At 61.4% G+C, this 226746-nt stretch carries 224 protein-coding genes, 3 tRNA genes and 6 pseudogenes (1 of these 233 running past the window's edge); 104 read left to right on the top strand and 129 right to left on the bottom strand.

From position 1 onward, the window contains the following. The first annotated feature begins 32 nt into the window (after nucleotides 1-32). The gene (locus tag NKJ35_RS06895) at nucleotides 33-1454 is read left to right on the top strand and encodes a DEAD/DEAH box helicase (protein WP_352645816.1); all 1422 of its coding nucleotides are present in this window, start codon (nucleotides 33-35) and stop codon (nucleotides 1452-1454) included. A gap of 236 nt (nucleotides 1455-1690) precedes the next feature. Here the strand turns inward: NKJ35_RS06895 and NKJ35_RS06890 are convergent, their stop codons facing one another. Next, nucleotides 1691-2512, bottom strand: coding sequence for an SDR family oxidoreductase (locus NKJ35_RS06890; RefSeq protein WP_254817173.1), 822 nt, complete (start codon nucleotides 2510-2512; stop codon nucleotides 1691-1693). A gap of 214 nt (nucleotides 2513-2726) precedes the next feature. Between NKJ35_RS06890 and NKJ35_RS06885 the strand changes: the two genes are divergently transcribed. The 6 genes from NKJ35_RS06885 to NKJ35_RS06860 all read left to right on the top strand — a co-directional run bounded on the left by NKJ35_RS06885 (nucleotide 2727) and on the right by NKJ35_RS06860 (nucleotide 7456). Further along, nucleotides 2727-3761 (top strand): cysteine synthase A, encoded by a 1035-nt coding sequence (locus tag NKJ35_RS06885; protein ID WP_254817174.1) that lies wholly within the window; start codon nucleotides 2727-2729, stop codon nucleotides 3759-3761. Next, nucleotides 3761-4504 (top strand): alanyl-tRNA editing protein, encoded by a 744-nt coding sequence (locus NKJ35_RS06880; protein WP_352645814.1) that lies wholly within the window; start codon nucleotides 3761-3763, stop codon nucleotides 4502-4504. Before NKJ35_RS06885 ends, NKJ35_RS06880 begins: the two co-directional genes overlap by 1 nt. Before the next feature lie 35 nt (nucleotides 4505-4539). Further along, entirely contained in the window at nucleotides 4540-5391 is an 852-nt protein-coding gene (gene sseA, locus NKJ35_RS06875; RefSeq protein ID WP_352645812.1) for a 3-mercaptopyruvate sulfurtransferase, read from the top strand. 5 nt (nucleotides 5392-5396) lie between these two features. After that, nucleotides 5397-5960, top strand: coding sequence for a GNAT family N-acetyltransferase (locus NKJ35_RS06870; RefSeq protein WP_292655364.1), 564 nt, complete (start codon nucleotides 5397-5399; stop codon nucleotides 5958-5960). A gap of 144 nt (nucleotides 5961-6104) precedes the next feature. Then, on the top strand, nucleotides 6105-6911 hold the full coding sequence (gene dapB / locus NKJ35_RS06865) for a 4-hydroxy-tetrahydrodipicolinate reductase (protein WP_254817178.1): 807 nt from the start codon (nucleotides 6105-6107) through the stop codon (nucleotides 6909-6911). A gap of 77 nt (nucleotides 6912-6988) precedes the next feature. Then, nucleotides 6989-7456, top strand: a complete 468-nt coding sequence (locus NKJ35_RS06860) for a DUF1203 domain-containing protein (protein WP_352645810.1) — start codon at nucleotides 6989-6991, stop codon at nucleotides 7454-7456. 218 nt (nucleotides 7457-7674) lie between these two features. On the opposite strand, the gene NKJ35_RS06855 is transcribed toward NKJ35_RS06860, so the two are convergent. Together NKJ35_RS06855 and ald are read right to left on the bottom strand one after the other, a co-directional pair. Continuing rightward, complete coding sequence (locus tag NKJ35_RS06855; protein WP_352478814.1) at nucleotides 7675-8976, bottom strand: outer membrane protein; 1302 nt, start codon at nucleotides 8974-8976, stop codon at nucleotides 7675-7677. Nucleotides 8977-9173: 197 nt separating this feature from the next. Next, on the bottom strand, nucleotides 9174-10289 hold the full coding sequence (gene ald / locus NKJ35_RS06850; RefSeq protein WP_352645808.1) for an alanine dehydrogenase: 1116 nt from the start codon (nucleotides 10287-10289) through the stop codon (nucleotides 9174-9176). Nucleotides 10290-10445: 156 nt separating this feature from the next. Here ald and NKJ35_RS06845 point away from each other — a divergent pair, with 156 nt between their 5' ends. Beyond that, the gene (locus tag NKJ35_RS06845; protein WP_023675099.1) at nucleotides 10446-10919 is read left to right on the top strand and encodes an Lrp/AsnC family transcriptional regulator; all 474 of its coding nucleotides are present in this window, start codon (nucleotides 10446-10448) and stop codon (nucleotides 10917-10919) included. Here NKJ35_RS06845 and NKJ35_RS06840 read toward each other — a convergent pair. After that, on the bottom strand, nucleotides 10916-11572 hold the full coding sequence (locus tag NKJ35_RS06840) for a 5-formyltetrahydrofolate cyclo-ligase (protein WP_352645806.1): 657 nt from the start codon (nucleotides 11570-11572) through the stop codon (nucleotides 10916-10918). The two genes, NKJ35_RS06845 and NKJ35_RS06840, sit on opposite strands and share 4 nt — an antisense overlap. A 182-nt stretch (nucleotides 11573-11754) precedes the next feature. Between NKJ35_RS06840 and NKJ35_RS06835 the strand changes: the two genes are divergently transcribed. Both NKJ35_RS06835 and NKJ35_RS06830 read left to right on the top strand, forming a co-directional pair. Continuing rightward, a complete protein-coding gene (locus NKJ35_RS06835) occupies nucleotides 11755-13020 on the top strand; it encodes an NAD(P)/FAD-dependent oxidoreductase (RefSeq protein ID WP_352645804.1) in 1266 nt (421 codons plus the stop codon). A 131-nt stretch (nucleotides 13021-13151) separates the two neighbouring features. Beyond that, nucleotides 13152-15130, top strand: a pseudogene (locus tag NKJ35_RS06830) (bifunctional 2',3'-cyclic-nucleotide 2'-phosphodiesterase/3'-nucleotidase). Between the two features lie 85 nt (nucleotides 15131-15215). On the opposite strand, the gene NKJ35_RS06825 reads toward NKJ35_RS06830, so the two are convergent. Continuing rightward, nucleotides 15216-16205, bottom strand: coding sequence for a glycerophosphodiester phosphodiesterase family protein (locus NKJ35_RS06825; RefSeq protein ID WP_352645801.1), 990 nt, complete (start codon nucleotides 16203-16205; stop codon nucleotides 15216-15218). A 159-nt stretch (nucleotides 16206-16364) separates the two neighbouring features. On the opposite strand from NKJ35_RS06825, the gene NKJ35_RS06820 reads away from it, so the two are divergent. From NKJ35_RS06820 to NKJ35_RS06800, 5 genes are all read left to right on the top strand, one after another. Next, nucleotides 16365-16499, top strand: a complete 135-nt coding sequence (locus NKJ35_RS06820) for a hypothetical protein (RefSeq protein WP_292655342.1) — start codon at nucleotides 16365-16367, stop codon at nucleotides 16497-16499. A gap of 103 nt (nucleotides 16500-16602) precedes the next feature. Then, nucleotides 16603-16890, top strand: coding sequence for a Dabb family protein (locus NKJ35_RS06815; RefSeq protein ID WP_254817185.1), 288 nt, complete (start codon nucleotides 16603-16605; stop codon nucleotides 16888-16890). A gap of 97 nt (nucleotides 16891-16987) precedes the next feature. Continuing rightward, complete coding sequence (locus NKJ35_RS06810) at nucleotides 16988-17872, top strand: VOC family protein (protein ID WP_352645799.1); 885 nt, start codon at nucleotides 16988-16990, stop codon at nucleotides 17870-17872. Next, entirely contained in the window at nucleotides 17869-18720 is an 852-nt protein-coding gene (gene kdsA / locus NKJ35_RS06805) for a 3-deoxy-8-phosphooctulonate synthase (protein WP_254817187.1), read from the top strand. The genes NKJ35_RS06810 and kdsA overlap by 4 nt, the downstream gene beginning before the upstream one ends. Before the next feature lie 122 nt (nucleotides 18721-18842). Further along, the gene (locus NKJ35_RS06800) at nucleotides 18843-19208 is read left to right on the top strand and encodes a PRC-barrel domain-containing protein (RefSeq protein ID WP_023675091.1); all 366 of its coding nucleotides are present in this window, start codon (nucleotides 18843-18845) and stop codon (nucleotides 19206-19208) included. A 77-nt stretch (nucleotides 19209-19285) separates the two neighbouring features. Here NKJ35_RS06800 and NKJ35_RS06795 read toward each other — a convergent pair whose 3' ends face one another. Beyond that, entirely contained in the window at nucleotides 19286-19408 is a 123-nt protein-coding gene (locus NKJ35_RS06795; RefSeq protein ID WP_084642452.1) for a hypothetical protein, read from the bottom strand. A 213-nt stretch (nucleotides 19409-19621) separates the two neighbouring features. On the opposite strand from NKJ35_RS06795, the gene eno reads away from it, so the two are divergent. The 10 genes from eno to NKJ35_RS06745 all read left to right on the top strand — a co-directional run bounded on the left by eno (nucleotide 19622) and on the right by NKJ35_RS06745 (nucleotide 29540). After that, nucleotides 19622-20896 (top strand): phosphopyruvate hydratase, encoded by a 1275-nt coding sequence (eno, locus tag NKJ35_RS06790; protein WP_352645797.1) that lies wholly within the window; start codon nucleotides 19622-19624, stop codon nucleotides 20894-20896. A gap of 133 nt (nucleotides 20897-21029) precedes the next feature. Beyond that, nucleotides 21030-21350: an FtsB family cell division protein gene (locus NKJ35_RS06785; protein ID WP_352478822.1), complete on the top strand. Its 321-nt coding sequence runs from the start codon at nucleotides 21030-21032 to the stop codon at nucleotides 21348-21350. A gap of 222 nt (nucleotides 21351-21572) precedes the next feature. Next, complete coding sequence (gene pdhA, locus NKJ35_RS06780; protein WP_245274631.1) at nucleotides 21573-22562, top strand: pyruvate dehydrogenase (acetyl-transferring) E1 component subunit alpha; 990 nt, start codon at nucleotides 21573-21575, stop codon at nucleotides 22560-22562. A 15-nt stretch (nucleotides 22563-22577) separates the two neighbouring features. Next, nucleotides 22578-23981: a pyruvate dehydrogenase complex E1 component subunit beta gene (locus NKJ35_RS06775; protein WP_352645796.1), complete on the top strand. Its 1404-nt coding sequence runs from the start codon at nucleotides 22578-22580 to the stop codon at nucleotides 23979-23981. Between the two features lie 17 nt (nucleotides 23982-23998). Further along, a complete protein-coding gene (locus NKJ35_RS06770; protein ID WP_352645794.1) occupies nucleotides 23999-25375 on the top strand; it encodes a pyruvate dehydrogenase complex dihydrolipoamide acetyltransferase in 1377 nt (458 codons plus the stop codon). 136 nt (nucleotides 25376-25511) lie between these two features. Continuing rightward, complete coding sequence (locus tag NKJ35_RS06765; protein WP_254817192.1) at nucleotides 25512-26150, top strand: SGNH/GDSL hydrolase family protein; 639 nt, start codon at nucleotides 25512-25514, stop codon at nucleotides 26148-26150. Nucleotides 26151-26161: 11 nt separating this feature from the next. Beyond that, the gene (gene lpdA / locus NKJ35_RS06760; RefSeq protein ID WP_352645792.1) at nucleotides 26162-27607 is read left to right on the top strand and encodes a dihydrolipoyl dehydrogenase; all 1446 of its coding nucleotides are present in this window, start codon (nucleotides 26162-26164) and stop codon (nucleotides 27605-27607) included. Nucleotides 27608-27705: 98 nt separating this feature from the next. Continuing rightward, the gene (locus NKJ35_RS06755; protein WP_023675081.1) at nucleotides 27706-27963 is read left to right on the top strand and encodes a GlsB/YeaQ/YmgE family stress response membrane protein; all 258 of its coding nucleotides are present in this window, start codon (nucleotides 27706-27708) and stop codon (nucleotides 27961-27963) included. A gap of 137 nt (nucleotides 27964-28100) precedes the next feature. Further along, complete coding sequence (gene lipA / locus NKJ35_RS06750) at nucleotides 28101-29066, top strand: lipoyl synthase (protein ID WP_352645790.1); 966 nt, start codon at nucleotides 28101-28103, stop codon at nucleotides 29064-29066. 12 nt (nucleotides 29067-29078) lie between these two features. Beyond that, on the top strand, nucleotides 29079-29540 hold the full coding sequence (locus NKJ35_RS06745) for a type II toxin-antitoxin system RatA family toxin (protein WP_352645788.1): 462 nt from the start codon (nucleotides 29079-29081) through the stop codon (nucleotides 29538-29540). Here NKJ35_RS06745 and NKJ35_RS06740 read toward each other — a convergent pair. Beyond that, nucleotides 29516-30025 carry a CinA family protein gene (locus NKJ35_RS06740; RefSeq protein WP_352645786.1) on the bottom strand — a complete coding sequence of 170 codons (510 nt, stop codon included), beginning with the start codon at nucleotides 30023-30025 and terminating at the stop codon, nucleotides 29516-29518. The two genes, NKJ35_RS06745 and NKJ35_RS06740, sit on opposite strands and share 25 nt — an antisense overlap. After that, on the bottom strand, nucleotides 30022-31242 hold the full coding sequence (locus NKJ35_RS06735) for a bifunctional 2-C-methyl-D-erythritol 4-phosphate cytidylyltransferase/2-C-methyl-D-erythritol 2,4-cyclodiphosphate synthase (protein WP_352645784.1): 1221 nt from the start codon (nucleotides 31240-31242) through the stop codon (nucleotides 30022-30024). Before NKJ35_RS06735 ends, NKJ35_RS06740 begins: the two co-directional genes overlap by 4 nt. Before the next feature lie 182 nt (nucleotides 31243-31424). Here NKJ35_RS06735 and dusB point away from each other — a divergent pair, with 182 nt between their 5' ends. The 8 genes from dusB to hflX all read left to right on the top strand — a co-directional run bounded on the left by dusB (nucleotide 31425) and on the right by hflX (nucleotide 41550). Beyond that, nucleotides 31425-32453 carry a tRNA dihydrouridine synthase DusB gene (gene dusB, locus NKJ35_RS06730; RefSeq protein WP_352645783.1) on the top strand — a complete coding sequence of 343 codons (1029 nt, stop codon included), beginning with the start codon at nucleotides 31425-31427 and terminating at the stop codon, nucleotides 32451-32453. Continuing rightward, nucleotides 32450-33592, top strand: coding sequence for a two-component system sensor histidine kinase NtrB (locus NKJ35_RS06725; protein WP_023675075.1), 1143 nt, complete (start codon nucleotides 32450-32452; stop codon nucleotides 33590-33592). Before dusB ends, NKJ35_RS06725 begins: the two co-directional genes overlap by 4 nt. Further along, complete coding sequence (gene ntrC / locus NKJ35_RS06720; protein ID WP_254817199.1) at nucleotides 33589-35049, top strand: nitrogen regulation protein NR(I); 1461 nt, start codon at nucleotides 33589-33591, stop codon at nucleotides 35047-35049. Before NKJ35_RS06725 ends, ntrC begins: the two co-directional genes overlap by 4 nt. A 128-nt stretch (nucleotides 35050-35177) precedes the next feature. Further along, nucleotides 35178-37463 carry a sensor histidine kinase NtrY-like gene (locus NKJ35_RS06715; protein WP_352645781.1) on the top strand — a complete coding sequence of 762 codons (2286 nt, stop codon included), beginning with the start codon at nucleotides 35178-35180 and terminating at the stop codon, nucleotides 37461-37463. Then, nucleotides 37453-38814, top strand: a complete 1362-nt coding sequence (gene ntrX / locus NKJ35_RS06710; protein ID WP_352645779.1) for a nitrogen assimilation response regulator NtrX — start codon at nucleotides 37453-37455, stop codon at nucleotides 38812-38814. Before NKJ35_RS06715 ends, ntrX begins: the two co-directional genes overlap by 11 nt. 89 nt (nucleotides 38815-38903) lie before the next feature. Further along, nucleotides 38904-39767, top strand: a complete 864-nt coding sequence (locus NKJ35_RS06705; RefSeq protein WP_352645777.1) for a D-amino-acid transaminase — start codon at nucleotides 38904-38906, stop codon at nucleotides 39765-39767. A gap of 145 nt (nucleotides 39768-39912) precedes the next feature. Continuing rightward, entirely contained in the window at nucleotides 39913-40158 is a 246-nt protein-coding gene (gene hfq, locus NKJ35_RS06700; protein WP_006202172.1) for an RNA chaperone Hfq, read from the top strand. After that, a complete protein-coding gene (hflX, locus tag NKJ35_RS06695) occupies nucleotides 40159-41550 on the top strand; it encodes a GTPase HflX (protein WP_352645775.1) in 1392 nt (463 codons plus the stop codon). A gap of 5 nt (nucleotides 41551-41555) precedes the next feature. On the opposite strand, the gene mazG is transcribed toward hflX, so the two are convergent. Both mazG and NKJ35_RS06685 read right to left on the bottom strand, forming a co-directional pair. Continuing rightward, the gene (gene mazG / locus NKJ35_RS06690; RefSeq protein ID WP_352645773.1) at nucleotides 41556-42380 is read right to left on the bottom strand and encodes a nucleoside triphosphate pyrophosphohydrolase; all 825 of its coding nucleotides are present in this window, start codon (nucleotides 42378-42380) and stop codon (nucleotides 41556-41558) included. Between the two features lie 136 nt (nucleotides 42381-42516). After that, a complete protein-coding gene (locus NKJ35_RS06685; protein WP_352645771.1) occupies nucleotides 42517-43701 on the bottom strand; it encodes an amino acid aminotransferase in 1185 nt (394 codons plus the stop codon). Nucleotides 43702-43913: 212 nt separating this feature from the next. Here NKJ35_RS06685 and NKJ35_RS06680 point away from each other — a divergent pair, with 212 nt between their 5' ends. From NKJ35_RS06680 to NKJ35_RS06665, 4 genes are read left to right on the top strand one after another with little or no spacing between them, the layout of a single operon-like run. Then, nucleotides 43914-44444, top strand: coding sequence for a sigma-70 family RNA polymerase sigma factor (locus NKJ35_RS06680; RefSeq protein WP_352876799.1), 531 nt, complete (start codon nucleotides 43914-43916; stop codon nucleotides 44442-44444). After that, nucleotides 44444-45217 (top strand): anti-sigma factor family protein, encoded by a 774-nt coding sequence (locus NKJ35_RS06675; RefSeq protein ID WP_352645769.1) that lies wholly within the window; start codon nucleotides 44444-44446, stop codon nucleotides 45215-45217. The genes NKJ35_RS06680 and NKJ35_RS06675 overlap by 1 nt, the downstream gene beginning before the upstream one ends. A gap of 24 nt (nucleotides 45218-45241) precedes the next feature. After that, nucleotides 45242-45949 (top strand): Bax inhibitor-1/YccA family protein, encoded by a 708-nt coding sequence (locus NKJ35_RS06670; RefSeq protein ID WP_352645767.1) that lies wholly within the window; start codon nucleotides 45242-45244, stop codon nucleotides 45947-45949. Nucleotides 45950-45982: 33 nt separating this feature from the next. Beyond that, a complete protein-coding gene (locus tag NKJ35_RS06665) occupies nucleotides 45983-46537 on the top strand; it encodes a DUF2076 domain-containing protein (RefSeq protein WP_352645765.1) in 555 nt (184 codons plus the stop codon). Between the two features lie 98 nt (nucleotides 46538-46635). Here the strand turns inward: NKJ35_RS06665 and NKJ35_RS06660 are convergent, their stop codons facing one another. The 9 genes from NKJ35_RS06660 to NKJ35_RS06620 form a co-directional block, all read right to left on the bottom strand. Continuing rightward, complete coding sequence (locus tag NKJ35_RS06660) at nucleotides 46636-47301, bottom strand: hypothetical protein (protein WP_352645763.1); 666 nt, start codon at nucleotides 47299-47301, stop codon at nucleotides 46636-46638. Between the two features lie 167 nt (nucleotides 47302-47468). Then, the gene (locus tag NKJ35_RS06655) at nucleotides 47469-48287 is read right to left on the bottom strand and encodes an MBL fold metallo-hydrolase (RefSeq protein WP_352645762.1); all 819 of its coding nucleotides are present in this window, start codon (nucleotides 48285-48287) and stop codon (nucleotides 47469-47471) included. Then, entirely contained in the window at nucleotides 48284-49075 is a 792-nt protein-coding gene (locus NKJ35_RS06650) for a TatD family hydrolase (protein ID WP_352645760.1), read from the bottom strand. The genes NKJ35_RS06655 and NKJ35_RS06650 overlap by 4 nt, the downstream gene beginning before the upstream one ends. Then, nucleotides 49075-50661, bottom strand: coding sequence for a methionine--tRNA ligase (gene metG, locus NKJ35_RS06645; RefSeq protein WP_352645848.1), 1587 nt, complete (start codon nucleotides 50659-50661; stop codon nucleotides 49075-49077). The genes NKJ35_RS06650 and metG overlap by 1 nt, the downstream gene beginning before the upstream one ends. A gap of 120 nt (nucleotides 50662-50781) precedes the next feature. Next, nucleotides 50782-51837 carry a DNA polymerase III subunit delta' gene (locus NKJ35_RS06640; RefSeq protein WP_352645758.1) on the bottom strand — a complete coding sequence of 352 codons (1056 nt, stop codon included), beginning with the start codon at nucleotides 51835-51837 and terminating at the stop codon, nucleotides 50782-50784. After that, the gene (gene tmk, locus NKJ35_RS06635; RefSeq protein WP_352645756.1) at nucleotides 51834-52508 is read right to left on the bottom strand and encodes a dTMP kinase; all 675 of its coding nucleotides are present in this window, start codon (nucleotides 52506-52508) and stop codon (nucleotides 51834-51836) included. Before tmk ends, NKJ35_RS06640 begins: the two co-directional genes overlap by 4 nt. Before the next feature lie 64 nt (nucleotides 52509-52572). After that, complete coding sequence (locus tag NKJ35_RS06630; RefSeq protein ID WP_352645754.1) at nucleotides 52573-53733, bottom strand: D-alanyl-D-alanine carboxypeptidase family protein; 1161 nt, start codon at nucleotides 53731-53733, stop codon at nucleotides 52573-52575. Nucleotides 53734-53833: 100 nt separating this feature from the next. Then, entirely contained in the window at nucleotides 53834-55057 is a 1224-nt protein-coding gene (locus NKJ35_RS06625; RefSeq protein ID WP_352645752.1) for a septal ring lytic transglycosylase RlpA family protein, read from the bottom strand. A gap of 274 nt (nucleotides 55058-55331) precedes the next feature. Continuing rightward, entirely contained in the window at nucleotides 55332-56078 is a 747-nt protein-coding gene (locus NKJ35_RS06620; RefSeq protein ID WP_352645750.1) for a hypothetical protein, read from the bottom strand. Between the two features lie 444 nt (nucleotides 56079-56522). Here NKJ35_RS06620 and NKJ35_RS06615 point away from each other — a divergent pair. The 4 genes from NKJ35_RS06615 to rimO all read left to right on the top strand — a co-directional run bounded on the left by NKJ35_RS06615 (nucleotide 56523) and on the right by rimO (nucleotide 59410). Then, nucleotides 56523-56612 (top strand) — tRNA-Ser (locus tag NKJ35_RS06615). A gap of 96 nt (nucleotides 56613-56708) precedes the next feature. Further along, a complete protein-coding gene (locus tag NKJ35_RS06610) occupies nucleotides 56709-57116 on the top strand; it encodes a DUF930 domain-containing protein (RefSeq protein ID WP_254817219.1) in 408 nt (135 codons plus the stop codon). Nucleotides 57117-57287: 171 nt separating this feature from the next. Next, complete coding sequence (locus tag NKJ35_RS06605; RefSeq protein ID WP_254817220.1) at nucleotides 57288-57947, top strand: TerC family protein; 660 nt, start codon at nucleotides 57288-57290, stop codon at nucleotides 57945-57947. 149 nt (nucleotides 57948-58096) lie between these two features. Continuing rightward, nucleotides 58097-59410, top strand: coding sequence for a 30S ribosomal protein S12 methylthiotransferase RimO (rimO, locus tag NKJ35_RS06600; RefSeq protein ID WP_254817221.1), 1314 nt, complete (start codon nucleotides 58097-58099; stop codon nucleotides 59408-59410). Nucleotides 59411-59476: 66 nt separating this feature from the next. Here the strand turns inward: rimO and NKJ35_RS06595 are convergent, their stop codons facing one another. From NKJ35_RS06595 to NKJ35_RS06560, 8 genes are all read right to left on the bottom strand, one after another. Then, nucleotides 59477-60544 (bottom strand): BMP family ABC transporter substrate-binding protein, encoded by a 1068-nt coding sequence (locus NKJ35_RS06595; protein WP_352508441.1) that lies wholly within the window; start codon nucleotides 60542-60544, stop codon nucleotides 59477-59479. 47 nt (nucleotides 60545-60591) lie between these two features. Further along, the gene (locus NKJ35_RS06590; protein WP_352645747.1) at nucleotides 60592-61512 is read right to left on the bottom strand and encodes an ABC transporter permease; all 921 of its coding nucleotides are present in this window, start codon (nucleotides 61510-61512) and stop codon (nucleotides 60592-60594) included. Beyond that, complete coding sequence (locus tag NKJ35_RS06585; RefSeq protein WP_352645745.1) at nucleotides 61512-62624, bottom strand: ABC transporter permease; 1113 nt, start codon at nucleotides 62622-62624, stop codon at nucleotides 61512-61514. Before NKJ35_RS06585 ends, NKJ35_RS06590 begins: the two co-directional genes overlap by 1 nt. After that, nucleotides 62621-64213 (bottom strand): ABC transporter ATP-binding protein, encoded by a 1593-nt coding sequence (locus NKJ35_RS06580; protein ID WP_502904616.1) that lies wholly within the window; start codon nucleotides 64211-64213, stop codon nucleotides 62621-62623. Before NKJ35_RS06580 ends, NKJ35_RS06585 begins: the two co-directional genes overlap by 4 nt. Before the next feature lie 152 nt (nucleotides 64214-64365). Next, nucleotides 64366-65343 carry a quinone oxidoreductase family protein gene (locus tag NKJ35_RS06575; protein WP_352645742.1) on the bottom strand — a complete coding sequence of 326 codons (978 nt, stop codon included), beginning with the start codon at nucleotides 65341-65343 and terminating at the stop codon, nucleotides 64366-64368. Nucleotides 65344-65361: 18 nt separating this feature from the next. After that, a complete protein-coding gene (gene pcsA, locus NKJ35_RS06570) occupies nucleotides 65362-66177 on the bottom strand; it encodes a phosphatidylcholine synthase (RefSeq protein WP_254817227.1) in 816 nt (271 codons plus the stop codon). Further along, on the bottom strand, nucleotides 66174-66788 hold the full coding sequence (locus tag NKJ35_RS06565) for a DUF1326 domain-containing protein (protein ID WP_352645740.1): 615 nt from the start codon (nucleotides 66786-66788) through the stop codon (nucleotides 66174-66176). The genes pcsA and NKJ35_RS06565 overlap by 4 nt, the downstream gene beginning before the upstream one ends. 13 nt (nucleotides 66789-66801) lie before the next feature. Next, nucleotides 66802-67740, bottom strand: coding sequence for a DUF2182 domain-containing protein (locus tag NKJ35_RS06560; RefSeq protein ID WP_352645738.1), 939 nt, complete (start codon nucleotides 67738-67740; stop codon nucleotides 66802-66804). A 61-nt stretch (nucleotides 67741-67801) separates the two neighbouring features. On the opposite strand from NKJ35_RS06560, the gene NKJ35_RS06555 reads away from it, so the two are divergent. Together NKJ35_RS06555 and hspQ are read left to right on the top strand one after the other, a co-directional pair. Beyond that, on the top strand, nucleotides 67802-69010 hold the full coding sequence (locus tag NKJ35_RS06555) for a UbiH/UbiF family hydroxylase (protein ID WP_352645736.1): 1209 nt from the start codon (nucleotides 67802-67804) through the stop codon (nucleotides 69008-69010). 221 nt (nucleotides 69011-69231) lie between these two features. After that, entirely contained in the window at nucleotides 69232-69555 is a 324-nt protein-coding gene (hspQ, locus tag NKJ35_RS06550) for a heat shock protein HspQ (protein WP_023675043.1), read from the top strand. A 121-nt stretch (nucleotides 69556-69676) separates the two neighbouring features. On the opposite strand, the gene NKJ35_RS06545 is transcribed toward hspQ, so the two are convergent. Continuing rightward, nucleotides 69677-70306: an invasion associated locus B family protein gene (locus tag NKJ35_RS06545; protein ID WP_352478856.1), complete on the bottom strand. Its 630-nt coding sequence runs from the start codon at nucleotides 70304-70306 to the stop codon at nucleotides 69677-69679. Between the two features lie 231 nt (nucleotides 70307-70537). On the opposite strand from NKJ35_RS06545, the gene NKJ35_RS06540 reads away from it, so the two are divergent. The 4 genes from NKJ35_RS06540 to mgtE all read left to right on the top strand — a co-directional run bounded on the left by NKJ35_RS06540 (nucleotide 70538) and on the right by mgtE (nucleotide 77289). Next, nucleotides 70538-72358: an extracellular solute-binding protein gene (locus NKJ35_RS06540; protein WP_352645734.1), complete on the top strand. Its 1821-nt coding sequence runs from the start codon at nucleotides 70538-70540 to the stop codon at nucleotides 72356-72358. A gap of 23 nt (nucleotides 72359-72381) precedes the next feature. Beyond that, nucleotides 72382-73059 (top strand): DsbA family oxidoreductase, encoded by a 678-nt coding sequence (locus NKJ35_RS06535; protein ID WP_254817233.1) that lies wholly within the window; start codon nucleotides 72382-72384, stop codon nucleotides 73057-73059. A 710-nt stretch (nucleotides 73060-73769) separates the two neighbouring features. Then, nucleotides 73770-75659 (top strand): ABC transporter ATP-binding protein/permease, encoded by a 1890-nt coding sequence (locus tag NKJ35_RS06530; RefSeq protein ID WP_352478859.1) that lies wholly within the window; start codon nucleotides 73770-73772, stop codon nucleotides 75657-75659. A 271-nt stretch (nucleotides 75660-75930) separates the two neighbouring features. Beyond that, nucleotides 75931-77289, top strand: a complete 1359-nt coding sequence (gene mgtE, locus NKJ35_RS06525; protein ID WP_352645732.1) for a magnesium transporter — start codon at nucleotides 75931-75933, stop codon at nucleotides 77287-77289. Between the two features lie 53 nt (nucleotides 77290-77342). Here mgtE and gor read toward each other — a convergent pair whose 3' ends face one another. The 3 genes from gor to rpiA form a co-directional block, all read right to left on the bottom strand. Continuing rightward, nucleotides 77343-78731: a glutathione-disulfide reductase gene (gor, locus tag NKJ35_RS06520; RefSeq protein WP_352645730.1), complete on the bottom strand. Its 1389-nt coding sequence runs from the start codon at nucleotides 78729-78731 to the stop codon at nucleotides 77343-77345. 117 nt (nucleotides 78732-78848) lie between these two features. Continuing rightward, the gene (locus NKJ35_RS06515) at nucleotides 78849-79427 is read right to left on the bottom strand and encodes a DUF2059 domain-containing protein (RefSeq protein ID WP_352645728.1); all 579 of its coding nucleotides are present in this window, start codon (nucleotides 79425-79427) and stop codon (nucleotides 78849-78851) included. Next, nucleotides 79414-80145, bottom strand: coding sequence for a ribose-5-phosphate isomerase RpiA (rpiA, locus tag NKJ35_RS06510; RefSeq protein ID WP_352478863.1), 732 nt, complete (start codon nucleotides 80143-80145; stop codon nucleotides 79414-79416). Before rpiA ends, NKJ35_RS06515 begins: the two co-directional genes overlap by 14 nt. A gap of 144 nt (nucleotides 80146-80289) precedes the next feature. Between rpiA and NKJ35_RS06505 the strand changes: the two genes are divergently transcribed. The 4 genes from NKJ35_RS06505 to NKJ35_RS06490 all read left to right on the top strand — a co-directional run bounded on the left by NKJ35_RS06505 (nucleotide 80290) and on the right by NKJ35_RS06490 (nucleotide 82225). Continuing rightward, a complete protein-coding gene (locus tag NKJ35_RS06505) occupies nucleotides 80290-80973 on the top strand; it encodes a phosphoglycolate phosphatase (RefSeq protein WP_254817239.1) in 684 nt (227 codons plus the stop codon). Between the two features lie 102 nt (nucleotides 80974-81075). Then, nucleotides 81076-81150: transfer RNA gene (locus tag NKJ35_RS06500), tRNA-Val, on the top strand. 219 nt (nucleotides 81151-81369) lie between these two features. Continuing rightward, entirely contained in the window at nucleotides 81370-81621 is a 252-nt protein-coding gene (locus NKJ35_RS06495; RefSeq protein ID WP_254817240.1) for a PepSY domain-containing protein, read from the top strand. A 127-nt stretch (nucleotides 81622-81748) separates the two neighbouring features. Next, the gene (locus tag NKJ35_RS06490; RefSeq protein ID WP_352645846.1) at nucleotides 81749-82225 is read left to right on the top strand and encodes a hypothetical protein; all 477 of its coding nucleotides are present in this window, start codon (nucleotides 81749-81751) and stop codon (nucleotides 82223-82225) included. An 11-nt stretch (nucleotides 82226-82236) separates the two neighbouring features. Here the strand turns inward: NKJ35_RS06490 and NKJ35_RS06485 are convergent, their stop codons facing one another. The 3 genes and pseudogenes from NKJ35_RS06485 to NKJ35_RS06475 all read right to left on the bottom strand — a co-directional run bounded on the left by NKJ35_RS06485 (nucleotide 82237) and on the right by NKJ35_RS06475 (nucleotide 85658). Then, nucleotides 82237-84129, bottom strand: coding sequence for a L,D-transpeptidase family protein (locus NKJ35_RS06485; RefSeq protein ID WP_352645726.1), 1893 nt, complete (start codon nucleotides 84127-84129; stop codon nucleotides 82237-82239). 222 nt (nucleotides 84130-84351) lie between these two features. Beyond that, nucleotides 84352-84626: pseudogene (locus NKJ35_RS06480) on the bottom strand (SDR family oxidoreductase); the annotation flags it as partial. 123 nt (nucleotides 84627-84749) lie between these two features. Further along, nucleotides 84750-85658, bottom strand: a complete 909-nt coding sequence (locus NKJ35_RS06475; RefSeq protein ID WP_352645725.1) for an alpha/beta hydrolase — start codon at nucleotides 85656-85658, stop codon at nucleotides 84750-84752. A 47-nt stretch (nucleotides 85659-85705) separates the two neighbouring features. On the opposite strand from NKJ35_RS06475, the gene NKJ35_RS06470 reads away from it, so the two are divergent. After that, the gene (locus tag NKJ35_RS06470; protein WP_254817243.1) at nucleotides 85706-86158 is read left to right on the top strand and encodes a MarR family winged helix-turn-helix transcriptional regulator; all 453 of its coding nucleotides are present in this window, start codon (nucleotides 85706-85708) and stop codon (nucleotides 86156-86158) included. 27 nt (nucleotides 86159-86185) lie between these two features. Here the strand turns inward: NKJ35_RS06470 and NKJ35_RS06465 are convergent, their stop codons facing one another. Then, nucleotides 86186-86797 carry a pyridoxamine 5'-phosphate oxidase family protein gene (locus NKJ35_RS06465; protein WP_352645723.1) on the bottom strand — a complete coding sequence of 204 codons (612 nt, stop codon included), beginning with the start codon at nucleotides 86795-86797 and terminating at the stop codon, nucleotides 86186-86188. Between the two features lie 161 nt (nucleotides 86798-86958). On the opposite strand from NKJ35_RS06465, the gene NKJ35_RS06460 reads away from it, so the two are divergent. Continuing rightward, a complete protein-coding gene (locus NKJ35_RS06460) occupies nucleotides 86959-87387 on the top strand; it encodes a nuclear transport factor 2 family protein (protein ID WP_254817245.1) in 429 nt (142 codons plus the stop codon). 17 nt (nucleotides 87388-87404) lie between these two features. Here the strand turns inward: NKJ35_RS06460 and NKJ35_RS06455 are convergent, their stop codons facing one another. Further along, nucleotides 87405-87758, bottom strand: a complete 354-nt coding sequence (locus NKJ35_RS06455) for a gamma-butyrobetaine hydroxylase family protein (protein ID WP_352645721.1) — start codon at nucleotides 87756-87758, stop codon at nucleotides 87405-87407. 198 nt (nucleotides 87759-87956) lie between these two features. Here NKJ35_RS06455 and moaA point away from each other — a divergent pair, with 198 nt between their 5' ends. Further along, on the top strand, nucleotides 87957-88952 hold the full coding sequence (gene moaA, locus NKJ35_RS06450; RefSeq protein WP_352645720.1) for a GTP 3',8-cyclase MoaA: 996 nt from the start codon (nucleotides 87957-87959) through the stop codon (nucleotides 88950-88952). A gap of 106 nt (nucleotides 88953-89058) precedes the next feature. Then, nucleotides 89059-89481: a hypothetical protein gene (locus NKJ35_RS06445; RefSeq protein ID WP_352645718.1), complete on the top strand. Its 423-nt coding sequence runs from the start codon at nucleotides 89059-89061 to the stop codon at nucleotides 89479-89481. A 51-nt stretch (nucleotides 89482-89532) separates the two neighbouring features. Here the strand turns inward: NKJ35_RS06445 and NKJ35_RS06440 are convergent, their stop codons facing one another. Beyond that, nucleotides 89533-90171 carry a hypothetical protein gene (locus NKJ35_RS06440; protein WP_352645852.1) on the bottom strand — a complete coding sequence of 213 codons (639 nt, stop codon included), beginning with the start codon at nucleotides 90169-90171 and terminating at the stop codon, nucleotides 89533-89535. Here NKJ35_RS06440 and NKJ35_RS06435 point away from each other — a divergent pair. The 11 genes and pseudogenes from NKJ35_RS06435 to NKJ35_RS06385 form a co-directional block, all read left to right on the top strand. After that, a pseudogene (locus NKJ35_RS06435) lies at nucleotides 90092-90316 on the top strand (hypothetical protein); the annotation flags it as partial. The gene NKJ35_RS06440 and the pseudogene NKJ35_RS06435 sit on opposite strands and share 80 nt — an antisense overlap. 123 nt (nucleotides 90317-90439) lie before the next feature. Next, nucleotides 90440-91360: a DMT family transporter gene (locus NKJ35_RS06430; protein WP_352645716.1), complete on the top strand. Its 921-nt coding sequence runs from the start codon at nucleotides 90440-90442 to the stop codon at nucleotides 91358-91360. Between the two features lie 65 nt (nucleotides 91361-91425). Continuing rightward, a complete protein-coding gene (gene mobA, locus NKJ35_RS06425) occupies nucleotides 91426-92055 on the top strand; it encodes a molybdenum cofactor guanylyltransferase MobA (RefSeq protein ID WP_352645714.1) in 630 nt (209 codons plus the stop codon). Next, nucleotides 92052-92561, top strand: coding sequence for a molybdopterin-guanine dinucleotide biosynthesis protein B (gene mobB, locus NKJ35_RS06420; protein ID WP_352645712.1), 510 nt, complete (start codon nucleotides 92052-92054; stop codon nucleotides 92559-92561). The genes mobA and mobB overlap by 4 nt, the downstream gene beginning before the upstream one ends. Nucleotides 92562-92773: 212 nt before the next feature. Next, a complete protein-coding gene (locus NKJ35_RS06415; RefSeq protein ID WP_254817255.1) occupies nucleotides 92774-93556 on the top strand; it encodes an ABC transporter substrate-binding protein in 783 nt (260 codons plus the stop codon). Nucleotides 93557-93674: 118 nt separating this feature from the next. After that, on the top strand, nucleotides 93675-94388 hold the full coding sequence (locus NKJ35_RS06410) for an ABC transporter permease (protein WP_254817256.1): 714 nt from the start codon (nucleotides 93675-93677) through the stop codon (nucleotides 94386-94388). Next, nucleotides 94385-95212, top strand: coding sequence for an ABC transporter permease (locus tag NKJ35_RS06405; protein ID WP_352645710.1), 828 nt, complete (start codon nucleotides 94385-94387; stop codon nucleotides 95210-95212). The genes NKJ35_RS06410 and NKJ35_RS06405 overlap by 4 nt, the downstream gene beginning before the upstream one ends. A gap of 11 nt (nucleotides 95213-95223) precedes the next feature. Continuing rightward, nucleotides 95224-96147 (top strand): NAD(P)-dependent oxidoreductase, encoded by a 924-nt coding sequence (locus NKJ35_RS06400; protein ID WP_352645708.1) that lies wholly within the window; start codon nucleotides 95224-95226, stop codon nucleotides 96145-96147. A gap of 9 nt (nucleotides 96148-96156) precedes the next feature. Next, nucleotides 96157-96861: a DNA alkylation repair protein gene (locus NKJ35_RS06395; protein WP_254817259.1), complete on the top strand. Its 705-nt coding sequence runs from the start codon at nucleotides 96157-96159 to the stop codon at nucleotides 96859-96861. Then, entirely contained in the window at nucleotides 96821-97402 is a 582-nt protein-coding gene (locus NKJ35_RS06390) for a GNAT family N-acetyltransferase (protein WP_352645706.1), read from the top strand. Before NKJ35_RS06395 ends, NKJ35_RS06390 begins: the two co-directional genes overlap by 41 nt. A gap of 68 nt (nucleotides 97403-97470) precedes the next feature. Then, nucleotides 97471-98043 carry a DUF3299 domain-containing protein gene (locus NKJ35_RS06385; RefSeq protein WP_352645704.1) on the top strand — a complete coding sequence of 191 codons (573 nt, stop codon included), beginning with the start codon at nucleotides 97471-97473 and terminating at the stop codon, nucleotides 98041-98043. Nucleotides 98044-98054: 11 nt separating this feature from the next. Here NKJ35_RS06385 and NKJ35_RS06380 read toward each other — a convergent pair whose 3' ends face one another. The 4 genes from NKJ35_RS06380 to NKJ35_RS06365 all read right to left on the bottom strand — a co-directional run bounded on the left by NKJ35_RS06380 (nucleotide 98055) and on the right by NKJ35_RS06365 (nucleotide 100650). Then, the gene (locus NKJ35_RS06380; RefSeq protein ID WP_006333679.1) at nucleotides 98055-98546 is read right to left on the bottom strand and encodes an Lrp/AsnC family transcriptional regulator; all 492 of its coding nucleotides are present in this window, start codon (nucleotides 98544-98546) and stop codon (nucleotides 98055-98057) included. 196 nt (nucleotides 98547-98742) lie between these two features. After that, entirely contained in the window at nucleotides 98743-99360 is a 618-nt protein-coding gene (locus tag NKJ35_RS06375) for a uracil-DNA glycosylase family protein (RefSeq protein WP_502895591.1), read from the bottom strand. Between the two features lie 13 nt (nucleotides 99361-99373). Further along, nucleotides 99374-99985 (bottom strand): glutathione S-transferase, encoded by a 612-nt coding sequence (locus NKJ35_RS06370; RefSeq protein ID WP_352478881.1) that lies wholly within the window; start codon nucleotides 99983-99985, stop codon nucleotides 99374-99376. Nucleotides 99986-100026: 41 nt separating this feature from the next. Further along, nucleotides 100027-100650, bottom strand: a complete 624-nt coding sequence (locus NKJ35_RS06365) for a thermonuclease family protein (RefSeq protein ID WP_254817264.1) — start codon at nucleotides 100648-100650, stop codon at nucleotides 100027-100029. Nucleotides 100651-100725: 75 nt separating this feature from the next. Between NKJ35_RS06365 and NKJ35_RS06360 the strand changes: the two genes are divergently transcribed. After that, a complete protein-coding gene (locus NKJ35_RS06360; RefSeq protein ID WP_352478883.1) occupies nucleotides 100726-102240 on the top strand; it encodes a sensor histidine kinase in 1515 nt (504 codons plus the stop codon). 4 nt (nucleotides 102241-102244) lie between these two features. Here the strand turns inward: NKJ35_RS06360 and NKJ35_RS06355 are convergent, their stop codons facing one another. Then, entirely contained in the window at nucleotides 102245-103243 is a 999-nt protein-coding gene (locus NKJ35_RS06355; protein WP_352645701.1) for a nicotinate-nucleotide--dimethylbenzimidazole phosphoribosyltransferase, read from the bottom strand. A gap of 174 nt (nucleotides 103244-103417) precedes the next feature. Here NKJ35_RS06355 and NKJ35_RS06350 point away from each other — a divergent pair, with 174 nt between their 5' ends. Next, nucleotides 103418-103651 (top strand): DUF1289 domain-containing protein, encoded by a 234-nt coding sequence (locus tag NKJ35_RS06350; protein ID WP_352645699.1) that lies wholly within the window; start codon nucleotides 103418-103420, stop codon nucleotides 103649-103651. Between the two features lie 13 nt (nucleotides 103652-103664). Continuing rightward, complete coding sequence (locus NKJ35_RS06345) at nucleotides 103665-104369, top strand: TIGR02281 family clan AA aspartic protease (RefSeq protein ID WP_352645697.1); 705 nt, start codon at nucleotides 103665-103667, stop codon at nucleotides 104367-104369. A 6-nt stretch (nucleotides 104370-104375) separates the two neighbouring features. Here NKJ35_RS06345 and dusA (NKJ35_RS06340) read toward each other — a convergent pair whose 3' ends face one another. From dusA (NKJ35_RS06340) to NKJ35_RS06325, 4 genes are all read right to left on the bottom strand, one after another. After that, a complete protein-coding gene (gene dusA / locus NKJ35_RS06340) occupies nucleotides 104376-105371 on the bottom strand; it encodes a tRNA dihydrouridine(20/20a) synthase DusA (protein ID WP_352645695.1) in 996 nt (331 codons plus the stop codon). Nucleotides 105372-106016: 645 nt separating this feature from the next. After that, complete coding sequence (locus tag NKJ35_RS06335; RefSeq protein ID WP_352645693.1) at nucleotides 106017-106901, bottom strand: hypothetical protein; 885 nt, start codon at nucleotides 106899-106901, stop codon at nucleotides 106017-106019. 89 nt (nucleotides 106902-106990) lie between these two features. Beyond that, the gene (locus NKJ35_RS06330; RefSeq protein ID WP_352645691.1) at nucleotides 106991-107866 is read right to left on the bottom strand and encodes a zinc metalloprotease; all 876 of its coding nucleotides are present in this window, start codon (nucleotides 107864-107866) and stop codon (nucleotides 106991-106993) included. Between the two features lie 29 nt (nucleotides 107867-107895). Continuing rightward, nucleotides 107896-109113: a trypsin-like serine peptidase gene (locus NKJ35_RS06325; RefSeq protein ID WP_352645689.1), complete on the bottom strand. Its 1218-nt coding sequence runs from the start codon at nucleotides 109111-109113 to the stop codon at nucleotides 107896-107898. Between the two features lie 130 nt (nucleotides 109114-109243). On the opposite strand from NKJ35_RS06325, the gene NKJ35_RS06320 reads away from it, so the two are divergent. Continuing rightward, entirely contained in the window at nucleotides 109244-111358 is a 2115-nt protein-coding gene (locus NKJ35_RS06320) for a S8 family serine peptidase (RefSeq protein ID WP_352645688.1), read from the top strand. An 11-nt stretch (nucleotides 111359-111369) separates the two neighbouring features. Continuing rightward, a complete protein-coding gene (locus NKJ35_RS06315; protein ID WP_352645686.1) occupies nucleotides 111370-111666 on the top strand; it encodes a hypothetical protein in 297 nt (98 codons plus the stop codon). A gap of 220 nt (nucleotides 111667-111886) precedes the next feature. Here the strand turns inward: NKJ35_RS06315 and dusA (NKJ35_RS06310) are convergent. After that, nucleotides 111887-112387, bottom strand: a pseudogene (gene dusA / locus NKJ35_RS06310) (tRNA dihydrouridine(20/20a) synthase DusA); the annotation flags it as partial. Between the two features lie 195 nt (nucleotides 112388-112582). Further along, nucleotides 112583-112699 carry a hypothetical protein gene (locus NKJ35_RS06305; protein ID WP_502904615.1) on the bottom strand — a complete coding sequence of 39 codons (117 nt, stop codon included), beginning with the start codon at nucleotides 112697-112699 and terminating at the stop codon, nucleotides 112583-112585. A gap of 4 nt (nucleotides 112700-112703) precedes the next feature. On the opposite strand from NKJ35_RS06305, the pseudogene NKJ35_RS06300 reads away from it, so the two are divergent. Further along, nucleotides 112704-112904: pseudogene (locus NKJ35_RS06300) on the top strand (ATP-binding cassette domain-containing protein); the annotation flags it as partial. A 539-nt stretch (nucleotides 112905-113443) separates the two neighbouring features. Here the strand turns inward: NKJ35_RS06300 and NKJ35_RS06295 are convergent. From NKJ35_RS06295 to NKJ35_RS06280, 4 genes are all read right to left on the bottom strand, one after another. Beyond that, nucleotides 113444-114481 (bottom strand): phosphatidylglycerol lysyltransferase domain-containing protein, encoded by a 1038-nt coding sequence (locus tag NKJ35_RS06295; protein WP_352645684.1) that lies wholly within the window; start codon nucleotides 114479-114481, stop codon nucleotides 113444-113446. Nucleotides 114482-114708: 227 nt separating this feature from the next. Next, nucleotides 114709-115431, bottom strand: coding sequence for a glycosyltransferase (locus tag NKJ35_RS06290; protein ID WP_254817270.1), 723 nt, complete (start codon nucleotides 115429-115431; stop codon nucleotides 114709-114711). 108 nt (nucleotides 115432-115539) lie between these two features. Beyond that, entirely contained in the window at nucleotides 115540-116313 is a 774-nt protein-coding gene (locus tag NKJ35_RS06285; protein WP_352645681.1) for a glycosyltransferase family 2 protein, read from the bottom strand. A gap of 113 nt (nucleotides 116314-116426) precedes the next feature. Then, entirely contained in the window at nucleotides 116427-117590 is a 1164-nt protein-coding gene (locus NKJ35_RS06280) for a glycosyltransferase family 4 protein (protein ID WP_352645680.1), read from the bottom strand. 225 nt (nucleotides 117591-117815) lie between these two features. On the opposite strand from NKJ35_RS06280, the gene NKJ35_RS06275 reads away from it, so the two are divergent. Next, the gene (locus NKJ35_RS06275) at nucleotides 117816-118796 is read left to right on the top strand and encodes a glycosyltransferase family 2 protein (protein WP_352645679.1); all 981 of its coding nucleotides are present in this window, start codon (nucleotides 117816-117818) and stop codon (nucleotides 118794-118796) included. Nucleotides 118797-118825: 29 nt separating this feature from the next. Here the strand turns inward: NKJ35_RS06275 and NKJ35_RS06270 are convergent, their stop codons facing one another. The 10 genes from NKJ35_RS06270 to NKJ35_RS06225 form a co-directional block, all read right to left on the bottom strand. Next, nucleotides 118826-119521: a sulfotransferase family protein gene (locus tag NKJ35_RS06270; protein ID WP_352645678.1), complete on the bottom strand. Its 696-nt coding sequence runs from the start codon at nucleotides 119519-119521 to the stop codon at nucleotides 118826-118828. Nucleotides 119522-119535: 14 nt separating this feature from the next. Then, nucleotides 119536-120315 carry a sulfotransferase domain-containing protein gene (locus NKJ35_RS06265; protein WP_352645677.1) on the bottom strand — a complete coding sequence of 260 codons (780 nt, stop codon included), beginning with the start codon at nucleotides 120313-120315 and terminating at the stop codon, nucleotides 119536-119538. Between the two features lie 301 nt (nucleotides 120316-120616). Continuing rightward, nucleotides 120617-121795 (bottom strand): glycosyltransferase family 9 protein, encoded by a 1179-nt coding sequence (locus tag NKJ35_RS06260; RefSeq protein WP_352645675.1) that lies wholly within the window; start codon nucleotides 121793-121795, stop codon nucleotides 120617-120619. After that, a complete protein-coding gene (locus NKJ35_RS06255) occupies nucleotides 121785-122969 on the bottom strand; it encodes a glycosyltransferase family 9 protein (protein ID WP_352645674.1) in 1185 nt (394 codons plus the stop codon). Before NKJ35_RS06255 ends, NKJ35_RS06260 begins: the two co-directional genes overlap by 11 nt. A 9-nt stretch (nucleotides 122970-122978) precedes the next feature. Beyond that, on the bottom strand, nucleotides 122979-124160 hold the full coding sequence (locus tag NKJ35_RS06250; RefSeq protein WP_352645672.1) for a glycosyltransferase family 9 protein: 1182 nt from the start codon (nucleotides 124158-124160) through the stop codon (nucleotides 122979-122981). 6 nt (nucleotides 124161-124166) lie between these two features. Further along, the gene (locus NKJ35_RS06245; RefSeq protein ID WP_352645671.1) at nucleotides 124167-125954 is read right to left on the bottom strand and encodes an ABC transporter ATP-binding protein; all 1788 of its coding nucleotides are present in this window, start codon (nucleotides 125952-125954) and stop codon (nucleotides 124167-124169) included. A gap of 236 nt (nucleotides 125955-126190) precedes the next feature. Beyond that, nucleotides 126191-126733: a class I SAM-dependent methyltransferase gene (locus NKJ35_RS06240; RefSeq protein ID WP_352645670.1), complete on the bottom strand. Its 543-nt coding sequence runs from the start codon at nucleotides 126731-126733 to the stop codon at nucleotides 126191-126193. A 394-nt stretch (nucleotides 126734-127127) separates the two neighbouring features. Further along, nucleotides 127128-127379, bottom strand: a complete 252-nt coding sequence (locus NKJ35_RS06235; protein WP_352645669.1) for a DUF6894 family protein — start codon at nucleotides 127377-127379, stop codon at nucleotides 127128-127130. Between the two features lie 113 nt (nucleotides 127380-127492). Then, a complete protein-coding gene (locus tag NKJ35_RS06230; protein ID WP_254817282.1) occupies nucleotides 127493-127717 on the bottom strand; it encodes a hypothetical protein in 225 nt (74 codons plus the stop codon). A 247-nt stretch (nucleotides 127718-127964) separates the two neighbouring features. After that, nucleotides 127965-128126, bottom strand: coding sequence for a hypothetical protein (locus NKJ35_RS06225; RefSeq protein WP_352645668.1), 162 nt, complete (start codon nucleotides 128124-128126; stop codon nucleotides 127965-127967). A gap of 194 nt (nucleotides 128127-128320) precedes the next feature. On the opposite strand from NKJ35_RS06225, the gene NKJ35_RS06220 reads away from it, so the two are divergent. Further along, complete coding sequence (locus NKJ35_RS06220; protein ID WP_352645667.1) at nucleotides 128321-128839, top strand: hypothetical protein; 519 nt, start codon at nucleotides 128321-128323, stop codon at nucleotides 128837-128839. Between the two features lie 241 nt (nucleotides 128840-129080). Here NKJ35_RS06220 and NKJ35_RS06215 read toward each other — a convergent pair whose 3' ends face one another. Then, the gene (locus NKJ35_RS06215) at nucleotides 129081-129536 is read right to left on the bottom strand and encodes a DUF982 domain-containing protein (RefSeq protein ID WP_502904614.1); all 456 of its coding nucleotides are present in this window, start codon (nucleotides 129534-129536) and stop codon (nucleotides 129081-129083) included. Nucleotides 129537-129637: 101 nt separating this feature from the next. Between NKJ35_RS06215 and NKJ35_RS06210 the strand changes: the two genes are divergently transcribed. The 5 genes from NKJ35_RS06210 (at nucleotide 129638) to NKJ35_RS06190 (ending at nucleotide 137287) form a co-directional block, all read left to right on the top strand. Then, the gene (locus tag NKJ35_RS06210; protein ID WP_352645666.1) at nucleotides 129638-130699 is read left to right on the top strand and encodes a glycosyltransferase family 4 protein; all 1062 of its coding nucleotides are present in this window, start codon (nucleotides 129638-129640) and stop codon (nucleotides 130697-130699) included. A gap of 45 nt (nucleotides 130700-130744) precedes the next feature. Next, complete coding sequence (locus tag NKJ35_RS06205; protein ID WP_352478897.1) at nucleotides 130745-132907, top strand: amylo-alpha-1,6-glucosidase; 2163 nt, start codon at nucleotides 130745-130747, stop codon at nucleotides 132905-132907. A 175-nt stretch (nucleotides 132908-133082) separates the two neighbouring features. Continuing rightward, a complete protein-coding gene (locus NKJ35_RS06200) occupies nucleotides 133083-134864 on the top strand; it encodes an alpha,alpha-trehalose-phosphate synthase (UDP-forming) (RefSeq protein WP_352645665.1) in 1782 nt (593 codons plus the stop codon). Further along, a complete protein-coding gene (gene otsB / locus NKJ35_RS06195; RefSeq protein ID WP_352645664.1) occupies nucleotides 134861-135703 on the top strand; it encodes a trehalose-phosphatase in 843 nt (280 codons plus the stop codon). The genes NKJ35_RS06200 and otsB overlap by 4 nt, the downstream gene beginning before the upstream one ends. 126 nt (nucleotides 135704-135829) lie before the next feature. Then, on the top strand, nucleotides 135830-137287 hold the full coding sequence (locus NKJ35_RS06190; RefSeq protein WP_352645663.1) for an NCS1 family nucleobase:cation symporter-1: 1458 nt from the start codon (nucleotides 135830-135832) through the stop codon (nucleotides 137285-137287). A gap of 29 nt (nucleotides 137288-137316) precedes the next feature. Here NKJ35_RS06190 and NKJ35_RS06185 read toward each other — a convergent pair whose 3' ends face one another. From NKJ35_RS06185 to tpiA, 5 genes are all read right to left on the bottom strand, one after another. Further along, complete coding sequence (locus NKJ35_RS06185; RefSeq protein WP_352645661.1) at nucleotides 137317-137856, bottom strand: DUF1697 domain-containing protein; 540 nt, start codon at nucleotides 137854-137856, stop codon at nucleotides 137317-137319. An 11-nt stretch (nucleotides 137857-137867) separates the two neighbouring features. Beyond that, nucleotides 137868-139496 carry a CTP synthase gene (pyrG, locus tag NKJ35_RS06180; RefSeq protein WP_254817292.1) on the bottom strand — a complete coding sequence of 543 codons (1629 nt, stop codon included), beginning with the start codon at nucleotides 139494-139496 and terminating at the stop codon, nucleotides 137868-137870. A gap of 147 nt (nucleotides 139497-139643) precedes the next feature. Continuing rightward, complete coding sequence (locus tag NKJ35_RS06175; RefSeq protein ID WP_352645660.1) at nucleotides 139644-140759, bottom strand: L,D-transpeptidase; 1116 nt, start codon at nucleotides 140757-140759, stop codon at nucleotides 139644-139646. 199 nt (nucleotides 140760-140958) lie between these two features. Further along, complete coding sequence (gene secG / locus NKJ35_RS06170; protein WP_254817294.1) at nucleotides 140959-141411, bottom strand: preprotein translocase subunit SecG; 453 nt, start codon at nucleotides 141409-141411, stop codon at nucleotides 140959-140961. 162 nt (nucleotides 141412-141573) lie between these two features. After that, nucleotides 141574-142341 (bottom strand): triose-phosphate isomerase, encoded by a 768-nt coding sequence (gene tpiA, locus NKJ35_RS06165; protein ID WP_352507308.1) that lies wholly within the window; start codon nucleotides 142339-142341, stop codon nucleotides 141574-141576. A 141-nt stretch (nucleotides 142342-142482) separates the two neighbouring features. On the opposite strand from tpiA, the gene NKJ35_RS06160 reads away from it, so the two are divergent. Genes NKJ35_RS06160 through NKJ35_RS06140 form a run of 5 tightly spaced genes read left to right on the top strand, consistent with a single transcriptional unit; the run spans nucleotide 142483 to nucleotide 147906 of the window. Further along, nucleotides 142483-144375 carry a SurA N-terminal domain-containing protein gene (locus tag NKJ35_RS06160; RefSeq protein WP_352645659.1) on the top strand — a complete coding sequence of 631 codons (1893 nt, stop codon included), beginning with the start codon at nucleotides 142483-142485 and terminating at the stop codon, nucleotides 144373-144375. Next, entirely contained in the window at nucleotides 144372-145382 is a 1011-nt protein-coding gene (gene trpD / locus NKJ35_RS06155) for an anthranilate phosphoribosyltransferase (protein ID WP_352507310.1), read from the top strand. The genes NKJ35_RS06160 and trpD overlap by 4 nt, the downstream gene beginning before the upstream one ends. Before the next feature lie 4 nt (nucleotides 145383-145386). Beyond that, nucleotides 145387-146199 (top strand): indole-3-glycerol phosphate synthase TrpC, encoded by an 813-nt coding sequence (gene trpC, locus NKJ35_RS06150; protein WP_352645657.1) that lies wholly within the window; start codon nucleotides 145387-145389, stop codon nucleotides 146197-146199. A 1-nt stretch (nucleotide 146200) separates the two neighbouring features. Then, complete coding sequence (moaC, locus tag NKJ35_RS06145; RefSeq protein WP_352645656.1) at nucleotides 146201-146701, top strand: cyclic pyranopterin monophosphate synthase MoaC; 501 nt, start codon at nucleotides 146201-146203, stop codon at nucleotides 146699-146701. Continuing rightward, entirely contained in the window at nucleotides 146701-147906 is a 1206-nt protein-coding gene (locus tag NKJ35_RS06140) for a molybdopterin molybdotransferase MoeA (RefSeq protein ID WP_352645655.1), read from the top strand. The genes moaC and NKJ35_RS06140 overlap by 1 nt, the downstream gene beginning before the upstream one ends. Before the next feature lie 7 nt (nucleotides 147907-147913). On the opposite strand, the gene NKJ35_RS06135 is transcribed toward NKJ35_RS06140, so the two are convergent. Both NKJ35_RS06135 and kynU read right to left on the bottom strand, forming a co-directional pair. Continuing rightward, complete coding sequence (locus tag NKJ35_RS06135) at nucleotides 147914-148744, bottom strand: hormone-sensitive lipase (protein ID WP_352645654.1); 831 nt, start codon at nucleotides 148742-148744, stop codon at nucleotides 147914-147916. 97 nt (nucleotides 148745-148841) lie between these two features. Beyond that, nucleotides 148842-150089, bottom strand: a complete 1248-nt coding sequence (gene kynU / locus NKJ35_RS06130; protein WP_352645653.1) for a kynureninase — start codon at nucleotides 150087-150089, stop codon at nucleotides 148842-148844. Nucleotides 150090-150537: 448 nt separating this feature from the next. Here kynU and lexA point away from each other — a divergent pair, with 448 nt between their 5' ends. Further along, entirely contained in the window at nucleotides 150538-151272 is a 735-nt protein-coding gene (gene lexA / locus NKJ35_RS06125; RefSeq protein WP_023674949.1) for a transcriptional repressor LexA, read from the top strand. Here lexA and NKJ35_RS06120 read toward each other — a convergent pair. After that, nucleotides 151266-153727, bottom strand: a pseudogene (locus NKJ35_RS06120) (ComEC/Rec2 family competence protein). The gene lexA and the pseudogene NKJ35_RS06120 overlap by 7 nt on opposite strands. A 96-nt stretch (nucleotides 153728-153823) precedes the next feature. Here NKJ35_RS06120 and gltX point away from each other — a divergent pair. Together gltX and gltA are read left to right on the top strand one after the other, a co-directional pair. Then, nucleotides 153824-155245 carry a glutamate--tRNA ligase gene (gene gltX / locus NKJ35_RS06115; RefSeq protein ID WP_352645652.1) on the top strand — a complete coding sequence of 474 codons (1422 nt, stop codon included), beginning with the start codon at nucleotides 153824-153826 and terminating at the stop codon, nucleotides 155243-155245. A gap of 179 nt (nucleotides 155246-155424) precedes the next feature. Further along, nucleotides 155425-156753, top strand: coding sequence for a citrate synthase (gene gltA / locus NKJ35_RS06110; protein ID WP_254817305.1), 1329 nt, complete (start codon nucleotides 155425-155427; stop codon nucleotides 156751-156753). A gap of 87 nt (nucleotides 156754-156840) precedes the next feature. On the opposite strand, the gene lpxB is transcribed toward gltA, so the two are convergent. The 16 genes from lpxB to NKJ35_RS06030 all read right to left on the bottom strand — a co-directional run bounded on the left by lpxB (nucleotide 156841) and on the right by NKJ35_RS06030 (nucleotide 173281). Further along, nucleotides 156841-158022, bottom strand: a complete 1182-nt coding sequence (gene lpxB, locus NKJ35_RS06105) for a lipid-A-disaccharide synthase (RefSeq protein WP_352645650.1) — start codon at nucleotides 158020-158022, stop codon at nucleotides 156841-156843. Continuing rightward, complete coding sequence (locus NKJ35_RS06100; RefSeq protein WP_502899806.1) at nucleotides 158012-158914, bottom strand: LpxI family protein; 903 nt, start codon at nucleotides 158912-158914, stop codon at nucleotides 158012-158014. Before NKJ35_RS06100 ends, lpxB begins: the two co-directional genes overlap by 11 nt. Nucleotides 158915-158920: 6 nt before the next feature. Next, nucleotides 158921-159754: an acyl-ACP--UDP-N-acetylglucosamine O-acyltransferase gene (lpxA, locus tag NKJ35_RS06095; protein ID WP_352645648.1), complete on the bottom strand. Its 834-nt coding sequence runs from the start codon at nucleotides 159752-159754 to the stop codon at nucleotides 158921-158923. Between the two features lie 13 nt (nucleotides 159755-159767). Then, a complete protein-coding gene (gene fabZ, locus NKJ35_RS06090; protein WP_023674942.1) occupies nucleotides 159768-160232 on the bottom strand; it encodes a 3-hydroxyacyl-ACP dehydratase FabZ in 465 nt (154 codons plus the stop codon). Further along, nucleotides 160225-161283: a UDP-3-O-(3-hydroxymyristoyl)glucosamine N-acyltransferase gene (gene lpxD / locus NKJ35_RS06085; protein WP_352645647.1), complete on the bottom strand. Its 1059-nt coding sequence runs from the start codon at nucleotides 161281-161283 to the stop codon at nucleotides 160225-160227. Before lpxD ends, fabZ begins: the two co-directional genes overlap by 8 nt. 179 nt (nucleotides 161284-161462) lie before the next feature. Beyond that, nucleotides 161463-163814 (bottom strand): outer membrane protein assembly factor BamA, encoded by a 2352-nt coding sequence (gene bamA, locus NKJ35_RS06080; protein ID WP_352645646.1) that lies wholly within the window; start codon nucleotides 163812-163814, stop codon nucleotides 161463-161465. Nucleotides 163815-164031: 217 nt separating this feature from the next. Then, complete coding sequence (gene rseP / locus NKJ35_RS06075; RefSeq protein ID WP_352508489.1) at nucleotides 164032-165174, bottom strand: RIP metalloprotease RseP; 1143 nt, start codon at nucleotides 165172-165174, stop codon at nucleotides 164032-164034. 104 nt (nucleotides 165175-165278) lie between these two features. After that, nucleotides 165279-166112, bottom strand: a complete 834-nt coding sequence (locus NKJ35_RS06070; RefSeq protein WP_352645645.1) for a phosphatidate cytidylyltransferase — start codon at nucleotides 166110-166112, stop codon at nucleotides 165279-165281. Nucleotides 166113-166115: 3 nt separating this feature from the next. After that, nucleotides 166116-166838: an isoprenyl transferase gene (locus tag NKJ35_RS06065; protein ID WP_352645644.1), complete on the bottom strand. Its 723-nt coding sequence runs from the start codon at nucleotides 166836-166838 to the stop codon at nucleotides 166116-166118. A gap of 32 nt (nucleotides 166839-166870) precedes the next feature. Further along, a complete protein-coding gene (gene frr, locus NKJ35_RS06060) occupies nucleotides 166871-167425 on the bottom strand; it encodes a ribosome recycling factor (protein ID WP_084640965.1) in 555 nt (184 codons plus the stop codon). A gap of 96 nt (nucleotides 167426-167521) precedes the next feature. Next, nucleotides 167522-168244, bottom strand: coding sequence for a UMP kinase (gene pyrH, locus NKJ35_RS06055; RefSeq protein ID WP_023674934.1), 723 nt, complete (start codon nucleotides 168242-168244; stop codon nucleotides 167522-167524). 409 nt (nucleotides 168245-168653) lie between these two features. After that, nucleotides 168654-169577 (bottom strand): translation elongation factor Ts, encoded by a 924-nt coding sequence (tsf, locus tag NKJ35_RS06050; protein WP_352645643.1) that lies wholly within the window; start codon nucleotides 169575-169577, stop codon nucleotides 168654-168656. A gap of 119 nt (nucleotides 169578-169696) precedes the next feature. Next, a complete protein-coding gene (rpsB, locus tag NKJ35_RS06045; RefSeq protein WP_254817316.1) occupies nucleotides 169697-170494 on the bottom strand; it encodes a 30S ribosomal protein S2 in 798 nt (265 codons plus the stop codon). 204 nt (nucleotides 170495-170698) lie between these two features. Beyond that, nucleotides 170699-170977 carry a DUF4031 domain-containing protein gene (locus NKJ35_RS06040; RefSeq protein ID WP_352645641.1) on the bottom strand — a complete coding sequence of 93 codons (279 nt, stop codon included), beginning with the start codon at nucleotides 170975-170977 and terminating at the stop codon, nucleotides 170699-170701. A gap of 42 nt (nucleotides 170978-171019) precedes the next feature. Next, entirely contained in the window at nucleotides 171020-172318 is a 1299-nt protein-coding gene (locus tag NKJ35_RS06035; RefSeq protein WP_352645640.1) for a lysophospholipid acyltransferase family protein, read from the bottom strand. Between the two features lie 135 nt (nucleotides 172319-172453). After that, the gene (locus NKJ35_RS06030) at nucleotides 172454-173281 is read right to left on the bottom strand and encodes a cell envelope integrity EipB family protein (RefSeq protein ID WP_023674927.1); all 828 of its coding nucleotides are present in this window, start codon (nucleotides 173279-173281) and stop codon (nucleotides 172454-172456) included. A 138-nt stretch (nucleotides 173282-173419) separates the two neighbouring features. Between NKJ35_RS06030 and NKJ35_RS06025 the strand changes: the two genes are divergently transcribed. The 4 genes from NKJ35_RS06025 (at nucleotide 173420) to NKJ35_RS06010 (ending at nucleotide 176433) form a co-directional block, all read left to right on the top strand. Continuing rightward, nucleotides 173420-173884 carry a RidA family protein gene (locus NKJ35_RS06025; RefSeq protein ID WP_352593436.1) on the top strand — a complete coding sequence of 155 codons (465 nt, stop codon included), beginning with the start codon at nucleotides 173420-173422 and terminating at the stop codon, nucleotides 173882-173884. Between the two features lie 14 nt (nucleotides 173885-173898). After that, on the top strand, nucleotides 173899-174627 hold the full coding sequence (locus NKJ35_RS06020) for a glycerophosphodiester phosphodiesterase (protein WP_352645639.1): 729 nt from the start codon (nucleotides 173899-173901) through the stop codon (nucleotides 174625-174627). A 40-nt stretch (nucleotides 174628-174667) separates the two neighbouring features. After that, nucleotides 174668-175882 carry a GNAT family N-acetyltransferase gene (locus tag NKJ35_RS06015; protein WP_352645638.1) on the top strand — a complete coding sequence of 405 codons (1215 nt, stop codon included), beginning with the start codon at nucleotides 174668-174670 and terminating at the stop codon, nucleotides 175880-175882. 119 nt (nucleotides 175883-176001) lie between these two features. Next, nucleotides 176002-176433, top strand: coding sequence for an HIT family protein (locus NKJ35_RS06010; protein ID WP_352645637.1), 432 nt, complete (start codon nucleotides 176002-176004; stop codon nucleotides 176431-176433). 85 nt (nucleotides 176434-176518) lie between these two features. On the opposite strand, the gene clpA is transcribed toward NKJ35_RS06010, so the two are convergent. The 3 genes from clpA to NKJ35_RS05995 all read right to left on the bottom strand — a co-directional run bounded on the left by clpA (nucleotide 176519) and on the right by NKJ35_RS05995 (nucleotide 179924). Further along, complete coding sequence (gene clpA / locus NKJ35_RS06005; protein WP_352645636.1) at nucleotides 176519-178987, bottom strand: ATP-dependent Clp protease ATP-binding subunit ClpA; 2469 nt, start codon at nucleotides 178985-178987, stop codon at nucleotides 176519-176521. 6 nt (nucleotides 178988-178993) lie between these two features. Next, nucleotides 178994-179320 carry an ATP-dependent Clp protease adapter ClpS gene (gene clpS, locus NKJ35_RS06000; RefSeq protein WP_023717744.1) on the bottom strand — a complete coding sequence of 109 codons (327 nt, stop codon included), beginning with the start codon at nucleotides 179318-179320 and terminating at the stop codon, nucleotides 178994-178996. A gap of 274 nt (nucleotides 179321-179594) precedes the next feature. Next, nucleotides 179595-179924, bottom strand: a complete 330-nt coding sequence (locus tag NKJ35_RS05995) for a phasin family protein (RefSeq protein ID WP_352645635.1) — start codon at nucleotides 179922-179924, stop codon at nucleotides 179595-179597. Between the two features lie 300 nt (nucleotides 179925-180224). Here NKJ35_RS05995 and NKJ35_RS05990 point away from each other — a divergent pair, with 300 nt between their 5' ends. After that, nucleotides 180225-181613 carry an SPOR domain-containing protein gene (locus NKJ35_RS05990; RefSeq protein WP_352645634.1) on the top strand — a complete coding sequence of 463 codons (1389 nt, stop codon included), beginning with the start codon at nucleotides 180225-180227 and terminating at the stop codon, nucleotides 181611-181613. A 48-nt stretch (nucleotides 181614-181661) separates the two neighbouring features. On the opposite strand, the gene NKJ35_RS05985 is transcribed toward NKJ35_RS05990, so the two are convergent. From NKJ35_RS05985 to NKJ35_RS05970, 4 genes are all read right to left on the bottom strand, one after another. Continuing rightward, entirely contained in the window at nucleotides 181662-182360 is a 699-nt protein-coding gene (locus NKJ35_RS05985) for a DnaJ domain-containing protein (RefSeq protein ID WP_352645633.1), read from the bottom strand. Then, nucleotides 182360-183091: a vWA domain-containing protein gene (locus tag NKJ35_RS05980; protein ID WP_352508477.1), complete on the bottom strand. Its 732-nt coding sequence runs from the start codon at nucleotides 183089-183091 to the stop codon at nucleotides 182360-182362. Before NKJ35_RS05980 ends, NKJ35_RS05985 begins: the two co-directional genes overlap by 1 nt. A 122-nt stretch (nucleotides 183092-183213) precedes the next feature. After that, entirely contained in the window at nucleotides 183214-183651 is a 438-nt protein-coding gene (locus NKJ35_RS05975) for a DUF1489 family protein (protein ID WP_254817327.1), read from the bottom strand. Nucleotides 183652-183736: 85 nt separating this feature from the next. Beyond that, nucleotides 183737-185140 (bottom strand): L-serine ammonia-lyase, encoded by a 1404-nt coding sequence (locus NKJ35_RS05970; protein ID WP_254817328.1) that lies wholly within the window; start codon nucleotides 185138-185140, stop codon nucleotides 183737-183739. 170 nt (nucleotides 185141-185310) lie between these two features. Here NKJ35_RS05970 and NKJ35_RS05965 point away from each other — a divergent pair, with 170 nt between their 5' ends. Further along, the gene (locus NKJ35_RS05965) at nucleotides 185311-186054 is read left to right on the top strand and encodes a DUF599 domain-containing protein (protein WP_352645631.1); all 744 of its coding nucleotides are present in this window, start codon (nucleotides 185311-185313) and stop codon (nucleotides 186052-186054) included. On the opposite strand, the gene NKJ35_RS05960 is transcribed toward NKJ35_RS05965, so the two are convergent. The 6 genes from NKJ35_RS05960 to NKJ35_RS05935 form a co-directional block, all read right to left on the bottom strand. Then, nucleotides 186003-186797 (bottom strand): YdcF family protein, encoded by a 795-nt coding sequence (locus NKJ35_RS05960; protein WP_254817330.1) that lies wholly within the window; start codon nucleotides 186795-186797, stop codon nucleotides 186003-186005. The genes NKJ35_RS05965 and NKJ35_RS05960 overlap by 52 nt on opposite strands. A 28-nt stretch (nucleotides 186798-186825) precedes the next feature. Next, nucleotides 186826-188391: an amidase gene (locus NKJ35_RS05955; protein WP_352645629.1), complete on the bottom strand. Its 1566-nt coding sequence runs from the start codon at nucleotides 188389-188391 to the stop codon at nucleotides 186826-186828. After that, complete coding sequence (locus NKJ35_RS05950) at nucleotides 188391-188849, bottom strand: GNAT family N-acetyltransferase (protein ID WP_352645628.1); 459 nt, start codon at nucleotides 188847-188849, stop codon at nucleotides 188391-188393. Before NKJ35_RS05950 ends, NKJ35_RS05955 begins: the two co-directional genes overlap by 1 nt. Before the next feature lie 7 nt (nucleotides 188850-188856). Then, complete coding sequence (gatC, locus tag NKJ35_RS05945; RefSeq protein WP_352645627.1) at nucleotides 188857-189144, bottom strand: Asp-tRNA(Asn)/Glu-tRNA(Gln) amidotransferase subunit GatC; 288 nt, start codon at nucleotides 189142-189144, stop codon at nucleotides 188857-188859. A gap of 76 nt (nucleotides 189145-189220) precedes the next feature. After that, nucleotides 189221-189637 (bottom strand): hypothetical protein, encoded by a 417-nt coding sequence (locus NKJ35_RS05940; RefSeq protein WP_352645626.1) that lies wholly within the window; start codon nucleotides 189635-189637, stop codon nucleotides 189221-189223. A gap of 23 nt (nucleotides 189638-189660) precedes the next feature. Next, entirely contained in the window at nucleotides 189661-190368 is a 708-nt protein-coding gene (locus tag NKJ35_RS05935; RefSeq protein ID WP_352645624.1) for a metal-dependent hydrolase, read from the bottom strand. A gap of 116 nt (nucleotides 190369-190484) precedes the next feature. On the opposite strand from NKJ35_RS05935, the gene ruvX reads away from it, so the two are divergent. Then, a complete protein-coding gene (gene ruvX, locus NKJ35_RS05930; protein ID WP_352645622.1) occupies nucleotides 190485-190970 on the top strand; it encodes a Holliday junction resolvase RuvX in 486 nt (161 codons plus the stop codon). Here ruvX and NKJ35_RS05925 read toward each other — a convergent pair. The 3 genes from NKJ35_RS05925 to NKJ35_RS05915 form a co-directional block, all read right to left on the bottom strand. Next, nucleotides 190937-191248, bottom strand: a complete 312-nt coding sequence (locus tag NKJ35_RS05925; protein WP_352478942.1) for a DUF6105 family protein — start codon at nucleotides 191246-191248, stop codon at nucleotides 190937-190939. The genes ruvX and NKJ35_RS05925 overlap by 34 nt on opposite strands. Continuing rightward, entirely contained in the window at nucleotides 191248-191802 is a 555-nt protein-coding gene (locus NKJ35_RS05920; protein ID WP_254817337.1) for a hypothetical protein, read from the bottom strand. The genes NKJ35_RS05925 and NKJ35_RS05920 overlap by 1 nt, the downstream gene beginning before the upstream one ends. Before the next feature lie 159 nt (nucleotides 191803-191961). Continuing rightward, a complete protein-coding gene (locus NKJ35_RS05915; RefSeq protein ID WP_254817338.1) occupies nucleotides 191962-193590 on the bottom strand; it encodes a DNA alkylation response protein in 1629 nt (542 codons plus the stop codon). Nucleotides 193591-193745: 155 nt separating this feature from the next. Here NKJ35_RS05915 and NKJ35_RS05910 point away from each other — a divergent pair, with 155 nt between their 5' ends. The 5 genes from NKJ35_RS05910 to NKJ35_RS05890 are packed head-to-tail and all read left to right on the top strand — an operon-like array spanning nucleotide 193746 to nucleotide 198202. After that, entirely contained in the window at nucleotides 193746-194711 is a 966-nt protein-coding gene (locus tag NKJ35_RS05910) for an aspartate carbamoyltransferase catalytic subunit (protein WP_352645619.1), read from the top strand. Next, the gene (locus NKJ35_RS05905) at nucleotides 194708-195994 is read left to right on the top strand and encodes a dihydroorotase (RefSeq protein WP_352645617.1); all 1287 of its coding nucleotides are present in this window, start codon (nucleotides 194708-194710) and stop codon (nucleotides 195992-195994) included. The genes NKJ35_RS05910 and NKJ35_RS05905 overlap by 4 nt, the downstream gene beginning before the upstream one ends. A gap of 57 nt (nucleotides 195995-196051) precedes the next feature. Then, nucleotides 196052-196639: a glycerol-3-phosphate 1-O-acyltransferase PlsY gene (plsY, locus tag NKJ35_RS05900; RefSeq protein ID WP_254817341.1), complete on the top strand. Its 588-nt coding sequence runs from the start codon at nucleotides 196052-196054 to the stop codon at nucleotides 196637-196639. Then, on the top strand, nucleotides 196636-197760 hold the full coding sequence (gene dprA, locus NKJ35_RS05895; RefSeq protein ID WP_352645615.1) for a DNA-processing protein DprA: 1125 nt from the start codon (nucleotides 196636-196638) through the stop codon (nucleotides 197758-197760). The genes plsY and dprA overlap by 4 nt, the downstream gene beginning before the upstream one ends. Before the next feature lie 46 nt (nucleotides 197761-197806). Continuing rightward, the gene (locus NKJ35_RS05890) at nucleotides 197807-198202 is read left to right on the top strand and encodes a hypothetical protein (RefSeq protein WP_352645613.1); all 396 of its coding nucleotides are present in this window, start codon (nucleotides 197807-197809) and stop codon (nucleotides 198200-198202) included. Between the two features lie 88 nt (nucleotides 198203-198290). On the opposite strand, the gene NKJ35_RS05885 is transcribed toward NKJ35_RS05890, so the two are convergent. Further along, nucleotides 198291-198366 (bottom strand) — tRNA-Lys (locus NKJ35_RS05885). Between the two features lie 309 nt (nucleotides 198367-198675). Here NKJ35_RS05885 and NKJ35_RS05880 point away from each other — a divergent pair. Next, nucleotides 198676-199155 carry a BA14K family protein gene (locus tag NKJ35_RS05880; RefSeq protein ID WP_254817344.1) on the top strand — a complete coding sequence of 160 codons (480 nt, stop codon included), beginning with the start codon at nucleotides 198676-198678 and terminating at the stop codon, nucleotides 199153-199155. A 75-nt stretch (nucleotides 199156-199230) separates the two neighbouring features. On the opposite strand, the gene glpK is transcribed toward NKJ35_RS05880, so the two are convergent. The 15 genes from glpK to NKJ35_RS05805 all read right to left on the bottom strand — a co-directional run bounded on the left by glpK (nucleotide 199231) and on the right by NKJ35_RS05805 (nucleotide 215637). Then, complete coding sequence (gene glpK, locus NKJ35_RS05875; RefSeq protein ID WP_352645611.1) at nucleotides 199231-200724, bottom strand: glycerol kinase GlpK; 1494 nt, start codon at nucleotides 200722-200724, stop codon at nucleotides 199231-199233. A gap of 145 nt (nucleotides 200725-200869) precedes the next feature. Beyond that, nucleotides 200870-202597 (bottom strand): ABC transporter substrate-binding protein, encoded by a 1728-nt coding sequence (locus NKJ35_RS05870; RefSeq protein ID WP_254817346.1) that lies wholly within the window; start codon nucleotides 202595-202597, stop codon nucleotides 200870-200872. A 78-nt stretch (nucleotides 202598-202675) separates the two neighbouring features. Beyond that, nucleotides 202676-202942 (bottom strand): DUF2160 domain-containing protein, encoded by a 267-nt coding sequence (locus NKJ35_RS05865; protein WP_352508493.1) that lies wholly within the window; start codon nucleotides 202940-202942, stop codon nucleotides 202676-202678. Between the two features lie 173 nt (nucleotides 202943-203115). Next, entirely contained in the window at nucleotides 203116-204030 is a 915-nt protein-coding gene (locus NKJ35_RS05860; RefSeq protein WP_352478954.1) for a carbohydrate ABC transporter permease, read from the bottom strand. Between the two features lies 1 nt (nucleotide 204031). Further along, a complete protein-coding gene (locus tag NKJ35_RS05855; protein ID WP_023674893.1) occupies nucleotides 204032-204898 on the bottom strand; it encodes a carbohydrate ABC transporter permease in 867 nt (288 codons plus the stop codon). A gap of 1 nt (nucleotide 204899) precedes the next feature. Further along, nucleotides 204900-205967, bottom strand: a complete 1068-nt coding sequence (locus NKJ35_RS05850; protein ID WP_352645608.1) for an ABC transporter ATP-binding protein — start codon at nucleotides 205965-205967, stop codon at nucleotides 204900-204902. Between the two features lie 9 nt (nucleotides 205968-205976). After that, entirely contained in the window at nucleotides 205977-207056 is a 1080-nt protein-coding gene (locus NKJ35_RS05845; RefSeq protein ID WP_254817350.1) for an ABC transporter ATP-binding protein, read from the bottom strand. Between the two features lie 40 nt (nucleotides 207057-207096). After that, the gene (gene glpD / locus NKJ35_RS05840; RefSeq protein WP_352645606.1) at nucleotides 207097-208623 is read right to left on the bottom strand and encodes a glycerol-3-phosphate dehydrogenase; all 1527 of its coding nucleotides are present in this window, start codon (nucleotides 208621-208623) and stop codon (nucleotides 207097-207099) included. 125 nt (nucleotides 208624-208748) lie between these two features. Then, the gene (locus tag NKJ35_RS05835) at nucleotides 208749-209516 is read right to left on the bottom strand and encodes a DeoR/GlpR family DNA-binding transcription regulator (RefSeq protein ID WP_352478957.1); all 768 of its coding nucleotides are present in this window, start codon (nucleotides 209514-209516) and stop codon (nucleotides 208749-208751) included. A 110-nt stretch (nucleotides 209517-209626) separates the two neighbouring features. Beyond that, entirely contained in the window at nucleotides 209627-211039 is a 1413-nt protein-coding gene (locus NKJ35_RS05830) for a pyridoxal phosphate-dependent decarboxylase family protein (protein ID WP_254817353.1), read from the bottom strand. A gap of 58 nt (nucleotides 211040-211097) precedes the next feature. Next, the gene (locus NKJ35_RS05825; protein ID WP_254817354.1) at nucleotides 211098-211829 is read right to left on the bottom strand and encodes a proteasome-type protease; all 732 of its coding nucleotides are present in this window, start codon (nucleotides 211827-211829) and stop codon (nucleotides 211098-211100) included. Nucleotides 211830-211860: 31 nt separating this feature from the next. Next, nucleotides 211861-212655 (bottom strand): transglutaminase family protein, encoded by a 795-nt coding sequence (locus tag NKJ35_RS05820; protein WP_254817355.1) that lies wholly within the window; start codon nucleotides 212653-212655, stop codon nucleotides 211861-211863. 61 nt (nucleotides 212656-212716) lie between these two features. Further along, nucleotides 212717-213658: an alpha-E domain-containing protein gene (locus NKJ35_RS05815; protein WP_023674885.1), complete on the bottom strand. Its 942-nt coding sequence runs from the start codon at nucleotides 213656-213658 to the stop codon at nucleotides 212717-212719. Nucleotides 213659-213815: 157 nt separating this feature from the next. Further along, nucleotides 213816-215228: a circularly permuted type 2 ATP-grasp protein gene (locus tag NKJ35_RS05810; RefSeq protein ID WP_352478961.1), complete on the bottom strand. Its 1413-nt coding sequence runs from the start codon at nucleotides 215226-215228 to the stop codon at nucleotides 213816-213818. Nucleotides 215229-215400: 172 nt separating this feature from the next. Then, nucleotides 215401-215637: an Lrp/AsnC ligand binding domain-containing protein gene (locus tag NKJ35_RS05805; protein ID WP_023674883.1), complete on the bottom strand. Its 237-nt coding sequence runs from the start codon at nucleotides 215635-215637 to the stop codon at nucleotides 215401-215403. A gap of 235 nt (nucleotides 215638-215872) precedes the next feature. On the opposite strand from NKJ35_RS05805, the gene NKJ35_RS05800 reads away from it, so the two are divergent. Further along, entirely contained in the window at nucleotides 215873-216292 is a 420-nt protein-coding gene (locus NKJ35_RS05800) for a DUF4864 domain-containing protein (protein ID WP_352645603.1), read from the top strand. An 8-nt stretch (nucleotides 216293-216300) separates the two neighbouring features. On the opposite strand, the gene tgt is transcribed toward NKJ35_RS05800, so the two are convergent. The 7 genes from tgt to coaD all read right to left on the bottom strand — a co-directional run bounded on the left by tgt (nucleotide 216301) and on the right by coaD (nucleotide 220899). Continuing rightward, nucleotides 216301-217431: a tRNA guanosine(34) transglycosylase Tgt gene (gene tgt, locus NKJ35_RS05795; RefSeq protein ID WP_352645601.1), complete on the bottom strand. Its 1131-nt coding sequence runs from the start codon at nucleotides 217429-217431 to the stop codon at nucleotides 216301-216303. Nucleotides 217432-217439: 8 nt separating this feature from the next. Continuing rightward, on the bottom strand, nucleotides 217440-217709 hold the full coding sequence (locus NKJ35_RS05790) for a hypothetical protein (RefSeq protein ID WP_254817360.1): 270 nt from the start codon (nucleotides 217707-217709) through the stop codon (nucleotides 217440-217442). Next, complete coding sequence (gene queA, locus NKJ35_RS05785) at nucleotides 217699-218784, bottom strand: tRNA preQ1(34) S-adenosylmethionine ribosyltransferase-isomerase QueA (protein ID WP_352645599.1); 1086 nt, start codon at nucleotides 218782-218784, stop codon at nucleotides 217699-217701. Before queA ends, NKJ35_RS05790 begins: the two co-directional genes overlap by 11 nt. A 12-nt stretch (nucleotides 218785-218796) precedes the next feature. Then, nucleotides 218797-219195 carry a hypothetical protein gene (locus NKJ35_RS05780; RefSeq protein WP_254817362.1) on the bottom strand — a complete coding sequence of 133 codons (399 nt, stop codon included), beginning with the start codon at nucleotides 219193-219195 and terminating at the stop codon, nucleotides 218797-218799. After that, entirely contained in the window at nucleotides 219192-219704 is a 513-nt protein-coding gene (locus NKJ35_RS05775) for a peptidylprolyl isomerase (RefSeq protein WP_254817363.1), read from the bottom strand. The genes NKJ35_RS05780 and NKJ35_RS05775 overlap by 4 nt, the downstream gene beginning before the upstream one ends. A 28-nt stretch (nucleotides 219705-219732) precedes the next feature. Then, nucleotides 219733-220323 (bottom strand): peptidylprolyl isomerase, encoded by a 591-nt coding sequence (locus NKJ35_RS05770; RefSeq protein ID WP_352471695.1) that lies wholly within the window; start codon nucleotides 220321-220323, stop codon nucleotides 219733-219735. A gap of 75 nt (nucleotides 220324-220398) precedes the next feature. Beyond that, complete coding sequence (gene coaD, locus NKJ35_RS05765) at nucleotides 220399-220899, bottom strand: pantetheine-phosphate adenylyltransferase (protein ID WP_352645596.1); 501 nt, start codon at nucleotides 220897-220899, stop codon at nucleotides 220399-220401. A gap of 196 nt (nucleotides 220900-221095) precedes the next feature. Between coaD and NKJ35_RS05760 the strand changes: the two genes are divergently transcribed. Continuing rightward, nucleotides 221096-221248 (top strand): hypothetical protein, encoded by a 153-nt coding sequence (locus NKJ35_RS05760; protein ID WP_352478968.1) that lies wholly within the window; start codon nucleotides 221096-221098, stop codon nucleotides 221246-221248. A 53-nt stretch (nucleotides 221249-221301) separates the two neighbouring features. Here the strand turns inward: NKJ35_RS05760 and gyrA are convergent, their stop codons facing one another. Both gyrA and NKJ35_RS05750 read right to left on the bottom strand, forming a co-directional pair. Continuing rightward, nucleotides 221302-224109, bottom strand: coding sequence for a DNA gyrase subunit A (gyrA, locus tag NKJ35_RS05755; protein ID WP_352645594.1), 2808 nt, complete (start codon nucleotides 224107-224109; stop codon nucleotides 221302-221304). Between the two features lie 148 nt (nucleotides 224110-224257). Then, on the bottom strand, nucleotides 224258-225085 hold the full coding sequence (locus NKJ35_RS05750; RefSeq protein WP_352645592.1) for a helix-turn-helix transcriptional regulator: 828 nt from the start codon (nucleotides 225083-225085) through the stop codon (nucleotides 224258-224260). An 86-nt stretch (nucleotides 225086-225171) separates the two neighbouring features. On the opposite strand from NKJ35_RS05750, the gene NKJ35_RS05745 reads away from it, so the two are divergent. Beyond that, a complete protein-coding gene (locus tag NKJ35_RS05745) occupies nucleotides 225172-225702 on the top strand; it encodes a hypothetical protein (protein WP_352645590.1) in 531 nt (176 codons plus the stop codon). 74 nt (nucleotides 225703-225776) lie between these two features. Next, nucleotides 225777-226406: a MarC family protein gene (locus tag NKJ35_RS05740; RefSeq protein ID WP_254817370.1), complete on the top strand. Its 630-nt coding sequence runs from the start codon at nucleotides 225777-225779 to the stop codon at nucleotides 226404-226406. 8 nt (nucleotides 226407-226414) lie between these two features. Here the strand turns inward: NKJ35_RS05740 and NKJ35_RS05735 are convergent, their stop codons facing one another. Then, on the bottom strand, nucleotides 226415-226746 hold the 3' portion of the coding sequence (locus tag NKJ35_RS05735; RefSeq protein ID WP_254817371.1) for an OsmC family protein. The gene runs 94 nt beyond the window's last position; the window shows 332 of its 426 coding nt (coding positions 95-426); the start codon falls outside the window, past its right edge; its stop codon occupies nucleotides 226415-226417.

Here is a 226746-nt window from a genome sequence, read left to right as displayed (position 1 = left end):
TGCGGCCAGAAGCCGCATGAAAGAAGAATATTTTGACCAATGAAAATACTTTGACCGGTGAGAACACTGGGGAACTGACCGGTTTCGCCGCACTTGGAATTAGCGGTGCACTGCTCAAGGCCACCCATGCCGCCGGCTTTACCGATCCCAAGCCGATTCAGGCGCAGGCTATCCCGCCGCAGCTCGAAGGCCGCGACATTTTCGGCATCGCCCAGACCGGCTCGGGCAAGACCGCGGCGTTCGCACTGCCGATCCTGTCGAAGATCATCGCGCTTGGCACCAAGCGCCGGCCGAAGACGGCTCGCGCGCTGATCCTGGCGCCGACGCGCGAGCTCGCCGTACAGATCGAGGACACCATCAAGATTCTCGCCAAGGGAGCACATGTCTCGACCGCGCTGGTGCTTGGCGGCGTCTCGCGCTTCAGCCAGGTCAAGAAGGTTGCACCCGGCGTCGACATCCTGATCGCCACGCCTGGCCGGCTGACCGATCTGGTGCGTGAGGGCGACCTCGTACTTGCCGACACCAAATGGCTGGTGCTCGACGAAGGCGACCGCATGCTCGACATGGGCTTCATCAACGACGTCAAGCGCATCGCCAGGGCGACGGCGCCGGGCCGTCAGACGGTGCTGTTCTCGGCGACTATGCCGGCCGAAATCGCCGAGCTGGCGAAAGGCTTGCTGAAGAACCCGATCCGCGTCGAAGTCGCCCCCCACAGCACTGCGGCCGCGGAGATCGTGCAGGGCGTCGTCTTTGCCCGCACCAAGCAGAAGCGTCAGGTGTTGTCGACGATGCTCGCCGACGAGGCGATGAAGTCCGTTATCATCTTTTCGCGCACCAAGCATGGCGCCGACAGGGTGACCAAGGACCTCGAGCGCGACGGCTTCAAGGCCGCCGTTATCCACGGCAACAAGTCGCAGAATGCCCGCCAGAAGGCGCTCAACGATTTCCGCGAAGGCTCGGTGCGCATTCTCGTGGCGACCGACATTGCGGCACGCGGCATCGATGTGCCCGGCATTAGCCATGTGGTGAATTTCGACCTGCCGGATGAGGCGGAGAGCTACGTCCACCGCATCGGCCGCACCGGCCGTAACGGCATGGATGGCATCGCCATCACGCTTTGCGACCCGTCGGAAAACGCCAAGCTGCGCCAGGTCGAGCGCATCATCCGCACCAAGCTGCCGATCGTTGCCGATCATCTCGGCAGCCCCGATCCGCAGCGCAATCCGGCCGAGAAGAACGAGCGCAGCTTCGAGCCGGCCAACGATCGCAACGACCACAACGGCCGTCGCGACGGCAGGCGTCCCGGCGGCGCCAACAACGGTTTCGCCAAGAAGCGTTTCGGCGGCGACAAGCCGGCCTTTGCGGGCGACCGCAAGCCGGAAGGCGCCAAGCCCTTCAAGGGCAACAACAAGCGCCGCTTCGGCGGCAAGCGGCCGGCTGCGCGGGCGGCATAACCTGACCGTTTTGCGTCCGGCCAAGCCTGGCTTGGTTACTCACGATTGAAAAGGGCGACCGGAGTGATGCTTCGGTCGCCCTTTGCTTGAGGCCTCTGGTTTACTTCACCACCGCCTCGACCCACACGACAGTCCGCTGCGCGAGGGAAGGCGTGGTCGATGGCGCGAGCGCGTCGCCGGCAATGACGTGGCGCCCCAGCGACCCGCAAACACGATCCGTCGCCGCGTCACCGATCCTATTCGACCGGTGGCTTGCGGTCGAAATTCAGCGGCCGCGCATTCCAGCGGGTGACCGTGCTGATCACCCATCGGCAGAACGGCCTCGGCAGCATCCTGAGCAGCTTCAGCGTCCAGCTCAGGCGGCGTGGGAATGTGACTTCGAAGCCGCCGCATTCGATGCCTTGCGCGATACGGCGCGAGGCCAGGTTGACCGGCATCAAGCCCGGCATCGGCAGGAAGTTCTTCTCAGTCAGCCGCGTGTCGACAAAGCCCGGATTAATCACCTGGATGCGGACGTTCATCTTGTCGAAATCGTATTTCAGCGACTCGGCCAGGATATTGACTGCCGCCTTGGTGCCGCCATAGGCGGCGGTAGTGGGCCAGCCGAAATAGGCGGTGACCGAACCAATCAGCACGACGTGGCCGCGCGAGCGCACGCGCATGCGTTCGATGACCGGCACCAGGCCATTGATGATGCCGAAATAATTGACTTCGAAAGACCTACGGAAATTGCGCGCGACAAGATCCTCGCCCGGCGTTGCGATATAGCTTCCCGCGTTGAACACTGCCAACACGATCGGACCGAGATTTTTCTCGATCGCTGCAACCGTCTCTGCCATGCGTTTTTCGTCGGTCACGTCGCAAGGAAAGGCTGCGACACGCCCCGACATCTGCGCCGTTTCGACGATGAGCGTATCGATCGGATGGTCATCGGGCGCAGTCACCGCGATGACATAGCCCTGAGCGGCAAGATCCTTGGCCAGCGAACGGCCGATACCGCTGCTGCCGCCCGTAATCCAGGCGACGCCATGCTTCGGATTGGCCCGATAGAGTGTCATGCTGCGCCCCGCCGGCTCTACTTAACCTGCGCTCTACCGGTGAAGAAATCGAATGAAAAGAGTGCTTTTCGGTACATCGTTGAAATGAATACCGGCTGGACGCCCCTGGGTGCAGGAATTGCAGTGTGCGAATGCGACTGGACCAGGCAAATTCTTGCCTTGAAACCGAAGCTTCGGGTTTCTAGGGTTTCGCCGCACCCACAAAGGAATCTCCATGCCCCGTTCTGTGATCGACGTGATCGGCAACACGCCCCTGATCCGCCTCAACAAGGCCTCGGAAGCAACCGGCTGTGAGATCCTGGGCAAGGCCGAATTCATGAATCCCGGGCAGTCGGTCAAGGACCGCGCCGGCCTGTTTATCATCCGCGATGCGGAGCAGCGCGGGTTGCTGCGGCCCGGCGGCGTCATCGTCGAGGGGACGGCCGGAAATACCGGCATCGGCTTGACACTGGTTGCCAAGGCGCTCGGCTACCGCACGGTGATCGTCATTCCCGACACCCAGAGCCAGGAGAAGAAGGATACAATCAAACTGCTCGGCGCCGAGCTGATCGAAGTGCCCGCGGTGCCTTACAAGAACCCGAACAACTACGTGAAGCTGTCGGGCCGGCTGGCCGAGCAGATGGCGAAGACCGAGCCGAACGGCGCGATCTGGGCCAACCAGTTCGACAATGTCGCCAACCGTGACGGCCATATCCGCACTACGGCCGAAGAAATCTGGAACCAGACCGACGGCAAGGTGGATGGTTTCGTGTCGGCGGTCGGTTCCGGCGGCACTCTGGCAGGCGTCGGTTTCGGGCTGAAGGCCAAGAACAGCCAAGTCAAGATAGCGCTGGCCGATCCGCTGGGGGCTGCGCTCTATTCCTTCTACACCAGCGGCGAGCTGAAATCCGAGGGCAGTTCGATCACCGAAGGCATCGGGCAGGGGCGGATCACCGCCAATCTCCAAGGCTTTACACCCGATTTTGCCTTCCAGATCCCCGACGAGGACGCACTGCCGATCATATTCGACCTGATCCAGGAGGAGGGGCTTTGCGTTGGCGGTTCGACCGGCATCAACATTGCCGGCGCCATTCGCCTGGCGCGCGAGTTAGGCCCCGGCCACACCATCGTGACCATGCTTTGCGACTACGGCACGCGCTACCAGTCGAAGCTGTTCAATCCTGAATTCCTGCGCGAAAAGAAGCTGCCGGTGCCGGGGTGGATGGAGCAACAGAGCACGATTTCGGTACCGTTCGAAAGGGTTGCGTGATGGCGCACAAGACCGAAGCGCTGTTTCGTGACGACGCCTATCTGGGGACGGCCGACGCCACCGTCGTCGCAGTCAACGATCGCGGGGGCATCATTCTGGACCGGACGGTGTTTTACGCCACATCGGGCGGGCAGCCGGGCGACACCGGCAGCCTCGAGCGCGCCGACGGCACCGGCATAGCGATTGCCGCTACGATCACCGGCGAAACCAAGGACGAGATCATCCATGTGCCGGCGCTGGAGCAGGCAGTTCCAAAGGTGGGCGAGCGCATGCGGCTCGCCATCGACTGGCCGCGGCGGCAGTTGCTGATGCGCATGCATTCTGCCTGCCACCTGCTTACCGTCGTCTGCCCGTTCCCGATCACCGGCGCCGCGGTTTCCGAGGACGACAGCCGTATCGATTTCGACATCCCGGACGCCGGCTTTACCAAGGCAGACGTGACGGCCAGACTGATGGAGCTGGTGCGGGCCGACCACCCGATCTTCACCCGGCTCATTTCCGACGAGGAACTGGCATCCAATCCGGGCCTGGTGAAATCCAAGAATGTGCGCCCTCCGGCTGGCACGGGAAAGATCCGATTGGTCTGCATCGGCGAGAACGCCTCGATCGACAGCCAGCCTTGCGGCGGCACCCATGTAAAGAGCACCGGCGAAATCGGCGAGATCCATATCGGCAAGATCGAGAAGAAGGGCCGCGAGAACCGGCGCTTCCGCATTCGCTTTGGTCCTATGCCGCCAGCCTGATATAGGACTGCGACAGGCGGGACAGGAGAGAAAAGATGGCCGACGACAGTCCTTTCACCATCGATGCCGATTGGTTGCAGAAGCGGCTCGGCAAGCCCGGCCTGACGATTGTCGACGCGTCCTGGTATCTGCCGGCACAAAAGCGCGACGCGCGCGCCGAGTATGGCGCAGCGCATATTCCAGGCGCCCGCTTCCTTGACCAGGATGCGGTTTCGGACCCCGACGCGGCTCTGCCGCACACGCTGCCGTCGCCGCAGCATTTCGCGCAATATGTCGGCGCGATGGGTATTTCGGCCGATGACACGATTGTTGTCTATGACGGGCCAGGGTTCTTTTCTGCACCGCGCGTCTGGTGGTTGTTTCGCGTCATGGGCGTATTCCAGGTCTATGTTCTCGACGGCGGCTTCGACCGTTGGAAAGCCGCCGGACGGCCGGTGACGGCGGAGCCGACGAAGATCGCCCCTTGCGTGTTTTATGCCAACTTTGATGCCGCCCGCGTCGCCAGCCTTGCCGACATGCGCCGGATCGTCGAGACGGGGGAGAGCCAGATCGCCGACGCGCGCTCGCCTGGCCGTTTTGCCGGCACCGAGCCGGAGCCGCGCCCCGGCATCCGCTCCGGTCATATGCCGGGCGCGCACAACGTGCAGTTTTCGGCGCTTTCGGAAAACGGCGAATTGTTGCCAAAGGACAGGCTACGCAACGTGATCGAAGGAGCGGGCATCGACCTGTCGAAGCCGGTCGTCACCTCCTGCGGCTCGGGCGTCACCGCGGCAGCCATCACGCTAGCTTTGGAGACGCTTGGCCATACCGACAACAGGCTTTATGACGGTTCGTGGACCGAATGGGGCGGGCTTTCCGACACGCCCGTCGTGACGGGCAAGGACTGACGGGGATGGAAGACGGATCGCTGGAAGACATCGACGTCACCGTGACGTTTCTCGAAATGCATGTGCCGCCTGCCTATTCGCCGCCTCTGCCGTACAACCGCCAGATCGCGCTGCTCAAGACCAAAGACATTCCGCTGCATTTCTACCGCTATTTGATGGATCGGGTCGGCCGCAAATGGCACTGGGTCAATGTGCTGAGGCTGAGCGACGAGGAGCTTGCGGCGGGCATTCACCGCGAGGACCGCGACATCAGGGTGCTTTATCTGGATGGTGCGCCGGCCGGCTTCTTCGACCTCAAACCGCATTTGCCGGAGGAAGTGGAACTCGCTTATTTCGGAATGATGGAGCACGCGACCGGGCAAGGCATCGGCCGCTGGTTCCTCGGTGCGGCAATCGCCGCGGCGTGGTCGCACGGGCCAAGGCGGGTAACCGTGCAAACCTGCACCCTCGATCACCCGGCAGCACTGCCGCTCTATCAAAAACTAGGCTTTACGCCAGTGGCGCAAAAAAAAGAGGTCGTACATCCGATGTCTTTCGCCGAGCGCGCGGCCAGCGTCATGCGGCCCTGATTTCAGGCCGTTCATCCAGGCTTCAGCTTGTCGTTGCCACGCCCAGGGTCTGGATCAACACTCAAAGGTGTGTCCGACTTGTATGAGCTGGGCAGTTTCCATATCGCTGTCGTCTAAAAACCGATGGTGATGGAGGATCGCACGATGACAATACGGGTGGTAATGGCCGGTGCGACGGGCTGGGTCGGCAAGGCCCTGGTTCCGGCGATCGGGGCGCAAGGCGACATGGCGCTGGCCGGGGCCGTGTCACGCAGCGGCGCTGGGCAGGATTCCGGTCTGCTGGTTGGCATGCCGGCTAATGGTATTGTCGTTTCGGCTTCGCTGGCCGAGGCGCTGGAGGCGCCGTCGGACGTACTGGTCGACTTCACCAAGCCGCATGTCGTGAAAGACCATGTGCTGCTCGCCATCGACAAGGGACGGCACGCTGTGATCGGCACATCGGGACTGGGTGCTGCCGACTATGCCGACATCGATGCCGCGGCGCGCGCCAACGGCGTCGGCGTCGTTGCCGCCGGCAACTTTTCCATCACCGCCACGCTGATGAAGCGGTTTGCACTTATGGCGGCAAAATACGTGCCGGATGTCGAGGTCATCGATTATGCCAGTGCAAAGAAGCCCGACGCGCCCTCCGGTACCGCACGGGAGCTTGCTGAGGCGCTGGCCGACATCCGCAAGGCCTCAACGGCAAAGCCGGTTTCCGAGGTCTCTGGCGTGCCGGCTACACGCGGGGGTGCGGTCGGCGCAGGCGAGGGGGTGCAAGTGCACGCGCTTCGCCTGCCGTCCTACATCCTGTCCTGCGAGGCGCTGTTCGGCCTGCCAGACGAGCGGCTGACCATCCGCCATGACGCCGGCTCGTCCGCGGCACCCTATGTGGCGGGCACGCTGCTCGCCATCAGACGGGTACAGCAGATCAAGGGTCTGGTTCGCGGTCTCGACGCGCTGATGGACTGATCCATTTCGGCAGGAATCGGGTGGGAAGCTCTGTCTTGCGAGCATAATTTCCGGTCAACGACACCGGAGATTTTGCCATGACGATAAGATTCAAGGCCTTGCCAACCGACGCGGTCCGGGCACTTCAGCGCGGCGGGGCGGATGCTTATGGCCTGAAGCCAGAGCGGCAGATTTCGGACGGCGACGGCGTGCCTTGCCGTCATTGCTTGAAGAATGTTGCTGCGGGGGAACCCTATCTTGTTCTGGCCTATCGGCCTTTTTCGGAGCTGCAGCCTTATGCCGAAACCGGGCCGATCTTTCTGCATGCGGAAGAATGCGAACGCGCTGCCGAGGTTGAGTTGCTTCCCGAAATGCTCGAAAGCAGCGATTACATCGTGCGCGGTTATGGCAACGACGACCGTATTGTTTACGGTAGCGGCGGCGTCATTCCGACCGACGCCATTGCCGCACGGGCAGAGACGTTGTTCAAACGCGACGACATTGCCTACGTCCACATCCGCTCGGCCCGCAACAATTGCTATCAGTGCCGGATCGACCGCGCGTAACCGAACAGGCTGCACCGGCTTGGGCCTGTCGCACTCCCGTCGCATACAAGCGGTAGAAAGAGACTGTCGATCGATTTGCCGACCGCGGATGAACCGGCGGAAATCTCGATAACCGAGGAAGCGGGGCTTTGGCTCCGCTTTTTTGTGCCTGCATTGTTCGCAAAACAAAAAACCCGCCGGGATTAGCCGGCGGGCTTGAACGATTTGCCTGGAGGGCCTTAGTTGAACTTATACTTCGCACCGATACGGACGGTGTGGAAAGAAGGAGTGGTGGTGAGGACATCGCTCGGCCCTCCAAACTCCTCCAGAATATCCTTCTCGGCAAACTGCGAATAACGATATTCGAGACCGACAGTTACGTTGTTGGTCACGGCCGCTTCCAAACCACCACCGACCGAGAAGCCGCTCGAGCCCCAATCGATGATGTCGCCGATGGGTGAAGATGCGTTCAGATCGAAATGTTGCCAGCTGTAACCGCCAAGCACATAGGCGAGGGTTGATTCGTTGACCTTCAAACCGACCCGGCCCAGCACATCGAAACCATAGTCGGTGTCCAGATTAATGGACCCGCCGGGCACTTCCAGCTCCGAGGTCATGCCGGAGTAGCGAGCATCAACCATAACGCCGGCAACCCAGCTGCCGAAGTCATGATCGTAGCCGGCGTTCAATTCGCCAAACACGCCTTCGCCGCCGATACCGTTGAACTCCAGGTCGCCAAGCGGCGGAACATTGATCTGATGCACCGACGCACCCGCGCCGCCCGCACCGCCGATATAGAAGCCGGTCCAGTTGTAGGTAGGTGCCTCAAAGGAAGAGACACCGCCATTCTGGGCGCCAAAACGATAATTGGCTGCTACCTGGAACGTGTGACGCGATGTATCGAGGTTGATTGCACCATCCGGTACACCGAACTCGGAAAGGACATCATCGTTGGTGCTGAATTGCGTAAAACGATATTCGGTTTTGATGGTCCAGTTGCTGTTGATGGCCGTCTCGACGCCGGCTCCGACGAAGTAGCCGCTCTGGTCCCAGTCGAAGTCAAAACCTGCGCTCGTGTCAAATTTGTATTTCTGCCAGGAATAGCCACCAAGGACGTAGCCCAAGGTGTTTGGCGTGAAGAGGTAGCCTGCCCGCAAGCCAGCGTCGAAACCATAGGTCTCTTTGACCGATGCGTCGAATCCAGCAACGTCGAGGGAGGTTTCGATGTTGCCGGCATGAGCGTCCAGAAGTCCGCCGATCAGGAACCGCGGCGCCACCATATAGTCGTACCCAACGGTGAGTTCACCGTACAGGCCTTCGCCACCAATGCCGTTGAACGACACCCCAGGAATGAAATCGCTGCTCAACTCGTGGACGTTCGCCCCGGCGCCAACGCCAAAGCCGACGTAGATGCCACTCCAGTTGAAGCCCGCCGTCTCCACGACCGGTTCGACCACGTCGGCGGCATGAGAGACCGACCCAAGCGCCAGAACAGAAACTGCGCCGAGAAGAAGAGATTTCGTGAATTTTCTGCTGATCATTACCCTGCCCCTGGTGAACCCTGCATCTACGTAGCATCGGCTCATTGTGGCGGCTGTAACAAAAAAGCCACAGAAAGAGCACATTGCATCAAACGGGCACCAGATGCAGGCAAAACCGGCTGTAGACCGAGAAAATTGCCTGTGAACAAGCAGCCGCCGACAGCATCGGCGACTCATCAGGAACAAACGGTTGGAAATCAGGCCGCGAGAACGGCCTTTGGCTCGACCAGTTCGTAACCGAGCGCCTCGGCCACCGCGCGATTCGTTATCTTGCCCTTGTGGACGTTAAGCCCGTTGCGCAGATGGTGGTCGTCTACCAGCGCCTTGAGGCCCTTGTCGGCGAGCTGCAGGCCATAGTGCAGCGTCGCATTGTTGAGCGCGTGGGCCGAGGTGACCGGCACCGCACCCGGCATGTTGGCGACGCAATAATGGATGATGCCGTCGACTTCATAGGTCGGCTCGGCATGGGTGGTGGCGTGCGATGTCTCGAAACAGCCGCCCTGGTCGATGGCGACGTCGACCAGCACGGCGCCTTTCTTCATGCCCGACAGCATTTCGCGCGTCACCAGCTTGGGCGCTGCTGCCCCCGGGATCAGCACGGCGCCGACGACTATGTCAGCCGAAAAACATTCTTCCTCCAGCGCCTCGACGGTCGAGTAGCGGGTGTGAACGCGGCCGCCAAAGATGTCGTCGAGCTGACGCAGGCGCGGGATCGAGCGGTCGATGATAGTGACGTCGGCGCCGAGGCCGGCCGCCATCCGTGCGGCATGCAGGCCGACAACGCCGCCGCCGAGCACGGTGACCTTGCCGGGGAGCACGCCGGGCACGCCGCCAAGTAGCACGCCGCGGCCGCCATTGGCCTTTTGCAGCGCCGTGGCGCCCGCCTGGATCGACAGGCGGCCGGCAACTTCCGACATCGGCGCCAAGAGCGGCAGGCCGCCGCGCTCGTCGGTGACCGTCTCGTAAGCGATCGCGGTCACACCGGAGGCCAACAGGCCCTTGGTTTGCTCCGGATCCGGGGCAAGATGTAGATAGGTATAGAGGATCTGGCCGTCGCGGAGCTGAACCCACTCGTTGGGCTGCGGCTCCTTGACCTTCACGATCATGTCGGACTTGGCAAACACGTCGGCTGCCGTCTTGGCGATCGTGGCGCCGGCAGCGCGATACGCGTTGTCATCGGCGCCGATGCCTGCACCGGCGCCGGTCTCGACCAGCACCTCATGGCCATGCGCGACATACTCGCGGACCGAGCCCGGTGTCAGGCCGACGCGGTATTCGTGATTCTTGATTTCCCGGGGGCAGCCGACGCGCATCTTTTTTCTCCTGATCCGGCCCTTGGGGCTCGTTCCCTGTCTAGAGATAGTGAACCACGAATCGCTCGATAAGTGTTTGCGAATGCGCTTGCCTGAGAGGCGACTCTTCGATAATCGTTGCGCAAAACATTGCAATTGTCGCAGGAACTCGCAAAAATGCCGCTCGACAGGATTGATATCGCCATTCTTGAGACGTTGCAGAAGGATGGGCGGATACCCAATGCAGCGCTCGCCGAGAAGGTCGGCCTATCGCAGTCGGCCTGTTCGCGGCGGCTGGACAATCTGGAGAAATCCGGAACCATCCGCGGCTATCACGCCCGGCTGTCCAACGCTGCACTTGGGCACCAGATGACGGCGATCGTGCATATATCGCTGTCCGGGCAATTCGAGAAGACGTTGTCGGATTTCGAGGCAGCGATAAAGCGCTGCCCGAACGTCCTATCCTGCCATTTGATGTCGGGCGAGTATGACTACATCCTGCGCATAGCGGCAAAGGATCTCGTCGACTACGAACGTATCCACAAGGAGTGGCTGTCGGCAATGCCGCATGTGACGAAGATCAATTCGTCCTTTGCCTTGCGCGAAATCGTCGATCGCACGGCCGTGGGAATGAAACCTGAACTCGCCTAGTTGTTGACTGCCTCGGTCACCACACAGTCCATCGGAATGTCGTGCGGCTGCGGGTAGATGGTGACGATGCGCTGCAGTTCGTAGCCGACGCCGATGACCAGCGGTTTGAAGGGCATCGCGGCAAGCGTACGATCGAAGAAGCCGCCGCCATAGCCCAGGCGAAACTGCTCAGGGTCGATGCCGACAATCGGCGAAATGACGATGTCGGGTAACACCGGATCGCCGTCAGCCGGTATCGGGATATTCCAGACGCCCTTCTCCAGCCGGTCTCCGTGGGTATAGGCGCGAAAGACAAGCGGCCGGTCTTTCTCGACGACGACGGGCAACGCCGTGCGCCCGCCCCGCGCGTTGACGGTTTCCATCCACGGGCGCAGGTCCGGCTCGCCACGAAACGGCCAATAGAGGCTGACCACGCGGCCGGCGACGTCACCGATCACCGCGTCGAGCCCTTCGGCAATGCGCTGCGACATGGCTGCGCGCGTGTCGGCTGAAACGGCAAGGCGGGATGCGATCAATCGCTGGCGCTCGGCCTTGCGCCAGCGCCTTACGTCGGTCCAGTCGGATAGCGGCGGTTGGAACTCCGGGTCGAGCTCGTGCATAAAACAAGGCGGCGAGGCGTACTGCGCTGAGCCTTCATCTTCATCCCTAGCCATGCTTCACCTGCAATATATACAGTTCCAACCAAGTCGTATCCTGGACGCAGGCTATATCTGGGAACGAGTCTGCAGCATGCGTATTCACGACATCAAGAGACGACTCCCAGTTAGGTGCAGCGCAGGCATTGCTGCACTGCACAAGGACACTTACATCAGCCTTGGCGAGAGGGATGAGTGAGATGAACACAGCCAACCATCACGTCGTCGTCGTAGGCGCCGGATTCGGCGGTCTCGAATTCACCCGCGCACTTGCCGGCGCGCCGGTGCGTATCACCATGGTCGACAGGCGTAATCATCACCTCTTTCAGCCACTACTCTACCAGGTGGCGACGACGGCGCTGGCCACCTCCGAAGTGGCCTGGCCGATCCGCCATCTCCTGCGCAAGCGCGATGATGTGACGACGCTGCTCGCCACCGTTACCGGCATCGACCGCACCGGCAAGCGCGTGCTGCTGCAGGACGGCGGCACGGTCGCTTACGACACGCTTGTGCTGGCGACCGGCGCGCGGCACGCCTATTTCGGCCATGACGAATGGGAACCGTTTGCCCCGGGCCTGAAGACGCTGGAGGATGCCACCACCATTCGACGGCGTATTCTTTTAGCTTTCGAGCGGGCCGAACGGGAAACCGATCCCGCCAAGCGTCAGGCATTGCTGACGCTGGCGATCGTCGGCGGCGGGCCGACCGGCGTGGAACTGGCCGGCACCATTGCTGAGCTGGCGCACGACACGCTGCGCGGCGAGTTCCGCAACATCGACACGCGGCAGACGCGTGTGGTGCTGATTGAGGCCGGCGACCGCATCCTCTCCAATTTCGCTCCCGAACTCTCCGGTTATGCAACGAAGGCGCTCGAACGGCTCGGCGTGACCGTCGAACTCGGCCGGGCGGTTACGCGCTGCGATGCCGAGGGTGTCGTCTTCGGCGACACACACTTGCCGGCCAGGACAATCCTGTGGGCGGCGGGCGTCGCCGCTTCGCCGGCCGCCGAATGGCTCGGCGCGGCAGCGGACCGCGCGGGCAGAGTGCTTGTCGAGCCCGACCTGAGTGTGCCGGGAAGCCCGGAGATTTTCGTCATCGGTGACGCAGCGCACGTCCTGCGGCCGGATGGCCGGCTGGTGCCGGGCGTCGCGCCCGCCGCCAAGCAGCAGGGACGGCACGTCGCCGCGACGATCAAGGCAAGGCTTGCCGGTGACGCGACACCGCGTCCTTTCAGCTACAGGCATGACGGCGATCTGGCGACGATCGGCAAGCGCGCCGCGGCCATCGATTTCGGCTGGATCAAGCTCACCGGCCGGCTTGCCTGGTGGCTGTGGGGCTTGGCGCATATCTACTTCCTGATCGGCTTTCGTAACCGGCTTGCGGTTTCCCTGAGCTGGCTATGGATCTACTTCACCGGTCAGCGCAGCGCGCGGTTGATCACCCAGGGCGACGACGATAAGGGCTGATTGTTCGCTGCCGGACATTCATCGGCGCGTCACCTCCTCTTGATGGAATCGGCTTCTGGACTCGGCTGGATTTCGGCGCGAAGCTTTGCTTAGGGCAGGACTTGTCACGTCGTGGAAGAAAGAGAAAACGAATGTCCCAACTGCGCCACCTCGTCTCACGCCGCGATTTCCTCGCCGGCGTTGCCGCCAGCGGAGCGCTGATCATGCTGCACCCGTTCTCCGCCCGTGCTCAAGCCAATCAGGCGCATCTGAGAATTATGGAGACGACCGACATCCACGTGAATGTGCTGCCTTACGATTACTACGCCGACAAAGCCAACGACACGATGGGGCTGTCGCGAACGGCATCGTTGATTGAAGCCGTGCGCAAGGAAGCAACCAACGCGATGCTGGTCGATAATGGCGACCTTCTACAAGGCAACCCGATGGGCGACTACATCGCCTACGAGAGAGGGATGAAGGATGGCGATCTGCATCCGGTCATGAAGGGCATGAACCTGCTCGGCTACGAATGCTCGACGCTCGGCAACCACGAGTTCAACTATGGCCTGTCGTTCATGGACAAGGTGCTGGCCGGCGCCAATTTCCCGTTCGTCTGCGCGAACCTGATCCGCGGCACCGAGCTCGCCGCGAACCCGCGCGACGACAAGCTCTATCTCAAGCCGTATGTCATCCTCGACAGGAAGATCAAAGACGGATCGGGCGCCGAGCAACCGATCAGGATCGGCATCATTGGCTTCGTGCCGCCGCAGATCATGGTCTGGGACCTGAAAAATCTCGAAGGCAGTGTCAAGACGCGCGACATCGTCGAGGCGGCCAAGGCGTGGGTGCCGCAAATTAAGGAAGAAGGCGCCGACATCGTCATTGCGCTCTCCCATTCCGGCATCGACGTGAAGCAAAGCGACATGATGGAGAATGCCTCCGTCTTCGTGGCAGGTGTCGAAGGCATCGATGCGGTGTTCACCGGCCACCAGCACCTCGTCTTCCCTGGCAAGAAGGACTTTCAGTTGCTGGAAGCCGTCGATCCGGCGAAAGGCACGCTGCAAGGCAAGCCCGCCGTTATGGCCGGCTTCTGGGGCTCGCATATGGGGCTGATCGATCTGTTGCTGGAGCGCGACGGATCGACATGGAAAATCGTCTCGGCGACCTCTGAGGCCAGGCCGATCTTTGAGCGGGTCGACAAGACGAACAAGCCGACCGTCGCGGACGACCAGCGCATCGTCGACGCGCTCAAACAGGATCACGAGGCGACGCTCGCCTATGTGCGCCGGCCTGTCGGCAAAACCTCGGCGCCGCTCTATTCCTATTTTGCGCTGGTCGCCGACGATCCATCGGTCCAGATCGTCAGTCAGGCGCAGACCTGGTACTTGAAGGACATCCTGAAGAACACCGAGTGGAAGGATATGCCGCTGCTGTCGGCAGCGGCACCGTTCAAGGCGGGTGGGCGCAACGGCGCCGACTACTACACCGACGTGCCGGTGGGCGATATCGCCATCAAGAACGTCGCCGACCTCTACCTCTATCCAAACACGGTGCGCGCCGTCGAAATCACCGGAGCGGAGGTGAAGGAATGGCTGGAAATGTCGGCCGGCATCTTCAACCGGATCGAACCGGGCAAAGCCGACCAGGCGCTCATCAACACTGACTTCCCATCCTATAATTTCGACGTGATCGACGGCGTCACCTACAAAATCGATCTGTCGCAGCCACCGAAATATGATTCGAAGGGCGGGCTGGTGAATGCTGGCTCGAACCGCATCATTGACTTGATGTTCAACGGCAATCCAATTGATCCCAAGCGGAAATTCGTCGTCGCCACCAACAACTACCGAGCCGGCGGCGGAGGCAATTTCCCGCAGATCAATGCCTCGAAGATCATCTACGAAGCGCCCGACACCAACCGCGATGTGATCGTGCGTTATATCGTCAGCAAAGGCACCATCAATCCGTCGGCGGACGCCAACTGGTCGTTTGCGCCACTACCGGGAACCAGCGTCGTATTCCAGACCGGCGCCAGGGCAAAGGATTTCATTGCGCAAGTGACGTCGCTGAAGATCGGGCCGGCGGGCGAGGGCGAAGCAGGGTTGCCAAGTACCGCATCACTCTCTAGGTGAGGATTTGAGCGTCGACTCGAAACTGTCCCAGCGCTAAGATACTGTCCGGTATGGCAAACCTTTTTCCAGCAGATGGCCTTGTCACCCACGTGGTGCGAAACGCCGCTTGATGGCAGGCATGACCAGATCCAGTGCGTCCGTCGAAATCCCACCGGAATAATCGTCCGGCAGTTGGTCGATCGAGGCTGGGTCGTCGAGGCCTTGTGAAAAGCCGCCGCCGGAATAGGGACCGAGCAGGTAGACATGGCTGCCGACACCGTCCATACGGTCGAGAAAACGGTCCGGCCAGCCCCACATCCACTTTGCGATATTGACGGGGATGAGCAAAGTGCCCTGGCGGCAGGCATCAGGAACGTAGCCGCTCCAGCCGAGCGCAGTGTAGCGAAGAATGCAGCGCGTCAGGGATGCGCGGCTCAGCGTGTGCGTATCCGGCAATGCTGCCTTGACCGCGTCCATAGGCCTGTCGCCGCCATAGACCGTCAGATTGGCGCGCTCGGCCGGCGTCAATGTGGCGAGCCAGGCAGCCAGCATCTCGCCTTCCTTGGGATCGTTGCTTTTGACGTTGATGTTGAAGCGCCGGTTCGGGAAGCGCTGCAAGACTTCATCCAGCGACGGCATCATGCCGACACCCTTGCCGCGAAACGGAAAGGTCTTGCCGCCATCGGCAGTGTAGCCATAACCAATATCGAGCGTCTTCAATTCGGACATTGCATGGCTGCGCGTTTCACCCTTGCCGTCGGTGCGACAATCCAGCGTCCAATCGTGGAAGACGGCGAACTTGCCGTCCGTGGTAGGATGGACATCAAGTTCGAGCGCGTCCGCACCGAGCGCGAAGGCGGCTTCCATCGACGGTATCGTGTTCTCGAGGAAGGAATGGCGCGGCGTCAGCATGCGAGCGGCCGTGCATGTTTCCGATCGGAGGTTCGTACGGTCGAAATCCTGAGCCAGGCCGCGATGCGCAAGCACCGAAGGGGTGCCGGCCGGCCGGCTCGAAAGCAGCGAGGTGTTGTTGAGCCAGATGCCGCCTGCAGCGACAAGAATTGCAACGAGGGAGATCGTCCGTCTGCGCATGATATGATTTCCCATTGGCCGTTATGGCCGCATCCTGCGTCACGATCGGACTTTTTGACGGCCGGGCAGATCAAACGGCCGCTAAAGATTCCCGGGGAGGGTCCCCAGCAGCGTTGGAATCGTTATGGTTGCAGCCGTCTATATGCGCTAGTTTTAGTCATGCGCTATGTCATCGTCATCACGACCGTCACCTTTTTCCTGATCTGGGACGGCATTTACAACCAAGGCCGCTACCTCGACAGGACGGTCAGGGAGGTGACCCGCATCGTGCACTATGTAACCAGCATGGTGTAGTTTCTCTTCGCTGCTACGGTTCGCAGACGCGACAAACCTGCCGATTGACGGCACGCTGCCGCTGACACAAAAGAACGCCGGTCCAACGGTCGAGGAGGCTGGGTTGATCCGGCATATCGTTTTCTTCAGCGCACGGCATAAAGCGGATGTCGAGGCAGTGCGCACGGGCCTCCTTGCGCTTGGCAAGATACCTCATTCGCGTCATTTCGAGGTAACGCTCAACACCAAGGTCGACCCGCTCTCGGATGAGATCGATGTGGTCGTCTACGCCGAGTTCGAGGACGAAGCGGCGCTCGCCGCCTACAAGGCGCATCCGCTCTATGCAGAGACGACCAGCCGGGTCAAACCGCTACGCGAATTGCGTTATTCGGCCGACATCGTTGCAAGTTGACGAGCCGCCGTCCCCTAGGCGCTGATAATGGTCTTGCCGCTGAGGCGTCGGCCAAGCCCTTGAACCATTTTCAGGAATGAGGCACACCGCGCGGGACATGACCGAGAACACCTCCGCAAGGCCTCATCCGCTCGATCACCTGGTGCTGCCGACCGCGAGCCTCGATATTGCGCGGGCGCGCTTGACCCTGCTTGGCTTTACTGTTGCGCCGACAGGTATCCACCCTTTCGGAACGAAAAACTGCTGTGTCTTCCACACCGACGGCACCTATCTCGAGCCGCTCGTGGTCGCCGACAGACAGGCCGTGGCAAAGGCGATCGCGAACCGCAATGTCTTTGTCGCGCGTGATCGCACCTATCGCGAAGAAAACGGCGATGAAGGATTTTCTGCCGTGGCGCTGGGCACCGAAAGCGCCGCCGCGGACCACGCGCGTTACATGGAAGCCGGTCTGTCGGCGGGGGACGCGCTAAGCTTTTCGCGCGCCTTCACCGATGCGACGGGAAAGAGCGACACCGCATCGTTCAAACTGGCCTTCGCGGCTACAGGCAAGGCAACGGACGCTTTTCTCTTCGCCTGCGAGCGGATCAATGCGCCGAACGTCGACCGCACTGCGTTGCAGGGCCACGCTAATGGCGCAACCGGCATTGTCGAAGTCGTAGCAGTCACTGGCGAACCTTTCGAACAAGGCCGCTTGATTTCGATCGCAGCCGGAATCGAGGCGCAGGGCGGCACTGTCTATGAGCTGCCGAATGCCGTAGTGACCATTCTGGATCCTGCAGCCTATTCGGCACGCTTCGGCATTCCCGCCGGCGCGCCATCTGAACTCCGCTTTGCCGGGATCGTCTTTTCGATTGGGCACGCCGACGCCGTCGCCAAGCTGCTTGCAGCCAATTCCGTCGAACATCACACGCGCGGCAGTGATATCATCGTGCCGCCCGCGCCAGGGCAGGGCGCCGCCTTTATTTTCCGGGAGATCGCATGAACAAGCTCAATCCACTGATGCCGAACTCTTCCGTTGCGGTCGGCAAAGTCATTTTCGGCAACAGCGCGCCCTTATCGCTGATCGCCGGTCCATGTCAGCTGGAATCGCGGCAGCACGCTTTCGACATGGCCGGTGCGCTAAAGGAATTGACTGAAAGGCTCGGCATTGGGCTCGTCTACAAGACCAGCTACGACAAGGCCAACCGCACCTCGCTTGGCGGCACGCGCGGCGCGGGACTTGAAGCGGCAATGCCGATCTTCGACGACTTGCGCAAGAATTTTGCGCTGCCGATCCTGACCGACGTCCACACTGAGGAACAATGCGCGATCGTCGCTCCGCATGCCGATATCCTGCAGATTCCTGCCTTCCTCAGCCGACAGACCGATTTGCTGATTGCTGCGGCAAGAACCGGCAAGGTGGTCAATGTGAAGAAGGGCCAATTCCTCGCGCCGTGGGACATGAAGAACGTCGTCGCCAAGATCATCGGCTCCGGCAACGCCAATGTCTTGGTGACCGAGCGCGGCGCATCCTTTGGTTACAACACCCTGGTGTCCGACATGCGGGCGCTGCCGATCATGGCCGAGATCGGCGCGCCGGTGATTTTCGATGCCACCCATTCCGTGCAGCAGCCGGGTGGGCAGGGCGGTTCGTCTGGAGGCGACCGGCGCTTTGTCGAGACGCTGGCGCGCGCGGCCGTCGCGGTTGGCGTCGCCGGCGTCTTCATCGAGACGCACCAGGACCCCGACAACGCGCCTTCCGACGGTCCCAACATGGTGCCGCTAAAGGATCTTCCCGCATTGCTTGAACGGCTGATGGCCTTCGATCGCATCGCCAAGAGCGTGGGTTGAACCAGCAGTTGCGCCACAGCAGCGTCGTCAAGAAAACTTTGAAGAATTTCGAACCCGCCTGGAACCTTAGCCCGCGGCCCTCATTGTCAAAATCTAATGTCAACGACGACGAGGAGAACACCATGACGACCCAGACGGGACACACCGAAGCCATCGCCGCTTCGCGGGTTATCGGCACATCGGTCTACAACACGGAAGGCACTCATATCGGCGACATCGAGGACGTTATGCTCGACAAATTGTCGAACGGAATCATGTTTGCCGTGATCGGTTTTGGCGGATTTCTCGGCATTGGCGAGAAATACCACGCCATTCCGTGGGCGAGCCTTGATTATGACGAGAACAAGGGTGGCTATGTCGTGCCGTTCACCAAAGACCAGCTGATGGCCGCTCCTTCTTACTCGATCAACGAGCTGACCGGCGCCGACGGCGAGGCCGCACGTGACGCCTCATACAACTACTACAAGGTCGAGCCTTACTGGCATTGACCTTACTGGCACTGACTAAGTCTCCTGGAATCAAAAAGGCCCCCGGGAAATCGGGGGCCTTTCGATGTGGCGGGTTGCTACTGCGCAATCTGCAGGGCCGGCAAAGGCGACGATCCCTGCGGGGGTTGCTGATTGTCGCACGACGTCAGGAACGCAGCCGCGATCAGGAACAAACTCACAATACCGCTCAACTGGGACATGGCGAAACTCCTCCTGTTTCGCCCCGCGCGACAACAGCCATAAACCAGAAACCGGCATGCGGCCTATGACAAATGATGACAGTGTTTTGTGCTTCGTGAGTCCCAAGAGCGGCAATGGGCGCGGGGCAATATTTGCAACTGCCCCGATTGCGTTTTGCGGCGCTTTGGCTAAGAGGTGCGCGACGCTTCAATCGATCAATCGGGGACATCGCAATGACGGCCATCATCGACATTGTCGGGCGTGAAATCCTGGACAGCCGCGGAAATCCGACCGTCGAGGTCGACGTCGTGCTCGAAGACGGTTCGATGGGTCGCGCCGCGGTGCCGTCCGGTGCCTCTACCGGCGCGCATGAGGCGGTCGAACTGCGCGATGGCGGCCCCCGCTATCTCGGCAAGGGCGTGCTCACGGCGGTCGAGGCGGTGAACGGCGAGCTGTTCGAGGCGATCGGCGGCATGGAGGCAGAGAATCAGATCCATATCGACCAGACCATGATCGAGCTCGATGGTACGGCCAACAAGAGCCGGCTCGGCGCCAATGCCATCCTCGGCGTGTCGCTGGCGGTGGCCAAGGCCGCGGCCGAAGCGGCCGACCTGCCGCTCTACCGTTATGTCGGCGGTACCAAGGCCCATGTGCTGCCGGTGCCTATGATGAATATCATCAATGGCGGCGCGCATGCCGACAACCCGATCGATTTCCAGGAATTCATGATCCTGCCGATCGGCGCGCCGACGCTGCGCGACGGCGTGCGCTGGGGCTCGGAGATCTTTCATACGCTGCGAAAGAAGCTGAAGGACGCCGGCCATAACACCAATGTCGGTGACGAGGGCGGCTTTGCTCCCAACCTGAAGAGCGCGCCGGCCGCGCTCGACTTCATCATGGAATCGATCGAGCAGGCTGGCTTCAAGCCTGGCGAGGAGGTTGCGCTAGGCCTCGACTGCGCGGCGACCGAATTCTTCAAGGATGGTAACTACGTCTATGAAGGCGAGAGGAAAACCCGCGACCCGAAGGCACAGGCCAGATATCTGGCCAAACTTGCTGGCGACTACCCGATCATCACCATTGAGGACGGCCTGGCGGAGGATGACTGGGACGGTTGGAAAATACTGACCGATCTCATCGGCAAGCAAACGCAGCTGGTTGGCGACGATCTGTTCGTCACCAACACGGCGCGGCTGCGCGACGGCATCCGCATGGGTGTCGCCAATTCGATCCTGGTCAAGGTCAACCAGATCGGCTCGCTTACCGAAACGCTCGACGCCGTCGAGACCGCGCACAAGGCCGGCTATACCGCGGTGATGTCGCACCGCTCGGGCGAGACCGAGGATTCGACCATCGCCGACCTCGCCGTTGCCACCAATTGCGGGCAGATCAAGACGGGCTCGCTGTCGCGCTCGGATCGCATGGCCAAGTACAACCAGCTCATCCGCATTGAGGAGGAGCTCGGCAAGCAGGCGCAATATGCCGGCAAGTCGATCGTGAAAAGCTGATTTCGAGAGAAATCCGTGGCGGCGAGGGCGGGGACATTCCCGCCCTTTTTTGCTTCCTGGCTCTGAATCCAACAGGCTGTAACCGTCCATTAAGCACAATCGGGCGACAAAGGCGGCCTAGAGGATTCGGACCATGTGGACACGCCAGCACAAGCAAAGAAACACCGGCCGGCTGATCATCCCCTCGCTCTGCGTGGTGTTCCTGACTTATTTCGGCTTCCATGCCTATCATGGCGAGTTCGGGATATATTCCAAGTATCGGCTCGAAGCCGAGACTGCCGAATTGCAGGGCAGGCTCGATACCGTCAAGGCACGTCGGATCGATCTCGAGCGCCGCGTTCAGCTGATGCATGAGGGCACGCTGGAGAAGGACATGCTGGACGAGCAGGCGCGCAAGGCGCTTAATCTGTCCCACGCCGACGAGATCACCATCATGTTGCCGGTCGCAAGATAACCCGATTTCAGTTAATCGGCGATATTTGCAATGATTTTAATTGCTTAGATGCATGACAGCCATGCGTTTTCGGCATGGCGAAAGCCTTCCCTGCATGTTAGCCTGCCTCAAATCGGTGGGAGAACTGATCTCCCTCGCTGTCCGCCAAGAGACGCCAACAGGGAGTGATGCATGGCCACCGCCACCAGAAAAGTGCCTGCCAAATCCAAATCAGACGGCAAGATGCCGGGCCTTTCCACCCCGAAGCCTGTTGAATTCACCAAAGACCAGGAGCTTGCCGCCTACCGGCACATGTTGCTCATCCGCCGCTTCGAGGAAAAGGCAGGCCAGCTTTACGGCATGGGCTTCATCGGCGGTTTCTGCCACCTCTACATCGGCCAGGAAGCGGTCGTTACCGGCATGAAGATGGCGCTGATCGATGGCGACCAGATGATCACCGCCTATCGCGACCATGGTCATATGCTGGCCATGGAGTTGTCACCGCGCGGCGTCATGGCCGAACTGACCGGGCGCCGTAGCGGCCTGTCGAGAGGCAAGGGCGGCTCCATGCACATGTTCTCCAAGGAGAAGCATTTTTACGGCGGCCACGGCATCGTCGGCGCGCAAGTGTCGCTCGGCACCGGCATTGCCTTCGCCAACCGCTATCGCGGCAACAACAATGTGACGCTGACCTATTTCGGCGATGGCGCAGCGAACCAGGGCCAGGTCTACGAAAGCTTCAACATGGCCTCGCTGTGGAAGCTTCCGGTGATCTACATCATCGAGAACAACCGCTACGCCATGGGCACCTCGGTCTCGCGCTCTTCGGCCGAGACGGATTTCTCGCACCGCGGCGCCTCCTTCAAGATTCCAGGCATCCAGGTCGACGGCATGGATGTGCGCGCCGTTAAGGCCGCCGGCGACCTCGCCGCCGAATGGTGCCGCGCCGGCAACGGGCCGCTCATTCTCGAAATGCAGACCTATCGTTACCGCGGCCATTCGATGTCGGATCCGGCAAAATACCGCTCCAAGGAAGAAGTGCAGAAAATGCGCTCCGAACGTGACCCGATCGAGCAGGTCAAGGCGCGGCTGCTCGACAAGAAATGGGCAAGCGAGGACGAACTCAAGGCCATCGACAAGGAAGTCCGCGACGTCGTCGCCGACGCCGCAGAATTTGCCCAGAACGACGCGGAGCCGGATCCGTCCGAGCTCTGGACCGACATCGTACTTTAACGAGAGGGCAAGGACATGCCGATCGAAATTCTCATGCCCGCCCTCTCGCCGACCATGGAAGAGGGTAATGTTTCCAAGTGGTTGAAGAAAGAGGGCGACAAGGTCGCGGCGGGTGACGCCATTGCCGAGATTGAGACCGACAAGGCAACGATGGAAGTCGAAGCCGTGGACGACGGCACGCTTGCCAAGATCGTGGTTCCTGCCGGCACCGAGGGTGTCAAAGTCAACACACTGATCGCTGTGCTGGCCGTCGATGGCGAAGACGTCGACGAGGCCGGCGAAGGTATCGGCGAGGAGGCCATTGAGTCGCAAGCGGAAGCGCCCGCGGCTGCTCCGCCCCCCGCGGCTGCTCCGGCCAAGAACGAAGCGGCAGCCCCTGTTGCCGCCTCGCCCAAGCTGGAAATTGCCGCCGATCCGGACATCCCGGCCGGCACCGAAATGGTCTCGACCACGGTGCGTGAAGCCTTACGCGATGCAATGGCGGAGGAAATGCGCCGCGACGGCGATGTCTTTGTCATGGGCGAGGAGGTTGCCGAGTACCAGGGTGCCTACAAGATCACGCAAGGCCTGTTGCAGGAATTCGGTCCGCGGCGCGTGGTCGACACGCCGATCACCGAGCACGGCTTTGCCGGCGTTGGTGTTGGCGCGGCGATGGCCGGCTTGAAGCCGATCGTCGAATTCATGACCTTCAACTTCGCCATGCAGGCGATCGACCAGATCATCAATTCTGCCGCCAAGACGCTCTACATGTCTGGCGGCCAGATGGGTGCCCCGATCGTCTTTCGCGGCCCGAACGGGGCGGCTGCCCGCGTCGCCGCGCAGCATTCGCAATGCTATGCCGCCTGGTACAGCCATATTCCCGGCCTGAAAGTGGTGATGCCTTATACCGCCGCCGACGCCAAGGGTCTGCTTAAGGCGGCGATCCGCGACCCGAACCCGGTCATCTTCCTCGAGAACGAAATCCTTTACGGCCACTCCTTCGACGTGCCGAAGATGGACGATTTCGTGCTGCCGATCGGTAAGGCACGCATTCACAAATCCGGCAAGGACGTGACCATCGTCTCGTTCGGCATCGGCATGACCTACGCGATCAAGGCCGAGGCGGAGTTGCGTGGCATGGGCATCGATGCCGAGATAATCGACTTGCGCACCATCCGCCCGCTCGACTTCGACACGATCATCGCTTCGGTCAAAAAGACCAATCGCCTGGTGGTGGTCGAGGAAGGCTTTCCGCAGAACTCGGTCGGCGACCATATCGCCAATCAGGTCTCGCAGCGGGCCTTCGATTTCCTCGACGCACCGGTCATCACCATTGCCGGCAAGGACGTGCCGATGCCCTATGCGGCGAACCTCGAAAAGCTGGCGCTGCCCAATGTCGGCGAGGTCGTCGAGGCGGTCAAAGCCGTCACGTATCGCTGAGCAGGGCGGAGGACAAAATGCCTATCAACATCACCATGCCGGCGCTGTCGCCCACAATGGAGGAGGGCAACCTTTCCAAGTGGCTGGTCAAGGAGGGCGACAAGGTTTCGCCCGGCGACGTGATCGCCGAGATCGAGACCGACAAGGCAACGATGGAAGTCGAAGCCGTCGACGAAGGCACGGTTGCCAAGCTGGTGGTTCCGGCCGGCACTGAAGGCGTCAAGGTCAATGCGCTGATCGCGGTGCTGGCGGCTGAGGGGGAGGATGCGGCGGCCGCCGCGAAAAGCGGTGACGGCGCTGCGCCGGCAAAGGCTGAGGCTCCGAAAGCGGACGCCTCCAAAGCTGAAACACCAAAGCCCGAAGCGCTGAAGCAGGAGCCTGCCGCACCTGCAGCTAAGGCGGAAGCGGCGCCGGCCGCCAACGGCCATGCAAACGGTGAGCGCATCTTCGCCTCGCCGCTGGCCCGGCGCATCGCCAGCGAAGCCGGTATAGATGTCGCGGCGCTGACCGGCTCCGGCCCCCACGGCCGCGTGGTAAAGGCCGATGTCGATGCCGCGATTTCCAGTGGCGGCGCCAAGGCGGCACCAGCAGCAAAAGCGGCGCCCGCCGGCGCTGCGGCACCTGCGACCGCAGCACCCAAGGCGATGCCGGACGAGCAGGTGCTCAAACTGTTTGCCGAAGGCTCCTACGAGCTGATCCCGCACGACAATATGCGCAAGACCATTGCGCGGCGGCTGGTCGAGGCCAAGACCACCATTCCGCATTTCTATCTGACGCTCGACTGCGAACTCGATGCACTTCTGGCCCTGCGCACACAGATCAATGCGGCCGCCCCGGTGAAGAAGACCGAGAAGGGCGAAACGCCGGCCTACAAGCTGTCGGTCAACGACATGGTCATCAAGGCTCTGGCCATGGCGCTGATGGCGGTTCCGGACGCCAATGCGTCGTGGACAGAAAACGCCATGATCAAGCACAAGCACGCCGATGTCGGCGTTGCCGTGTCGATCCCCGGCGGCCTCATCACCCCCATCATCCGGCGTGCTGACGAAAAGACGATGTCCGTCATCTCCAACGAGATGAAGGATCTTGCCGGCCGCGCCCGCAGCCGCAAGCTGAAGCCGGAAGAATATCAGGGCGGCACCACGGCGGTGTCCAATCTCGGCATGTTCGGCGTCAAGGATTTTTCTGCCGTCATCAACCCGCCGCATGCGACGATCCTGGCGGTCGGCGCCGGCGAGCAACGCGCGGTGGTGAAGAACGGCGAGATCAAGATCGCAACAATCATGTCGGTGACGCTGTCGACCGATCACCGCGCAGTCGACGGTGCGCTCGGCGCCGAGTTGCTCGTCGCCTTCAAGCGCATGATCGAAAATCCGATGGGCATGCTGGTCTAAGCAGGGAACAGGGCGGTGCGGAAATTCTACACCAGCCTTTTCGCCTCCATCCAATCCGGCTCGTAAACGATTATCGTACATTGGCTGTTCGGGCGGTAGCGATTGCGGATAGGTCTTTGTTGGAGGGGGAAAACGCATGAAAACGGTCCTCTGCTATGGCGATTCGCTGACCTGGGGCTATGACGCGGCAAGCCTCGGCCGGCACCCGCTGGAAGATCGCTGGCCGAGCGTGCTGCAGGCGGCACTGGGCAGCGGCGTCGAGGTCGTTGCCGAAGGCCTGAATGGCCGAACCACCGCCTTCGACGATCACTTGGCCGGGGCGGACCGCAACGGCGCAAGGCTGTTGCCAACAATCCTAACGACGCACGCACCGATCGACTTGATCATCATCATGCTCGGCGCCAACGATATGAAGCCGTGGATTCATGGTAATCCGGTCGCGGCCAAGCAAGGCATGCAACGCCTGATCGATATCGTGCGCGGTCACGATTACCCGTTCAATTGGCCGGCGCCGCAGATCCTGATCGTCGCGCCGCCCGTGGTCAGCCGCACGGAAAACGCCGAGTTCAAGGAAATGTTCGCCGGCGGCGATGACGCGTCAAAGCGGCTGGCGCCGCAATATTCCGCCCTTGCCGACGAGGCCGGCTGCGGCTTCTTCGATGCCGGCACGGTGGCCAAAACGACGCCGCTCGACGGCGTCCACCTCGACGCAGAAAACACGCGGAACGTCGGGCAAGCGCTGGCGCCGTTCGTGCGCCTTATGTTGGAATTGTGAAGGAGAAAGCCGTGGCTGAGAACTACGACGTCATCATCATCGGCTCCGGCCCCGGCGGCTATGTCACTGCAGTGCGTTCGGCGCAGCTTGGCTTCAAGACGGCGATCGTCGAGCGCGAGCACTTGGGTGGCATCTGCCTGAACTGGGGTTGCATTCCGACCAAGGCGCTGCTGCGCTCCGCCGAAATCATGCACTATTCGGATCATCTGAAGGACTACGGCCTGAAGATCGACGGCAAGGTCAGCGTCGACACAGCCGCCGTCGTCGATCGGTCACGAAAGGTCTCGCTGCGGCTCAACGGCGGCGTCGGCTTCCTGATGAAGAAGAACAAGGTCGACGTCATCTGGGGCGAAGCCAAGCTGACCAAACCTGGCGAGATCGTCGTGTCGAAATCGTCGAAGAAGCCGATGGAGCCGCAGCCGCCGGCTCCCAAGGGCGTCAAGGGCGAGGGCACCTATAGCGCCAAACACATCATTCTGGCGACCGGCGCCAGGCCGCGCGCGCTGCCCGGCATCGAGCCTGACGGCAAGTTGATCTGGACCTATTTCGAGGCGATGGTGCCGAAAGAGATGCCAAAATCGCTGCTGGTGATGGGCTCGGGCGCCATCGGCATCGAGTTCGCCTCGTTCTACCGCACCATGGGCGCCGAGGTGACGGTGGTCGAACTGCTGCCAGCCGTGATGCCGGTCGAGGACGCCGAAGTGTCGAAGTTTGCGCAAAAGCAGTTCGAGAAGCAGGGCATGAAGATCATCCTAGAAGCCAAGGTAACCAAGGTCGAGAAGGGCGCCAGTTCGGTCACCGCGCATGTCGAGATGAAGGACGGCAAGGTCGAGAAGATCACCGCCGATCGTATGATCTCGGCCGTCGGCGTACAGGGTAACATCGAAAACCTCGGCCTCGAGACGCTCGGCGTGAAGACCGACCGCGGTTGCGTCGTCGTCGACGGCTACGGCAAGACCAATGTACCGGGCGTCTACGCCATCGGCGACGTTGCCGGACCGCCGATGCTCGCCCACAAGGCCGAGCATGAGGGCGTGGTCTGTGTGGAAAAGATCGCCAATTTCCCCGGCGTGCATGCCACCGACAAGCTGAAGATCCCAGGCTGCACCTATTGCAATCCGCAAGTCGCCTCGGTCGGACTGACGGAAGCCAAAGCGAAAGCCGACGGAAAGGACATCCGTGTCGGCCGCTTTCAGTTCGCGGCAAACGGCAAAGCGATTGCGCTCGGCGAGGACCAAGGCTTCGTCAAGACCATTTTCGACAAGAAGACCGGCCAGTTGCTGGGTGCCCACATGGTCGGCGCAGAAGTAACCGAACTGATCCAGGGCTTCGTCGTGGCGATGAATCTGGAGACCACCGAGGAAGAGCTGATGCACACGATCTTCCCGCACCCGACGCTGTCAGAGATGATGAAGGAGAGTGTACTCGACGCCTATGGTCGCGCACTGAATGCATGATAAATTAGTTGGGCGAGTCTCACAGGGAAGACACAAAGGAACTCGACGGCAGAGCAATTCGTTTCGCAGGCATCATCCATCATACAAGGAGAGGGCATATGGAAATGAACGGCGTGGGCTGGGTAGCAGCCATCATCATCGGTGGCCTGGCGGGATGGCTCGCCGAGATGGTCATGAAGAGCAATACCGGCATCCTCATGAACATCGTTCTCGGCATTGTCGGCGCAATCGTGTTGAACGCCATCTTGCAGGCCCTGAACATCGGCATCTTCGGCGTCGGCTGGATCGCCTATCTGATCACCGGCTTCATCGGCGCCTGCATTCTGATTGCGGTCGGACGACTGGTGCGCCGGTAACCTCTGTCGGCACTTGCTATGCGAAAAAGGCCACCGCGGCATGCGTGATCGCGGCCTTTTTCTTTTCGCCGAAAAGTCCTAGATGACGTGGGTAGAGCGAGCGCTGGACAAGCGCTTGCCAATGAGCCGGGTTTCACATGGTCACCGTCCTTGACACGATTGCCAATGCGCCGCGCCTGCGGCATCCCGAAAAGGCGCACAAGCCGGATCAGGACGTACTGCGCAAGCCTGACTGGATCCGCGTCAAGGCGCCGATGTCGAAAGGCTATGCCGAGACGCGTGAAATCGTGAAGTCTCACAAGCTGGTGACGGTTTGCGAAGAGGCGGGCTGCCCCAATATCGGCGAGTGCTGGGAGAAGAAGCACGCCACCTTCATGATCATGGGCGAGATCTGCACGCGGGCCTGCGCCTTTTGCAATGTCGCCACCGGCATCCCGACCGCACTGGATCCCGACGAGCCGGCGCGTGTCGCGCATGCGGTCAAGCAGATGGGCTTGAGCCATGTCGTCATCACCTCCGTCGATCGCGACGATCTCGCCGATGGCGGGGCCCAGCATTTTGCCGATGTCATCCGTGCGATCAGGGCAGCAACCCCGTTGACGACGATCGAAATCCTGACGCCCGATTTCCTGCGCAAGGACGGTGCGCTGGAGATTGTCGTGGCGGCCAAGCCGGATGTTTTCAACCATAATCTCGAGACCGTGCCGTCTAACTATCTGACGGTTCGGCCGGGCGCGCGCTATTTCCACTCGATCAGGCTCTTGCAGCGGGTCAAGGAGCTTGACCCCTCGATCTTCACCAAGTCCGGCATCATGGTTGGCCTTGGCGAGGAGCGGAACGAAATCCTGCAACTAATGGACGATCTGCGTTCGGCCAATGTCGATTTCATGACCATCGGCCAATATCTGCAGCCGTCGAAGAAACACCATCCGGTGATCCGCTTCGTCACGCCTGAGGAATTCAAGTCCTTCGAGACGATCGGCAAGACCAAGGGCTTCCTGCTGGTGGCGTCAAGCCCGCTGACGCGCTCGTCGCACCATGCCGGCGACGATTTCGCCAGACTACGCGCGGCGCGTGAAGCGTTTCTCAGGAAGTCCGCCTAACAAACTGGTTTCATGCCACAATTCGAAGCCCATCGCCGCGTCGCGCATACGCCGGAGCAGATGTTCGCTCTGGTCGCCGATGTCGAATCCTACCCGCAATTCCTGCCGCTTTGCGAGGCACTGACGGTTCGCTCACGCAAGGAACGCGACGGACGCACCTTGCTCATCGCCGACATGAGCATCGGCTACAAGGCGATCCGCGAGACCTTTACCACGCAGGTGCTGCTGAAGCCGGATGAGAACGCCATCGATGTCAAATACATTGACGGCCCTTTCAAATATCTGAGCAATGTCTGGCGCTTCGACCCGGCGAACGGCAGCGGTTGCAACGTCTGCTTCTTTATCGACTACGAGTTCAAGAGCCGCATTTTGGGTGCGTTGATGGGAACCATGTTCGACCGCGCCTTCCGCATGTTCTCCGAGGCGTTCGAGAAAAGGGCCGAAATCATCTACGGCGCGCCATCGGCAGCCTGATCCGCAGCGAGCGCGCGCAGACCCAGCTCAAGCGCATGCCGGACTGTCTCCCGGCGGATGAAATCACGGCCCTTGTCGGCGAACAGCTGGCATTCGCTGACTACCGGCCGGCCAGCCAGGGCAACGCCGAACCAGACCAGGCCGACAGGTTTTTCCGCCGAGCCGCCGGCCGGACCGGCGATGCCAGTTACCGCCAGCGCAAGCCCGGCCGGCGAATGGGCCAAGGCTCCGGCCGCCATCTCCACCGCGGTCTCGCGCGAGACCGCGCCGTGCGCCTCGAGCGTAGCGGCCGAGACGCCGAGCATCTCGGTCTTGGCCTGGTTGGAATAGGTGATGAAGCCGCGATCGACCACCGCGGAAGAGCCGGCGATGTCGGTCAGGGCGGCGATGATCATGCCGCCGGTGCAGCTCTCGGCCGTCGCCAGCGTGATGCCGCGCTGCTGGCAGGCCTGAAGCAGGGCATCTGCGAGATCGCTATTGCTCACTCGGGGACATCCCCTGGAAACACGACGCTGGCGGTCGCGATGGCCGCTATGCCTTCCTCACGGCCGACGAAGCCGAGCTTCTCATTGGTTGTCGCCTTGATCGAAATGCGATCGCGCGAAATTCGCAGGATTGCGGAAAGCGTTTCGGTCATGGCCTCGCGATGCGGGCCGACGCGCGGCGCCTCGCAGATCAGGGTGATATCGACGTTGGCGATGCGCCCGCCGCGCGCGCGCACCAGCTTGGCCGCGTGTTCGACGAAGATGCGTGAAGCGGCCCCTTTCCACTGTGGGTCGGAGGGCGGGAAATGCGTGCCGATGTCACCGGCGCCGCAGGTGGCGAGCAGGGCGTCGGTCAAGGCGTGGAGACCGACATCGGCATCCGAATGGCCGGACAATTTCCTGTCGTGTGGAATGGCGACGCCGCACAGGGTGACATGGTCGCCGGGCTCGAACGCATGGACGTCATAGCCATTGCCCGTTCGGATGTCGGGAAAACGTGGGGCGCTAGAAAGCCGCTGATCCGCCATTGCAATATCCCGTGCCCAGGTCAGTTTGACGTTCTCCGGCGAGCCAGGAACGATCTTCACCGGAATATGCGCCCATTCGGCGATTGCCGCATCGTCGGTGAAATCCGCTTTGCCCAGATGATGAGCCTTTTCGTGCGCAGCCAGAATCGGCCAGAACGGAAAGCCTTGCGGTGTCTGTGCGGCATACAGCCCGGCCCTGGACACGGTTTCGCCGATCATGCCTTCTGCCGTTTCGCGCTTGAGCGTATCGGCAACCGGCAAAGCAGGCAGTGCCCCCTGGCGCTCGCCAATAGCGGCGATCGTGCGGTCTATCAGTTCCGCATCGACAAACGGCCGGGCCGCATCATGGATCAGGACCCGGCCCGGCGCATTGCTTCTCAACGCCAGCAGTCCAAGGCGGACGGACTCCTGCCGTGACGTACCGCCGGTCACAGCGACGACACGGTCGGCGTTCGCACCGGCCGTACGGCGGAAAAGCGCGCCGTCGTCGGCATGGATAGCAACGACGACAGGTCCAATCTTCGGATGCGTCAGAAAGGCGCCGAGCGTGCGTGCAATAACGGCGCCGCCGCCAATTTGCTGGTACTGCTTTGGCCCATTGGCCTGTCCGGCGCGCGTGCCGCGGCCGGCAGCAACGATGACCACGGCGACCTTGTCGTCCGCAGCTTGCTTTTCGCTCACATCTCTCATGCCGAGACGCTTAACCCATGATCCCGAAAAGTGGTATCGCTTTTGAAAGACCCAGGATTGATGCGGTGCGGCGATCCGTTTTTTTTCCCAAATGCGCCTTAATGTCACGACATTGCGCGTTGCACATTGCCGTCGTTCTGGCTAGAGAATGTGCAGCAACCGAAGGTGCTTGGTTTTTGTGCATGCCTGATGTGACCAAATTGGCTTCGCCGCTAGATGTGGGTGGCGTGAGAATCCGCAATCGCGTGTTTCTCGCGCCGATGTCGGGCATTACCGACGAACCGTTCCGGCAGCGCGCCCATGCCCATGGCGCCGGGCTGGTTGTATCGGAAATGGTGGCGAGCGGTGAGCTTGCAAAGGGCAGGGCTGGTTCGGGCCTGCGCATCCGTCATTCCGGGCTGCCTGTTCACATGGTCCAGCTTGCCGGCCGCGAGGCGGTGCACATGGCCGAGGGCGCGCGAATCGCGGCCGGCGAGGGCGCCGACATCATCGACATCAACATGGGCTGTCCGGCCAAGAAGGTGACGGGCGGCTATGCCGGTTCGGCACTGATGCGAGACCTCGACCACGCGCTGTCGCTGATCGAAGCGGTGGTCGGCGCGGTCAACGTGCCGGTCACGGTCAAGATGCGGCTCGGCTGGGACGAAGGTGCGCTCAACGCGCCGATGCTGGCGCGACGCGCCGAGCAGGCCGGGGTGATGATGGTGACGGTACACGGCCGGACACGTTGTCAGTTCTACCAGGGCAAGGCCGACTGGCGTGCCATCGCACGCGTCAAGCAGGCGGTCTCTATCCCGGTCGTTGCCAATGGCGATGTCGGCTCGCCGGCAGAGGCCGCGTCGATCCTCGAGCAGTCTGGCGCCGACGCGGTGATGGTCGGCCGCGCGCACTATGGCGCGCCGTGGACGGCCGGCAGCATTGTAGCGGCCGCGCTGGCCGAGCCGGTATCCAGCATGCCGGAAAGCCCGCAAGCGCTGGCCGACTACGTCATTGCCCATTACGAAGACATGCTGGCGCTCTATGGCGTGGAAAGCGGAGTGCGCCAGGCGCGCAAGCATCTCGGCTGGTATCTCGACCGCCACGCCGGCGGCACAAGCGACGACCGGCGCAAGACCATACTCACGTCTTTCGAGCCTGGGCGTGTCATTGCGTTGCTGCGCGACATGTTTTCAACCGCTCCCGAAGCGGCGAACCTGCGGAGTGCGGCATGAACGCCACCGTCACACAGAGCACGGATATGGCGGACGCCGCGCATATTGTGCTCAACACCATTCGCCGGCCGGTAATCATGGTCGATCCGCAAGGTTTCATCACCTTCGCCAATGCCGATGCCGAGGATTTTTTCCGGTCGAGCGCCACGATGCTCGCCCGCAACACGCTGCACAAGCTCATTCCTTTCGGCAGCCCGCTGCTGACGCTTGTCGACCAGGTGCGCGAGCGCCGGGCACCGGTCAACGAATACCGGGTCGACGTGTCGTCGCCACGTCTCGGCATCGAGAAGGTGGTCGACCTCTACGTCGCACCAGTGACGGAATTTCCAGGCTCGGTCGTGGTGATGTTCCAGGAACGCTCAATGGCCGACAAGATCGACCGGCAGATGACGCATCGCGGTGCGGCACGCTCGGTCACCGGCCTCGCCGCGATGCTTGCCCATGAGATCAAGAACCCGCTGTCCGGCATTCGTGGTGCTGCGCAGTTGCTAGAGCTGTCGGCGTCCGACGAGGATCGCGCACTGACCAGGCTGATCACCGACGAGACCGACCGCATTGTCTCGCTGGTCGACCGCATGGAGGTGTTTTCCGACGAGCGGCCGATCGACCGCTACCCCGTCAACATCCATGTCGTGCTCGACCATGTCAAGGCAATCGCCAAGAACGGTTTTGCCAAGCGAATCAAGATATTGGAGGACTATGATCCATCATTGCCTCCGGTTTTTGCCAATCGCGACCAGCTCATCCAGGTGTTTCTCAATCTGGTAAAAAATGCCGCCGAGGCGATCGGCAGTGATCCGCAGGGCGAGATCATGCTATCGACCGCCTTCCGTCCGGGCATCCGTGTTTCCGTACCCGGGACCCAGGACCGCGTATCGCTGCCATTGGAATTCTGCGTGCGTGACAACGGTTCGGGTGTTTCCGAAGACATCCTGCCGATCCTATTCGATCCTTTCATCACTACCAAGCCGAACGGCTCCGGTCTCGGTCTGGCGCTGGTCGCAAAGATCGTCGGCGAGCATGGCGGCATCATTGAATGCGAATCGACCCCGCGCGGCACCACTTTCCGCATCCTGATGCCGGCGTGGAAAGAAACCCAGTTTGGCACCGACGACGACGGTGAAGGAGACCGCAAATGACCGTTCGCGGCAATATTCTCGTCGCCGACGACGATGCGGCCATCCGCACTGTCCTCAACCAGGCGCTTTCGCGCGTCGGCCATGACGTGCGCGTCACGTCCAACGCTTCGACGCTGTGGCGCTGGGTTGCGGCGGGCGAGGGCGATCTGGTTATCACCGATGTTGTCATGCCTGACGAGAACGCCTTCGACATGCTGCCGCGCATCAAGAAGGCGCGACCGGAACTGCCGGTCATCGTCATGAGTGCGCAGAACACGTTCATGACAGCAATTCGTGCCTCCGAAACCGGGGCCTACGAGTATCTGCCGAAACCGTTCGACCTGACGGAGCTGCTTAACATCGTCAACCGCGCTCTTTCCGAGCCGCGGCGGCCGAAGATCGATACGCGGGCCGACGAGCCGCCGGAAACGATGCCGCTGGTCGGCCGCTCGGCGGCCATGCAGGACATCTACCGCATGCTGGCGCGCATGATGCAGACCGACCTGACGGTCATGATCAGCGGCGAGTCGGGTACCGGCAAGGAACTGGTGGCGCGCGCGCTGCATGAATACGGCCGCCGCCGAGGCGGTCCGTTCGTCGCTATCAACATGGCGGCGATCCCGCGCGACCTGATCGAATCGGAGTTGTTCGGGCACGAGAAGGGCGCCTTTACCGGCGCGCAGAACCGCTCCACCGGCCGTTTCGAGCAGGCCGAAGGCGGCACGCTCTTCCTCGACGAGATCGGTGATATGCCGATGGAAGCGCAGACGCGGCTGCTGCGTGTGTTGCAGCAGGGCGAATACACCACGGTCGGCGGCCGCACGCCGATCAAGACCGACGTGCGCATCGTCGCTGCCACCAACAAGGACCTGCGCACACTGATTAATCAGGGGCTTTTCCGCGAGGACCTGTTCTACCGCTTGAATGTTGTGCCGCTCAGGCTGCCGGCGCTGCGCGAGCGGTCGGAGGACATTCCGGACCTCGTCCGCCACTTCTTCAAGCTCGGCGTCAGTGAAGGCTTGCAGACCAAGCGCATTTCCACCGGCGGCATCGAGCTGATGAAGCGCTACCCATGGCCCGGTAATGTGCGCGAACTCGAAAACCTCATTCGCAGGCTGGCCGCACTGTATTCGCAGGACGAGATTTCCGCCGAGATCATCGAGGCGGAGTTGAAGACCGGCGAAAGGCCTGTCGTTCCAGGTGGCGGCAACCTCATTCCCGATGACCTTTCCATCGGCCAGGCGGTGGAGCATTTCCTGCAACGCTATTTTGCCTCGTTTGCCGGCGACCTGCCCCCGGCCGGGCTCTATCAGCGAATCCTCTCTGAGGTCGAATATCCGCTGGTCCTCGCCTCGATGACCGCAACGCGCGGTAACCAGATCAAGGCTGCCGAATTGCTGGGGCTCAACCGCAACACGCTGCGCAAGAAGATTCGCGAACTCGGCGTCAACGTCTACAAATCGTCCAGGCAGGTCTAGACGAATCCCTTTACGAGCGCTTTCCAGGGGATCGATTGCCGAAAGATTTCCGTCTAGGCCACACTTGTTGCATAATCGCCACAATGCGTTGCATACATCCGACGTAATCACTGGCTCTAGACGGCGACATGGCCCTGCACGCACCGACACTGAGCAAATCGCTTTTCAGCAATACGGGCGCGCGAGACGGTCGCCGGCTGCTTGCGCTGCCGGGCGTGATCGCCATTGCCGGTGCGCTGGTGACGGCGGCGATCTCCTTCGCCATTCTGGTCGGTGCGACGCCGATCACGCCCGACGCGAGGACGACGCTGGCGCTGATTGCGCTTAATGCGGCGTTCGTCCTGTTTCTGATTTTGCTGGTCGGCCGCGAGGTGCATCGCATCCTGATGGCACGACGGCATGGCAAGGCTGCGTCGCGGCTGCATGTGCGCATAGTGGCGATGTTTGCGCTGGTCGCCGCCATCCCCGCCATCATGGTGGCGATCATCGCGTCGATCACGCTCGACATCGGCCTCGACCGCTGGTTCGAGATCCGCACCAAGACGATCGTCAATTCGTCGTTGTCGATCGCTGACGCCTATGTGCAGGAAAACGCGCGAAATCTTCAGGGCACGACGTTGTCGATGGCTTACGACCTCGACGCTTCGCGCACGCTTTACGGCCTCGATCGTATCGGTTTCCTCGACCTCATGAACAAGGAGGCGGTGGGTCGCTCGCTGGCGCACGCGGCACTCATCAAGCCCGATGGTTCCTTCGTCATGAGCGCCAAGACCGACGCGGACTTTGCCATGCCAGAGCCGCCTGAGGGCGCCGTGGCAAGCGCTGCAGACGGCAAGCCGGTGCTGATAGAACCGCGCACCCGCAACATCATGGGTGCCATCGTCAAGCTGCGCGAGATCGACGGCCTCTATCTTTACACCATCCGCCTCGTCGATCCCGAGGTGATCAAGGCGCGGCAGATCGTCAAATCCAACACCGCCGAATATCGCGGTCTCGAAGACAATCGCCGCACCTCGCAAGTGGCTTTCGCGCTTCCCTATTTGTCGCTGACGCTGATCATTATCCTGTCCGCCATCTGGACCGGCATTGCGGTGGCCGACCGCCTGGTGCGGCCGATTCGTCAGCTCATCGGCGCCGCCGACGAGGTCGCTACCGGCAATCTCGACGTAGCCGTGCCTGTCCGCCCCTCCGACGGTGACGTCGCCTCGCTCGGCGACACCTTCAACAAGATGCTGATGGAGCTGAAATCGCAGCGCAACGAGATCCTGTCGGCCAAGGATTTGATCGACGAGCGGCGGCGCTTTTCGGAGGCGGTGCTTGCCGGCGTCACCGCCGGGGTCATCGGCGTCGATCCATATGGCATCGTCACCATCGTCAACCGTTCGGCCGAAACGATGCTGGCCATATCCGCTCCGGCAGCGCTTGGGCAGAACCTTTCCGCGGTGCTGCCGCATGTCGGCCGCGTCTTCGAGATCGGCCGCAAATCGGGCAAGCCGGTCTATCGCGAACAGGTCACCTTCTATCGTGCCGGCACCGAACGGACCTTCAACGTGCAGATCACGATTGAAGCCGGCGACGACGGTTCGGAGGATAAGTCCTACGTCGTGACAGTCGACGACATTACCGATCTGGTCCAGGCACAGCGTTCCTCTGCATGGGCTGACGTGGCGCGGCGCATCGCCCACGAGATCAAGAACCCGCTGACGCCGATCCAGCTTTCGGCCGAGCGCATCAAGCGCCGTTACGGCAAGGTCATCACCGAGGACCGTGAGGTTTTCGATCAATGCACCGACACCATCATCCGGCAAGTGGAGGACATCGGCCGCATGGTCGACGAGTTCTCGGCGTTCGCCCGCATGCCGAAACCGGAAATGAAGGCAATCGATCTGCGCGATTCGTTGCGCGAGGCCTCGTTCTTGGTCGAAGTAAGCCGTGCCGACATCACCTTCGAGCGCGTCTTCGGCAATGAGCCGCTCAAAGGCACGTTCGACAGCCGCCTGATGGCGCAGGCGTTCGGCAACGTCATCAAGAATGCCGCCGAAGCCATCGACGGACTTGATGCAGAGGATCGTCCGCACGGCATAATCCGGATTCAAGCCGGGCGTCAGAATGGCGCGATTCGAATCGACGTCATTGACAACGGCAGGGGCTTGCCGCGCGAAAACCGGCAGCGCTTGCTCGAGCCTTACATGACGACACGCGAGAAAGGCACCGGGCTTGGCCTCGCTATCGTCAAGAAGATCGTGGAGGACCATGGCGGGCGACTCGAATTGCACGATGCACCAGCGGACTTCCACGATGGGCGGGGTGCAATGATCAGCATCATCCTGCCGGTTGCCGCCACAGTTCCGATACGCGGCGAGGGCAAGACGGAACACGAAAAAGAAACTGAAAAGGTCGGTAATGGCGTCTGATATTCTCATCGTCGATGACGAGGAAGACATCCGCGAACTCGTCGCCGGTATCCTGAGCGACGAAGGTCACGAAACACGCACGGCGTTTGACGCCGACAGCGCGCTGGCGGCGGTCGCCGACCGGGCACCCCGGCTGATCTTCCTCGACATCTGGCTGCAGGGTTCGCGGCTCGATGGCCTCGCTTTGCTGGACGAGATCAAGACGATGCACCCGAACCTGCCGGTGGTGATGATCTCGGGCCACGGCAATATCGAAACGGCGGTCTCGGCCATCCGCCGCGGCGCCTATGATTTTATTGAGAAGCCGTTCAAGGCCGACAGGCTGATCCTTATTGCCGAACGGGCGCTTGAAACGTCCAAATTGAGACGCGAGGTTTCGGATCTCAAGTTGCGCAGCGGCGAGACTTTCGACCTCATCGGCATGTCGTCGGCAATGAGCCAATTGCGCCAGACCATCGAGCGCGTCGCGCCGACCAACAGCCGCGTCATGATTATCGGCCCCTCCGGCTCGGGCAAGGAACTGGCGGCGCGCGCCATCCACGCATTGTCGGCGCGCAAGAGTGGACCTTTTGTGACGCTGAGCGCCGCCAACATCACGCCAGAGCGTATGGAGATCGAGCTGTTCGGCACCGAATCGAACGGCGTCGAACGCAAGGTCGGCGCGCTGGAGGAAGCCCATCGCGGCATTCTCTACATCGATGAAGTGGCCGACATGCCGCGCGAGACGCAAAACAAGATCCTGCGCGTGCTGGTCGAACAGCAGTTCGAGCGGGTAGGGGGCACCAAGCGGGTCAAGGTCGACGTGCGCATCATCTCGTCGACCTCGCAGAACCTCGAAGCCATGATCGCCGACGGCCGTTTCCGTGAGGACCTTTATCATCGCCTGGCCGTGGTTCCGGTCATGGTGCCGGGACTGGCCGAGCGTCGCGAGGACATTCCTTATCTGGTCGACAATTTCATGAAGCAGATCGCTCGCCAGGCCGGCATCAAGCCGCGCCGCATCGGCGACGACGCGCTGGCGGTGCTGCAGGCGCACAACTGGCCGGGCAACGTTCGGCAGTTGCGAAACAATGTCGAGCGTCTGATGATCCTGGCGCGTGGCGACGATGTCGATGCGCCGATCACCGCCGACCTCCTGCCTGCCGAGATCGGCGACGTCATGCCGCGCACTCCAAACAAGTCCGATCAGCACATAATGGCACTGCCGCTGCGTGAAGCACGCGAACAATTCGAAAAGGATTATCTGATCGCCCAGATCAACCGTTTTGGCGGCAACATCTCGAAGACGGCAGAGTTTATCGGCATGGAACGCTCTGCATTGCACCGCAAGCTGAAGTCGCTGGGCGTCTGACAGCCAAACCAGTCGTGGCCCACGCAATTATCGGTTACGGCGGTCTTGGAATCGCTTAAGAAAGCTGGGACTTCCTCCAGGGATTAGCCATGCCGCGCATTGCCTATGTGAACGGGCGCTATGTCGCTCACGCCGAAGCTTCCGTGCATATCGAAGACCGTGGCTATCAATTCGCCGATGGCGTCTACGAGGTCTGCGAGGTGGCACGAGGCTTCATCGTCGACATGCCGCGCCATCTCGCTCGATTGAACCGCTCGCTTACCGAACTCTCGATCGATTGGCCGATCACGCGCGGCGTGCTGCCGCTCGTCATGCGCGAGGTGGTGCGCCGCAACCGTGTCGTCGACGGCCTGGTCTACGTCCAGGTGACACGCGGCGTCGCCAGCCGCGAGTTTTTCTTCCCGCCGGCGGGCACGAAGCCGTCGCTGGTGGTGATCGCGAAAAAAGCCGATCCTGCAGTTGCCGCGAAGCGGGCCGAGAGCGGGATCCGGGTCATCACGGTGCCAGAGAACCGATGGGATCGGGTCGATATCAAGTCGGTCGGCCTGCTGCCGAACGTGCTGGCCAAGCAGAAAGCCAAAGAAGCCGGCGCTCAGGAGGCCTGGTTCGTTGATGTTGACGGTACCGTCAAGGAAGGTGGATCGTCGAACGCGTGGATCATCACCAGGGACGGCGTGCTGGTGACACGGCCCGCCGAGCACGGCATCCTGCGCGGCATCACCCGCACGACGCTGTTCGATGTCGCCGCCAAGCTCGGCCTGAAGATTGAGGAGCGCGGCTTTTCGGTTGCCGAAGCCAAGGCCGCGCGCGAGGTTTTCATCAGCTCTGCAACCACGATTGCCATGCCGGTGGTGGCGATCGATGGCGCTCCCGTCGCCAACGGCCACCCGGGCTCGATAACAGTTTCATTACGGCAGGCCTTTTTTGACGTTGCGGAAAAAAGTCCAGCCTGATAACCGCACAGATGGAAAGAACATCAATATATCTCGTTCTGCTTGTCGTTACTGACGGCAAGATGGTGTTTGCGTGCTTGACATGTGCCGGCTAATTTGGCGCATTGGCCTGCAAACCGAAGGGGATCGGCGAAAGACAAGAACAATGGCGGAACGATCGCAAAATCTTCAGGACCTGTTCCTGAATTCAGTTCGCAAGAGCAAAAACCCACTCACCATCTTTCTCATCAACGGCGTGAAGCTGACCGGCGTGGTCACTTCGTTCGATAATTTCTGCGTTCTGCTGCGTCGCGACGGCCATTCCCAGCTTGTCTACAAGCACGCTATTTCCACGATCATGCCGAGCCAGCCGGTTCAGATGTTCGATGGTGAGGAAAGCCAGGGCGCCTGATTGGCACGTGAGAAAGACGCGGACCGCAGCGTTCGCGGAAAACCAGCACATCAGACCGGGACAGAGGCCAACGGTCGGACCCGGGCGGTGGTCATCGTGCCGGTGCTTACCCGGCAGCCGCGTGGCGACGACGATGCCAATCGTCCGCGCCTGACCCGTTCCGCCGAGGCCCGTCGCGACGAGGCGGTCGGCCTCGCCAGCGCCATCGACCTTGACTTGGTCCACACGGCGGTGGTGACCGTCAATGATCCACGTCCGGCGACCCTGCTCGGCAGCGGCAAGGTCGCGGAGTTCGCCGAGATCGTCAAAGAGGGCCACGCGGAAGTGGTCATTGTCGATCATCCGCTGACCCCGGTACAGCAGCGCAACCTCGAAAAAGAGTTGAACGCCAAGGTGCTCGACCGCACCGGGCTGATCCTGGAGATTTTCGGCGAACGCGCCCGCACCAAGGAAGGCACGCTGCAGGTCGACCTTGCCCATCTCAACTACCAGAAGGGCCGCCTTGTCCGAAGCTGGACCCACCTCGAGCGCCAGCGCGGCGGCGCCGGCTTTCTCGGCGGTCCTGGCGAGACCCAGATCGAGTCGGACCGGCGTGTGCTGCAGGACAAGATCACCAAGCTGAAGCACGAGCTCGAAACCGTGCGCCGCACCCGCGACCTGCACCGCGCCAAGCGCAAGAAGGTGCCATTTCCGGTGGTGGCGATCGTCGGCTACACCAATGCCGGCAAGTCGACGCTGTTCAACCGGCTGACCGGAGCAGGGGTGCTGGCCGAAGACATGCTGTTTGCCACGCTCGACCCGACGCTGCGCCGCGTGCGCCTGCCGCACGGTACGCCGATCATCCTTTCCGATACGGTCGGCTTCATTTCCGACCTGCCAACGCATCTGGTCGCGGCCTTCAGGGCGACGCTGGAGGAAGTGGTCGAGGCAGACCTCGTCATTCATCTGCGCGACATCTCCGATCCCGATACGGCCGCGCAAGCCGAAGATGTCGAGCGCATCCTTGCCGATCTCGGCGTCGATGCCCGCGATAGCAAGCGAGTCATCGAAGTATGGAACAAGATCGACCGGCTCGACGAGGGCAACCGGGCGCGGCTGCTTGCTGATGGTGCTGACGGCAAGAAGGCACCGCCAATCGCCATATCGGCGGTGACCGGCGAGGGCATCGATGCGCTGAAGGCGATCATCGAGACGATGATGTCGGGCGAACTGGAGACGTTCACCGTCACGCTCAAGCCCGACCAACTCGCCGTCGTCGACTGGCTTTACCGCAACGGCGACATCGCCTCGCGTGATGACAATGAGGATGGCAGCGTGACCATCGCGCTCAAGGCCACGCACAGCGCCCGGCAGGAGATCGAAAGCCGATTGCGCCGTCAAAACAACGGGTAGGGGCCTTACTTCGCGCTTTTCGCTTGCTGCCAGAGCGCTTCCATCTCGTCCAGCGTCGCTTCTTCGAGGCTGTTTCCCGACGCTTGCAGCGTCCGCTCGACATAGTGGAAGCGCGATCGGAATTTTTCGTTGGTGCCGCTGAGTGCCGCTTCGGAATCAATTTTGAGGTGCCGGCCGAGATTGACGACCGCAAACAGCATGTCGCCGAACTCATCCTTGATCGGCGCGCTGTCGCCTTTGGCCAGCGCTTCGCGCAATTCGCCGATCTCCTCCTCTATCTTTTCGAGGATCGGTGCCGCCTCGCTCCAGTCGAAGCCGACGCGGGCGGCCTTTTCCTGCAGCTTGAGCGCCCGGGTCAGCGCGGGCAGCGCGACCGGCACGCTGTCGAGAAAGCCCTTGCCATGGTCTTCCGGGTCGAGCCCACGGGTGAGGCGCGCACTGCGCTTCTCCGCCTTTTCCTCTGCCTTGATCTTTTCCCACATGCCCTTGGCCATGCCGGCGCTGCGCGCCTTGTCGTCGCCGAAGACATGGGGATGGCGGCGGATCATTTTTGTGGTGATGGCCTGGACCACATCGCCGAATGAAAATTCGCCGGCCTCCTCGGCCATTTGCGCGTGGTAGACCACTTGCAGCAGGAGATCGCCAAGCTCGTCCCGCAGATCGTCGAGGTCGCCGCGCGCAATGGCGTCCGCCACTTCGTAGGCCTCCTCGATCGTGTATGGCGCGATTGTCGAAAAGTCCTGCTCGATATCCCACGGGCAACCAGTTTCCGGCGCCCGCAGCGCTGCCATGATCTCGATCAGCCGGGAAATGTCTTTCGAGGGTTTCATCTAGGAAACGCTATCCTGTACACGGCTGTGCGGCCAACGGCTTCAGCCGGTGAGGGCGCCTTGTCCACAGATGGGTCGCCAGACCATGATACGAAAGTGGAAGCCGGTTTCCGGAAGATCCTAGTTAGCAAAAGCATCAGTCGAGCACGGAGACGATCGCCTTGGCGAGCGCATCCATGCCGTCCTCGGGCAGCCCGGCAACGTTGATGCGGCTGTCGCCGACCATGTAGATGCCATGCTCGGCGCGCAGCCGCTCGACTTGCTCTTCCGATAGGCCGAGCCGGGAAAACATGCCGCGATGGCTGGCGACGAAATCGAAGCGGTCGGAGTTGGACTGCCGGCGCAGCGCCTCGGAGAACTGGACGCGCAGCCGCAGCATGCGCAGCCGCATCTCTTCAAGCTCTGCCTCCCAATCGGAACGCAATGCGGGGTCTTCGAGCACGATGCGCACCGCCGCCGCGCCGTGGTCCGGCGGCATCGAATACATGGCACGTGCCGCCGACAGCATCTGGCCCATCGCCAAATCCGCCTGCGCGCCGTCTTTCGCCATGATCAGCGCTGCACCGACTCGGTCGCGATAGACCGCAAAGTTCTTCGAGCAGCTCGAGGCAACGACCATTTCCGGAACTTTTGCCGCCAGAAGGCGCAAGCCGGCGGCATCCGCATCAAGCCCGTCGCCAAAGCCCTGATAGGCGATGTCGACAAAGGGCAGCAGGCCGCGCTCAACGACAAGATCGGCAATGGCAGCCCATTGCGAGATGTCTAGATTGGCGCCCGTCGGGTTATGGCAACAGCCATGCAACAATACGACGTCGCCAGGATTCGCGGTTCTCAATGCATTCAGCATGTCGTCGAAGCGAACCGCACCAGAAGCAGCGTCGAAATAGGGATATTCGCGTGTCTGCAGGCCAGCGGCGCGCATCACCGGCGCGTGGTTCGGCCATGTCGGATCCGACAGCCAGACCATCGCGTCGGTGCGGGTCCTTTTCAGCAGCTCTGCCACCAGCCGCAGCGCGCCGGAGCCGCCGGGCGCCTGCGCCGCACGAATGCGTGTCATGTCGGCGGCTGGGCCGAACACCAACCTGGCCATCGCCGCGTTGAAGGCGGTATCCCCGGCAAGGCCGAGATAGGTCTTGGTATCCTGGCCGTGCAGCAACCGCTTTTCGGCTTCGCGCACCGCGCGCATCACCGGCGTCTTGCCGTCGCGATCCTTATAGACGCCGACCCCGAGATCGACCTTGTCGGGACGCGGGTCGGCGCGATAGAGGCCGATCAAGGCCAGGATCTTGTCGGCAGGCGCGGGCTGGAGATTTTCGAACATCGACAAGTTTCCGTTGGCGGCGGAGTGATACGCAAACCGGCCGTGCTTTGCCAGCAGTTTCATATGCGCCAACTCGGCGTCGGTTTGCCTCGAGGGCGGCCGATACTATCTGCCGGGCGAGGGCAGGCGCGAGATCTCCCAGAGAGAGCGCGGCGAGCCGAAAAATTCGGGGAGAGCGGGATTAAAATTCCGACCTGCTCCGTAAACAGGACATGAAACGGCCGATGCCACGCTTCGACATTCTGGGACAGCTCGGTTCACTGCGCCGCTATGCACGCTCGCTGACACGCGACAGCGCCGATGCAGAGGATCTGGTGCATGATGCGCTGGTGCGTGCCTATGAGCGACGCGGCAGCTTCCGCTCCGGCGGAAACCTTCGCGTATGGCTGCTGTCGATCGTCCACAACGCGTTCATCGACGGCTTGCGATCCCGCAAATCCGAAGCAATGCGCATCGAACAGGCCGGCTATCTCGCCGAGGCCAGCGTCCAGGCTGCGCAGGAACATTCGGTCCGTCTGGCACAGGTGCGCGACGCTTTTTTCACATTGCCGGAAGAGCAACGTTGCGCGCTGCATCTCGTCGCCATCGAGGGGCTCAGCTACAGCGAGGCGGCCGAGGTTAGCGGCGTGCCGCTTGGCACGCTGATGTCGCGCATCGGCAGGGCACGTGCGGCACTTCGCGAGATGGAGGACGCGGCACCGGCACGGGCGAAAGGCCATCTGAAGATCGTCGGAGGTCGATGATGAACCAACTGCGCGATCCCGTGACCGACACCGATCTCGACGCCTATGTCGACGATCAGCTGGACATGGCGCGTCGCATCGAGGTCGAGGCGTTCCTTTCGGCCCGCCCGGAGGCGGCCGCACGGGTGATGTCCGACCTGCGGATGCGTGACGAATTGCGCGTGGCGCTTGCCGGATCGAAAGGCATGGCGCGGCCCGCGACGGCCGATGCCGCACGGCGGCTGGAGCGGGGATTGGCGCGCGGCCGCGTCCTTGGTGCTTTGCAGCGAGCGGCGGCAGTCGCTGTCTTCGTCGCCGCCGGCTGGCTTGCGAACGGGCTCATCGGACCGATATCGGTGACGGAAGTCGTCGCTTCGACCCATCCGCCCGCCTATGTGGAGGACGCGGTCCGGGCGCACCGCACGACGCTCGTGCGCGAGGCGATGTCGTCGCAACCCGAAGCGCCCGGCTATAATGCCGACGAAGTTCGCGCCGCGACGGCGATCATTATGCCATCGCTGCCAGCGGACTGGACGGTCCGCGACGTGCAGATCTACCCATCGCAATTCGGCCCGAGCGTCGAGATGGCTGTCGAGACGAAAGAGATGGGGCTGGTCTCGTTGTTCGCAATCAGGCCCGGGACGTTCGACGTCGTCAAGCCGACTGTCGTTCCCTCGGGCGACGTTTCCTCAGCTTATTTCCAGATCGGCGAGGTCGCCTACGCGGTCGTCGCACGTAGCGACATCCAAGGCATAGATCTCACCGCCGAAGCGCTCGCCAAGACGCTTTACTGATCGACCTTCAAGAAGGAGAACCACATGAACAATCTCGGATATATCGGGGCCGGAGCCCGAGCCGGAGCCGTCTACGACGAAGGCCTGCGCCGGCACATGCTGCGCGTCTACAACTACATGGGCCTTGGCCTCGTCGTTACGGGCGTGATCGCGTTCGTGGTGGCTTCCACACCCGCGCTTTACGTGCCGATCTTCTCCACACCGCTGAAATGGGTGGTTATGCTGGCACCACTGGCCTTTGTGCTCTTGTTCTCGTTCCGGATGCAGACGATGTCGGCGGCCGGCGCCCAGGCGATGTTCTGGACATTCTGCGCGGTCATGGGGCTGTCGCTGGCTTCCGTGTTCCTGGTCTTTACCGGCACCAGCATCGCACGCACCTTCTTCATCGCCGCCACCATGTTCGGCGCGACCAGCCTTTACGGGTACACGACCAAACGCGACCTGACGCAGTTCTCGTCGTTCCTGATCATGGGCCTGATCGGCGTGGTGATCGCCAGCATCGTCAATATCTTCCTGGGCTCGACCGCGCTCCAGTTCGCGATCTCGGTGATCGGCATCGCCGTCTTCATCGGCCTCACCGCCTGGGATACCCAGACTATCAAGGAGCAGTATGCGGAAAACTTCGGTGCGGAATCACAGCAGAAGCTCGCTGTCTTCGGTGCATTCTCGCTCTATCTGAACTTCATCAACATCTTCCAACTGCTGTTGAACTTCACCGGCGAGCGCGAATAGCCGGCGTCGGACCACGACCGGAGGCGGATATCCATGGACAGAAACGATCAACAGGCGATCGGACACCTCTTCGAGAAGTTGGCAAATGTCGAGCGCCAGGCGCCGCCGCGCGATGCGGAAGCAGAGCGCTTCATCCAGGATCAGATCGGCCGGCAGCCTGGCGCGCCATATTACATGGCCCAGACGATCGTGGTGCAGGAGCAGGCCTTGAACGCAGCTCAGGCGCGCATCGAAGAACTGGAAGAGCAGGCGCAGCAGCCCGCCGGCGGTGGACCGCTCAGCAGCTTCTTCGGCCGCAGCGGCGGCACGCGCTCGGGCTCGGTTCCGCGGGTAGGGCGCGCCGCCTCCGTTGCAACTGAAGGGCCGCAGGACACGCCACAGCGGGCAGGCGGCGGTTTTCTTGCTGGCGCTGCGCAGACCGCGATGGGCGTGGCCGGCGGAGTGCTGCTCGGCAACGCGATCGCCGGCATGTTTGGCGGCAGCGAAGCGAAGGCAGCTGAACAGCCGACGCCGCAGCCGGACGAAGCCGATCAGGCAGGCGATGCCAGCTCCGACAATGGCGGTGACTTCGGTGATATGGAGTTCTGACGAGCGACCCTGTGCCTGTGCCGGCGCTGGTGACGATTGCGGGTCAGCATAGTCGAGATGGCGAGGGCAGCATCCGGGAAGCGAGCCCTCGCCGGCGGCTAATAACCCAGGCGCCTCAGTTCAGTCTTGACCGCTGCGATCGTCTTGAAGCGGAAGTGCTTCGTTGTGCCGTCGCGCCAATGGCAGTCGCATGTGGCGTCGAACTTCCGGCTCGCTTTCAATTGAGTCAGCGCCTTCTGGCCTGACTTGGGGCCATCGAAGATGCGAACTTCGTAGAGCGTCCCTTCGACATCGTAGTGCATCTGAGCCCAGGAAAGTATCACGATCAGTTCCTTTGCCGGGTCGTGGTCGGCGTTGGCGAGGCCGAGCGCTATGTCCGGCGTGTCGCCCTCTTGTTCACCGATCGTGACCTGGATTGCGCGATATCTGTTGTCATCTAGCCGTTGCAGCGCGACGAGCGGGCGTTCCGGATAGTCCTCAGCGGTCTGGTAATCGACGAAGAGTGTCTGGAGGCCGCTCCAGCTCACGGCTGTGGTGTGCGGATCAGCATTGTCGGCGAACCCGACAACACGTTTGGCGAAAGCCAGGTCGTTCTCGCCTGGCGCACGATCAAGGTCCTGCGCTCGCGCGCCAGTGAGCACGCAGGCGAGGGTTAGGACGAAACTTGTGAAGAGCCCAAGTCGCTTCATGATTCGCAACCGTAGCATGCCGGTTGCGAATCTTCGCGCCTGGCCGTCGGCAGCTGGACGGAAACCCTTGTCCAACTCCCGCGTGCCCTGGTCGCATAAGATAGATTATGGAACTGAAATGGGAGATAAGGATGTGGCGTGGAAGTGGCACCCGCAAGCCGCTGGGCCGGTTTTCGAGCGAGAATTGGTTTCATGCACCTTGCGAGATCCACTCAGAAACCCAGCCGTAAAAACTTGCTCCTTCACGCTGATTCGTAAGGGATTTCGATCGTCATGCCGTCATAAGCAGGCTCGACGTTGGCCGGCGTCTCGGCCATTACCGTGGCGTAGTCGAGCGGCACATGCATATGCGTCAGCACCGCGTTCTTCGGCGCCAGTCTTTCGATCCAGCCAAGCGCCTGGCCAAGCGACAGATGGCTCGGATGGACGGTGTATTGCAGCGCGTCGATGACCAGCACGTCCAAGCCGCGCAAGCGCTCGGCGGTCGCGTCCGGAAAGTCGCTGACATCAGGGCAATAAGCCAGCCCGCCGATGCGAAAACCCAGCGAGGTGATGTCGCCATGAAGCTGCACCAGCGGTTCGAGGGTGAGGGCGCCGCCCTCGCCCTCGATCACCACCGGCCTGTCGTGGTCGATGATATGGGCGTTGACGATCGGCGGATACGAACTGCCTTTCGGTGTTTCGAAACAGTAGCGGAACGCCTCTCGTAAGCGCAGCATGGTGGCCTGATCGGCATGGATGTCGATCCGGTGGCGCTGCTCCAGTACGAAGCCGCGCAAATCGTCGATGCCATGGATATGGTCGGCATGCGGATGTGTATAGACCACCGCATTGATGCGCCTGACCGATGCCAGCAGCATCTGCTCGCGGAAATCCGGGCCGGTGTCGATGACGACCGTGGTCCGGACGCCATTCGCCGCGATCCGCTCGACGAGCGCTGCGGTGCGCGTGCGCCGGTTCCGGGGGTTCGCGGGATCGCAATTGCCCCAATCGCCGGTGATGCGTGGCGTACCCGGCGATGAGCCGCAGCCGAGGACGGTAAGACGTAACCGGTCGCTCATGCGTCAGGCGCCCGGCGCGGCATTTTCCTGAACAGCCGGAAGAAATTATCCGTGGTGATATCAGCGATCTCGGCCTCGCTGAAGCCGATCGTCTCGGCCAGCACCTTGGCTGTATGCGCGACAAAGGCGGGCTCATTACGCTTGCCGCGAAACGGGATCGGCGCCAGGTATGGCGCGTCGGTTTCGACCAGCAGACGCTCGCGCGGCACATCGGCGGCGACGGCGCGCAGCTCGGCCGAGTTCTTGAAGGTCAGGATACCGGAAAACGAAACGTAGCCGCCGAGCGCAACACCGATCTCGGCTAGCCTGCGCCCAGACGAAAAACAGTGCAGGATGAAGGGGAAGGCGCCCTTCCCTGTTTCTTCTTCGAGGATGTCAGCCATGTCGTCGTCGGCGTCGCGCGAATGGATGACCAGCGGCAGACCGGTCACGCGCGCCGCGGAGATGTGGGTGCGAAAGCCCCGCGCCTGTGCGTCGCGCGGCGCATGATCGTAGAAATAGTCGAGCCCGGCCTCGCCGATCGCCACCACTTTGCGATGAGCAGAGAGCCGCACCAGATCATCGACAGTGACGTCAAGCTCTTCCGCCGCATTGTGGGGATGGGTGCCCACCGAGCAATAGACCTCATCGAAAGTCTCGGCAATCTCAAGCACTTGGCTAAATCGCTTCACCCTTGTCGAGATCGTCACCATACGGCCGACGCCGGCCGCGACGGCGCGGGCGACGACAGTCGCCCGCTCTTCGGCGAAATCCGGAAAGTCGAGATGGCAGTGACTGTCGACCAGCATCAGGCGCTTGTATCCGTTGGCTCGACATAGCGTGGAAATACTGCTTCCGGCGCCGGCAGTGCCGTACCGGACACCAGCGCATGACGTTCGGCGACATGCGCGAAGTCGCGGCTGTCCGCCGGCACCGCCAAAAGATCGAGCAGCTTTGCCGCCGAGCCTGGAATGAAGGGCTGGCACAGCAATCCGACACGCCGGATCACCTCAGCCGTCGTCCACAGCACCGTTTCCATGCGTGCCGGATCGGTCTTCTTCAGCGCCCATGGCTCCTGCCCAGCGAAATAGCGGTTGGCTTCGGCCACCACGCCAAAGATCGCCGCCAGCGCCAAATGGATGCCCTGGTCGGCCATCGTCCTGCGCGCCGTGACAAGGGCGGCATCTGCCTGATCGAGGATCGCCTGGTCGGCGTCGCTCAATTCGCCACGCTTCGGCACCACGCCGCCACAGTTCTTGGCGATCATCGACAGCGAGCGCTGCGCCAGATTGCCGAGATCGTTGGCAAGGTCGGCATTGGTGCGGTTGACGATCGCATCATGGCTGTAGCTACCGTCCTGACCGAACGGCACTTCGCGCAGGAAGAAATAGCGCACCTGGTCGAGACCGTAGTGCTCGATCATGGCGAACGGGTCGATGACGTTGCCGACCGACTTCGACATTTTCTCGCCGCGGTTGAACAAAAAACCATGCGCGAACACGCGCTTCGGCAATTCGATGCCAGCCGACATCAGGAAAGCCGGCCAGTAGACCGCGTGAAAGCGCACGATATCCTTGCCGATGACATGGACGTTTGCAGGCCAGAAAGACCATCTCTCGCTGGCCGGATCCGGATAACCGGCAGCGGTGATGTAGTTGGTCAGTGCATCGACCCAGACATACATCACATGCTTGTCGTCGCCCGGGACCGGCACGCCCCAGCTAAACGTGGTGCGCGAGATGGACAGATCCCTGAGGCCGGATTTGACGAAGCTGACGATTTCATTGCGCCGCTCCGCCGGCCCGACGAATTCCGGGCTGTTCTCGTACAGTGCGAGCAGCCTGTCCTGATAGGCGGAAAGTCGAAAGAAATAGCTTTCTTCTTCGGTCCATTCGACAGGCGAGCCGAGCGGTTCGCGGCGCACGCCGTCGTCGCCGACCTTGGTTTCGGCCTCGTCGAAATAGGCTTCCTGCCGAACCGAATACCAGCCGCTGTAGCGGTCGAGGTAAATGTCGCCATTCTCAGCCATGCGTGTCCAGATCGCCTGGCAAGCCTTGTAGTGCCGCTCCTCGGTAGTTCGGATAAAAACGTCGTTCGAGCAGCCGGTCGCTTCGAGCATCGAACGGAAGATCGCCGAATTGCGATCGGCAAGCGCCTTCGGCGTCAGGCCTTCGGCGTCCGCCGTCTGCTGCATCTTCAAGCCGTGCTCGTCGGTCCCCGAGACGAAGAAGACGTCCTTGCCGTCGAGCCGCTGGAAGCGGGCAAGCGTGTCGCTGGCGATCACATTGTAGGCATGGCCGATATGCGGCTTTCCGTTCGGATAGAAGATCGGCGTCGTGACGTAGTATTTTTCGCGTGACATGGATGAGCCGTCATGAATGTCTGAATGAAAGATGTCGCGGTGAGATATCGCGTCGAAACGGCAATTGCCATCCGACGCCAATGTGGTGGCTTCGAAGTTCCTGCGATTGATTGGGATCAATGCTCAGGGGCTTCAAAGCCACGCCAGCGGCCGTCACATTCGCATTGCAGAATTCAGGCGGTCGATCATGGTCAGGGCGTGCTGCTTTTTGTCGAGATTGTAGGTCTCGGTTTCAGATATAGCGTTCAAAGCCTCGTGCCAAGTATCCGACAGCGTTTTGGCCCGCGCGAGATCGCCGGCGAGCGCGGCCTGGCTGGCGCCGGCCGACAGCAGGTCGAGCGCGCGGCGATTGAATATCTCGAACGGGATTGCCTGGTCGCGGCCGGCGACCGCCTCGGCAAGACGGTAGGCGCCTGCGACATCCATCTTTTTGGACATCACCAGGGCATCGAGGGTGGCGGCGATTTCAAGCCCGCCATACTGCGTCAACAGGATCGCGTTGCGCGCGCTGCCCCCTGCCCGCTCCGCCAGCGCCGCGCGCGCCGCAGGATCCTCCGGTGGCGGCGGCTCGATGCCCTCCAGAACCGCCATCAAGCTCTTGGCATCGAGCGGGGCCAATCGCACCATCTGGCAGCGCGACCGGATCGTCGGCAGCAAACTGCCCGGCGCATGGACGATGAGGATGAACAAGGTGCGCGCGGGTGGCTCTTCAAGATTCTTCAGCAAGGCATTGGCAGCATTGGTGTTCATGTCGTCGGCGGGATCGACGATAACCACCCGGTAGCTGCCGTCGTGCGAGGTCAGCGACAGAAAACGGCTGACCTTGCGGATTTCGTCGACCGTGACCACTGTCTTGAAGCTCTTGGTCTTGTCATTCGCGGGGCGTGTAAGATGCAGAACCGAAGGATGTGCCCCGGTGGCGATCTGGCGAAACAGCGACGAAGCCGGATCTGGAACGGCAAGGCTTTCCGGCGCCTGCTCGAAGGCCGGGTGCTTCAACAGATGATGCGCCAGATGAAAGGCCAGCGTCGCCTTGCCTATGCCCACCGGTCCGGCAAAGATCAGTGCGTGCGGCAGCTTTCCCGAGCGGTAAGCGGTGGCGAGCATGTTGGCTGCCTGCGGGTGACCGACAAGACGCGGCGTCTCGGATGGCTCGGGCACCCCGTCCAGCGTATCGTGCTGTTCCGGCGCGATGCGTTCGAAAATCATACCGGCGCCGCCTGCCTTCTTTGCGCCGGCATCATCCTCTCGAGAGCCGCGAAGACGATGGCGGTAACAATATCCTCCACGGTGTCGGGGTCGGCTGACGCATCGACGACGACGCAGCGTTCGGGTTCAGCTGCGGCGATCGCGAGAAACGCCTCGCGCCGGCGTTGGTGGATAGCCAATGTTTCCTTCTCGAAGCGGTCGGGTCCGTCACTGCTCCCCCGCCGGGCGGTAGCGCGCCTCAGGCCCTCGGCGGGGTCGATATCGAAGATCAGCGTCATGTCCGGCACCATGCCGTTGATGGCGACCTTCTCCAATGCGTCCATGAATGCCGGGTCCAGGCCGCCGGTGACGCCCTGGTAGACGCGCGAAGAATCCATGAAACGATCGCAAAGCACGACCGAACCGCGCTCGACCGCCGGCCGGATGACCTGTTCGACATGGTCGGATCGCGCAGCGGCGAAAAGCAACGCTTCCATCTTGGGGCCGAACGGCTCGGCTGCGCCTGAAAGCAGGACATGCCTGACCGCCTCCGCACCCGGCGAGCCACCCGGCTCACGCGTCACCAGCACATCGTATTTCTTGGCGCGCATCTTCTTTGCCAGCCGCTCGATCTGTGTCGACTTGCCTGCTCCTTCGCCGCCTTCAAAAGTGATGAAAAATCCGCGCGCCAAAGCCTTTGTCCATACTTCGGGGACCGTATAGTCCCGGCGGGAAAAAAGGTCCACCGCGACGGTGCTAACGCAGCCAGCCGACGGCCAGTTCCTTGGCGGCGTCGAGCGCGCGCTGCGGCAGCGAACCGACACCGATCGACTCGGCGGCAAACAGCGGCGTCTCCTGGCTCAGAGTATCGCCGATCCAGACGCGCAGCGTACCGACCGGCTGCCCCTCCTCCACCGGCGCGGCAACCGGTCCGTCATAGACGATCCTGGCGGTGAGCTTGTCGCGGTTGGTGATCGGCAGGAAGATCTGCACCGGTCCTTTTGCCTTTAGTGCGACTCCGGACTTGGCGCCGCCAAAGACCTGGGCTTCGCCAACCACTTCGTCCTTGGCGAATATTTCAGTCTTCTCGAAGGAGCGAGCACCCCAGTCGAGCAGCTTTCGCGCTTCCTCGGCACGCTCGCTGTCGTTTGCCAGGCCGCTCATCGCCGCGATCACCCTTGTGCCGTTGTGGCTGGCCGAGCCGACAATGCCGAACCCGGATTGCTCGCTGGCGCCGACCGCGAGCCCGTCGGCGCCTATATCCATGGCCAGCAGCGGATTGCGGTTCCTCTGGGAAATCTTGTTCCAGGTAAAATCCTTCTGGCCGTAATAGCGGTAGAGATCCGGGTAGTTGCGCCAGATATGCAGCGCCAGAAGCGCGAGTTCGCGAACGCTCGTTTGCTGCCCATCTGCCGGCAGACCGGTGGAGTTGACGAAGGTCGATTTCTGCAAGCCGATCTGGCGGGCACGCTCGGTCATCTGCGCCGCGAAGTTTGCCTCGGACCCCGCGATTCCTTCAGCGATGACGATACAGCCGTCATTGGCCGCCTGCACGGTCACGCCCTGGATCAGGTCTTCAAGCCGGATCGTCGACTTGAGTTTCGCGAACATAGTCGATGTCCCCGAAGGAGCGCCGCCCTTGCGCCAGGCGTTTTCGCTCACCACGAAGGTATCGTCGAGCGTCATGCGCCCCGATTTGATGGCGTTGAAGACCACTTCCATCGTCATCAGCTTGGCCAACGAGGCCGGCGGGATCAACCTGTCGGCGTCCTTGGAAAACAGCACGGTTCCGGTTTCGGCATCGATCATGAAGGCCTGCGCGGCCTTGGTCTCGAAAAGCTGTGCTGAGGCCGGCGCAAGCGAGAGCAGCAGCAGGCCGAGCGCTATAAGCCCAGTGAAAGGGCGAAAAAATTTCATCAGATTCGACCAGTGAGCCGGCGCTCTTGCACGTTGGCAGAAGCTATCAGGCTTTTGCCTGGCGGATCAATCGCGCACGAAAAACCAGGCAACCCCGAGCTCAGTCGCGTACAGCAAGCGCATCCGGCGCACCATGCGACCACGCTGCCTGCAGTATCTCGTCCAGGCTGCCACGGCCGTCGGCATAGAGGTTGACCGAGTACCAGTCCTTGCCTTCAAGTTCCGAGCGCTGGATTTCGGTCTTGCCGAAGCTGGAAAGCTGGGCAGCCACACGCTCGGCTTCGGCGGCATCCTCGAACGAACCCGCCGCGACATAGTCCGTGGGCGACCCGGTTGGAGGAGCTTGCCGCTTCCACGATTGAAGAAGCTCGGCGGGCGACATGCCGGTGTCGTCCAGCTCGGCAAACGCGTTGGAGGCGCGCTGCACGCGCTCGTCGGCGTAAGACAGCGACGCCATGGTGAATGGAGATTGCGCCGGCAGGGTGATCTCCGGACGCTCCGGCACGATGGGGCCGAAATCGGGCAGTACAATGTCTCCCGAAGCAGACGCCTGCACCGCTATGACAGGCCCTGCATCGGATCCCTGCCCGGTATTCGTCAGCTGACCGGGGAACGGCACGGCTGCAGCGCTCACCGCCAGGCTTGGCGACGGCCCATTCATGGCGACCATGACACCGCTGGGCAGACCGTCCGACGGATCCGGCGCCCTGTTGCCTGGACGATACGAAGCCATAAGATACTGCCCGTCATTGCCTTCGAGCGGCGCACGGCCGACATATTCGACCTTCACCTCGGCCGTACCGATATTGGCATAATCGAGCATTTCAGCAGCGCGCTTCGACACATCGATGATGCGTCCATCATGATAGGGTCCGCGATCGTTGACGCGCACGATCACCGAGCTGCCGGTCTTCATGTTGGTGACCCGCGCATAGCTCGGGAGCGGCATAGTCGGATGCGCCGCCGTCAGATCGGCCATGTCGTAGACTTCGCCATTGGCGGTCAACCGGCCGTGGAACGCCTCACCGTACCAGGACGCTAGGCCAACCTTGGCGTAACGTTTGTCTTCCTTCGGATAATACCACTTGCCGCGCACCTGATAGGGCTTGCCGAGCTGGTCGCGCCCCCGAGACGTCTTGAACATCACTCGCGGGCTGGCTTTCACGCCATATTCGGCTTCGGAAAAATATTCCTTGGAGCGAGGTTTCTTGTTGACCATCGCCTTTTGCTGCGGCGCGGCACATGCCGCAAGAAACGCTGCCGACAAGGCAAACAGCGCGAAAGCGGAAGCGCGACGAAGACGCGGGCGCGCCGTGGTCTGCATATTTTGATTGTCCCCTATAGCATCGACGAAGGCACCGCAGCATAAACGTCAGCGATGCCGAAGCACCCACTCCAGAAACGCCGGCAACGCCCTACCCCAATGCTTTTTGTGCGCAGGAATTGTTTATCACCGTATTAACCGATTGTGGTCGGAACCGGGCGAGATTGTGGCGCGGACCGTCTCGCCGGTCGGGATGAAGTCGTCGCTTATCGATCAGCAAAACGCCCTTCGTGGCGCGCTTTGAACCTTGCCTGGCGTGTCTGCGAGCGCAGAGTCAGGGACCGAAGATCACGAGCTCGGTGAACGTCAGATCTCCAGGTGCGGGTGGTCTGGGACCCTTGAAGTATTTCAGCCCCTTGTTGTGGCGGTACCATCCCACCAAACCTGGAATCGGCTCCTTGGCGTCGACAAAGCAAACCAGGATTCCGCTTCGCAAGAGAAAGCGCCCCATGGCACCGGCGCAGCGGCTCAAATCCGCGAGCGAGCGGCAATAGATGACCTGATGGCACCGGATAAGACCGTGCAACATTCGGCGCGGCATCAACACCAGGGGGAACGCTGCTCCGTCGCAGATGCAGATCAACGACAGGCACCCCAGCGCGGCGTGTTCCGAGAGTATGTATCTCTCACTCTCGGACAGCATCGCCAGTTCCGGAAGATCGGGACGCACTTCGACCACGCGACATGACCGCGGCGCCGAACTTAAAGCCGGCAAGAAGGTAAATTGTCCGCTGGAGAAGAGCCGAAAGCCGAGCGCCCGGTTGGCTTTCAATGTCGCTTGCGCCGGCGAAATGTTCGTGTAGGTCACGTCCTTCCGCTTGAGAACCGCCGCAACCAACATGGCGCCATAGGAACGGAATTCTGCGTCGACTGACCAGCTCGAAAGATTGCAGCGGATTTCCTCGCTCTCCGACCCCTGGTAGCGAGCATAAAGGGTGAGCACAACGCCGACGATCCGATCGGCATGCTCCAAAGCAAAGCCATATTGTGGGAACTCGGCAACCGCAGGCCGCTTCGACAAACGTGTCAGAGCCCGGATCCAGTAACTTCGGTTACGCGCCGGAAAGCCCCTGCACAGACAATCGACCACTCCCTCCCAGTCGGTTTCGCGAATTGGTCTACAGCGAAGACCGGGCGGGAGAGCGCCAAGTACGGCCAAAATTCAACTCCAGAAGACGATTTACTTACATGTGCCTAATGCGCCCAACATATCAGCGCGCAACGATTAATAGTCCGTGCGGGTTTTAAAAACGATTTTCCACACTCGGCACAAACAGCTCGCCATGACGCTGCTCACCGTCCTGGATCGCGCCGAAAGGTGCGGCCGCCACGGTTGACTTGGCGTTGAATGCGGCTTTACAGGAATGGAGCGCGAACCGATCGGGGAACGTCCTGGTGCCAATCCGGTACCGACAGCTCGAACCCGCTCCTCTCGCGATATCCTAAGTGATTGAAAAATCACCCTGGAGGGATGGCCGAGCGGTTTAAGGCACCGGTCTTGAAAACCGGCGTGGGTGCAAGCCCACCGTGGGTTCGAATCCCACTCCCTCCGCCAGTGACGCTCTTTGTCCCGAACGCAATCTCCCGGGCTTGCATCGAGATGACCGGGACGCGAGCGAGCCCCCGATCGGATTGATTTTTGCGCCGAAATATGGTGCTTCTCCCGCCCATGAATAGGTTATTTTTTGCGGTCCTCGCATGGATGGCGCTGCCTTGGCCGGCCAGCGCGATGGACAGCGCATTGCGCGCCGGCCTGCTGAAACTCGATCCGCAAACCCGGCTGGAGCAGCGATGCGACGCCGAAATTCTCGACCGGATTACCCGCGACGACCGCAAATACAAAGCCGATCGTGTCGTCGCCTACGCTTTTGCGACGCCCGAAATGGGCGCCGATGCGATCAGGAGCCCGGGTGCTGCGTTTCGCAGCAAGGGACAATGGTACCGGCTGAAATTCAAATGCGAGACAGCGCCGGACCATATGGAAGTCCTGCAGCTCCGCTACCGGATCGGTGATGAAATTCCGGAAAGCGACTGGCCCAAATACAATCTCTATAACTAGGCATTCGCGACCTGTGGCCGCATTTTGCAGGTGTTTCGGGCCGATAGTCGCAAACTCTGTATATTGCCGACCTTGTTCCAACCAGTCCCTTGACGTGCGGGAACCATACACGTTAGGCCCTCGAGGCATTCGACGCGAACGGTCGGCCAACCAGCAAGGGACTTCCAGTCGATGGAAATTTTCACTGCCGCGGGCTTCTCTGCCCTGCTCCAGGTCATCGCCATCGACCTCGTGCTTGCAGGCGATAACGCCATCGTCATCGGCCTGGCCGCAGCGGGCTTGCCGGTCGAGCAGCGCAAGAGAGCGATTCTCATCGGCGTGGTGGCGGCAACGGTGCTGCGCATCGGTTTTGCCGCGATCACCGTCACCCTGCTGCAGATTGTCGGCCTGCTGCTGGCCGGCGGCATCTTGCTGCTGTGGGTGTGCTGGAAGATGTATCGCGAGCTGCGCACGTCGCATGCCGACGAGGTGGAGGCGACCGAAGCGCTGTCCAATTCCGATATCAACAGCGATGATATGGTGGCCGGCAAGGCGCGTAAGAAGACCTTGGGTCAGGCGGCATTGCAGATCGTCATCGCCGACGTGTCGATGTCGCTCGACAACGTGCTGGCGGTCGCCGGCGCGGCGCGCGATCACTTCCAGGTGCTGGTGATCGGCCTCGTCCTGTCGATCGCGCTGATGGGCCTTGCCGCGAGCTTCATCGCCAAGCTGCTGCACCGCCATCGCTGGATCGCCTATATCGGCCTTTTGATCATCTTCTATGTCGCACTCGATATGATCTATCGAGGCGCGGTGGAAGTCTTGCCGCATGTCAGCAGTGCGGTGAGCTGACGCATCGACTCGAATTCGCATCGGCCGCGACTTCGATTTCGGCGAGCCTTCGGCGATGCCGGCGGTTGCGTTTCGCCGCAGCCGCTGCCCATACCAATGCGGCAACAACTGTGGTACTGCGCCGCCAATCCTGAATCCGGAAAAGCTTGATGTCCGCCCCTCGCGTCAGTTTCGTCAGCCTTGGATGCCCGAAAGCCCTTGTGGATTCGGAGCGCATTATCACCCGCCTGCGCGCTGAAGGCTACGAGATCGCCCGCAAGCACGACGGCGCCGACCTGGTCGTCGTCAACACCTGTGGCTTCCTCGATTCGGCTCGCGATGAATCGCTCAATGCCATCGGCTCGGCACTTTCAGAGAACGGCAGGGTTATCGTTACCGGGTGCCTCGGCGCCGAGCCGGACGTCATTCGTGAAAGACACCCCAACGTCCTCGCCATCACTGGTCCACAAGCCTATGAAAGCGTTATGGCGGCTGTGCATGAGGCAGCACCGCCGAGCCACGATCCCTACATCGACCTTTTGCCGCCGCAAGGGGTCAAGCTTACGCCGCGCCACTATGCGTATCTCAAGATTTCGGAAGGCTGCAATAACCGCTGCACCTTCTGCATCATCCCGGCGCTGCGTGGCGACCTCGTATCGCGGCCGGCCGCCGACGTGTTGCGCGAAGCCGAGAAGCTGGCCAAGGCCGGGGTCAAGGAGATCCTCGTCATCTCGCAGGATACCAGCGCCTACGGCATCGACATCAAATACCGGACCAGCATGTTCGGCGACCGCGAAGTGCGGGCGAAGTTCCTCGATCTATCGGAAGAACTGGGCAAGCTCGGTGTCTGGGTGCGCATGCACTATGTCTATCCCTACCCGCATGTCGCAGACGTCATCCCCCTGATGGCCGAAGGCAAGATTCTTCCCTATCTCGACATTCCGTTCCAGCATGCCTCGCCGCAGGTGCTGAAGAACATGCGCCGGCCCGCTCATGGCGAAAAGACGCTCGAGCGCATTCGCAGCTGGCGCGACGTCTGCCCGGACCTTGCCATCCGCTCCACCTTCATCGTCGGTTTCCCCGGCGAGACGGACGACGATTTCGAGATGCTGCTCGACTGGCTGGACGAGGCGAAGATCGACCGCGCCGGCTGTTTCAAATACGAGCCGGTCAGAGGCGCCCGCTCCAACGAGCTCGGCCTCGAGCAGGTGCCGCAGGAGATCAAGGAAGCCCGCTGGCACCGCTTCATGCAGCGCCAGCAGAAGATTTCGGCAACGCAGCTCACCAGGAAAATTGGCAAGCGACTGCCGGTCCTGATCGACGAGGCGCATGGCAATTCGGCCAAGGGCCGGACCAAATACGACGCGCCCGAAATCGACGGCTCGGTCCATATCCAGTCGCGGCGGCCCTTGCGCGCGGGCGACATCGTCACGGTCAAGATCGATCGCGCCGACGCTTACGACCTCTACGGCTCGGCGGTCTGAGATCACTCAGTCCGAAATGAAAGGGCGCCTCGCGGCGCTCTTTCGTTCGGTGTGCTTCCCGGTTGCCTACTGCGGCAGCTTGTCGTCGACGCCTTTCACGTAGAAATTCATGCCGAGCAACGTGGCGTCGTCGGCGACCTCGCCCTCCTTCAGCCAAGGTGTGCCGTCCTGCTTGGCGATCGGCCCGGTAAAGGGGTTCCAGCCGTCGGCGATCTTCTTGGTGGTGGCCTCGGCCATCGCCTTGACGTCATCGGGCATGTTGGTGAACGGCGCCAGCTTGACGGCGCCGTCCTTGATGCCGAGCCAGACATTGTCGGGCTTCCAGGTGCCGTCGAGTGCCGCCTGGACCCGGCTGATGTAGTACGGGCCCCATTCGTCGGTCAGTGCGGTCAGCTGCGCGTGCGGTGCGAACTTGATCATATCGGAGGACTGGCCGAAGCCGTGCAGCTTGCGCTCCTCCGCCACCTGCAACGCAGCGGTCGAGTCGGTGTGCTGGACGATGATGTCGGCACCTTGGTCGAACAATGCCTTGGCGGCGTCGGCTTCCTTGCCCGGATCGAACCAGGAGTTCACCCAGACGATTTTGGCTTTGAAGTTCGGATTGATCGACTGTGCACCTAGCATGAAGGAATTAATACCCATCACCACTTCCGGGATCGGGAAGGAAACGATGTAGCCGGCGACACCCGACTTCGATTGCTTGGCCGCGATCTGGCCAAGTACGTAGCGGCCTTCATAGAAGCGCGCATTGTAGATGCCGAGATTTTTGGCGGTCTTGTAGCCAGTGGCGTGCTCGAACATCACCTTGGGGAATTTTTTGGCGATCTTCACTTCCGGGTCCATAAAGCCGAAGGATGTGCCGAAAATGATCTTGCATCCCTCGCGCGCCAGGCGCTCGAAGGCGCGGTCGGCATCGGGGCCTTCGGAGACGTTTTCGAGATAGGCGGTCTCGACCTTGTCGCCGAGTGCCTTTTCCACCTCGAGGCGGCCCTGGTCGTGCTGGTAGGAGTAGCCGAAATCGCCGATCGGGCCGGTATAGACCCAGCATGCCTTCAGCTTGTCCGCCGCCTCGGCTGAGGCCGCCAGCGACAATGCGGCCGTCGTCGCCAGCAGGGCAATAAGCAGTTTTTTCATTTTGTTACCTCTCTGAGTTAAGCCTTGGAGCTTCCGTCTTTTTGTTGTCAACGATCCGGAACGAATGGCTGGCCCAAGGAGGCCGGCGTGTTCATCATCGTCAAACGCTTGTTGCGCGAGATTAGAACGAGAACCACGACGGTTGCCAGATAGGGCAGCGAAGAAAGCAGTTGCGAGGGGACCGGAATGCCGAATGCCTGTGCATGAAGCTGGCCGATCCAGACCGCGCCGAAAATATAGGCGCCGGCCAGCACCCGCCACGGCCGCCAGGAAGCGAAGACGACCAGAGCCAGCGCGATCCAGCCGCGGCCGGCGGTCATGTTCTCCACCCATTGCGGCGTGTAGACCAGCGATAGGTGGCCGCCGGCTAGGCCGGCACAAGCCCCGCCGAAAATCACTGAGAGATAACGATAGCGGATGACATGGATACCAAGCGCATGGGCGGATGCATGGCTGTCGCCGATCGAGCGCAGCGTGAGCCCGGTGCGGGTCTTGAACAGGAACCACATCACGGCAGCGGTAAGCGCGATCGAGATGTAGAAGATCGGATCCTGGCCGAACAGCAGCCTGCCGACGACCGGGATTGCGGTCAGGCCGGGAATGTCGAGGTTTGGCAGCCTCTCGCCAGGCTGGCCGACAAAATTCGTCCCCATCATGCCGGAAAGCCCGAGGCCGAGCAGTGTCAGCGACAGGCCGGTTGCCACCTGGTTGGTGGCCAGCGACAGCGTCATGACGGCGAACAGAAGCGAGAACACTGCCCCCATGGTGATTGCCGCCAACAGCCCTATCCAAGGCGAGCCGGTGAGATAGCCGGCGCCGAAACCGCCGACCGCACCCATGATCATCATTCCTTCGACACCGAGATTGAGCACACCCGAACGTTCGACCACCAGTTCGCCGATCGCCGCGATCAGCAGCGGCGTCGCCGCCGTCGCGATCGTCAAGAGGATGTTGACGGTGACGTCCATCAGCGGGCTCCCTCCAGCTTCGGCGCTGCCTCGAGCTTCGGCGCGGAAAAGCCGATCAGGCGAATGCGGTAATGGATGAGCGTGTCGCAGCCGAGCACGAAGAACAAAAGCATGCCCTGGAACACGCGCGCCACCTTGTCGGAGATGCCGAGCGCGCTTTGCACTGCCTCGCCGCCCAGATAGGTCAGCGCCAGCACAAGGCCTGCGGCGACGATGCCGAGCGGATTGAGCCGGCCGAGGAATGCCACGATGATAGCGGTAAATCCGTAGCCGGGCGAGATCACCGGCTGCAATTGTCCGATGGCTCCCGAGACCTCCGAAATCCCGGCAAGTCCGGCCAGTGCGCCCGACAGCAGGAAGGCAAAGAAGACCATACGGTTAAGGCCAAACCCGGCGAAGCGCCCTGCCCTCGGGCTTGAGCCGAGCACACGGACCTCGAAGCCTTTCAGCATACGGCTCATCAGGATCCAGATCAGTATCGCCGCGACCAACGCGAAGACAAATCCCCAGTTTGCCCGGCCGGATTCCGGGAGGAGTTCCGGCAGTATGGCCGAGTCGTTGAACTGGATGGTTTGCGGGAAACCGTGGCCCTGCGGATCGCGCCACGGCCCGCGTACGAGCCAATCGAGGAAAAGCTGGGCGACATACACCAGCATCAGGCTGGTCAGGATCTCGTTGGTGTTGAAGCGCGTCTTCAGCAGTGCCGGGATTGCAGCATAGGCAGCCCCACCGACCATGCCGAAAAGAAGCATCAGCGGCAGCACCAATGGGCCTTCGAACTGCGGAAACAGCACAGGGAAGATCGAGCCGACAATGCCGCCCAGGATGAACTGACCTTCGGCGCCGATGTTCCAGATGTTGGCTTTGTAGCAGACCGACAGTCCGACCGCGATCAGGATCAGGGGGGCGGCCTTGATCGCCAGCTCATGCAGCTGCCAGACCTGGCTGATCGGTTCGATGAAGTAGATGCGGAACGCACTCAACGGGTTGACGCCGAGCAGCGCGAACATGATGGCACCGGCTATGATCGTCAAAACGAAAGCGATGAAAGGCGAGAGTGCCGAAAACAGCATCGAGCGCTGCGGGCGTTTTACAAGTTCGAGGCGCATCAAGCCGTCTCCAGCGTATGTTCGGCATGACCGGGTTCGGCGCCGCCCATCAGCAGCCCGATTTTCTCGAATGTCGCTTCAGCTATCGGCAGCGGCTTCGACAGTTCGCCATTGTGCATGACCGTGATCGCATCGGAAATCTCGAACAGCTCGTCGAGGTCCTGGCTGATCACCAGCACCGCCGAGCCGCTGCGCGCCAGTTCGATCAGCGCCTGGCGGATGTGGGCCGCCGCACCCGCGTCGACCCCCCAGGTCGGCTGATTGACCACCAAGACGCTTGGCCGGCGGTCGAGTTCGCGGCCGACGATGAATTTCTGCAGATTGCCGCCCGAAAGGGCCGCAGCCTCCGGATCCGGCGCGCTCTTGCGCACGTCCATTGCCTTTATGATCCGCTGAGCAGCGGTATAGATCGCATCGCTCCTGACCATTCCACCGGCGCCGACAAACATCTTGCCGTCGGTGGCGTGGCGCGACAGAAGCAGGTTTTCCGAAAGCCTCATGCGCGGTGCTGCGCCGTGGCCGAGCCGCTCTTCCGGAACGAAGGCAGCGCCCATCAGGCGCCTGCCGGTGATGGCGAGGCCGCCGGCATCCTTGCCGCGGATGCGGACCGAGCCGGTATCCTCCTGCAGCACCTCGCCGGAAACGGATTCGAAGAATTCACCCTGGCCGTTGCCGGCCACACCGGCAATGCCGATCACCTCGCCGGCCCGGACTTCAAGATTGATGTTCCTGAGCGGGATCGAGAACGGGGTCGCCGGCTTGCGGGTGAGTTCGCGGATTTGAAGCAGCACCGGCGCGGTCTCGATACCTTCGGCCGGTGCCCGCACCACGGCCTGCACCTCGTTGCCGACCATCATCCGCGCCAACGAAGACGCGGTTTCCTGGCGCGGATTGCAATGGCCGACCACCTTGCCATGACGCAGCACGGTGGCGCGGTCGCAGATGCGTTTGACTTCTTCCAGCCGGTGCGAAATGTAGAGGATGGACTTTCCTTCCGAACGCAGCCGTTCGAGCGTCTCGAACAACTTATCGGCCTCCTGCGGCGTCAGCACCGAAGTTGGCTCGTCGAGGATGATGAGTTGCGGCGTCTGGAGAAGGCAGCGGATGATTTCGATACGCTGGCGCTCGCCGACCGACAGATCACCGACCAGCGATAGCGGATCGAGAGGCAGGCCGTAACTGTAGGAGAGCGCCCTCGCCTTGGCCGCGATCGTGCTGATCGGCGAGCCGTCATCCAGCGACAGCGCGATGTTCTCCGCCGCCGTCAGCGCTTCGAACAGGGAAAAATGCTGGAAAACCATGCCGATGCCGAGCTTTTTTGCGGTGCCTGGGCTGGTGATCCTGACCGCCTGGCCATTCCAGAAAATCTCGCCAGAATTCGGTTCCAGCGATCCAAAAAGCATTTTCACCAGCGTCGACTTGCCGGCGCCGTTCTCGCCAAGCAACGCATGGATCTCGCCCTTGGCGATGTTGAGATCGACATGGTCGCAGGCTGTCAGCGTGCCGAATATCTTTGTGAGGCCGCGAACCTCAAGCAGGTTTGCGCCGTCCTGATCTGCACTCACGGTGCCTCCATCTGGTTTGCCAGACATGTTCTGTGTTCCCGCAAGCATCGTATGCGCGCCCTGCTCTCTACGGTAAGCGCCTCACGACTTGAAAGAGCTTCAAGAATTTCAGCGGAAACTCAAGCGGTAAAGAGCAGTTCGCAAGAACGGCGGCGTCGGCGGGCCGAAACTGCGGGCGCTCAAGGGATAAGTATCGTTGTCCCGGTGGTCCTGCGCCCTTCGAGATCGGAATGCGCCTTGCCGGCCTCGCTGAGCGCGTAACGCTGGTTGATCTTGATCTTGACGGCGCCGCTGAGCACCACGTCGAACAATGCGGCGGCGGAAGCCTCGAGGTCTTCGCGCCTGGCATTGTAGACGAACAGCGTCGGCCGCGTTGCGAACAGCGAGCCCTTCTGCGCCAGCAACGAGATGCTGAAGGGCGGGATCGGCCCAGACGATTGACCGAAGCTGACGAACGTGCCGAGCGGTCGCAGGCAATCGAGCGAGGCTGGAAATGTGTCGTTGCCAACCGAATCATAGACGACGTCGCATTTCTTGCCACCAGTGATGGCGGCAACGCCGGCGACGAAATCCTGCTCGCGATAGTTGATCACGTGGTCGAAGCCATGCGCCCTGGCGAGTTCGATCTTGTCGATCGAACTCGCGGTGCCGATCACCGTCGCGCCGAGATGCTTGGCCCATTGGCCGAGGATCAGCCCGACACCGCCGGCCGCCGCATGAAACAGGATCGTGTCGCCGGCTTTCACCTTGAATGTACGGCGCAACAGATATTCGGCCGTCATGCCCTTTAGCATCATCGCCGCGGCCTGTTCGTCGCTGATGCCGTCCGGCACCTTCACCACCCGGTCGGCAGCGATCACGCGCTGCTCGGCATAGGCGCCGGTGGTCACGGCATAGGCGACGCGATTGCCGGGTTTGAGCCAGTCGACATCCGAGCCGACCTTCAAGACCACGCCGGCCGCCTCGCCGCCGGGGATCAGCGGAAATCCGCCCTGCGGCGGATAGAGGCCCGAGCGATAATAGACGTCGATGAAATTGAGACCGATCGCGCTGTGCTTGACCAGGATCTGTCCCGAGCCTGGCTGCCCGGGATCGGCATCCTCATAGGTCAGGACCTCCGGACCGCCATGGGCATGGATGCGGATCGCTTTGGACATTTTCAGGCTCTCTTGGGATCAGGCTTTCTTGTCCGGCTTGGCGCCGAGATTTGGAAAGAACTGCATGATAGCGCCGATGCAGGCGAGGTAAAGCCCGGTGACCGTGATCCCGATCTTGATGAAGTCGCTGACCTGCTCGCCCAGCACGCCGATCTGGTCGTAGAAGGAGGCAAGTGCGGCCTGCGCCAGCGCCAGCGCGCCGAAAGCGCACCAAAGCAGCGTCATGCCGAGATTGACGCGCCGCAGCCGCTTCACCCGCACCGGATGGATGAAATTGATCGGCACGAAGGTGAGAATGCCGGCCACCACGACCACGGCGAAGGAAACCCATTGTCCTGGTTCGATGACGAACAGCGTGAACACCACCATGTTCCAGACGACCGGAAAGCCTTTGAAGAAATTCTCCTTCGTCTTCATGCCGGTATCGGCATAGTAGATCGCGCTCGACACCACGATTATCGCGGCAGACAGGAACGACAGGCGCTCGCCCATGAAGCCGCGCTGATAGAGCGCGAAGGCCGGAATCAACACGTAGGTCACGTAGTCGATGATGTTGTCGAGCAGTTCGCCCGACCATGTCGGCAGGATTTCCTTGACGTCGAGCTTCCTGGCGATCGGCCCGTCGATGCCGTCGACGAAAAGCGCCAGGCCCAGCCACCAGAACATCGCCGTCCAGCGCTGCTCGCTTGCTGCCACCAGCGACAGAAACGCCAGGAATGAGCCCGACGCGGTCAAGAGATGGACCGAGAACGCCCGCGCCTGAGGCCATGTGACTTTCTTCTTCGGCCGCGGAATCCGGTCGGCGATTTTCCTGGCCGTCGTCTTCTTGCTCACGGGCCCCGCCAATCCAGCTTGCAGATTTCGGCCGAGCGGCCAGCAAAGTTCCAGTTGCGTCCAAAGGCCCGCATTTTGCTCTTGTCGGATTTGGCGACGATGATTTCCGGCGCAATCCAGTATTCCGAATTGCTGATGACCGTATCCTTGTCGCGATCCTTGCCGGCGATCGGCGTCACCGCACCATCGATGATCTTCGGTATCTGGAAGATGCGTGTTTTCTCACGCGTCTCATAGGTGATCGGCACCTGCTCGACGCCGAGGAACTGTCCGACCAGGATGGAAAGCAGCGATGTGGTTCCACCGGCCTTGCCGGTGAATATCTTCGTCAGTCCCTTCACAGCGTAAACCGAGGCGCGCTTGTCGATGAAAAGGCCGGCCGTCCAGTTGCCGCGGCTCATATAGCCGGGGATTTCCATGATCAGCCCAAGATTGAGACCGGACAGGTCGACGTCGCCGAAATGGCCGGCATCGATGCGGAACCCCGCCCAGGTTTGGCAATAGCCTTCCGTAGGCGGATGGTTGCCGAGCGACAGAACGCAAGGGCAAAAAACCGTGCAATTGCAGGAGAGGACGAGTTCTCCCTTCATTGCCCAGTTTTGGTCTGTCATCGAATTGTCCCCCTCATGTCGAGACTACTAGTAGCGCTGCTGCCCAGACAAGCAGTATCGCACCGACCAGCCGCGTCGGCAGATTGCCTGCCGTCTGTTTTTCGACCAGGCTGAACAAGCCGATCAGCGCCATCCAGAACACGTTCATCACACCGACGGCAAACATTACCAGCATTAGAGCCCAGCAGCATCCAAGGCACCACAGGCCCTGCTTCATGCCGAGCCGCAAAATACGAATGGGCCTGGCGCTCCAGTTGGCGAACAGGACCGAGAACGGATTTCTGCACTTGTCCAGACAGACTTCCTTCAGCCAGCTGAACTGATAGAGACCAGCCATCGACAGCGCGGCTGCCCCGGCAATTCCAACCAGCGGATCGAGCATCTGCCCGGATGAGGCGAATGCATGGATTGCGAGCGTCAGGGCAGCGAACATGGCCGAGGCGACAAGCCAGACGCTCAAATATCCAGCGACCAGGATCAGCGGATGGACGGCCGGCTGCCTCTTGATCCGGGCGGTATCCGCGATCTCGCAATAGGTGCGGATCATCGGCGCCGCGGAGGGCAGCATGGTCGCGATGGCCATCAAAAGCCACATCGCGGTGAGTGCCCCGCCTTGCGCGCCTAGGCTAGCGCGAAGCGGCGCCGGCGCAAGGCAGAGGGCGAAGAAACGCGCAAGGAAATCCGGCAACGGCAGTAGCGGCAGGTATTCCAGCACGGCGTCGCCCGGTACATCGGCGCCCGGGAGCCGGCTTGCCGCCCCCCGAACTGCCATTACGCCGAGAAGGAGCCAGGCAAGGGCGATGCCCATGCCGGCAACAACGCTCACGGTCAGTCGCGGGTTGCGCGCAACGCTCGCCATCGCGCGGCCGGTACCGTCGAGGTGGCTGAAATCGTCTTGTTGGCCGGTCATGGCAACCGAATGGGCCGAATCGCCGCGTTGATCAAGCGGCATCACCTGACCTATATGGACCAGCAGGTCGGACAGGCCTCACCTCGCAATCCGGAAGCCGAATTTGAACCATCGGGAAACAGCACGGATACTGGTCGCCGGCAGCGGCCCTGCGGGGCTGATCGCGGCGCTTGGCTTTGCCGAGGCGGGCTTTCCCGTGACGCTCGTCGGACCCGACGCAGCCGGCCCCGACGGCCGGACGACAGCCTTGATGAACCCTGCCCTAGAGATGTTCGAACGGCTAGGGATCTTCGACGTAATCAGGCCGCACGCAGCGCCGCTCAAGGTGATGCGTATCGTTGACGCAACCAACCGGCTGATCCGCAGCCCGACAGTGACCTTTCGCGCCAGCGAGATCAACGAAGAGCAATTCGGGCTGAACTTGCCCAACAGCGTTCTCAACCGCACGCTAGCCGAGGCTGTCGCGCATTCGGGCATCGAATGGCGAAAGTCGATGGTGGAGGCATGGCGCCTCGATGCCGACCATGCCCATGCCGTTCTCGCCGACGGTAGCGAGATCGAGGCATCGTTGGCAGTTGCCGCCGATGGCCGTCAATCGCCGGCCCGCGAGGCAGCCGGCATCCGGACCTCGGTCCGATCCTTTCCGCAGGCGGCGCTGGTGCTCAATTTCGGTCACCGCAGCGACCATGCATTCACCTCGACCGAAATCCACACCGAGACCGGTCCGTTCACACAGGTTCCCCTGCCCGGCAACCGGTCCAGCCTTGTCTGGGTGCTCGAACCCGAAATCGCCAAGGATCTTGCAGCACTCGACGAGGCGGAGCTTTCGACGCGGGTCGAACAGCGGATGCAATCGATGCTGGGCCGCGTGTCGGTTGAGCCCGGCCGGCAGGTCTACCCACTTTCAGCGGTGAGCCCGTGGCGGTTTGCGCATCGCCGCGTGGCACTTGTCGGTGAAGCCGCCCACGTGTTTCCCCCAATCGGCGCGCAAGGGCTTAATCTCGGCATCCGGGACATTGACGACCTGATTGGTACCGCAAGCAGAAACCGCTCGGACCCGGGCGCCGCCCAGGCGCTTGCAGCCTATGATTTCAAGCGGCGGCCGGACATTCTGGCGCGCAGCAGCGCGGTCAACCTGCTGAACATGTCGTTGCTTTCCGACATGCTGCCGGCCCAGCTGATGCGCAGCGCTGGTCTTGGCGCGCTTGAGGGGTTTGCGCCGTTGCGGGCGTTTTTCATGCGCGAGGGTCTTCGACCCGGCAGCGGTTTTGCGGCGTTTTTTGGCGGATTGCGAAAACCGGCTGAGCGATAGCGATCTTGGCCACCGCCCTTGATCCGCATCTTGGGATGCTCAACCCGGCATCAAGCTGATCGGGATTGAATTGACGCGGCGTCTGCGCCAAATAATGACGATGTCGACCGTGAGGCCTGGGCCGATCTTTGCCTGACCGGTGTGTAGAATCTAAAATTCTGGAGCGTTTCCTTGCGTGTTCCAGGATGCGTGGCGTTCAAGAAGTTCAAGTGGTGAGTGCGATGAAAACAGCCAAATTCTCGATCGGACAGGTGGTTCGCCACCGGCTGTTTCCGTTCCGCGGCGTCATTTTCGACGTCGATCCGCAATTCGCCAATACCGACGAATGGTACGAGGCGATCCCCGCTGACGTGCGGCCGCGCAAGGACCAGCCCTTCTATCATCTGCTCGCCGAGAATTCGGAGACGGAATACATCGCCTATGTGTCCGAGCAGAATTTACTCGAGGACCGGTCGGGCGAACCGGTTCGGCATCCGCAGATTGGTGAAATGTTCGACAAGAAGCCGGACGGGCGCTACGAGCCGAAGCACCAATTGAGACATTGACTTAGTCGGGATCTGGCTGGGCTCGGACAGGCTTGAGACAAGTCTGGACCCGATAATCAGCCGATTCAATAAAAAAGCGGGGTATGAACCCCGCTTTTTGTTTTGTTCGAAAACCCGTCGATCAGTTGGCGGCCTTTGCCTTTTCCTGCTCTTCCTTGAGCTTCTTGGCAAAATCCTGATTGTTCTTGGCGACGAACTCCTGGAGCTTCTTCTGTCGGTCCTCGATGTCCGACTGCTGCAGCGGCGGGCCGTCGAAGGCGCCGCTGAAGCCGGTCAGCGCGATCTTGATCGGGTTCGGCTGGTTCTGGAAATTGACCGAGGTCAGCGTCAGGTTCGAACCTTTCTTGAAGGACGCGACGAGCTGATCGGTCAGCGGCACTTCCGCCACGCAGCGATCCGGGAAACAGATCACGTACTCGAGCTTCTGCGCCTTGCCGGCGTCGATCTGGAGGCCGATGCCGGGAGGAACCAAACGGCCGGTCGGAACCGTCACCTGGAACACCTTGCGGTTCACCTTGCCCTTCAATTCGATCAGGCTGACGCCGGTGATGAGCTGACCATTGCCGGCGGTGGTGATGTTCTGGACATTGCAAATGTCGACATCTTCCTGCTTGGTGCAGGCCTTGAACCAGCCTTGCGGAATCTGCTGTTGCTGCTGCGCGACAGCAGCGGGAATCCCGGCGCCCAGAATGCCGACCACGCCAGCGGCCATGACCGACAGGCGGTACGCGTTGCTGTTCAGGCTCGTCATGTCGTGCATTCCTCTCAAATGATCCCGGGACCGGCTTTTTTCATGCCGTGTGGTCCAGCTACCTGTTGCCGAAATGAGGCAACAGAATGACTTCGGACGGCGTGTTACACTGCAAGCGACGCCGAATCCAGCCCGGGCCGCGCGAATCTTGGCCGAGGGACTGGGTCGAGGGATTGGCCGGTGCACGACCGGCTCATGTATGCTGCGCATCGAATCGGGAAGGAGACGGTCATGGGCCGCGTTGTCGTTTGGCTGATCGCCACAATCTTGTTTGTCGACCTTTCCCTGCAGCCGGCTTTGTCGGAACCGAAGCACGCGCTTGCCATGCAGGGCGAGCCGGCGCTGCCGGCCGACTATGATCATTTCAACTACGTCAATCCCGACGCGCCGAAAGGCGGCAGCATTACCTTTTGTGTCGTCGGCAGCTTCGACAATCTCAATCCGTTCATCCTGAGAAGTCTGCGCACCACCGCGCGCGGCATGATGGATCAAGCTTTTGGCAATCTTGTCTTCGAGCCGTTGATGCAGCGCAACTACGACGAGGCCTTCAGTCTCTACGGCCTGCTCGCCGATACCGCCGACATGGATCCCGAGCGCAAGAGCATCGAATTCCACCTCGATCCCAGGGCCAAATGGTCGGACGGCGAGCCGGTGACGCCGGAAGACGTGTTGTTCACCTATGATGTCTTCACCGAGAAGGGTCGGCCACCTTACAGCCAGCGAATGAAAGCGATCGCCAAGCTCGAAAAGACCGGCGACCGCAGTGTGCGCTTCACTTTCAACGAAAAGGCGGACCGCGAATTTCCGCTAATCATTGCGCTGACGCCGATCATCCCGAAACACGCGTTCAACAAGGACACTTTCGACAGGACGACGCTGAAGCCGGTGATCGGCAGCGGGCCTTACACGGTGGCGCAAGTCGTGCCCGGCCAGCGCATCGTGTTCAAGCGCAATCCGCCCTATTGGGGCAAGGACGTGCCGTCCAAGCGCGGCTTCGACAATTACGACCAGATCACCATCGAGTATTTCCTCAACGCCAACGCCAAGCAGGAAGCGTTCAAGAAAGGCATCTGCGCCATCGACGACGACAGCGACCCAGTCAAACGCGAGCGCGATCTCGACTTTCCGGCCTTCCACAGGGGCGAGGTCATTGCCGAAACTTTCGATACCAGCATTCCGCCGGTGGTCAACGGTTTCCTGTTCAACACGCGGCTGCCGAAATTTTCCAATCCGGTCGTGCGGCGCGCGCTCGGCATGCTCTACGATTTCGAATGGGCCAACAAGAATCTGTTCGGCGGCAAATACACGCGCACGATGAGCTTTTGGCAGAATTCCGAGCTGTCCGCGCTCGGCCACCCGGCCAGCGAAAAGGAAAAGGCCCTGCTGGCCCCCTACCCCGGCCGTGTGCCCGCAGATGTCATGGACGGCACCTACAGGCCGCCGGTTACCGACGGCTCCGGCCAGGACCGCAAGGTGCTGAAGGCGGCATTCGAGCTGCTGAAGAGCGCGGGCTATACGGTGCAGGACGGCGCGATGCTCGATCCCCAGGGAAAGCCGTTCGGTTTCGAGATCCTGACCGCCTCGCAGGACGAAGAGCGACTTGCCGCTATCTATCAGCGCACCCTTGAGAAGCTCGGCATCGATGTCGGCATCCGCAGCCTCGACGGCGATCAGATCCAGTCGCGCAAGCAGCGTTTCGATTTCGAGGTGCTGGTCGGCTCGACTGGTTTCAACAACTCGCTGTCGCCCGGTATCGAGCAAGCCGGGCGCTGGGGATCCGCTGCCGCCAAGGCCGAAGGCTCGTTCAACCTAGCGGGTGTCGCCGACCCCGCAGTGGACGCGGCGATCGAGGCGATGTTGAGAGCCCGCTCGAAGGAGGACTATGTCGCTGCTGTCCGGGTCCTCGACCGGCTGCTGATCTCAGGCAATTACATGGTGCCGACCCAGCACAACAACCAGCAATGGCTCGCTTATTGGAACTATCTGGAACATCCGCAAAAGACGCCCATATACGGTTATCAGTTGCCGACCTGGTGGCGCAAACCGAAGTGACCTCTTCAGAACAGGAGATCAAGATGAACGACGAGAACTCGATTACCGTCGATGTGGTCTCCGACGTCGTGTGCCCCTGGTGCTTTATCGGCCAGAAACGGCTCGACAAGGCGATTGCCGCCGTCGACATCGACGTTCACATACGTTGGCGGCCCTTCCAGCTCGACCCGACGATTCCGCCCGAAGGCAAGAACCGCCGCGACTACATGGTGGCGAAATTCGGCAGCGAGCAACGCATCCGCGAAATCCATGCCCGGATCGAGCCGTTGGGCGAGGCTGAGGGGATTTCCTTTGCCTTCGACGCCATCAAGGTCGCGCCCAATACGCTGGATGCGCACCGGCTCATTCGCTGGGCCGGGACGGCCGGCGAGGCCGTTCAGAACCGGCTGGTGCGCCGGCTGTTCCAGCTGAATTTCGAAGAAGGCGCCAATCTCGGCGATCATGCCGTGCTGATCGAAGCCGCCCGCGAGGCCGGCATGGATGCCTCCGTCGTCGAAACGCTTCTGTCGACGGACGCCGATGTAGAGGCGGTGCGCACCGAAATCGCCACTGCTTCGCGCATGGGCATATCGGGCGTGCCGTGCTTTCTGCTTGAAGGCAAATATGCGGTGATGGGCGCCCAGGACGCCGATACGCTTGCCGATGCGCTGCGCCAGGTGGCTGCGGCCAAGGCACGCGGCGAACTGGAGACGGCGAACTGAGCCGGACTATTTTCGACTACTTCACCGTCACCTTGGCCTTGCTGACGAAAAAGCCATGGCCATGCTTGCCGGTGCAGGTCAATCCCTTGGTGGAGGACTGGCAGGAAAACGGCCCCTTGCTCCAGCTGTTGCCCTAGGCCCTGCTCGCCCGGGTTCGTGATCTGTGTCGGAATTCGATGTCGGTCCGCATCCTGGACGTAGGGGCAACGTCGTTGCTTGGCTGATTACGGGCTCTCCCGACAAGGCGGCTTCACCCACGAATCATACAGGTCGCGTTCTGGCCGCCAACGAGGTCGGACCTGGCCGTAGGGGCGCGCTGAAGATCGGTTCAGGCTGTGAAGATCGACCGCTGGACGGCGCTTCTACGTTCACAAAGCTGTGTGAGGGCCTTCCCCAAGGGAAGGTCCTTACTTTCTCCGGCGCAGGCAGGTAACATATTGAAATTGCATTGATATCAAGCGCCTAGAATTCCGACGGCACAGCCCCGTGATCATCCACTCTGTTGCTCCACTGCAACGGCCGGCGAGTTAAGCCACCCGCGGCTGGTGAAAAGCTAATGGAAAATGATCAATTGGTGTTACTGTCCGTAATAAAAGAAAAATCGTTTGGGCGGGATAGTGATTCGGGTCGATAGACCAACGCGACATTCAATATCGGAAAAATGGCTCCGCGGTGCCGCAAGGCAGTCGCCCCTTACGCCCGTATCGTCGATGCGCAGCTTCTGGGGCCTGATGCGGGCCTACTGGTTTTCGGACAAGTGGGTGGAAGCCTGGACCTTGACGCTGGTGATCGCCCTGCTCACCGCGCTCTCCAGCAAGTCAGGCGTGTGGTTTGCCGTAGCATCCGGAGAGCTGGTCAACTCGATCGCCTTTTTCCATGATGCCGCGAACACCACCCCGCTTCAGACACTGCTGGCCAATGCCGGGATACTTGTCCTCCTGGTCTTGCTCAAGGATGCGGGTTTTACCGGTATCCGCAGCCTGGTGTCCGCAACGTTGCATCGCAAGTGGCGCGGCTGGCTGGACAGCCAGTTCAACGAAGCCCTGCTTGATTCCAATCACACCCATTTCCACGCTCAGCATGGCTCGTCAGGTGCCGCCGCTCCCGACAATATCGACCAGCGCATCCAGGAATCGATCAAGGATATGACGGGCGGCGCCATCGGCCTCGCGATGGGGGTTTTGGCCGTTGCTACTTCATTGTATTTCGTCGGCCAGCAACTGCTTGCACACTCGGCGGAGGTCAAAGGGCTGGAGTTCCTCGGCAGCTATGGCAGCGCCGTCCTCGCCTTTCTGGCAGTCGCCACCTACGTACCGTTGAACACCTGGATCGCCGTCAAGCTGGGCAGGCTGCTGGAACGGCTCAATGTCAGGATGCAGCAGGCCGAAGGCAGCTATCGCGGCGAGCTGATCACCTTTCTGCGCCGCAGTTTTCATGTCGCCGCATCGCAAGGCGAGAACGTGCAGAAGGCAGTGCACAGCCAGCGCTATGTCGACATCGACCGCACCTGGGCGCGGCTGAACATCGTCAACACAGGCTACAATTCGTTCGAGCTGATCTACAATTTCATCGGTGCCCGCATTGTCGCCTACGGGCCAGGCTTGGTTCCCTTCATCCATAACGGGTTCGATCTCAAGGGCTACATAACCGGCTCCGAGATGGTCAACTCGCTGATCAGTCAATGCTCGTGGTTCATCCATGTCATGCCTGCCATCGCCGCGCTGCGGGCCAACAGCCAGCGCGTCACCGAACTCGCAAACGCGATCGAAAACGTTCAGCACCCGCAGGAATTTTATCAGCAGACCGGCCGCTCCGATTTTCGCTACGACCGCCAAAACCCTGTTTTCGGCCTGACCATCCAGAAACTAGAGCTAGCGCATCAGGGCGAGGACGCAACGCCCTTCCTGAGTGCCGCGAACTTGCGCTTCCGGCGTGGCGAATGGACTTTCCTGAAGGGCGAATCCGGTTGCGGCAAGACCTCGCTGATCAAGGCGATCAACGGCCTTTGGCCCTATGGCCGCGGCACCATCGTCTTCCCGGAAGGGGTCAGGAGTTTCTACGCCGCCCAGGAGGTGAAGCTGCAGCAGGTTTCGCTGAAGCAATTGGTCTGCCTGCCGGGTTCCGAGCATGATTATCCCGACGTGCAGGTCGCATCCGCCCTGCACAAGGCCGGCCTCGGCGATTTCATCGAGCATTTGGCCGATGAGAGCCGTGAAGGAAAGATCTGGGATCAGGTTCTCTCGGGTGGGCAGAAACAGAAGCTGGTTGTCGCCCGTATCGTGCTGCAGCAGCCGGGATTGCTGTTCCTCGATGAAGCCACTGGCGCTCTCGACCCCGATGGACGGATCGCCTTCCACCAGGCGATCAAGGACAATTGCCCTGATGCAACTGTGATCTCGATCATGCATGAGGCGACGCCACCGAGATCGCTCGCGGGCACCGAATTCTACCACAGCGTCGTTGCGATCGCCGACGGCGTCGCCACCAAGAAGCCGCTGGTTCCGAGCTTGCCGGTCGAGCTCACCACCATCCTCACGCAGCCGACGCGGCCGGCCGAGGACAAGTGGCTGCGCTTTCCCCGCCGGCTTAAGCAGAGATAGCTGCGGCACCATTGCCAGCATCCAGCCTGCCTGTGACGTAGCCCGATCACAGTCTCGCGATCCGGTCGGTCTGCCGCCGTTTTAACCCGCTCTCGCGATTGACTTGGCAAGGCACGCTCCTATGTTGCGCCGGCTTGCAGAATCTCAACTCGAACCCGCGAGCAGAAAGGTCACCGCGCCATGCCTGGCGACAGTCACAGTCGAACGCAACCGCCGTCCGCTTGACGTGATCTGACAGGCTCACGTCCTGCCGGACGGCAAGGAGTGAGCCATGAACGAGTTTTCCCCCGTTGCGGGCGGCGATGCCATCGCCCGCGTACTTGCCAACGAACATGTCGCCGACATGGTCGAGGCGCTGAACCAGGAGCCTCGCGAGACGGCATCGGAGCTGCTTTGCGAAGTGCCGTTCGAGCGGCTGGTCGAGATCTTCGACCAGCCGAAGCTCAACGGCGCATCCGAACTCGTCGAGGCACTACCCCGCATCAAGGCAGGCAGACTGCTTGCCGCCATGTCGGTCGACCGCGCCGCCGACATACTGCGCGATCTGAACGAACCGGCTCGTTCCGAGCTGCTCGGCGGCCTGGCGCCACCGCTGCGCGCGACGCTGCTTGCTATTCTCGGCTACCCCGAGGGCAGCGCCGCCTCGCTCATGACGACTGAATATGTCGGCGTGCCGCCGGACTGGAGCGTTGCCCGCACGCTGGATTACATTCGCAAGGTCGAGCGGACGCGCGAAACCGTCTACGCGATCTACATCGTCGATCCGCAAACGCAGGTCCTGTTGCGCTCGACCAGCCTGCGTCGACTGATCGCTGGCGAACCCGACGAACTGATCATGGCAATAGCGCCGGATCGTGCGCCTATCACTGTTTCACCGCTGACCGATAGTGAAAAGGTTGCTCAGTTGATCTCCAAATATGATCTGCTCGCCGTCCCGGTCGTGGACAACGGCAAGCTCCTCGGCATCGTCACCATCGACGACATCATCGATACGATGATCTCGGAAACGACCGAGGACGTGCATCGTTTCGGCGGCATGGAGGCTCTCGACGAGCCCTATATGAAGATAGGTTTTCTGGCGATGATCCAGAAGCGCGCCGGGTGGCTGTGTGCGCTGTTTATCAGCGAGATGCTGACCGCCAATGCGATGCAGAGCTACGAGGGCGAGCTGGAAAAGGCGATCGTGCTGACCCTGTTCATTCCATTGATCATGAGCTCCGGCGGCAATTCCGGCTCGCAGGCGACCTCGCTCGTCATCCGAGCCCTGGCGCTGCGCGAGATCGGCCTTGGCGACTGGTGGCGGGTGGCCCTGCGGGAGCTGCCCACCGGCCTGGTGCTTGGCTCGATCCTTGGCGTAGTCGGCGTCGGCCGCATCGCGCTCTGGCAATATTTCGGCTTCTACGACTACGGCCCGCACTGGCCGCTGATCGCAATGACGATCGGCGCCACGCTGGTTGGCATCGTCACTTTCGGCTCGCTGTCTGGATCGATGTTGCCGTTCGCCCTGAAGCGCATCGGCTTCGACCCGGCCAGCGCATCGGCCCCGTTCGTCGCCACGCTGGTCGACGTCACCGGGCTGGTGATCTATTTTTCTGTGGCGCTGGTAATCCTGCGCGGAACATTGCTGTAAGATCACGCACTTCCATCGCGGCAATCTCGTTGCCGCGATGGGTCGTCGTCGCGTCAGACGCGCTCACCATCTCTCACCCGGTAAGTCGGTTTGTACATGGTGACGAGTTCTTCCGCCGCGGTCGGATGCACCGCCATGGTGCGATCGAAATCATCTTTGGTCAGCCCGGCCTTCAGCGGTATGCCGAGAAGCTGCGCCATTTCGCCGGCGTCCGGCCCGAGGATATGGGCGCCGAGGACTCTTTTCGACGCGCCGTCGACGACCAGCTTCATCAGCATCTTTTCATCGCGGCCGGAAAGCGTGTGCCGCATCGGCCGGAAGGTGGCGCGGTAGATTTCAAGATCCGAAAAGCGCTTTGCCGCCTCATCCTCCGACAGGCCGACCGTGCCGATCTCGGGCTGTGAAAAGACTGCGGTAGCGATCGTGTCATGGTCGGGCGCCATCGGATTGTCCTTGAAGGCGGTCTCGACGAAGCACATCGACTCGTGGATCGCCACCGGCGTCAATTGCACGCGGTGGGTGACGTCACCGATCGCCCAGATGTTGTCGATGTTCGTGCGGGAGTATTCGTCGACCTGGATTGCCCCGGTTTTGGTCATCTCGATGCCGACGCCTTCCAGCCCCATGTTCTCGGTATTGGGAATGCGGCCGATGGCGAGCATGACCTGGTCGACCGTCAGCACGGTGCCGCCGGTGACAAGCGCGTCGAGCCGGCCGTCAGGGCGCTTCCTGACCCACTCGGACACGGCGTGGCAGAGGATTTTTATCCCCTTCTTTTCCATCGTCTCGTGCAGCATGCGTCTGAGGTCCATGTCGAAGCGGCTGAGTATCTCCTTGCCGCGATAGACCAGAGTCGTGTCGACGCCCAGCCCATGAAAGATATTGGCGAATTCGACGGCGATATAGCCGCCGCCCTCGATCATGATTGCCTTCGGCAGCTCCTTGAGGTCGAAGGCTTCGTTGGAAAAGATGCAGTGCTCATGGCCGGGCAATGCCGGATGCGGCGCCGGGCGCCCGCCGGTAGCGATCAGGATCTGGTCGGCGGTAACGGTGCGATCCTCACCGAGAAGATGCACCACATGCGGATCGACCAGGGTGGCGCGCGAATGAAAGACCTCACCGCCGGCGCCCTGCACGTTCTTCTTGTAGACGGCCTCCAGCCGGCTGATTTCGCGGTCCTTGTTGGCGACCAGCTTCTGCCAGTCGAAATGCGCCTCAGGCACCGTCCAGCCAAAACCGGCAGCGTCGGCGAAATGCTCGGGGAATTGCGAGGCGTAGACATAAAGCTTCTTCGGCACGCAGCCGCGGATCACGCAGGTGCCGCCGTAACGAAATTCCTCGGCAATGCCGACACGCTTGCCGAGTAGAGCCGCGACGCGCGCCGCCCTCACCCCGCCGGAGCCGCCGCCGATGACGAAAAGATCGTAGTCGTAACCGGCCATGGTCCAGCTCCTGCCCCTCAAACAACGAGACAGGTAGGCTGCCAGCCACCAAAAGAAAAGCCCGGACTTGCCGGGCTTTCTGGTCCAGTGGCGGTCAGGCCACTCGGAAGTCCCCGATCAATTCGGCGTGGCGTCCGTGGGAGCAGCCCCGTCTGCCGGGGCGGCACCCTCGGCAGGTGCAGCCTGCGCCTTGGCATTCGCCGCTGCACCCAGGGTCTCGCCGACCTGCTGGGCGAGATCGCGAGCCAGGCCGTTCTGCCAGATCTCGGCAGCCTTCACCAGTTCGCGCGTCACGATCGGGCCGTTGTCGAGCAGCTTCTTGCCGGAATCGGAATTGTAGAAGGCGGCGATTTCATTGAGTTCCTTTTCCGAGAACACCTTTGCGTAGGCAAGCGCTGCTTCCTTTTCCAGGTCGGCGCGGCGCGATGCCAAGGCCATCGCCTTCTCGTTGATCGTCTTGGCGATCAGTTCCTGCATGTCCGGGTTCTTCTGGATCAGCTGCTGCTCGAGCGCCGCGGCCGCTTGCGGCAGGATGTTGTCGAACGTATCCGTCGCATGGATCGCCGCGACCGCGGCACGCGCCGCCTTCAGATGCGCATCAGTGACGTCCTGCGAAAATGCCGGCGACGAAAACGCGAAAACGGCCGAGGCCGCCAGAATGGCAAAAAAGCGGCCAACCCGGTTATGCAACATCATGATCGGTAAAACTCCTTGGTTTTCGGGCGGCATGGACGGTTTGGATGCCGTCGCCGCCGGCTATGATGGCCGTTGTCGCCAGCCCGATGAAAAGACCATGCTCGACCACGCCGGGAATGGCGTGGAGAGCATTCGAAAGCGCTCTTGTATCCGGAATGCGGCCAAAAGATGCATCGAGGATAAAATGGCCGCCGTCTGTAACAAATGGCTGGCTCCCCGTCATCCTCAATGTAACAGGGCCGGAAAGGCTCAGGTTTGCAGCCGCCGCGCCAACCGCAATTTCGGTGGCGCGCAGGCCAAACCGGTTGACTTCGATGGGCAGCGGAAAGCGGCCGATCATCTCGACCATCTTGGAGCTGTCGGCGATGACGATCATGCGGGCGGAGGCCGCCGCGACAATCTTCTCGCGCAGCAGCGCGCCACCGCCGCCCTTGACCAATGTCAGCGCCGGATCGATCTCGTCGGCGCCGTCGATGGTGAGGTCGAGCTCCGGTGTTTCCTCGAGGGTCGACAGCGGCACACCAAGCTGGGTGCAAAGGACGGCGGTGCGCTCCGAGGTCGGCACGCCGATGACAGTCAGGCCGGTGGCGACCTTGTCGGCGAGCAGCCGCACGAACTCATCCGCTGTCGTGCCGGTGCCGATGCCGAGCCGCATGCCATCCGTGACATGGGCAAGCGCTGCCCGCGCGGCCTCAACCTTCAATTGCCTCGCATCCATGCCGGGCCCCAAGATTTGTTTCGGCGCTCGTAGCATTTTTGCCGAGCGGGTCAAAGGACCTTGCCTGCGGTGGATAAGCCGGCTTGCCTGAACGGGCCGCAGCGGTTATCGCCTGCCGGCAATCAAATCGTCACAGGACAGGCCATGACCCGACCGACCATCGTGTTCGACCTCGACGGGACGCTGATCGACACGGCGCCGGACCTGCTCGACAGTCTCAACCACAGCCTTGCCGCCAGCCAGCTCGCGGCCGTAGACGAAGCCGGCTTCAAGCGTTTCGTCGGCCATGGCGGCCGCGTGATGATCGAGCGCGCCCATGCAGCGCAGCACAGGTCGCTGGCCGTGGAGGAGCACGATCGGCTGCTAAAGCTGTTTCTGGACCATTACACCGTTAACATTCCCGGCAAGTCGCGCCCCTACCCGGGCGTTCCCGAGGCGATCGCACGGTTCGAGGCAGCCGGTTACCTGCTGGCCATCTGCACCAATAAATATGAGGCCAATTCGGTGGCGCTGATCGAGGCGCTCGGTATGACCAGGCATTTCGCGGCGATCTGCGGCCAGGACAGTTTTCCGTTCCGCAAGCCCGACCCGCGCCATCTCACGCAGACCATCGCGCGTGCCGGCGGCGATCCGCACCGTGCACTGATGGTCGGTGATTCGCAGACAGACATCGACACGGCAAAGGCCGCCGGCATTCCGGTAGTGGCAGTCGATTTCGGCTACACCGATCGTCATGTGCGGGAGTTCGAACCGTCGGCGGTGATCTCGCATTTCGATTCGCTGACGCTCGATCTGGTACAAGGGCTGATGGCCGCGGCGGAAGGCTGAAGCCGGTCATAGTCCAGACGGCCAAATGACGGCCGACAAGTGGTTGACTTCGCAGGCCGGCCTCCCTTATATCGCGGCGCGCTTGGCCTTCGGGCAACGAGCGGGCGATTAGCTCAGCGGGAGAGCACACCCTTCACACGGGTGGGGTCGCAGGTTCAATCCCTGCATCGCCCACCATCTTTTCGGCACTTAGCCATCACCGACGGGGAAGGCTGCCGTGATCGAGAACCAGCGCATGATCGCATTGGTTTTCCGTGCGCTTTTTCCGCAAGCTATAAGACTGACAGGCATACTTACGCTTGGCACAATTGCCGGTCTGGACGATCCGCAAGCCCGAGTCCGGGAACAAACCCGTATGTAGATGAGTTTCTGCTCATCGAAATGTGAGGGAAAGCCATGTCCAGACTTGTTTTGGCGGCCGCCGTGCTGCTTGTCGGCGGATCGGCCTTTGCCGCGGACGAAAATCCGGTGCCGCCGCAGAATGCCAAGAAGCTGTCGGAAATCATCGCCAAGGTCGAGCAGCGCGACGACTTCCGCTACATCAAGGAAATCGATTGGGACAGCGGCGCCTACACCGTCATTTATTACACGAACGACAAGGCGAAAGTTGAAATCACCTATGATCCGGTGACAGCCGCGCCGAAATGAGGCTGGCCGCCAACGGTCCAGATTCTAAAAAATGCCGCTCCTCGAAGGCCCGCGGCCTTCGGCACACCCTTGCGTAGATATGACTTTGATGGCTGACTGGGTGCTATCATTGCGCGCGGGGGTGGGCATGGCGACGGTAAAGCACGTATTGAAACGCTTTCTGATGATGCTCGCGGGTTATTTCATAGCGGTACTGGTTGGGCTGATCGCGGTGGCGGCGATCTATGGCGGGCTGAGTTCGCTGCCAAATGCACCGAATTATTTCGACGTCATGGGTGTCACCCCGGTTGCGGTGCTGCTGTTGCCGCCGCTCGGCATGTTCATCTATTTTCTGACAATCGTGCTGACCGGCCTGCAGACGCTGATCTTCGCACTGATTGCCGAGTTTTTCTCGCTGCGCAGTTTTTGGCTGCACATGATCTTCGGCGCGGCGGCCGCGGTTGGCGGCTTCGCCTTGATCTGGCCCAGTGTACCGGACGACACGAACCCGGAGCGCTGGGCCGATATCGGCATCATTGCCGCCGCAGGCGTTGTCGCGGGCTTGGTCTATTGGCTCATCGCCGGACGCGATGCGGGTTTCCGGCGTCCACTGTTTCAGCGCTAGAACCGCATTCGTCAGCTTGCCGGCGAACGCACCGCTTCCGTGCTGTCGAGCGCCTGCTGCAGCCTTGTATCGCGGCCGTAGACGTCGTTGAAGTATTCGACCTTGCCGGACAGGTCCGGCCATGCGGTGAAATAGGCGACATAGACCGGGATCTTGCGTGTCACGTCCTCGGTCGAATGTCCGTGTTTCAGTCTGTCCTCGATGTAGTCGACCGAGGTACCGAGCACGGCAGCCGCCATGCCGCGCGGATCCTGCAAGCGAACGCAACCATGGCTGAGCGCGCGCATGTCGCGCTGGAAAAATGACTTCTGTGGTGTGTCGTGCATGTAGATGGCGTGCTTGTTGGGAAACAGTATCTTCAGCTCGCCCAGCGCATTGGCCTCGCTCGGCAGCTGGCGCACGCCGTAGGGTATCTTTGCGCCATAGGCACCCCAATCGACTGAGGATGAGGGAATGCGCTTGCCGCGGGCATTGACCACCTCATAGCCGGCGCGGTCGAGATAGCCAGGATCCCGCCGCAGCCGCGGCAACATCTCGTTGACCAGGATCGACTGCGGCACGCCCCAATAGGGATGAAAGTCGACCTGCTCGATCTGATCATAGAAGAAAGCAGTCTGGCTGGTGGGCCTGCCGACCACGGCGCGGGTCTTCAGCTTTTCCTCGCCGTCGTCGATATAGCTCGCGGTGAAAGCCGGCTGGTTGATGAAGACGCGCGGGCTGCCGAGGTCGGAAGGCAGCCAGCGCAATTCTTCGAGCGCAACCCGAACCTTCTGAATTTTGTCGGCCTTGGACGTTCCGGCCAACGATGCGACGGTACGCGGGCCGATGACGCCGTCGCCTTTCATGCCGGCCCGTTTCTGCACCGCCTTGATCACCGGCACCAGCTCCGGATCGTAGACCTCGCTGGTGGCGAGCCTCGCCAGCACCTCGCCATAGGCACCGCCCATCTCGTCATCGAGATTGCGCGCGATCCTTGTCAAAAGCTTCGGCAGCTCGGGGCTGGTCTGCCCCGGTTTCAACAGCAGATTGGGATCGATGACGATCTCGTCCTCGGCGCTTGCCTGTAGCGATTCCAGTTCGACGCGCAGCGCCTGATACTCGGAATTCTGTGGATGCCGTGATTCGAGATAAGTGCGCACCTGCTGGGTGTGGGCCAGCGTCTTCAGCACCCCCTCCATGTCGAGCGGCTTCGGCGGAAAATCGTAGTAGCCGGTGATGCGGTTGGGATCGACGCGGCCGCTTTGTGCGTCACGGGCGTAGCGCAGGACACGCGCCGACAGCGCCATCTCGAAGCGGACCAGCTCTTTCAGGCGTTCGTCGGCATTGCCCGCCGATGCGCCTGCTGCCGGAACTTCGACGATGTAGTCGGCGGGCGTCAGGCCGTAGCTCGCGGCCTCGCCCAGCACCCGCACCGCATCCTGGGCGCGGCTGCTGGGACTGGTTCCTGTCACCCAGATGAAATCCGGATTGGCCGAGTAATAGGCGACTAGGGCCTTGGCGATGTCCTTCTCGGCGTAGAGGTCATAGCCGTCGAGCCCGGCAATGGCTTCGCGGAATGTAGCCCCGGTGGCCGCCGGCTCGAACGCAGCATCCTGAGGCGTTGCCGGTTCAGGCGCTGCCGACAGTGCCGAAAAATCGACGCGCACCAGCGGATCGCTCTTGTAGGTGTAATAGGACGGGCTGCTGATTTGCGCACCACCACCCCCACCGGAAGCGGCTGGCGCCTTGGGCTTGTATTTTGACGGTGGCGGCGGAAAGCTACCTTTCGGCGGTGCGTGTTTGACGCCGCCGCCGAAAAGCATGTCGAAGAACCCTTGCGCTTCAACCTGCGGCGTCCCGAAGGCCAGCATTGCCGCGGCCACCGCGAACGGCAGCACGGTTGCTTTGCTTCCAAGGAGTTTCATGGATCACCCGCTCCGGTTGAACCGGATCCCGTTCCGCACCGCTTTCACGGTCTCGCCCACCCCATGGCGGATGTAAGGCGTGACTACACTGATTCATACTGATTTCGTTAAGCTTCCATAAATTTCGGAACGTCTGTTGCAGAACGGTTTCACAACGTCGTGACGGTCAAGCGAATCCGACGCCGTCCTCGGCCAGAACGGCAACCGTCCAGTGACCAAGTCTCACGCGTTTGCGCCGCCGTCGATGGTCAATGCCGCGCCTGTCACGAAGCGTCCTTCGGGACCGGCAAGCCAGGCGACCATGCCGGCGATCTCGTCGGCCGTTCCGAAGCGAGGCATCGCCATCTTCTGGCGCTGATGCTCGGCGTGCGGGCCGGCTGCCGGTATCGGTCGACCCCGGATGGACGACATTGGCGGTGATGCCGCGCGGACCGAGATCGCGGGCAAAGGCCTTTGGTCAGGCCAACCAAGGCAGCCTTGCTGGCCGAATAAGCGCTCGGCGCGTCGCGCTCGGCCCTTCTGGCGACGGTGGCCGGGGCAATGGCGGCTTGGATAGCGATGGCCGGCACCGGGGTGGCGGCGTGACGATCGAACCCAGCAGACAAGAACAGACATTCAGATCACTGCAGAGACGGCTCCAGCCTGCCGGCAACGAAGCCAACGGCACGCTCCACCACACCCTTGTCGGCGAGAATGCGGCGGTGGCCGAGCCCGTCGGCCCAGTACAGCCGCACATGGTCTCCGGCGCGCGCGTAGAGCCTTGCATGATCGGCGGACACTTCGCGGTCGTCCGGCGCGTGGATCACCAGCGTCGGCAGCAGCGTGCTTGCCAGCTGGCGATCACCGGTAAACTCGTGCAACGGTCGGCCGGCGATACGCTCGACCCGGTCGGCCATGGCGACCTGCGAGCGCGAGCCGACATTCAGCATGCGACTGAAATCAGCAAAGATTGCCGGCAGGGAGCTCGGCGCAGCGATAAGCACCAATCGCCCGGCCGCCAATCGCGGGATGTTCCTGATTGAACCGGCAACTGCATTGGCGGCAACGGCACCACCAAAGGAATGGCCGACGATCGCGGCAAACGGCCCGAACCACTCGCCGGCAACCCGTGCCGCATCGACCGCACTGACCAGGGTAAGCCGGCGGCCCTGCGACTGGCCGTGGCCCGGCAGGTCGAGCGAGACGACCTTATAGCCAGCATCGCGATAGGCCTCGATCAGCGTGCGCATGTATTCGGTGCGCGAACGCCAACCATGGATGACGAGCACGGTGCCGGCAGTGGCCCTGCCCGGCTCGGGCCGGAATTCATGCACCATGACGCAGCCGGTTCTGGTCTTTAGCCGGTGATGTCGTGCCTGGGTCATGAAATCGGCGGCGCGATCGATTGCGCGGCGCTCGCCTTCACTCAAGCTCTTCTCATGCGGCGTGCGGCAGAACAGCTCGAATGCAGCGCGCCCGGTGAGTCGCGGTGCCACATGCTCAGCCACTCCGAACGTGCCGCGGATGACCTTCAGTCCAAATGATGCCATAGTGGCGATCCATTCATTGGTTCAAGCATGAACATAATAGTTCAAACATGAACATTAAGCAAGACCTGCCCTGGGACAACCCGCGCTTTCGCAACTGGGTGGCAGTGGCGCGCGCATGCCACGTGCTGGAACGCACCCTGGCGGTGAAGCTGGCGCCGCTCGACCTGAAGCCGGCGCAGCTCGACGTGCTGATGAACCTCTACCGTCATCCCGGCATGTCGCAGCACGACCTCGCTCGCCGGCTGCTGGTCGGTCGCTCCAACATCACCATGCTTTTGCCGCAGCTGGAGACGCGCGGCCTGCTGCGCCGCGAGGGCGACGAGAAGGACAAGCGCGTGCTGCGGCTGACGTTGACCGAGGCCGGCGAGGCACTGCTGATGCAGGCGCTGAAGGTCCATATGGCGCTGATCGAGAAGGCGATGAGCCAGTCGACGCCGGAACAATGCGACATGATCGGCGAACAGATGCGTAGGGTTGCCGAGGTTTTGAAGACCGCCTGACAGCCCAGTGCTCCACCAACAAGTGCTTCACCACATCGATTTTTTCGCGCGCTCCGGCCATTCCTTGTCGTAGACCTCGCCGTCGATGTTCTTGCGGCTGGTGATTTCCAGGATTTGACCGGGAGTCGGTGGCGATCTCGGGTCGACATGCCTTGCCGGGTTCCACAGCTCCGACCGGTGGATGGCGCGGGCGCACTGGAAATAGACCGCAGCGATCTCGATGACCGTCACCGAGCGCGCCGGCTTGCCCTCGACTGCGAACGAGGCGCAGAGTGCGGCATCGGTGGTGATGTGGGCGCGGCCATTGACGCGCAGCGTCGTGCCGGAACCCGGCACCAGGAATAGGAGCGCGACGCGCGGATCGCGAACGATGTTCCTTAGCGAATCGGCACGGTTGTTGCCGCGCCGGTCCGGCATCATCAGCGTTTTCGGATCGTGGATGCGGACGAAGCCGGCGAGATCGCCGCGCGGCGAGCAGTCCAGCCCTTCAGGCCCGCAGGTTGCGAGCACGGCGAACGGCGAAGCCTCGATGATAGCTGCGTATTCGGGAATCAGCTGATCGAGTTCTTTGACCACCGACGCCTCGCCAGGCTGGCCATAGAGCGTTTCGAGCTGTTCGACGCTGGTGATCATGGACATGTTTTCGTCTCCAAAGCTTTGCCGGCGCTACTCCAGATGCATGACGTTTTCACGACATCGTGCCCGCTTGCCGGTCATCAGGAAACGGGTGTCGCGGCAACGCGAAGAAGGGCAAACCGCTTTCACCTACACAATCGCACCGACGGATACGGAGACCGAAAATGGATAAACCGCTCGACCGGCGACGCACCGCCATGGAACTTATTGAAAACATGTTCAATGTTGAAATGCGTTTCCTGCAATCAGGGTCGGAAAGCCTCGATGTGCTTGCCAGCGCATTCCATGCCGAGATTGTGGTGCATGAGCCGCAGTCCCTGCCCTATGCCGGTGACTGGAATGGCCTCGACGGCGTTGGCGCTCTTTTCCGCAACATGCGGGAAATCTGGAGCGACGTGGCGGTGGAGGATCTTCAAACCGCCCAGAACGATAACGTGGTGTTCATGAGCTGCATGCTTTCGCTGACATCGCGAGCCACTGGTGCAACAATCATACAGCCGTTTGCCGAAGTCTTGCGCTTCAAGGATGACCGACTGATCGAAGGCACGCCGTTTTACTATGACACCGGCGAGATACTGGCGATCCTGCGCTGAGCATACCGCGAAACCATTCAGCGGTCGCGGCTCAGCCCCTTCTCTTCCAGCTCGGTGAGATAGGCGGCCCAGCGTGCGTCCTTCTCATGACCCAGCGTATGCAGGTAGTTCCAGGTGAAGATACCGGTGTCGTGGAAATCGTCGAAGGTGATGCGCACGGCATAGTTGCCGACCGGCTCGATCTTCAGGATCGCCACATTGCGCTTGCCGGGAACGGTGACGCGCTGTTCGGGCGAATGGCCCTGCACCTCGGCCGATGGCGAGGCGACCCGCAAAAGCTCGGCCGGCAACTCGAACGGCTGATGTCCCGGAAAGGTCACGGAAAGCAGCTTGCGATCTTTCGAGACCCTGAGTTCCTTCGGCGCTGTCATGGTGGTGGATCCTGCGGAGAACCGCCCTTCCCTACGCCGCTTCGTGTCGAGGGAAAAGGCCGCATCGAAAGTTCCGACATGATCTGTCGGCGTCGGAATGTTACCGGAGATCGCGAGCTTATATCTTGAATGGCAAGTTGGCTCGTATCACATAGCTATATATAACGAAGCCGTTCACGGCCACGGGAAGCGCACAGCATGGATATGATCGATCCTTTCGGTCGCACGATCACCTACCTGCGCGTGTCGGTTACCGACCGCTGCGATTTTCGCTGCACCTATTGCATGGCAGAGGACATGACCTTCCTGCCCAAGAAGGACCTGCTATCGCTGGAAGAGCTCGACCGGCTCTGCACGGTCTTCATCGAAAAGGGCGTGCGCAAGCTCCGCCTCACCGGCGGTGAGCCGCTGGTACGCAAGAACATCATGCATCTTGTGCGCCAGCTTTCGCGGCATCTCGAGAGCGGTGCGCTGGAAGAGCTGACGCTGACCACCAATGGATCGCAGCTTTCCCGCTTTGCCGCCGAGCTCGCCGACTGCGGCGTCAAACGCATTAACGTCTCGCTCGATACTCTTGATGCCGACAAATTTCGACAGATCACCCGCTGGGGCAATCTGGACAAGGTCATGGATGGCATCGACGCCGCGCAGGCGGCCGGGCTGAAGGTAAAGCTCAACGCGGTGGCGTTGAAGGACTTCAATGACGCCGAATTGCCAGACATGCTACGCTGGGCGCATGGCCGCGGCATGGATCTGACGGTCATCGAAACCATGCCGATGGGCGAGATCGATGCCGACCGCACCGATCAGTATTTGCCGCTGTCGCTGCTGCGTGCAGCACTCGAGCGCCAATTCACGCTGAGCGATATTCCCTACAAGACCGGTGGCCCGGCCCGCTACGTCCATGTCGCCGAGACCCGCGGGCGGCTGGGCTTCATCACGCCGATGACGCATAATTTCTGCGAAAGCTGCAATCGGGTCCGGCTGACCTGTACCGGCACCCTTTACATGTGCCTCGGCCAGGAAGATGCCGCAGACCTGCGCGCGCCACTGCGTGCGTCGGAAGGCAACGAGCTGGTCGCCGATGCCATCGACGAAGCAATCGACCGCAAGCCCAAAGGCCATGACTTCATCATCGATCGCCGCACCAACCGTCCGTCGGTGTCGCGGCATATGAGCGTCACCGGCGGCTGATTTTTAGCCGATTTCGTGCAAGAACAATCGCCTTGGTATCAGCGCGAGGCAAGGCGTGCAGCGGTTTCTTGTAGTCCTGACGTTTTTCGGAGTGATGGCGGGGACTATGGCAGTTGCCGCGCCATTTACCTATACGAACGAGCGCTTCGGTACCGTCTGCACCTTTCCGGATGAAATCTTCACTCTTCGCCAGGCTGAGCCGGATAATGGCGATGGACAACAGTGGCTCACTGCCGATGGCGCCAGCCTGATCTGTTCAGGCATTCTCAATGTCGATGATGACACCCCGAAAGCCTTCCTCTCCGCCGAGAGGGCCAGCAAGGAACCTGGCTACAGGATCACCTACAGCAAGACCGGCAAGGACTGGGCGGTGCTGTCGGGCATCAAAGGCGGGAACATCTTCTACGAACGCCGCCTGTTCGGAAAAGATGGTGTCATCCGCACGGTCTGGATCGACTATCCGCCAGCCCTGAAATCGAAATACGACCCGCTCGTCGATGCGATCGCCGGTAGCCTCAAGGGACCGTGAGCATCCGGCAACGTCAGAACTTATTCGCAGCCTATTGTTTTTGCTTGCGAGTCACGGTTGTTGGCGCGTGTAGTCGTATCGTACGGCAAGCCATTGTTTGCCGCTGCCATTGGCCTGGAGGAAGTGTTGCTCGGCCACTTCGTGATTGTCGCCGTCCCTGGAAATGATGAAATCGGAGGCCGTGAATCGCCCTTCGACCTCGGGCCCGAAGCCGACGAAACCAAGCGGCTCGAAAAGCAGTGAAATCTTGCCGTCCTCCTCGCCACCAAAACTCCAGGCGGGCATGATCCCTGCCGGGAAACGGGTGTCCATGGAGACATACTTCCAGCGGCCCTCCACCCGGTCATAGCTCAAATAGGCTATCCGCTGGAAGTCCGGGATTTTCGACCCGGGCGCCGGGCGCATCACCTCCTGCATGAAGGGGCCGATCATCGTACGTTCGGCCACCAGCCCGGTCATCACGATCGGCTGCGCACCGGGGGTTGGCCAGATCGTGTTGACGACGTTCCATTTCCCGATGCGGCGAGCGAGCTCATTCGCTTCGTGACCCGGCGTGGACATCCGTTCGACTGCCGACGCCGAAGCGCCGTTCTCGGCCAACGCAGGCGCGATCACGCTGACCAGCGAGACGACCTGCACGATCCATTGGGAGACGGGCGGCTCGTCCTCGGACGGCATCTGCATGCGCAACGACGATGCCTTCTCCGCCGGTTATGTCATGGGCAAGGCGGTCGGTCTTGTCGTCTACAAGGTGCAGGACGACGGCTCGCTGCGTGGCCTGTGGACGATTGCCGGTAAGGAAGGCAACGGCACCGAGGTACTGACGCCCAAATAAGCCCTGCCGCTCTTGCGCGACAGATGTTACGGGCCATAGAAAGGCTGTGGCCCAGCCCTTTGACGTTGCTGTTTTGCGGGTGCCTGCTAGACGCTTGCTGCAGGATTCACCCGGTAATCTGCCTTGCCTCTTTCGCCAAACCTGCGCGGCGCGTTGTTCATGATGGTGGCCATGGCTGGTTTCACCCTCAACGACGCTATCACCAAATTCTCGTCGGAATCGATGAACATGGCGCAGGTCATGCTGATCCGCGGCGCCTTCGCTTCGCTTTTCGTTGGCCTGCTTGCGTGGCAACGCGGCGCGCTTGCCCGGCCAGGTTCGATGCTGCAGCCGACCGTTGCGCTGCGCGTTGCCAGCGAGGCCGGCGCCACGGTGTCGTTCTTGGTTGCTCTGGCGCATCTTCCGATCGCCAATGTCTCCGCCGTGCTGCAGGCGCTGCCGCTGGCGGTAACGATGGGCGCAGCGCTTGTGCTCAACGAGGGCGTCGGCTGGCGGCGCTGGCTGGCTATTGCCGTCGGTTTTGCCGGCGTGCTGATCATCGTGCGGCCGGGCTTCGAAGGGTTCAGCGTCTTTTCTCTGCTGGCGCTGGCCAGCGTGGCATGCTGTGCGGTGCGCGATCTCGCCACCAAGCGGATACCGCAGGCAATTCCGACATTGCTGGTGTCGAGCGCCACCGCCCTTGCCATGACGTTTCTGGGCGCGGCATTGCTTTCACCGATGGGCGGTTGGACACCGATGACAGGACAAAGCACGGCGTTTCTGGCGCTGGCGGCAGTGCTCGTGCTCATCGGCTACCACTCCATCATCACGGCGATGCGGGTGGGCGATATCTCCTTCATCGCGCCGTTCCGTTACACCGCCCTGCTCTGGTCGATCCTGCTTGGCTTCACGATCTTCGGCGATGTCCCGGATCTGCCGATGATCGTCGGTGCCACGATCATCATCGCCTCAGGCCTCTATGCACTCTACCGCGAACGGATCGTCGGCCGGCGAAAAACAGCCGCCGAAAGCACTGGACCGGACATGGCGCCGGACGGCATATAGGATGACTGTCGACGACTGTCCGATTTGAAAACTGGATTTTGGTCATTGGGTCTAGGCAGCAAACGATGGGCCGACATATCGCAGGGATCATTCTGGCCGGCGGCCGATCGAGCCGGATGGGTGGCGGCGACAAGACCCTGCTTGCGCTTGGCGACGGCACCCTGCTCGACCGTGTCGTTTCGCGCCTTGGCCCGCAGGTCGGCCCGCTTGCGCTAAACGCCAATGGCGATCCGACACGGTTTGCCGCGACGGGGCTTCCGGTGCTTGCCGACACCGTCAAAGGTTATGCCGGGCCGCTTGCCGGGATACTGACCGGCCTCGAATGGGCTTCCGACACGGCCTGCCAGGCGCTGGTCACGGCTGCCGGCGATACGCCTTTCCTGCCCAAGGACATGGTCGAGCGGCTGCTCGCGGCAGCCTATGCGCGCCCGGGCTCTATCGCGGTCTCCTTTTCCGGCGGAAAACGACATCCGACCTTTGCACTGTGGCCGCTAGGGTTAGATCAGGCCTTGCGACAATTTCTCGTCGAGGAAGACAACCGGCGCGTTGCGGCGTTCATCGACCGGCACGGTTTTGTCGAGGTGGAATTTCCCATCCTGAAATCCGGCGGAGCCGAGATCGATCCGTTCTTCAACATCAACACTCCCGACGACCTTGCCCAGGCCGCGCATCTGTTGCAGAGCATCGAGCCATGAAAAGACGTATCTTTGGCATCACCGGCTGGAAGAACTCCGGCAAGACGACATTGACCGAAAAGCTGGTGGCCGAGCTCGTCCGGCGCGGCTGGAAAGTGTCGACGGTAAAACACGCCCATCATGATTTCGACATCGACAAACCCGGAGCGGACAGCTTTCGCCACCGGCAGGCGGGAGCGATGGAGGTCGCGGTCGTGTCGGGCAGGCGCTGGGCGCTGATGCACGAATTGCGCGGCGAGGACGAGCCGACGCTGGACGCGATCCTGTCACGGCTGGCACCCTCCGATATCGTGCTGGTCGAGGGTTACAAGCGCGAGGCGCACAAGAAAATCGAGACGCGACGGCTCGAGGCCAAGGACCGGACACCGCTCTCTGCAGCCGATCCACACATTGTCGCCATCGCCTCCGACTTCCACATTGTCGGCGAAGACCTGCCGGCCTTTGATCTCGACGACACGAATTCGATAGCTGACTTCATCGAGCGCGCCACCGGCCTGACGCGCTGAGATCGCGGCCGCAGGGGGTTCCGGCCACTTTCTCTCCATCTAGGCGTTTGACCCAGCGTCACCGTTTTCTGAACATGACCTTCCCTCAAGCGACGGTTTTTGCAGTTGCTTTTTCTTGGGAAACAATGGGAGTATCGCGCCAGCGGGCGGTCAAAAGCACCGCCCACAGAGCCGTTCGGGAACGACGGCCGGGACCAACAGAGAGGACCATTATGCGTATTGCACTGCGTATCGCGCTCGCCGCTTCGGCTGCGCTGCTGACGCTTGGCGTTGCCCAGGCCCAGGAAAAAACCTTGAGGATCGGCACCGAGGGAGCGTATCCGCCATTCAACAACCTCACCGCCGACGGCCAACTCGTGGGCTTTGATATCGACATCGCCAAGGCGCTGTGCGACGAGATGAAGGTGAAGTGCACCTTCGTCGCGCAGGACTGGGACGGCATCATTCCAGCCCTTCAGGCAGGCAAGTTCGACGCCATCGTCGCGTCGATGTCGATCACGCCGGAACGCGCCGAGAAGGTCGACTTCACCCACAAATATTACAATACGCCGCCGGCGATCGCCGCGCCCAAGGACACCGACATCAAGGGTGTCACCAAGGAAGATTTGGCCGGCAAGACGATCGGCGTGCAGGCGTCCACCACGCATTTCAACTATTCGACCAAGACTTATACCGAAAGCACGGTCAAGCCGTACCCGACCGCACAGGAATACCAGCTCGATCTGGCCAATGGTCGGCTCGATGCCGCCAATGACGACGTCGTCGTGCTGCAGCAATGGCTGGATTCGCCGGACGGCGCCTGCTGCAAGCTGGTCGGCACAATCAAGCCGGTTATCGAAATCCACGGTCCGGGCGCCGGCATTGCCGTGCGCAAGGGCGAGACCGACCTCGTCAACAAGTTCAATGCGGCGATCGACGCCATCCGCGCAAACGGAAAGTACAAGGAAATCAACGACAAATACTTCAAATATGATGTTTATGGCGGCGAATCCTGATCGACCGACATAGGAAGACGTGAACGGCGGGAGATTCCCGCCGTTCTTATAAGGTTGCCGCGCACCAGGGGTGATGCGGTACGGGTCTCAAAGAGCCTCAAGGAGAACAGGCAGGCGGATGCAGAGCGCACTGACGCTTCTCAGTTGGGGACCCGAAGGCTGGCTCGACGATATCGCTGCGGGTGTATTTGTTACGGTATGTCTTGCGCTGGCCACTCTGCCCTTCGGGCTGACGCTCGGCTTTTTCGTGGCGCTGGCCAAACAGTCGGAAGAGCCGTCGCTGAGACTGGCCGGGAACATCTACACCACGATTTTTCGCGGAATACCCGAGCTGCTCACGCTGTTTCTGATCTTCTTCGGCATCCCATTGATCCTGCAGTACTTTGTCCGGCTGGTGAGCCCCGGAACGTCCGCCGACGTCAACAGCTTCGTCGCCGGTATGATCGCGCTGTGCTTCATTTTTTCCTCTTATTCCAGCGAGGTGTTTTTATCCGCGTTCCGCGCCATTCCAAAAGGGCAATATGAGGGAGGCTATTCGGTTGGCCTGTCCAGCGGCCAGACTATGCGGCTGATCGTGCTGCCGCAGTTGATCCGCATCGCCTTGCCCGGACTTGCCAATCTCTGGCTTATCCTGCTCAAGGACACCGCGCTCGTCTCGGCCGTCGGCCTCAACGAGATCCTCCGGCAGAGCGGGGTTGCCGCTCGCGTCACCAAGCACGCGTTCCTGTTTTACGGTTTTGCCGGTCTGATCTATCTCCTGCTGGCGATCGTCTCCTCCTTCGGCATCAACGCGATCGAACGAGCGGTCGGCGGCAGCGAGGTCAAGCGATGAGCCTTGCCACCGACACGCTGAAGGTCGACCGGCCGCCGCCGCCCGCACGCGGCTGGTCGCGCCAACGCATCCTCGGCCATGTCCTGGTCGGCCTGTGGATCGCTCTCGGCATTGGCATGGTCGTCTACCTGGTCGCTGCGTGGAACCCAGTGTTCTTCCAGAAATATGCACCCGGTTACATATCCGGCCTCGGCATCACCCTGTTGCTGGTTGCCATCTCGATTGTGCTTGGCGCGATCCTGTCGGTGCCGATCGCCTATGCACGCATGTCGAAGAACCCGATCCTTTCGGGGTTCGCCTATGCCTATGTCTATTTCTTTCGCGGCACGCCGCTGTTGGCGCAGACCTTCCTGGTCTACTACGGGGTCGGCTCCTTCCGGCCGGAGCTCGAGATGGTCGGACTATGGGGCTTCTTCCGCGAAGCGTTCAACTGCGCGATCTTCGCCTTTTCGCTGAATACGGCCGCGTACCAGGCTGAGATCTTGCGTGGCGCGATTGAGAGCGTGCCGAGGGGCCAATGGGAAGGTGCCGCCTCGCTCGGCCTGCATAAACTACAGACGATGTGGAAAATCATCCTGCCACAGGCGCTGATTGTGGCGCTGCGCCCCTATGGCAACGAGATCATCCTGATGATCAAGGGCTCGGCAATCGTCGCCATCATCACGGTCTACGATTTGATGGGGATCACCCGGCTCACCTATGCGCGCACCTTCGACTTTCAGTCGTATATCTGGGCGGCGATCATCTACCTGGTCATCGTTGAAACACTGCGCCACGGTGTCGAGTGGATCGAACGGCGCATCACCATCCATCTGCACCGCTGACTCCCATCGCCTTGCCTGATCCGGTAAGAAGACCGGCAAAGCAGGCTTCTAAGGGATTCGAAAACATGGCTTCGGTGGCATTTCTCGGTCTTGGCGTCATGGGCTATCCGATGGCCGGGCATCTCAAGAACAAGGGTGGTCACGACGTCACCGTCTACAACCGCACCAGGGCGAAGGCCGAGCAGTGGGTTGCCCAGCATGGCGGCAGCCTCGCCGCGACGCCAGCCGAGGCGGCCGAGGGCAAGGACTTCGTCTTTTCCTGCGTCGGCAATGACGACGACCTGCGCTCGGTGACGACCGGCGCCGGAGGCGCCTTCAATTCCATGATGAAAGGCGCCATCTTCATCGACAACACCACCGCATCGGCCGAGGTCGCGCGCGAACTGGCGCAGCAGGCGCAAGCGCTCGGGTGTTCGTTCCTCGACGCCCCGGTCTCCGGCGGTCAGGCAGGCGCCGAGAACGGCATGCTGACCGTGATGGTCGGCGGCGAGCCCGACGCCTTCGACAGGGCGAAGCCTGTCATAGATGCTTATGCCCGCATGGTCGGATTGATGGGACCGGCCGGGGCTGGCCAGCTCACCAAGATGATCAACCAAATCTGCATCGCCGGCCTCGTTCAGGGCCTGGCCGAGGGCATTCATTTCGGCAAGAAGGCTGGGCTCGACATCGAAAAGGTCATAGAGGTGATTTCCAAGGGTGCGGCCGGTTCCTGGCAGATGGAGAACCGGCACAAGACGATGAATGCCGGCAAATATGATTTCGGCTTCGCTGTCGACTGGATGCGCAAGGATCTTGGCATCTGCCTCGCCGAGGCCGACCGCAACGGCGCCAAACTGCCGGTGACGGCACTCGTCGACCAGTTCTACAAGGACGTGCAGGCGATGGGCGGCAAGCGCTGGGACACGTCCTCGCTGCTGGCGCGGCTGGAGAAATAGGATTTCGCCGTGGCCGAGCTTTCGCCTCAATCCAGCGCCGATGAAATTGTCGCTCATCTGCGCTCGATCGCCTCGGAGGAAAATCGACTTGGCATGCTGCGCTACGGCATCAAGATCGAACGTGCGCTCGGTATCTCGCATGGCGTGCAGCGGCAGATTGCCAAGAAAATCAAGCGCAACCATGAGCGGGCTTTTGAGCTTTGGCAGACAGGCATCATGGAGGCGCAGTTCATCGCTTCCGTGACAGCCGATCCGGAGCGGTTCTCCGCCGCGGATGCAAGACGATGGGCGGCGACTTTCGACTCGTGGGATATCGTCGACGGGGTCTCCGATCTCTTTGTCGATACGGATTGCTGGAAGGAATTGATCGCCGAATTCGCGGTCGACGAACGGGAATTTGTTCGACGCACGGCTTTTGCGATGATGGCCTGGTCGGTAGTCCACCGGAAGAAGGAACCCGAGACGACCTTCCTCGAATTCCTGCCGATCATCGAAGCGCATGCGACCGACGGCCGCAATTTTGTGAAGAAGGCCGTGAACTGGGCGCTTCGTTCGATCGGCAAGCGATCGATGAATTTGCACGGCCCTGCCCTTGCCGTGGCGCTAAAACTGGCGGCCTCGACAGACAGGACTGCTCGCTGGATCGGCAAGGATGCCGTGAAGGAACTCTCCGATGCCAAGACGCTCGAACGGCTCGCCGCCAGAAAAGCTTGACCTGAGCGAAGTGCGCTTCACGGAGGTGACGCAATCGACGCGCGCCGATTTCGAAAACCTGTTCGAACAACCCGGCGGGCCGAAATACTGCTGGTGTACGGCTTGGCGCAATCTCGACCGCCGCGAGCATGTCGAGAACGACGAGAAGAAACGCGCGATGATGGCGCTGATCGACACCGGCACACCGGTCGGCATTGTCGCCCAGTTCGATGGCCGGACTGTCGGCTGGTGCTCGGTCGCGCCGCGCCAGACCTACCGCAAGTTGTCACGGCAGCAGGATGACCGCGAGGCCGGGATCTGGTCGATCGTCTGCTTCTTTGTGCCGAGAGCGTTGCGCGGTGGCGGGCTGGCAAGCGCATTGCTTGATGCAGCCATCGATCACGCCTTTGCCAAAGGTGCCACGACGATCGAGGCTTATCCGGTCGACCAGGCATCGCCGAGCTACAGCTTCATGGGTTTTCGTGACATGTTCGTCGCCCGCGGCTTTCGCGAGATCGGCATGACCGGCTCGCGCCGGCATGTCATGCGGCTTGAACGTTGACCTTGGCGACAGCGGCAGCTTTACTTGCTGGCATAGGCCGCAGATCAAGGCCCAGCAGTGGAGCAGGAATGAAAAACCGTCTCAAGTCAGGCGCGACGCTTGCAGCCGCAGTGTTCGTCTCTGTTGTCGCAGGCAACGCTTGCGCCGGGACGATGCATATTTTCTGGAAGGATCTGCGCCCGGCGAGCCAGGCAGCCGCCGAAAGCGTCGGGCTGCCGATGATCGCGGCCAAAATGCCGGATCATGGCGAAACGCTGTCACTCAACTTGCAGGACAAGACCGTACAACTCGCGGGCTATGCACTGCCGGTCGATCGCGACGGTGATCTCGTCTACCAATTCCTGCTGGTGCCCTGGACGGGGGCCTGCAGCCATATGCCGACGCCGCCGCCCAACCAGATCGTCCTCGTTACGCCTGCCCAACCCTACCGGATGTCTGAGGCCTACCAGCCGGTTTCGGTGACCGGCGCCTTGCAGCCGGGCATGGAGAAGAGTCAGCTTTTTATCCTTGACGGCGTAAGTGTCATCCAGTCGGGCTACGCTGTGCGCAAGGCCGAGGTGGTCGACGTCGGCACCGTGCCGGACACGATCACGCTGCCGGTCAACTCGCCCTGGACTTTCCTCAACAAAAAGAAAAACTAAGCAAAAGAATCTCAGGCGGCGTTGGCGCCGGACTCCTTGTCGAGCACCATGTAATCCAGCGGCATCTCGGTCGTGTATTTGATCTGCTCCATGGCGAAGGAAGACGACACGTCGCGGATCTCGATCTTGGCGATCAGCCGCTTGTAGAAGGCGTCGTAGGCGGCGATATCGGGCACCACGACGCGCAAGAGATAGTCGACGTCGCCGCTCATGCGGTAGAATTCGACCACTTCCGGGAATTCCTGGATGACCTCCGAAAAGCGCCGCAGCCATTCATGGCTGTGCGAATTGGTGCGGATCGAGACGAACACCGTCACCCGCACATTGACCTTTTCATGATCGAGGATGGCAACGCGCCGCTTGATGACCCCCTCTTCTTCGAGCTTCTGGATGCGCCGCCAGCACGGCGTCGTCGACAGGCCGACCTTCTTGGCGACGTCGGCGACTGCAAGCGTCGCATCCTCCTGCAGGAGGCGGAGAATTTTTCTATCGAGGCGGTCCATTGGGTGCTCCCCTGATGCAAATCGTCAAAATGCGCGGCTTTGGCACAACGACATGCATGAAAACAAGAATTTAACGCGCGTCCCGTCATGCGACGCACTTCGAGGAATAGATTACCATATTCCCTCTTGCTCAAGCCTATTACAAGAAAGAAATTCTGTTGAATAGCGCAAAAGCGAGTGATTTCTTGCTGAACACTTAGCCGAGGCGATAGCGGATTTCCGATCTCAGAAAGGGCAGCAAATCCATTTCAAACCATGGATTGCGCTTCAGCCAGCCGGTGTTGCGCCAGGACGGGTGCGGCAGCGGCACGATCTTCGGGTCAGTCGACGCTGCCCAGATGGCGCGCCAGTCCATGACTGTTTCGGTCAGCGAGGGACGGCGCGCCGCGCCCATATGCCAGCTTTGCGCGTAGATGCCGATCGTCAGTACCAGATCGACCTGCGGCATCAGCGCCATCAGCAATGCGCGCCAGGCCGGCGCACATTCGCGGCGCGGCGGCAGGTCGGCGCCCTTGGCGTCCTGACCGGGAAAGCAAAAACCCATCGGCACGATGGCAAACTTGTCCGTATCATAGAATTCCTCGCTGCCGACGCCCAGCCAGCTTCGCAGCCGGTCGCCGGAGGCATCGGTGAACGGCATCCCTGTGATGTGGACCTTGGTACCCGGCGCCTGGCTGGCGATCAGGATGCGGGCGCTCGACGATGGCCGGAGCACCGGACGCGGCTGGTGCGGCAACGGCCTGCCGGCTGGCTTATCGACGCAGATGCGGCAGGCACGCACCCTCGCCGCCAGGGCTTCCAACTGTTCGCTCATTTGGGACTCGTTATCAGGCGGCGGCACTCGGCCGGCTGGAGATTTCCCGATGCCAGCGCAGCACGTTGGTGCACTCTTCGGGTACCTTGATGCGAGCCGGCTTCATGAAATCGATGGCGACCAGCCCGGTGATGTCAGCGATCGAATAGGCATCGCCGGCGACGAATTCCCTGCCGGCGAGCTCAGTGTCCAGAAATCTCAGGAATTCGACCGCCTTCGGCTTGTTGGCCTCGCCCCATTCGGGGATTTGCGGGATCTCCCATTCCCTCATTGCGGGGTGGATGTGCCGGAAGGCCGCGGCGACGCAGCCGAACAAATTGAACTCCAGACGTCTTTGCCACATCTCGACGATTGCCTTGCCGAGCGCCCCATGCCCGAACAAAGCCGGCTCGGGGTGCAGTTCCTCGAAGTAACGACAGATTGCGACGGATTCGGTGATGATGGTGCCGTCATCGAGCTCGAGCACCGGCAGACGCTTCAGCGGATTGCGCGAGCTGACCGGCTGCTCTTTGTGCTCCAGCGCGCCCATGTCGACGGGCATCAGCGGAACCTGAAGTCCCTTTTCGGCCAGAAAAATCCGAACCCGACGTGGATTGGGCGCGCGCCCGCCGTCGAACAGCTTCATCTCCATCCTCCTCGTCCGTCCCGACGAACTATAAGCACAACTCACCAGAAGCGAAAAATTTCACGCAGGGCATCGCCGATCGACGCCAAGGTGCCGTGCTTTCTTTCGACCAGCTCATGGCCGTGGCTCTCGCGCCAGTTCTTCGGCTCGTCGAAAGTTCCGCCCCAGATGCCGGCTTTGTCCGCGCGCGCAGCAGCTTCCTCGGTCTCGAAATCGCCAAAGGCGACCGCCCAGCCGGCCTCGACCTGTGCGCGGTTGAGATCCTTGCCGCCGGCCTTGCAGTCGCCGAGCAGCCTGCCGTAGCGGTCGCGCTGCCAGCCGCTGCAGGAGACCGCTTTGCCGGCTATCAACCGCACCAGGGACTGCCGCGCGAGCTTGCCGCAAGGATAGTCGGCACCGTCCTTGCGGCAGATTTGCGAATATTCCGGCGCATCGATGCCACGCATGCGGATGCGCTCGCTGCCGAGCGTGATGCTATCGCCATCATTGACGGTGGCCGCGCCCTCCGTCTTGCGCGTCTCCACCCGGTCGAGGCGCGCCGCCAGGAGGATCAGCAGGCCGAGCACGATGAGTGTCAGCCCATAGTCCATCAGTCGGCGCCACAGGCTTCGCGGACGCGGCGCATAGTATCGCTGGCGCGGCCATCGCGACCACGAACGGCTCATATGGCAAACCGTTGGTTAATCATTCGAACGTAGCTTAACGATTTGAAATTGCTGCCCGCGTAAATTGAAGACTTCATGCCCCTGCAACGCTCGACCACGGCGGACAAGTTTATTGTGGACCGCAGGAAACGCCATCGCAACAGCGACGTCGCGCGCGCGGTGCGCAAGACGCGCGACCGTCTTTCGCAGCAAGCCGGAAATCCCGACTTCGACCGCGAGTTGTTGAAGCTCCACGCGCTTTCGATGACCGGCGGCGTGATCGTTATCCCGCTGCTCGTTCTGGCAACGGCCGCGGCAGGCTTGTTCGCGGGCCTCGGCAAGGAGATCGGCGTCTGGGCGCTGTTCACATTCATCTGCTATACCATCGTTGCGTTCATGGCCAGACGCGTCACTCAAGCGTCCGAGCTCAACCCGCTGGAGACGCACAGGGATTTCCTGATCGGCCATTTTCTTTGCGGGCTTGGCTGGGCCTGGTTCGCATGGCTTGGCTGCGAAGCTTGCCAAATCGATCAGTTCCAGGTCGCCAAGGCGGTGGTGCTGCTGCTCGCCATGTCGGCAACCGCGATCCTGGCATCGTCCCTTCGCGGTGCGCTGTTGGCGACCTTCGCGCTTCCGGTCGCCATCTATGCCTATGCCAGTGCAAAATTATGGATGCCGGTCGAAGTGATCATGGCCGGGTTGCTGATCTCGTCGCTGCCGTTCTTCGCCTATGTGGCGCGCCAGCTCAACCGTTCCTCGCTGATGCTGTTTTCGTTCCGCTCCGAAAAGGATGCGCTGATCGCCGAACTGGAGACGGCGAAATCGATGTCGGACGAGGCACGGCGGCGGGCGGAAGACGCCAATCTGGCGAAATCGCGTTTCCTGGCCTCGATGAGCCACGAATTGCGCACGCCGCTCAACGCCATTCTCGGCTTTTCCGAAGTGATGGCCAACGAGGTGCTCGGCCCGATGAGCAACCCGACATATCGCGACTATGCCCGTGACGTGCACGACTCCGGACAGCATCTGCTCGACCTGATCAACGAAATCCTCGACCTGTCGCGTATCGAAGCGGGCCGTTATCAGCTCAACGAGGAGCCGATGATGCTGCTTTCCGTCGTCGAGGATTGCTGCCACATGATGGAGTTGAAGGCGCGCAACAAGGACATCCGCATCGTCCAGGATTTCGAAAACGCCTTGCCGCGCCTGTTTGCCGACGAACGCGCGGTGCGGCAGATTGTGCTCAACCTCTTGTCCAACGCCATCAAGTTCACCGCGACCGGCGGCGAAATCCGCGTGCGCGTCGGATGGACGGCGGGCGGCGGGCAATATCTCTCCGTCAAGGACAATGGGCCGGGCATACCGGAAGACGAGATTCCGATCGTGCTCTCGGCCTTCGGCCAGGGCTCGATCGCCATCAAGAGCGCCGAACAGGGTACAGGGCTTGGCCTGCCGATCGTGCAAGGCCTGCTGGCCATGCATGGCGGCGAATTCCAGCTCCATTCCAGGCTGCGCGAAGGGACCGAGGCGATCGCCATCTTCCCGCTGAGCCGGGTGATGGAGGAACTGCCGGCGCTGCCGACCAAGGCGGTTGCTTCGCGCCGGCGCTGAATGCTTAACCGCCGACCGCGGCTGCCATGCCGGAGCTGGTCAGCGCGGCCGCCTTGACCAGGCCGGCGGCAAGCGCCGCTCCTACCCCCTCGCCTTGACTGACGCCCAGATCGAGCAGCGGGCGAAGGCCGAGGCGCTCGGCGGCCTTGGCATGGCCAGGCTCCGGCGACAGGCTTGCGAGGAGACAGTGATCGAGCGCGGCGGGGTTGGCGGTATGTAGGACGCCAGCGGCCGCAGTCACCGCAAACCCATCGAGCAGCACCGGGATCTTCTGCATCCGCGCCGCCAGAATGGCGCCGCAGATCGCTGCGAATTCCCGTCCACCAACCCGGCGCAGCGCTTCCAGCGGGTCCTTGAGGCTCGTGCGGTGAAACGCGACCGCGGCATCGACCACCTCCGCCTTGCGCCTTTGCATCGCTGCGTCGGCCCCAGATCCAGGGCCGACCCAGTCGGCGCCGGTGCCGCCGAACAGTGCCGTGCAAAGGGCCGCGGCGACAGTCGAATTGCCAACGCCGAGGTCGCCAAGGCAAAGCAGGTCGGTGCCGCCGGCAATCGCCTCCATGCCGAAGGCTATGGTGGCGGCGCAACCGCGCTCGTCCAGTGCCGCATCCTCGGTGATGTCGGCTGTCGGAATGTGCAGAGCCAGATCGAACACCTTCAAGCCGAGATCGTTGGCGATGCAGATCTGGTTGATCGCTGCGCCGCCGGCGGCGCAGAGCTCGACTGCATTTGCCGTAGCGGCGGCGGGGCGCGGCGAAATGCCGTGGCGGGTGACGCCATGATTGCCGGCAAAGATCGCCACCAATGGTCGCGTCACCACCGGCGGCGCGCGACCGCTCCAGCCGGCGAGCCAGGCGGCGATGTCCTCGATGCGGCCAAGCGAGCCTTCGGGCTTGTCTGCCTTCGCAAACAACTGGCGAACGCGGGTGCTGGCAACCATATCTGCCGGCGGCAGGCTCACCAGGAGGTCGCGAAAATCGTCGAAAGGCAGTGCGCTGGTCATATCGATGGCAATCGTCCTTGTGAATTGGTGAGCGGCATAGCCGCCTTGGCGGGCCGGCACAACCTTGGCACAACTTCGAGGTATTGACGCGAAAGCACCCGTTGGCGGCGCATCCCGGAGGGCTTGCATTGACTTTGTCGTTGCACCATGTGGAGGCTAGCCAAGGAAATCCTTATGACGGCCATTGAATCCCCGTGCATCCTGGTCTGCTCGATCGACATGAAGACCGGCTTCTGTTTCGGTTGCGGCCGCACGCGCGAGGAAATCGCAGCCTGGATCGACATGACCCCGCAAACCCGCCGCAGCGTCATGGCCGAGCTCCCGGCAAGGCTGGAAGCGGTCGAGCGACGCCCACGCCGGGAAACCCGTCGCAGCCGCATGGCACGCGAACGCGACGCCCTCTCGTGAGCCGGCCGCAGAGATGAACCGACTGCTGTGGATTCTGATCGTCGCCATCGGGGCAGGTGTACTCCTGCTCATGCTCAACGATTCCGCCGGCAGTACATTCGGCATTGAGAATTACGATTTCAGCCAATTGATCTGGCTTGGCGCCTTAGCGGCACTCGTCGGCGCCGGCCTGCTCAGATCGGGCAGGCCATTGGGCACCATGGCCCGCAGCCTCGGCGCCTGGGGCGCCATCGTGCTGGCGCTGATCGCCGGCTATCAGTACCGCTATGAGTTGCAGGATTTCGCCAGCCGCGTCACCGCCGGCCTTGTTCCCGGCAGTCCGCTGGCGCTGGGCGTGGAAGAAGGCCATGCCACCGTCACCCTGGACAAGGCCGGCAGCGGCCATTTCGAAGCGCGCGTCACGATCAACGGCACGCCGATCCTGACGGTTGTTGATACCGGCGCGACCAGCACAGTGCTGACCGCCGAGGACGCTGTGGCGGCCGGGTTCAATTCGGCGGCCCTCCACTTCACCATCCCGATCTCGACCGCCAACGGCATGACGCGCGCAGCGGCGGTGCGAAGCGACGAACTGTCGATCGGCGGCATCGTGCGCAAGGACATGCCCATCATGATCGCCGCACCCGGCACCCTCGGTCAGAGCCTGCTCGGCATGAATTTCATCGGCTCGCTGTCGGGTTTCGACGTGCGCGGCGACCGCATGATCTTGCGGGATTGAGTTTGCTCAGGCCGCCTCTGCGGTCCTGCCGAAATCGACCTCGGCGAAGGCTGACTTCAGCACCTCCGGTCCGGCACCCGGCCGTGTCGCCTCGGTGGAGAGGATCTGCCGGTAGCGGCGTGCACCAGGCAGGCCGTGAAACAGCCCGACCATGTGCCGGGTGACATGCCCGAGCCGTCCACCCTGTTCGATATGGCGTGCTGCATAGTTCGCCATGGCGTCGATCAGCGCGGCAAAGTCGAACAACTCAGCTGTGCTGCCGTAAAACGCGGCATCCATGCCGGTCAGTATCCCTGGCGTGTGATAGGCAGCGCGGCCGAGCATGGCGCCATCGACATGGTCGAGATGCGTCAGCGCTTCTGCGAGAGATTGAATGCCGCCGTTGATGCCGATGAATTTGTTTTGTTTTCTGGCTTTCAGCCGATAGACGCGGTCATAGTCGAGCGGGGGGATGTCACGATTTTCCTTTGGGCTCAGTCCTTCCAGCCAGGCCTTGCGGGCGTGCACCCACAGCGCGTCGGCGCCGGCCGCGAAAACACCATCGGCCAACGCATCGAGTGCCGGTTCCGGATCCTGCTCATCGACGCCGATGCGGCACTTGACGGTAATCGGTATTTTCACCGCCGCCTTCATCGCCGCAACGCAATCTGCGACGAGCACAGGCGCCTTCATCAGGCAGGCTCCGAAGGTGCCCGACTGGACGCGGTCGGACGGGCAGCCGACATTGAGGTTGATTTCATCATAGCCGAAGGCTTCGCCGATGCGCGCCGCCTCGGCCAGCTTTCCCGGATCGGCGCCGCCGAGTTGCAGCGCCACCGGATGTTCGCTGTCGTCGAAGCCGAGCAGCCGCTCGCGTGCGCCGTGGATGACCGCATCGGCCACCACCATCTCGGTGTAGAGCAGCGCCTCGCGCGTCAGCTGGCGATGGAAGAACCGGCAGTGCCGGTCCGTCCAATCCATCATCGGTGCGATTGCCAGGCGGAAGTTCTTGTAATTGCTCATTTTTTCTTCTATCATAAGCACTTGCGCCGAATCGATGCAGTACCGTTTTCGGCCCGTTTTCGCCGATTTTGGCTCATTTTGGGCGCCAAGGTACTGCAATGCAGTACCGATGTCGCTCGTGCAGTACCGATAAGGAGCCTACGTCGGCAGATGGGTCGACTGCGTATCAGGCACAACTCCTAATAAAGCGTGCCGGCAAGATCCTCCATCGAGTGGGCCGCACGTTCGACCGCAAGCAGGCCGCAGCGGCATGGCTGGAAAAGCGCGAGATTGAGCTTGCGAAGCCCAGTGCTCTTGAGCGGATTAAGGCTACAGACCCCACCCTTGAGAATGGCGGCGGGGCTGGCGTACGGCTAGCACGCCGTCTGGAAAGCAAATGACCTCACAGCAACAGGCAAATTTGAGCCGCTTCGGTCATCGGAGAGTTCACGACCGAATGGCAGCAATTGTGCCGCTTTTTAGCCGTTCTGCGCCCGCTCGCTCCTTCATCTACGTCGACGCCATCAAAAGGGTTGACTATTGAACGCAGCAGGAAGCTCCGCATTGTTTGAATCCCACCGGGCATGAAAAGGCGTGCACCGGCACGAAAAAGATTGCGATAGCAACAGCCAGGCACTTCATAATCTTCATTTGTACCTCCCTTACTCAACTTTCAAATTTAACATCGATTATTCCGTCCGACAACATCTGTTTCAGGAGTACAGCCGAACCAATTTGACGAGAGACGTAGTTCTTATTCCACTTTCCGTCGCTCGCGTAGCCGCCTCGCTTGCCAATGCTGCTGAAGTTCCAAAGATATGCCGACGATGTTTTGTGGAAGTAATATCCAAATCCGTTATATTTTTCAAAGCGGTATAGTGTTCTCTCAACCGTCCATGAACCGGGAGGTTTTCCCGAGAATCCTTCGATGCTCAGCGCGTCACGTGCACTCGCTATCCAAGCGGACACAGGCTCCCACGGCTCCGGCGGCCAAGGCTTTGGCGGCCGGCCCTTTGGTACCTGTCTCGTTAGCGCTCGAAGTGGGTCGCCGTTATGCAAGTGCCCCAGGAAATTTGCGCTCGCCTCGCGGAAATGAAGGGTAGCAACAACATGCCAGGGTACTCCGGTCAGCCGCTGCACGGCTTCATATTGATCACGATTTCTCTTTTTCGCGAAAAAGCCGGTCCACTTCTTTATTTCAGCCAAGTTGGCAGGGTTTGGCGAACATTGGTCGAATTGCTCTCGGTAAGTGCCCTTTAGGAGAGCGAACGAAGGGGCCTTCGGTTTTTTTACCCTCGGTTTCACGGCCGCGTTGAGTTGGCTCAAGAGCGCCCCGCTGTCAGAAGTGAGACCGCCAGGCTGCGCATTGTCGAAACGCTTTTCCAAAGACGCCTCAACAATGCTCGCCAATATGAAAATCTTTTCCTCGTCGCTAGGCAGCGCATTGGCTGCCGATTTCGGCGAAATCAGCCCTGCATCGACGGCACGAGACGCGATCGTGGCGAAGTCCGGTTCAGCTTCCACCCCTTTACCCAAGACATCGCGCGGCAAAAGGAGGCATCCTAGTCCAACACCAGCAACCTTCAGGCACTCGCGACGACTCATTCTATCGCAACATGGCATGGGACACCCCTTAACTTTTAATTCGAATGAAACTTTTTATGATCTTGCTTGTCCGACTTAGAAAGTATGAATTTCGGCGAGCCGCCTCCATTACATACATAGTGCATCACTGAATTTCCGGTGTAGGGGCTGAGCGCCTTCCAATTGTTGTCCTCTGCGCCGTAGTAGGAACATCCCTTAACTCCGAGGTGGCTGTGCCGGTATCCCAAGATATGACCTATTTCGTGTCGCAGCATACCAATTTTGTCATACTCCTGGTCGGTGAAATAGCCGCTGAATATCTTCAATATACGTGTCGATTTCGGATCTCCTGGAAATGGGGCAAGAGCCAGAAAGGGTGAGGGGCTCGCGTCATATTGTATCACAAAGGTCACCTCATTAGTCGTCGGGGCCCGGTCAAACTGTGGAGCATGCGTTATAGACAGACCGCATTCACACGATACTACCCACGGAACAACTGCTGCCTTGAAGTTTCGTTTTATAACTGCGTACTGCCTCTTGTCGAACGTTCGTTTGTCTATCGCGTAAGTCAATTGACGGTGACCTACTGGCCATTTGTCCGGGACTCCGGCCCGCATCATCACATTTAGCTCTGAGTTCGGGTTAACCTTCTCGCTCCCGTCTGACACCCCGTTTACTCGTGCCCACAACTGCCTTGCGGTCAATCGAAGGTCGCCCTCTACGACGTAGTAGGGCTCATGGGCAGGATCGTACCTTATACTCGGCAGCTTCCGAAGAAACTCTTGAAATTCAGGACTGCCCAACTGCTTTCCAGCTATAGCTGCAAATTCCTCCTTCGACACATCTGCGAGCACATGTCCGGTTGAAACTGCCGTCACAAAGAGCAGTACAAGGATGAAGATGCATCGGTGGACGGCGCTTGTGAACGTCAATTGTGGTCGGCAATTGCCACGGGAAAAGGTCATTGCTTGAGTTCTCGGCAAAGTTTTTGCAACCCTTCGTTCTTTTTATTTGTGCAGGCATCTGAGATGATTGGCGAGATGCGCACGCCCTCATTGAAGGCTTTCACGACCTGGCAGTTCTCGTCTCTGACAAAGCCCGCATGGTGGATGCCAACCAATCGCTTCGTATTGGAATCGAAGACAGGGCCGCCTGACGCACCAGGATCGGTGTCACAATCATGCAAAAAGAGATCCGGATTGTTGTCCTCGCTTGTCGCATGGCAATTTTTGCTCAACAGCTTGGGCTTCGACCGGGCATGATGGAGTATGAATATCTGATCCGGCACCCCGGACATATCGATCGGCACCGCTGCCGGCAGGGACGAAAGCGATGGGCCGCCAGCCAAGGGCCCTAACTCCAGCAGGGCGTAGTCCAGTTTTTCACTTTGCGCGGCAATCTCTCCACATGAGAACTGAGAGCGGGCTGTCCCTTCGTCCCACCGAAAATCCATCAGACAGTTTCCACGTACCTCGTCATTCCAATAGAGCTCATGCTTCAGCCAACGCTCGCCTCCACAATGCCAGTTTGTAAGAAACAAGGATTCTCCAATCAGCACACCCGAACATGACCAGCTTTTCTGTGACAACGTCTGAGGATCCGTAGCCCCCGTGAGCAGCATGCCGACGGAGTCTGCCAATCGAAAGACTTCGGCGCCGCCTGACGGATAGGGGCTTCCCCAGTTGGGGGTCGCTCCTTGCACCGAGAAGAGGCGCACATCGCCGCCTTCCCCTGGATATGCGGTCGCTCCAGTCACTTTGATTTCGCCGTCCCCCTTCTCAAGCCCATCCACGTCGACCTCCAACTCACTCGAGATCAAACGCTCGGTAAAGATGCTCTTGGCGGTGCTCGCTTGATCGGTTCGACGAATGATGGAAAGAGGACGGCCCTGACGGTCGCGCACTGTCACGAGCCAGTTTACGCTTGAATTTGTGTTGTCAGACAATTGAAGTCGCCAGCTTCCTATGTCGACGAGATCATATTCTGCCGGTGAAATTGTATAGGACTTATTGTCAACATTTAAGATAACGTCCGGATTGACCCATCGGCCAAATTCTGAAGTGGACTCGCGCGTGCTGCATACGGTTGACGTTGCTTCATCCGAATTTCCAGCTTTCGCCGTCATAGCAAGGACCAACGAGATCGAGACAATGCCAACGCGCTCAGCGATATCGGACACTTCGTCCCCCCATAGGCGGCGATCTACAATATATATACGGCGCCCATGATTCTTATGTTGTCAATACGAGACACGTCGGTTATATTATAAAAAGCTAAAAAAACCGGTCGACCCGGAGGGGGCAAACATCATGAGGGGTGTTTCTCTATTTTTGCGTCTTTTTCTTGCTTCGGTTGCAACGATCGCGTTGGCGGAATCATGCAGGGCTCAATCCAAGACACCTGGAGATGAGGTCTACAGTTCCGGCGTGGTGGTGTCGCTGGATGGTGGACTGGTCTCATCCAATTTGGCTAAGGTTCTGGATTTACTCGAAGCAGCCGGGGTTGCCCTGCCTTCCCGCCCTTTAACGATTCAGGCCGGAGGTTCAGTCTGCCAGTTGTTGTTGTCGATGGGATATCCGCCGCCCTGCGATCCGCTTCTTCCTCGGGTGGAAAAGCTGAACAGACGATTCTCAGGCAACTTCAAAAATATTGCGGCAGGTGAGTCCATTCAGATGCCGGCGGTTGACTTGACCACCTTATGGCAAGAGAAGTCAGTCTATAGGAGAGAGGATACTCAGGAATATCTCGATGGAATAAAAAAGAACTGGAGGGATCTTTCTGTAGTTGTACTCCCGAACAATAATGATGATTTTATGCGTACTTTCCAGTATTCTAGATATAAGGCCGTATTTCCGATTAAAGATTTTTCCTTGGCTCAGATTGCTTACAGCCAGCTCTTGAACAGCGATATACCAAACATGACGGTCAGTCTGCGCGGCGCCGGCTCTTCGACTGTTACTTTGCATTCAGGATTCGATGATTCGGGATTCGATGATTTGAAACCCGACTACGTGAATGGCACGTGCAAACAGGGTAAACTCTGGCCGGACCTGAACTATATCGATATTGTCGACAGCGACCCAGACGCTGATCGACTCTATCAGGAGGCCCGTGCTCGCGGTGCGCGTGGCGAGCCAACTCAGATATACATGATGGATTCGCCTCTCGCGCCATCAGGTAATCTTGGGCGCGCTCTCGGCGCCGCTCAAGTAGAATTTGATACCATTGAAAAGAGAAGCTGCAAGTGGGTAGACCCCTTTGTAAAAGAACGCGACCACGCTAATCTTCTTGCTGGAATAATAGCAGACCAGGAGAAGACAGGATTTCAAGGTTTGTGGCCTTACGTCTTGCTAGAATCCTACGATATTGTTAAAGAAGATCCGGATCGTGAAGAACATGTTATGAGTCATCTTAGAGATGGCGGGTTGCGTCCATCGCTCGATGTTTACCTTTTTGCGTCTGATTTCGAAGTGAACTCGGGCACCGGTCCATTCAAAAACGAAGATATGCGCCAAAAAACCTCTGGAGCCTCCGTTGTTCCGGGCTTCACAAACATCATCATTGCCGCGGCTCCAACCAATGTTGATGGGCCTGTAACACTTAGTGCGACGACGAGTAATTTTCCCCAGACCTGGGGGGACCATGACAGTGTGATAATCGTGTCGTCATGCGACGATTGTAGGAGAGACTCTGCGACCCTTTCACAAAACGCCGCAGCCTCGGTTAGAGATGTCGATGCCGTGAAATTCGTGCACGTTGCGGCTCCCGGTGGAGGCCACATTATCGGCTGGGTCGGAAATTCTTCTATCGCTACCACACAAGGTGGAACCTCCCAGGCCGTCGCCTTCGTTGCCGGGGTGGTATCAAGTATGATCTCCACCTACCCACTCATTTATAGGAAGCCGGTCCTGGTCAAATACCGCATCCAGCAGTGTTCCTATCCCCTCAACGCATATCGCAACGGCGTCGACAACGAAGATTATGGCAAACTTGCCGCGGGCGTGATCGATCCTAAAGTCTGCCTGCTCGATCCCTCCCAGACGTGGATCAAAGTCGGCCACACGTGGAAGAGCGTCGATTTTGGCAGATGGTCAGACAAATCGAATTTTGGCCCGGGGCTTGCTCCAGCCGATGTTCTCCGCGTCGTAAAAATGCCGGGGAAGTCCGGGAACGACGTGGAGTGGAGGATCTATTCGAAAAGGCAAGTAGCATCAAAGGTGCGCGACGCCAGCAAGGGGTTGGGGGCAATAAAGCAGTGGCGCGATGTCGAGATATCGGCCGACACGAAGTTCACGACCTGTGATGGACAACATGAGTACCGTCTGTTGTCTCTCAGCGACTTTATGGTGGCGATCGACAGCAGATCGCGACCTTGCCAGCCAGTGGTAGCTGCTTCCGGATCAAATTTGAACGCTTCAAATTAGGAGGATTTCAATTGTTTCGCCGCCGCAATCTGATTGTGATGGTCACAAGCATCTCTTTAAGCTCCTGTCAGTCCACAAGTTTTCAAAGCGAAGCTGGTAAAGTTGTCGATCGGATCGAGGTGATTTGTGCATATCGGGCCGATGTCGGTCCCATTGTCCGGATTTTGAAAAAAAGTCTTCCGGGACTGAAGACCGTGGATGACGTGGCGGGAGCCGTATGTGATGAGGTCAAGAAGCCGGTAGCACCCGGTGGATTGAAAGGGCCTCCAGTCGTGGCTCGTGTGAAAGTCACAGGCGCCCCGCTTTAGCTAGGGTCGGGCTCCCTCGTTGAAGAAGCTCGTGATGCTCTGCCGCTGCCGAACCATCCGCAATGCGAGCGCGCCGTCCGGTTCGTGATCTCTACCTCACCCACGCGCCCATCCCGCGCAGCGGGTCGTCTAATCGCTCGACGGTCAAGGGGGTGAGTGCAAGGCCGTCGTCCTTTCTGTCAATTCTCGTTCGTCCGCATGCCGGGTACAGGGTCGTCTACGCGTGCACCCACAGCGCGTCGGCGCCGGTCGCGAAAACACCATCGGCCAACGCATCGAGTGCCGGTTCCGGATCCTGCTCATCGACGCCGATGCGGCACTTGACGGTAACCGGTATTTTCACCGCCGCCTTCATCGCCGCAACGCAATCTGCGACGAGCACAGGCGCCTTCATCAGGCAGGCTCCGAAGGTGCCCGACTGGACGCGGTCGGACGGGCAGCCGACATTGAGGTTGATTTCATCATAGCCGAAGGCTTCGCCGATGCGCGCCGCCTCGGCCAGCTTTCCCGGATCGGCGCCGCCGAGTTGCAGCGCCACCGGATGTTCGCTGTCGTCGAAGCCAAGCAGCCGCCCGCGTGCGCCGTGGATGACCGCATCGGCCACCACCATCTCGGTGTAGAGCAGCGCCTCGCGCGTCAGCTGGCGATGGAAGAACCGGCAGTGCCGGTCCGTCCAATCCATCATGGGTGCCACGGCCACTTTGTGGCGTAACATATTCATTTTTCTAGTTTCTCTGTCTCAATCCGTCCGATACTCCGTTCGAATGACAGAGCAATTTGGCAAGAGATACACACCTAACTAACCCGATATACGATTTTGCCGCCGCAACTGAAAGCAAATTGGCATGTCACAATGTCACTGTACGCACCAGTTAGATGCCTGCCGTGGAACGATGCACCGCCGGCGGCATACCAGTCAGCCAAAGCGATGCGTGTTGCGGGCGATCTGCCACGCGGATTCGACATGCCGCCGCGCCGCCGCCGCCGCCTCGTCCGGCTTGCGCGACCGGATTGCATCTATGATTTCGGTCATTTCGGTGATCGCCGGCTTTCAGGACCCGACTTCCGGCGATGTCTTGCTGGAAGGAAAATCACTGCTTGCAGTGCCTTCGCACAAGCGCAACATCGGCATGGTGTTCCAACGCTACACGCTGTTTCCGCATCTGACGGTGGCCGAAAACGTCGCTTTTCCGCTGCGGATTCGCCGCCATTCAACGCTTCGCAGCGATGGAGGCGTGCTTAGGATAAGTTGTGGTTCGGTCCATCATCAGCTTCGGTCGGCAAGCGCGTAACGTGTTCGACACTACCGGCTGCTGATTGGATGGCGGGGGTAGCTCCTGTATCCATTGACAGTCGTCATGCTCGGTTGGAAGATGAAGAAGGTCAGCGGCGATAGCCATACGGGAAGGCAATGGTCCAACCGCCAGATACCGGACACCATCCTGGCAGCGTCGTCGCGGTCATCGTCATTTGTTTGATCATCGTTGCTTTGTTCTTCATAGGCTTCAGATACTCAAGGCCGGGCCAGGGTACTCTCGTTATTCCTGGCGGTACGCAGCAGCAACCGTGAATCCGCCCCTTGGCGCGCGCTGATGCGGAGCCGTTCTCGTGCTGCCAAAAGTAGCCGGCGGGACTGGGGGACGCAGCAGAATGGTCCGGCGCGTCGCAGCCGGTCTTTTTGCTCCCGCCGCGGCATTCCTTTCCCACCTAAAGAACCAAGCCTGGCCGGCGTGGTGTCGACCATGCTGGGAGATGACGAGCCCTCATCCACCAGGCACTAGACGGCCCTGATCAGCCGGAGCAAAGAAAGCGCTTCGAAAAAGGTCCCTTTGCGAAAGGCGAGATAGGTCGGCTCTTCGACACCATGGAACCGGCGCTTGAAGGCCGCCTGCCCCTGCAGGTTGAAGCGGGTGCGATTGACCCACGGCGATTCATAGGCACGCTGGAAGGCGCGCCGCCAGAAATCGCTTTCGGCAAACCCGCTAGGTCCGATTTCGACAAGCGGCGACAGGCCGAGGGTGACCACGGAAACACCTTCGTCGCGAAAGCGGTCGACCGCGAATTTGGTCAGGCCGATCTCGGCATGCGCCGAGGCATCGATGTGCTTGCGCTTGAACGAGGTGGTGTAGCCGATGACCTTGCCGTCGCTGAACAGCGGATCGAAATCCAGCAAGGCCACGAGCTCTCCATCCGGACCGTGCAGGACGAAACGGCGCATATCGACGCCAAGGTGATCGGCAAAAGGCCTGTTGAGAAACCTCATCTCCCAGCGCTTGACGATGCGGTCGGCCCGCCAATTCTGGGAGAGCCTGGCAATCTCGCCGAGGAAGACGGTCCCATTGTCCTCCGCGAAGGAAAACCCCTTCCTCAAGAGCCAGCGTTCGGAATAACGCACTGTCTCATTGCGCTTTCCGGAAAAGTCGTGGCCGGGCAGGACAAGCCTGGTGTCGACGCCGAGGCGGTTGACCTGATAGCCAAGTCCGGCAAGCACGTGCGCCGTCTGTTCGCCGATCTGCACGAACCACGGGCTGCCGGCAACCTCGATGAAACGTTCGATATAGTCGCGCCGATCGGCCGGGGCAGCCATTGGATCACCGAGCGCGAAGTGATGTCGCGTTTTGCTGCCGTAAGCGATGTAGCCCTGGGCATCGCCGAAGTAGTGAAGCCCCTTCTGCACGGCGGTCGAATAGGCAAGGGAAAAATCACCATGGCGACGGACCAGCGCCAGGCGCTCGACATGGTTCAGCCGCAGCCGCGGTATTTTACGCCCGCGGTTTTCCAGGAAACGATCGAGGCGTCTTCGCAGTGACGACATGGTCGACTTTCGCGTGCCGGCTAGGCCGATGAAAGAGCTGACGGACCCCAAACCGATCATATTGCCGCGAGCTGATCCTTATCTCAGCGCGTCATGCTTCCCCAGCCGGAACCGCCAGATTCCTAGGCGCAATCTGCCCCGGTCCCGCCCCGAGGCGGCACCACGCGTTGTTGCCGACGCCGATGCCACTTCGGAAGCGCCCAGGTCAGCTGCCAAACACGATGCTCTTATCGAACTGCGCTCTGAGAAGATTCTGCCTGATCGGAAGCCAGGAACTCGTCGCGTTCTGCTATCCACAAGTCGGCATAGTCGACATTCTGCCACTCGGCAAACCACGGGCCGCCGCTCGTATAGTGGACCGCCTTAGGTGTGCCGACAGCAGGCTTTTCGTTCCAGCCTTCGAGCCAATTCCACTCTACCGGCAATGAACCCAAATCTTTGTCGGCAACCCACTGCATTCGGTGAAGATAGGCGCCACTTTCCTGATTCACGACCTCTGGCGTGAGCGATTTGACCGAAGGATGCGCGCAATTGAACAGCATCAGCGACGACCAGTTTTTCCGAGGATAGGATGTCTGGACCACGCCATCCATCTTGGTTGTGGCCTTCGGCGTATAGTCATGCTGGACGCAATAGACCGCCTTGTCCGAGTCCGTATATTTCAGCAGGCCTGCGACATCACCAAGCCACAGGAAATCGCAATCACAAAACAGGGCCCAACCCGTGTAGTCGGCGAGAAAAGGCGTGAGGAAGCGCGTGTAAGTGAACTCCGTCGAGGCGAGTGGATCTTTTTCCCGCCAATACAGCCTGCGGGCACGCATCTCGTCCTGTTTGATCGGAATGACGGAGACAGGCGCCGACGCATGTTTGAGCAGCGAGTGTCGCGCGACGTCGTACGCGATCGGCTCACGGCTGTCCCATCCGATAAATACCCTAAACGCATCAGTCATATTCACTACCCTGGCTTTCGATTTTAACGGTCGTACACTAACTAGTTGGCGATGGCTCGGCAACAATTGCGGTCAACCGAGCCGGTTTCTCACAGATTTGTCCTGGCCTCAGCCTTGCTTTTTTGGGTGGACCTGGCCTCGCATTCCCAATGCGACACGCGCCCATTTCTGATAGGTGTAGCTGGCCGAATACGCGGCCACCATCGCACCAATGGAACCGTCCAGAAATCCCAGCCGGAGAATATAGCTGCGCACATAGGCCCAGACGGAACGCAAAACTGCCTTGCCTATCGAGCTTTTTTTGCCCTCGGCAAGCAGCTGCGCGGCGGATGCTTCTGCGTACCGGCCGATCTTGTCGTGGGCATCTGCCAGGTCGGTGATCGAGTCGTGCTCGATCGGCTGGGACAATCGCCCGACCTTTCCGTTCAGCACTACTTTCTCGTGCACGGTGTCGTCGCTGAAGCGCCCGGAGCGGCGACGGAAGAGCCTGAGCACCAGATCGGGCGACCAGCCACTATGGCGGACAATGTGTCCGCAAAAGCGCGATCTTCTCGGTATTTCGAAGCCGTCATAGGCTTTTGGGTCGGCGACTGCGGCCCTGATTTCCGTGCGGAGCGGCGCCTCCACCCACTCATCGGCATCCAGCGAGAGGATCCAATCCCCCGTTGCCGCGGCCAGCGCACGGTTTTTTTGCGCGCCGAAACCGGGCCAATCAAGGGTCATCAAGACCTTGGCCCCCAAGTCACCGGCAATCTCCCTGGTGCTGTCGCTGCTGTCATTGTCGAGAACGATGATTTCGTCTGCAAAATCCACCGAGCGAAGGCAGCGCGCGATGGACGCCTCCTCGTTGCGGGTGATGATAATGACCGAGAGCACCCGCACGGTCAGAAGGTTCCGGCATCAAGGCTGCCACTGTCATTCGAATGCATCTGCAGCATCGGCTCCCGGCCCGTTAGCACATTGAGGGTACTAATCTAATTCAACAAAGTCGAAAATCATTTCAGATCAAGGCTTTCATACAGCGCCATCATTCGCTTGATCATGACATTGAAATTATAGTGTTCGGCCGCCGCTCTCACCCGGGCTCCGGTTTCAGGTCCTGACGCCAACTGCAGCGCGTAGGCGAGCGCTGCTGCGAGGTCACTTTCGCTGGCCGCATCGCAAACGAGCGTCGGCTCGAACCGCTCGACAAGCTCGCGTGCTCCACAGCCGGTGCTTACCACGACGGGCAAGCCGCTGGCCATCGCTTCGATGACCACTGTGCCGAAAGGATCATAGATGGAAGGCAGCACGGCAATATCGGCCGCGCCGTACCACGGCAGCATGTCTTTCTGCGGCCCCAGCATCTTGAGCCGTGCGCCGAGACCGAGCCTGTTACCGGCCTGCCTGAAGGCGTTGGCGCGCGAATCGTGGCCGATGACCCACAATTCCGGCTCGCCATCGAGCGTGGCGACAGCCTTCATCAGTGCAAGCAGTCCTTTTCGCGCAAAGCCCGAGCCGACAAACAGGACGACCCGCCTGTTTTCGTCGACGTCGAGCCGCGCGCGGACCGCGGCCCGATGCTGTTGGCGCAGCTGCGGATTGAAGCGGTCGAGGTCCACCCCGTTGGGAATATGGTGCACATTTTCGGCCGGATAATCATAGTGACGGACAATGTCCTCGGCGACCATCTTCGAAATCGCTATGACAGCTTTGAGCCGTGGGCTGGCATAGGTTGCGCGCTCGAGGCGCAGCGTCTGGCGGTGAAAGGGGCTCAGCGCCATTGCCGCCCTGCCAAGCCGCGTCTCGAAACGCCGCCGTTCGGCAAGATAGGCGGCATGAACGCCCTCCCCGGCCCGGAAAACATCGCAGCACGGGAGGCGATCGTTGCTCTGCACCAGCGCCGGTGGCATCTCGGCGATCTTGCGGCAGGCGGCTTGAGCAAAGGACGCCGCCCGCAGCGAACGCGGAAAGCGGCGGCCGGCGCAATGGATGAATTCTATGCCTTCATAGCGCGGCCAGTCGCCGGAGAGCACGGCCACCGGCCGCTGACGCGCGGCAAATGCAGCCATGATGTTTTCCAGCATGATCTCGCCGCCGCCAAAGGGCGCATAACGCTGGCGCACGAACAGGATCGGCCTGTCGAATTGATTTTCGATGCCACGAATGCCGGCATGCATGGGGTCAGGGCTCCGGCCTTGTTGCCATCTGACGATGTCTATAGAGGCCAGCGCGCATCGGCAACAGTTGGAAAGCTCATTCGCGGAACTCAGAACAGGCCTGTGTCCATTGTCCGCGACTGCTTGCGATTTGCCTGACGGTGCTGCATGTAGAAATTAACTGCAAACAGCGGATCAGCGCCAGCTCCAGCCGGGTAGTGACCGCTATGAGGGGGAATCGACGGCTTGAGCAAAGCAACCTGGCCCGCCATTGTCCGCCGGACGATTACCGACACCGCCATATATCGGCTGAGACGCACCTTCGGAAGGCGGGCAGAAGTGTCATCGCTGCGGCCGATAACGCCCCTCAAAGTGAATGACCTGCCTTTGATCCTCGTCATCCGCAACGAGGCGGACAGGCTACGCCCGTTCCTGAAGCACTATCGCGAGCTCGGCGTCACCAGATTCGCCGTCCTCGATGATCGCTCGACCGACGGAACAGCTGAGCTTCTGGCCGAGCAGCCAGATGTCGATCTATTCAGCTCGCCGCTCACCTATTCTCAGTCGGACCTGGGAAATCTTTGGCGGCAGCGTCTTGTGCAGATTTATGGTCAGCCTCGCTGGTATCTGACCGTCGATGCGGACGAATATCTTGTCTATGACGGCATGGATCAGAATCCGCTCGGCGCGATGGCCGCCTGGCTCAAGCGGCGCGGAATGACACGCCTGCTGGCGCCGATGATCGACATGTATCCGAGCGGAAACATCTGGGACGTACCCTTCGATCCCATCGTGCCGCCATGGCAGGTTGCGGACCATTTCGACGGCAGCGGCTATGAGGTGACGAGGAGCCCCCGGCATCTCAAGATCACAGGCGGCCCGAGGACCCGGCTTTTCGCCAGGCAGCACAAGTTGACCAAGTTTCCTCTGATATATGTTGATCGCCAGACGATTTTTACGTCGATTCACGCACCGCTGCCCTACTGGCGAAACTATATAAAGGGATTGGCCGGCCTGCTTCATTTCAAGTTCTTCGCGGATTTCAACGACAAGGCGCAGGTCGCGGTGGCGGAAGGTCAGTATTGGAACGGCGCTTCCAAATATCGCCAGTATCATGAGGTATCGAGCGGTAAAGCCGCTCTCAGCGCGATGAGCGAACAGTCAATGCTGTACGAAGGCGCTCACAGCCTATTCCAAACGGGTTTGATCGACAAAATTGATTGGTAGACGGCACTCCAGCAGATGCCGAACCAACATCATGCATAACCGAACGCTTTCATGAGCTGGGCACCTCGTCCTTGTACCAGGTCCTGTAACTCGGCGTTTCCAAGTTCGGAGCGCCATCTCCCGCTCCCGTCATAGATTGGCTGATTGATCTGTTGGTTCCGGAGCACCTCGTGTGGCGTCTCGACGCTGGCGTCGGTCGGCTTGAACCATTGCTGCGGGTTCTTGTGGTAGTCGAGGAGATCCGGGCTGAAGGTCACATCAAGAAAGCCGCATATCTGCTCGACGACTTTGGCCGGATTCTCGACCAGATCCTCATAGCGATAGATCAGCACATCCGGCTTTCCCCGTTCCGCGAGAACCAGCGCATTATCGTTGATCCAGCGGTCGAGAGCCTCCTTTGGGTCGTCAAGTCGTTTGGTCAGCGACGCCACGACGTCGCGCCCATCTCGCACCGGCATGATGAAACGCGCGCCGGGCACGAGCCGACGAATGCGGGCCACACGGCGGATATGCCGCGGTGTCTTTTCAAGCAGCACCTTCTTTCCAGCCTCGCGCGCCGCCCGCTTCAGTTTCCAGAAGCGGAACATGGCCAGTGGCGTCCACTTGAAGAAAATGTTGGTTTCCTGGAGCGGCAGGTAGACGTCAGGATGCGACGCAAGGATCGTTGCAATCAACGTCGTCCCGCTATGGCCGCAGCCGCAAATGAATCCGGTCCGCATCACCATGTCGGCAATGCCCCCTAACCCAAGGCGACCCGGGCGCGGTTATCGACGCGAGCATAGCACAAGCCGTTCGTGCTAAAGACCTTGTCCAGCTTCTCCCAATATTCGAACTGGGCCAACTGCTCGTCACAATAGGCCACGTCGTTCTCGGAAAGATATTCGCCGTAACCGCCTATCTTACCCTTGCGCACCTTGAAGCTTTCGGGATCATTCGCATCGCGCGGCTGTAATATCTTGCCGTATCGATCGGACAGATCACCGGTCGATTCACTCACTTTCATCTTGTCGAAGGTTCGGTTGTTCGCCACGTCGACAAGCGTCTGATCGTCAGCTTGCTGGTTCAGGAATCCAAGGATCGCGCGAAGGACACCAGCCGTATCCCGATGCATATCTTCATATTGAAGATACCGGATTTCGCGCATCCGGGGCATGGCTGCGAACCATTGCAGATTGAACCTGATGATCTTTTCAATCCCATGATTGTCGCTTCTGATAAAATCACTGAACGATCCGGCTGGAAGCATGTGGCGCTTCTGAACCTGAAAGTACCCTGAGACCACCGTATCTCTTGGGTCGCGAACAAGCATTATTGTTCTTCTCTTCTTGTATCGAGATTTATTCTCCTTGAGGCTCGATTTTGGTCGAAGTAACTTGTGGTCGGTTCCGTCGTGAATGTATTGAACTTCAACCCCGAGATCGTCCAGCATGACACGCAGCCACGTGCGCCCTGATTTTGGAAAGGATACGATAAGAGGAAGAGCCGGCGCTTTGGCCTGGAAAAATTTTAGAAAGGACATGGGAGAGACCTCCTTTAGATTATCAGAGCTGGCGCCCGAACCGCTGCCGGCCAGACCAACCCCATTACTGGGCGCCTAAGCCTACGGCTGATTCGAACACAAGGCAGAAATGCCGGCAAGAATTGCGATCCTCTGCGGGGCGAATTGGCCTTTACTATATCCCGGTTCGGAATGCCTTATGTTTTTTGGCCTGTTGCGACGAGTGTTCGACACGGGCGCTCCATTCAGCGATCCGTCGGCCGAACGCTTAATGCGGATCGCGTCGATGCGTATTCAGTGACGCGCTTTCGGACGACATGCACTAGCCACTCACTTTTGTGATCCATGGCGCCAGGATGGCCTCGGCCTCGCTCATCACCACGGACCAGGAGCGTTCCCGTTTCGAGACCAGCACGGCCGATGGATAGTAGGGCGTGCGGCCGCCCTCGACCGGCCAGGAGCGCTTGAAGCCGTCGCCCAGAATGAAAACCGAGGGGATGCCGAGCGCGCCCGCCAGATGCGCTCCGGTATTGCTGATGGTCACCACGGCGTCCATCGCGGCAACCTGCGCGGCGAAAAGGTCCATGTCGACGAGCTGATCGACCGATCTGTCATGAAGAATGCGCTCCGGCTCACCGTCGGTCAGGATCTTTAGATCGGTCTCGATCTGGCCGTACTGCAGCGAGACGAACCGGAGGTCCGGGCGGCCGATCAGGTTTCGCCAGGCGGCAAGCGGCGGCAGGTCTTTGCCGGGATTGGAGCTGCCCCATGCGATACCGACCAACGGCCGCCCTTCCTTCTGGTAGCGGGCGCGAAGTTCAGCGACCCGGGCCGGATCCGGCTTAAGGGGCACGAAATGCTCGCGGATCGTTGCCTCGTCGGTCTCGAAAACGGCAGTCAGATGCTGGACGCCGGCGAAGGCCTGCGCCTCGGCATAGACGGCCTTGCCGCCAGCGCCGACCGGCCGCACATCGGCAGTCGGAAAAGTGCGTTGAAAGAGCGGTACCAGGCGGCGCTCGACCAGGACGATCGAATGGGCGGCGCGCGCCAGGGCACAGCCGACGGAGCTCGCATGATGGATCGCGGTGGCCAGACCCTGCTTTTCGGTTTCCATCAGATCGATCAGCAGTGTCTGGCCAGAAATATCCTGGCCCAGCCACTCGCCATCGACGCGGCCGTTGACGATGTGGCGTCGTGCAATCCTGAGTTCGGCGGCTGCGCCATAGGCGCCCATCCGCATCAGCGCCTTGCTGAGCTCGTCGATCAGGTGGACCTCGCCCCTCGATTTTGCAATGGATCCAAGAGCCAGGGCTTTCGGCAGTGCCGCCAGCCAATCGCGGGACTCGACGCTTCGCCGATAATCCGCCATCTGATCGGCAATGTCGCCGTCACGCCAGCGAAGGAAGAGCTGCCGCCGGTGACGTCGGAACCAGACCTTGTATTTGTAGCCTGCAAGCGCGACAGCGCGGCGCAACCGGCCGAGAAGTAGGCTACCTTCCATCGCCAGCTCCGCCGATGATTTGCATGAGGCGTCCGCCTGCTTCCTGCACTGCCGACGCCCAGGCTCGGCCGCCTTTTCGGACCAGTCGAACGCTCGGATATGCGGCGACGGTCTCGCCGAAGGCAGGCCAGGACAGTCGAAACCCGTCGTCGAGCATGACAACCGTCGGCACGCCGAGCGCTCCGGCCAGATTGGCACCGGTATTGCTGATCGTCACCACCGCGTCGAGTGCCGCGATTTGGGCGGCAAAGCGGTCCATGTCCGTCAACTGGTCGACGGAAGCGTCATGGATGATGCGCCCGGGCGCATGGCGCTCGAACTCAGAGAGGGCCGGCCCGACATCGCCATATTGCAAGCTGACGAGGCGCCCCGGCAGGCTGGCGAACAGCGTCCGCCAGTCGTCCAGGGCCGGCAGATCCTTGCTCTTGTTGAGGCTTCCCCAGGCAAATCCGATCAGCGGACCTGGGCCGCCATCGAGATAGGTGCCGCGCAGCTCGGCAACCAGTCGGCGGTCCGGCTCCAGCGGAACGAAGGGCGCGCGTGCCGCCGGGTCGTCCGGCCAGAAATGCTTTGCGAGTGTCTCGAACCCGGCAACGACATCGGCGTCCACTGCCGCCATGTCCTCTTCCCCTTCAATCCTGACATCGAGCGCAGGATATGTTCTGCGATAAAGCGGTGCCAGTCGCGGCTCGACGAAGACGATGCATCGACCGGCAGCCGCGACGACTGGACCAAGCAGCGACGCGAACTGGAAAAAGATTGCCAGGTCGCCTTCGCGACGATCGACGAGAAGCGTGCGACCCGCAAGATCACTGCCATCCCAATCGGGTCTGCCGCGCTGCTTGCTCGCCGCCATCAGCTGCCAGATGCGATTTCCTCCGTCGAGACGCCTCAGTCCGCGCCCCGCTTTCTTGATCAGGCCGAGATCGCCAAGCTGCTCACCAAGCGCGCCAAGCGCCAGTGCATGGTCGCGAGCAGTTTGCCAGTCACCACGCTGCACGCTTTCCTCCATCAGCCTCATATGCCTTTCGGCACTTTCGTCGGCGTGGCGCGAGGGACGTCTAAGAAGTTCCTTTGCCCGCTCGAGAACCTTCTGCAGCCGCTTGCCGACGGCGCCCTGCGGGCGCAGATCGGCGGTTTTTGCTTTCTGAAGGATGGTTCGTCTGTTCTGCACGGCGATGTTCTATCGTCCTCGGGGAGCGTCGGAAAGCGTCGTCAGGATCGATGAGAGCCGCCGGCCGGCCTCGTCGAGCACCAGCGACCAAGTGAGCCCCTCCTTGCGAATGACAATGCCCTTCGGATACCAGGGTGTCCGGTCGCCGGTCACCGGCCATGCCGTCTGAAAATTATCGTCGATGAGGAAAACAGTCGGCACGCCAAGGGCTCCGGCAAGATGGGCTGCCGTATTGCTGATCGTCACGACAGCATCGAGTGCGGCGACCTGTGCCGCGAAACGGTCCATGTCGACCATCTGGTCGACGCCGTCGTCAAAGATCAGACGCGCGTCATTGCCGTTGCGAAGGCGCCGCAACGCCGGCTTGATCTGTCCGTACTGGAGCGAAACGAATGTCGCTTGTGTCTGGGCGATGAACCGTGCCCATTCAGGAAAATCAGGCACGTCCTTGGTGTGGGATTTGCTGCCCCAGGAGAGGCCGACCAGCGGCAGATCCGTCATCGAGCGATAGCGCTTGCGGAATGTCTGGACGTGTTCAGGATCTGCCCGCAGCGGCACGAAGTCGGCAGCAAGCTTTTCGGCATCGCGTCCGAACACCCAGGCGAGATCTTCGAAAGTCGCATGTTTGTTGGCGACCACATCCCGCTGCGCCGGTACCACGGTCGCCTTCGGGAACGTTCGCTGCAGAATTGGTACCAGGCGCGGCTCGACCCGGATTGTTGCGCTTTGCGCATAGGCAGCGGCAGCGCCGGCCAGTCGCGCGTGGCGGATAACCCGGCCAAGGCTGCGCGGGTCATCCTCCACAAGGTCGATCAGCAGTGTATCCGATCCGAGATTCTCGCCGGTCCACTCGTTCGCGCTTTTCCCTTTCCGCAGCCGGCGAGCGGAAAGCCGAAGCTCAGCTGCCCGCGCAAAGTTGCCAAGCCGTTCGAATGCCTGGCCCGCCTTCTGCATCAGCTCCGGGTCGCGATTATGATCGGCCGCGACAGCTATCTCATTGGTACCGGCTTCAAGGCCTTTCCAGTCCCTGCGAACGATCAGGGCCTCAACCTTAGCTTGCAGCTCAAGAATGGACTGCGGCTGCTTGGGACCCGAAAACAACCTGCGCACCGCCTTTTTGTACCGGCGCACCTGAAGGCCCAGTCCACCAATCACATACCGGACATAGGAACCGTGATAAAAGCTGGTCATCGGCCTTCAGCGCAATACGCTCTGCCGCAGCTTTTTGCCGCTTTCGACCATCGGATCGGGCGTCTCCAGGTGGAATATCGAACGATATATCTCGCTGTGCTTGGCAAGCTGGTCATGCGTTCCAGCATCGACAAGCTGTCCGGCGTCAAACACGAGAATACGATCGGCCGCCTTGATTGTGGACAGCCTGTGCGCAATGCAGATCACTGTGCGCTGAAATGTGTTGTCGAAGGCTGCCTCCATGACTGCCCGTTCGTTTTCACCGTCAAGCGCCGATGTCGCTTCATCATAGACGATTACCGCAGCATTCTTGAGCAGGGCGCGTGCGATGGCGACGCGTTGTTTCTGCCCGCCCGACAGATTGGTGCCGCTCGGCCCGACAAGCGTGTCGAGCCCGTTTTCGAGCGCCGAAGCAAAGCTGGTGACCCGGGCGAGGTTCGCAGCGGACTCGATTTCCTGATCCGTGGCGTTCGGGCGGCCGTCGCGAATGTTGTCGCGGATCGAGCCTTCGAACAGGAAGACGTCCTGTGACACCAGTGCGATATTGTCGCGAACGTCGGCCAGGCTGATCTTCGAAATGTCCTTTCCGTCGATCAGGATCCTGCCCTTGTCCGGCTCCATCAGGCGTAGGATCAGATTGACGATGGTGGTCTTGCCGGCGCCGGAGCGGCCGACGATCGCCAGCTTCTCACGAGGTCGCACGTCGAAGGAAACACCCTCGAGCGCGGGGCTGTTGCCGTCATAGGAAAAGGCCACATCTTCAAAGCGGATACCACCATCGACGTCGGCCAGGCGCTCGCCCGCGATTGCGAGTCGCCGCTGCTCGGGAGTGTCGATCAAATCATACATCTGTTCGACGGCGACCATTTGCTTCTGGATGTCGACATTGACCCGGGCCAACCGCTTGGCAGGCTCATAGGCAAGCAGGAACGCGGTAATGAAGGCCATGAATTCGCCGGGCGTCTTGCCGTTGCCGAGGGTCTGCCAGCTGGCGTACATAACGAAAAGCCCGATGATCACGCCGCCGCCGGTCTCCATCAATGGGCTCATCAATGCTGACGTCCGGTTGATCTGGATGCCACGTCTTTCCATCTTGCGGACGGCCTTTGCAAAGCTGGCAACCGCCTTGTCCTCGAGCTGGAAGGACTTGATGGTGCGGATGCCTTCGACGGCTTCCGTGCCGATCGACTGGACCTGTGCGGCCAATTCCGTCTCGCCCCTCGCCAGCGCCTTGAGCTTCCTGGTTATCGCGCCGACTGACAGGAACAGCATCGGCAGAACCGCCACGGATATTAGCGACATTACCGGGTCCTGCTTGACCATGACGCTGGCCAAGGCAATCAGGGTCAGCAGATCAGAGACGGCGCTGCTCGTGAGGGTGAGAATAACGGTCGCCCCGGCGCGCGCGTTGAACATGATTTTGGAGATAAATTTTGCCGGATGCTGGTTCGCGAAACGGCTGATGTCGAAATACACCATTCGGGAAAATTGACGGTTTTGAAGGTCTGAAACGATAGCCCGGCGAATCTTCCCCGTGGTGATGGTCTGGCAGTAGGCAGCTATGCCCTTCACCAGGAAAATGCCGATGATGACGACGCTGATACCCGATACAGCGGCAGCGTCTCGCTCGACATAGATGGTGTTGATCATGACTTTCATGATCCAGGCCGCTGCCCCGGTCGCCGCAGCAGCAGCGATCGAGCACAGCAAACCTGTCAAATACAGCATCTTGTGCGGCGGCAGATTTTCGCCAATCAGACGCTTGATCAGCGGATATGCTGGGGCAGTTGACACTCGTTTCTTTGCAATCATCTCGTCGCCGCCCGTTGCGATCCCGTCCGGTCTTCGTGTTGTCTTGAAGCGCGAAACGGTTTCGGTCACCTGTCTGTGGCTTCGTTCCCGACCGCAGTCAATGCCGAACCGGATCCTTGCACGTCATCGGCTTGCGACCGTCGGTTCCTCGCGTACGAGCATAGCGGACCCAGCCACGCGGCTCTTGCGCCATTCGCCGTCGGCGGCGCTATGCCCGGTCAGTGTTTCCCGAGGACCATGAGATGGCTTCCAAGAGGCGAGGTGTGATTGCTTTTGATTGAAAAGCCCACATCCGAAAGCACCGCGATCATCTCTCTATCCTTGCCAGGAGGAACGCGGGCAACGATCGTTTGAGCACGCCTGGCGATATCGCACAGCACGCGTCGCGCCTTATCCGCGCCGAGGCTCCATTGCATGTGATGGTAGACCGCCAGCAGCATGACGATGTCATACTGCGGTTGGAGAACATTTTGCAGCTTCCGGCTGCCAAGATCGAGACAATCGAACCGGCTTTGAACCGGACAACCCAGGAAGATCATCCTGGCCGTCTCGATATGCGGCTTGAGAATGTCGATCCCATGGATCGAAGTCGGTCCTAGCTTGGATATCTCATAGGCGACAACACCCATGTTGCAGCCAACATCGAGAATGGATTTCCCGGCGTAGTCGACCTCTGCTGAGAATAGGCCGTCCAGTCGGTCGTCCCACGTTCCCTTGAATCTCTTTTGCTTATTTGACCACCACAAATCATTGTTCTCCAAAAGAGGCGCCGGACTGGTTTCCTTGACGGAGGACGACTGTGCGCTGGGCCTTGGCGCCGGACCAGTTGCTGGCGCGCAAACGACACTGTCCAGGACGTCCTGTAAACGTAACCGCGGGAGAAAGGAACTCCTGATCACAGCATCCTGCGAAGACGTTTCGGGAAGTTGACGAACACCAGCCCGACAGATCGACACATCGGTTGGAAACCGCAATGTCGCTTGGCGCCCCCTACCCGGGCCCTGCCCTCGAGTTCCTGAAACGTACGCCCTTTCGGCAAGGCAAGCCATGTTTGTTCTTGCTTTGTGCCGGCAGCTATGCTACTAATTTACCTATGGTGCTGATTTGCACCAACGACCGTCTTGCCGCGAGATGCGGTTTTTCAGCCAGGCTCGATCAAAGCTCGCCCGCATTGCCGGGCTTTTTGGCCAAATCAAGGTCGAGCGCCAGCTTCCGGTTCTCGTCGCAGATTTCGAAGAAAAGACCTGTCAGGACTGGGCTGCCGCTGAGCAGACCCTCGGCCAGGATTTCCTTGGCCGAAGCCATGGCGTTGTCCTGGGCGGCAGACAGGCCATCCAGCTCCTGCCCCTCGAAATCTTCCGTCAAGCGGCCGTCATTGTTTCGGAAATGAAAAAAATATCTCGGCATGCCTGCTCCGGATGGTTGGTTTATGTCGTCGCGAGCGGTCTCAGGAACAGCGTTGGATTCGTACAGGACAGCACTGTACGATTTTGACATCGGGATTCATGGCATTCAGGCCTTCATGCGTCAGGTCGATCGAACAGCACCCCCAGCCCATGTTCGAACGCACATGCCGCAATCATGTCGTCCAGGGCTTTTCCGGAGACCGGGCAATTCGGCATGACAGCCATGATCGCGATCTCAGCCGCTGCGGTAGAAACCTCATCGTGGCGCCTCTTCCTGGTCTCGATATATTGCTCGATCAGAATTTTCAGGCGCCGCGCTGCAATCTCGTCGACGACCATCGTTCTCCCTCGATTCGGCACAATGTCCGTCTTCCGGGTGAAAGGTCCGCTGCCATTGGGTAGCAGCGGACCACTCGGCTGGGTGACCCAATGGCCCGAGGCGGGGTCTCGGACCGTCACACAATAGCTTCGAGAGGCCACTCGTTCCACAGAACGCTGTCGTTGGTAATTTTCGTACACTGAGCATTGCCGCCGTCAGTCTGCGGCCGTGGGATTTTTGGGCTATGCCGCGTCGCCGGGTACCGGATCAGATCCGGCTTTGATAGCTGTAGATGCCTGCGCCGATAGCGACCGCTCCGACGGTGATCAGAATCGATGGCACCCCCATCGACGTCGCGACGATCCCCCAGACGATGGCGACGGCGATTGCGCCGGCAGTTCCCAGGACCAGTCTAAGCCGTTTCGACATTATCCATTCCCCCAAAGTGCATCTCTGGCCTTTTCCGGTCGAAATACCGCAATGCGGCACCATTGTCTGCCCTTCGTTCAACTTTCTATGCCGCCCCTGAGCCCGACCGCTGAGAACGCGTCGTGCGCAAGCTCATCGGCGTCATCGTTACGCTCACGACCATTGCCGCAGTCTAAGGCTTCTTCCTGCCGCTGATGTTCGTCTATCTGTGCTCCACACTGGGTTCGATCCTTGCCGGGCTTGAACAACCGTATCAGCTCGACATCATGCGCTGGCACGCTTTTGCAATCGATCTCCTGTTCATGGTGGATGTTCTTGTCGCGATCGTCAGCTATATCTTCACGCTGTGCGTACTCGACAACCATATCCGCAGCGTCGAGCCCGCCGTGTTCGGCTGGCTGATTTGTCTTGCCTGTTATGAACCCATCAACACCGCCACCCGTGCCTACCTGAACTACGAAACGGGCGCCAACTGGAAGGCGGTGATCCCCTCACCGGCGCTCCAAGTTTTCTGGGGATCGGCTGTCCTCTTCTGCATCTTGATTTTTGTCTGGTCCACCGTGAGCTTTGGCCTGAGATTTTCCAATCTCACCAATCGCGGAAATCATTACCAGGGGACCGCATCGCTGCATCAAGCATCCGGCCTATGTTTCGAAGAACCTCTCCTGGTGGCTGATCTCCGTACCTTTCCTCACCGCCGCAGGACCCGCTGAAGCGCTACGGCACTCCGCACTCCGCCATCCTGCTCGGACTCAACGCCTTCTACGCACTCCGCGCCATCACCGAGGAACGCCATCTGTCACGCGACCCCGCTTACGTTGCCTATTGCGATTACATCGCCGAGAACGGTGCTGTAGCCCAGCTCAAACGCCTGTTCGCAAAAGCGCATCGGTCGCCGATCGGGCGCTCCGGCTGAATGCCACCCGTGCTCTGACGATCAGCGGCAGTTGGCGCCTATCGCCTCAACGCGTGATCGCGATGCCGATCCTCGCCGCTCATCGGCAACGGCCGATCGCCCTCGAGCAGGCGGGTGATCCGGGCAAAGCCGGTAAAAGCCTTTCGCGCTTCCTCGGCCGACATCCGGCCGGCCATGGCCGCAGCGCAGCAATTCACGGCGCACTGGTAAACGGGCCCGCGCCGCCCGGCCGGCCATTTTCGCAAGAATGCCATTGCTTCGGCAACGCTGTCGATCTCCTCCACGGGCTGTCCCTGTCCGCGCAAAATCCGCACGGGTGAAAAGAATTGCAAGCGGTCCATCATTTCCTCCCCGTCGACCGGATGCGTGCGATCGAACCCCACTAAACTCGCGAACCGGGCTTTGGTTCCCGGCAAAGAGGGCTTGGCTTGGAAAATGTTGGCCGGACCAGACGAGCAGCGGTGGAACGCCCGGCAGGCCCAATTGCCTGACATCTTGCCCCAATTGGATGACATCTTGCTATGGTACGGGAACGTTAGCGCGGCTGATGCATTTCGATGCCACGAGCAGTCTTTTTTGAGGGAAATGCCAAAACATGAGAATAGCCCATGTGGCGCCGCTCCATGAATCCGTGCCACCCCGGTTCTATGGAGGGACGGAGCGCATCGTCTCCTATCTGACCGAAGGATTGGTCGAGCTTGGCCATGACGTGACCCTGTTCGCCAGCGGCGATACCAAGACATCGGCAAAATTGGTGGCGTGTCGCGAGCGCGCGCTCCGTCTCGATCCGCGCCCGCACAAATCCGAAACCGCGGCGCATCTCGCGATGCTCGCCGAGGTGAGGAACCGGGCGCAACAGTTCGACATCATCCATTTCCATCTCAGCCACTTCCTGCATTTTCCTTTCTTCGAACACATGCCTGACCGGACGGTGACGACACCGCATGGCAGGCTCGACTATGTCGACCTGGCCCCGGCCTACGAACGTTTTCCGCGCTTTCCGATGATCTCGATTTCGCGCAGCCAGAGAACCGGCCTACCCAAGGCCAATTGGCTGGCGACCATCCATCACGGGCTGCCGATCAATATCTACGAGCCGACTTTCGAGACGGATACGGACGAGCCGTATCTGGCCTTTCTCGGCCGGCTGTCGCGCGACAAGCGCCCGGACCGTGCCATTGAGATCGCCTTGCGTTCCGGGCTGAAACTGAAGGTTGCGGCAAAGATCGGCGATGACGACCGCGCTTTTTTCCACAGCACGGTCGAGCCGCTGATCGACGGCGACCGTGTCGACTACATCGGCGAGATCGAAGAGGACAGAAAAGCGGAATTCCTCGGCAAGGCGGCCGGCCTGCTGTTTCCGATCGATTGGCCGGAGCCGTTCGGTCTTGCCGCGATAGAGGCTATGGCCTGCGGCACGCCGGTGATCGCCTGGAAATGCGGTGCCCTGCCGGAGATCATCGACCACGGCGTGACCGGTTTCCTTGTCGATTCAGTCGATGCTGCTGTCGCCTCGATACCGGAATTGCTGCGCCTCGACAGGCGACAGGTGAGAGCCGTATTCGAAAACCGTTTTTCTGCCACGAGAATGGCCCACGACTATGTGACTACCTATGCGCGCCTGATCGGCACTCCCGGTGAAGCGAGAGCGTCCTGATCGGCGTCATTGTGGACGGAAACGAAACGACAGAGCTTGTGACGTATGAATCAACTCGACGAGCGTAAGCTTGATCCCGCCGTAGCCCTTGCCTCGCTCGACGAGGTTGCGCCCCGGGAGCCGCACCGACTGTTCGCCCTCAAGCAAGGCGACTGCTTCGCGGTGGCCGACGCTTATGGCGACATCCGCGGCGCCGGCGACGGCTTTTTCCGAGACGACACGCGTGTGCTTTCGGAATTCCGGCTGACGATCGGTGGCCGGCAAATGTCGCTGCTGGGCGCATCGCTCAGCCAGGACAATGTGCTTTTCACCTCGAACCTGACCAATCTGCCGATCCAGAGTGTCGGTGGCCGCGACATTCCGCAGGGCGCGATCCACATAGAACGCGTCAGGCTGCTTTGGCAGGACCGGCTGTTCGAGCGCATCACACTTTCCAACTACAGCCAGGAATCGTCGGCCATTCGGGTTTCGTTGCATTTCGCAGCAGATTTCCGCGACATGTTCGAGGTGCGCGGTTCGACCCGGCTCAAGCGCGGAATAGCCCACGCCGCCGAGACCAGTCCGACATCCGTGGTGCTTCGATATGACGGGCTGGACCAGCTCGTGCGCCTGTCGGCGATCTCGTTCTCGCAGGCGCCGGACAATTTGACCGCCAGCCGCGCGGATTTCCTGGTTGCGGTGACGAAGCGCAGCAGCGAGGTCCTCTATATCGAGGTCGGCCCGGAAGTGGCGGAAACACCCGACCGTGACCGTTTTCGGGCTGCCGCCGCCCGCGCTCGCTTCGGCATGCGCGCCAAACGCCGCCACGGCGCGACGGTGCACAGCTCCGGCCGCGTCTTCAACGACTGGATCGAACGCGCGCGCGCAGACGTGGCGTTGCTGACCACCGAGCTTGCAACCGGACCTTACCCCTATGCCGGCATACCCTGGTTCTCGACGGCGTTTGGCCGTGACGGGGTGATTTCCGCACTGCAGATGCTGTGGTTGAATCCTGGGTTGGCGCGCGGCGTACTTGCCTTTCTCGCCCAGCATCAGGCAACCGAAACGTCGCCGTTCAGCGATTCGCAGCCGGGCAAGATCATGCACGAGACCCGCAAGGGCGAGATGGCGGCGCTGCGGGAGCTCCCGTTCGGCCGCTATTACGGCGGTGTCGATACCACGCCGCTCTACATTCATCTCGCTTGCGCCTATGCGGATCGTACCGGCGACATGGCGTTCGTCGACAGCCTGTGGCCATCGCTCTGTGCAGCGGCCGAATGGACGGAGGAGACAAGCCGCGCGACCGGCTTCGTTACCTACCAGCGCGGCGCCGAGACCGGCCTCGCCAACCAGGGCTGGAAGGACAGTTTCGATTCCGTCTTCCATGCCGATGGCCGCATGCCCAAGGGGCCGATCGCCCTGGTCGAGGTGCAAGGCTACGTCTTTGCCGCGTTCCGTGGGCTGGCGGCGCTCGCCCGCCGCCGCGGCGAGGACGACAAGGCCGATCATTGGGAGGAACGCGCCGAAACCATGCGCGCCGCGGTGGAACGCCATTTCTGGATGGACGATCTCAATTTCTATGCACTGGCGATCGATGGTGCAGGCGAGCTCTGCAAGGTACGGACGTCGAATGCCGGCCATCTTCTCTATGTCGGGCTGCCCGAGCCGGAACGGGCGCAGATGGTCGCCGATCAGCTGCTCTCCGCGTCGTTCCACTCTGGTTGGGGAGTGAGGACGCTGGCCGACGATGCGATTTTCTTCAATCCGATGTCCTACCACAATGGCTCGATCTGGCCGCACGACACCGCCATGTGCGGTGCCGGCCTGGCACGTTACGGCGTGCGCGACAGCGTGGTCCGGCTGATGAGCGGCACGTTCGAATCGGCTGTCCATTTCAACATGCGGCTGCCGGAACTGTTCTGCGGCTTTACCCGGTCGCCGGGCGAAGCGCCGATCGCCTATCCCGTCGCGTGCCTGCCGCAGGCCTGGTCGGCGGGATCGGCCTTCATGCTGATGCAGGCCTGCCTTGGCCTCGAAATCGACGGCTGGAAGAGCGAAATCCGGGTCACCCGCCCAAGGCTGCCGATCGGCATCGACACGCTGACATTGCGGCATCTGGGTGTCGGCTCGACGGTGGTCGACCTCACATTCCAGCGTGTCGGCGACCGGGTCGTCGCCTTTCTCGCCGATCGGTATGAGGGGATGGTGCCGCTCATCGTGCGCACTTGATGCCGCCGCGCTGCGACGCATCGAAATGATGCCCGGCATTGCAATCGTCCGGAACCGATAGCCTCTTTGTGCGTTGCAAAATGGGCAGCGGGGGATGCTGTCGTCGTCACACGGCAGCGAACCAGAAAAACAAATAGAAACGGCTATCGGCCGGCCGGAGGCGAGATCACATTCGATGTCAGATTATACTGTAAACCTGCTCTGGGTTTTGCTGATTGCAAGTTTTGGCTTTTCCGCTTTTGCCATTCTCCTATCGATATCCCGCCAGCGCCGCGGCCGCGCAACGGCGGCCGCATACACGCCGAGCGAGGATGTCGCGTCGGAAGCGGCACGCAAGGTGCTGCGCGAGTTCGAAAAGAACGGCCAATCGGCCGATGCGGCACTCGTCACGTGGTCGCCCGACACCTTGCGCAAGATCCTGGCCGATGACCTGCCGGACGCACAGGTCATCGTCGTGTCCAACCGCGAACCCTACATCCACAACATCAAGGATGACGGCGTGCAACTTTTAGTGCCGGCCAGCGGGCTGGTTTCGGCACTCGAGCCCATCACCCGCGCCTGTGCCGGCACCTGGATCGCCTATGGCGGCGGCACGGCAGACCGCCTCACAGTCGACAAGGACGACCGGGTGCAGGTGCCGCCAGGCAATCCGTCCTACACGCTGCGCAGGGTCTGGCTGACGGAGGAGGAATATCAGGGCTATTATCTGGGTTTCGCCAATGAGGGGCTATGGCCGCTTTGCCATATCGCCTTCACCCGCCCCGTGTTTCGCGCCTCGGACTGGGACGCCTACGAGGCCGTCAACCGCAAATTCGCCGATACGGTGGTTGCCGAAGCCCGCAACGAACGGCCGATCGTGCTGGTGCAGGACTACCATTTTGCGCTGCTGCCGCGCATGATTCGCCAGCGCCTGCCGGACGCGATAGTCATCACCTTCTGGCATATCCCCTGGCCCAATTCGGAAGTGTTTAGCATCTGTCCGTGGCGTGAGCGGATCCTGGAGGGACTGCTCGGCAGTTCGATCATCGGCTTTCACACCCAATTCCATGCCAACAACTTCACCGAAAGTGTCGACCGCTTTCTGGAGAGCCGGATAGAACGGGCAGACGCGGCAATCTCCTATGGTGGGCAGACCACATTGGTCCACGCTTATCCCATTTCCATAGAATGGCCGGCCCAATTGCTGGCAAAACTGCCGTCTGTCGAGGAGTGCCGCGCCCGTGTCCGCGACAGATTCGGCCTGTCAGCGGATACCAAACTGTGCATCGGAGTCGAGCGCCTCGACTACACGAAAGGCATTCTCGATCGCTTCCATGCCTTGGACGAATTGTTCACGAAATATCCCGAATGGATAGGCAAGGTGGTTTTCCTGCAGATCGCGGCGCCGAGCCGGGGGACATTGCCCGCCTACCAGCAACTCCACGACGAATGCCGCCGCTATGCCGACGAGCTCAACCGACGCTATGGCAGCGAGACATACAGTCCTATCCTGATGGTCGCCGAACATCATCGGCAGGAGCAGGTCTACGAGGTCTATCGCGCCGCCGACATCTGCATGGTCACCAGCCTGCATGACGGCATGAACCTTGTCGCCAAGGAATTCGTCGCAGCGCGCGACGACGAACAAGGCGTGCTTTTGCTCAGCACCTTCGCCGGTGCCTCGCGCGAACTGCTGGAAGCACTGATCGTTAACCCCTACGATGCGGCCATGATGAGCGAGGCGCTGTTGCAGGCGCTGACGATGACGCCGGAAGAGCAGCACGAACGTTTGCGGCCGATGCGCGAGATGGTCCGCGACAACAATGTCTACCGCTGGGCCGGCAGCATGCTGCTGGACGCCGCGCGCCTGCGCAAACGCGGCGATCTCGACAGGGTGACCGGAACCGGCGAGCGCCCGCCATTGAACACCAACAACGTCATCTCGATGTTCGAGCGGGCACGGAAGGCAGCATCGTGAAAAGCTTTGAACAACCGCCGGCTTTGAACCTGCCGCTAGGGCAATGGGCGCTCTTCCTCGACATCGACGGAACCTTGCTGGAACACGCTGCCCATCCCGACGCGGTGTTTGTCGGCGAGGAATTGCGCAATCTGCTTGGACGCATCGAGCGGGGGCTGGATGGTGCGGTCGCTTTCATCACCGGCCGATCGATCCCCGCCGTGGACAAGCTGTTCCATCCGCTGAAGCTGCGGATCGCCGGACTGTATGGGCTGGAGCACCGGCTGACGCCGACCGGTCCGATCGATACCGCCGACGCGCCGGCCGACATCGCCGCCCTTGCCGACGAGATCGAGGCCGAACTGGGCAGCGGCAAGGTCTATGTCGAGCGCAAGGGGCCGGTCCTTGCCGTTCATACAAGAGCAGCACCGCAACTGCTTGCGCCCGCAATCCAGCTCGTCGAACAGGCATTGGCCCGGCTTCCGAAGGGTTATCGGGTGCTTCCGGGAAACGCCGGCGTCGAGCTCATGCCCCTGGAAGCCGTCAAAGGTGCAGCCATCCGGCGTTTTATGGACATTCCGCCCTTTGTCGGCCGGCGGCCGATATTCCTCGGAGACGATACATCGGACGAACACGGTTTCGAGGCGATCAATGAAATTGGCGGCATCTCCATCCGCGTGAAGCCGAACGGGCCGACGGCCGCAAACTATGCCCTCGACGACGTGACCGGCGCAATAGCCTGGCTCAAGGCCAGTTTCGAGACATCGGCGGTCTCCGGTGCTCGACCGGCCGACAAGCAGGCAGAGACCGAATCAAGGGCGAAGATCAACATCGCAGCCACGGCATCGTCCGGCCGATAAGCGCGGTTCTCATTGAATGTCTTTAAGGCCAAAGCCGGCAAATCGTCTGCTTGCCGGTTCCCCTGCGTCAGGCTTAACCTGCTGCCATCCGTGGAGGCGCGTGCCATAACGAGGGAGGACATAGCAATGACCATACAAGGCGCATCACCGGACCTGTACAATGACGATCTCGCCCCGGCGAAGGTTCGAAACTGGGGACCGTTCTCGATCTTCAACGTCTGGACGTCGGATGTCCACAGCCTGTGGGGCTACTATCTGGCGGCCAGCCTGTTCCTGTTTTGCGGCGGCTTCGTCAACTTCATCATCGCCATCGGTATCGGTTCGCTGATCATCTATGCATTGATGAACATGGTCGGCTATGCCGGCGTGAAGACCGGGGTGCCCTACCCTGTCCTGGCGCGTGCCTCCTTCGGCATCTGGGGCGCCAACATACCGGCGCTGGTGCGCGCCATCGTCGCCTGCTTTTGGTACGGCGCGCAGACGGCGGCTGCCTCAGGCGCGATCGTAGCTCTGCTGATCCGCTCGCAATGGTTCGCCGACTTCAACCAGAGCACACATTTCCTCGGCCACTCCGGGCTCGAGGTGATCTGCTTCGCCGTCATCTGGGCGCTGCAGCTCCTGATCATCCAGAAGGGCATGGAAACGGTGCGCCGCTTCCAGGATTGGGCCGGACCGGCGGTGTGGGTGATGATGCTGATCCTGGCCATCTATCTTTGCATCAAGGCAGGCACCTTCGCCTTCACCAGCGAGATCCCGATGGATGTGCTGCTGGAAAAGACGAAGGACGCGGGCGTGCCGGGCACGCCGGGCTCCTGGACCTCGCTGTTTGCGGTGGCGGCTATCTGGGTGACCTATTTCTCCGCCCTCTATCTCAACTTCTGCGATTTCGCCCGCTATGCGCCGGACAAGGCATCGCTGCGCAAGGGCAACATCTGGGGCCTGCCGGTCAATCTCATCCTGTTCTCGCTTGTCGCCGGCGTCACGACGATCGCCGCCTTCGACGTTTATGGCGAAGTGCTGCTGCATCCCGACCAGATCTCGGCGAAGTTCGACAGCTGGTTCCTGGCGGCGCTCGCAGCGCTGACTTTTGCGGTGGCGACGCTCGGCATCAATGTGGTGGCGAACTTCGTGTCGCCAGCCTTCGACTTCTCCAACGTCTTTCCACGCCAGATCGACTTCAAGAAGGGCGGTTACATCGCGGCGTTGATAGCGCTTGTGCTTTATCCCTTCGCGCCCTGGGAAGGCAGTGCTGCCTCCTTCGTCAACATCATTGGCGCGACGATGGGGCCGATCTTCGGCGTGATGATGGTCGACTATTACCTGATCCGGAAGGGCGAGGTCGACGTCGAGGCGCTCTACAGGGAGAATGGCGAATTCCGCTTCCAGGGCGGCTGGCATGTCAATGCCTTCATCGCCGCCGGCATCGGCGCGGTCTTCTCCTCGATCCTGCCCAACTTCACCAGTCTGCTGCCGTCATGGTGGGGCGTCTATGGCTGGTTCTTCGGCGTGGCAATTGCCGGCGTCATCTATTACGTGCTGCGCACGATGGCACTCGGTGCCGGAGCCAGGATAGCCAAGGCTTGAGCGATTCGGGGCGGCGCAAGCCGCCCCGTTCATTCTGCGACCATCTCGGCCAGGCGGCGTACGGTGTTCCAGTTGCGCGAGGTGCCGATGCCCAGGCGTTTGTGACTGACCGCTGCAAGCAGCCGCGAACTCGGCGTCTCGCGGGAAAAGACGATCCAGATGTCGCCGCCGACAATCCGCAGCTTCTCGCCCTTGCCGGCATAGGCCTCAAGCGCCGCGGCGGCCTCGTCGCGAACGGGCGCCCGCATCACGCGCACCGCCACCTGGTCCGCGGCCTCAGCCGATTCGGCTGGGAACGGATTGCCGGCCGCCAGCTTCAGCCAGCCGTCGGCGCGGCGCACGACGATGTCGACGTGGCGGCCGAAAGTCTTTGCGAACGCCGCCTCCAGCCGCTGCTCCAACGCCGCAAGTTCTGCTTCTTGCGCCTCGAAAACAAGATTGCCGGTCGCCACCAGCGTGCGCGGGTTATTCAGGCCCAGGCCTTCGGCCATAGCCTTCAGATCGGACATGACAACCCGCCGCCCCTCGCCCAGGACAATGCTGTAGAGCAGCGCGGCGTAAGTTTGCATGGGCGGCTAGTCTAGACCAGCCGCGACTGCTCTACCGCCGCCTCGATGAAGCTGGCAAACAGCGGGTGTGGATCGAGCGGCCGGCTTTTCAGCTCGGGATGGTACTGCACGCCGATGAACCAGGGGTGGTCTGGATATTCGACCGTTTCCGGCAGCACGCCATCCGGCGACATGCCGGCAAACACCAGGCCGCAATTCTCGAGCCGCTCCTTGTAGTCGACATTGACCTCGTAGCGGTGACGATGGCGTTCGGAAATCTGGGTATCGCCATAGATCTCAGCGATCTTCGATCCCTTGGCGAGGTCGGCCTGGTAGGCACCGAGCCGCATGGTCCCGCCAAGGTCGCCGGTTTCCCTGCGCTTTTCCAGCATGTTGCCCTTCAGCCATTCGGTCATCAAGCCGACGACCGGCTCCTCGGTCGGGCCGAACTCGGTCGATGATGCGTGCTCGACGCCGGCCAGCGAACGCGCCGCCTCGATGCAGGCCATCTGCATGCCGAAGCAGATGCCGAAATACGGCACCTTGCGCTCGCGCGCGAACTTCGCCGCCAGGATCTTGCCCTCCGAGCCGCGCTCGCCAAAACCGCCGGGGACGAGAATGCCATGGACCTTCTCCAGCCACGGCGCCGGGTCTTCCTTCTCGAATATCTCGCTTTCGATCCAGTCGAGCTTGACCTTCACCCGGTTGGCGAGGCCACCATGCGATAACGCCTCGATCAGCGATTTGTAGGCGTCCTTGAGGCCGGTATATTTGCCGACGACGGCAATGGTCACTTCGCCTTCCGGATTGTGGATGCGGTTGGACACCGCTTGCCACCGTTCCATGCGCGGCTTCGGCGCCGGATCGATGCCGAAGGCGGCCAGCACTTCCGAGTCGAGCCCTTCATTGTGATAGGCCATCGGCACGTCGTAGATGTGCGGGACGTCGAGCGCCTGGATGACGGCGCTTTCGCGGACATTGCAGAACAGCGACAGCTTTCTGCGCTCTTCCTTGGGGATCGGCCGGTCGGCGCGGACCAGCAGTATGTCGGGTGCAATGCCGATGCCGCGCAACTCCTTGACCGAATGCTGCGTCGGCTTGGTCTTCAGTTCGCCTGCCGTCGGAATGTAAGGCATTAAGGTCAGGTGGACGTAGACGGCGTTGTTGCGCGGCAGGTCGTTGCCGAGCTGGCGGATCGCCTCCAGGAACGGCATCGCTTCGATGTCGCCGACGGTGCCGCCGATCTCGCACAGCACGAAATCGTAATCGTCATTGCCGTTGAGGACGAAGTTCTTGATCTCGTCGGTGACGTGCGGAATGACCTGCACGGTGGCGCCGAGATAGTCGCCGCGCCGCTCGCGCTCGATGATGTTCTTATAGATGCGGCCGGTGGTGATGTTGTCTTGCTGGTTGGCCGAGCGGCCGGTGAAGCGCTCATAATGGCCAAGATCGAGATCGGTCTCGGCCCCGTCATCGGTCACAAAGACTTCGCCGTGCTGATAGGGCGACATCGTGCCGGGATCGACATTGAGATAGGGATCGAGCTTTTTGATGCGTGCGCGATAGCCCCGCGCCTGCAAGAGAGCCCCAAGGGCCGCCGCAGCAATGCCTTTTCCAAGTGAGGAAACCACGCCGCCTGTGATGAATACATATCGCGCCATGGGAGTCATCGCTTAACGCGGCCGAATTGATTCCGCCAGAGAAAAAACCGCCGCGAAGGCTTTTTCCCAAGAAGGCGCTCTGGTCGTTGGCGTATCAAAACAAAAGGGCCGGCGAGGCCGGCCCTTTTGGCACGATCTGTCAAAGCGTCAGATGATGACGACTTTGGTGCCTACTTTCACCCGGCGGTAAAGGTCCATGACGTGCTCGTTGATCATGCGGAAGCAGCCATTGGAGGCGCTGGTTCCGATCGACTGCGGCGCGATGGTGCCGTGAATGCGCAGGTGGGTATCCTTCTTGCCGTCGTAAAGATAGATGGCGCGCGCACCGAGCGGATTGTCGCCGCCGCCGGGCATACCGTCCTTGTATTGGCCATAGTGCTTGGGTTCGCGCTTTTGCATATCCAGCGTCGGAATCCAGCGCGGCCATTCCTGCTTGTCGCCGACGGCAACCGTACCCTTGAACTGCAGGCCTTCCCGGCCGACCGCGATGGCATAACGGCGGGCGGTTGACGATGATTCGACGAGGTAGAGACGGCGAGCGCTGGTATCGATGACGATGGTGCCCGGGTTGTAGCCAGTGAATTCGACCTCCTGCGGCACGAATTCCGGCTTGACCTTGAACTGCCGCTTGGCCTGCTTCCTTTCGAGTGCGGCGTCGAGCGCGCGTGTTTCCGGAAGCAGCGACATTGACGACGAAGTTGTGCCGCCGAACAGTCCCGCGAACAGCCCGACGCTCTGCGGCTTCTGCCCCACCGGTTCGCTGCGCAACTCGCCATTGTTGCCGGTCAGGGCAACGTTCATGGCCTCGGTCGGGATCGGCTCGGCCGACTGGATCGGCGCAATCGGTTCGATGATGTTGAGGGTCTTCTTCTTCTTGGCTGGCGTAGCGTCAGCCACCTTCGCCGCCGCGAGCGGCTGGCTCTTCTTGGCAAGGAATGCCTGCCGTTCCGCATCGGCTTTGGCTTTCGCCGCCTCCCGCATCGCCAGCTTCCTGGCTTCGAGTGCTTTGGCGCGAGCGGCTTCCTTGTCGGCTGCGATCTTGGCTTCGATCTTGCGGATCTGCGCAAGGTCGTCCGGCGTCGGATCTTTCTTCTTCTTGAGAAGCTTCAATTGCGCCGCATCGCTTTTGGCAGCGACGTTGACGACGTCGGTTGTTGCTGCGGCTTTATGGGCCGAGTTTGCCGTCGGCATGGCCGCGTAAGCGGGCGCACCTAGGCTGAGCACGGCACAAAGGCCGGCAAAAATGAAGCTGCGAAGCTGCATGGGGAAGATCCGATCGTTCAATGCTTGTTGCCCACGGCATCGCCCGGCGCCCCCCAAGGACGCCGAGAATGCCGCGTGCAACCTATAATCGATTAGCCGGAAGCGCCTCAAGCGCGCGGTGCGGTCGAATCTTCGTGATCGTGCGGCATTTGCCGCGACTGTGTTCAAACGACAACAGATCGCGGCATAAGATGCCCGATTACTGGTTGGGGACCTGCGGCGTGGCCGGCGCGGTGGCGCCGTTTGTCGCTGGCGGCGTCGCCGGAGCGGTTGCCGGCGGCGTCGTTGCCGCGCCATTGCCGGACGGCGGGGTCGGCGCCGTGGTGCCCGAAGGCGGCGTCGGCGTCGTGGTTCCGGGCAATTGGTTGAGTACGCCCTTGCCTGCCCCGTCCGAGGTCGCCGGCACGCGATCGAGAATGTCGATCGGCTTCTCGCCATAGCGCGCTACGATCGACAGTGTCAGCGAAGTGACGAAGAAAGCTGCGGCCAGGATCGCCGTCGCCCGCGTCAGCGCATTGGCGGCGCCACGCGCGGTCATGAAGCCCGATCCGCCGCCGATGCCGAGGCCGCCGCCTTCGGAGCGCTGCAGCAGCACCACGCCGACAAGCGCGAGCACGACCATGAGGTGGACGACGATCAGTACGGTTTCCATAATTTATCCTGGCAAGGCCTGGTGCGGCCGCTGATTTGGAGGCGGCTCAATACAATGCTTTGACGGCATTTCCAAGCCCGTGGCCGGAATATGGGAAGCAATGCGTCCTTTGCAACGATTTCGGCGCCGGCCGTCCGCTCAAATGCAGCAAGCAGCCTTGTATCAAGCGATGTTTCGATAGGCTTCCGCGATGCCGAGGAAGTCCGCCGCCTTTAGGCTGGCGCCGCCGACCAGCGCGCCATCGACATTCCTGACGCCTAGCAACTCGACGGCGTTGGACGGCTTGACCGAGCCGCCGTAGAGAATGCGCATCTTGGCCGCCGTATTGCCGAGCTTCCGGGCCAGTTCTTCGCGGATATGCGCATGTGCCTCGGCGACGTCGGCGGCGGTCGGGGTCAAGCCGGTGCCGATCGCCCATACCGGCTCATAGGCAATGACGGTGTTGGAAGCCGTGGCGTTTGGCGGGACCGAGCCAGCGACCTGGCGCGACAGCACGTCGAGCGTGGCTCCTGCTTCGCGTTCGGCTCTTGTCTCACCAATGCAGATGATGGCCACCAGCCCGGCACGCCATGCGGCGGAGGCCTTGGCCTGCACTAAGGCATCGTCCTCCTTGCGATCGGCGCGGCATTCGGAATGGCCGACAATGACATGGCTGGCTCCTGCATCCTTCAGCATCTCGGCCGAAATGCAGCCGGTATAGGCGCCGCTTTCCTCGGTGTGGCAATCCTCTCCGCCGGCCCGCACCGGTGTGCGCGACAGAATCTCGGCGGCGTGCGCAAGTAAGGTCGCCGGCACGCAGAGCACCGCTTCGGTCTCGGCGTCGAGCCCGCTCATGAAGCCGTTGCCGATCATCCTGAGCTCGTTGAGCGAGGCGCTGGTACCGTTCATTTTCCAGTTGCCGGCGACGAGCGGGCGGATTCCAGGCGTCATGGGATTGTTTCTCCGGGCAATTTCCAGCTGGCCCTCACTATCAAAATCAGGCCATAAAGCAATCGACAGTGAGCAGGAAGGGCGCTATTGCGCTTGTTTCAGACTCGGCGCATGCGAAATGCGCAAAAATCGGAAGTACTCATGCTTGGTATGTTGAGAAGTGCGGCGGGGACCTGGGTCGCGAAACTGCTGCTGTCATTGTTGGTGTTGAGCTTCGCCGTCTGGGGTATCTCGGGACGGCTGATGGGCGGTCTTGCCGGCCATGACGCCGTGATCACGGCCGGAGGCACCAAGGTCTCTATCAACGAATACCGCCTCGCCTACGATCGCCAGCTCAGCGTCATGTCGCAGCAATTCGGCCAGCGCATCAGCCGTGAGCAGGCGACGGCGCTCGGCATCGACAACCAGGTGCTGGCGCAACTCGTATCGGGTGCCGTCCTCGACGAACAGGCCCGCAAGCTCGGCCTCGGCCTGTCCAAGGACCGGCTCGCCGAACTGACGCGTGAAGACCCGGCGTTCAAAGGGCCTGCCGGAACCTTCGACAGGAGAACGTTCGAGTACCTGCTTCGGCAGATCGGCATGCGGCCGGAAGACTATTTGAAGAACCGCGCCCAGGTCGCGGTCCGCCAGCAGATCGTCGAGGCGGTTTCGGATGGCCTCAAGGCCCCTGATACATTCTTCAAGGCGGTCGCGCTCTATCGCGGCGAAGATCGCACCATCGACTACCTGACCTTGCCGAAATCGCTTGTCGAGCCGATAGAAGCGCCGTCCGACAGCGTGCTTTCGGCCTATTTCGAGGAAAACAAGAAAACCTACGCCGCTCCCGAATACCGCAAGTTCTCCTATGTCAGGCTCGAGCCGGAAGACATCATGGATTTGAGCGCGGTGACCGACCAACAGGTCAGCGACGACTACAACAAGAACAAGGCGCGCTACACCACGCCGGAGATGCGCACCATCGAGCAGCTTGTATTCAAGACGCCTGATGCCGCAAAGGCGGCGCTCGATTCGCTCAGGACCGGCGCGACCTTCGACAAGATCGTCGCCGCCGAGGGCAAGACCCCGGCCGACACGCTGCTCGGCACGCTGGCCAAGGACAAGATCGCCGACAAGGCGGTCGCCGACGCTGCCTTCAAGCTCAACGTCAATGAGGTCAGCCCGGTCGTACAAGGCGCATTTGGTCCCGTTCTGCTGCGCGTCACCGAGATCAAGCCGGAAGTGGTGAAGCCGCTGGTCGAAGTATCCGAGCAGATCCGCAAGGACCTGGCACTGGGTGAGGCAAGCCGCATCTTGCTGGACGTGCACGACAATTACGAGGATACGCGCGCCTCGGGCAGTTCGCTCGCCGAGGCAGCCGCCAAATTGAAGCTGAAGGTCGTCACCATCGACGCCATCGACCGCACCGGCCAACGGCCGGATGGAAGCATCGTCAAAGACCTGCCGGAATCGCCGGCGCTCATCAAGGCAGTGTTCGAATCCGAACCCGGAACCGACAATGAAGGTCTCACCACCGCCGATAACGGCTTCGTCTTCTACGACGTGAGCGCGATCACGCCGGCCCGTGACCGCACATTGGACGAAGTCCGCCAGAAGGTCGTGGCCGACTGGACCGCGGCGGAGACCACCAAACGGCTCACCGCAAAAGCGCAAGAGCTCGAGAAGCGTCTCAAGGCCGGCGCGACGCTCGAGGTGATCGCCGGTGAGCTCAAGCTCGAAAAACAGACCAAGCGCGGCGTCAAGCGCGATGCTGACGACGTCGATTTCGGCAAGGAAGGGGCCGCCGCGATGTTCGGCGTCGGCGAAGGCGGCACCGGGCTGATCCCCTCGCCCACCGGCGACGGACAAATCTTGTTCAAGGTTGCCGAGGTATTCGAGCCGGCCGGGGCCGACGCCAGCTCAGTACCCCAGGACGCACAGAAATCCTTCACATCCGGCATGTCCGACGACCTGCTCGACCAGTTGGTAGCGCAGTTGCAGACGCAATATGACGTCCGCATCGATCAGACGGCCGTAACCCAAGCCCTGGCCAGATGAGCGCACTGAAGATCCACATCGCCAAGGTCGCCGCCGGCAGCGCTCTTTCTTTCGAGGAGGCGCGCGAGGCCTTCGACATTATCATGTCGGGCGATGCTACTCCGGGCCAGATAGGCGGCTTCCTGATGGCATTGCGCGTGCGCGGCGAGACCGTCAGCGAGATCGCCGGCGCTGTCGCCACCATGCGCGCCAAGATGCTGCGCGTCGAAGCCCCCGAGGGCGCCATCGACATTGTCGGCACCGGCGGCGACAATTCGCACAGCGTCAACATTTCGACCGCATCCGCCTTCGTCATCGCCGGCAGCGGCGTGCCCGTCGCCAAGCACGGCAATCGCGGACTGTCCTCGCTGACCGGCGCCGCCGATGTGCTGATCGCATTGGGCGTCAAGATCGACATCCCTCCGGAGACGATCGGCCGCTGCATTCACGAGGCCGGCGTTGGCTTCATGTTCGCGCCGGCGCATCACCCGGCGATGAAGCATGTCGGCCCGACCCGGGTCGAGCTCGGCACCCGCACCATCTTCAATCTGCTGGGCCCGCTTTCCAATCCGGCCAGTGTCAGACGGCAGATGGTCGGCGTGTTCCTGCCCGAATGGATCATGCCGGTGGCAGAAACGTTGAAGGAGCTTGGCGCCGACCACGCCTGGGTCGTCCATGGCGACGGCTATGACGAGATCACCACCACCGGCGAAACGCAGGTCGCCGAATTGGCCGGCGGCGAGATACGCAGCTTTGTGCTGACCCCGGAAGCAGTCGGGCTGACGCGTCACACCAAGGACGAGTTGCGCGGCGGCGACGCCGCCCACAACGCCCAGGCACTGCGCGACATGCTGGGCGGCGCCGCTGGCGCCTTTCGCGATACGGTGCTGATGAATGCCGGCGCCGGGCTGGTGGTAGCCGGCAAGGCGACGACGCTTGCCGACGGCATGGTAACGGCGGCGCAGGCCATCGACAGCGGCCGCGCGCTGAAAGTGCTCGACAGGCTGGTCGAGATTTCGAACGGTTAAAACCATGTCCGACATCCTGCGCAAGATCGAGGCTTACAAGCGCGACGAGATCGCGGCGGCCAAGGCACGCGTGCCATTGGCCGAGATCAAGGCACGGGCGACGGATGCCGACGCGCCGCGCGGATTTCTTTCCGCCCTTGAAGCAACGCGCAAATCCGGCGGGTTTGCGCTGATTGCCGAAATCAAGAAAGCTAGCCCATCCAAAGGCCTGATCCGCGCCGATTTCGATCCGCCGGCGCTGGCCAGGGCCTATGCGAAAGCCGGTGCCGCCTGCCTTTCGGTGCTGACCGACACACCCTCTTTCCAAGGCGCGCCCGAATTCCTCACCGCTGCGCGCGCTGCCGTCGAGTTGCCTACCTTACGCAAGGATTTCCTGTTCGACCCCTATCAGGTCTACGAGGCCAGGGCATGGGGCGCCGATGCCATCCTGATCATTATGGCCAGCGTCGACGACGCGTTGGCAAGAGAACTCGAAGCGACAGCTTTCGGGCTCGGCATGGACGCGCTGGTCGAAGTGCATGATGAGGCGGAAATGGAACGTGCGCTGCGGCTGTCGTCGCGGCTGATCGGCATCAACAATCGCAATCTCCGGACTTTCGAAACCAGCCTCGAGACCTCGGAACGGCTGGTACCGATGGTGCCGGGCGGCCGCCTTCTAGTCAGTGAGAGCGGAATCTTTTCGCATGACGATTGCCGCCGGCTGGAGCGGAGCGGCATCGCTACTTTCCTGGTCGGCGAGAGCCTGATGCGTCAACAGGACGTGGCTGCGGCAACGCGCCTGCTGTTGACGGGCAAGGCGCCGGCAGAGGCGGTCTGAGATGGCGGCCGCCCTCACCCATCTTGGCGCGCAGGGCGAAGCCAACATGGTCGATGTCGGCGACAAGGCTGAGACGGTGCGCACGGCAGTCGCGGAAGGTTTTGTCGCGATGCGGCCCGAGACGCTGGACGTGATCCTCGCCGGCGACGCCAAGAAGGGCGACGTGCTGGGCACCGCGCGCATTGCCGGCATCATGGCGGCCAAGAAGACGCATGAGCTGATCCCGCTTTGCCATCCGCTGCTGCTGACTAGGATATCTGTCGATATCGAGCCGGACGTCGCACTGCCCGGCCTGAAGGTGACGGCATTGACCCGCGTCACTGGCAAGACCGGCGTTGAAATGGAGGCCTTGAGTGCCGTCTCGGTCGCTTGCCTGACCATCTACGACATGGCCAAGGCGGTCGACCGCGCCATGGTCATCTCCGGCATCAGGCTGGTTGAAAAGACCGGCGGTAAATCCGGCGACTACAAGATCACCGGGGCCACCGAGGCAGGCCGCTAATGGCGCTGGTCCCAGTTGCCGAGGCGCTCGAGCGCCTGCTGGACGGAGCAGTTGCGCTGCCGGGCGAACGTGTCGCGCTGCTGGATGCCGCCGACCGCGTGCTGGCGGAGCCGGTTGTGGCGCTCCGCACCCAGCCGCCGTTCAACGCCTCCGCCATGGACGGCTATGCCGTGCGGGCGGCTGACATCGCGTCCCTACCCGCAAGGCTTTCGGTGATCGGCATAGCGCCGGCCGGACGCGGCTTTGCCGGAACGGTGCAGCAGCGGCAGGCCGTGCGCATCTTTACCGGCGCGCCGCTTCCCGAAGGCACCGACACTATCGTCATCCAGGAGAACGTCCGCGACCTCGGCGGCGGCAGCGTCGAAGTGACAGAGCCGACGGTGCAGGGGCGCAACATCCGCCGCCTTGGGCTCGATTTCGCCAAGGGCGATGTCCTGCTGCCCAAAGGCCGCCTGCTCGATTCGGCCGCCTTGTCGCTGGCGGCATCGGCCAATCACCCCGAGGTCGGCGTGGTCAAACGGCCGCTGGTCGCCATCATCGCCACCGGCGACGAATTGCTGCCGCCGGGCAGCGAGCTTGGCCCCGACCAGATCATCTCCTCTAACGCCTATGGTGTCGCTGCCGCCGCACAGTCGGTCGGTGCGCGGGCGCTCGACCTCGGTATCGCGCCGGACCGCAGGGAGGCGATCGCGGCATTGGTTGAAAAGGCCGTGAAGGCTGGCGCGAACGTCATCGTCACGCTGGGCGGTGCCTCGGTCGGCGACCACGACTTCGTCCATGACGTGCTGATCGGGCAAGGCATGACGCTCGATTTCTGGAAGATCGCCATGCGACCGGGCAAGCCGCTGATGTTCGGGCGGCTGGGCGACATTCGCTGCATCGGCCTGCCCGGCAACCCCGTGGCGAGCCTGGTCTGCGCTCAGCTCTTCCTGAAGCCGCTGCTGGCGCGGCTCGGCGGCCGCGCCTTTCAGCAGGATATCCGTCGGGCACGGCTCGGTGCTGCCATGCCGGCCAACGATCTCAGGCAAGATTATGTGCGGGCTGTTGTCACAGACGACGCTGGTGCGCTCGTGGCGACGCCGTTCGGCATCCAGGACTCCTCGATGCTGAAAATGCTGGCCGATGCCAACGGGCTGATCGTCCGCGCGCCGTTCGCGCCTGCTGCGGCGGCGGGCTCCCCCTGCGACGTGCTGATGCTACGCTGAACCTGCCTCACTCCGAGATCAAGGTCCGGGTCAGCGGATGGTCTGGATCGGCCAAACCGTCGATGATGTTGAAATGATGCCGGTCGGGCTCGACTACGGAGCTGGTCGCGGCACCCAGGCCGATCCAGATGTTGGCCAGCAACGCGCTCTGGCGCAGGAATTCGGCGCGCTCGCCGCCGCCGGCCCAGCAGGTCAGGCGGGCCTTTTCCATCGGGCGCAGCAGCACCGGACTTTCGGCCTGCGCCTCGGCCTCATCGATCGCCAGCGTCTCGTTCATGCCGGTGCGCATGATCGGGCGCAAATCATGCACCCCCGAGATCGACACCACGTGACGAACGCGCCGGACCACTTCGGGCGCCAGCGGCGTCGTCCTGGTAACCATCCGGCTAACAAGATGGCCGCCGGCCGAGTGCCCGGTCAGCATCAGCGGCCCTGCGACCATCGCCGCCGCCTTGCCTATCGCCGCGCCGACTTCCTTGACGATGCCGCCAATGCGTATCTGCGGACAGAGCGTGTAGGACGGCATGGCAACTGCATAGCCGCGATCAACAGCGCCCGCGGCAAGATGTGACCAGAAACTCTTGTCGAATGCCATCCAGTAGCCGCCATGGACGAACACCACGACCCCCTTCGGCTTGGTGGCCGGCAGGAAAAGATCGAGCCGGTTGCGCGGGTTATCGCCATAGGCCAGGTCGAGCCGCGCCCTGCCCTCGGTCGAAAGCGCCTCGCGGAAAACCTGCGCGGGCTCGACCCAGGCCGCCGGCCAGCGATCGCTGCCGGCTATGTTGGCGCCGTTGGCATAGGCGTTGTCCCAATCGGCAATGTGACGTTCGAACACCCTGCGCCCTCCCTGGCAATTATGGCCTTGCAACCTGGCCGCGAGCATCGCGCGGCGCGTCGTCGCCAGCCTCACGATTCCAGCTCTCGCATCGATCTCAAGTGACAGCCGCCTTGATGGCGAAGCGCGCATCCTTCCACGCACCGGTGCACAGGATGTCCTCAAGCACTTCGACGGCCTGCCAGACATCGGCATAGCCGACATAGAGCGGGGTGAAGCCGAAGCGCATGGTCGATGGCGCGCGAAAATCGCCGATCACACCACGTTCGATCAGCGCGCGCATGATCTGGTAGCCATGCTCATGCATGAATGAAATCTGGCTGCCGCGTTTTTCCCCGTCGCGCGTGCTTTCGAGCGTGAGACCGTAAGTGCCGCACTTTGCCTCGACAAGCTCGATGAACAGATCGGCCAGTGCGATGCTCTTCTTGCGCACCGCCGTCATGTCGACATCGTCCCAGATGTCGAGCGCGCCCTTCAGCGTGCGCATCGAGAGTATCGGCTGGGTGCTGCACAGAAACCGGCGGATGCCGGTGCCGGCCGCATAGCCTGGCTCGAAGGCGAAGGGCCGTGCATGGCCCCACCAGCCGGTGAGCGGCTGCTGGATGTCGGAAAGATGCCGCTCAGCCGCATAGATGAAGGCAGGCGCGCCCGGGCCGCCATTCAGATATTTGTAGGTGCAGCCAACGGCAAAATCGGCGTTGGCTTTGTCGAGCTCGACTGGCATCGCGCCAGCGGTGTGGCAGAGATCCCAGACGATCATCGCCCCGGCTTCCTGGGCCCTGCGCGTCAGAGCCGGCATGTCGCGCAGTTCGCCCGATTTGTAGTTGACGTGGTTGACCAGCACCACGGCGGTGCGATCGTCGATCAGCTCCTCGATGGTCGGCGCGTCGACCCCCGAGAGGCGCAGCAGCGCATCTTTTCGCGTCGAAACCACACCCTCAGCCATGTAGAGGTCTGTCGGAAAACTATCGCCCTCGGCGACGATGGCCTGCCGCTCCGGTCGCATGGCCATGGCCGCGTGCAGCAGCTTGTAGATGTTGACCGACGTCGTGTCGCAGACCACCGTCTGGCCGACCGCGGCACCGATCAGGCGCCCGAGCTGGTCGCCAAGTTCAAGCGGCATGTTGAACCAGCGGGCCGTGTTCCATGCGCGGATGAGATCATGCGACCATTCTTCGGTCGCGGCCTTGCGCAATTCATCGAAGGCGGCACGTGAAGCAGCTCCTAGCGAATTGCCGTCGAGATAGATCACTCCTTGCGGCAAGACAAAGCGGTCGCGCATCGCGCGCAGCGGATCCGCGGCATCCATCGCCTTTACGGCCACGAGATCGGGAATTCCCGTCATGATTTGCCTGCTCCCTCAAAAAATCCAACGCAACGCCGGACACGCATCAACTGTTCTTCCATTACCGGATAGCGCGTAGCAAGGCTCCACCGGCGAGAAGCAGCCTGACCAGGCGGTGGAAACCTGGAGTTAGCCCGAGGTTGGCGTTTTGAGTTCGTTTCGTTCACGGTGCATTGACCAAACCGCACAGTCGATACGGGTTCAATTCCGTGCCCTTTGCCGACCGACGGCCGATGCCAGTGCCGCCTTCAAGGAGGCCAGAACGGCGCAAACGAAAGCAGAATCAAGGGGATGAGGCTCGCGGCGGTGAAAATACGGTACGCCGGTAGGGGACGTCGTTTGTTTCCCGAGCCTTAACGCATTCATTAAACTTTAAACAGTTGCGGAACACAACTGGAACAGATAGTGTCTGTTCTGGGTTTGTTTTCTGATTCTGTTGGGGGTCGCTATGCTGACACGCAAACAACACGAACTGCTTATGTTCATCCACGAAAGGTTGAAGGAAAGCGGTATCCCACCTTCCTTCGACGAGATGAAGGAAGCGCTCGACCTGGCTTCCAAATCCGGAATCCACCGACTGATTACGGCGCTGGAGGAGCGCGGCTTCATTCGCCGTTTGCCCAACCGGGCCCGTGCGCTGGAGGTACTACGCCTGCCTGACTCGATCGCCCCCGGCCTCAATGCGGCACGCAAGTTCTCGCCGAGTGTCATCCAGGGCAGTCTTGGGCAAGGTGCCCCTCGGCAGGGCAAGCCCACATCGTCGCGCGTCCCTGCAGCCGGCAATGACGACGATGTCGTCGCCGCCGTTTCGATCCCGGTAATGGGCCGCATCGCCGCTGGTGTGCCGATCGATGCTATCCAGCACCAGACGCATTCGATTTCGGTGCCGCCGGATATGATCATGGGCGGCGAGCATTATGCGCTCGAGGTCAAAGGCGATTCGATGATCGAGGCTGGCATTTTCGACGGCGACACGGTGATCATCCGCAACGCCGATACGGCGAGCCCCGGTGAGATCGTGGTGGCCCTGGTCGACGAGGAGGAAGCGACGCTGAAGCGGTTCCGCCGCAAGGGCGCCTCGATCGCCCTGGAGGCCGCCAATCCGGCCTACGAGACGCGCATCTTCGGACCAGACAGGGTCAAGGTGCAGGGCAAGCTCGTTGGGCTGATCCGCCGCTACTGAGTTGCGCCCTTGGTGCTGGCTTTTGGATTGTCGGCCCTGCGGTATGGCGGCAGGCCGCGCGCCGCGCGTGAAAATTTCCGCTGCACGTGCCAGGGCCGGTATGATTTTTCGACGGCGAAGCGGATTTCGGCGCGTGTTGCCGCTTGTGGATCGAAATAGACGGCCGCACTTCCCGCGCGCGCCAGTTGCCGTTTGGTGACGACGAGGACCAGCCGGTCGTAGTAGCAGGGATTATGGGCGGTGGCGTCGTCGATGACGATCAAGCTGGCGAAGGCGCAGGCTGGCCGTGCGGTATCGCGGTCCTTGGCTTGCGCAATGCGCCGGATGGATGCCTGGCGAGGCAGAGACCGTCCGTGCAAATGAACGGCATGCCCGGCGGTAGGTCGGCCGGATCGGCAATGTCGAATTGCGGATCGTTCTTTCCAGGTGTTTCCGGCGCGACGATAGCCTCTGATGTGAGCGCGCGTTTCCAGTTGTCGATGGTGAACTCATTCGGGCGTGCCCGGTTGACCGCGAGCTCACCGCTGCCGATCGGCAGCGCGACCAGCCGTGCGTCCTCCGAGATCAATACGTCGGGTACGCGCGTCTGGGTTGTCGTTAGCAAGCCGGCGAGCGCAAAAGGAAGTGCCGCGAGCCGCAACCAGGTCGTCGCCATGCTGGCAATGACAAGGGCGATCGTCACCAAAAGGACGGATCTCAGCGAAATCAGCCCAACCGCATCGATTGGCGAGCGCTCGGAGATCCACCCGGACAGGGCGATCATCGCCGTCAGCCCCTTGCCCATCACGTAGAGGAAAGGCCCATCCGCGCCGAACGGCATCGCCAGCGCGCTGAGCACGGCAAAGGGCATGACGACCAGCGAGACGATAGGCATGATGGCCAGATTGGCGAACAGGCTGAGCGGCGCTACGCGCTGGAAATGCCATATGGCGAAAAGCGCCGTGGCGCTCCCTGCAATGATCGAGGTCATCGCCAGGCCGCCCATGCCCAGCAGGACCTTTCGCGTGGCCAAGCGTAGCGGCGACCGCCGGGGCGGCGGCGTGGTGGCCCTGCCGGCGCGGTAATCGGACCAGCCGGCATAGGCGCCGACAAGGGCCGCCGTCGCGGCGAAGGACATCTGGAAACTCGGACCGACCACCTCGTGCGGCGACACCACGATGACCGCGATTGCCGAGATCGCCAGATTGCGCATGGTGAGCGCGGCCCGGTCGAACAGCACGGCGATGAGCATCACCGCCAGCATGATGAAGCTGCGTTCGGCCGCCACCACAATGCCGGAAAAGACGAGGTACGCCGCAATCGAAAAAAGCGCGGCGGCTGCGGCATATTTCTTGACCGGCCGTCGCGATGAGAAGTCGGGAAACAGCGCAAAGGCGCCGCGCAGCAGCGCCATGATGGTGCCGGCGACCAACGCCATATGCAGCCCCGAGATGGAGATGATGTGGTAGATGCCTGTACGTCGCATCGCTTCGTTGATCTCCTCGGGAATGCCGGCGCGCACGCCAACGATCAGCGCAGCAGCAATCTCGCCCTCGGCGCCGCCGATGCGGCTGCGGATATGGTCGGCGATGGATTCGCGCGCGTCTTCGATCGCGGAAGAAAGCCGCGCGGCAAGCGGCATGCTGCCCGAAGCCACGACTTTCGGATTGCCGAGAAAGAAGCCGCTGCCGCCGATGCCGGCGAAATAGCTGTCGAAGGAGAAATCATAGCTGTCGGGCCGCACCGGGCCGGTCGGCGGCAGCAACCGCACATAGCCGGCGATCTCGGAACCAGCGGCCAGCTCAGCCGGTATCTTCATCGCCGAAATGCGGACCCGTTCCGGCATGTAGCGCAGCGTCGGCCTGGCGGTTGAGATCACATCGATCGTCAGCCTGATGCGGCCGCTAGCCATGGGTTCGTACGATACGACGCGACCCGTCAGCCGCGTCGAGATTTCAGAACCGAGCACATGCGTCCCGACACGCCAGGTCTCGAACTTGGCGGCAAGCACGCCAAGCGCGCAGAACAACGCCACCATGAAGCACAGGCGGGCTCTGGGCCAAGAGCGCGACAGGACGGCACAAAGCGCCGCGAGGAGCACGAGTGCGATCGGCTGTGGAAAGGCCGGCTCCACCGACAGCGCGAAATATACGACCACCCCGCATGCGAGGAATACCGGCACCAGCAGGAAGGCGATGCCACGGTCGAGTTCCAGGCCGGCCGCCGAGGTTACGCTGTTGCGGATACGGGACGGTGACGGGAGGCGGAAACGACGGCGTAGGCGCACGATGGGCTGGCCCGCGGGCACGAGAACCGTTGCTGGGTCGCTGGCCGGCAGCGACGGCGCATCAAAGCGCGGAGCGGGCAGCAATGCCGGTGCCGGCAGGACAGGCAGGGGAGCGGCAAACAGCAAGCGTTCGCTGACGCCGCTGCCAGCGTCCTCGCCCTCGCCCTCACCACGGCCTCGCACAGCCATCGGGTCTGCCCCTTGCGCCCTCGACCTCCTATGCTACATGAACGCGCAACGCGCGAAAGTCCGCAAACCCACTTCCTTCGTCCGCCTGAGAGTTCCATGCCCGATAAGGTCGTCACCCGTTTTGCCCCCTCGCCCACCGGTTATCTGCATATTGGCGGCGCGCGCACGGCGCTGTTCAACTGGCTGTATGCCAAGCACACAGGCGGCACGATGCTGCTGCGCATCGAAGACACCGACCGCGAGCGCTCCACCGATGCGGCAACCGCAGCCATTCTCGACGGGCTTTCCTGGCTTGGCCTGACATGGGACGGTGAGCCGGTGTCGCAGTTCGAGCGTGCGCCGCGCCATCGCGAGGTGGCCGAGGAGCTCGTTCGCATGGGCAAGGCCTATTACTGTTATGCGACGCCTGCCGAGCTGGAAGCAATGCGCGAGAGCGCACGGGCCAAGGGGCTGCCTCCCCGCTATGACGGACGCTGGCGCGACCGCGACCCGTCGGAGGCGCCGCCCGGCGCCAAGGGGGCGATCCGCATCAAGGCGCCGACAGACGGCGAGACGGTGGTACATGACCGCGTCCAGGGCGACGTGCGTTTTCCCAACAAGGATCTCGACGATTTCATTATTCTGCGCTCGGACGGCAATCCGACCTACATGCATGCCGTCGTCGTCGACGATCACGACATGGGCATCACCCACATCATCCGCGGCGACGATCATTTGACCAACGCCGCACGCCAGACCGTAATCTACCAGGCCATGGGCTGGGAGGTGCCGTCGATGTCGCATATCCCGCTGATCCACGGTGCCGACGGCGCCAAGCTGTCGAAGCGGCACGGTGCGCTTGGCGTCGAGGCCTATCGCGCCATGGGCTACCTGCCGGAGGCGCTGCTCAACTATCTGGCGAGGCTTGGCTGGAGCCACGGCGACGATGAGATCATGTCGATTGCCGACATGATCGCATGGTTCGACATTGGCGATGTCAACAAGGGCGCCGCCCGTTTCGACTTCGCCAAACTCGAGGCGCTCAACGGCGTGCATATGCGCCGGATGAACGACGCGGCGCTGCTCGACATCTTCATCGCCACTCTGCCCTATCTCGAAGGCGGCCCGGCAATCGCCGCCCGCCTCGACGACAGACGCAAGGCGCAACTGCTTGCCGCTTTGCCCGGCCTGAAGGAGCGCGCCAAGACGCTGGTCGAACTTGTTGAAGGGGCTGCATTCCTGTTCGTCGAGCGGCCGCTGCCGGTCGACGAGAAGGCGGCGGCGCTGCTCAGCGGTGAGGCGCGCGCGATCCTGCGGGGCGCTCATGCGGCACTGGCCACGGTTTCGGACTGGTCTGCCGCCTCGGCTGAAGCCGCGATCCGCGACTACGCGCAGGCCGGCGGCCATAAACTCGGCGCCGTGGCCCAACCTTTGCGCGCCGCGCTCACCGGCAAAAGTACCTCGCCAGGGGTCTTTGATGTGCTTGCCGTGCTGGGCCGCGAGGAAAGCCTGGCGCGGATCGCTGATCAAATCGATTAGCGAACTGGCCCAAGAAGATTGGCATTGAAAGGTGTGTTTCGCAGTGCAACATTGGGCCTTGGCCTAATCTGGCGCGCAGATACAATTGCGGGCGCAAATGTGCATATTCCGATGCTTTTGACGTGTTGGGTTCAGATATTTTGCCTTTGCCGGCCTGAGGAAACAAAAAGGAGTTTGCTATGACCGAACCTGCGACGAAAATGGAATTTGGCGGCAAAACCCAGGCATCGACGGCAAAGCTGGAGCTCGGCGGCAAAACCCATGAATTCAAGATCCGAAGCGGTTCGGTAGGACCTGACGTCATCGACATCGGTTCGCTCTACAACACCGCCGGCGTCTTTACCTACGATCCCGGCTTTACGTCGACGGCGAGCTGCGAATCGGAAATCACCTTCATCGATGGCGATGCCGGCATTCTTTTGCACCGCGGCTACCCGATCGACCAACTGGCCGAGCACGGCGACTTCCTCGAAGTCTGTTATCTCTTGCTCTATGGTGAACTACCGACCAAGGCGCAGAAGGACGATTTCGACTACCGGGTGACGCGCCACACCATGGTGCATGAGCAGATGTCGCGCTTTTTCACCGGCTTCCGCCGTGATGCGCATCCGATGGCGGTGATGTGCGGCGTGGTCGGCGCGCTGTCGGCCTTCTATCACGATTCCACCGACATCTCGGATCCGTATCAACGCATGGTCGCCTCAATGCGGCTGATCGCCAAGATGCCGACAATCGCGGCGATGGCGTACAAATACCACATCGGCCAGCCGTTCATTTATCCGAAGAACGAGCTGAATTTCGCAGCCAACTTCCTGCATATGTGTTTCGCCGTGCCTTGCGAGGAATACAAGATCAATCCGGTGCTGGCGCGCGCGATGGAGCGTATCTTCATCCTGCACGCCGATCACGAACAGAACGCCTCGACTTCGACCGTCCGCCTGGCCGGCTCGTCGGGCGCCAATCCTTTTGCCTGTATCGCTGCCGGCATAGCCTGCCTGTGGGGTCCCGCACATGGCGGCGCCAACGAGGCAGCCCTGAACATGCTGGGCGAGATCGGCCATGTCGATCACATCCCGGAATTCATTGCGCGCGCCAAGGATAAGAACGATCCGTTCCGATTGATGGGCTTTGGCCATCGCGTTTACAAGAACTACGATCCGCGCGCCAAGATCATGCAGAAAACCGCGCACGAAGTCCTGGGCGAGCTCGGCATCAAGGACGATCCGCTGCTCGACATCGCCATGGAGCTGGAGAAGATCGCGCTGACCGATTCCTATTTCATCGAGAAGAAGCTCTACCCCAACGTCGATTTTTATTCCGGCATCACCCTTAAGGCGCTGGGCTTCCCCACCACTATGTTCACCGTACTGTTCGCGGTCGCCCGTACCGTCGGCTGGATCGCGCAGTGGAAGGAGATGATCGAGGATCCGCACCAGAAGATCGGTCGCCCGCGCCAGCTCTATACCGGCGCGCCGGAACGGGATTACGTGCCGATCGCTAAGCGGTGAAGGTAGCGAGTAGCGAGTAGCGAGTAGCGAGTAGCGAGTAGTAGCTGAAGCAGCTTGGCCGTTACCGCCAGCACCATTTCCTACTCGCTATTCACTATTCACCCACTTCCTCACCATATCCATCACCACCCCCGCAGCAATCTCGCCTGACGGCTTGGCGGTTGCCATACGCCCGGCAATGTCGGCAAAACCGTGCTTCTGCCAGGTGCGGTAGGCGGTATCGGAGAACAGCGCTTCCAGTTGCCGCGCCAGATAATGCGGCCGCACATATTGATTGTAGTGTTCCGGCACAACCGGCCGGTCGGCAATGAGATTGGGCAAGGCTGCACTCCATACTTTGATCAGCGGCTGCGCCATGCGCATGACCGGATCGAGCCGGTAGCAGGAGATCATCGGCACACCTGCCAGTGCAAGCTCCAGCGATACCGTCCCCGACGCGATCAGCGCCGCATCCGCCTTGCCGAAGGCCTGCCATTTGCGTTCGGCATCAAGGATGATCTCCGGCTTCTCGTCCCAGCTCGCAACCGAGGTCCTGACCAGGTCGGCTACGTGCGGGACCGTCGGCAACAGCAGGCGCAAGCGGTGCCCGCGCGCCCGCAGGATCGACACCGTCTCGCCGAACGGCCCGACCAGGCGTCGCACCTCGCCGCGACGCGAACCGGGCAATACAAGCAACGTTTTGACGTGATCTGCGGACAAGTCACGCGGCTGCGCCTGCGCCCTGGCGGCACTGACTATGCCCGGATCGTGTGCAAGGCGATGCCCGACATAGGTCCCGGGCGGCCCGCCCAGGCGAGCGAGTTCCTTCACCTCGAACGGCAGAATGCAAAGAATGTGATCGACATACGGTTTCATCGCCGCCGCCCTGCCCGGCCGCCAAGCCCACACGCTCGGGCAGACATAGTGGACGATCGGGATAGTCGGATCGGCGGCACGCACCTTTTTGGCGACGCGCAGCGAGAAATCCGGACTGTCGATGGTGACAAGGCAATCGGGCTTTTCACCGGCAATCGCGTTTGCCGACTGGCCGATCCGCCGCATCAGGCGCGGCAGGTCGCGCAGGATGGCGCTAAGCCCCATCAGCGCGATCTCGCTGCCGTCGAACAATGGCGCCAGGCCGAGCGCCTGCAAATGGCGGCCGCCGATGCCGACAAGCCGAACGTCGCGCCCGGTCATGCGCTTTAACGCCTGCACAAGATCGGCGCCAAGCAGGTCACCGGACTCCTCGCCGGCGACGATGGCTATCTTCAACGGCCGCTCATTCGCCATGCGCCGGCTCCGCAGCAGGCAGCCCGATCACGAACAGGCCGAGCGCATTGGCACGCCCGATGGTGGCGGGACCTTCGAGCACCAGCGAGCGGCCGGCTTCTACGGCAATGCCGGCCAGTCCGGCGGCATGCGCCGCCTCGACGGTCAGCGGGCCAATGGAGGGCAGATCGGCACGCAGTTCCTGACCGGGCTTGGCGCATTTGACCAGGACACCGCGCGTCCGGCCCGCCAGCCTGCCGTGCCCGCGCAACTCCCTTGTCCGCTCGAGCAGCCCGTCAGTCCCTTCGACGCCTTCCAGCGCAATGGCGCGGCCGCCGACCGCAACAGCCGCTTGGCCGATATCCAGCGCGCCGATGGCTTTTGCCGCCGCGTGCGCTGCCTCGATGTCGCGCCAGTCGGCTTTGCGTGGCGCCGCCTTGGTCAGCAGGCCTTCGGCTGCGACCAGCTCCGGCACGATCTCGTGAGCGCCGACGACTTTGATGCCGCTGCGCTCGATCCTGCGCACGAACAATTTCAGCACCGTATCGTCTCCCCGGGTTACACCGACGAAGAGGCTGGGCAGCCAGGCGAGCAGGCCCAAATTGAGGCGCATGGCGCTCAGCCTGGGGCGGCGCGTGATATGACCCGCGGTCACCAGATGCGTAACGTGATGCCGCTTGAGGATCGGCAACAGCGAGCCGACGTCTTCCAGCCTCAAGACCACCTGCTCATATGGCTCGAAATCGGCTATGCGATCGACCTCGCCCGCCGCCATCACGATGAAGGGCAATTTGCCTTGCCGGGCGAGCGCTCGGGCAATTTCGACCGGGAGGCTGCCGCCGCCGGCGATGATGCCGACCTTGGCATCTGGCGCGAGATCAAGGCCCTTTCCGGCAGCCTCAATCTTCGTCATCTGCTCTCAGTCTTCATCATCGGTATCGTCGCCGTCGCCACCCTTGAGCGACGGCACGGCATAGTGCCGCTTGCCGCGACCGGCGATGAAATCGACGATCTTCATAGCAGTCGGCGACGAGGCGAACTCCGCCTTGGCGAATTCGATGTTTTCGCCGACGGTCCGGGAGCGATCGAAGATCGTCTTATAGGCTTTGCGCAGCAAATGGATCTCCGAACGTGGCAGGCCGGCGCGCTTCAGCCCAATGATGTTGAGGCCGCGAAGGCTGGCACGGTTGCCAACGGCGATGGCGTAGGGAATGACGTCGCCGACGATCGCCGAGCAGCCGCCGAGAAAGGCGTTATCGCCGATGCGGACAAACTGATGAACCGCGGTAAGGCCGCCGATGTAGACATTGTCACCGACTTCGCAATGCCCGCCTAACGTCGCTTGATTGGCGAAGGTGGCGTTCTTGCCGACCACGCAGTCATGGGCAATGTGGGCATAGGCAAGGAAATTGCCGTTGTCGCCGATCGTCGTTTCGCCGCGGCTGGAATCGGTGCCGACATGCATGGTGACGCCTTCGCGGATCATGCAGTTCTCGCCGATCACCAGCGTGGTACGGCCGCCCTTGTGCTTGGTGTTCTGCGGTGGTCCGCCCAGTATCGCCATCGGATAAACCTTGGTCGATGCACCGATGGTGGTCGCGCCAATCACCGAGACATGGCTGACCAGTTCGACGCGGTCGCCGATCACGGCATCGGGGCCGACGTGACAGAGGGGCCCGATGCGGGCGCCTTCGCCGATTTGGGCGCCTGCCTCGATGACCGACGATGGATGGATGACTGTCTGGATTTTCATTAGCATTCGTTTGTCAGCCGCTTGCGACCATCATCGCCGAGATCTCGGCTTCCGCCGCCTTGGCGCCATCGACGAGGGCCTCGCAAGCGAATTTGAGAAGATTGCCGCGTTTCTTGATTTTCTTCACATGAATTTTCAACTGGTCGCCTGGAACGACCGGCTTGCGGAACTTGGCATTGTCGATGGTCAGGAAATAAACCAGCGACGGCTTTTCCGTACCAAGGCTGCGGATGCAGATGGCGCCGGCCGTCTGCGCCATCGCCTCGATGATCAGCACGCCGGGCATGACCGGCTGGTCAGGGAAATGACCTTGGAAATGCGGCTCGTTTATGGTGACGTTCTTGATGCCGATTGCGGATTCGTCGCCATCTATGTCGACGATACGGTCGATCATCAAGAACGGATAGCGGTGCGGCAGGAGCTTCATCAGCCGCATTATGTCAACCGCTTCGAGCGTCGCCGCTGCGATGTCAGCCATTTCCCCCCTCACCCTGTCTGCGCGTCCGTGCAAGTCTGCGCAAGGCCGCTATCTCGCGCATGGCTTCCGCCATCGGCTGCGCCGGATATCCTCCCCAAATCTCACCGGCAGGCACATTGCTCATAAACCCGCTTCTTGCCGCAAGCTTGGCGCCGGAGCCGATGGTCAAATGATCCGCAAGGCCGACGCCGCCACCCATGGTGACGTTGTCGCCTATCGTCACTGAACCGGAAATACCCGAAAGCCCGGCTATTATGCAATTGCGGCCGATGCGAACGTTGTGCGCGATCTGCACCAGATTGTCGATCTTGGTGCCCTGGCCGATGATCGTGTCGGACATGGCGCCGCGATCGACGGTCGTATTCGACCCGATCTCGACGTCGTCCTGGATGATGACACGGCCGATCTGCGGAACCCGCTCCGGACCCTTGGCGCCGGCCACGAAGCCGAAGCCATCCTGGCCGATCCTGGCGCCGCCATGGATGATAACGCGATTGCCGATCAATGCATATTGCACGCTGGCACCCGGACCGACATAGCCGTCGCGGCCAATCTGGGATGAAGGACCGATAACCGCATGAGGGGCAATGACGGTTCCGCTGCCGATGGCAGCGCGCGGTCCGATGACCGCGCCCGCTTCGATGATCGCACCGGGCTCGACATGGGCGGTCGCATCGATATGGGCGTGCGGCGAGATACCGGTTTCGCCGGTCATCGGTCCAGGCGTTGCAGCCGCCGGGAAAAGCAGGCGCCCGACCATTGCGAAAGCCTGCTGCGGGCGCGGATGCACCAGGACCGCGATGCCCGCTGGCGCCTTGCCGGCAAATTCGGCAGGGCAGAGAACCGCTGCCGCCCGCAGTGACTGCATCAGGGCGAAATTGCGCCTGCCATCGACGAAGACAAGGGCGTTCTCGCCGCCTTCGTTGGCGGGAGCCAGAGCGTCGATCGAAACATCGGAGAGAGCGGAATCGACAAGCATCGAGCCGGTCAGATTCGCGACTTCGCCGGCCGTATACCGGCGTGAGGGCGCGAAGAACACCGGATCGGTCATTCCAGAAGCAATATCCAGCTAGCGCATGACCCCGAAATCGGAAATCGATCCTCGGAAAGGATCATGTGCAAATCAAAGTGCTACAACGTTCTTTGAGCGTCCGATAGGACGCACTGCGCTGTAGTGTCGGATCACTGACATCCCGATCCAAACGAGCCGGAAGCATCGTTACCCGCACATTAGAAGCGGGTCGATATGCCGAAGTTGAATTCCTGCACGTCGTCGGTCTTTTCCTTCTTGACCGGGATCGCATAGTCGATGCGGATCGGGCCGAAAGGCGATGCCCACATCAAGCCGACGCCGACAGAAGCGCGCCATTCCATGCCGGTCGTCGACTGATTGACGAGGTTGGAGGCAATCTTGCTGCCGTAGAGCGTTGCCGCATCGGCGAATACCGCGCCGCGCAAACCGAAGCTTTCCGGGATGACCGGCAGCGGGAACTGCGCTTCCGCCGAGGCATTGAAGTAAGTGGTGCCGCCGAGATGGTCATTGCTGTTGTCCGAGGCAACCGGACCGATGCCGCCATATTCGAAACCGCGGATCATTCGATCGCTGCTCTGGAAATGGTCGAAGACACGCAGGTCGCCGCTGCCATATCCCTGGACATGGCCGGCACCGCCAGAAATGAGGCCTACCAGATCCAATTGTTCGGACAACGTCTGATAAATGCTGCCGCGCGCTGTCACCTTGATGAACTTGGCGTCGCCGCCCACGCCAGCCACTTCCGTGCCGACGTTGGCAAAAATGCCTTCATGGGGATTCTTCATGTCGTCAATGGTATTGTAAACTAGGCCGAGACTAACCGACGATTTGAGCCACGGACTCTCTTCGACACCGTTTACAATCGCCTGGGAGACATCGCAGGTGGCAGGGTCGCAGTCCTCGTCGAACTCATACTTCTCCTGAGCGATATTATACGCCAGCTGCGTCGAGATGTTGTCGGTAATCGGCAGGCCGAAGCGCACTGTCGCGCCCGTCGTGTCGCTATCGTAATGGTCATAGTTTCGAGTCTGCTTGTAGATGTCGAATCCGGCAGCGATACGGCGACCAAGGAAGTACGGTTCGGTAAACGAGAAGCTGTAATCGCGCGAGTTCTTGCCGCCGCCAGCCGCCACCTTGATGAATTGGCCGCGGCCGAGGAAGTTGCGCTCACTGATTGAACCTTCGACGGACGGACCAGCCGTCTCGCCACCAGTCGAATAACCGGCACCGACCGAGAACTCACCGGTCGATTTCTCGACCACGTCGACCACCAGCACGACTTGATCAGGCTCAGAGCCCGGAACGGTGGAAATCTCGACTTTCTCAAAATAATCGAGTGCTTCCAGCCGCCTCTTCGCGCGCTGGATGAGAACCTGATTGAAAGCATCGCCTTCGCTGACATCGAACTCGCGGCGAATGACGTAGTCGCGCGTCCGATCGTTGCCGCGGATCTCGATGCGCTCGATATAGGCCTTGGTGCCCTGGTCGATCGTATAAACGACAGAGATGGTGTGGTTTTCGAAGTTGCGGTCACCGCGCGGCGTCACCTGGGCAAAGGCATAACCAGAACCGGCGACCTTTTCGGTCAGCGCGATGATCGTGTCCTCGACATCCTTGGCGTTATAGACATCGCCCTTGTGGGTCTCGACCACCGATTCAAGCGACTTGCTGTCGACCTCGGGGATCGTGCTTTCGACGCTGACGTCCCCGAACGTATACCGCTCGCCCTCCTGCACCGTGATGGTAACGGTGTATTTGTTGGTTGTGTCGTCGAGTTCGCCGACAGCCGAGACGACCTGGAAGTCGGCATAGCCGTGATTGTAATAGAAGCGGCGCAGCAGCTCCTGGTCGGCGCGCAGCTTGTCCTCGTCATAAACATCGTCGCGCAGCACGAACGACAGGAAGGACGAGCGCTTGGTGGAGATGATGTCCGACAGACGGCGGCTCGAATAGGCGCTGTTGCCGACGAAATTGATCGCCGCAATCTGGGTGCGGCCGCCTTCGTTGATGTTGAAGACCACGTTTACCCGGTTGTCGCCGAGATCCATGATCTGGGTGGTCACGGCGGCATCGTCGCGGCCGATACGCCGGTATGCGGCCTTGACCGCCTCGACATCGGCGTCGAGCTGTTGTTGCGAGAAGGTGCCGCGCGGCTTCAATTGCACCGCGGCTGCAAGCGCGTTGTCCTTGAGCTTCTTGTTGCCCTGGAACAGCACCTGGTTGACGACCTGGTATTCGGAAACCTTGATGACCAGCGTCGATCCGACCTGGTTGATCTGCACGTCCGAAAACAGCCCGGTGCCAAACAGCGCCTTGACCGCATCATCGATGTCGGAGCTGGAAAACGCCTTGCCGGGCTTGATTGTCACGTAATTGCGGATGGTGTCCGCGTCGACACGCTGATTGCCGGTGACTTCGACTCTGGAGACGACAGCCGCCTCGGCGGCCGATGTGGCAACGAACTGCACTGCGAGCGCGCCTGGTACAACCAGAGCAGCGGACATAGCCACCGCGGACGCGGCGCTCAGAAACTTGGATGCTGCCTTCATCGGGCTTTTGTACCTTTTCTCGAAGTCCCCACGGCGAGAAAACCGGACGTGCGGTAATTTCCCCTACCGTATTAACCGGATTTTCCCTACACGCAAGGCTTCTGGTTAATTTGTATTTACTTAACCCTGTGGCGTGGCTTTCGCGTCACGCATATCCCCACGCATGGTAAACGGCGTCTCAACATTGGTCGCGCTGAAGCCAAATTTCTTCATGATTTCAGCACCCAAACAGATCGTTCCAGAAAACAAAACCCATGAAGCCGAGCACCAGGATGAGGCCGCTCCGATAAGCCATTTCCATCATCCGTTCGGACACCGGCCGTCGGATGACAGCTTCCACGCCGTAGAACAGAAGATGCCCTCCGTCGAGGGGGGGAATCGGCAGAAGATTGAGAATTCCTATCCCGACTGACAGATATGCAACAAGCTGGACGAGCAATTCGAAGCCGAGCTTTGCCGCCTGGCCCGACATCTTGGCGATCTTGATGGGCCCGCCCAGCTGGCACTTGTCCTCGCGGCCAACAACGAAACGCTGCAGGAACTGGCCGGTGCGCTGGATGACGTGTCCGGTTTCCTGGATGGCCGCCCCGACTGCCCCGGCCGGGCTGTAGGTGATCAGCCGCGGCTGGCCGAGTTCCTTGTTGTTGATGACGCCGATCACGGCCACCTGGGCTTTGTTGCCCAATGCGTCTTGTTGTTCCATCAAACGCGGCGTCGCCGTGACGGTGATTTCCTTGCCGCCGCGTAACATAACGAAGGTGATGCTGTCGCCGGCGCGGCCCGAAACCAGACGCTGGACGTCGGCAAAGGTCTCGACCTTGCTGCCGTCGACGCTGACGAATCGGTCACCGGGCATGATGCCGGCCGCCGCTGCCGGACTGCCTTCGGTGACTTCAGCCACCATCGGCTCGTATACCGGCCGACCATATATGGAAAACAGCACGGCAAAGACGGCGATCGTCAGCAGGAAGTTGAACAGCGGCCCCGCCACGACGGTCGCCGCCCGCTTCCAGATCGGCTGCGTGTGGAAGGCAACCTTGCGTTCGTCGTCGCTCAGCGCCTCGACCTCCTCCGAGCTGGGCTGGCTCGACGTCGCGTTCATATCGCCGACGAACTTGACGTAGCCGCCGAGCGGTATGGCGCAAAGCTTCCAGCGGGTGCCGCGGCTGTCGTTGAAGCCGATGATCTCAGGGCCGAAACCGATCGAAAAGGCTTTTGCGCCGATACCGCACCAGCGGCCGACGAGGTAATGGCCCATTTCGTGGACGAACACGACCACGGTCAGCACGAACAGGAAAGGCACCAGCGTGCCGAGGACAAGGCCGTCCGTGCTGAAAACCGCGTGAAGAATCTCGTTCAATTCATGCCCTCAAATTCATCCACGGCGCAGATCACGCCGCGACTGTGACATCAATCCAGGCGAATCCATGACGCAGCCTCGCGCCGGCCCACCGACGATGCCGTTCAAACCGGAAACAGCCCCTGTGCCGGATGGTCGGCGGTCGCGGAAATCCAGCCGATGACGTATAGGGCGAAAGCCGCCGCGACAAGCCCATCGACCCGATCCATGATGCCGCCATGGCCGGGTATCAGCCTGCCGGAATCTTTACGGCCGTGGCGTCGCTTGACCCATGATTCGAACAGGTCGCCGGCCTGCGCGACGATCGAAAGCACCAGTGCGACCACGCCAAGCACGGCGAGGTTGCCCGTTCCGGCTACTGCGGCCAGAAGCAGACCGGCCACTACGCCGCCGACCACCCCACCGAGCGCCCCGCTCCGCGTCTTGCCGGGCGAGATCGACGGCGCCAGCCTTGGGCCCCCGACGGAGCGGCCGACGAAATAAGCAAAAATATCGGTCGCCCAAACCACGGCGAATAGGAACAGAATGGCCAGCAGCCCTGAATGGTCGCCATCACGCAAGAAGGCCAGCGAGGAGCCCGACACGGCCGCATAGGCAAGGCCGGCTGCTTCCCATGGTCCTGCCTTGCGCATCGACGCCGCGATGGCAGTGACAGCAACCAGAGCCGCGACGAGCGGCAGCAGCAAAGACGCAGGCAGGCCGGCGACGAGGGCACCAATAAAGACCACGATCAGCGCCTCGGGCAGAAAGCCGAGACCTGCCATAGCACCAGCACCTGCCGGGGTAACGGGGCGGCTCATCCGCGTCCACTCGTAGAAGATCACCGCCGCCATGGCAGCGCAAAGCAACCGGAAGGGCAGTCCGCCGAGCCAGGTCAGGCCAAGCGTGACGATGGCAAGCACGACGGCCGAAATGACCCGGAGCTGGAGGTTGCTCATTCCTCAGCCTGAGGCGACATCTTGGGCGGTAAGTCCGCCGAAGCGGCGCTCGCGGCCGGCGAAATCGCGCAGTGCATCGGACAGGTGCTCGCGACTGAAGTCGGGCCAGTAGCAAGGCAGAAAAACGAGTTCACTATAGGCGGCCTGCCATAACAGGAAGTTGGACAGCCGAAGCTCGCCGCTGGTGCGGATGACCAGTTCCGGGTCCGGAATGCCCTCTGTATCGAGCGAGCTGGCAAAGGACTCGGCGGTGATCGCCTCGCTGTCGATCTCACCGCGCGCCACCGCAGCTGCGAGCTTGCGCGCGGTGCGCACGATCTCGTCGCGCCCGCCGTAATTGAAGGCAATGACCAGTGTCAGCGCCTCGTTGCTAAGGGTGAGCGTTTCGGCTTCCTCGAGCAGCCCCCTTATGTCGGGCTGCAGCCCTGCCCTGTCACCGATGACCCTGATCCGCACCCCACTCTGGTGCAACTCGGCGAGGTCACGTCGGATGAAAAGCTTCAGCAGGCCCATGAGGTCGCTGACTTCGGATTTCGGTCGTGACCAGTTTTCCGACGAAAAAGCGTAGACGGTCAGGAAGGAGATGCCGAGGCCGGGGGCGGCGCGCACTGTCTTGCGCAGCGCCTCGACGCCGGCGCGGTGACCAGCCAGCCGAGGCAAGCCGCGCGCCTTCGCCCAGCGTCCGTTTCCGTCCATGATGATCGCGACATGCGCGGGCGTTGCCATGTTCTCACTTCCGGGCCAGCCGTGGCCAGACCCTAGACCTGCATGATTTCCGCTTCCTTGTCGGAAAGCAGGTGGTCGATGGTGCTGATTGTCTCGTCGGTCAGTTTCTGAACCTGGTCGGCCCGTTTGCGATGGTCGTCCTCACTGATGTCGCCGTCCTTTTCCGCCTTTTTCAGAAAGTCCATGCCGTCCCGGCGAACGTGTCGTGCGGCGACGCGGGCATTCTCGGCATAACCGTGCGAGATCTTGACCAGCTCCTTGCGGCGCTGTTCGTTGAGCTCGGGCAGCGGAATCCTGAGATTGGTACCATCGACGATAGGATTGAACCCGAGATTGGCTTCACGGATGGCACGGTCGACCGCGCTGACCATCGACTTGTCCCACACCGAAACCGAAATCATGCGCGGTTCCGGAACCGACACTGTTGCCACCTGGTTGATCGGCATGGTGGTGCCATAGGCCTGCACTTGGACGGCATCGAGCAGGTTGCTCGACGCGCGGCCGGTGCGCAGCGAAGCCAGATCATGCTTGAACGCGGCGATCGCCCCGTCCATGCGCCGTTTGAGATCGTCGTATTCGCCACTCATCATTATCTCCTCGACCCGTTAACCCGGGTTCACTGCTTAGGGTAAGCCCTGTTCGAGCCTCATCCGCAACCGATCCCTTTCGGGTTCATGGTCCGGTCAATCGTCTGCGACGACCGTGCAACGGCCGCCACCCCTCAGGATATCGCCGAAACCACCCTTCTCGTGGATCGAATAGACGATTATCGGAATGTTGTTTTCGCGCGCAAGTGCAATCGCCGCCGTATCCATGATCGAAAGCCCGCGTTTGATGACTTCGTCATGGCTGATCCGCTCGAAACGTGTCGCGTGCGGGTCCTTCTTAGGATCAGCCGAATAGACACCATCGACCTGGGTGCCCTTGAACAGAGCATCGGCTCCGATCTCGGCGGCGCGAAGGGCTGCAGCCGAATCGGTGGTGAAGAACGGATTGCCGGTGCCGCCGGCGAAGATAACGACCTTGCCCTGGTTCATGTAGGCGGTCGCCTGACGCTGCGAAAAACTTTCGCAAAGCTCGGGCATGGCGATCGCCGACAGCACCACGGCGTCGACGCCGATCTTGTTGAGCGAGGTGCGCAGCGCCAGCGAATTGATGACGGTGGCAAGCATGCCCATATGGTCGCCGGTGACGCGGTCTCCGCCTTTTGACGCGACTGCGACGCCACGGAAGATGTTGCCGCCCCCTATGACGACACCGACTTCGATGCCCAATGCGCGGGCCTCGGCGATGTCGGCGGCGATGCGGTCGACCACCGATACGTCGATGCCGAAATGCTGCTCGCCCATCAACGCTTCGCCCGATGCTTTCAGCAAGACACGTCGGTAGAGGGGCTTCACCGTCATCTGGTCCTCGTCATCGTGCGTGTGACGCGTTTCGGTGCGCCCCGAAACACTGGGCGTTCCGATACACGAAGGGCGCCACGATGTCACGCGGCGCCCGAGCCGGAAAACTCTCTTCCAGCTCAGCTTACACGGCAAAAGCACCTTGCATGAACAGGTTCGGCATGTAGCCAGCCGGCTCGTCACCGACTGTCTGACCTCCGGTAAGGCCACCCTGTATTTCCGAGCCGAAGAACGAATACGAAAAAGGGTGTGAATGACCGGCTCACCGCATCGAGCCGTGCCCGAACGTCCTGCGCAATGTCGAAATCGAGCGCGCCGAGGTCGTCCTTGAGTTGATCCTACACCGCGCAAGAAATCGGCCGGGCATCCTCGCGGACACCCGGCCGAAAAAGCCTTTTAAACGAATAGTTTACTTCTTGACCGCTGCCGCGACTTCCGCCGCGAAATCGGTCTCTTCCTTCTCGATGCCCTCACCGAGCGCGAAGCGCAGATAGGCAGCGATTTTGGCTGGCGCGCCGATCTCGCTTTCGGCATCCTTCAGCGCCTTCTCGACGGTGATGTCGGGATTGAGCACGAAAGCCTGCTTGAGCAGCACGACCTCTTCGTAGAACTTGCGCAAACGGCCCTCGACCATCTTCTCGATAATCGCTTCTGGCTTGCCGGACTGGCGTGCCTGGTCGGCGAAGATCGCCTTCTCGCGCTCCACCGCGGCCGGATCGAGCTCTTCAGTGGTCAAGGCCATCGGATTGGTGGCAGCGACATGCATGGCAACCTGACGGGCGAAGGCGTTCGCGGCATGCGCGTTGCCTGTCGTCTCGATGGCCACCAGCACGCCGAGCTTGCCGAGGCCGTCGGCGACCGCATTGTGAACGTAGGTTGCGACAGCGCCGTGCTCGACGGTGAGCTTGGCCGAGCGGCGGAAGCCCAGATTCTCGCCGATGGTGCCGACGGCGTCCTTGATGGTCTCGGCGACCGACTTGCCCGAGCCCGGATAGGGAGCAGCGGCAACGGCCTCGGTCTTGCCGCCATAGGCAAGCGCGACCTTCGCGGCATTGGCGACGATCTCCTGGAACGCAGCATTGCGGGCAACGAAGTCCGTCTCGGAATTGACCTCGACGATCGCTGCCTCGCGGACGCCGGAATCGACGCCGATCAGGCCTTCGGCAGCGGTACGGCCAGCCTTCTTGTCGGCCTTGGAAATGCCCTTCTTGCGCAGCCAGTCGATGGCTTCTTCCATATTGCCGTTGGTCTCGTTCAACGCCGCCTTGCAGTCCATCATGCCCGCGCCGGTCAAGTCGCGGAGTTCTTTGACCTGTGCAGCCGAAATGCTCATTGTCGCCTCTTTGTCTAAATGCACTGACGCACCATCGATCTTCGATGATGCGCCTGGTGCCGGTAGCGCTTACCGCGCCAACATATTGGAAAGATGAAGGCCGCAGCCGGCCTTCGCTACTATGCTTCCGGGGTCTGGGCTGCCGGGCTCTCGGCGGCCGGGGTCTGCTCGAGCGCCGGCTCGACCGGAGCCTCGACCGATGCGCCGATATCGACACCGAGCGCGCCCTGCTGACGGGCGATGCCGTCGATAGCTGCCTTGGCGATCAGATCGCAATACAGCTGGATGGCGCGGGCCGCGTCGTCATTGCCGGGGATCGGGAAGTCGATCTTGTCCGGGTCGCAGTTGGAATCGATGATGGCAACGACCGGGATGCCGAGACGCTTGGCCTCGAGAATGGCGATCGCTTCCTTGTTGGTGTCGATCACGAACATCAAATCGGGCGTCGAACCCATATCCTTGATGCCGCCCAGCGCCTTGTCGAGCTTTTCACGCTCGCGATCGAGGTTGAGGCGCTCCTTCTTGGTTAGGCCCTGTGCCTCGCCGGCCAGCATCTCGTCGAGCTTGCGCAGGCGCTGGATGGAATTCGAGATCGTCTTCCAGTTGGTCAGCATGCCGCCGAGCCAGCGCGAATTGACATAGTACTGGGCCGAGCGCTGCGCGGCATCGGCGACAATGTCGGAGGCCTGGCGCTTGGTGCCGACGAACAGCACGCGGCCGCCCTTGGCAACAGTGTCGGAAACCTGCTTCAGCGCCTGGTGCAGCAGGGGCACCGTCTGCGAGAGGTCGATGATGTGGATGTTGTTGCGGGCGCCGTAGATATAGGGCGCCATTTTCGGGTTCCAGCGGTGGGTCTGGTGGCCGAAGTGAATGCCAGCTTCCAATAGCTGGCGCATGCTGAAATCAGGCAGAGCCATTCTTATTTCCTTTCCGGTTAGCCTCCACGGACACAGGCATTTTTGGACTTTGTCCTCGAACGCCACCGGAGGTTTCAGCCGGATTTCTCCCGGGCAGACACCAAAGTCCGTGTGTGGAATGAGCGCGCATATAGAGGGGAAGCGCGACAAACGCAAGCGCTGTGGCGTCTTGCGGCTCAGCGTGCGGCGATCAGCGCACCGGTGTCATTGTCCCATCTTCCCCTTCGGCACCCGCACCCGCCGGAAAACAGCGACGATCTCCTCGCGGGTGCATTCGATGGCGCCGAGCCGCACCGCGCGGTCGCGCTCCAACCCGGTTATGTCATAATGCGGCGCCGATGTCTTGGGCGGCCCTTGATAGGACGAGTGCTTGATGCCGAGCTGCGCGGCGAAGCGATGCAGCTCGTCGGTATCGTCTGCCAGCAGATGACACCAGCGGTGGCCGACCCATTTCCAGATCGCCGCATCGACATAGACCGCCATGAGGTTTGCCGCACTCCTTCATCTTGCGCCGACCACACGCCGCTAACGATGATAGAAGGGATTGGCATAGAAAATGAAGGCGCCGCCGGCCTCGAGTTGCGTCATCGTCCTGGTGACGGTCTCCTGCATCCGGTCGTGCAGTTCGGCGCGTGCCTCCTCGACGGAACCTTGAGAAGCGTGCAACCCTAGCGGCTCCGGTACCCGGACACAGGCGCGGCGTGGGCCTGCCGGCTGCGGCACGAAACGGTTGATCGTATCGCGCAGCGTACCCTTGCAATAGTCGTTGCGGATCCGCTTCAAATGTTCGGCGATCTCCTCCTGCGTGATGCGCGGATTGGCTGAGGCCCACGGCCCGACACGCTGCAGGCGCTGGATCGTATCTGCCAGCATTCGGACCTGCGTCTGGTTTTCGGTGCCGTCCATGTTCTCCCGCAGCCAGCGCCGCGAGCGCCGCAAAAGCTCGGCAGTGTCGAGCGTGTCGGCGTCGACCGAGACAAGTTCAGCAAGGCGACGGCCGAGTTCCGCGAGCAGGTCCTTTTGACGTGCGTCATACGAAACCCGCTCATCGGACCGCAGGCCATATGCAGCCTCATCGCGCGACAGCAACGTCGCATAGATATGATGGATGCGCTCCGGCAGCGAATCGGCGGCACGGCGTTCGATCTTCAGGCTGTTCTCGACATAGGCGCATTCCTTTGTCAGCGCTGCCTCGACATTCCCCGTGAAAGCAAGCTTCCAGACCACGGGCGCGATCCAAACCTTGAAATCCGGATCCGTCAGGCGGCCGCGCTTCAGCGCCTCGTATCCCATCTCGACCGCGCCTGGCAGCAGCGGGGCAACGATGTTGGCATGCCAGCCGACACCGCCTTCGGGATGTAGGAGCACGCCGTGCCCCTTCAGCGCCCAGGCCACCGAATGTTCCTTGGCGGCCGCGCTGTTGCCCGGGATTTGCGCGATCAGATTGTTGGCCAACCAGAATTTCTGCATCAGCCGGCCAAGCCCGTTGACGACGCCGTGCGTGGCCCAGGATGCCGCCAGCGGGCTTACCCGCGAGACGACCTCCTTGTCGATCATCCAGTCGGTAAAGAATTCGGGATGGTTGGGCGTGATGAACGTCGCCTTGCCCGCACCGCAACAAGCCTTCAGCCTTTGCCGGTCATCCTCCGGAAAATCGATGTGGCGGACATTGGCGACGCCGCGCAAACCGGCCAGACGGTTGAACGGCAACAGGTCGCGAAAGCCTGGAATGCCGTGCAGCATGACAATTCGGTTGACGAACGTCATGGCCTTGATCAGCGTCGCATTGGGCCGCGGCGCCACAAAAACGTCGATCCTGCTCAACCTGCTCCCCCACGGCGCTTACCGTCGTAAGACGATGATAGGCAATTGCGGCATGCTCAAGTCGATACGACACGCCCCGCAAGATCAAGCGCTACTATCCCGGATAGCGGCCGGCGGCTTGTCGTTGGTTCGAGCCTATTTCGACGGGCAGGTCTTTGGCTGATCGAACAGCGACAGATTGACCAGTTTGCCGGTCATCGAGAACTCGCCATAGTCCATGACGAGATCGCGCGTGATGCCGTTCTTGTGCAGCTTGAAGCTGATCCGGTATTCCGGCACCTCCTCGCCGCCTTTGTCGGCATCATCGAAATAGGCGATGTCGACCGGCCAGTATTTGTCGGTGGCGAGCTTGGCCAGCGCCGGCGCTTCCGGATCGGCGTTGTCGGCATCGGCTTGCTTGCCGACGACGACGGTGGTGGTCACCACCTTGTTGGCATCCTCAGAGCCGTCGAACAGGTTGGTTTCGTAGAAACGCTCGCCCTTTTCCGCCTTGCCGATCATTTCGACCATTTGCTGGGTCGGGAACTGGGTCGGCGCGAGTTCCAAGCTGTTCTTCTCGGGCTTGTCGATATCGACCTTGAGACCGTTGGCCTCCTTCGTTGCAGTCCCCTTGACCTCCTTGTCGAGGTTCTGGTCGACAAAGGACTTATTCACGAAGGAGAAGGTCTTGCCCTCGGCATCCTCGAAGGTGGTCATCTGCTGGTCGGTCAGCCTGGTGTTGTCGCTGGTTACGATCTGGGTCACCAAACGGAACTTTACCGTATAGCCCTCGCAAGGCGAGCCGTTGAACTCGTAGACCATGCGGCCAGTGATGCCGGTGATGCCGGAGCGGTCGGAGGCTTTGTCGAGTGAAATGTCGTAAACCGCGCGATGCGCCTGCAGCGCCGGCACCGCAAAAGCGGGAGCCGCCCAGGAAGCCGCTGTCAAGAGAACGGCGTTGAATGCGAGGCGCGTTGCGCGCATGGGGTGCTCCGATCATCGCGGCTAATGGCAGGCCGCATGGAAAGATGGTCCAGCTTAAAAAAAGTCGTGGCGGAAGCGAGGCAAAAATAGCAATTTCGGCCCGGCCTGCGCGGCACCTTCAAGCAATAGGGAAATAGCATGAGCGAAACAATCGAAAAGCGGCTAAGCGATCTCGGCGTGACGCTGCCGGCCGCCGCCGCGCCTGCCGCCAATTACGTGCCCTATTGCAGGACCGGCAATCTGCTGTTCACCGCCGGGCAGTTGCCGCTCAAGGACGGCAAGCTCCAGGCGAGTGGACTACTTGGCCGCGATGTCGACACCGCGACCGGCAAGGAAGCCGCAAAATACTGTGCAATCAACATATTGGCGCAAGCCCAGGCAGCACTTGGCGATCTCGAGAAAATCCGTCGCTTGGTGAAGATCACCGTCTTCGTCGCCTCGGCACCGGATTTTGTCGAACAGCATCTGGTTGCCAACGGTGCCTCGGATTTTCTCGCCGCGGTGCTCGGCGATCGCGGCAAGCACGCTCGCTCCGCCGTCGGCACCGCCTCCCTGCCGCTTAATGCCGCAGTGGAAATCGAAGCGATCTTCGAAGTCGAATGACCGGGACTGCAACCATGACCGATCTTTCCTGGCTGACCGCCCGGCCCGTCGCCCATCGCGGCCTCCACGACATGAACAAGACGCGCTGGGAGAACACCCTTTCCGCCTTCGCCGCGGCGGCCGAGCGCGGCTACGCGATCGAATGCGACGTGCACCTGTCTTCCGACGGCGTCCCCGTCATCATCCACGATGGCGATCTGCGGCGGCTGACCGGCGAAAACGGCTTCGTCTGGCAGCGTACGGCTGCCGAGATCACCGCGCTGAAGGTCGGCGGCACCGCTGACCATCTGCCGACGCTGCAGCAGGCGCTTGATCTGGTCGACGGCCGTGTGCCGATGGTTGTCGAGCTGAAAGGAGCTGCCGGGCACGACGAAGGCCTGGTCGAAAGCGTCGGCAAGATGCTCAAGCAATACAACGGCAAGGCTGCGATCATGTCGTTCGACCATTGGCTGATCCGTGAGTTCCCGAAATATGCTCCCGGCATACCCGGCGGTTTGACCGCCTACGGCAACGACAACCACCTGATCGAGGCGCATTTCGCCATGCTGGCGCATGACATCGCCTTCACCTCCTACGCCGCCGGCGACCTGCCGAACCGGTTCGTCTCCTTCGTGCGAGAAAAACTCGGCATGCCGGTGATCACCTGGACCGTGCATGACCAGCCTGCCGTCGAGCTGACCTTCAAATATGCCGACCAGATGACGTTCGAAGGATTCGAGCCAGATCTGGTACGGCTTGCTTGAGCGGGCTTGTATGGGTCCACAGCGAGCTTAAGTAAGCCTCATGGATCAAGGGGACGACTGCGAAAGACAAACGGCGAACGCGGAGCTGTCGATCCGCATCGCAGCGGGCATCGGGGCCTTTACCAACGCTGAATGGGACAGCCTCGGCGGCACTACACGCGGCGATGCAGAAAACGGCTACAACCCACTTGTTTCATTTGCCTTTTTGAGCGCGCTGGAAGATTCCGGCTGCGCTGTTCGGCGCACCGGCTGGCAAGGCCATCACCTCAGGCTGGAAACCGCCCGAGGCAAGCTGCTCGGGGCGGTCCCCTGCTATCTGAAGTCGCACAGCCAGGGCGAATATGTATTCGACCATGGCTGGTCCGACGCATTCGAACGCGCCGGCGGGCGCTACTACCCGAAGCTGCAATGCGCGGTGCCGTTCACGCCCGTCACCGGCCCTCGCCTGCTGGTCGGCAAGGGCGAGGACAGTCCCACCGTCAAGGCCGGTCTTGCGGCCGGCCTGAAGGCGGTGACGGATAAGCTCGGCGTGTCTTCCGCCCATGTCACCTTCGCGCCGGAGGACGATGTCCAGATATTGGCGGCGGCCGGTTTCCTGCATCGCACCGACCAGCAGTTTCACTTCTTCAACGAAGGTTTTTCGAGCTATGACGATTTTCTCGCGACGTTAGCGTCGCGCAAGCGCAAGGCAATGAAGAAAGAGCGGCGCGAGGCGCTCGCCGACGGCATCTCGATCGACTGGCTGACCGGCAAGGATCTGACCGAAAAGGCCTGGGACGACTTTTTCGCGTTCTACATGGATACCGGCAGCAGGAAGTGGGGCCGGCCTTACCTCAACCGCGATTTCTTCTCCCTAATCGGCGAGCGCATGGCCGACGACATCCTGCTGGTCATGGCCAAACGCAACGGACGCTACATAGCGGGCGCCATCAACTTCATCGGCTCAGACGCGCTCTACGGCCGCAACTGGGGCTGCATCGAGGACCACCCATTCCTGCATTTCGAAGTCTGCTACCATCAGGCAATCGATTTCGCCATCTCGCGCAAGCTGAAGGTGGTTGAAGCTGGTGCTCAGGGCGAGCACAAGCTGGCGCGCGGCTACCGGCCCGTGACGATGCATTCGGCGCACTATATCGCCCATCCAGGTCTGCGCAATGCAGTGGCCGACTACCTCCAGCGCGAGCGGCGCGAAGTCGAGCGGATGAGCGAATATCTGGAAGAGCACACCCCGTTCCGCAAGGACATGGCGGAGTAGGGTAGCGAGCCCAATCGCTCAGCCGTGCGAGCCCGCACGGCCGATGTCGATCGATCATCTTGCCCGCCCGGAACAGCTTCGCTACACGAGACAGCGAGCCAAGAACCGGAGCGCGCGCCATGGCCGAAGCAACCTACGACAGCAGCAACATCTTCGCCAAAATCCTGCGCGGAGAAATCCCTTCGCACCGCGTCTACGAGGATGAAGCGGTCATTGTCTTCATGGATGTGATGCCGCAAGGACAGGGTCACACGCTGGTGGTGCCGAAAGCGCCGTCGCGCAACCTGCTTGACGCGGATCCGGCGATGCTTGGCCCGCTCTTCGCTCACGTCCAGAAAGTTGCGCGGGCCGTAAAGAAGGCCTTCGATGCAGATGGCGTCACGGTTATGCAGTTCAACGAACCAGCTTCGGGGCAGACTGTCTTTCACCTTCACGTCCATGTCATTCCGCGCTTCGAGGGGATTCCCCTGAAACCGCACAGCGGACAGATGGAAAAGCCTGAAGTCCTGGCCCAGAACGCCGGCAAGATACGGATGGCGCTGGCAAGCTGAACCGGCGCAAACCGCTCCGGCGGGCCTTAACCGGAGGGTGTCACAAAAAAAGCCCCGTTTCCGGGCTTTTTTACTGGCTGGTTCGTCAGTTCTTACGCGGCAGTTGCGGCACGAGACTGCGCTTGCCGCCGTCCTTACCTTTCGGTTCCGGCTTCTGCGCCACCGCCTTTTTCGCGGCGGGCTTCTTTGCCACCGCCTTCTTGGCCTTCGGCACGTCGTCCGGCTCTTCCTTCTTCGGCTTCACCGGCGCCTCGTCGGCGAGCGATTCGAGCTTCAGGCCGGTCTCGCCGGTTTCCTTCTTCTCGACGGTGACACGCACCGTGCCGCCCTTCTTGAGCTTGCCGAACAGCACCTCGTCGGCCAGCGGCTTCTTGATGTGCTCCTGGATGACACGGCCAAGCGGCCGGGCGCCCATGCGCTCGTCATAGCCCTTGTCGGCCAGCCATGCGATTGCATCCTGCGACAAATCGAAGGTCACGCCACGCTCGGAAAGCTGCGCTTCCAGCTGCATGACGAACTTTTGCACCACCTGATGGATGACCGGCACCGGCAGCGAGCCGAACGGAATGATCGCATCGAGACGATTGCGGAACTCCGGCGTGAACAGCCGGTTGATCGCCTCGACATCGTCGCCTTCGCGCTTGGTCGAACCGAAACCGATCGCCGCGCGCTGCGCATCGGATGCGCCCGCATTGGTGGTCATGATAAGGATGACATTGCGGAAGTCGATCTGCTTGCCGTTATGGTCGGTCAGCTTGCCGTGGTCCATGACCTGCAACAGGATGTTGAACAGGTCCGGATGCGCCTTCTCGACTTCGTCCAGCAACAGCACGCAATGCGGATGCTGGTCGACGCCGTCGGTCAGAAGGCCGCCCTGGTCGAAGCCGACATAGCCGGGAGGCGCGCCGATCAACCGCGAAACGGTGTGGCGTTCCATATATTCCGACATGTCGAAGCGGATCAGCTCCACGCCGAGCGAGGCGGCGAGCTGCTTGGCCACTTCCGTCTTGCCGACACCGGTCGGGCCCGAGAACAGGTACGAGCCGATCGGCTTTTCCGGTTCCCGCAGGCCGGCCCGCGCCAGCTTGATGGCCGAGGTCAGCGCTGTGATCGCGGTGTCCTGGCCGTAAACGACGCGCTTCAACTCGATGTCGAGTCCTTGCAGCACCTTCTCGTCGTCGGCGGAAACCGTCTTCGGCGGGATGCGCGCCATGGTGGCGATCGTCGCTTCGATCTCCTTGATGCCGATGGTCTTCTTGCGCTTGGCTTCCGGCACCAGCATTTGCGAGGCACCGGTCTCGTCGATCACGTCGATCGCCTTGTCCGGCAGCTTGCGGTCGTTGATGTAACGCGCCGAGAGTTCGACCGAAGCCTTGATCGCCTCGCTCGTGTAGCGGACCTTGTGGAACTCCTCGAAATAAGGCTTGAGGCCCTTCATGATCTCGATGGCGTCCTCGACCGTCGGCTCGTTGACGTCGATCTTCTGGAAGCGCCGCACCAGCGCGCGGTCCTTCTCGAAGAACTGGCGGAATTCCTTGTAGGTGGTCGAGCCGATGCAGCGGATGGCGCCGGACGACAGTGCGGGTTTTAACAGGTTCGATGCATCCATGGCGCCGCCGGAGGTGGCCCCTGCCCCGATCACGGTGTGGATTTCATCGATGAACAGCACGGCGCCGGGATAATCCTCGAGCTCCTTGACGACCTGCTTCAGCCGCTCCTCGAAATCGCCGCGATAGCGGGTGCCGGCCAGCAGCGTGCCCATGTCGAGCGCGAAGATGGTGGCATTGTGCAGCACTTCGGGAACGTCGCCCTCGACGATGCGCTTGGCGAGGCCTTCGGCGATAGCCGTCTTGCCGACGCCGGGATCACCGACATAGAGCGGGTTGTTCTTGGAGCGGCGGCACAGCACCTGGATGGTCCGGTTGATCTCGCTCTCGCGACCGATCAATGGATCGATCTTGCCGGCCTTGGCCTTGTTGTTCAGGTTGACGCAATAGGCAGTCAGCGCGTCCTGCTGCTGCTTCTTCTTGCCGCCTTCCTCCTGCGGCTCGGCTCCGCTCTGGCTGCTCTGCTCGTCGTCGGCGCCGCGCGGGGTACGCGTCTCGGAAGCGCCGGGGCGCTTGGCGATGCCATGCGAGATGTAGTTGACCGCGTCGTAGCGGGTCATCTGCTGTTCCTGCAGGAAGTAAGCGGCGTGGCTTTCACGCTCAGCGAAGATGGCGACGAGCACGTTGGCGCCGGACACTTCCTCGCGGCCTGACGACTGCACATGGATCACCGCGCGCTGGATGACGCGCTGGAAACCGGCAGTCGGCTTGGAATCTTCATCGTAGCCGGTGACGAGATTGTCGAGCTCGGTGTCGATATAGGTGAGAACCGTATGCTTCAACTCGTCGAGATCGACGTTGCAGGCACGCATGACGGCCGCCGCCTCGGTGTCGTCGATCAGGGCGAGCAGCAAATGTTCAAGGGTTGCATATTCATGGTGTCGCTCATTGGCGAGCGTCAGCGCTTGGTGAAGCGCCTTTTCCAGGCCTTGGGAGAAAGCCGGCATGTTACCTCACTTCTTCTCCATCACGCATTGCAGCGGATGCTGATTCTGTCGGGCGAAATCCATGACCTGAGACACTTTGGTCTCGGCCACCTCGAATGTATAGACCCCGCACTCGCCCACCCCATGATTGTGAACATGAAGCATTATGCGTGTGGCGGCTTCGCGGTCCTTCTGGAAAAAGCGCTCCAGCACGTGGACCACGAATTCCATGGGTGTGTAGTCGTCGTTAAGAATGAGGACCCGATACAGACTGGGCTTCTTGGTCTTGGTTTTTGTGCGCGTGATGACGGCCGTGCCGCGACCGGCCTCATTGCCGTTGCTGCCGTTCTGCATTCGCACCACGTAGCTCGTGGCAGTCAAACCTGTAGTCACGTAATCCTGCCTTTTTCGAATCCTCATGCATGCTCGACATGTAGGTGTTCGATGGACGATTTTAAGCCCTTCTGTTTAGCTGACAATATGGCTAGGTGGCCAAACTTGACCGATTTTTCAAATCGTGAAGACCGTAGGCCCCCGATTTCGAGCTGGCATTAAAAAACCCGGCCGCGCGTTCGCGACCGGGTTTGTCTTTGCAAGCCCAGGGGCCGGCTCGGAATGTTCGTCGAATTTACTTCGCCTTGGCGACGATCGATTCGAACGGCTTGTAAGCTTCCTTGGCGAGTTCGGCATAGAGATCGCCAAGCTTGGTGGCCTCGGTGACGAAGCTCTCATAGGACTGCTTGGCATAGTCGGACTGGATCTCGAGCGCCTTGTCCAGCGACTTGGCGGAAAGGAGCTTCTCGACAGCGGCGCTACCGGCTTCGAAGCTTTTCTTGGTGTACTCGCCCGCCTCGGCGGCGATAGCCTGCGCACCCTTGGACAGCGAGGCGAAGCTCTTCAATCCGGTGTCCGCAAATTCCTTGCCGTATTTGCTGAAATCTTCATAGGTCTGGGTCATTTCACGCTTTCCCTTGAACGGTTGCCTTGGACGATAGACGCGCCTTGTCCGGGCCGCGTTGTGCAATGCGGGTAAATATATTGTGCAGTGCACAAAAAGTCAAGATTCCCGCGGCAATGCGCATCGTGAGCTGCCGGCAATCGCTAAGATTCGAATAAAGAGAAGCTCAATCCCCCAGAAAATGGTGAACGCGGCGGTTACCATAAACGGATTGGTAACGCTGCCCGCGTTAGCGTGGCCGAAGGTGAGGCAGGACCCCTTTGCCGCCTCCAAGGCAACGGAAATTCAAAGGAACTATCAGTGCGTAAGGCGTTGTCGGGCTTCGTTTCCAAATCCGCGTCCCCCCTCAAAACGATCATGATCCTCGCCATGGCGCTGAGCTTCGTCGTCGCGGACGCGGCTTCATCCATGGCGGCCAAGTCGGCGGCCATCGTCATCGATGCCAAGACCGGCAAGGTGCTTTATTCGTCGGATGCCGATGGCCGGCGCTATCCAGCCTCGCTTACCAAGATGATGACGCTTTATCTGACGTTCGAGGCATTGGCGAAGGGCAGGATCAGCAAGAATTCCCCGGTCGTGTTCTCGGCCAATGCCGCTGCCGAGCCGCCGACGAAGCTAGGCGTCAAGCGCGGCAGCTCGGTCACGGTCGAGACCGCGATCCTGTCGATGGTGACCAAATCGGCAAACGATTCCGCAACGGCGCTTGGCGAGATGCTCGGCGGCAATGAAGCCAATTTCGCCCGCATGATGACCGCCAAGGCGCGGGCGCTGGGCATGAGGGGAACCGTTTTCCGCAACGCCAACGGCTTGCCTGATCCCGGCCAGTTCACAACCGCGCGCGACATGGCGATGCTCGGCATCGCCCTGAGAGAGCATTTTCCGCAATATTACGGCTATTTCTCGCAGCGCTCCTTTCTTTATGGGCGGCAGCGCATCAACGGCCACAACCGTCTGCTCGGACGCATCAAGGGCGTCGACGGCATCAAGACCGGTTACACCCGCGCCTCCGGTTACAATCTGGTTTCCTCGGTCTCGGATGGCGATCGGCGGATCGTAGCGGTGGTCATGGGCGGCAGATCCGGCGGCAGCCGCGACAGCCAGATGGCCGGGTTGATCAATGCCTACATGCCGAAGGCCTCGTCGAGCGGCGGCGGCGTGCTGATTGCCAAGGCTGGCGGTGGCAATCCGATTTCAGCCTTGGCCAAGGTATTTCTACCGAACCATGACGCGCCGACACCGGACAGTAAGCCGAACGACGATGCCGTTGCCTCCCTTGTCGAGGAAAATGCGCCCGTCGTTGAAGAAACCACTCCGGTCGTTCAGGCCAAGAGGGTCAAGACGACGGCCGCGGCGACGGTGGACGACGTGGCGACAGCCCGGGTCGCCGCAGCCTATGCCGAACCGGCGGCAGAGGTCGATCCGGTCAGCACGGCCTCGGTGCCATCCGGCTGGGCAATACAGGTCGCCTCGTCGCCAAAACAGGCCGAAGCGAAGGCTTTCCTCGACAAGGCGACGAAGCAGGCACCCTCCGTTCTGGCCGATGCCTCCGGTTTCACCGTCGCCTTCGACAAGGACGGCGTCACCTACTACCGCGCCCGGTTCGGTGGTTTCGGTTCGAAGACCGCTGCCTGGAAGGCCTGCAACGCTTTGAAAAAGAAGAAGATCGAGTGCTACGCCGTCCAGCAGTAAGCGGCGCGCGAAACGATATCTTTCCCGAAAGTTCTGCGTCGAAGGAGACTAGTTGTGATTGGAGAGCAAGACGTCCTTGGCTTCATTGATCCGCGCCGCCAGGAAAGACGTGCCACCGATATCGGGGTGCAGGCGCTGCATCAGGCGGCGGTGCGCCTTGCGGACATCCGCCGCGGCAGCCCCCGCTTCAAGACCAAGGATCTTGTAGGCCTCCTCCTTAGTCATGGCGCCAGAACCTGGCGCAACACCCAGCCCTTCGCCGTCATTCGCATCAGCGTCTTTGCGCCAGATGGGAAATCTGCCGTCAAGATACGTCTCTAGCAATTGGCGGCTCTCCGGATCGCCGGAGAGTTCGCGATAGAGTTGCTGCAATTCGGCACGCCCCATCGAGCCAAGGATCTTGCCTTCATGGCGCCCGGCCAGCACGAGGCCTTCGAGGCCGCCGGTATCGTGATCGAGTTCCATTTCAAGCGCCGCGGTACGAACTGTCGAACGCTTGCCTTGTGCCAGTTTTGCCGCCGGCCGATTCATGCGCATGGAGCCGTACCAGGCGAGCGCAACCGACAGGATCAAGCCGCCGATGCCCTCGCGCCCGACCAGCAGCACGGCGACGCCGACCAGCCCGAGCAGTACAGGTCCAAGCGTTCTCATGCCGCCTGCAAGCTTCGCCGCATCGGCGCGCAGGAAGATGGTGAGCATGCCGAGAAGCACTAGAAGCAACGCTACAAAAGCGATAATTGCGCTCATCAGTTTCCGCCGCCCCGCATATGCTCGATCATCAGCCGGTCTTCCGGTCTGCCCCGGGCCTCCAGTGCTTTCAGCCCGCCGGTCGCAAACACGGCGACGGACGAAAGCAGGCCGGCCAAGGTTGCGGCAGCCCGCCGATCGAAGCGGAACCAGGCCCCTTTCGACAGCCGCGCAATCTCCTTGAACGCCTTTTCCGCGGCGGCATCATCGCCCTCCTGAAAGACGAAGACAGGAACGCCGTGCAGACCGAGGCTGCCGGCCTTTTCGGCCAGATCATCTATGTTTTCTTCCATCGCGTCGCCGATATAGACCAGCGCGTTGACCTTGGCCGCCGCCGTCTGTTTCAGGGCATGGGCGAGCACCTTGCCGATCTGGGTATGGCCGCTGCGGCAGTCGATGCGCGTCATCAGCTGCTTCAGAGCTTCGGTATCGGTGACGAATGCGGAGGAGCGGCACTCGCCAAGGCCGCGAAAATAGACAAGTTGAACCTTGAGCGCCCCGGCCTTGCCGACGGCGTCGAACATCTCGGCCTGCAGCGCACAGGCGAGATCCCAGGTCGGCTGGCGGCTCATCGTCGCGTCGAGGGACAGGATCAGCCTGCCTGACCCGGTGGCGGATGCAGCGAGCGTCCTTGCCTGACGGAGAAACGCGTCGATCTCGCCGGTGCTCGATTGAGACTCGACCGGTGCAGGATTGGCCCTTGCAGGCACGGGCTGCTTCTTGTCGCTCATGACATTCAAGATGTGGCGTTGTTCCCCGGCTTGCAAGCCCAGATGAGGCGACCTGGAGGACCGATGATGGCAACTGCGTACAAGCACTTCGGCTGGTGGTCTTGGCGTTGCGGTTCTCGGCGTCAGAGCAGGCCGAGATCGGCAAGCTCTCGCCTGAGCTTCGGCGGCATCTCGATCAGCCCGGCTTTGCCCTTGCCGAGATCGGCCGGCGCGTCCGCCTGCTTCAGGTAGCGCCATCCCTGGAATGCACGGCGCGGTTGCCAGACAGTGCGCACGACCTCGGGATCGAGGATCAGATGGCAACGGCCGATGCCCTCGTCATCGGTGAAGGGGCGGATTTCGGTGATCAGCTGGCGGCATTGGACATTGCCCTTGATCACCCAGTAGAGCGAGCCGCCGTCGGTAATCTCGACGCCGCGTGTCGGCACCATGCGGGTGGTGTGGTAGTGCTCGGCCGGTTCGCCGGCGCGGCGCCGCTCGTCGAGACGGAAAGCAATCCACTCTTCCAGATCCTCGACGCTGTCACAGCCGACGCAAAGCTTTATGAGATTGAGAGACATCGTTTAAGGTTTAGTCCAGCACGCGAACGCGTCAACGGCCTGATCGACTTCTCCACAGTGGTGGTCCAGGCCACCAGATTGGCGGTCAGCACTCCACGACATTGACTGCCAATCCGCCGAGGCTGGTTTCCTTGTACTTTTCGTTCATGTCGAGGCCGGTCTGGCGCATCGTCTCGATCGCGGCATCGAGCGGCACGAAATGAACGCCGTCGCCCTTGATGGCCAGCGAAGCGGCGGTCACCGCCTTGACGGCACCAAGCGCGTTGCGCTCGATACACGGCACCTGCACCAGCCCGCCGACCGGATCGCAGGTCATGCCGAGATGATGTTCCAACGCGATCTCGGCAGCGTTCTCGACCTGCTCGGGCGTGCCGCCCATGACGGCGCACAATCCCGCCGCAGCCATTGCCGAAGCCGAACCGACCTCGCCTTGGCAGCCGACTTCCGCCCCCGAGATCGAAGCATTGGTTTTGATGATGCCGCCGACGGCCGCCGCCGTCAGCAGGAAATCGCGTATGCTGGGCTGGTCGGCTTCTGGATGGAAATGCAACCAGTAGCGCAGCACTGCGGGCAGAGTGCCGGCCGCCCCATTGGTTGGCGCGGTGACGACACGGCCGCCGGCGGCGTTCTCCTCATTGACCGCCATCGCATAGATCGACAGCCAGTCGTTGGCGAGCAGCGGGTTGGGCCGGTTCTGCTGCCATTGCTCCTGCAGCTTGTCGTGCAGCATCCGGGCACGGCGGCGCACCTTGAGTCCGCCCGGCATGATGCCGTCTTGCGACAGGCCGCGCTCGATGCAGCCCTTCATGGCGCTCCAGATGCCGTCGAGGCCGGCGTCGAGCTCCTCGCGCGACATCTGCGTCTCCTCATTGACGCGCTTCATCTCGGCAATGGAAAGCCCGCTTTTCGCTGCCATGGACAGCATTTCGACGGCGTTCTTGAACGGATACGGAACCTTCTTGCCTTCGGTTGTCGCCGAGCCCCTTGCTTTCATCCGCTGCAGTTCCTCCTCGGACATTACGAAGCCGCCGCCGATCGAATAATAGACGCGCCTCAGCAGCAACCGGTCGCCGGCATCATAGGCAGAGAAGGCCATGCCATTGGCGTGACCCGGCAGCGGCGTCTTGCGATCCAGCACCAGATCCATTGCCGGGTCGAAACGATAGGACGGATGGCCGGGCGGCGAGATCCGCTTCTCGGCGGCGATGCGAGCGACGATGCCGTCCGCCTGGTCGGGATCCACCGTCTGCGGCGTCTGGCCGGCGAGGCCGAGCACCACGGCACGATCGGAGCCATGGCCGATGCCGGTATAGGCGAGCGAGCCATGCAGGCTGGCCGCGATCCGGTCGACCTTGGCGCCGGCCGGGCGCGGCCAGTCGTCTCCCGCAATCTCGTCGAGAAACCGCCGCGCAGCCGTCATCGGCCCCATCGTGTGCGAACTCGATGGGCCGATGCCGATCTTGAACAGGTCGAAAACCGAAAGGAACACGTGGGCGTTTTCTCCTGGGACCTTGTTGAGGTCTACATATAGGAATTCCCATGGTGTTTTCCGCTGTTTTGACGATTGCGGCGCTGCGCCTGCCGACCTTGTTTGCTCCGGCAGCGACATTCCAGCTTCGGCCATCGAAGCGTCCCCTCCGCCTGTGGTAAAAGCACCGCATGAGCGATTCCTTTCATCTATCGATGGCCGACCTTGCGGCGCTGGGGTTCTTCCTTGCCGCGTGGGTGCTGCATACGCTCGCCGCCGACGGAATGCTGGTCAGCCGCATGTCGCTGACGAGGGCGATGAACGCGCAGCGCGAGGCCTGGATGCGGACCATGGCCGAGCGCGAGATCCGCATCGTCGACACCGCCATCATGAGCGGCCTGCAGCAGGGAACCGCCTTCTTTGCCTCGAGTTCGCTGATTGCGATCGGCGGCTGTTTTGCTTTGCTCGGCGCCTCCGACCAGGTTCTGACCGTGCTGGGTGACCTGCCGTTTGGCGCTACGCCCTCACGCGCGGCGTTCCAGACGAAGGTGTTCGGCCTGGTGCTGATCCTGGCCTTTTCCTTTTTCAAGTTCGGCTGGGCTTACCGGCTGTTCAACTATTGCTCGATCCTGATCGGCGCCGTGCCGATTCCGCATGGCGAGGCGTCGCGCAATCCGGTCACCGAAACGGCAGTCTGGCGTGCGGCGCGCATGAACATGCTGGCCGGGAAGCATTTCAATTCGGGCCTACGCGGCGTGTTCTTCTCGATTGGCTATCTTGGCTGGTTCGTCGATCCCACCGTTTTCGTGCTATCGACGCTGCTGCTGCTGGCGGTGCTGGTGCGCCGCCAGTTTTTCTCGGCGGCGCGGCAGGCGGTGCTCGGTCAGCCGCCCGGCCCGGGAAAAGGCCGATCGATGCGGCCCGACAGCCAGTAGGCGGTGAGCCCTATCCATTCGCGGATCGCAACAGTGGTGACCTCCAGCCAGTCGCCGGGATAGGGGAAGGTGGCGATGCCTTCCCTACCGGAGGTGCGATAGTCGACTGGCCACGGAATGGTCGAAAAGCCGGCTTTGTCGAACAGCGCCTTGGCGCGTGGCATGTGGAAGGCCGAGGTCACCAGCAACCAGGTCTCGCCTGGTTTCGGCATCACCAGTTCCCTGGTAAAGACAGCATTCTCGTAGGTGTTGCGGGATTTGTTCTCGAGGATCAACCGATCGGCCGCCACGCCGAAAGCGGCAAAAAGACGCGGTGCGGTATCTGCATCGCCTTCGCCGCCGCGGAAGGTTTCGATGCTGCCACCGGAGATAACGACTTTCGCTGTCGGAAACCGCCGCGCCAGCACGGCCGCCTCGACCATCCGGTCGCCACTGGAGTTCATTTCATAGCCGCCACGCACCAGATTGACGGCGCCATCCAGACTGCCGCCAAGCACTATGATACCGTCAACCTTTTCCGGCAGCGGCGGCCTGGGGAAGCGCTCCTCCAGCGGATTTAGCATCATGGGGCCGAGCGGGCTCCATGTCGCAACAACAAGGATGAGGAAGGCAAGAGTGCTGCCGACGGCGGCCAATCGCCGCCGGCCGAACATCGCCGCGACCAGCCCGGCCAGCAGCAGGAAGATCGCCAGATTCAACGGCTGGACGAAGAACCAGAGAATCTTGGAGACATAGAAGAACATCCCTCACCCCCTCAGATGAGAAACGATCCTACCACCATTTATCCGGCTGAAATGTGCCGGCCGCCTGTTCGATGACATGGGCAGTCTGGAACAGCGTTTCCTCGTCGAAGGGCCGGCCGATCAGCTGCAGGCCGAGCGGCAGCCCCTTGGCGTCGAGCCCAGCCGGAACCGCTATGCCGGGCAGGCCGGCCATGTTCACCGTCACCGTAAAAATGTCGTTGAGATACATCTTGACCGGGTCGGCGGCCATGTCCTCGTCGGCGATGCCGAAGGCGGCGGAAGGCGTTGCCGGCGTCAGGATGACGTCGACGCCTGCGGCGAACACATTTTCGAAGTCGCGCTTGATCAGGGTTCGAACCTTCTGCGCCTGTAGATAGTAGGCATCGTAGTAGCCGGCGGAAAGCACATAGGTGCCGATCATGATGCGGCGCTTGACCTCGCGCCCGAAGCCGGCGGCGCGGGTCTTTTCATACATGTCGACAATGTCCTTGCCGGGCACGCGCAACCCATAGCGGACCCCGTCGTAACGGGCGAGGTTGGACGAGGCTTCGGCAGGCGCCACGATGTAATAGGCCGGCAGCGCGTATTTGGTGTGCGGCAGCGAGATATCGACGATCTCGGCGCCGGCATCCCGCAGCCAGGCAATGCCTTTCTGCCACAGCGCCTCGATCTCCGCGGGCATGCCGTCGACTCTATATTCCTTGGGGATGCCGACCTTCATGCCCTTGATCGGGCGGCCGATCGCCGCCTCGTAGTCCGGCACCGGCAGGTCGACGGACGTCGTGTCCTTCGGGTCGACCGAAGCCATCGACTTCAACAGGATCGCGGCATCGCGGACGTCGCGCGCGATCGGCCCGGCCTGGTCGAGCGACGAGGCAAAAGCTACGATCCCCCAGCGCGAGCAGCGGCCATAGGTCGGCTTGATGCCGACTGTGCCAGTGAAGGCGGCGGGCTGGCGGATCGAGCCGCCGGTGTCGGTGGCGGTGGCGCCTGCGCACAGGAAGGCCGAGACGGCTGATGCCGATCCACCGGACGAACCGCCCGGCACCAGTTGGGCATTGTCCAACGTGCGCGCGGTCCTGGTGCGGCCCGCCGAAACGAAGCCACCCTCGCCCTGATGTGTCGTCGGCATCACCACCGTGTCGAGGCGCGAACGCCGCCACGGGTTGATGACCGGCCCATAATACGAGGTCTCGTTGGACGAGCCCATGGCGAACTCGTCCATGTTGAGCTTGCCGAGCATGACGGCGCCATCCGCCCACAGATTGGCCGTGACCGTCGATTCGTAGCGCGGCATGAAGCCGTCTAGCACATGGCTGCAGGCCTGGGTGTGGACGCCTTCGGTGCCGAACAAATCCTTGATGCCGAGCGGGATACCCTCGAGCGACCCGCCCTCGCCCTTGGCTAATTTCGCGTCGGAGGCCTTGGCCATGTCGCGGGCCTTGTCGTCGGTGACCACGACATAGGCATTGAGCGCCGGATTGGCTCGCTCGATCGCCGATAGATAGGCCTCGGTGACTTCGGTGGCGGTGATCTCCCTGGAACGCAATTTGGCGCGGGCCTGCGAAATCGTCAGTTGGGTCAGGTCGGTCATCAGGCAAGGCTCTTTTCGTAAAATACCGACCACTCGGAATCGGGATAATTCAGCACCGGGCCGCAGCGGGAAAAACCGGCGCGTTCGTAGACGGTCCAGGCGGCGGGATGACGGTCCCCCGTCTCCAGCACCAGCCGCTTAAGCCCTTCTTGGCGCGCCAGCGCCTCGATACGCTCGACAATCTTCGCGCCGATCTTGCGGCCGCGATGCGAAGGTCGCGTATACATTCGCTTGACCTCGCCGACCACAGCATCGTGGCGCTTCAGTGCGCCGCAAGCGATGGCAAGGCCGTTATCGCGGGCGATGAAAACGGTCGTGTCGCGATCCGCCATCTGCTCGACGGTCAAATGATAGCAATGCTCCGGCGGCGTCAGCTCCAGCAATGTGGCGTTCAGCTCTTCGACCAGCCCACGCACATCGTCCTGCAGCGGCGTCTCAGCGGCGATGTCGATTGCCATCGGCCTGCTACTCCACGACCTTCGGCACAAGGAAGAAATTCTCTTCGGTCGCTGGCGCGTTGGCGACGATGTCAGCTGCCTTGCCGCCGTCGGTGACGACGTCCTGGCGCTTTTTCATCGCCATCGGCGTGACCGAGGTCATCGGCTCGACGCCGGAAACGTCGACTTCGTTCAACTGCTCGACAAAGCCCAAAATGGCGTTCAATTCGCCGGTCATACGCTCTGCATCCTCCTCGCTCACCGCAATACGGGCAAGGTGCGCGACGCGCTTCACGTTTTTTATATCAACGGACATGTTTGTGCCTCGGGGAAAACCAGCGCTATAGCGGCGCAGCGCGTGCCGCGCAACATGCATCGTGCCGACAACGGCCCTATGGCATCGTGACGCCGTCGCAGAGGAAATAACTGCCGCCGTTACCGCTCTGCTCGCCTTCGTCGGCGGCAGGCCGAACCGATACCAGGTCGATCTGCTTCGGGCTCATCTGTGTCAGTGAGAGAACATCGGGAAAGACGTAGCCCGGCTCCTGGCATATAGCGGTCACCGCCCAGCTTGGTGAGCGTGTCGCTTTGGTGATCTGCAGGAATTCACAATTATATTCGATGCTTTCCAGTCCATTTGCCGACAGCACGATATTGCCGCCCTCGATCACCGTCTGCAGCGTATCCTTTTTGGCCTGCGCGCAGAGATCCTCCGATTGCAGATAGACCCCGTTGATGAAATCCTCGGCGGCCAGCGCCGGCGACGCGGCAACCAGCATGGAAATGCAAAGAGAGTTTCTCAAGCGCATCGTATCGTGCCGATCGGCTTTCTCTACAGCGTAATCGTCTCGCCGATCTTCGGCAACGCCACTTTCACACCCGATCCGTCTAGCCCGGCCACGAATTTGTCGGCGGTCTGATCTATCATCGGAAATGTGCCGAAGTGAGCGGGAACGACCGTCTCGAACTTGAAGAAACGCTGGCAGGCAAGGGCTGCCACCGCGCCACCCATGGTGAAGCGGTCGCCGATCGGCACGATGCCGATCTTCGGTTCATGCAACTCGTTGATCAGCGCCATGTCGGAAAAGATGTCGGTGTCGCCCATATGGTACAGCGTCTTGTCTTCGGGGAAGTGCAGGACCAGCCCGCCCGGATTGCCGAGATAGGTATTCTGGCCGCCCTCGCCCGGAAACGACGATGAATGCAGAGCCTGAACGAAGGTGGTGGTGAAGCCGCCGCAATCGACCGTACCGCCGATGTTGCCGGGATTGATCTGCTTGTTACCGACGCCCTTGCCGACCAGGTACATGCAAATCTCGAAATTGGCGACCAGCATCGCAGCGCTCTTCTTGAGCACTTCGATGGCGCCGCTGATGTGGTCGCTGTGGCCATGGGTGAGCAACACGTGCGTGACCCCTTCGGCCGGCCCTTCCCACCCACCCGTCCACGACGGATTACCGACCAGATAGGGGTCGATGAGGATTTTCGCGCCTTCGATTTCGATTCGGAATGCCGAATGTCCGTACCAGGTCAGTTTCATCAATGCTTTCCTCGATTTTTGCTTCGGTAGAGGATAGAACGCCGACGGCGAAATTAAAGTGCCGCGCACGCTTTGCGCGTATACGACGTGCGGCGTCGCGGTCAAAGGAAAAGCCATTGGGCATCATCACCATCGAGGAGTTGCCGGCCCGGCTCGGCGGCGGTAAGACCCTGGCCGGTCTCGACCTCGGCGACAAGACGATCGGCGTGGCGGTTTCCGATCGCGGCTTGTCGTTCGCGCACCCGCGCGCTGTCATCATGCGCAGGAAATTCTCGCTCGATGCCGCAGTGCTGCTCGCTCTGCTACAGAAGGAAAACGCCGGCGCCGTGGTGATCGGCCTCCCCATCAACATGGACGGCTCGGAAGGCCCGCGCGCCCAAAAATCCCGCGCTTTCGTACGCAATATGGCTGGATTGACCGATCTGCCCTTCGTCTTTTGGGACGAAAGACTGTCGACGGTGGCGGCCGAGCGGACACTGATCGAGATGGATTTTTCCCGCAAGAAACGCGCCGGCAAGATCGATTCTGCGGCGGCCGCTTTTATCCTCCAAGGCGTTCTCGACCGGCTTCAGGTGCTCGGCGTCGATGCCTGGTCGAAATAGCGGTTGCGCATCGCCGTGATCCAGCCACCAATCGCCTTGCGGCGGCGAAATGCCCAGAACCCCGTCAGCAGCAGCCCATCGAACACGCAAGCTTTCGCCACCATGCCCGGAATGAGTGCCGGATCGACGCCGAGCATCTGTCCATAGAGCTGGAAGACGAGATCGTGCAATTGACGGCTCAGCATGACGTAGCCGAAATTGATGTCGTTGAGCGACAGAAAGAACCAGCCCCAAAACAAGAGGAGCGGAGCCGCCCAAAGCGCGAACAAGGTGCGCATCAGCGGTCGTCCCTCGAATCCAGCCGGCCGGAAATGCGGGCAAGCGAGGAATTATGCGCCGCTGCCTTGGCCATGACATGCGCGGCCGCTCGGATGTCGCCGGTCCCTGGAACTGCAGCGGCAACGGCCGACCGCCTCTCGGCGAGCATCGCGACATAGGACGCCAGAAGTGCCGCCAATTGCACCGCGACAACCATGAACAGCCCATTGATGCCTTGCGCGGCGCCGCCGATGACTATCAGCGACAGCACGCCCAAGGCGGAGATGAAGGCGATCCGCACGACGCTGTCGGCAGGATCCGGGTTGGTCGCGTGGCTGGTCAGTGCTTCAACAAAGGCCCAGCAGAACAACACCGCGACGACAAGCAGTGCCACGGCGAGCGGTGCCACGACGACGGCGTTTTCGAGATCGGCAAATCGAGTGTTCTGGACGGGAACGCCCAGTACGCCAAGGGCCGTCGCCACGCCTCGATTCCCGTCGATGCAGATGAACGCCAGCAGGGCGAAAACGGCCGCCCAATGCAATGCCAGAAAAGAGCTCAGAATATGCCGCATGACGCTCCCGCTTCGCAGGGCAAAGCCGCTCAAGCTGAACAGTCCTTGCCTTAACCATAACATTGGGCTTTGCCACCGGCGGCCGCAACGGAAACCATTCGTTAAGGTTAACGGCCATCCACAGGGGCGCGAGAGCGGCAGCGAATTTGGCGACGGCACCTAGTTGATCGGCGGGTAGAGCGTATCGATGATCATGCGGGCATCATGGCGCGAATCGATCATGCCATAGGTATTGCGCCACTGGCCGGCGAGGCGCGTTTCGACGAAGGCGTCGGCGATCCGCCCTGCCCCCAGCCTGCGAAGCTCTGCCGCCGCCGCCGACAATGCCAATTGCTCGGTCAACAGCCGCGCCGAGCCCTCGTCGGTTGCCGCGACCTGCATTGCCGCCTTGAGGACGCCGACAGTGCCGCGTCCGCCGGCGCCTAGATCGCGGTCGATGCCGGCCAGCACGTCGTCGAACAGGCCTGGCGCGCGGCCGAGCACGCGCAACACGTCGAGCGCCATGACGTTGCCTGAACCTTCCCAGATCGCGTTGACCGGAGCTTCGCGATAGTAGCGGGCGAGCGGCCCCTCCTCGACATAGCCATTGCCGCCGAGGCACTCCATCGCTTCATAGAGCAGCGGCGGCGCAATCTTGCAGACCCAGTATTTGACGACAGGCGTCATGGCGCGGGCGAAGGCCGCCTCGCCGCGGTCGCCGGCCGCCTCGTCGAAGGAGCGCGCCAGCCGGAACGACAGCGCGGTAGCGGCGGCAACGTCGAGCGCCATATCGGCCAGCACACGCTGCATCAGCGGCTGCTCGATCAGATTGGTTCCAAACACCTTGCGGTGGCGCGTGTGGTGGACAGCCTCGGCCAGTCCGGCCCGCATGATCGCCGACGAGGCGACGGCGCAGTCGAGCCGCGTCAGGGTCACCATATCCATGATCGTCTTTACGCCGGCGCCGGGCTCGCCGACCATCTCGCCGATGGCATTGACGAATTCCACCTCCGACGAGGCATTGGAGCGGTTGCCGAGCTTGTCCTTCAGCCGTTGAAAACGGAAGCCGTTACCGGATCCGTCGCCGAGCAAGCGGGGCACGAGAAAGCACGACAGTCCCTCCGGCACCTGTCCGAGCACCAGGAAGGCATCCGACATCGGCGCCGACATGAACCATTTGTGGCCGGTCAGGCGATAAAACCCGCTGCCGGCGCGCTCCGCCTTGGTGACGTTGGAGCGGACATCGGTGCCGCCTTGCTTCTCGGTCATGCCCATGCCGAGTGTCAGCCCTGCTTTTTCGACCGGCGGCTTTTGGCTTTGATCGTACTTGCGCGTCGTCACCCGCGGCGCCCATTCGCGAAACAGCTTCGGGCTGGCCATCAGCGCTGCCAGCGAAGCGCTGGTCATGGTGATCGGGCAGAGATGCCCGGTCTCGAGCTCAGCCGTGAGATAAAAGCGCGCGGCGCGCACCTGGTGGCGACGGCCGATCTCGGCGTCGCCATTCTCCCAAACCGACGAATGCAGCCCGTTGGCAACAGAGCGGCGCATGAGCGCGTGATAGGCGGGATGGAACTCGACCTGGTCGATGCGCCGGCCCTGGCGATCATGGGTCCTGAGCTTCGGCGTCTCGACATTGGCAAGACGAGCCAGTTCCTGCGCCTCATGGGTCAGAACGAAACGGCCAAGCCCGTCGAGGTCCTTACGCACCGGATCGGAAAAGCGCTCGGCAAGCTGGATCAGCAACGGATCGCCCCGCCAGGCGTTACCGCCGGCCAGCGGCGGCGGCTGGTTGGTCACGTCGTCAGTCACGCTTCGTCCTTATCACCTGAAGGCTGCGAATCCAAAGCCAAGGCGGTTTATAGCCTATGGCCAGCGGCGCGCGACGAAAATACCGGGGAGAACCGATCCAATCCCAAGCCGATGCTTGCAGCCGCGGAGCCTCCCCCCTATAGCAGCGACTTGAGATGACCGACGCATCGTCCCTGCCGCTTTATCCCCACCGCCATCTTCTGGGCATCCGCGATCTTTCCCCCGCCGACATAGAGCTTCTGCTCGACCGGGCGGACCAGGCCGTTGCCATCTCGCGGCAATCGGACAAGAAGACATCGACGCTGCGCGGCCGCACCCAGATCAATCTGTTCTACGAAGCCTCGACCCGTACGCAATCGTCGTTCGAGCTGGCCGGCAAACGGCTCGGCGCCGACGTCATGAACATGTCCGTAGCGAGCTCTTCGGTGAAAAAGGGCGAGACGCTGATCGATACTGCGATGACGCTGAATGCCATGCGTCCCGACATATTGATCATCCGCCATCAATCAGCCGGCGCGGCAGCACTTCTTGCCCAAAAAGTCGGCTGCTCGGTGGTCAATGCCGGCGACGGCGCCCATGAGCATCCTACCCAGGCGCTGCTCGACGCACTGACCATCCGCCGCGCCAAGGGTCCGCTGTCGAAGCTGATCGTGGCGATCTGCGGCGACATCCTGCATTCGCGCGTGGCCCGCTCCAATATCATCCTGCTCAGCGCGCTTGGTGCCCAGGTCAGGGTCGTCGCCCCTTCGACGCTTTTGCCCGCCGGCATCGAGAAGATGGGCGTCATCGTCACCCGTTCCATGGCCGAGGGTCTGAAGGACGCCGACGTGGTAATGATGCTGCGTCTGCAGCGCGAACGTATGGAAGGCGCCTTCGTACCGTCGGTACGCGAATATTTCCGCTATTTCGGCCTCGACGCCGAGAAGCTGAAGGCGGCCAAGGACGGTGCGCTGGTTATGCATCCCGGCCCGATGAACCGCGGCGTCGAGATCGCCTCGGAGATCGCCGACGGCCCGCAAAGCGTCATCCAGGAACAGGTTGAGATGGGCGTCGCCGTACGCATGGCGGTGATGGAAGCGCTGCTCGACCCGCGTCGAAACGACGAGGGTCGGGGCCGATGAGCATAACGGTCTTCAGCCGCGCCCGCATCGTCGACCCATCGCGCGGCCTCGACGAGATCGGCACCGTCATCGTCGAAGGGCGCAAAATTGTTGCCGCTGGCAAGGCGGCCTTGAACCAGGGCGCACCCGAAGCCGCCACGATCATCGAGTGCGCAGGCAAGGCGATCATCCCCGGCCTGATCGATGCGCGTGTCTTCATCGGCGAACCGGGCGGCGAACACCGGGAGACCATCGCCTCGGCCAGCGTGGCGGCAGCGGCCGGCGGCGTAACCTCGATCGTGATGATGCCCGATACCGACCCGGTGATCGACAATGTCGCATTGGTCGAGTTTGTGCTGCGCACCGCCAAGGATACAGCCATCGTCAACATCTTTCCGGCAGCGGCGATCACCAAGGGGCTGGAAGGCCGCGAGATGACCGAATTCGGCCTGCTGCGCGAGGCCGGCGCGGTCGCCTTCACCGACGGCAGGCATTCTATTGCCAGCGCGCTAGTGATGCGCCGGGCGCTGACCTATGCGCGCGATTTCGGTGGCGTGATCGCCCACGAAACCCAGGATGCCGATCTCGCCTCGTCAGGCGTGATGAATGAAGGCCTATATGCAAGTTGGCTCGGCCTTGCCGGTATTCCGCGAGAGGCCGAATCCATCCCGCTGGAGCGCGATCTGGCGCTGGCGCGGCTGACCGGCGGCGCCTATCACGCGGCCAAGATCTCGACGGCGATGGCGGCGGCTGCTGTGACGCGAGCCAAGGCCGACGGCGCCAATGTCACATCAGGCGTGTCGATCCACAATCTGTCGCTCAACGAGAACGATGTCGGCGAGTACCGCACCTTCTTCCGGCTGACGCCGCCGCTGCGCGCCGAGGAAGACCGGCTGGCGATGATCGAAGCGATCAAGGACGGCACCATCGACCTCATCGTCTCCTCGCACGACCCGCAGGACGTCGACACCAAGCGCCTGCCCTTTGCCGATGCTGCGGCCGGCGCCATCGGGCTGGAAACGCTGTTAGGCGCAGCGCTGCGGCTCTATCACAATGGCGACGTGATGCTGCTGCGGCTGATCGAGACACTATCGACCGCGCCGGCAAGATTGTTCAGCCTGCCCGGCGGCACGCTGAAACCGGGGGCATTGGCCGACCTTGCGCTCGTCGATCTGGACGAGCCATGGGTCGTTAGCGAGAGCGGCATCCGCTCACGCTCGAAAAACACCTGTTTCGAAGGCGCGCGACTGCAAGGCAAGGTCTTGCAAACGATGGTGGCGGGCCGCACAGTGTTTTCGGCCTAGGACGAAGCGGGTGTCACGTCTTCAAATTCGCTCAGCCAAGGAAAGTTCGGGGGAACAATGGTTTACAGTCCCGTCTTGGCATTGGTGTTCGGCTATCTTCTCGGCTCGATCCCGTTTGGCCTGCTGATCACCCGTGCCGCCGGCCTCGGCGACGTGCGCAACATCGGCTCCGGCAACATCGGCGCCACCAATGTGCTGCGCACCGGCAACAAGGGCTTGGCCGCGGCCACGCTGCTGCTCGATGCGCTGAAGGGCACCGCGGCGGTGTTGATCGCAGGCCGCTTTGCGCCCGAGCTCGGACTTTGGGCGGGATTCGGCGCGTTTTCAGGTCATCTTTTTCCGGTCTGGCTCGGCTTCAAGGGGGGCAAGGGTGTCGCCACTTACCTCGGCGTGCTGATCGGCCTTGCCTGGCAAGTGGCGCTGATCTTCGCCGTCGTCTGGCTGGCGGTGGCCTTCCTGTTCCGCTTCTCCTCGCTTGCGGCACTGACGGCAGCGGTCGTCGTGCCCGTTGCGCTGTATTTCCTGAGCACCCAGCAGATTGCCGGGCTTTTCGCGGCGATGAGCCTCATCGTCATCGTAAAGCACCGCGCCAACATTGCGCGGCTGCTTGCCGGCACCGAGGGTAAGATCGGGGCCAAGGAGTGAGCGAGCCCGACGCCGGGCCGCGCCTCAGCGACCGGCAGCGGCTGAGCTGGCTTCGTCTGATCCGCACGCCGAATGTCGGCCCGGCTTCCTTTCGCGACCTGATCAACCGGTTCGGTTCGGCCGAAGCAGCATTATCGATGCTGCCCGAGCTGATGATTTCGGGTGGCGCCAAAAAAATCGTCCGCATCCCGTCCATTGCCGAGGTCGAGGCGGAGCTGGAGACGGCCCGGCGGGCCGGCGCCCGCTTCGTCGGCATCGGCGAGGCGGATTATCCGCCGCTGATGAAAAGCATGGATCATCCGCCGCCGCTGCTCGCGGTCAGGGGCAACAGCGCGGTGTTCCGCTTGCCAGCGGTCGCCATCGTCGGCGCTCGCAACGCATCGCTGGCAGGCATCAAGATGGCGCGGATGCTGGCAGCGGATCTCGGCCGCGACGGCTATGGCATTGTTTCCGGCCTGGCGCGCGGCATCGATACGGCCGCGCACCAGGGCAGCCTTTCGACCGGCACGATCGGCGTGCTCGCCGGCGGCCTCGATTTGCCCTACCCGCCCGAAAATGCCGACCTGTGCGACGAGATCGCCGAGCATGGCGGCGCCATCATTTCCGAAATGCCGTTTGGCTGGCAGCCGCGCGCACAGGACTTTCCGCGCCGCAACCGGCTCGTCGCCGGTGCTGCATTGGGATTGGTGGTGGTCGAGGCCGCACATCGCTCCGGCTCGCTGATCAGCGCCCGCCTCGCCGGCGAGATGGGGCGGCTGGTTTTCGCCGTTCCCGGTTCACCGCTCGATCCGCGCGCCGCCGGCGCCAATGGCCTGCTCAAGGACGGCGCCACCCTTGTGACCGAGGCCGCCGATATCATCAGTGCCATAGCACCGCTGGTCGGCGGCTGGTCGCCAAGGACATCGCCGCTTGAAGAGCCACCCGACTTTTCGGCAACACCGCCGCCGCGCGAGGACGATCGCGACCGCGTCGTCGAAGCGCTCGGCCCGACGCCGGTATCAGTGGACGAGATCATCCGCCACACCGGCCTGCATCCCGCCCAAGCGTTCATGGTGCTGCTGGAGCTCGACCTCGCCGGCCGACTCGAACGCCATGCCGGCGGCAACGTCTCACTGATTTGACCCAGAACTTGCGCATGTCCCGGCAAGCAATTCCGACGTGATCCCGATGGCCGATCCGAGCAACAAACCAAAGCAGATGCTGTTCACTCGTACGACGGCCTTTGTCTGGTCAGCGCTGAGTGTCATGCTGGCGCTGCAATGGTCGATGGATCTCGGCATGTCGGGTTTTCCCGACGGCTACATAACGCCCTTCGCAAGAGCGACCAGCACGCTTCTGGGCATTCTGACGGCAGCCTGCATGGCCCAGGGTCTCTACTTTTTCCTGGCCGGCGCGTTCGGCAGGAAGGTAAGCGCCGTCGGTCTTTTCCTGCAAATCCTTGCCGCGGCGGTTCTTACCGTGGCGCCAGTACTTATCGTGAAGGATTGTCCGGGTTCTCAGGTGTGCAGCAGAGCCTATGAGGCGCTCACCGGCACGATGATGGACGATGGCGCGGGCGGCTAACGCCACTGCATGCGTTCGGCACGAGGCTGTCACCCATGTCGTAGGTACATTCTGTTACCCATGTCTGCGGGCCGTACACCTCTGGATTTGGTGAGCGCGATGGGATTCGAACCCATGACCTACTGATTAAAAGTCAGTTGCTCTACCGGCTGAGCTACGCGCTCCCGCGGGCTCAGAAAGGCCGCCCTCGAAATTCCGCGGAACATAGGGAGAGTGCCTCTGCCGGTCAACCGGAAAAAGACGGCTCCCAGACCGGACCTTCCTGCCGCGTCATCATGCCGTGCGGTGCGCTTCGGCGTTGACGGAATTGCCTCCGTCTCGCGCAAGGGCCGAAGCTCGCGCTTGGCGGGACAAGCGCAAGCAGCAAATCGAGAGAACCTTTGCAGATCAGCAACTTGGGATTCTTAGCGGAACAATTTGCGCAGCCTGCCCGTTTTTCCGCGACAAGGGACACGCGTTTCAAGGAGAAGATCATGAATAGGATCATGTCGGGCCTGCTGGCGACCACCCTTTCGATCTCATTCGCTGCCGCGGAGATCGTGCCAGTCAACGCTCAGCCCAGCTATGCGCCCCCTGCCCAAGGGCTCACCTCGAATGTCCAGACCGTCCAGTACGAGCCGTGGCGGAGGCACCGGAATTTCAATCGCGATTTCTCGCGTCGCGATTTCTCCCGGCGCAGTTTTGCGCGTGACGACGGCATGTATTGGCGTGGCCATCGCGGCTATCGCGAATATCGTCGCGGCTATCGCCGCCATGGCGACTACTGGTTCCCGCTGGCCGCTTTCGCCACCGGTGCGCTGATTACCGGCGCTATCATCAACAACCAGAATCGTGTCTATCGCGGCGATGCCCATGTGCAGTGGTGCTATGACCATTATCGGAGCTATCGTGCCTCTGACAACACCTACCAGCCCAATTACGGTCCGCGCCGGCAGTGCCGGTCGCCTTACTGAGTCGTGATTAGAGACTGTAAGCCCGCGCCCGCAACGGCGCGGGTTTCATGGGTGCGAAGCCGGTGCCATCCCTGCTTATTGCACGCTTAGCGTCCTGCGCACAGCGTGGCGCCAACCTGCCAGCTTGGCGGCACGTGTCGAAGCATCCATCTCCGGCTTGAACCGGCGCTCGAGCGCCCAACTCCTGGCGAATTCCCGCGCCTTCGGCCAGACACCGGCCTTCGAGCCGGCCAGCCATGCCGCACCAAGCGCGGTCGTCTCGAGAATTGTCGGCCGGTCGACCGGCGCATCGAGAATGTCGGCCAGCCGCTGCATGGTCCAGTCCGACGCCACCATGCCGCCATCGACCCTGAGCACAGTCTTGGCCGAAGCGCCCTTCCAGTCCTTGCGCATAGCGTCGAGCAGATCGCGCGTTTGGAACGCAACGGATTCCAGCGCCGCGCGGGCAAATTCCGCCGGCCCCGAATTGCGGGTCAGCCCGAAGATGGCGCCCCGCGCCTCGGCATCCCAGTGCGGTGCGCCGAGCCCGACGAAAGCCGGCACCAGATAGACGTTCTGCGTCGGATCGGCCTCCGCCGCCAATTTGCCGCTCTGCTCGGCCTTGCCGATCACCTTGATGCCGTCCCGCAGCCACTGCACGGCAGCGCCGGCGATAAAGATAGAGCCCTCCAAGGCATAGGTGGTGTTGCCGTTCAGCCTGTAGGCGATGGTGGTCAAAAGCCGGTTCTTCGAACGCACCAGATCGCTGCCGGTGTTGAGCAACGCGAAGCAACCGGTTCCGTAGGTGGATTTCATCATGCCCGGCTCGAAACAGGCCTGGCCGATCGCCGCCGCATGCTGGTCGCCGGCCACTCCGAGGATTCTGATCTCTGTGCCGAACAGACTTTTGTCGGTGATTCCAAAATCATCGGCACAGTCTTTCACCTGCGGCATCATTCTTGCAGGTATACCAAGAATGGCCAGCAACTCGTCATCCCAGGCGTTTTGTTCGATGTTGTAGACCAGCGTGCGCGAGGCGTTGGTGGCGTCAGTGGCGTGGACCTTGCCGTCAGTCAGGCGCCAAATCAGAAAACTGTCGATGGTGCCGGCCAGCAGTTCCCCCTTCTCGGCGCGTTTTCTGGCGCCCTTCACCTTGTCCAGCATCCAGGCGATCTTGGTGCCGGAGAAATAGGGATCGAGCAGCAAGCCGGTCTTTTTCGTGAATTTCTTCTCCAGCCCCAGCTTCTTCAGTTTCTGGCATAGCGGCGCGGTGCGGCGGTCCTGCCAGACAATCGCGTTGTGGATCGGCTCGCCGGTCTCCTTGTCCCAGATGACGACGGTTTCGCGCTGGTTGGTGATGCCGATCGCGGCGACGTCCGCTGCGTTGCGGCCGGCTGTCTTCAGCGCGGCCCTCACCGTTTCCACGACGCTTGACCAGATTTCCTCGGGATCATGCTCGACCCAGCCGGAGGCCGGATAATACTGGGTGAATTCCTTTTGCCCGCTGCCGACGACCTTCATCTTGTCGTCGAACAGGATCGCCCGGCTCGATGTCGTTCCCTGGTCGATTGCAAGGATGTATCCGGTCATTCTCTCTCCCGTCGAAGCGAATTCAAGGTGCTGCGATGTCTCGGCGCCAGATGGCGCGGAGCCGTTCACGCAAACAGGGGAGACGGCAACATGCCGCCTCCCCTGAGTATGGCGATGCGGGCGCGAACGCCCGCATCAAACAGCCCTATTGCTGCCAGCTCTTCACCAGCTCGTCATAGTTGATGGTGACCGGTTTTTCCTTCTCGTTCTCGATCTTGAGCTGAGGAGCGAGATTGCCCTTCTTGACCGCATCGGCGTTCCAGTAGGCGAGGTCATGCTCTTCGGCCATCTTCGGGCCGATATCACCCTGGACGCCCGACTTCTCGATGCGGCTCATCACCTTTTCCTGCTCGGCGCAGAGCGAGTCCATTGCTTCTTGCGCGCTTTTGGCGCCCGACGAAGCATCGCCGATCGCCTGCCACCAGAGCTGTGCCAGCTTCGGATAGTCCGGCACGTTGGTGCCGGTCGGGGACCACTGGACGCGTGCCGGCGAGCGGTAGAACTCGATCAAGCCGCCGAGCTTTGGCGCACGTTCGGTGAAGCTCTTGTCGTGGATCGTGCTCTCGCGGATGAAGGTCAGGCCGACATGGCTCTTCTTCACGTCGACCGTCTTCGAGGTGACGAACTGCGCGTAGAGCCAGGCGGCCTTGGCGCGGTCGGTCGGCGTCGACTTCATCAGCGTCCAGGAACCGACGTCCTGATAGCCGAGCTTCATACCGTCCTTCCAATAGACGCCATGCGGCGACGGTGCCATGCGCCACTTCGGCGTGCCGTCGTCGTTCAGCACCGCCTTGGCGCTGGCGTCGACCATGCTGGCGGTGAAGGCGGTATACCAGAAGATCTGCTGGGCAACCGCGCCCTGCGCCGGCACCGGCCCTGACTCGGAGAAGGTCATGCCCTGGGCTTCCGCCGGTGCATAGGCCTTCAGCCAATCGAGGTACTTCTGGATGGCATAGACGGAAGCCGGACCATTGGTGTCGCCGCCGCGCGCCGTGCAGGAACCGACCGGTCGCGAATTCTCGTCGACCTTGATGCCCCATTCGTCGACGGGCAGACCGTTCGGAATGCCCTTGTCGCCATTGCCGGCCATCGACAGCCATGCGTCGGTGAAACGCCAGCCGAGCGACGGGTCCTTCTTGCCATAATCCATATGGCCGTAGACCTTCTTGCCATCGATCTCGCGGCCGGTGAAGAACTCGGCGATGTCCTCATAGGCCGACCAATTGACCGGCACGCCGAGGTCGTAGCCGTATTTGGCCTTGAAGTCCGCCTTGTTCTTCTCGTCATTGAACCAGTCGTAACGGAACCAGTAGAGGTTCGCGAACTGCTGGTCGGGAAGCTGGTAGAGCTTCTTGTCGGGCGCGGTGGTGAACGAGGTGCCGATGAAATCCTTCAGGTCGAGATTCGGGTTGGTGACATCCTTGCCGTCGCCTGCCATCCAGTCGGTCAGGTTGCGCACCTGCTGGTAGCGCCAGTGCGTGCCGATCAGATCGGAATCGTTGACCCAGCCGTCATAGAGGTTCTGGCCGGTCTGCATCTGGGTCTGGATCTTCTCGACGACGTCGCCTTCCTGGATGACGTCATGCGTGACCTTGATGCCGGTGATGGCCGTAAAGGCCGGCGCCAGCACCTGCGATTCATACTGATGCGTGGCGATGGTTTCGGAGACCACCTTGATATCCATGCCGGCGAAAGGTTTCGCGGCATCGATGAACCATTGCATTTCGGCTTCCTGGCCGGCGCGGTCGAGCGTCGAGAGGTCGCCAATTTCCTTGTCCAGGAAGGCCTTGGCCTCGTCCATTCCGGCATAGGCATTGCTGGCCCCGAGCAACAGGACAAGCGCAGTTGTTGATGTCAAGAATTGCCGTCGCATGTATTTCCTCCACTGTTAAAGTTCAAAGTGCGATCTGGATCGGCGGCCGGCACGCCGCCGTTCCAACAGTTTCCCCCTCTATACGTAGCGGAACACGCCGACGGCGAAGACCACGGAGAGAGCGAGAGCCCACCACAGATTGGGTCCGACTAGACCCAGCCAAGCGAGATGGATAAAGGCGCTGCCCAGCAGCGACAGGAACAGGCGGTCGCCGCGCGTCGTTTCGAAGCGCAGCACGCCGACGCGCGGATTGCCGCCCGGCGAGACGTATTCCCACACCGCCATGCCGCAAAGCAGCAGAAAGATGGTTCCAAAGAAGGCCGCGGTCGGCCACGTCCAGGCCATCCACGAAAAATCGAGGTTGGACGAGAGGTTAAATCCCCACAGGCGGATATTGGCCGGGTCGCTGAAGCCCACCGTTATCGCCACGAAATCGATTTGAAGTGCCACCCAGGCCACGACGACCAGGGCAAGAAACAGCACGGCCCACCACCATGGGCTTCTGTCGACCTGCTCCATCATACCCTCCCCAGGGCAAAGCCCTTGGCGATGTAGTTGCGCACAAACCAGATGACGAGCGCGCCGGGAATCAGCGTCAGCACGCCGGCGGCGGCAAGCAACCCCCAATCCATACCGGCGGCCGAAACGGTGCGGGTCATGGTCGCGGCGATCGGCTTGGCATCCGTGGTCGTCAGCGTGCGGGCGATCAAGAGCTCCACCCACGAGAACATGAAGCAGAAGAAGCACGCCACGCCGATGCCGCTCGCAATCAGCGGCATGAAGATCTTGATGAAGAAGCGCGGGAACGAATAGCCGTCGATATAGGCGGTCTCGTCGATCTCCTTGGGCACGCCCGACATGAAGCCTTCGAGGATCCACACCGCCAGCGGCACGTTGAACAGGCAATGCGCCAGAGCCACGGCGATATGGGTGTCGATAAGGCCGAAGGCCGAATAAAGCTGGAAGAATGGCAGCGCGAACACCGCCGGCGGCGCCATGCGGTTGGTCAGCAGCCAGAAGAACAGATGCTTGTCGCCGAGGAAGCGATAGCGCGAAAAAGCATAGGCAGCAGGCAGTGCCGCAGCCACCGAAATCACCATGTTCATAACCACATAGGTGATCGAGTTGATGTAGCCCGAATACCAGGACGCGTCGGTGAAGATGGTGCGGTAATTCGCCAATGTCGGCGCGTGCGGGTAGAGAGTCAGCGACGAGACGATCTCGCCATTGGTCTTGAAGCTCATATTGATGAGCCAGTAGATCGGCAAAAGCAGAACGACGATGTAGAGCGTCGGCACGATCCACCACCAGCGCGACTCCTCGCCGCGACGGCGCATCAGCCGTGCGATCTCGTCCTGTCGCAGCGTGCTGGCGAGCCCTTCCGAAGCTGTCGTCTCGCTCACCCTATCGGCTCTCTCTTCGGTGCGGCTCATCTCAACGCTCCGCGTCGTAATTGGTCATCACGGTGTAGAACACCCACGACAACAGCAGGACGATAAGGAAGTAGACCAGCGACATCGCCGCCGCCGGGCCGAGGTCGAACTGGCCGAGCGCGGTCTTGACGAGATCAATCGAAAGAAAGGTCGTCGAGTTGCCGGGGCCGCCACCGGTGACCACGAACGGCTCCGTGTAGATCATGAAGCTATCCATGAAGCGCAGCAGCACGGCGATCAGCAGCACGCGGTTCATCTTCGGCAGTTGGATGTAGCGGAACACCGCCCAGCGCGAGGCACCGTCGATCTTGGCTGCCTGATAAAAGGCATCCGGGATCGAGACCAGGCCGGCATAGCAGAGCAGGACGACGAGGCTTGTCCAATGCCAGACGTCCATGATGATGACCGTGACCCAGGCGTCATATGGGTCTTGCACATAATTATAGTCGATGCCGAGCGCGTTGACGTAATAGCCGAGCAGGCCAATGTCGTTGCGCCCGAACACCTGCCAGATGGTGCCGACGACGTTCCACGGGATCAGCAGCGGCAACGCCATCAAAACAAGGCACACAGGCACGCCCCAACCCTTCTTCGGCATATTAAGCGCAATGAAGATGCCGAGCGGCACTTCGATCGCCAGGATGATAAAGGAGAACACAAGGTTGCGGATCATCGCCTGCCAGAAGCGGCTCGAGGAAAGCAGTTCCTCGAACCATTCCGTGCCGGCCCAGAAGAAGACGTTATTGCCGAAAGTGTCCTGCACCGAATAATTGACGACCGTCATCAGCGGTATGACCGCCGAGAACGCCACCAGCAGCAGCACCGGCAGCACCAGGAACCAGGCTCTATTGTTCCAGGTCTTTTCCACTTCAGGCTCCCATCTCGACGCGCCAGGAATCGGCATAGATGTTGATGCCGGCTGGGTCGAACCGCACCTTCGGATCAGTCGGAACTGTCTCGTCCTCGCCGATGACGGCAGCGATCTCGCGCCCTTCGAGATTGGCACGGACCACCTTGTGGCGGCCGACGTCCTCGACCTTGCTGATCCGGACGGCCATGCCCTGGCTGCCCAGGCGCACATATTCGGGACGGATGCCGAGCTCGATGGCACCGCCACCCGCATTGGGCACGCCCGGCAGTTCGATCTGCTGCGAGCCCAGCCGCGCAGTCTTGCCGTCGATCGCCACTGGCATGACGTTCATGCCGGGCGAGCCGATGAAATAGCCGACAAAGGTGTGGCGCGGGCGCTCGAACAGCTCTGCCGGTGTGCCGATCTGCACGATTTCGCCGTCATACATGACGACCACCCTGTCGGCGAAGGTCAAGGCCTCGGTCTGGTCGTGCGTGACATAGACCATGGTGTAGCCGAAGCGGCGGTGAAGCTGCTTCAACTGGGAGCGCAGCATCCATTTCATATGCGGGTCGATGACGGTCAAAGGCTCGTCGAACAGGATGGCATTTACGTCGGAGCGCACCAGCCCGCGTCCGAGCGAAATTTTCTGCTTCTGGTCGGCGGTCAGTCCGCGCGCCTTTCGTTTGGCCATATCGGCCAGCCCGGTCATCTCCAGCGTTTCGCGCACCTTACGGTCGACGTCGGCCTCCGGCACGCCGCGATTGCGCAGCGGGAATGCCAGATTGTCGTAGACCGTCATCGTGTCGTAGATCACCGGGAACTGGAAGACCTGGGCGATGTTGCGCTCTTGGGTCGACAGATTGGTCACGTTCCTGCCGTTGAACAGCAACTGGCCGTGTGAGGGATGCAGCAATCCCGAAATGATATTAAGCAGCGTAGTCTTGCCGCAGCCGGACGGGCCGAGCAGCGCATAAGCGCCGCCATCCTCGAAGGTGTGGTGCACTTCCTTCAGCGCGAAATCGGCATCCGTGCGCGGGTTCTGCAGATAGGAGTGACGGATATGATTGACATCGATGCGCGCCATCGCTTCCTCCTAAGCCGCCAGCTTCGGCGCGGCCACGGCGCGGCCGTGCTCGTCGAAGACCATGATGTGGCGCGGGTCGATGAACACCTCGACCTCCTCGTCCGGCTCGAAGTCGCGAATGCCGTGGGTCAGCATGACCCAGCGCGCATCGGCAAAATCGAGATGGATGAAGCTTTCCGATCCGGTGATCTCGGTGATCGTCACCTTTGCGCGCACCGGCACTGCGGCGGCGTTGGGCCGATCGAGGGACAGATGATGCGGCTGGAAGCCGATCGTATAGATCGCATCGGCAATGCCGAAGAGTTCGGCCGGCACTGGCAATTTCACACCGCCCTCGAGCAGGAAATCCAGGCCCTTCTTGGCAAGCACAATGGTGTTGAGCGGCGGATCGGCGAAGGTCCTCGCCGTCACCAGATCGACCGGTTTGCGGAACACTTCGATGGTCGGCCCGAACTGGGTGATGCTGCCCTCGGAAAGCGTTGCCGTGTTGCCGCCGAGCAGCAAGGCCTCGTGCGGCTCGGTCGTGGCATAAACAAAGATTGTGCCGGCGGCCGCGAAGACTTTCGGCAGTTCCGCGCGTAATTCTTCACGCAGCTTGTAGTCGAGATTGGCGAGCGGCTCGTCGAGCAGCACGAGGCTGGCATTCTTGACGATGGCGCGGGCCAGCGCGGTGCGCTGCTGCTGGCCGCCCGACAGACTGAGAGGCGTCCGGTCGAGATAGGGCGTGAGTTTGAGAAGGGCGGCCGCATTGCGCACCTCCCTGTCGATCGTTGCCTGATCCGTGCCGGCTACCCGCAGCGGTGAGGCGATGTTCTCGTAGACCGTCATCGCCGGATAATTGATGAATTGCTGGTAAACCATGGCGACGTTGCGCTTTTGCACCGGCATGCCGGTGACATCCTTGCCATCGAACCAGACCGAGCCCGAGGTCGGCACGTCGAGGCCGGCCATCAGCCGCATCAGGCTGGTCTTGCCGGAGAGCGTCGGCCCGAGCAGGACGTTGAGCGAGCCGTGCTGAAGCGTCAGCGAGACATCGCGGATATGTTCCGCCGCACCCACCGTCTTCGTCACGTTTCTCAGTTCAAGCATGATGCCTCCTTCCCAGGCTTTCTGCATCAGTCGGCCGTCCCTATTCGGCAGCCGCTACGTGCTGCCGGCTTATTCCGCGCATGAACTCGTCGAGCACTGCGGCCTGCTCACGGCTGAGACGCAGGCCGCGCTTGGTCCGGCGCCACAATACATCCTCGGCAGTCATCGCCCATTCGTTTTCGGCGAGGTAGCGCACTTCGGCTTCGTACAGATCGGCGCCGAAGTTGCGGCCAAGATCGACGTTCGATTTGGCGAGGCCTAGCAGCTTCCTTGCGCGGGTGCCGTAGAGCCGGGTCAACCGGCGGGCCAGCCGGGCGTCGAGGAACGGGTACGCCGTTTTCAGTTTCGCCACCTCGGTATCGAAGCCGGTGACGGGAAAGTCACCGCCGGGCAGCGGCGCGTTTGCCGTCCATGGCTTACCGCGCTTGCCGAGAAAACCCTCGATCTTCTCCAGCATCGATTCCGACAATCGGCGGTAGGTGGTGATCTTGCCGCCAAAGGCATTGACGATCGGGGCGGCACCCTCGCCTCCATCGGCCTTCAGCACATAGTCGCGGGTGGCTTCCTGCGCCTTTGAGGCGCCATCGTCGTAGAGCGGGCGCACCGCGGAATAGGTCCAAACGATATCCGACGGCTTGACCGGCTGCGCGAAATATTCGCTTGCCGCAGCGCAGAGATAGTCGATCTCGGCATCACTGATCCTGACGTCGTGCGGATCGCCGGGATAGTCCCGGTCGGTGGTGCCGATGAGCGTGAACTCGTCTTCATAGGGGATGGCGAAAATGATGCGCCCGTCCTTGTTCTGAAAGAAATAGGCGCGTGGGTCGTCGAATTTCTTGCCAACGACGATGTGGCTGCCTTGCACGAGGCGGACATTGTGCACGTCGTTCAAGCCGACGGTGGCCGACAGCACCTGATCGACCCACGGGCCGGCGGCATTGACCAGCAGCCGCGCCTTGACCTCCTCGGTATCGCCGGTCCGCACGTTTTCAAGCCTGACCGTCCAGAGATTGCCTTCGCGGCGTGCGCTGACGACCTTTGTTCGGGTTCGAATGGTTGCGCCGCGCTCGGCAGCGTCGCGGGCGTTCAACACAACCAGCCGGGCATCGTTGACCCAACCGTCCGAATATTCGAACGCCTTTCGAAACAGCGGCTTCAGCGGTTTGCCGGCGGGATCCTTGGCCATGTCCAGCGTTTTCGTCGGCGGCAGCAATTTGCGCCCGCCAATATGGTCGTAGAGGAAAAGCCCGAGCCGGATCAGCCAGGCCGGACGCAGCCCCTTGGCGTATGGCAGCACGAAGCGCATCGGCCAGATGATATGCGGCGCGTTCCTCCACAGGACCTCGCGTTCCATCAGCGCTTCGCGCACCAGGCGAAACTCGTAGAATTCGAGATAGCGCAAGCCGCCATGGATCAGTTTGGTCGAACCGGAAGAGGTTCCGCTGGCCAGATCGTTCATCTCGGCAAGAAATACCGAAAACCCCCGCCCAACGGCATCGCGGGCGATGCCGCAACCATTGATGCCGCCACCGATGACGAAAATGTCATGGATCGGTGATGCGCCCAAAGAGTCCTCCCTCGATTTCGCATTGCGGCATTTTTGGGTTCTTGCGAAACCGTACGGGGATTATTTCGAAATGATAACGAATGTCAAACGAAATATCATTGGCGACAGATGCCGCAACGGCATCTCTAGGAGAGCGACGTTTCGATCAGCTGAACTTCTGCCTCCTGGCAGATCCTACGCACCGATGGGATGTCGCAACGATCGGTGATAAAGGTGTTTACCTGCGACAGATGGCCGATGCGGACGGGCGCGGTGCGCTCGAATTTGGTCTGGTCCGACACGAGGATCACATGCCGCGCGTTGGCGATGATCGCCTGAGCGACCTTCACCTCGCGAAAATCAAAGTCGAGCAGTGCGCCGTCATGATCGATGGCCGAGGCGCCGATCACCGCAAAATCGACCTTGAACTGCCGGATGAAATCGACCGCTGCCTCGCCGACCACACCGCCGTCGGAACCGCGTACGACACCGCCGGCGATCACCACCTCGATCGAAGGATAAACGCGCATCCTATTGGCAACATTGATGTTATTGGTGATGACCATCAAGCCGCTGTGATCGAGCAGCGACTTGCTGACAGCTTCCGTCGTTGTCCCGATATTGATGAAAAGAGACGCGTTGTCGGGGATCAGCCGGGCTGCTGCGCGGCCGATCGCCTCCTTCTCCTCGGCGGCGATCTTGCGCCGAGCCTCATACTCCATGTTCTCGATGCCGGACGGGAACAATGCCCCGCCATGAATGCGAGACAAAAGCCGCTGGTCGCAGAGATCGTTGAGATCCTTGCGGATCGTCTGCGGCGTCACGTTGAAATGCGTCGCCAACTCCTCGACCAGTACGCGGCCATGGTCCTTGGCCATCTGGATGATTTCGGAATGACGCGGCGACAGATACATCTAGCAACCTCTCGTTTTCGTTTTACTTGTCTATAACGGAAAACGAAAGCCATGAACAGGAAGATCAGGTGACTGCAAGAAGAGCCCCGGCGCAACCTCGATGATGCCGGTCAACCCAGGCCACGCGCAATTTCAGTGATGACCTCGAAAGCAGTATCGACATCCGCCGCAGTCGTTTCGAATTGTCCGACCTGAAAGCGGATCGCCACCTTCCCGTCCACCCGGGTTTGCGTCAGATAGATGCGGCCGTCATCGTTGATCGCGCTGACCAACCGCAAATTGTGCTCGTCAGAGTCGGCGCCCGCAGCCGCGAGATGCCGGAACGAGAACAGCGACAGCATCGGCTCCGTGACGATCTCGAAATCCGGTTCCTTTGCCAGCCTTGCGGCGAGGCTCTCGCTCCAGGCGACATGGTTGCGGACCATGGTCCGCAGATTTTCCAAGCCATGTGCACGCAGCAGGAACCAAAGTTTCAGCGCGCGGAACCTCCGGCCAAGCGGCACCGACCATTCGGAGTAGTTGATGACCCCGTCGCGGCCATGCGTTTTCAGGAATTCGGGCTTGATCGCCAGCGTGCGCACGAGGTCTTCCGGCTGACGGATGAACTGCATCGAGCAATCGAACTGTGCGCCCAGCCATTTATGCGGGTTGAAGACAATGGAATCCGCATGTTCGGCGCCTGCCCAGAAATGCCGGAACTCGGGGCAGATCATGGCGGAGCCAGCCCATGCGGCATCGACATGCAGGTAGAGCCCGTGCCGCTTAGCCACCGCGGCAACAGCCGCCACATCGTCGGTGCCGCCGGTACTTGTGCCGCCGACACTGGCGATGATGCCCGCCGGCAGCATGCCGTTTTCGCGGTCGGTGACGATCGCGGCTTCCAGAGCCGCCGTCTGCATGGCGCGGAAGCGTCCGGCGACCGGAATGCGCACGAGGTTCGCCTCGCCGATGCCCGACACCCAGATCGCCCGGTCGATAGAAGTATGGACTTGGCCGGAAGAATAGACCCGCACGACCGGCTGGCCTTGCAAGCCGTTCTTGTTACCTTGCCAGTCGAGCGCGCGCTCGCGCATGGTCAGCACGGCGGCAAGCGTCGCCGACGAAGCCGAATCCTGCATGACGCCGGAAAATCCCTCCGGCAGACCAAGCGCCTGCCGCATCCAGTCGACGACACGCGTCTCGAGTTCGGTTGCCGCCGGCGAGGTCTGCCAAAGCATGCATTGCGCGGCCATGGCGGAAACCAGATACTCGGCCACGACCGAGGCCGGTGCCGCATTGGCCGGGAAATAGGCGAAGAAACGCGGATGCTGCCAATGCGTCATGCCCGGCAGAATCTTTTGCTCGAAATCGGCGAAGATTGCCTGCATCGTTTCGCCGTTTTCCGGCGGCGCGACATCGATGCTTTTGAAGATTTCGCCCGGCTCGACAAACGGCCGCACCGGTCTTTCGCGAAGGCTGTCTCTGTAGTCGGCGCCCCATTCGGCCGCTCGCAGCGACCATTCGCGGAATTCGTTGCTATTCATCTTCGCCTCCGTAGCGCCTCGTCGAGCCGCCATCAAAGAGCACGAAAAACGAAGGTTTTCATTCGGGAAAATCAGGCAAGCTGGCAAAGGCAGTCTTCAGCGCGTTCGACCAGCTATCCGAGATCGTGCGATAGTATTGATCATCCTGGGTTATTCGCTTTTTGAGGCCGACCTTGAAGGTGTCCTTTTCATAGAACAGCAGGTCGAGCGGCAGGCCGACCGACAGGTTCGACTTCAGCGTCGAGTCGAACGACACAAGCAGCAACTTCACCGTCTCGGCGAAACTCATCGTCCTTTCATAAGCGCGGATGATAATCGGCTTGCCGTATTTGGTCTCACCGATCTGGAAGAACGGCGTGTCGTCGGTGGATTCGATGAAATTGCCTTCCGGATAGATCATGAACAGGCGCGGCGCGCTGCCCTTGATCTGACCGCCGAGGATGAAGGAGGCGTTGAAATAGGAATCCGCCTTTTCGCCCGCCGGCGACGAACTGGCGATGACCTCCTTGACGGTGTCTCCGACCAGCCGCACTGTCTGGTACATGGAAGGCGTTTCGAGCAGCGTGGCACGGCGCTCCGCCACTGCCTTGGTGCGTTCGTCGAGCAGGCTGACCACGGCCTGGGTCGTCGCCAGATTGCCGGCCGACATCAAAACGATGACGCGCTCGCCCGGCTCTTCCCAGACATGCATCTTCCTGAAGGTCGAGATCGAATCCATGCCGGCGTTGGTGCGCGTGTCCGACATGAACACGAGCCCGCGATCGATCTTCAGGCCGACGCAATAGGTCATCGAATCTCTTTGGCAACAATCTTGGCGGAGATTACTGCTCCACGGTGACGGTGACGGCAAGCTGTTCTTCCGCCTGTCCCAGCCGAATTCCCGATACCGGTGTGGCGTCGCGATAATCGCGGCCAGTCGCCACCTTTACATAACGCTCGTCGGGAGAAATGCCGTTGGCGACGTCGAAGGCGACCCAGCCGAGGCCCGAGACATGCGCCTCGGCCCAGGCGTGGCTTGCCGCCTGCTCGATCGCTGCATTCATCATCAGATAGCCACTGACATAGCGCGCGGGAAAATCCATGGCGCGCGCCGCCGCAACGAAGATGTGGCTGTGGTCCTGGCAAACGCCGGTCTTGAGCGCCAGGGCCTCTTCGGCCGGCGTCGTCGCGTTGGTGGTGCCCGGCGTATAAGCGACGCGCTCGCCGATCATCGCCATCAACCGGTGCAGCCTTTCGATGTCGGTGCCCTTGCCGACCGAGGCAGCAAGCTCGCGAATGCCGCTGCCGATCGTCGTCAGCGGCGTTTCGTGGCCGAACAGCCAGAGCGGCACGAAACCCTGGTGCGGCCCGCAGACGCCGGCGGTGTCGCGCGTCACCACTTCGCCGGCTGCTTCGACGGTGATGAAGTCGCGCTCGCCCTCGACGCTCAACAGCCGGGTATCATTGCCGAAATGGTCGGTGAAGCGCACTTCCTCGCGTGCGCCTTCGATCTTCAGCGCCCAGGACAGTACCGTCTGGGTGCGCCCGTTCACCGGGAGCAGCCGCAAACGCTGCAACAAATAATGCACCGGCGCATCGTAGCGGTATTCGGTCCGGTGGGTGATCTTCAGCCGCATCGCACTCGTCCCTGGAGCATGAGCTTTTCCGAAAACCGGTCTCCGCTTTTTGGGGTCATGCTCAATAGAACCTGTAATCCTGCGCGATCTCGTCGCCGAGTCTGGTGTTGTCGCGGATGAAATTGGCCAGGAATTCATGCAGGCCAGCGTCGAAAATATCCTTGATCGAGCCGGCCGTAAGCATGGCCTGGGTCTTGGCAGCCGTCGCATGGCAGGCGTGGCGCTCACCATAGTCGTCACCCAGGAATTTGAGATGCTCCGTCAGGAAGCGGTAGCAAAAGGTCAGCGAGCGCGGCATGCGGACATTGAGGATCAGATAGTCGGCGATGTTGCTCGGCTTGTAATCGGCGTCATAGACCCAGCGGTAGGAGCGGTGCGCCGATACCGAGCGGAGGATCGATTCCCACTGGTAGTTGTCGAGCGTCGAGCCGACCCAGGAAATCGACGGTAACAGCACGTAGTACTTCACGTCCAGGATGCGGGCAGTGTTGTCGGCGCGTTCGACATAAGTGCCGAGCTGCGAAAAATCGAAAATCTCATTGCGCAGCATCGTGCCGTAGAACGAGCCGCGGATCAGCGCCGTCTCGCGTTTGATTGCGTCGAGCGCGTTGGGCAGGTCGCGCTCGTCGATCGGCTTGGCCAGCATCCGCTTCAGCGACATCCAGGCTTCGTTGATGCTTTCCCAGGTTTCACGCGTCAACGCGGTACGCACCATGCGAGCATTGTTACGGGCCGTTTCGATAGACGACATCGTGCTCGACGGGTTCGATGTGTCGCGCAGCAGATAGTCGGCGACATTGGCGGCGGTGTAGTCGGAATATTTCTGCGTGAAGCTGGCGTCCGAACCGGCGCTAAGCAGCACCGAATTCCACTCCTCCGAAGCGTTCTGAGTACGGGTTAGCGCCATGCGCAAGCCGGCGTCCACCAGCCGCGCCATGTTTTCCGCCCGCTCGATATAGCGGTTCATCCAATAGAGCCCGTTGGCGGTGCGACCGAGAAGCATGTCAGGCGGTCCTGTGGCGAATGGTGGATGGTGGACGGTGAATGGTGACTATCCAGACTTTAGGCCACGATGCCGCGTGCTTCACTTCAGGGCATTTCACCAACATCAACAACATATATCCTTATCTATTCACTATTCACTATTCACTACTTCCACTCTAATCATCCAACACCCACGTATCCTTTGTGCCCCCGCCTTGCGAGGAATTGACGACCAGCGAGCCTTCCTTGAGCGCTACTCGGGTCAGCCCGCCGGGCACGATCTGGATACGGTCGGAAACCAGCACATAGGGGCGCAGATCGACATGGCGCGGCGCCAGCCCCTTGTCCGTCAGGATCGGACAGGTCGACAGCGCCAGCGTCGGCTGAGCAATGTAGTTCGATGGTTTTGCCGCGAGCTTTTTCGAAAAATCCTCGCATTCCTTCTTGGTCGCCGCCGGACCGACCAGCATGCCGTAACCGCCGGACCCGTGGACCTCCTTGATGACCAGTTCATCAATGTGCTCGAGCACGTATTTCAGGCTGTCCGGCTCCGAGCAGCGCCAGGTCGGGATGTTGCCGAGCATCGCCTTGCGGCCGGTGTAGAATTCGACGATCTCGGGCATGTACGAATAGATCGCCTTATCGTCAGCGATGCCGGTTCCCGGCGCATTGGCGATCGTGATGTTGCCGGCGCGGTAGACGTCCATAATGCCCGGCACGCCAAGTGCCGAGTCGGGGCGGAAGGTCAGCGGATCGAGGAACGAGTCGTCGACACGCCGGTATAGCACGTCGATCTGCTTGTAGCCCTCGGTCGTGCGCATCGCGACATGGCCATCGACGACGCGCAGATCCTGCCCTTCGACGAGCTGCACGCCCATCTGGTCGGCAAGGAAAGCATGTTCGAAATAAGCTGAGTTGAAGCTGCCCGGCGTCAGCACGGCAATCGTCGGCGTGCCCTTGGTGCTTTGCGGCCGTACCGCCGCCAGCGACTGGCGCAGGAGCTGCGGGTAATTCTCCACCGGCCGCACCTTGATCTGCTGGAACAACTCGGGAAACAGCTGCATCATCGTCTCGCGGTTCTCCAGCATGTAGGAGACGCCGGACGGCGTGCGCGCATTGTCCTCCAGTACGTAGAACTCGTTCTCGCTAATGCGTACGATGTCGACGCCGATGATGTGGGTATAGACGCCGGCCGGCGGCCGCACCCCGATCATCTCGGGCAGGAACGCCTCGTTCCTGGCGATCAACTCCTTCGGCACCCGGCCGGCGCGCAAGATCTCCTGGCGATGGTAGATGTCGTCGAGAAAGGCGTTCAGCGCCTGGACGCGCTGCTCGATGCCTTGCGTCAGCCGTCGCCATTCATTGCCCGAAATGATGCGCGGAACGATGTCGAAGGGTATCAGCCGCTCCGATGCTTCCTGCTCGCCGTAGACGGCGAAAGTGATGCCTGTCTTGCGAAAGACGCGTTCGGCGTCCTGCATCTTCTCGGTAAGTCTGGCCGGGTCCTGTTCCTTCAGCCAGCGATCGTAAGCCGAATACGGTTTTCTCAGCCCGGAAACTTCCGGAAGCATTTCGTCGAACGCTGCCAATCGCATACTCCCCTGTGACGCCATTTCACTGGCCTCGCTGGAGAAAATCAAGCGCAATCGGCGATTTGGCGGGCGCCGGCGATCAGTATATCGCGGTTGCCTAAAATTAAGGCAGCACCAATAGGGCCTTGATCAGGCTTTGCCTGGTGTCCGGGCAAATGTCGGATGGAGATCAAAACGCGCGAAAGGTGACGACCGTAAACGTATCCTTGATGCCCGGGAGAATCTGCACTTTCTCGTTGACGAAGTGGCCGATGTCTTCCTCATCGTCGACATAGAATTTGGCGAGCAGGTCGTAGTTGCCGGCTGTCGAGTAGATTTCCGAAGCAATCTCGGCATCGGCCAGGGCGCTGGCAACGTCGTAGGCCTTGCCCAGATCGCACTTTATCTGCACGAAAAATGCCTTCATTGCCTGGTCCTGTCCAACATCGCACGCTCTAATCGAGCGGCCCTTGTGGCAGACTGCCGCCCGGCTTTCAAGCATCGCCAATCGCTCAGGCTGTCTCGCCTCGACAATGCTTTTTCGGCTCGGACACGGACTGCCACGCCGAATGTTACGCTCGGCTGAAACCCTGAAGCATGGCAAAGCGTATGGTATCATGTACCTTCAGGCAGCGATTTCTCGGGGACAACGGAGACAGGCCATGCGCCGCGCGTTTTTCGCATTCGCAGTCGTTCCATTCATTTTCGCATCCCAGGCCTTTGCTGGCGACGCCGAAGTCAAAGCGGCGCAGACGGTCATCGATGGTCAGTTGAGGGCCTTCATCGCCAATGACGGAATGACGGCCTACAGCTTTGCCGCACCGAATGTGAAGCGCCTCTTTCCGACCGTCGATACCTTCATGAACATGGTGACCAACGGCTATCCGCCGGTGCGCCAGCCGCAGACCTACTCCTTCGGCAAGGTTCGCGAGACGAGCCCGACCTCGATCATCCAGCAAGTGATGATCGTCGGCCCGGATGGCAAGGACTACGAGGCGGTCTACACGCTCGAACTACAGCCTGACGGCAGCTTTCGGATCACCGGCTGCAGCCTGCGCGCGTCCACGTCGCTCAGCACTTGAGCCTTCGATCACCTCACTGGGAGATCGCCCCGCCTCCAGCTTTCGGAAATCTCAGCTGAGCGTGCTTCCAACCTGCCAGCCTCGATCGCTTCACGAATGTCGCGCATCAGCTGCTGGTAATAGGACAGATTGTTCCAGGTCAGGAGCATCGCCCCAAGCGCCTCTTGCGAGCGCACCAGATGGTGCAGATAGGCGCGCGAATAGTCGCGTGCGGCCGGGCAGTCGCTTTCCTCATCGAGCGGACGCGGATCGTCGGCATGGCGGGCGTTGCGCAGATTGACCTTGCCGCGCCGCGTGTAGGCAAGGCCGTGGCGCCCTGCCCGCGTCGGCATCACGCAATCGAACATGTCGATGCCGCGCGCTACCGACTTCAAGATGTCGTCCGGCGTACCGACACCCATCAGGTAGCGCGGCCGCTCAACCGGCAGCTCCGGGCAAGTGATGTCGAGCATCTCCAGCATCACCGCTTGCGGCTCGCCCACAGCCAGCCCGCCGATCGCGTAGCCCTTCAGCTCCATTGCCTTCAGTGCCTGCGCCGAGCGCAGCCGCAGATCCGGCACGTCGCCGCCTTGCACAATGCCGAACATCGCCTTGCCGGGCTGCTCGCCGAATGCCGTCTTGCAGCGCTCGGCCCAGCGCAACGACAACTCCATGGCACGCTCGATCTCGTTCTGCTTGGCCGGCAGAGCCGTGCATTCGTCGAGCTGCATCTGGATGTCAGAATCGAGCAGCCCCTGGATCTCAATCGAACGCTCCGGCGACATCTCGAAGGCGCCGCCGTCGATATGCGAACGGAAGGTCACGCCGTTCTCGGTCAGTTTCCTCAGCTTCGATAGCGACATCACCTGGAAGCCGCCGCTGTCGGTCAGGATCGGATGCGGCCAGCGGGCGAACTCATGCAGGCCGCCGAGCCGCGCCACGCGCTCGGCGCCGGGTCTCAGCATCAGGTGGTAGGTATTACCAAGGATGATGTCCGAGCCGACGCCGCGCACCTGATCCATATACATGGCCTTCACCGTGCCGCCGGTACCGACCGGCATGAAGGCAGGCGTGCGGATTTCCCCGCGCGGCATGGTGATTGCACCACGCCGCGCCCTGCCGTCGGTCGCCAGCACCTTGAAGGTGAATTCGTCAGTCATTGAATTCCCTAGCCATCGAACTCCTTGTCGAATACCGGCGCGTCCGGAGCTTGCTTATCGAGCGATTGACGGTAGCGGATGCAGCCGCGCATGAATTTCGGCCACGGCGGCACGGCAATCGCCGGCTCGGTCTTTTCGGGCAAAAGCGACCACAGGTCGGGATGATGCCAGCACAGATCATGGCCGGTGGCGTCGCGGTGTTGGCGGATGCCGGCGCGTAATTTCCTGACCTCGCCGATCAATGCTTCGCGGTCGAAGGTTTCCAGGTCATCGTCCATTACCATCCTCCCTGAACAGAAGACTTGCGTCTCCATAGGAATAAAACCTGTAGCGATTCTCGATGGCATGCGCATAGGCCGCCCGCATCGTCTGCAAACCGCAGAAGGCCGAAACCAGCATGAACAGCGTCGAACGCGGCAGATGGAAATTGGTCATCAGCATGTCGGCGGTCTTGAAGCGATAGCCGGGGGTGATGAAGATGTCGGTCGGGCCTGACCATGCGGCCAGCCTGCCCTCCTCGCCAGCCGCGCTCTCCAACAAACGCAGCGATGTCGTGCCGACGGCGATAATGCGCCCTCCTTTTGCTTTTGCCGCATTCAGCGCCTCGGCGGTTTCCGGGCTGACCGAACCGGTTTCGGCGTGCATCTTGTGGTCGGCGGTGTCGTCCGCCTTCACCGGCAGGAACGTACCGGCGCCGACATGCAGCGTGACGAAACGGCGCTCTATGCCCTTGGCGTCGAGCGTCGCAAACAGCTCCGGCGTGAAATGCAGCCCTGCCGTCGGCGCGGCGACCGCGCCCTCCTCCCTGGCATAAATGGTCTGGTAGTCGCTGCGGTCGCGTTCGTCGTCGTCACGCTTGGAGGCGATGTAGGGCGGCAGCGGGATGTGGCCGACAGCGTGCAGTGCCTCGTCGAGGAACGGACCTGACAGGTCGAAGCCGAGCAGCACCTCGCCGCCTTCCCCCTTCTCGATCACGGTTGCATCGAGTTGGCCGAGAAAGCAGGAATTGGCATCATGACCGAAATGGATGCGGTCACCGGCTGCGATGCGCTTGCCCGGACGCATGAAGGCGAGCCAGCGGTCGGGCGCCGTCCGCATATGCAGCGTGGCTTCGACCTGCGCTGCTGCTTCGCCGCGCCGCCTGATGCCCTTCAATTGTGCCGGAATGACCTTGGTGTCGTTGAAGACCAGCACATCACCAGCCTTGAGCAGGGCCGGCAGGTCGCGCACCGTCCGGTCTTCGAGCCCCTCACCCGGCCTGACCACCAGCATCCTGGCGCTGTCGCGCGGCTCGGCTGGGCGAAGCGCGATGCGTTCTTCCGGCAGATCGAAGTCGAAAAGGTCGACGCGCAAGAAAACCCCGCCTCAAGGTTCCGGGCAGGTCACCGCCCAGGCACCGACGCCGTCAATGCTCAACGTGCCGCCCATTGCGAAACTGGACTGCTCGCTGGCCTTGACCAGCCGCAATTTGGCGACGATCGAGCTGAGGCCCTCATCAGTGAGATCGATCAGCATGCGCTCGTCGTCTTCGAATGCCTGTCCAACGATGACTTTCGTTGAGCCTGGCTGGCCGTCCGTGGTCCATGTCTTGCCGCCGGCATCCAGCCACACCCGCGCCACCGCAATGACGGCCGTGTGTCCCATCAAAACGTCAATCGATGCCGCGCCGCCGTCGGCGCTGCAAACGATCGATTCCGTCGCCAGCGCCGGAGTGGCCGCCGCGACGAGCACAAGTGCGATGGCCGCGACAGCCCGGCTGGTCATTTCACGTCGGCCGCAACCTTGAGCGATACGATCTTGTCGGGGTCCTGCACCGGTTCGCCGCGCTTGATCTTGTCGACATTGTCCATGCCTTCGATGACCTGGCCCCATACAGTGTACTGGCGGTTGAGGAAGGCGGCGTCGTCGAAGCAGATGAAGAACTGCGAATTGGCCGAGTTCGGGTTTTGCGAGCGCGCCATCGAACAGGTGCCGCGGCCATGGTTGGCGTTGGAGAACTCGGCCTTCAGATCGGGCTTGTCGGAACCGCCAGTGCCGGCGCGCGACGGCGCGAAAGACGGCTTGTTGGAATTGCCGAACTTCACGTCGCCGGTCTGCGCCATGAAGCCGTCGATGACGCGGTGGAAGACCACGCCGTCATAGGCGCCTTCGCGTGCCAACTCCTTGATACGGCCGACATGGCCGGGCGCCAGATCTGGAAACAATTCGATGACGACCTTGCCCTTGGTCGTGTCCATGATGAGCGCGTTCTCGCGGTCCTTGATTTCGGCCATGTCAGAAATATCCTTTTGAAACTTGGGTTTACTTGCCGTCGGCGGCGATGCGCACCTTGATCATGCGATCGGGATCGGTCACCGTCCCGTTCTGCGCCTCGTCGCCTTTCTTGATGTGGTCCACCAGCTCCATGCCGCTGACGACATTGCCAACGATGGTGTACTGGCCATCGAGCGGCGGTGCCGGCGCGAACATGATGAAGAATTGCGAATTGGCGGAATTCGGATCGTCGGAGCGGGCCATGCCGACCACGCCGCGCTGGTAGTGCTCGGTACTGGAGAATTCGGCCGGCAGGTCAGGAAGATCGGAGCCGCCGGTGCCGACAGCGTCGGCATTGAAGCCGCTCTTCATGTTGCCGAACTTGACGTCGCCGGTCTGCGCCATGAAGCCGTCGATGACGCGGTGAAAGGCGACGTTGTCGTAGGCGCCCTGGCGCACCAGCTTTTTGATCTGCGCGACGTGTTTCGGCGCAAGGTCGGGCCTCAGCGCGATGGTCACGTCGCCGTCCTTCAGCGTTACGATCATGGTGTTTTCCGGATCGGCGGCAAAGGCCGACACGGATGCGGTCACAAGACCGGCAAGCACGGCAAGCAAGAAGGCAAGCTTTTTCAGCTGCATGGGATCTTTCTCCGAATATCTTCGTTCATGCATGTCGTTACCCAAAGCCGGGTTCCACTTTTGGGTGACATGCATTTACTTCGCGAATTTGGCGGTGAGCGCGCCGGCCACGGCTGCCGGCACAAAGGGGCGGATGTCGCCTCCCATCGAAGCTATCTGGCGCACAAGTGTGGCGGTAATGGTGCGCACCGAGGGGCTGGCGGGCAGGAACACCGTCTGCAGCTCCGGCGCCATGGTCTCGTTCATGCCGGCCATCTGCATCTCATAGTCAAGATCGGTGCCGTCGCGCAGGCCGCGGATCATGATCGAGGCGCCATGCTTCCTGGCCGCATCGATGACCAGCCCGTCGAAGGCGACCACTTTGATACGCGCACCGTCGCTGCCGAATTCCGCCTTCACGGCCGTTTCGATCAGGCCAACCCGTTCCTCGAAGGAAAACAACGGCTTCTTGCCGGGATGGGTGCCGATCGCCGCATAGATTGTATCCGCCACGGCCAGCGATGCCTTCAGCACGTCGAGATGGCCGTTGGTCAGCGGGTCGAAAGAGCCGGCATAAAGGGCGATGCGTTCGGTCATGGCAGGTGCTTCTAGCGAGCCTCTCCCCTAAAGGCAAATCCGATCGACAGGCCCGCCCCATGAACCTTTTGGCCGACGTGAACGACAGATGAATGTGCCGCTCACAACGGCTTCACGCAGTGTTCACTAAGTTGCAGCTGCAAAAGATGAAACCAAACACCCACCTGATCGTTGTTAGGCGCAGGAGAACACGCACATGCTGATCTACATGCTTGCCACCGCAATGACCGTCGCCATGCTGATCGCTACCGTATTCGGGTTACATCAGGAAGCACAGCGCGTCCGCGCCAAGGCCAATACCAAGCAGTTCGAAGGCTTCGGCATCCGTAGGCCTTATCGGCATTTCTAGAGTGTTTGTTGACAACGCCGGACCGACCTATCGGGTGGCGGCGTCGTGGCAACTCACGCGACGTTGTTGTTGTCAGGCTCCCCACCTTCGGTAGCAGCGCCGCTTTCAGCCTCGACACTCTCTTCGATCTCTTCGTCCGCCTGCGGCTCCGAAATCCGCTCCACCGAAACGACCTTCTCGCCCTCTGCGGTATTAAAGATCGTAACGCCCTTGGTGGCGCGGCTGGCGAAACGAATGCCGTTGACCGGGACGCGAATGACGGTTCCGCCATCCGAAACCAGCATGATCTGATCATCATTGCCGACCGGGAAGGTCGCCACCAGACGGCCGATTTCGGCCGTTTTCGAAACGTCGGTGGCGCGGATACCCTTGCCGCCGCGACCGGTCAGGCGGAAATCGTACGACGACGAACGCTTGCCGTAGCCATATTCCGTCACCGTCAGCACGAACTGCTCGTGTGCCTTGAGGAATTCGTAGCGCTCGTCGGAAAGCTCCGCCTCTTCGCCGACCTCTTCGTTGGTAAGCTGGATTTCTTCCTCCTCACCGGCGGCGATGTCGGCGGCGAGCCGGCGTTCAGCCACCACCCGCTTAAGGTAGGCGGCACGCTCCGCCGGCGGCGCATCGACGTGCTCGATCACCGCCATCGAGATCACCCGGTCGCCATCAGCCATCGCAATGCCGCGCACGCCGACCGAATTGCGACTCTGGAAGACGCGTACGTGGCTGACCGGAAAGCGGATGCACTGGCCGGAACTTGCCGTCAAAAGCACGTCGTCATTGTCGGTGCAGGTCTCGACGCCGAGGATCTCATCGCCTTCCTCGTCCAGCTTCATGGCGATCTTGCCGTTGCGGTTGACCTGGACGAAGTCCGACAGCTTGTTGCGACGCACGGTGCCGCGCGTGGTGGCAAACATGACGTCGAGCTCGCCCCAACTCGTCTCATCCTCCGGCAGCGGCATGATCGTGGTGATGCGCTCGCCCTGTTCGAGCGGCAGCATATTGATCAACGCCTTGCCGCGCGATTGCGGGTTGCCGATCGGCAGGCGCCAGACCTTTTCCTTGTAGACGATGCCACGCGAGGAGAAGAACAGCACCGGCGTGTGCGTGTTGGCGACGAACAGCCGGGTGACGAAATCCTCTTCCTTGGTCGACATGCCGGAGCGGCCCTTGCCGCCGCGGCGCTGCGCCCGGTAGAGCGACAGCGGCACGCGCTTGATGTAGCCGGAATGGCTGACCGTGACGACCATGTCCTCTCGCTGGATCAGGTCCTCGTCTTCCATGTCCGCCCCGCCCTCGGCGAGCTCGGTGCGGCGCGGCGTGCCGAACTCGTCGCGTACGGCGATGAGCTCGTCCTTGACGATCTGCTGGACGCGGGCGCGGGACGACAGGATGTCCAGGTAGTCCTTGATCTCGTCGCCGATCGTGTTCAGCTCGTCGGCGATCTCGTCGCGGCCGAGCGCGGTCAGGCGCTGCAGGCGCAGTTCGAGGATGGCGCGCGCCTGCTCCTCGGAGAGATTGTAGGTACCGTCCTCGTTGATGCGATGGCGCGGGTCGTCGATCAGAAGAATCAGCGATTCCACGTCGCCCGAAGGCCAGCGTCGCTCCATCAACTGCTCGCGCGCCGTCTGCGGGTCCGGAGCGCTGCGGATCAGCTTGATGACTTCATCGATATTGGCAACAGCGATGGCAAGGCCGACCAGCACATGGGCGCGGTCGCGCGCCTTGCGCAGCAGGAATTTCGTGCGTCGGCTGATCACCTCCTCGCGGAAGGCGACGAACGCCTTCAGCATGTCGGTCAGCGTCAGCAATTCCGGCTTGCCGCCGTTCAGCGCCACCATATTGGCACCGAAGGACGTCTGCAGCGGAGTGAAGCGGTAAAGCTGGTTGAGGATGACGTCGGCGACGGCGTCGCGCTTCAGTTCGATGACGACGCGGTAACCCTGGCGGTCGCTCTCGTCGCGAATGTCGGAAATGCCCTCGATGCGCTTCTCGCGCACCAGGTCGGCCATCTTCTCGATCATCGATGCTTTGTTCACCTGATAGGGAACCTCGGTGATGACGATCGATTCACGGTCGTTGCCGCGCGCCTCGACGTTGACGCGGCCGCGCATGACGATGGAGCCGCGGCCGGTCGAATAGGCGCTGTAGATGCCGGAACGGCCAAGCACGATGCCGCCGGTCGGGAAATCCGGCCCCGGAATGATCTCCATCAGCGCCGGAAGATCGATCGCTGGATTGTCGATGAGGGCAATGGCGCCGTTGCAGACCTCGCCCAGATTGTGCGGCGGGATGTTAGTGGCCATGCCGACGGCGATGCCGCCGGAGCCGTTGACCAACAGGTTCGGAAAGCGCGCCGGCAGGACTTTCGGTTCGCTGCCCGACGCATCGTAAGTGTCCTGGAAATCGACGGTGTCCTTGTCGATGTCTTCCAGCAACTCATGCGCGACCTTGGTCAGCCGCGATTCCGTGTAGCGCATCGCCGCCGGCGGATCGCCGTCGATCGAGCCGAAATTGCCCTGCCCGTCAATCAGCGGCACGCGCAGCGACCAGTCCTGCGCCATGCGCACCAAAGCGTCGTAGATAGAGGCGTCGCCGTGCGGATGGTATTTACCCATCACGTCGGCGACCGGGCGGGCCGATTTCACATATTTACGGTTCCAGTGATAGCCGCTCTCATAGGCGGCGTAGAGGATGCGGCGATGCACCGGCTTGAGGCCGTCGCGCACGTCCGGCAGCGCGCGACTGACGATCACGCTCATGGCGTAATCGAGATAGGAGCGCTGCATCTCCTCGATGATGGAAATCGGCTCGATGCCGGTGGGGCCGCCGTCGGCGCCGCGCGGTGTCTTCTGGTCGGTCAAATCGGATCACAATCTAATCAGGAATCACTTGGTGCTTATATAGGAAGCCGGCCCGAAACTCCAACAATCGCGGCAGTTTTCCAATGTGGTTTTTAGCGGCAAATTCAAAAGGATACACCAATTGCGACGATATGGCCGTGGCACCCTTTCACCGGCGTCGCCGGCGGGCGCGATAAGTACCCGGCGCCTCGCCCATCAGCCGCCGGAAACGGCGGTTGAAGGTTGATAGATCGTTGAATCCCGCCGCAAAGGCGATCGCCGAAATTGTGTTATCTGACGTCCGCAGCCGCACGGCTGCCCTGTGCAGCCGCGTTCTCAGCAGGAATTGGTAGGGTGTCATACCGGCAACGTGCCGGAAGGTGCGCAGGAAATGGTAAGGGCTGGTGGCGGTCTCGTCGGCGAGTTCGGCAAGCGAGATCGGCCGGTCGGCATCGACTTCAATGCGCCGCACCGCTTCGGCAACACGCTTCTGGTCACGGCGGCTCGGCGTCCGTCCCCGATCCGTTGCGCTGCAAGCCGCTGTTACCGCGGCACCGGCAATGCGCAGGGCGAGTTCCTCGAACGCGCCGGTGTCGGCCATCTCGCGCGCCGCCTCCGCTTCGGCGAGCAGCGGCACCAGCGCCGGCAAGGGCGGCAGGCGCGGCGTGCTGAAATCGAACGTCTTGGCGCCCGGCACGTCGGCGACGATCCGCTCCATACAGGCCGGTCCGAAATGGAAGGAGAGGCAGCGGTCGCCGGCGCCATGCTCGTGCCCGCACTCGTAGCAGGTGCCGGGATTGCCGAGCAGGAGCGCGCCCGGCGCCAGCATCGCCGTGCCCTGGCGGGCACGATAGCGGAAGGTGCCGCTGGTTACGGCAGCAACGCAGAAATCCCGATGCTCCTCCTCGAATGGCCTGTCGGCGGCGCTGGCGGTGCAGATGACATCCGACACCTGCCAGCCTCGGCCCGACGCCAGCCTATGCGCGCTCGTCGTCATCGCCCAAACATAGCAATTTTTCCCAAGCGCAGAACCCCTGTCGGCCTCTATGCTTGTCGGTCTCCTGACAAGATGAGAGCGAAGCCATGTCCAATTCCTTTGCCAAGGCCCTGCACAGCGATGGGCCCACACCGGCCCTTGCCGAGAAACTGAACCTTTACGGCCGCTTCGTCGGCGCCTGGACGTTCGACGCCACGCGCCATCTCGAAGACGGTCAGGTGCTGACCGGGCGCGGCGAGGTGCATTTCGGCTGGGTGCTTGAAGGCCGCGCGATCCAGGACGTATGGATCCTGCCAGCTCGTGACGCTGGTCCCTCCCCTTCGCTCGGCAAATGGACCTTCTATGGCACGACGTTGCGCGTCTATGACCCAGGCGTCGACGCCTGGCACATCTTCTGGAGCGACCCGCGCAACCAGTATTACAGCCGCCAGCTGGGCCGCGTCGAAGGCGACACGATCGTCCAATTAGGCGCAGACGGCACCGGCCCTTCGGTACGCTGGAGCTTTTCCCGGATCACCGGAGATTCCTTCCGCTGGCTGGGCGAGCGTTCGTTTGACGACGGCGCCACCTGGCGTCTCGAAGTCGAGTTTCTGGCGCGCCGCACCGCCAGCCCCTGATCCGTACGGTTTCCACTGGCTTCGCTTTGCTCTACCAATCCCGTTAACCGGCATTGCCGGCGGGGAGGGTCAGCATGCCGAGCTTCGACAGCCTGTTCAACGCCTTCGTCACCATACTGGTGACGATCGATCCGCCCGGCCTGGCGCCGCTCTTCCTTGCCGTGACCCGCGGCATGAACCGCGAGGAGCGCAACCAGGTCTCCGTGCGCGCCTCGATCATCGCTTTCCTGGTGATGGCATTGTTCGCAATCGCCGGCGCGTCGATCCTGTCGGTCTTCGGCATCACCCTGCCGGCCTTCCGCGTCGCCGGCGGCTTTCTGCTGTTCTTCATCGCCTTCGAAATGGTGTTCGAGCGCCGGCAGGACCGTAAGGAGAAGATCGGCGACGTCGCCATCACCAGGGACATGATCCACAACATCGCCGCCTTTCCGCTGGCGATCCCGCTGATTGCGGGTCCCGGCGCGATTTCGGCGACCGTCCTGCTCTCAAGCTCGTTTCAGGGTTTTGGCGCGCAGACAGCCCTTGTCGGCATCATCGCCATCTGCCTCGTCATCACCTACCTGGTGTTCGTGCTGTCAGAGCGCATCGACCGTATCCTCGGCCAAACCGGCCGTTCGATCCTGACACGGCTGCTCGGCGTCATCCTGGCGGCGCTCGCCATACAGTTCGTCGCCGACGGCATCAAGGCGCTGATGGCGACTTAGGATCTGCCCTACTTCGCTGTCGTTTCAATGACTTCGAAGTCGTGGGTTATCTCGGCAGTCTTGGCCATCATTGCCGAGGCCGAGCAGTATTTCTCGATCGAAAGCCCGATCGCCCGCTTCACCTTGTCGTGTGACAGCGCCCGGCCCTTGACGACAAAATGCATGTGAATGCGGGTGAACACCCTGGGATCGGCTTCTGCACGGTCGGCATCGAGTTCGACCACGCAATCTTCGACCGCCTCGCGCCCCCTTTCGAGGATATGGACCACGTCATAGGCCGAGCAGCCTCCGGTGCCGATCAGCACCAGTTCCATTGGGCTCGGCCCCGGCGTCTTGCCCT

Source organism: Mesorhizobium sp. M0136, assembly GCF_040322515.1.
GTDB lineage: Bacteria > Pseudomonadota > Alphaproteobacteria > Rhizobiales > Rhizobiaceae > Mesorhizobium.
The sequence above is the reverse complement of the archived record's forward strand: the minus strand, read 5'-3'. Positions and strand labels throughout refer to the sequence as shown.

Coding starts and splice junctions, on each gene's coding strand:
- NKJ35_RS06160 (WP_352645659.1), top strand. CDS start 142,483: ATGCTTGGTATGTTGAGAAGTGCGGCGGGGACCTGGGTCGCGAAACTG.
- NKJ35_RS06820 (WP_292655342.1), top strand. CDS start 16,365: ATGCGCTATGTCATCGTCATCACGACCGTCACCTTTTTCCTGATCTGG.
- NKJ35_RS06320 (WP_352645688.1), top strand. CDS start 109,244: ATGAGGGGTGTTTCTCTATTTTTGCGTCTTTTTCTTGCTTCGGTTGCA.
- NKJ35_RS06630 (WP_352645754.1), bottom strand. CDS start 53,733: ATGAAATTTTTTCGCCCTTTCACTGGGCTTATAGCGCTCGGCCTGCTG.
- NKJ35_RS06640 (WP_352645758.1), bottom strand. CDS start 51,837: ATGATTTTCGAACGCATCGCGCCGGAACAGCACGATACGCTGGACGGG.
- NKJ35_RS06100 (WP_502899806.1), bottom strand. CDS start 158,914: ATGACGAAGATTGAGGCTGCCGGAAAGGGCCTTGATCTCGCGCCAGAT.
- NKJ35_RS06670 (WP_352645767.1), top strand. CDS start 45,242: ATGAACAATCTCGGATATATCGGGGCCGGAGCCCGAGCCGGAGCCGTC.
- NKJ35_RS06445 (WP_352645718.1), top strand. CDS start 89,059: ATGGCAGTTGCCGCGCCATTTACCTATACGAACGAGCGCTTCGGTACC.
- pdhA (WP_245274631.1), top strand. CDS start 21,573: ATGCCGGGCCTTTCCACCCCGAAGCCTGTTGAATTCACCAAAGACCAG.
- NKJ35_RS06070 (WP_352645645.1), bottom strand. CDS start 166,112: ATGAGCAACCTCCAGCTCCGGGTCATTTCGGCCGTCGTGCTTGCCATC.
- NKJ35_RS06540 (WP_352645734.1), top strand. CDS start 70,538: ATGGGCCGCGTTGTCGTTTGGCTGATCGCCACAATCTTGTTTGTCGAC.
- NKJ35_RS06840 (WP_352645806.1), bottom strand. CDS start 11,572: ATGGCTAGGGATGAAGATGAAGGCTCAGCGCAGTACGCCTCGCCGCCT.
- tsf (WP_352645643.1), bottom strand. CDS start 169,577: ATGAGCATTTCGGCTGCACAGGTCAAAGAACTCCGCGACTTGACCGGC.
- NKJ35_RS06465 (WP_352645723.1), bottom strand. CDS start 86,797: ATGTCCATGATCACCAGCGTCGAACAGCTCGAAACGCTCTATGGCCAG.
- NKJ35_RS06755 (WP_023675081.1), top strand. CDS start 27,706: ATGGAAATGAACGGCGTGGGCTGGGTAGCAGCCATCATCATCGGTGGC.
- NKJ35_RS06210 (WP_352645666.1), top strand. CDS start 129,638: ATGAGAATAGCCCATGTGGCGCCGCTCCATGAATCCGTGCCACCCCGG.
- NKJ35_RS05745 (WP_352645590.1), top strand. CDS start 225,172: ATGTCCAATTCCTTTGCCAAGGCCCTGCACAGCGATGGGCCCACACCG.
- NKJ35_RS05845 (WP_254817350.1), bottom strand. CDS start 207,056: ATGCTTGAACTGAGAAACGTGACGAAGACGGTGGGTGCGGCGGAACAT.
- hfq (WP_006202172.1), top strand. CDS start 39,913: ATGGCGGAACGATCGCAAAATCTTCAGGACCTGTTCCTGAATTCAGTT.
- tgt (WP_352645601.1), bottom strand. CDS start 217,431: ATGACTGACGAATTCACCTTCAAGGTGCTGGCGACCGACGGCAGGGCG.
- NKJ35_RS05960 (WP_254817330.1), bottom strand. CDS start 186,797: ATGTTCTTCTATGTCTCCAAGATTCTCTGGTTCTTCGTCCAGCCGTTG.
- NKJ35_RS06495 (WP_254817240.1), top strand. CDS start 81,370: ATGTCCAGACTTGTTTTGGCGGCCGCCGTGCTGCTTGTCGGCGGATCG.
- NKJ35_RS06855 (WP_352478814.1), bottom strand. CDS start 8,976: ATGATCAGCAGAAAATTCACGAAATCTCTTCTTCTCGGCGCAGTTTCT.
- NKJ35_RS06485 (WP_352645726.1), bottom strand. CDS start 84,129: ATGAAACTCCTTGGAAGCAAAGCAACCGTGCTGCCGTTCGCGGTGGCC.
- pyrG (WP_254817292.1), bottom strand. CDS start 139,496: ATGGCGCGATATGTATTCATCACAGGCGGCGTGGTTTCCTCACTTGGA.
- NKJ35_RS05985 (WP_352645633.1), bottom strand. CDS start 182,360: ATGAGCGCAATTATCGCTTTTGTAGCGTTGCTTCTAGTGCTTCTCGGC.
- NKJ35_RS06825 (WP_352645801.1), bottom strand. CDS start 16,205: ATGCGCAGACGGACGATCTCCCTCGTTGCAATTCTTGTCGCTGCAGGC.
- NKJ35_RS06665 (WP_352645765.1), top strand. CDS start 45,983: ATGGACAGAAACGATCAACAGGCGATCGGACACCTCTTCGAGAAGTTG.
- dusA (WP_352645695.1), bottom strand. CDS start 105,371: ATGAGCAATTACAAGAACTTCCGCCTGGCAATCGCACCGATGATGGAT.
- plsY (WP_254817341.1), top strand. CDS start 196,052: ATGGTTTACAGTCCCGTCTTGGCATTGGTGTTCGGCTATCTTCTCGGC.
- NKJ35_RS06015 (WP_352645638.1), top strand. CDS start 174,668: ATGGATCAAGGGGACGACTGCGAAAGACAAACGGCGAACGCGGAGCTG.
- NKJ35_RS06590 (WP_352645747.1), bottom strand. CDS start 61,512: ATGGACGTCACCGTCAACATCCTCTTGACGATCGCGACGGCGGCGACG.
- NKJ35_RS06655 (WP_352645762.1), bottom strand. CDS start 48,287: ATGAGCGACCGGTTACGTCTTACCGTCCTCGGCTGCGGCTCATCGCCG.
- NKJ35_RS06010 (WP_352645637.1), top strand. CDS start 176,002: ATGGCCGAAGCAACCTACGACAGCAGCAACATCTTCGCCAAAATCCTG.
- gltA (WP_254817305.1), top strand. CDS start 155,425: ATGACCGAACCTGCGACGAAAATGGAATTTGGCGGCAAAACCCAGGCA.
- NKJ35_RS06250 (WP_352645672.1), bottom strand. CDS start 124,160: ATGACCAGCTTTTATCACGGTTCCTATGTCCGGTATGTGATTGGTGGA.
- NKJ35_RS06575 (WP_352645742.1), bottom strand. CDS start 65,343: ATGTCCAAAGCGATCCGCATCCATGCCCATGGCGGTCCGGAGGTCCTG.
- moaA (WP_352645720.1), top strand. CDS start 87,957: ATGGATATGATCGATCCTTTCGGTCGCACGATCACCTACCTGCGCGTG.
- NKJ35_RS05850 (WP_352645608.1), bottom strand. CDS start 205,967: ATGGCGCGCATCGATGTCAATCATATCCGTCACTCCTATCTGCAGAAC.
- mobA (WP_352645714.1), top strand. CDS start 91,426: ATGGGCCGACATATCGCAGGGATCATTCTGGCCGGCGGCCGATCGAGC.
- NKJ35_RS05825 (WP_254817354.1), bottom strand. CDS start 211,829: ATGACCTATTGCGTCGGCCTGAAGATCGATCGCGGGCTCGTGTTCATG.
- NKJ35_RS05910 (WP_352645619.1), top strand. CDS start 193,746: ATGACCGACGCATCGTCCCTGCCGCTTTATCCCCACCGCCATCTTCTG.
- NKJ35_RS06200 (WP_352645665.1), top strand. CDS start 133,083: ATGTCAGATTATACTGTAAACCTGCTCTGGGTTTTGCTGATTGCAAGT.
- NKJ35_RS05820 (WP_254817355.1), bottom strand. CDS start 212,655: ATGCGGCTGAAGATCACCCACCGGACCGAATACCGCTACGATGCGCCG.
- NKJ35_RS06505 (WP_254817239.1), top strand. CDS start 80,290: ATGACCCGACCGACCATCGTGTTCGACCTCGACGGGACGCTGATCGAC.
- bamA (WP_352645646.1), bottom strand. CDS start 163,814: ATGAAGGCAGCATCCAAGTTTCTGAGCGCCGCGTCCGCGGTGGCTATG.
- mobB (WP_352645712.1), top strand. CDS start 92,052: ATGAAAAGACGTATCTTTGGCATCACCGGCTGGAAGAACTCCGGCAAG.
- gltX (WP_352645652.1), top strand. CDS start 153,824: ATGCCCGATAAGGTCGTCACCCGTTTTGCCCCCTCGCCCACCGGTTAT.
- lpxD (WP_352645647.1), bottom strand. CDS start 161,283: ATGACCGATCCGGTGTTCTTCGCGCCCTCACGCCGGTATACGGCCGGC.
- NKJ35_RS05925 (WP_352478942.1), bottom strand. CDS start 191,248: ATGCGCACCTTGTTCGCGCTTTGGGCGGCTCCGCTCCTCTTGTTTTGG.
- NKJ35_RS06470 (WP_254817243.1), top strand. CDS start 85,706: ATGAACATTAAGCAAGACCTGCCCTGGGACAACCCGCGCTTTCGCAAC.
- NKJ35_RS05935 (WP_352645624.1), bottom strand. CDS start 190,368: ATGAAACTGACCTGGTACGGACATTCGGCATTCCGAATCGAAATCGAA.
- NKJ35_RS06890 (WP_254817173.1), bottom strand. CDS start 2,512: ATGACACTCTATCGGGCCAATCCGAAGCATGGCGTCGCCTGGATTACG.
- NKJ35_RS05830 (WP_254817353.1), bottom strand. CDS start 211,039: ATGAATAGCAACGAATTCCGCGAATGGTCGCTGCGAGCGGCCGAATGG.
- kynU (WP_352645653.1), bottom strand. CDS start 150,089: ATGACGGGAATTCCCGATCTCGTGGCCGTAAAGGCGATGGATGCCGCG.
- NKJ35_RS06455 (WP_352645721.1), bottom strand. CDS start 87,758: ATGACAGCGCCGAAGGAACTCAGGGTCTCGAAAGATCGCAAGCTGCTT.
- NKJ35_RS06595 (WP_352508441.1), bottom strand. CDS start 60,544: ATGAAAAAACTGCTTATTGCCCTGCTGGCGACGACGGCCGCATTGTCG.
- NKJ35_RS06385 (WP_352645704.1), top strand. CDS start 97,471: ATGAAAAACCGTCTCAAGTCAGGCGCGACGCTTGCAGCCGCAGTGTTC.
- NKJ35_RS06860 (WP_352645810.1), top strand. CDS start 6,989: ATGACGATAAGATTCAAGGCCTTGCCAACCGACGCGGTCCGGGCACTT.
- NKJ35_RS06650 (WP_352645760.1), bottom strand. CDS start 49,075: ATGCTGGTCGACAGTCACTGCCATCTCGACTTTCCGGATTTCGCCGAA.
- NKJ35_RS05800 (WP_352645603.1), top strand. CDS start 215,873: ATGCGCCGCGCGTTTTTCGCATTCGCAGTCGTTCCATTCATTTTCGCA.
- NKJ35_RS06065 (WP_352645644.1), bottom strand. CDS start 166,838: ATGGCAACGCCCGCGCATGTCGCGATCATCATGGACGGAAACGGACGC.
- NKJ35_RS05905 (WP_352645617.1), top strand. CDS start 194,708: ATGAGCATAACGGTCTTCAGCCGCGCCCGCATCGTCGACCCATCGCGC.
- NKJ35_RS06800 (WP_023675091.1), top strand. CDS start 18,843: ATGACGACCCAGACGGGACACACCGAAGCCATCGCCGCTTCGCGGGTT.
- lipA (WP_352645790.1), top strand. CDS start 28,101: ATGGTCACCGTCCTTGACACGATTGCCAATGCGCCGCGCCTGCGGCAT.
- NKJ35_RS06220 (WP_352645667.1), top strand. CDS start 128,321: ATGTTCGTCTATCTGTGCTCCACACTGGGTTCGATCCTTGCCGGGCTT.
- coaD (WP_352645596.1), bottom strand. CDS start 220,899: ATGACCGAACGCATCGCCCTTTATGCCGGCTCTTTCGACCCGCTGACC.
- NKJ35_RS06785 (WP_352478822.1), top strand. CDS start 21,030: ATGTGGACACGCCAGCACAAGCAAAGAAACACCGGCCGGCTGATCATC.
- NKJ35_RS05770 (WP_352471695.1), bottom strand. CDS start 220,323: ATGCAGCTGAAAAAGCTTGCCTTCTTGCTTGCCGTGCTTGCCGGTCTT.
- NKJ35_RS06405 (WP_352645710.1), top strand. CDS start 94,385: ATGAGCCTTGCCACCGACACGCTGAAGGTCGACCGGCCGCCGCCGCCC.
- NKJ35_RS06205 (WP_352478897.1), top strand. CDS start 130,745: ATGAATCAACTCGACGAGCGTAAGCTTGATCCCGCCGTAGCCCTTGCC.
- NKJ35_RS06235 (WP_352645669.1), bottom strand. CDS start 127,379: ATGCCGAGATATTTTTTTCATTTCCGAAACAATGACGGCCGCTTGACG.
- ntrC (WP_254817199.1), top strand. CDS start 33,589: ATGACCGTTCGCGGCAATATTCTCGTCGCCGACGACGATGCGGCCATC.
- NKJ35_RS06565 (WP_352645740.1), bottom strand. CDS start 66,788: ATGACAGACCAAAACTGGGCAATGAAGGGAGAACTCGTCCTCTCCTGC.
- NKJ35_RS06175 (WP_352645660.1), bottom strand. CDS start 140,759: ATGCAGCTTCGCAGCTTCATTTTTGCCGGCCTTTGTGCCGTGCTCAGC.
- rimO (WP_254817221.1), top strand. CDS start 58,097: ATGTCCGCCCCTCGCGTCAGTTTCGTCAGCCTTGGATGCCCGAAAGCC.
- NKJ35_RS06580 (WP_502904616.1), bottom strand. CDS start 64,213: ATGTCTGGCAAACCAGATGGAGGCACCGTGAGTGCAGATCAGGACGGC.
- NKJ35_RS06230 (WP_254817282.1), bottom strand. CDS start 127,717: ATGGTCGTCGACGAGATTGCAGCGCGGCGCCTGAAAATTCTGATCGAG.
- NKJ35_RS05760 (WP_352478968.1), top strand. CDS start 221,096: ATGCTGATCTACATGCTTGCCACCGCAATGACCGTCGCCATGCTGATC.
- NKJ35_RS05775 (WP_254817363.1), bottom strand. CDS start 219,704: ATGGCCGAAATCAAGGACCGCGAGAACGCGCTCATCATGGACACGACC.
- NKJ35_RS05955 (WP_352645629.1), bottom strand. CDS start 188,391: ATGACCGACCTGACCCAACTGACGATTTCGCAGGCCCGCGCCAAATTG.
- kdsA (WP_254817187.1), top strand. CDS start 17,869: ATGAACAAGCTCAATCCACTGATGCCGAACTCTTCCGTTGCGGTCGGC.
- dapB (WP_254817178.1), top strand. CDS start 6,105: ATGACAATACGGGTGGTAATGGCCGGTGCGACGGGCTGGGTCGGCAAG.
- rpsB (WP_254817316.1), bottom strand. CDS start 170,494: ATGGCTCTGCCTGATTTCAGCATGCGCCAGCTATTGGAAGCTGGCATT.
- NKJ35_RS06765 (WP_254817192.1), top strand. CDS start 25,512: ATGAAAACGGTCCTCTGCTATGGCGATTCGCTGACCTGGGGCTATGAC.
- NKJ35_RS05995 (WP_352645635.1), bottom strand. CDS start 179,924: ATGACCCAGACCTATGAAGATTTCAGCAAATACGGCAAGGAATTTGCG.
- NKJ35_RS05940 (WP_352645626.1), bottom strand. CDS start 189,637: ATGCGCTTGAGAAACTCTCTTTGCATTTCCATGCTGGTTGCCGCGTCG.
- NKJ35_RS06725 (WP_023675075.1), top strand. CDS start 32,450: ATGAACGCCACCGTCACACAGAGCACGGATATGGCGGACGCCGCGCAT.
- NKJ35_RS05835 (WP_352478957.1), bottom strand. CDS start 209,516: ATGTATCTGTCGCCGCGTCATTCCGAAATCATCCAGATGGCCAAGGAC.
- NKJ35_RS06360 (WP_352478883.1), top strand. CDS start 100,726: ATGCCCCTGCAACGCTCGACCACGGCGGACAAGTTTATTGTGGACCGC.
- hspQ (WP_023675043.1), top strand. CDS start 69,232: ATGAAAACAGCCAAATTCTCGATCGGACAGGTGGTTCGCCACCGGCTG.
- NKJ35_RS06810 (WP_352645799.1), top strand. CDS start 16,988: ATGACCGAGAACACCTCCGCAAGGCCTCATCCGCTCGATCACCTGGTG.
- NKJ35_RS06185 (WP_352645661.1), bottom strand. CDS start 137,856: ATGCAAACTTACGCCGCGCTGCTCTACAGCATTGTCCTGGGCGAGGGG.
- NKJ35_RS06770 (WP_352645794.1), top strand. CDS start 23,999: ATGCCTATCAACATCACCATGCCGGCGCTGTCGCCCACAATGGAGGAG.
- lexA (WP_023674949.1), top strand. CDS start 150,538: ATGCTGACACGCAAACAACACGAACTGCTTATGTTCATCCACGAAAGG.
- lpxB (WP_352645650.1), bottom strand. CDS start 158,022: ATGGCGAATGAGCGGCCGTTGAAGATAGCCATCGTCGCCGGCGAGGAG.
- NKJ35_RS06025 (WP_352593436.1), top strand. CDS start 173,420: ATGAGCGAAACAATCGAAAAGCGGCTAAGCGATCTCGGCGTGACGCTG.
- NKJ35_RS05805 (WP_023674883.1), bottom strand. CDS start 215,637: ATGAAGGCATTTTTCGTGCAGATAAAGTGCGATCTGGGCAAGGCCTAC.
- NKJ35_RS06225 (WP_352645668.1), bottom strand. CDS start 128,126: ATGTCGAAACGGCTTAGACTGGTCCTGGGAACTGCCGGCGCAATCGCC.
- ald (WP_352645808.1), bottom strand. CDS start 10,289: ATGCGCGTCGGCTGCCCCCGGGAAATCAAGAATCACGAATACCGCGTC.
- lpxA (WP_352645648.1), bottom strand. CDS start 159,754: ATGAAAATCCAGACAGTCATCCATCCATCGTCGGTCATCGAGGCAGGC.
- NKJ35_RS05980 (WP_352508477.1), bottom strand. CDS start 183,091: ATGAGCGACAAGAAGCAGCCCGTGCCTGCAAGGGCCAATCCTGCACCG.
- NKJ35_RS06140 (WP_352645655.1), top strand. CDS start 146,701: ATGGCGCTGGTCCCAGTTGCCGAGGCGCTCGAGCGCCTGCTGGACGGA.
- NKJ35_RS06560 (WP_352645738.1), bottom strand. CDS start 67,740: ATGCCGCTTGATCAACGCGGCGATTCGGCCCATTCGGTTGCCATGACC.
- NKJ35_RS06515 (WP_352645728.1), bottom strand. CDS start 79,427: ATGATGTTGCATAACCGGGTTGGCCGCTTTTTTGCCATTCTGGCGGCC.
- NKJ35_RS06475 (WP_352645725.1), bottom strand. CDS start 85,658: ATGGCATCATTTGGACTGAAGGTCATCCGCGGCACGTTCGGAGTGGCT.
- NKJ35_RS05865 (WP_352508493.1), bottom strand. CDS start 202,942: ATGGCCTGGACGTGGCCGACCGCGGCCTTCTTTGGAACCATCTTTCTG.
- pyrH (WP_023674934.1), bottom strand. CDS start 168,244: ATGACGGTGAAGCCCCTCTACCGACGTGTCTTGCTGAAAGCATCGGGC.
- NKJ35_RS06460 (WP_254817245.1), top strand. CDS start 86,959: ATGGATAAACCGCTCGACCGGCGACGCACCGCCATGGAACTTATTGAA.
- NKJ35_RS05965 (WP_352645631.1), top strand. CDS start 185,311: ATGAGCGATTCCTTTCATCTATCGATGGCCGACCTTGCGGCGCTGGGG.
- NKJ35_RS06705 (WP_352645777.1), top strand. CDS start 38,904: ATGCCGCGCATTGCCTATGTGAACGGGCGCTATGTCGCTCACGCCGAA.
- mazG (WP_352645773.1), bottom strand. CDS start 42,380: ATGAAACCCTCGAAAGACATTTCCCGGCTGATCGAGATCATGGCAGCG.
- NKJ35_RS06835 (WP_352645804.1), top strand. CDS start 11,755: ATGAACACAGCCAACCATCACGTCGTCGTCGTAGGCGCCGGATTCGGC.
- fabZ (WP_023674942.1), bottom strand. CDS start 160,232: ATGGCTGACATCGCAGCGGCGACGCTCGAAGCGGTTGACATAATGCGG.
- NKJ35_RS05890 (WP_352645613.1), top strand. CDS start 197,807: ATGGCCGATCCGAGCAACAAACCAAAGCAGATGCTGTTCACTCGTACG.
- frr (WP_084640965.1), bottom strand. CDS start 167,425: ATGAGTGGCGAATACGACGATCTCAAACGGCGCATGGACGGGGCGATC.
- NKJ35_RS05740 (WP_254817370.1), top strand. CDS start 225,777: ATGCCGAGCTTCGACAGCCTGTTCAACGCCTTCGTCACCATACTGGTG.
- NKJ35_RS06260 (WP_352645675.1), bottom strand. CDS start 121,795: ATGGAAGGTAGCCTACTTCTCGGCCGGTTGCGCCGCGCTGTCGCGCTT.
- NKJ35_RS05790 (WP_254817360.1), bottom strand. CDS start 217,709: ATGGACGATGACCTGGAAACCTTCGACCGCGAAGCATTGATCGGCGAG.
- NKJ35_RS06410 (WP_254817256.1), top strand. CDS start 93,675: ATGCAGAGCGCACTGACGCTTCTCAGTTGGGGACCCGAAGGCTGGCTC.
- NKJ35_RS06545 (WP_352478856.1), bottom strand. CDS start 70,306: ATGACGAGCCTGAACAGCAACGCGTACCGCCTGTCGGTCATGGCCGCT.
- NKJ35_RS06265 (WP_352645677.1), bottom strand. CDS start 120,315: ATGTCCTTTCTAAAATTTTTCCAGGCCAAAGCGCCGGCTCTTCCTCTT.
- NKJ35_RS06290 (WP_254817270.1), bottom strand. CDS start 115,431: ATGACTGATGCGTTTAGGGTATTTATCGGATGGGACAGCCGTGAGCCG.
- rpiA (WP_352478863.1), bottom strand. CDS start 80,145: ATGGATGCGAGGCAATTGAAGGTTGAGGCCGCGCGGGCAGCGCTTGCC.
- NKJ35_RS06605 (WP_254817220.1), top strand. CDS start 57,288: ATGGAAATTTTCACTGCCGCGGGCTTCTCTGCCCTGCTCCAGGTCATC.
- glpK (WP_352645611.1), bottom strand. CDS start 200,724: ATGACCGGATACATCCTTGCAATCGACCAGGGAACGACATCGAGCCGG.
- NKJ35_RS06390 (WP_352645706.1), top strand. CDS start 96,821: ATGCCAAGACGCTCGAACGGCTCGCCGCCAGAAAAGCTTGACCTGAGC.
- NKJ35_RS06040 (WP_352645641.1), bottom strand. CDS start 170,977: ATGGCGGTCTATGTCGATGCGGCGATCTGGAAATGGGTCGGCCACCGC.
- gatC (WP_352645627.1), bottom strand. CDS start 189,144: ATGTCCGTTGATATAAAAAACGTGAAGCGCGTCGCGCACCTTGCCCGT.
- NKJ35_RS06355 (WP_352645701.1), bottom strand. CDS start 103,243: ATGACCAGCGCACTGCCTTTCGACGATTTTCGCGACCTCCTGGTGAGC.
- NKJ35_RS05815 (WP_023674885.1), bottom strand. CDS start 213,658: ATGCTTCTCGGTCGCACCGCCAACGGGCTCTATTGGATGAACCGCTAT.
- trpD (WP_352507310.1), top strand. CDS start 144,372: ATGAGCGCACTGAAGATCCACATCGCCAAGGTCGCCGCCGGCAGCGCT.
- dusB (WP_352645783.1), top strand. CDS start 31,425: ATGCCTGATGTGACCAAATTGGCTTCGCCGCTAGATGTGGGTGGCGTG.
- secG (WP_254817294.1), bottom strand. CDS start 141,411: ATGGAAACCGTACTGATCGTCGTCCACCTCATGGTCGTGCTCGCGCTT.
- NKJ35_RS06365 (WP_254817264.1), bottom strand. CDS start 100,650: ATGAGCCGTTCGTGGTCGCGATGGCCGCGCCAGCGATACTATGCGCCG.
- NKJ35_RS06610 (WP_254817219.1), top strand. CDS start 56,709: ATGGTGCTTCTCCCGCCCATGAATAGGTTATTTTTTGCGGTCCTCGCA.
- NKJ35_RS06190 (WP_352645663.1), top strand. CDS start 135,830: ATGACCATACAAGGCGCATCACCGGACCTGTACAATGACGATCTCGCC.
- NKJ35_RS06680 (WP_352876799.1), top strand. CDS start 43,914: ATGAAACGGCCGATGCCACGCTTCGACATTCTGGGACAGCTCGGTTCA.
- NKJ35_RS05780 (WP_254817362.1), bottom strand. CDS start 219,195: ATGACCAGCCGGGCTGTCGCGGCCATCGCACTTGTGCTCGTCGCGGCG.
- gor (WP_352645730.1), bottom strand. CDS start 78,731: ATGGCCGGTTACGACTACGATCTTTTCGTCATCGGCGGCGGCTCCGGC.
- NKJ35_RS06885 (WP_254817174.1), top strand. CDS start 2,727: ATGCCCCGTTCTGTGATCGACGTGATCGGCAACACGCCCCTGATCCGC.
- NKJ35_RS05920 (WP_254817337.1), bottom strand. CDS start 191,802: ATGCGGCATATTCTGAGCTCTTTTCTGGCATTGCATTGGGCGGCCGTT.
- NKJ35_RS06675 (WP_352645769.1), top strand. CDS start 44,444: ATGAACCAACTGCGCGATCCCGTGACCGACACCGATCTCGACGCCTAT.
- NKJ35_RS06305 (WP_502904615.1), bottom strand. CDS start 112,699: ATGACCGAAATCATAGATGCAATCCGGTCGCGCAAGCCGGACGAGGCG.
- NKJ35_RS06685 (WP_352645771.1), bottom strand. CDS start 43,701: ATGTTCGAAAATCTCCAGCCCGCGCCTGCCGACAAGATCCTGGCCTTG.
- NKJ35_RS05750 (WP_352645592.1), bottom strand. CDS start 225,085: ATGACGACGAGCGCGCATAGGCTGGCGTCGGGCCGAGGCTGGCAGGTG.
- NKJ35_RS06870 (WP_292655364.1), top strand. CDS start 5,397: ATGGAAGACGGATCGCTGGAAGACATCGACGTCACCGTGACGTTTCTC.
- NKJ35_RS06535 (WP_254817233.1), top strand. CDS start 72,382: ATGAACGACGAGAACTCGATTACCGTCGATGTGGTCTCCGACGTCGTG.
- clpS (WP_023717744.1), bottom strand. CDS start 179,320: ATGCAGAACGGCAGCAACGGCAATGAGGCCGGTCGCGGCACGGCCGTC.
- trpC (WP_352645657.1), top strand. CDS start 145,387: ATGTCCGACATCCTGCGCAAGATCGAGGCTTACAAGCGCGACGAGATC.
- NKJ35_RS06215 (WP_502904614.1), bottom strand. CDS start 129,536: ATGTCAGGCAATTGGGCCTGCCGGGCGTTCCACCGCTGCTCGTCTGGT.
- NKJ35_RS05860 (WP_352478954.1), bottom strand. CDS start 204,030: ATGAGCCGCACCGAAGAGAGAGCCGATAGGGTGAGCGAGACGACAGCT.
- NKJ35_RS06775 (WP_352645796.1), top strand. CDS start 22,578: ATGCCGATCGAAATTCTCATGCCCGCCCTCTCGCCGACCATGGAAGAG.
- NKJ35_RS06350 (WP_352645699.1), top strand. CDS start 103,418: ATGACGGCCATTGAATCCCCGTGCATCCTGGTCTGCTCGATCGACATG.
- sseA (WP_352645812.1), top strand. CDS start 4,540: ATGGCCGACGACAGTCCTTTCACCATCGATGCCGATTGGTTGCAGAAG.
- NKJ35_RS06415 (WP_254817255.1), top strand. CDS start 92,774: ATGCGTATTGCACTGCGTATCGCGCTCGCCGCTTCGGCTGCGCTGCTG.
- ntrX (WP_352645779.1), top strand. CDS start 37,453: ATGGCGTCTGATATTCTCATCGTCGATGACGAGGAAGACATCCGCGAA.
- NKJ35_RS06020 (WP_352645639.1), top strand. CDS start 173,899: ATGACCGATCTTTCCTGGCTGACCGCCCGGCCCGTCGCCCATCGCGGC.
- NKJ35_RS06845 (WP_023675099.1), top strand. CDS start 10,446: ATGCCGCTCGACAGGATTGATATCGCCATTCTTGAGACGTTGCAGAAG.
- NKJ35_RS05950 (WP_352645628.1), bottom strand. CDS start 188,849: ATGGCAATCGACATCGCCGCTGAGACGCCGCTGCAGGACGATGTGCGT.
- NKJ35_RS06295 (WP_352645684.1), bottom strand. CDS start 114,481: ATGTCGTCACTGCGAAGACGCCTCGATCGTTTCCTGGAAAACCGCGGG.
- mgtE (WP_352645732.1), top strand. CDS start 75,931: ATGAACGAGTTTTCCCCCGTTGCGGGCGGCGATGCCATCGCCCGCGTA.
- NKJ35_RS06745 (WP_352645788.1), top strand. CDS start 29,079: ATGCCACAATTCGAAGCCCATCGCCGCGTCGCGCATACGCCGGAGCAG.
- moaC (WP_352645656.1), top strand. CDS start 146,201: ATGGCGGCCGCCCTCACCCATCTTGGCGCGCAGGGCGAAGCCAACATG.
- NKJ35_RS06715 (WP_352645781.1), top strand. CDS start 35,178: ATGGCCCTGCACGCACCGACACTGAGCAAATCGCTTTTCAGCAATACG.
- NKJ35_RS06030 (WP_023674927.1), bottom strand. CDS start 173,281: ATGCGCGCAACGCGCCTCGCATTCAACGCCGTTCTCTTGACAGCGGCT.
- NKJ35_RS06880 (WP_352645814.1), top strand. CDS start 3,761: ATGGCGCACAAGACCGAAGCGCTGTTTCGTGACGACGCCTATCTGGGG.
- NKJ35_RS06280 (WP_352645680.1), bottom strand. CDS start 117,590: ATGCATGCCGGCATTCGTGGCATCGAAAATCAATTCGACAGGCCGATC.
- eno (WP_352645797.1), top strand. CDS start 19,622: ATGACGGCCATCATCGACATTGTCGGGCGTGAAATCCTGGACAGCCGC.
- NKJ35_RS06795 (WP_084642452.1), bottom strand. CDS start 19,408: ATGTCCCAGTTGAGCGGTATTGTGAGTTTGTTCCTGATCGCGGCTGCG.
- NKJ35_RS06735 (WP_352645784.1), bottom strand. CDS start 31,242: ATGAGAGATGTGAGCGAAAAGCAAGCTGCGGACGACAAGGTCGCCGTG.
- clpA (WP_352645636.1), bottom strand. CDS start 178,987: ATGCCGGCTTTCTCCCAAGGCCTGGAAAAGGCGCTTCACCAAGCGCTG.
- NKJ35_RS06345 (WP_352645697.1), top strand. CDS start 103,665: ATGAACCGACTGCTGTGGATTCTGATCGTCGCCATCGGGGCAGGTGTA.
- NKJ35_RS06270 (WP_352645678.1), bottom strand. CDS start 119,521: ATGGTGATGCGGACCGGATTCATTTGCGGCTGCGGCCATAGCGGGACG.
- NKJ35_RS06530 (WP_352478859.1), top strand. CDS start 73,770: ATGCGCAGCTTCTGGGGCCTGATGCGGGCCTACTGGTTTTCGGACAAG.
- NKJ35_RS06625 (WP_352645752.1), bottom strand. CDS start 55,057: ATGCAGACCACGGCGCGCCCGCGTCTTCGTCGCGCTTCCGCTTTCGCG.
- tpiA (WP_352507308.1), bottom strand. CDS start 142,341: ATGACGCCTGGAATCCGCCCGCTCGTCGCCGGCAACTGGAAAATGAAC.
- NKJ35_RS06370 (WP_352478881.1), bottom strand. CDS start 99,985: ATGAAGCTGTTCGACGGCGGGCGCGCGCCCAATCCACGTCGGGTTCGG.
- NKJ35_RS06490 (WP_352645846.1), top strand. CDS start 81,749: ATGGCGACGGTAAAGCACGTATTGAAACGCTTTCTGATGATGCTCGCG.
- NKJ35_RS05880 (WP_254817344.1), top strand. CDS start 198,676: ATGAATAGGATCATGTCGGGCCTGCTGGCGACCACCCTTTCGATCTCA.
- NKJ35_RS06375 (WP_502895591.1), bottom strand. CDS start 99,360: ATGAGCGAACAGTTGGAAGCCCTGGCGGCGAGGGTGCGTGCCTGCCGC.
- NKJ35_RS06380 (WP_006333679.1), bottom strand. CDS start 98,546: ATGGACCGCCTCGATAGAAAAATTCTCCGCCTCCTGCAGGAGGATGCG.
- NKJ35_RS05975 (WP_254817327.1), bottom strand. CDS start 183,651: ATGTCTCTCAATCTCATAAAGCTTTGCGTCGGCTGTGACAGCGTCGAG.
- NKJ35_RS05870 (WP_254817346.1), bottom strand. CDS start 202,597: ATGCGACGGCAATTCTTGACATCAACAACTGCGCTTGTCCTGTTGCTC.